Here is a 230,686-nt window from a genome sequence, read left to right as displayed (position 1 = left end):
GATTTTACCGCACGAAAGCAGGACTTGATCAAGCAATTGCGCGTGGTTTAGCGTATGCACCGTATGCGGACCTCGTTTGGTGTGAAACATCTGAACCGAATTTAGAAGATGCGAAGCGCTTTGCAGATGCAATTCATAAAAAATATCCAGGGAAATTACTCGCTTACAACTGTTCACCTTCATTTAACTGGAAACAAAAATTAGATGAAAAAACGATTGCGACGTTCCAAAAAGAAATCGCATCTTACGGTTATAAGTTCCAATTCGTAACGCTTGCTGGGTTCCACTCATTAAACTACGGTATGTTTGAATTAGCACGCGACTATAAAGAGCGCGGCATGGCAGCGTACTCTGAACTACAACAAGCTGAATTCGCAGCCGAAAAACATGGTTACTCTGCAACGCGTCATCAACGCGAAGTAGGAACAGGTTACTTTGATGAAGTAGCACAAGTTATTACAGGCGGTACTTCATCAACGACAGCTTTAAAAGGATCTACAGAAGAAGAACAGTTTACGAAGTAAAAGAAAGTGGCACCCAGTCAAACTGTTTGACTAGGTGCCCTTTTATTTGGTGAACGGTGCGATAGGAAATGAAATTATATTAGCGATAATATTAAATCCACTCTTTCCCATGCTCACGAATAAACTCCATATCTTTTTCGTAATGATCCAAATGGCCTTCATCTATCATTCTTTGGAAATTCATGTCGCCTTCTTTGGCTTTTCTCTTCATATATGTACATAACCCTTTTAAGCGCAGTAATACCATTTCTAAGTAATCCTCGTCCATGCCTTTACCGTAGGATTGAGCAAACAATCTCACTCTTTCTTTCATACGCCCAGCATGTCGCGACGAGTCATAATGAACTGCCTCACCTGATTCTGTATAATATACTCTACTTAAAGGCACACAAGTATAAAGCGTATAAGCGATATCCCACAGCCTTGGACCAGGAGCAGCAACATCAAAATCAATAATGCCTACTGGCTTTTCATCATTAAAAATAATGTTATATATAGCAAAATCATTGTGGCATAAAACCTCAATGTTATTTGGAGTGTGATCCATCGGCTTCCAATCATCTAATAACGGAAAGTCACTTACAGCATCATGGTACAGACGGAGCATCTTTGCAATTTCTTTTAACACATCATTAGACCACATATATTCTTTTAAAGGGTAATTGCCAGCTTCTCCTTCTATAAATGATAAAATCTCCCTACCTTTTTCATCTATGCCCAAAAACTTTGGTGCATGATGAAACCCTTTGTTTTCTAAGTGTTGTAATAGCTTATGAACCTTTGCGCTACCGGGCTTTAACTCTCGCCGAACAGTATTTTCAGAACGATATACGTTCGAGACGTTTCCACCTGTTAGCTTTTCCTCGTTAGCGTAGTTTGACATGTGAAAATTCCCCCTATAATTAAAAAATCCAATTCCAAATAGTGAATAGACCAACAATGGCAGAAAAGAGAAGGGAAGCAAGGAATAGTAGACAACCAAGAGTAACTAACTTATCTTGCCATGTTTCTTTATACTCATAAACCAATTCTTCTGTTACTTTTTTCTGTACTGGAGATAAAGCCTGATCTTTATCTAACCTCTTTATATTGCTGGAATCCCCTTTGAATTTTAAAGCACGTGCAATATGATAAGGATTATTTCCCATTGATTTTTCAAATAATAAACATGATTCATGCATAATATCTGTTTTATACTCCTCTAGATACCAATAACGACCAGCCATTTCTGGATATTGTAATTTATAATAAATGTCTCCGAGTTGTTTTCGAAGATGCAATTCATTTGGGTATGTAAAGATGAGACCATGCAATCTGTCTCTTGCCTTTCCAAGATTATGCTTTTCAATATCTTCTTCAATTCTCTTTAATGTTTTTTTAGGAATTTTGGTTGTCATGAATGCCTCCTTATTTGGAATAGAGATGATTTTATTTTATAAGAAATACTAAAAATTAGAAATTCTATTTTCGAAAAAGATTGTACATTTTATTTTAATGTGCTATGATGATGTCAGTTGAATAGTTAAATTAAGCAATCCATATGTTATCAAGTGCCGAAAACGAACGAGAAAAAGTATGTGAGAATTAGTTTATGTTTCGAATTTGATAATGTGTGGATTCTTTTTTTATACAGGAAGACTAAAATAATTTGTATTTTCTTAGGAGGAAATAATCATGGCAGTAACAGGACAAGTAAAATGGTTTAACAACGAAAAAGGCTTCGGTTTCATCGAAGTTCCAGGCGAAAACGATGTATTCGTACATTTCTCTGCAATCGAAACTGAAGGTTTCAAATCTTTAGAAGAAGGTCAAAAAGTTAGCTTCGAAATCGAAGAAGGCAACCGTGGACCTCAAGCTAAAAACGTAATCAAACTATAATTTATAGTTGATGATGGAAAAAAGGATGGCTGCTGCCATCCTTTTTTTATTGTTCTTTTTCCGCTTTTTTCTTCTCACGTTTCTTACATTCTGGACATTTCGAATTACGAAAAGGCTTGACGAATAGTAATAGAATGAAGAATAAACCGAATATAATACTAGCTGAGTTTTTTACTTTTACGAGCACAATGTTGCTGTTTTTCAGTTGAATGGTTGGTCGCATCTCTTTTTCTTCCATGAGGAACCTCCATATATTGGATTTTTATTTTAATTATAGCAGAGTTAATTGTTGTAATGGTGTGGAAAGAGAAAGTGATTGTTAATATTTGTAGATAGTATAGATGCTTTTTTTACAACTATAAATATTATTATCTGTATATTAGTATTTTTATATTTGGAAGTTGTTTGATAAATGATAAAAGATTGTAAAAAAGCGTAATCTGCAAACCATTTCCTTTTCATAGGTGCTAAAATTATATATGCAGCTGCTAATATAAATGAAAAATAAAAAGGAGATAATAGAGTATGGAGAGTAAAGTGGAACGCTATGTCGAAAATTATGTTGTAACTAAAAATACAATGGCCTTACTTCCTGTTATTCTAAGTGAAAAGAAAATTGTTACGCGAGTTGTTGAAATGGAAGATTCTTTTTTCGTATTTCAAAAACCTCTAGATATTATAGAGAGAAGTTGTCGTAAGCACGGTTCTAGTTTCTTTGGCAGAAAAGAAGGAACGAAAGAGTTAACGCATATTACACATAAAGCACCGATTGCGATTAGTCCGACAGATCAACTTTATTTTTTCCCTACCTATTCGTATTCTAGAAAAGAGTGCGTTTGGTTGTCTCATTTTCATATTGAAAGTAACAAAGAATTAAAAGATGGAAATCTTATTATTAGATTTATAAATGGCTTTGCTGTGAAATTAGAAATATCAAAAACTAGTTTCGAAAATCAGCAAAATCGTACAGCAAAATTGCGGACAGAATATGAAGATCGTAGGAAAAAACAAGGAAATCCTTGTTTTAAAGAGATAGATCAAAGGGATGAATCCACATTAAGACCAGCTTATGAGAAAGTGTATTTTGTTAGAGAAGAGGATGTATGAGGGGAAAAGGATGAGGAGACTCATCCTTTTTTTATTTCATTATATATACCGTTTACACTGTAAGATTTATAAATAAAACGAGAGAAATGTACAAACTTTTTGTTCTCGAAGGGCTCAAGATAATATAGAATTACAATATAATGGTAATTCTTCTATATACTTAATATAGTGTGAACATACATCATATTTTTTCCATACTGTATAAAAAGGAGATGGTATGTTGAAAAGGACCATGTTATTTTGGGCACAATATATTCTTGCTTTACCTATATTTTTTATTACATTTATGTTTACTAGTTTCACTGGTAGCCAGTTAATGATAGGTGCGGATAAACAACATTTTGTTTTTACACCTCAAAATGCGACAGATTATAGTCAAATTAACGAAATTGATAAATTGCTATTTGCTTTTTCAATTCAACCGTTTATCACCATAGTATTTTTTCTGTCGATCGTGTATGTGCTGACACTTATTGTTTTTCAAATTATTGAATGTAAGAAGCAAAGAACGATATTACATAGCCTGCAATATATGATTCTTATACCAATTTTTCTTTACTTGTGGTTAGGAACGATGGAATTTTCCGCAGTTAATTTAACGTGGATAGATAATTGGAGAGATTACCTTATCTTCACTCCTGCAACTATAACGAATGAAGAAGATATATATATGATTGATAAATTCCTATACAAATTTCGAATGTTACCTATTCAGAGTACAGTATTAATACTATCTTTCTTATATATGTTAATACTTATCGTGATTGACAGTGTACGCTTGCTAAAAAGTTTGCTTGTAAGAACTAGCAAATAGAAAAGGATAAGTGATCAGTCGCTACGTATTGCCATATAGGTAGAAATAACCTTACATGCAGTAAGGTTATTCTTATGAAAAAGACTAAGTATTACTTTTTATAATAACCATTGAGTGATAATCTGGGCACGTTGTCTAAAATAACTTCATATCCTGTCGAATATTGATAGATTATCATAGCTAAATAATGAAGGAATTCTAACGGAAGATATGGAAATTTAATAATTACGTCTCCATATGTCGTATCTACGATTTCCTCTTTCCTATAAGCAATGATAAAGTAGAGGTAGTAATTAGAGTAAAGGGGTAAAGTGTAGAATGGATTTTCAGTCAATCAAAGATTATTTTTCACCAGAAAATATGGATCATATTGTTGAAAGTTATAAGGCTTTTGGACCGCTTCTTGGCATTGGTTTACCGATGATAGAAGCGCTCATTCCAGCGTTGCCACTTATTGTGTTTGTGTTGGCGAATGCTGTTGCATTTGGCTTTTGGTATGGATTTATTTATTCGTGGCTTGGATCAGTAATAGGTGCGTTACTCGTATTTTTCATCATTCGCAGCTTTGGACGAAGTCGCTTCTTTTCTTTTGTAAATAAACATGAGAGAGTGCGAAAGGCAATGGGATGGATTGAAAGAAAGGGATTCGCACCAATTTTTGTCATATTTTGTTTTCCGTTCACACCATCAGCGCTTATAAACGTTGTAGCTGGTTTATCTCGTATTAGCGTAAAACAGTTTGGATTAGCATTAGCATTTGGCAAGCTGGTGATGATTTTTATTTTAACGTATATCGGTCATGATTTAATATCATTTATTCATAATCCGGTGAAATCGGTAATTGTAGGGATTGGTATTTTTGTTTTATGGTATGTCGGTAAGAAAATCGAAGTAAAGTTAGAACTACATTAAGAATAGTCTTCTTTGTAAAAGAAAGCTTCATTATTAAACGATAAGGGGAGAAGCGAATGAAGAAAACTTTGAAAAAAGAAGGCCTAGAGTGGATAAGAACAATTTTAATTGGTGTACTATTAGCTGTATTTTTTCGAACGTTTTTCTTTTCAACGTATGTTGTAGAGGGGAAGTCAATGATGCCTACATTACAAGATGGCAATATGCTCGTTGTAAATAAGGTGAGTTATCAAGTAGGGGACTTGAACAGATTTGATGTTGTTGTGTTTCATGCGAATGAAAAAGAGGACTATGTAAAGCGAATTATCGGTTTACCTGGAGACCATATTGAATATAAGCATGATAAGTTATATATAAACGGTCAATTTATTGATGAGCCTTATTTAGAGAAGTATAAGAAAGAGATAAATGGAAGGCAACTAACTGGCGATTTTAAACTAGAAGAGTTAACGAAAGAAAAGTCTGTACCACCTGGATATATCTTTGTAATAGGTGATAATCGACTTGGTAGCTGGGATAGTAGACACTTCGGCTTTGTGAAAGCTGATACAGTTGTCGGTAAAGTTGATTTACGATATTGGCCAATTCAAGAGGTACAAACGAATTTTTCAAAAGGTTGATATAATGAAGTAGAAGTATAGAAAAGACAAACAACGCCGTTTGTCTTTTTTCGTGTCCTATAATACAATTATAGTAGCAAACTAACGTTCGTTATGTAAGTGAAAGGTGGGGTTACATGTCACTTCGATTTGTGATTGGTAGAGCGGGAAGTGGAAAAAGTACACTTTGTTTACACGAAGTACAGGAAGAGTTAAAACAGCGCCCGAGAGGGGAAACAATATTATATCTTGTGCCAGAACAGATGACATTCCAGACGCAGCAGGCGTTAATTGGAAGTGAGGATGTAAGAGGTTCTATTCGGGCACAAGTTTTTAGTTTTTCACGATTAGCGTGGAAGGTGTTGCAAGAAGTTGGCGGAGCGAGTCGTCTTCATATTGATGAAGCGGGCGTACATATGTTACTTCGTAAAATTGTAGAGTCTCGTAAAGATGGTCTATCAGTGTTCCAAAAAGCAGCGGAGCAAAATGGTTTCTTTGAACATCTTGGCAGTATGATTGCGGAGTTTAAACGTTACAATGTGACGCCATCAAACGTATATGAAATGTGGCAACAATTAGACGCGCATAGTAGCAGTGCAGAGCAAAAGCTGCTAGCAAATAAAGTATATGATTTACAGCTATTATATGATGATTTTGAACGTACTTTAATCGGGAAATATTTAGATTCAGAAGACTACCTGCAATTACTAGTGGAAAAGCTTCCGCAGTCTGAATATGTAAATGGTGCTGAAATTTATATAGATGGGTTTCATTCATTTTCTCCGCAAGAGCTTGAAATTTTAAGAAAGTTAATGATTTGCGGAGCGAGAGTCACAATTGCGTTAACGATAGATGAAAAAACGTTAGCACAGCCAGTAAATGAACTGGATCTATTTTATGAAACGACGTTAACGTATGAAAAAATAAAACAAGTAGCGCGTGAAGAGAAAATAGAAATTGAAAAAACGATTCCACTTATGGAACAGCCTCGTTTTCATTCTCCGGCATTAGCTCATTTAGAAGCTCATTATGAAGCGCGTCCGAATGAGAAATTTAGCGGTGAAGCGAGTGTAACAATTAGTACAGCCGCGAATTTACGAGCTGAAGTAGAAGGTGTTGCGCGTGAAATCCGTAGACTGGTAGCGGATGAAAAGTATCGTTACCGCGATATTGCAGTCCTTCTTCGTAATGGAGAAAGTTATTACGATGTGATGCGAACGTTATTTACGGATTATAATATTCCGCACTTTATCGATGAAAAGCGCGCGATGTCACATCATCCGTTAGTAGAATGTATTCGTTCTGCCTTAGAAATTATTAGCGGGAACTGGCGTTATGACGCGGTGTTTCGCTGCGTGAAAACAGAGCTTTTATATCCATTAGACGTAAGAAAAGAAGCGATGCGCGAAGAGATGGATGAGTTTGAAAATTACTGTTTAGCGTACGGTGTACAAGGGAAGAGATGGACTTCTGAGGATCCATGGATGTATCGCCGCTATCGTTCACTTGACGATACGAACGGAATGATAACAGACAGTGAACGTGAAATGGAAGAGAAAATAAATCGACTACGTGACGTTGTAAGAACGCCTGTTATTCGTATGCAAAAAAGGTTAAAGCGTGCGGGAACTGTGATACAAATGTGCGAAGCCGTTTACTTATTTTTAGAAGAACTGGACGTTCCGAAGAAGTTAGAAGAATTACGTATACGTGCAGAAGAGAGCGGAGATTTCTTATTCGCGACAGACCATGAGCAAGTTTGGGAAGAAGTAATGAGCCTTCTTGATACGTTTGTAGAGATGCTTGGTGAAGAGAAAATGTCACTTTCTATGTTTACAGACGTTATGTCGACAGGTCTTGAGGCGCTTCAATTCGCTAACATTCCGCCGTCATTAGATCAAGTATTAGTTGCGAATATTGATCACTCCAGGTTATCAAACGTGAAAGCAACATTCATTATCGGCGTAAATGAAGGCGTCATTCCAGCAGCACCGATGGATGAAGGAATGCTTTCTGATGAGGAAAGAGAAGTTCTTGGCGCGGCAGGAATTGAATTAGCACCAACAACGAGACAAACGTTATTAGAAGAACAGTTCGTTATGTACCAAATGGTAACGAGAGCGACTGAGAAATTATATATTTCTTGCCCGCTTGCAGATGAAGAAGGAAAGACGTTATTAGCGTCTAGCTTTATTAAGAAAATAAAAAGAATGTTCCCTGATGTAAAAGACTCGTTCATTACGAATGACGTAAACGACTTATCACGTTCGGAACAAATTTCATACGTAGCAACGCCAGAAGTAACGTTATCTTACGTGATGCAGCAATTACAAACGTGGAAGCGATACGGATTTGAAGGGAATTTAGACTTTTGGTGGGACGTATATAACTTCTATGTAACTTCAGATGAGTGGAAACAAAAAAGTAGCCGCGTGCTATCGAGTCTGTTTTACCGAAATCGCGCGCAAAAGCTAAGTACAGATGTAAGTAGAGATTTATACGGAGATACAATTAAGGGAAGCGTCTCTCGTATGGAACTATTTAACCGCTGTGCGTACGCTCATTTTGCGCAGCACGGTTTATCTCTGAGAGAGCGTGATATTTTCAAACTTGATGCGCCAGATATCGGTGAGTTATTCCATGCGGCACTAAAGAAAATTGCGGACAAGTTATTACGTGAAAACCGCACTTGGGCGGATTTATCAATAAAAGAGTGTGAGCATCTTTCTGTTTTAGTAATAGAAGAAATTGCGCCGTTATTACAAAGGCAAATTTTATTAAGTTCAAACCGTCATTTCTATTTAAAACAAAAACTACAACAAATCATTTTCCGTACGTCAATCATTCTTCGTGAGCATGCGAAGTCGAGTGGCTTCGTACCAGTTGACCTAGAAGTGCCGTTCGGTATGGGCGGTACAGGATCACTTCCACCAATGGAATTTGCGTTACCAAATGGTGTGAAGATGGAAGTTGTCGGCCGTATTGACCGTGTGGATAAGGCGGAAGATGAGAATGGTACGTTCCTGCGTATTATTGATTATAAATCAAGTTCAAAAGCGCTAGACTTAACGGAAGTGTATTACGGCTTAGCACTTCAAATGTTAACGTATTTAGATGTTGTTACTTCAAATGCACAAACGTGGATGAAAAAAGGCGGGACAGCATCACCAGCTGGTGTATTGTACTTCCATATTCATAACCCAATTGTTGAGATGAAAGGCGACGCATCTGAAGCAGAAATTGAAAAAGAAATTTTAAAGAAATTTAAAATGAAAGGGCTCGTATTGGGAGATGCTGACGTTGTTCGTTTAATGGATAACAAACTTACAACAGGAAGCTCTGATATTATTTCTGCTGGCCTGAAAAAAGACGGTAGATTTAGTGCGCGTTCTAGCATTGCAAGTGAGCAAGAGTTTAACGTACTGCAAAAATATGTACACCATACGTTTGAAAATATCGGGAAAGACATTACAGAAGGTGTTATTGATATTGCTCCTTATAAAATGGGGAATAAAGCGGCATGTACGTTCTGTAACTTCAAATCAGTTTGTCAGTTTGATGAGTCACTTGAAGATAATCAGTTCCGATCGTTAAAAGATATGAAAGATAGCGAAGCGATGGAGAAAATTAGAGAGGAGGTTGGCGGAGAATGATAGAAAATTGGCCTAAAAAACCAGAAGGTAGTCAATGGACAGATGACCAGTGGAAAGCCGTTGTAGCGAACGGACGAGATATTTTAGTTGCGGCTGCAGCTGGATCAGGAAAAACAGCAGTATTAGTTGAACGTATTATTAAAAAGATTATTAACGAAGAAAATCCAGTCGATGTCGACCGCCTGCTCGTTGTAACATTTACGAATGCAGCGGCGCAAGAGATGAAAAACAGAATTGGAGAAGCGTTAGAAAAAGTATTAATTGATGGGCCAGGTTCACAGCATATAAGAAAGCAGCTTAGCTTATTAAATAAAGCTTCCATTTCTACAATTCACTCATTTTGTTTACAAGTTATTAGAGGATATTATTACATGCTGGATGTCGATCCTCGTTTCCGCATTGCGAACCAAACAGAAAATGAGTTATTAAAAGAAGAAGTGCTAGATGACATATTAGAAGAAGAGTATGGCATCGAAGATAATACGATATTCTTTGAACTCGTTGACCGCTATACGAGCGACCGTAGTGACGATGACTTACAGCGAATGATTTTAGCACTTCATACAGAATCAAGAGCGCATCCAAATCCGGAGAAATGGCTTGATAAATTAGTAGAAGCATACGACGTAGAAGGAAAGACGATTGAAGATTTAGTGTACGCTTCTTATTTATTAGAAGATGTGAAATTCCAGCTTGAAACGGCGGAAACGCATATTCGGAAAGCGACGGAACTCGCAATGCTTCCTGACGGTCCAGCGCCTCGCGTTGAAACCCTGCAAGCGGATGTAGCTTTACTTGGAACGTTATCAGCAGCAGCTCGTGAGTCGTGGACAAGCGTGTATGAAGCGATGCAAAATGTATCGTGGCAAACGTTAAAGCGCATTAAGAAAAGTGATTACAATGAAGATGTTGTAAAACAAGTAGACTCTCTTCGTAATAAAGCGAAAGATGAAGTGAAGAAATTACAAGAAGAGCTATTTAGCCGCAGACCAGAAAGTTTCTTACGAGATTTTCAAGATATGCATCCTGTATTAGAAAAACTCGTTCAGCTCGTAAAAGTATTTACAGAGCGCTTCCAAGCGATGAAGCGCGATAAAGGAATGGTCGATTTCACAGATTTAGAGCATTTTTGCTTACAAATTTTAAGCGAGCAAAGTGGAGACGGTGAAATGAAGCCGTCAGCAGTAGCACTTCAATATCGTAATAAATTTGCTGAAGTACTAGTCGATGAATATCAAGATACGAACTTCGTACAAGAATCAATTATTAAATTCGTAACGAAAGATTCTGAGAGCGAAGGAAACTTATTCATGGTTGGTGACGTGAAGCAGTCAATCTATCGTTTCCGACTAGCAGAACCAGGCTTGTTCCTAGGAAAGTATAAACGCTTCACGCAAGAAGGATCGGGCGGCGGAATGAAGATCGATTTAGCGAAAAACTTCCGTAGTCGTCATGAAGTGTTAGCAGGTACGAACTTTATCTTCAAACAAATTATGGGCGAAGAAGTTGGGGAAATCGACTATGATGCTGACGCTGAATTAAAGCTAGGTGCTAGCTATCCAGAAGGTGAAGATGTAGCGGCAGAACTACTATGCATTCAGCAAACGGAAGAAGAAGTGTTAGACGGTGAAGAAGGTACAGAAGTCGAAAAAGCACAGCTTGAAGCTCGTCTTATAGCGCAGCGGATTAAAGCGATGGTTGATTCGGGATATACAGTCTATGATCGTAAAACTGATGAAATGCGACAAGTGCAATATCGTGATTTCGTTATTTTACTTCGCTCTATGCCATGGGCGCCGCAAATTATGGAAGAGTTAAAACTACAAGGAATTCCGGTATACGCGGACCTTGCGACTGGTTATTTTGAAGCGACAGAAGTAAATATTATGATGAACGTGTTCCGCGTGATTGATAATCCGATGCAAGATATCCCGCTTGCAGCAGTACTTCGTTCACCGATTGTTGGATTAAATGATGAAGAACTTGCGACGCTTCGTGCTCACGGAAAGAAAGGCTCGTTTTATGAGGTGATGAGCTCATTCTTAAAAGGAGCACCGCTTGAAGAAGAGCAAGAACTACATGATAAATTAGAGTGGTTTTATAACTTACTGCAAGGATGGCGTGAATTTGCGCGTCAACAATCACTTTCTGATTTAATTTGGAAAGTGTACGGTGAGACAGGGTATTACGACTTCGTTGGCGGTTTACCGGCTGGAAAGCAAAGGCAGGCAAACCTGCGTGTACTATATGACCGCGCACGACAATATGAAGCAACATCATTTAGAGGACTATTCCGCTTCTTACGTTTTATTGAACGTATTTTAGAACGCGGTGATGATATGGGTACGGCAAGAGCTTTAGGTGAACAAGAAGACGTCGTTCGCATTATGACGATTCACAAAAGTAAAGGACTTGAGTTCCCAGTCGTATTTGTAGCTGGACTTGGTCGTCGTTTTAACACACAAGATTTAATGAAACGCTTCTTACTCCATAAAGATTTCGGTTTCGGTTCGCAATTTATCGATCCGCGTAAACGAATTAAATATACGACATTATCGCAACTAGCGATTAAGCGTAAAATGAAGATGGAATTAATCGCGGAAGAAATGCGCGTATTATACGTAGCGTTAACGCGTGCGAAAGAGAAGTTAATTTTAATCGGAACAGTTAAGGATGCAAATAAGGAAATGGAAAAATGGCTTGATGCGAGGGAGCATAGTGAATGGTTATTACCAGATCACATTCGTGCCGGGGCGTCTTGTTATTTAGACTGGATTGCCCCTTCATTATATAGACATCGTGATAGTGAAATGCTACTTGAATTAGGGCAAGGAAGTATTCCAGGTGAAATTTATGGGTATGACACTAGCTGGAAAGTAGAAGTTGTTGACGGCAACACGTTACTTGCGCCGGAACCAGTTCAAGAAGAGAAGCAAGAATTGTTAGAAGCACTTCGTGAGAAAAAGGCTGTTCCGTTAGAGAGTGAACGAAAAGAAGAAGTGTACGACAGATTAATGTGGAAGTACGGATATGAGGAAGCAACATCCCACCGTGCGAAGCAATCTGTTACAGAAATAAAGAGAAATTATCAATCAGAAGACGGTAGTGATAACGCCTTTATTAAAAAACTACGTGCCCCAATTAGAACACGTCCGCGTTTCATGGAGAAAAAAGGATTAACGTACGCAGAGCGCGGAACAGCAGTTCATGCCGTTATGCAGCATGTAGATTTGAAGAAACCGATTAAGGCCGAAACGCTACAAGAACAAATCGCAGGAATGGTAAATAAGGAATTATTAACATTCGAGCAGGCGGAAGAAATAGCGATTGAAAAAGTAATTTCATTCTTTGACAGTGACTTAGGTAAAAGAGTATTGGCAGCGAAAAGTGTAGAGCGCGAAGTACCATTTACGATGATGCTTTCAGCAGAAGAAGCATATCAAGATTGGCAAGGTAAGAGCGGGGAATCGATTCTTGTCCAAGGGGTTATCGACTGCATGATTGAAGAAGATGATGGTATTACGTTAATCGACTTCAAAACAGATACGATTGAAGGAAAGTTCCCAGGCGGATTCGAACAAGCGAAACCGATTTTAGAAGATCGATATAAAGTGCAGCTTTCGTTATATGCAAAGGCGCTAGAGAAAAGCTTGCAACATCCTGTGAAAGAGAAATGTTTATACTTCTTTGATGGGAATCACGTTGTAAATATTGAGGAGTAGACAACAGAAAGGGGCTATAAAAAAATGGCAACGTTAAGAACTTGTGAACAGGGACACGAGTACTATAAAAGTAGCGATTGTCCAACTTGCCCGACCTGTGAGAAAGAGAGAAAGCCAAAAGAAGGCTTTCTCTCTCTTCTTTCAGCGCCAGCAAGAAGGGCATTAGAACATCATGGCATTCATACTGTAGAAGAACTCTCAAAATATAGTGAAAAAGAAATTTTAAAACTGCATGGTATGGGGCCTGTGTCTATGCCGAAGCTTAGAAAGGCTTTGGAAGAGAGCGGATTATCGTTTAAATAATAATAGTATTCAAAGAAAAGACATGAGTGTAGAATCTATTCATGAAAAATTACATGTATTGCGCAATGAAAAAAGAGGTGTCACCTAGTATGACACCTCTTTTTTTACGCCGTTCCAATCTGATCTTGGTCTGCCACATCAGAATCAAACGTATTTGTTGCACTAACGCCGCTAAAGGTATTCACGACGAATCCAACATTGGAAGCGCCAGATCCGTTATAAGCTTTCGTATTTTCTTTCGGAGACACGTTATAAAAATCCCCTAAATTGAAAGAGCCGTTACTGTTTTGAACGACGAGATTTCCAACAACCGAAGGCATACCATCCACCTACTTTACTAAGTTTTTTAATTACTATATGAATTATTTAGAGGAAGGTTCATCAGTAATAAATTGGCGGATTTGTAGCGTACGAGAATTATTAAAAACATAGTCAACATTGCCGATTTGGAAGCATGCGGAATTTAAAAGTGTTCGCAAGTGAACATCATTTACTTCAATAAAAGGGCACTCATTTACAATATTCATTCTTACATCTGTTGTTCGTTTTGGAATTGTAATGTGTTCATCTGTAAAGATCTCAAACGCATCAAAACGACCTTCCCCTTTTATATAACAAGGGATTTCTCGATGAACGATAATCGCTCTATTTTTTAATTCTATTTGATTAGCATCCCCGGCCTGGAAGACGGCTGCAACCCCCATAGAAATGATAGAAACATTTTGTACAATTGAAGTATGACGGAGCATAATTTTTCCTCTCCTCAACCTGGAGTCGGAGGGACATCTGTTACTAATGGTACAAATGGCCCTTCAGTAACGGATTCAAATGGTGTATCAAGAATAGAAGAAAGGATGAGAAGGTTTGCATCTCCAATTAAAAATAATGCGGAAGAAGAAACCCCGTTCATTTTAATCTGCCCTACTTTTAACTCACGGTTTACAACATTTAAGTTCATACATACTTACTCCTTTCGGAAATTGCCCGGTATGTGTTGAATAAAGGAAAGGAACGCTTTATCGATATCTTGTTTCATTGCTTGAATAATGATATCTCGTAAATAATCGGGATCTGTGGAAATACCCTCATACGATTGAACTTGTGATAAATAATACGGAAGTCTATGTTCCATCTGTTTTTTTATGTCATCCACCATCATTTGACGATACATTTCATCAAGTGGTGTTCTCTCTTCTTGTTCAAAATGGAGAATTCGATTATAGGCTTCTTCATCTAAATAGCGATGCATTTCTTGAAGGATACCTTGATAAAAGTCTGGATTTATTTCTGTTTCAGGATTTACTTTTAATGTTTCTGTATCCACTTGGAAATCTTCAATTTGCTGCCCCTTTGTTGAAAATGGATTCAAGCCAATATTTAAAGTACCGTTTAAATTTTCTACTTTTAATTGATCGAATTTATATTCCACTTTTCCTATAGAAGAGGAGGGACGACTTTTTAACTCATTAAGCTCTTCTTGTAGTAGGCGAACTTGATCTTCAAGATTTAGAATAGTTTGTTGCTGTATTTGGAGAGCTTGCTGAAGTTGGTGTAGGTAAGTGTATATATCTTGATTCATTTTGTGAAACCTCCTTTTCAATAGGGAGGGTATATTCTTGCTATATATTTATGATAATGTTGGTCTAAGAAGAACTAGTTGAAGGCTTGATGGAAATAATTTGTCCTTTCGCCTGTAATGGACGAAGGGGCTCTGTAAATCCACCGGAATTCGAAAATTTGGATAGAGCTTTAATACTTCCGGCTGTGCCAATTTGGAAGACAGAAGAAGTTGTGATGCTATCAATCCTAATACTGTTGATGATGATACTTTGGTTTACATAAAAATTCAATGCAATCGCCTCCTTTAAGTTGAGCCAATTATCGCTTGATCAATGAAATCTGAATCATTGACAGTCGTTGAACTTTGATAATTGTAGACAGAAACATTATCTCCAACATTAAAAGAGCCGGCCCCAGCGAAAGCACGGGAGTAACTAATAGGTCTAATCGCAAATACATCTCCAATATGAAAAATACCACTTGATCCAATATTGACGATACGAATATGTCCGACCATAGCTGGCATACAAAACACCCTTCATTTTTAAAATTTTCTTTTCTACTATTGTATGGGCGTTTTCAATAAAATGTGTACTTTTTTGAAATAAAAGAATCGCACACATTATTGCGTGTGTGTGTTGAGCGTTTGAGCAGGTTGGAAATCCGTATGTATATGCCAAATCACATTTAAGAGCCTGTCCAATTCTTGGCTACAATGTACTGTTTTTTGCGAAGTCATTCCGTAGCGTTCAGCAAAATAGATCATTTTTTCGCGTTTTTTTTCGATAGCTTGCTCAAACATTGAAATCGGCTCCATCTCTACATGAAATTTTTAGTATATATTTAGTACATATTATACAAAAATTCCATAAAAAAGGAACACCTTCGCTAAAAAAAGTATAATTTCTACATTTTATGTCAAATGGTGAGTGAGTAACGAATAGAATAAGAGAAGAATATTGTAAAAATTAGCGTACATGAGAAGGTTTTTTTCTTACGGATGCGAATACAATTAAAGGGTATGAGTTTTAGGATGGAGAGTGGAAATATTGCGTTTTGTAACGGCGAAGAAAGAAGAAAAGGTATTTGTAGGTATTGTGGATGAAGAAGAAGAAAAGGTATTGCATTTAAGAGAAGCACAAAGGCAAAAAGGGGAAAAGGTTACACTCCCTATTACAATGTTAGAGTGTATTGAAAGAGGGACCGAATGTCTTGAGAAAATATGTGAAATTGTAAATTGGGCAAAGGAAAATGAATGTACAGCGTATTATCCGTTAACAGAGGTGAAAATATTAGCACCGATTCCAAGGCCAAGAAAGAATATTCTGTGCGTTGGAAAAAACTATCGTGAACATGCAGTGGAAATGGGCGGAGTAGAGTCTATTCCAGAAAATATAATGATCTTTACGAAAGCACCAACAACAGTTATTGGCACGAATGAGCAAATTAATGGTCACCCTCACGCAACGGATGAACTAGACTATGAAGGAGAACTAGCTATCATTATTGGCAAGAGAGGGAAGCAAATAAAAAAAGAAAAAGCTCTTGAACATGTTTTTGGATATACAATTATAAATGATGTAACCGCTCGCGATATTCAAAGGAAGCATAAACAGTTTTTCCTTGGAAAGAGCTTCGATACGTTTTGTCCGATGGGACCGTATTTGATTCATAAATCGGTGGTTAGAGCACCGAATGAGTTACACATTGAAACAGTAGTAAATGGAGAAGTAAGGCAAACTTCAAACACAAATAAAATGATTTTTTCAATAGAAGAAATCATTTCAACAATAAGTAAAGGGATGACATTAGAACCAGGTGATATTATAGCAACAGGAACGCCGGCTGGTGTCGGAAAAGGTTTTACACCACCGAAGTTTTTGCATGCTGGTGATGAAGTTGTTGTTACAGTAGAAGGAATTGGTACTTTGAGAAATGTAGTGAAATGAAGAAAAGAGCTATCTTGTATAAAGATAGCTCTTTTTTTAAGGCCATGGATTATTGAAAAAATCTAAAAAAGCGAAAATATATAATCCGATGAGTGCTAATGTACAAATTCCAATTAGCATAACAGCAAGAGAGCTTCTTTCACGGCCAAAACCGATAACTGTAAGGAAAACGGCAGTCCAAAACGAGGCTTTAAGTAGTGTAAATGTATAAGAAGTTGAATAATGACTAAGTAACGTTGTGGATAATAGGAAGCCGATGAATGTAATGGAAATAAAAATAGTAGCTAAATAGTTAATGTGTTTCCCATATTTTAACAGCATATAGTTATCCCCTCTCTATAAAGACTGAATATTCAGTTTCATTTTAACGTAAATGATTGGAAAAGGAAAGAGGTTGTCCCAACATGTAGGACAACCTCTCTATCATTAAGATAATACAGCTTTAATTTTTTGGAATGCCCACTCTAAATCTTCTTCAGAGATTACTAGAGGTGGTGCGATACGAATTACATTTTCGTGTGTTTCTTTACATAATAGACCAGCCGCTTTTAGTTGTTCACAGTAAGGACGAGCTGGCTCGTTTAATTCGATACCGATGAATAAACCTTTACCGCGAACTTCAGTGATCATTGGGTTATCAATTTCTTTTAATTGCCCAACTAATTTTTCTCCTAATTGAAGAGAGCGTTCTGTTAATTTTTCTTCTTCTAACACTTCAAGAGCTGCGATAGAAACAGCACATGCAAGTGGGTTACCACCGAATGTAGAACCGTGAGAACCTGGCTCAAATACGCCTAAAATGTCGCGGTTTGCTGCAACGCAAGAGATTGGGAATACGCCGCCGCCAAGTGCTTTACCAAGTATGTACATGTCAGGAGTTACATCGTCCCAATCACAAGCAAATACTTTACCAGTACGGCCTAAGCCTGTTTGGATTTCATCTGCTACGAATAAAACGTTTTCTTTTTTACATACTTCAAGAGCTTCTTTTAAGTAACCAGCTGGTGGGATGTTAATTCCTGCTTCACCTTGAATTGGCTCTAAAATGAATGCTGCTGTGTTTGGCGTAATTGCAGCTTTTAATGCTTCTAAATCACCGTAAGGAATTACAACGATGCCAGGAAGCATTGGACCGAATCCACGCTTGTACTCTTCGTTGGAAGACATAGAAACAGAACCCATTGTACGTCCGTGGAAGTTATCTTCACAAACGATGATTTCAGCACGGTTTGTTTCTACTTTCTTCACATCATAAGCCCAGCGACGAACTGTTTTAATTGCAGTTTCAACAGCTTCAGCACCTGTATTCATTGGAAGTACCATTTCTTTATTTGTTAGTTTCGCAACTTTTTCGTACCAAGGACCTAATTGATCACTATGGAAAGCACGAGAAGTTAACGTAACACGATTCGCTTGGTCAATTAAAGCGTTAATAATTTTTGGATGGCGATGACCTTGGTTTACTGCAGAATATGCACTTAGTAAGTCCATATAGCGGTTTCCTTCAGGATCTTCTACCCAAACACCTTCTGCTTTAGAAATAACGATTGGAAGTGGATGATAGTTATTTGCCCCGTATGTGTCTGTTAGTTCGATGATATCCTTAGTTTGAATCATGATTGTTCCCCCTTTTGTTATTACAAGAAGTTTGTAAATACTCTAAATATTATAGCATTTAAATGTAAAAAAGCGAAACATTTCCTGAAAATAAATGAACATGTTATCATATAAAGTGAAAAAGTGTGAAAAGAGGAGGTAAGGGATACGATGGTACATATGCATATTACAGCATGGGCGTTAGGTTTAATTTTATTCTTTGTGGCGTATTCACTTTATTCGGCAGGAAGAAAAGGTAAAGGTGTACATATGGGGCTTCGCCTAATGTATATCATCATTATTGTGACAGGATTCATGTTGTACATGAGTATTGTGAAAACAGCAACAGGTAGCATGCACATGTGGTACGGCATGAAAATGTTAGCAGGTATTTTAGTGATCGGCGGCATGGAAATGGTTCTTGTAAAAATGAGCAAAAACAAACCAACAGGGGCGGTTTGGGGCTTATTTATTGTTGCGCTAGTAGCAGTATTTTATCTTGGACTGAAATTACCGATTGGTTGGAAAGTATTTTAATTACAAATAAAACCACCTTATACTCTCAAATATTTGGGAGATAAGGTGGTTTTTATTTTATCCCGTAAACACCCGATTGGTGCGGGCTAATAATCAGTGGGATGCCCCCACTGATTAAAGTTTCACTTTATGTCGCATCGATATGCAACTCTTCTCCATTTACTTTCGTAAAACGGAACATATTTTTATTTGAAGTAGAGTGACGAACAAAATGGTGTTGCAGTGTACAAATCATCTCTTCATTATCGAATAAAAGAATATTTACACCTTCGCATGCTTCTTCTTTTGGTAAGAAGGATAAATAATTATGACAATACATGCAATCATATAAAGAGTAATGAAGGGATTGTAATGCCTCTGTTAATAATGCAAAGACAGAATCAGGTAACTCCTCAAGCCATTCATTATAACTAAGAAGTAATTTTTTACGAATTCGTACCATTTCCCCATTTTGCAGAGGGTGTTGTTCATTTGCGATTTGCAATATGTTTTGTTCATAAAAACGGGCCGGTAACCAGTTGTTGTTATATAAAACTTCAAAACCATCTTCAGCAATATCTTCTAATAAAAATGCTTCATCATTTTCATCATCAAAGAATACCCATTCATTGTTTATATATTCTACATTACCGACTGTATGAGCGCGGGGCTGGTTATATAAAATATGTTTACGTTGTACCATACATGATTTCTCCTTTATTGAAAGTAGTTATTCTTGTTATAGACAGTTCGCGCATTCTTTATAACTAGACACATCTAGACATAGGCGGGCATACAATAAAACACGTTTTACTGAGTGAAAATACTTTTTTTATGCGGATAGTAAGGTATCGGCAAGTTTGTCATTTTCTTGATCCGCATTCCTAGGGCGGAGAGTACTGCTCGTTTAGGAAAAGAAATAAGATGGAAGGATGATTTATATGTGCGGGATTACAGGATGGGTGGATTATAAACGCTCATTAGAAGGAGAAAGAGACGTCGTTACGAAGATGGCTGAGACGTTAGCGAAGCGTGGTCCGGATGATAATAAAGTTTGGATTAAAGGAAATGTCGCATTTGGGCATAAACGGTTAATCGTTGTGGACCCTGAGGGTGGTAAACAACCGATGACTTGTTTAAAGGATGAAACAAACTATGCCATTTGCTACAACGGCGAACTGTATAACACAGAAGACATTCGAAAGGAATTATTAAGAAGAGGATATACGTTCAAAGGTCATTCCGATACAGAAGTACTATTGGCCTCTTATATCGAATGGAAAGAAGAATGTGTTGATCATTTAAACGGTATATATGCGTTTGCAGTATGGGATGAGAAAAATGAACGAGTCTTTATTGCCAGAGATCGATTAGGTGTGAAGCCACTATTTTATAAATATGATAGCGGGCGATTATTATTTGGTTCAGAGTTAAAAGCGATACTGGCGCATCCAGATGTGAAGGCGGAAGTAACGCTAGAAGGACTATCAGAAATATTCGGCCTCGGACCATCTAGAACGCCTGGGCACGGTATTTATGCTGGTATAAAAGAATTACGTCCAGGTCATGCAATGACGTTCTCAAAAGACGGTTTATGCATATGGAGATATTGGAATGTGGAAAGTAAAAAACATGAAGATTCATTCGAAGAAACAGTAGAGAAAACTCGTTTTTTATTACAAGATGCGATTACGAGACAATTAGTTTCTGACGTACCACTATGCACGTTTTTATCAGGCGGTGTGGATTCAAGCGCTATAACAGCAATTGCTGCGAAAGAGTATGAAAGGTCAGGAAAAGGTCAATTACACACGTATTCTATTGATTACGAAGATAATGACAAATACTTTAAAGCAAATGCATTCCAGCCAAATTCGGATGCACCATTTATTAACTTAATGACTGAGACATTTGAAACAATCCATCACCGCTGCATTATTTCGAATGAACTGCTAGCAGAGTATTTAACAGAATCGGTGCTCGTTCGTGATTTGCCGGGTATGGCGGATATCGATTCTTCATTGTTATGGTTTTGCCGCGAAATTAAACAAGATTTTGTTGTTGGTTTATCTGGGGAATGTGCAGATGAAATATTTGGGGGGTATCCGTGGTTTTATAGAGAAGATGATTTACAATCAAGTGCATTCCCATGGATGCGCTCTACAGAGGCGCGTGAACAACTTCTAAAGAAAGAATGGAGAAGTAAATTAAATTTACAACAATATGTACAGCAACGCTATGAAGAATCCATTCAAGAAGTTCCTATTTTGGAAGGAGAAAGTCCGCTAGAAGCGAAAAGACGACAATTATTTTATTTAAACATGGTATGGTTTATGACAACATTATTAGACAGAAAAGACCGTATGAGTATGGGGGCAAGCTTAGAAGTGCGCGTTCCATTTGCAGATCATCGCCTTGTCGAATATGCGTGGAATATTCCTTGGGAAATGAAAATGTATGAAAACCGCGAAAAAGGTCTATTACGCAAAGCGTTAGAAGGGATACTTCCAAATGACATTTTATATAGAAAGAAGAGCCCGTATCCGAAAACGCATAATCCGCACTATACAAAGGCGGTAACAGTATGGCTTCAAGATTTATTAACGGATAAAGGATCAATTTTGCATGAACTGTTCGATAAAGAACAGTTGAGTGGATTGATTCAGTCAGGCGGCAGTGCATTTCAAACGCCGTGGTTCGGTCAATTAATGACTGGGCCGCAACTTTTGGCACATTTAGCACAAATTCATGTGTGGTTTAAAGAGTATGGAGTGAATATTAAAGAATAGGGGAAGAGCGGCTTGCATATATGTGAGTCGCTTTTTTCTTAAATAAATTACCATATAAAATTCAAAATCATATTATAAATAATATTTAATTAGAATTATTATTTTGACGTACTTATTATTAGTTGTTATAATTGGAAACGAATGTTCTTGAAAAAGATTCTCATTTATAAAAAATAGGCTTACTCGTAATGGTGTATGGAACACTGGAAAAAATTATCGTAGCGGCTGCAATGATTCAAAACTATACAATTGGTTGGCAAAGTGCGGGAAATATGCCTGATTCGTGGATTGGGCCAGATGTGCAAGACTTAACGAAAGATTTATATGAAGAGTACGGCTATGAATCTTTCATATATTGATCAGTTGGTTTTGTCGCAGAGTATGTAGAAGTTGTATATGCTGATGATCATGAATGTAAAGTTGTAATGGATGGATTAAATGCGGCATATTTTAGACCAAATATGCTGAATGCACAATCAGTGTTTATTGATTGTTTAGCTGGAATTATTTCTAAAAAATGATGGAGATAGTTGACAAAGATTTTGTTTTGAATAATAATTAGTTTATAATAATTTTAAATAAATAATAATTACTGTGAAGGAAAGAGGAGGATCCCCCATATGAATCCAAATAATCGCTTAACAACAAACCAAGGTGCTCCAGTTGGAGACAATCAAAATTCTCGTACAGCTGGTCGCCGTGGACCGGTATTGTTAGAAGACTATCATTTAGTAGAAAAACTTGCACACTTTGATCGTGAACGTATTCCAGAGCGCGTTGTGCATGCACGTGGTGCAGGTGCTCACGGTGTATTCGTAACGAAAAACAGCATGAAGCAATATACGAAAGCAGCATTTTTACAAAATGAAGGAACTGAAACGCCTGTATTTGTTCGTTTCTCAACGGTTATTCATGGTCAAGGTTCTCCGGAAACAGCGCGTGACCCACGTGGTTTCGCTGTTAAATTTTATACAGAAGAAGGAAACTATGATATCGTAGGTAATCATTTACCAGTTTTCTTCATTCGTGATGCAATTAAATTCCCAGACATGGTGCATTCTTTAAAACCGGCACCTGATACAAATGTTCAAACACCAGATCGTTACTGGGATTTCATGACGTTAACTCCAGAATCTACACATATGATGACATGGGTATTTTCTGATTACGGTACACCAGCAAATTATCGTGAAATGGAAGGTTTCGGTGTCCATTCATTCAAATGGATTAATGCAGAAGGTAAAATTGTTTACATTAAATACCACTGGAAACCACAGCAAGGTGTACGCAATTTAAGTGCGAAAGAAGTGCAAGAAGTACAAGGGAAAGACTTCAACCATGCAACTCGTGACTTGTTTGATGCGATTGAAAAAGGAAACTATCCGAAATGGGATTTACACGTACAAGTCATGCAGTTAGATGAAACGGATTCTTTAGACTTTGATCCATTAGATCCAACGAAAGTATGGCCAGAAGATCGTTTCCCATTAATTGAAGTGGGGACAATGACGTTAAATCGTAATCCGAAAAACTTCTTTGCAGAAGTAGAGCAAGCGGCGTTTACGCCAAGTGCAACTGTGAATGGTATTGAACCATCTGAAGATAAATTATTACAAGGTCGTTTATTCTCTTATCCAGATACACAGCGTTATCGCCTTGGTGCAAACTACTTACAAATTCCTGTAAACTGTCCGTATGCAGCTGTTCGTAACCAACAACGTGATGGTGCGATGCAAATGAATCAAAACCCATCTACAGTAAACTATGAACCGAGCCGTCATACAGAAAACCCAGTTGAGGATCCAACGTACCGCGATTCAACTATGAAAGTAGAAGGCTATGTATCTCGTGAAAAAATTGAGAAACCAAATGACTTCAAGCAAGCAGGTGAGCGTTACCGTTCATTCTCTAAAGAAGAGCAAGACAACTTAATTGCAAACTTAACAAACGACTTAAAAGACGTAAATGAACGTACGAAATTATTAGCTGTTTGTAACTTCTTCCGTGCAGATCAAGAGTACGGTATGCGTTTAGCGCAGGCATTAAATGTTGATATTTCGCAATATGTAGGAAATGCTCCGAAATAAATAGGAAAAGATGACCGGCTTTCGGTCGTCTTTTTTATTTTACTTGTAGCGTTAGGGGGATTCTTCGCTTTTGTCATGTCGAAACGTTGATATATTTGCAAATATACTATGTGGGGTATGCGGTCGAGTGCGAAAAAAAGAGATGCAATCTAATATGAATAGATTGCATCTCTTTTTTTAATTCACTCGTTCCGTATATTCATAAGCCTTCTCTCCATGCATCGAAATATCAAGCCCCATTTGTTCTTCATGCTCATCGACCCGAACAGGGAGGAAGAAGTTAATCGTTTTAATAATGGCGTATGTCATTATGATTGTGAATGCATACGTTGCTCCGATTGCGACAAGTTGTTTAAATAGTAAAGCTGCGTTTCCGTAAAACAAACCGTTAGCACCATCGCCGTTTACAGTGGTAGTCGCGAAAAGTCCAGTTGCAATACCGCCCCAAGTTCCTCCGATGCCGTGACATCCAAAGGCATCAAGAGTATCGTCGTATCCGAATTTCGTTTTTAAGAAGAAGACAGCACTGAAACATAATATACCGCCAATTGCTCCGATAAGAAGAGCGGAGAAAGGGGTAACGAATCCACAAGCTGGTGTAATTGCGACTAACCCGGAAACAACACCGCAAGCAGCTCCCATCGCAGTCGGTTTTGATTGGAAGAACCATTCAGATAGCATCCAAGTTAGAGCAGAGGCAGCAGCGGCTATATTTGTATTAATAAATGCAGTTAAAGCTACGTCGTTTAAGGATAATGCGCTCCCGACGTTAAAACCGAACCAGCCGAACCAAAGTAGACCAGCGCCTAACATCGTAAATGGTAAATGATGAGGAGAGGTACCGCTTATATTTTTTCGTTTTCCAAGGAAAATAGCTAATACAAGACCAGCAACACCAGAAGTGATATGAACGACGTTACCACCAGCGAAATCTAGCGCGCCGAGTTCTCTTAGCCATCCGCCAACGCCCCATACCCAATGAGCGACGGGATTGTAAACGATTGTTGTCCATAGAAGGATAAAAATAAGAAAGGCAGAAAATCGCATTCTTTCAGCGAATGCACCTGAAATTAGAGCGGGAGTTAAAATGGCAAACATGAGTTGAAACATCATGAATAAATTGTGAGGAATAGTAGATGAGTAGTCTGGATTTGGTGCGTAGGTAACTCCGTTTAAGCCGAACCAATCAAGTGTACCGATAAGTCCGTGCCAATCTGGTCCGAATGACAAAGAATAACCGATAACAATCCACTGAATTGAGACGATAGCCATTGCGCTATAGCTATGCATTGTTGTGCTCAGTACATTTTTACTGCGAACCATGCCTCCGTAAAAAAGTGCCAATCCTGGTGTCATCAGCATGACCATTACTGTCGTTACAAACATAAAAACCGTATCTCCCATATTCATTCTTTTCCCTCCTGTGATGTTAGAAAAAATAACATTGTTTTGTTATGTTTCATATCATATTCGAAATAAAATGAAAAATCAACTAAAAATTCAGAAAACTTTATACTTCATGTTAGATTTCCTGACATGAAGTATTTTCGGAGGAATGAAATCAACGTATGCGATTCGTTCTGATAATTGGTATAATATTCTTATAATTAAAAAATATGGGGGATGCATGTGGGGAAAATACGGACTAGGGACCTATTCATTTGTTTTTGTTTAGCTGTCATTTTATTTGTACCAATACATACTTTTGCGGAAGAAAAAAGGGAATGGCGAGACGAAGTTATTTATTCCATTATGATCGATCGCTTCAATAACGGAGAACCAGAAAATGACAAACAATTAGACGTTGGTAATTTAGAAGGATATCAAGGCGGAGATATACGAGGAATTATAAAAAGACTGGATTACATAAAAGAAATGGGCTTTACCACTGTTATGCTTTCTCCACTTTTCGAAAGTGAAAAGTATGATGGATTAGACGTTCGAAACTTTCAAAAAGTAAATGAACATTTTGGAACAGAAAATGATGTGAAAGAACTTGTAAAAGAAGCTCACAAAAAAGGAATGAAAGTTGTATTTCAATTCCCGTTCGGAGAAGACGAACAACAAGTAATCGACTCGATGAAATGGTGGATAAAAGAAGTCGATTTAGATGGAAGTTACGTTATACATAGTGAAAAAAAGCCACGTACTTTTTGGGATGACGTACAAAAAGATATGCAGGGGATAAAGAAAGATTTTCGTATTATGACAAAGGAAGATAATGAATACAACGAAAAAATAATAGAGTCGTTTTCAAAAGCGGATATATCGGTGAAATCGTTATATGATGTGAGTAAAAAAGAAGGGGAGTTCGCTACGTTTTTAGATAATCAAGATACAACAAGATTTGCACGTATCGCAAAAGAGAATATGTATTACCCGCCGTCTCGTTTAAAGCTAGCGCTCACTTACTTATTCACATCCCCGGGGATACCGAATTTTTATTACGGAACTGAAATCGCTTTAGATGGAGGAGATGTTCCAGATAATAGACGATTAATGGATTTTAAATCAGATGAAAAGTTTATGCAGCACATAACAAAACTCGGTGAACTTAGACAAACGAGACCATCTTTGCGACGTGGTACGTTTGAGCTTTTATATGATAAAAACGGAATGAGTATACTAAAACGAAAGTATAAAGATGAAGTAACGTTAGTAGCGATTAATAATACGAAAGAAACACAAAAAGTTTCCTTACCAGTAAGTGTAATTGGTGAAAAACAAGAGTTAAGAGGATTGTTAGAAGACGAAATTATAAGAGAAGAAAACGGAAAGTTTTATCTCGTTTTAAAACGTGAAGAATCGAATGTATATAAAGTTAGCGAAGAAACAGGTGTGAATTGGTTATTTATCTCCTTAATAGTCGGTGTGAACGTATTATTTATTGCGTTTTTAATTGCGGTTAAAAGGAAACGGAAATGAGTAACTCTTTCTTTTAGGAGTTTGTTTACAGTTCCAGATGAGGTGAAATATTTGCGGAAAAAGAAGTGGTTCGCTCTATGTTTATGTATTCTGATTGTATTCGTAAGTGTGCATTTTTGGGACAATGGTGATGATGGGAAATTTGTTCAGTGGGGCGATAGTGTTCATACTGTTGATACAGCGGTTCTCGAGAGAAATAATATTAAATACAAAATCGAAAACGATAAAGTATATATTCCGGAAAAATCATTTGATAAAGCAATATTTTGTTGCTCTTAATAAGTAGAAAAACTCCTCTAATGAGAGGAGTTTTCTTTTTATCGGTAGTTAATGAACTGTACGTCGATTGGTAAGTCAGCGCTACGAACGGCTGCAATAACTGCTTGTAAGTCATCACGGCTTTTCGCTGTTACACGTACTTGATCATCTTGTACTTGTGTTTTTACTTTTAATTTCATTTCTTTAATGATGTTGTTAATTTTTTTTGCGTTATCTTTATCGATACCTTGTTGAAGAGTTGCACGTTGGCGAACAGTGTTGCCAGTCGCAGCTTCCACTTTTCCGTAATCTAAGTTCTTAATTGGAACGTTACGTTTTACAAGTTTTGAAATAAGAACGTCTTTTACTTGGTCTAGTTTGAACTCGTCGTCAGAAGTTAAAACTAGTACTTCTTTTTCTAATTTAATATCACTTTTACTTCCTTTAAAGTCATATCGGTTTTGGATTTCCTTTAATGCGATGTTAATTGCGTTTGTTACTTCAGGTAATTCTACTTTCGAAACGATGTCAAAAGAACTATCTTTTGCCATAGTTAGCACCTCCAAATAAATTTCTAATCTTTTTATGTACTGTACATACTAAAGTATAGCTGAAAACGAGCTTAGACTTAAGTGTTTTCATACTTATATTCATGTAACCTCATTTTATTATAGTGAATTTTGGGCGGTTGGACAAATAAAGGAAAAATCGTGTTATAATTAACTTTTGTTTGGAATGATAAAAAAGATAATTTTATATATATAGAAGGGAATTAAAGAATATGTATTTGCAATTAGGATCGATTGAACAGGTAACTGTTTTACGCGAAACAGAAATCGGATATATGGTTGGAAACGAAGAGGAAGAAATTTTCCTACATAAAAATGAAGTAATTGGAGAAATTGAAGAAGGCGATACGATTGATACGTTCTTATACCTTGATCACCAAAATCGTATTTCAGCAACAATGAAAGATCCAATTATCACAACGCATGATTGGAATTGGGTAAAGGTTGTAGAAGTTATTCCTAGTTTAGGTGTGTTTGTTGATATTGGTGTATCAAAAGATATACTAATTCCAGCCGATGAGTTCCCGATTTATATGCCGGTATGGCCAGAAGTAGGCGACGAATTATATTGCACATTAAAATTAACGAATCGTGATCGTTTAATTGCTCTTCCGGCAAGAGACAGTGATATGCAAGAAATTATCGTAGATGCGACGCCATCTATGCGCAATAAAAACGTAAATGGACGTGTATATCGTTCACTTCAAGTTGGTTCATTCATACTAACTGATGAGCATTTCCGTGCTTTCTTACACCATACAGAAAGAAAAGAACAAGTCCGTATTGGTGAGCGTGTAACGGGTCGTATTATTGACGTAAAAGAAGACGGTACAATTAACATTTCACTTCTTCCTCGTAAAGAAGAAGGAATGGAAGATGACGCTGCAGTAATTTATGAATATATGGAAGAACGAGGCGGAGCAATGCCGTTTTGGGATAAGAGTTACCCAGAAGACATTAAAGAACGTTTCAATATGAGTAAAGCTTCATTTAAGCGTGCGCTTGGTAAGTTGATGAAAGAAGAAAAGGTTTACCAAGAAGAAGGTTGGACGTACTTTAAGAAGTAAATTGAATAAAAAGCACCGCCTTACTTTTTATAAAAATAAGGCGGTGCTTTTTTAGTTCGCTGGCTCAGATACAAGTGTAAATGTATCTTTTAAGTCATTATCATTTATTTTAATATTTGCCTTTTTTAATTCATCTTGTAATAGTTTTTGAGCGAATGCAGGGTCAGCGATACGCTCTTCTTCTAAGTTTTTGCGAATCGTGTCTTTCACTTCATCGTAAGGTTTTAAATCCTTTTTGTCAGTTAATTTAATGATGTGATAGCCGTTCGTTGATTTAACGGGATTACTAATTTGGCCAACTTTTAGTTTGTAGGCAGCTGTTTCAAATTCAGGTGCCATTGTACCTGAGTTGAAGTATCCGAGGTCTCCGCCTTTATCTTTTGATAGTAGATCTTGCGATTCTTGTTTTGCTAATTCTTCAAATGAAGCACCAGCGTCTAATTTGCTCTTTATTTCTTTCGCTTCATTTTCATCGCTTACTAAAATGTGACTCGCTTTAATTTCTGGCTTATAGTGGTCTTTCACGTCTTTTTCCGTAACGCTATTCTTAATTGCTTCATTCATAGCGAGTTTGAACTTAATTTGATTTTTGAAATCATCTTCATCTTTTAAGCGATTGTTGTCTAATACGGTTTTAAAGTGGTCTCCATATTGATTTTTTACTTTTTGGACCTCTTTATCTACATCATCGTCAGATACTTTATATTTTTTCGTGATAACGTCTTGTGCCATCATTTCGTATAGCATGTCTTTTCCGTAACGATCTTTCAACTGCTTTTCGAAGTCGCTCTTCGTAATGGTTGAGTCTGTTGCTGTAGCGACTGTAGCCGAGTCGTTTTTTTGTCCACAAGCAGATAGCATTAATATACTTATTAGTGCAGTAATAATGAAAATATGTTTCCCTCTCATGCTAACACCTCATCCGAATATGTTATCGCTATTGTAGAATATAGAAGTGAACATGAAGTGAATTTTTAATGTTTTTTCCCTGTAAAATGTAAAAAAAGTACATCAACAATTATGTTGATGTACGATGGAATCAAAGGTGATCGGTCTTTTTAGAATAGGCACGCTTACCTTGCTGAATATTTTTTTGTTCTTGTTCATTTTTTTGTGCGCGCTTTGCATTATTATCGCGTGCTTTTTTATCGTTATCACTCGTATGTGGCATATGTATCAACTCCATTTCTAAACGTTGTATGTTTATCATTTCCTTTTTCGTAAAGACTATGTATAGCGGTGCATTTATAAATCATAAAGGTGGACTTGAGATGGATTTGAAGTTAAATTATACCGAACTTATTAAGAAATTAATTGTTGTAATCATCGCAGGCTTATTGAATGCGATTGGAATGAATTTGTTTTTAACACCAGCGAAAGTATATGCGAGTGGCTTCGCCGGATTATCTCAATTATTATCACAAATATTAGGTGATTTTTTATCTATTCATATATCTACAGGAGTATTGTTTAGCTTATTTAATATTCCTGTCGTTATTTTAGCGTGGAAAAAGGTTGGGAAGGCTTTTACGTTTTTTAGTTTTCTATGCGTTATATTTATGACGTTGTTTTTAGAAATTATCCCAGTTCGAGCGGTTTCGGACGATATCATCTTGAATGCGATTTTTGGTGGGGTTATTTCAGCATTTGGAGTAGGAATTGCGTTAAAGTGGGGGGCTTCCACAGGTGGTTTAGATATCATCGCGATGATTTTATCTAGAATAAAAGACAAACCTGTCGGCACATATTTTTTCTTTTTTAATGCAATTATCATTATCGCTGCGGGTTATGTGTATGGATGGGAGAAAGCGTTATATACGTTAGTGACTTTATATGTGTCAACGAGAATTATTGATGCGATTCATACTCGCCATGTGAAAATTACAGCATTAATTGTTACGAAGAATGGGGCAGATGTACGAAAGGCAATTCACTCACGATTAGTGAGAGGGATTACAACGATACCAGCAACAGGTGCTTATACAAATGAAAATAAAGAAATGTTAATGATGGTTATTACTCGGTATGAGTTGTATGAATTAGAGAGGATTATTAAACAGGTAGATCCAGGTGCATTTACAAACGTGCTACAAACAGTTGGGGTGTTCGGATTGTTTCGAAAAGATTAAAGAGGACCAAAGTTGGTCCTCTTTTTTAATGTGAATTCGTAATGTTTTGCAACTGCTCCTGCATTTCGCGTAGCTGAACTTTTTCAGCAGTTGAAGAGTTTGCATAAGCGGATTGCAGAGCATTTTTTGCTGTATATACGAGATCTTGTTGTTCAACGCCGCTTGAACAAGATACGGCATTTGCAACAGCATCTCTAGCTTGTTGGAATAGTAAGTTCCCCATTTAAGCCCCTCCAAAAGAAGAGTTATTTCTCGCTTTTTCTGCCTCAGCTAATGTACCTCTGTACGGGAATCTTGCATCATGCTTCATAATAGAATCGGCTCCTTGTTGGATAAAACGTTTTGATTTGTTCTTTTTACCCATTCGAAAAACCCCCCTTTATTTAGCTGAACACAATCGACGCGGTAATCCGGCGTCTAATTATAGTATGAACATTTGACGAGAAACTATAAGCAGGGAATTTTTAGATTACAACCCAAGAATCTCTTCTAAATATAGAGCGATACCATCTTCTTCATTCGTTAATGTCGTATGATTTGCGAGTGCTTTTAACTCAGGAATGGCATTACCCATTGCGATTCCGTGACCAGCAAATTCAATCATTTCAAAATCGTTATCTTCATCGCCGAAAGCGATAATTCGCTCTTGTGGAATGTTGTAATGGCTTGAAATTTTTTGTAATCCGACAGCTTTATTTAATCCGCTTTTTACAATTTCAATAATTGGCCAAGGTGCGCCCCATTTTCTATGATCGATTACTTCAGCGTGCATATCAGTTAAATGTTGACGAATTGCAGTGGAATGCTCGTCGTGTGCATCAATTAATAAGCAAGTTGGATGATCGTTTAAAATGTTTAATAAGTCTCCTGTGAAAATTTTTGGAGAACCGAATTCAAAAATATGCTTTTTATCTTCATCAATTTCCCGAACGTACACATCATCCATCACTTCAGCGTATATATTTTTCACGCCGAAATCAAAGCAAGCTCGGACAATTTCTTGCGCTGTTGAAAGCTCAAGGGGAGAATGGTGTGTGCCCCAATTTGAATCAAGAGGGTGGTGCACGTAAGCTCCATTAAAGTTTACGATCGGTGTATTCAGATTAAGTTCTTTATAATAATCAAAACTAGCGCGGAATGGACGTCCCGTTGAAATGACGACGATATGCCCTTGTTCCTTTGCTTTTGCAATTGTCTGTTTCGTTCGAGTAGAAATTATTTTGTTGTCTGTTAATAAAGTACCGTCTAAGTCTAATGCGATTAAATGTTGTTTACTCATAATTTCACCTCTTATAATAATTTTTTTGTATCTATCTGTATTTCCGTTTTTAATATGCAGAAATAAGAGGTTAGACTGGGTGAGACCACCATAGATGGAAAGTTCACTATATATCCATCTTACGTCGCAAAGTACTGTGGTGTCTACTATTTCTCGTTGGAAATTAAGAAAAGTCAATGTTTTTTTAGAAAGTTCAAACAATGTTTCTTTCATTATGTACAAATTGTGAAAAGGGTTACATTGCTCGTATGAGGAGGCTTATAATGAACATGTAATCTTCTCGTATATGTTTGACTCTCCTTTGAAACTAGCCTAGAGTAGGTTGGTTTCTTTTTTTTCTACAAATAGGAAAGAAATCCCTGCTTACACTTGTGTCATTCATATATATGTACAAGAACGAGATGTAGTACTTGTTTCCTAAACATGACAGAAAAGCTTTCTTTTAAAATGGATATACTAATGAGGCAAGACGTCATGGAAGGAGAATGAAGATGGGACAAAATCGCAGGTTTCGTTCTGGACAAAAAGCGCCAAATGATGGCATTTACGTAGAAATTGGTGAAACGGGAAGTATGGTGAAAAATCCGCAAATGGTACAATTAACTGCTGGCGAAAAGTTTCCAGAGAACACAAATCATAACCGTCAGTGGACATATAAAAGAAAACCGTAACAGAAGCCGCAATCTTTATTGCGGCTTTTTTGTCGTTATACATAATAATTTCATTTGCCGAGCTATTTTGAGTAGCATAATGAATGCGCCCTTTTTCTTTTTCCAATAATAAGTTTGAAAATACATAAGCAAATTTATTGTATAAAAAAGTCAGTTGGCGTATAATCAAATCAAAGGTCAAAGAAAGTCAAACTTTTGGAGGGCTGTAAAGATGGACTTAAATCAAATGACAACGAAAACACAAGAGGCGATTATGAGTGCCCAATCTTTAGTGGTATCTCATCATCACCAAGAGGTGGATACTGTTCATCTATTGCTTGCATTATTAGAGGAGCAAGATGGCTTAGCAGTACGTATATTTCAAAAAATGAATGTTGATATAGAAGCATTAAAGCAAGGCACCGAAAGCTTAATTAAAAAGAAACCTTCTGTAACGGGAAGCGGAGCAGAAGCTGGGAAATTGTATATAACAAGCACGCTGCAACAATTGCTTGTAAGAGCAGGGAAAGAAGCAGAAAAACTGCAGGATGATTACATTTCAGTAGAACATGTATTGCTTGCTTTTTCTGAAGAAAAAGGCGATATCAATCAATTATTTACAAAATTTCATATTACGAAAGATAATTTATTACAGTCTTTAATGACAGTTCGGGGGAATCAGAGAGTGACTAGTCAAAATCCAGAAGCAACTTATGAAGCATTAGAAAAATATGGCCGCGATTTAGTAGCGGAAGTAAGAGCGGGGAAAATTGATCCTGTAATCGGCCGAGATAGTGAAATTCGCCGCGTGATCCGCATTCTTTCACGTAAAACGAAAAACAATCCAGTTTTAATTGGTGAGCCAGGTGTTGGTAAAACAGCAATCGTTGAAGGGTTAGCACAGCGTATCGTGAAAAAAGATGTACCAGAAGGATTAAAAGATAGAACAATCTTTGCATTAGATATGAGTGCACTTGTAGCCGGAGCAAAATTCCGCGGTGAATTTGAAGAGCGTCTGCAAGCTGTATTAAATGAAATCAAAAAAAGTGAAGGCCGCATTTTATTATTCATTGATGAACTTCATACAATTGTCGGCGCTGGTAAAACAGAAGGTGCGATGGACGCAGGGAATATGTTAAAACCGATGCTTGCTCGTGGTGAACTGCATTGTATCGGGGCGACAACGTTAGATGAATATCGTAAATATATTGAGAAAGACCCAGCGTTAGAAAGACGTTTCCAACAAGTATTAGCAGAAGAACCAACTGTTGAAGATACAATTTCCATTTTACGTGGATTAAAAGAGCGTTTTGAAATTTATCACGGTGTAAATATTCATGACCGCGCGATTGTAGCAGCATCTGTTTTATCAGATCGATATATTTCAGATCGTTTCTTACCGGATAAAGCGATTGACCTTGTTGATGAAGCGTGCGCAACAATTCGTACAGAAATTGATTCTATGCCAACGGAATTAGATGAAGTAACGCGACGCATTATGCAGTTAGAAATTGAAGAAGCCGCTCTTGGGAAAGAGAAGGACTTTGGTAGCCAAGAACGTCTCAAAACATTGCAACGTGAATTATCGGATTTAAAAGAAGTTGCAAGTAGCATGAGAGCAAAATGGGAGAAAGAAAAAGAAGATATTCACAAAGTTCGTGACTTACGTGAACATTTAGAGCGTCTGCGCCGTGAATTAGAAGAAGCAGAAGGAAATTACGATTTAAATAAAGCAGCTGAACTTCGTCACGGGAAAATTCCTGCGATTGAAAAAGAGTTAAAAGAAGCAGAAGAAATGGGCGCACATAATAAACAAGAGAATCGTTTATTACGTGAGGAAGTAAGTGAAGAAGAAATTGCAGATATTGTTTCACGCTGGACTGGTATTCCTGTCGCAAAACTCGTTGAAGGCGAACGTGAGAAATTATTACGCTTAGAGCAAATTTTATCAGAGCGTGTTATCGGTCAAGAAGAAGCAGTAAGCTTAGTATCAGACGCGGTACTTCGTGCTCGCGCTGGTATTAAAGATCCGAATCGTCCAATCGGTTCATTCATTTTCCTAGGTCCTACAGGTGTTGGTAAAACTGAGCTTGCAAAAACGTTAGCACAAACGTTATTTGATAGTGAAGAGCAAATGATTCGTATCGATATGTCTGAGTACATGGAGAAACACGCCGTGTCACGCTTAATTGGTGCACCTCCTGGATATGTAGGATATGAAGAGGGTGGCCAATTAACAGAAGCGGTAAGACGTAAACCGTATTCCGTTATTTTATTAGACGAAATTGAAAAGGCGCATCCAGAAGTATTCAACATTTTATTACAAATGTTAGATGATGGGCGCATTACAGATTCACAAGGCCGTACAGTAGACTTTAAAAACACGGTTATTATTATGACTTCAAATATTGGATCTGCTCACTTATTAGACGGATTAGAAGAAGATGGTTCCATTAAAGAAGAATCAAGAGAACTTGTCATGGGACAATTAAGAGGACATTTCCGACCAGAGTTTTTAAACCGTGTCGATGAAATTATTTTATTCAAACCTCTTACAACGAATGAAATTAAAGGTATTGTTGATAAAATTGTAAAAGAATTACAAGGCCGTTTAGCTGACCGTCACATTACAGTGGAATTAACGAATTCTGCAAAAGAATTCGTTGTAGAAGCTGGCTTTGATCCGATGTACGGAGCTCGTCCATTAAAACGATACGTACAACGTCAAGTTGAGACGAAACTAGCACGAGAATTAATTGCAGGCACGATTACTGATAATAGTCATGTAGTTGTTGATGTTGAGAATAATGAATTAGTTGTTCATGTGAAATGAAAATAAAAAAGAGTTCGGATAAAATCCGGACTCTTTTTAGTGTTGTTCTACTGGCTCGTTTGGAATTGCAGCTGCAATTGCTAATACTAATACCGCAAGAACAACTGAGAAAATAGACGCTTGGTTAAAATCGTATGTACCGCCAGTCATAGAGCCGATTACATAACTCATCATATGTACAAGCGCGAACGACCAAATTAATGCCCAAATGAAACGCATATTTTACACCTCTATTCGTTCAATCTGTCCTTATTGTAACACAATTGAAAAAAGAATATAGAAAAATATTTGTAGATTTTTCAACGCAAATTTGCATTCCGTTCATACATTATAAAAGAGTGGTTTTATACGTTTAGAAAATAAGGCGGGGGAAAAATGAGTATTACGGAACGTTTTTTTTACTTAGAAAAAGAACCATGTGTCATTTATTTACCGGAGAAGCCAAATGGTTTTTCTGTTATGCTTCTCGGTGATTACAACTACTTTATTGAGAATGGTACAAGTTTATGGACACAGCATACGGGAAGATCTTATTTTTTACATGGTCTTATTGAGGAAGGCTACACGGTCTTTTCCTCAAATTTATATGGAAGACATTGGGGGAATGATCAGTCTGTTCGTCTAGCCAAACGTTTATATGATGTTGTTTTGAGAAAAGAGACGTTAAATGCGAAAATGCACATTATGGCAGATGGTATGGGGGCGCTTGTGGCGCTTGAAATGATGAACAAATACCCTGAATGTATACGTTCTGTCATTATGTTAAATCCATGTTTAGATTTGCCAGAATATGTGGGGTTTGAGAAAGAGCATAAGTTTTTTTACAAAAGATTAGTGAAGGAATTAAGTTTGGCGTATGACTCCAAAGAAGAAGAATTAGAATCAAAAATAAATAAGAAATCATTTATGCTTCTTCCATCTTGTGTACCTGTTAAAATTTTCGTATCAACACAAGAAAAAAGAGGAAGAAAACAATTGTTACGTAAATATGAGAAAATGAGGCAATTAAATCAATGCGATACTTCTGTTTTATTTCATCTCCAAGATGTGAAATATAAAATGGTTAGACAAACGACGGATTTCTTTAAAAAATATGAAGAAGAATTGTGAAGCTCCCATATACATAAATGAGGAGCTATTTGTTTCAAGGGGAAAGGGTTGGTGGTATGGAACGCGTGCTGATTATAGGTGCACTTACGTTTGTAGGTTATCACCTTGTGAATAAAATGATTGCAGAAGAAGTAGAAGTGTTTGCTCTTGATTTTGATGAATTCGATAGTATGACAAAAATTAATGAAGAGAAGTTATTGTTAATTGGGCGAAACGCTTTATTTACGTACTATTCAATAAGAGATGAAGATGGATGGAGATCAGTAGAGGAAGAGAATTTTGATACAGTTTATTTTAGCTTGTATGAACCGAATCAGCAAAGTGGTTTTCGGAATGAAAGAGTCATATTACAATATTTAAAGCGGATTATAAAAATGTGTGAAGAACATAAAGTAAAGTTAAATCTAATTTCTTCTATTGAAGTAGGGAGCTCGGACGAATCTGAAAATAAACGTCTATTTTCAAAAGTGGAAGAGGGATTGAAAAAGGGGAAATTACAATATAGTGTATTTCGAGTTCCTACATTATATGGGCCGTGGCAACCATCTTTTATGATGTATCATCAGCTCATTTTATCAGAGTTGGATGAGAAAGAGAGGCATTGTACGAGTGAGGAGCAAGGAAGCGATTTACTTTACGTTGAGGATGTATGTGAATACTTATGGGAAAATGGAACGAATGGGGAGCAACTTGGTATATACAATTTACTTAGTGGTAAACAGTTGTTATGGGCAAAAGGTATGAACCTTTTGCGGGCAGATGATAAAGTGAAGAAAGAAAATAAGGAAGTAAGCGATGAAGCTATTGAGGTTGTTTTGATAAAAAAAAATACCCCGTTAGAATACGGTTTAAATAAGCAATTGGCACATATGAAAAAATATAAAGAGTTATACGAAGGATAGCGAGCGTGTTACACTATTGTATGGATAATTGATTGAAAGCTTTGTATGGAAAGGGAGATAAAACATGAACGAAAAAAGCATGCAATTTTTACAAATCGCAATGAAGCATTTACCCGAAGCAAAGGCAATTTTAGATTCAAATGGAATTGCGCTTGATATGGAGAAAGCACAACCAGTATTAGAGTTATTGATGAAAGTTATGAACGAAGCATATGAGCTTGGGAAAGCAGATAAAGAATAAACCCCTTCTTTTTTGATGGGAGAGAGGCTCGAACCGTGAATAGAAGCGGTCAGGGCCTTTTTTCGTCTCGAGCGGAGTTAAGACCAGAGGAATCAAGTTGTGAAAGGGAAGGTAATGAGGAGGCGCCTTAGTTTGGAAGGAAAGTGGATTAAGGGTAAAACCCTTCTTTTTTGATGGGAGAGAGGCTCGAGCCGTGGGAAGAAGCGGTCAGGACCTTTTTTCGTCTCGAGCGGAGTTAAGACCAGAGGAATCAAGTTGTGAAAGGGAAGGTGATGAGGGGGACGCCTTAGTTTGGAAGGAAAGTGGATTAAGGATAAACCCCTTCTTTTTTGATGGGAGAGAGGCTCGAACCGTGAATAGAAGCGGTTCGGGCCTTTTTATATTTCAAGCGAAGTAAGGGTAAGAATAGGGAAAGGTATGTTTTCATTGCTTTTACTGAAAAATAAAGAGAATAATACGCTAGCTTTATGTTTTAGCTGAAATATATTCTAGACAAAAATACATTTATGTTTTAAAATTAGTACCAAGTCATAATAATTGATATAAAACGGAGGGCTGCGATGTGAACGTGGGCATTTTAGGGATCGGAAGATATGTGCCAGAAAAAGTAGTCACAAATCACGATTTAGAGAAAATCGTAGATACATCTGATGAATGGATTCGTACGAGAACGGGAATTGCAGAAAGACGCATTGCCGATGATACAATAGATACTTCAAATATGGCCGTAGAGGCTTCTAAAAAAGCGCTTGAAGATGCAGGGATTAGCGGAGAGGATATCGATCTTATTTTAGTGGCAACAGTAACGCCAGATCGTGCTTTTCCAGCAGTAGCTTGTGTGATTCAAGAAGCAATTGGAGCGAAACACGCAGCTGCAATGGATTTAAGTGCAGCATGTGCTGGTTTTATGTACGGAATGATTACAGCACAGCAATTTATTCAAACGGGGACTTATAAAAATGTATTAGTAGTTGGTAGTGATAAACTATCTAAAATTGTAGACTGGAATGATCGAAATACAGCAGTACTATTTGGAGATGGAGCAGGCGCTGTCGTAATGGGAGCTGTTTCAGAAGGAAGAGGCGTTCTATCTTTCGAATTGGGAGCAGACGGAAGTGGTGGCAAGCATCTTTATCAAGACGAGTATGTTATGATGAATGGCAGAGAAGTCTTTAAATTTGCTGTTCGTCAACTTGGCGATTCTTGTCTTCGTGTGTTAGATAAAGCTGGTCTTACGAAAGAGGATGTGGATTTCTTAGTGCCACATCAAGCGAACATTCGTATTATGGAATCCGCAAGAGAGAGATTAAATTTACCACAAGAAAAAATGAGTATGACAATTGAAAAGTTTGGTAATACATCAGCTTCTTCAATTCCAATTGCAATGGTAGAGGAATTGCAAAATGGACGTATTCAAGACGGTGATTTAATTATACTTGTTGGTTTCGGCGGCGGATTAACATGGGGAGCAGTCGCTCTTCGTTGGGGTAAATAAGGACTGAGAGAAAAAAAGGAGTGTATTTTGTATGGAAAAAAAGAGGGTCGTAATTACAGGACTAGGAGCTGTTACACCGGTCGGAACAGATGTCGAAACAGCTTGGGAAAATATTAAAAAGGGTGTATCTGGAATCGGGCGACTTACAAGAATTGATCCGGAACTATTTCCAGCAAAAGTAGCAGCAGAAATTAACGACTTTGAAGTCGAGAAATATATTGATAAAAAAGAAGCGCGCCGTATGGACCGCTTTACGCATTATGCAGTAGCAGCAGCGAAAATGGCAGTTGCGGATGCGAAGCTTGAAATTACAGAAGAAAACGGACCTCGAATTGGTGTATGGATTGGTTCTGGTATTGGTGGTATGGAAACATACGAAGAACAATTTAAGATTTTTACGGAGAAAGGTCCGCGCCGCGTTAGTCCATTCTTCGTACCGATGATGATTCCAGATATGGCAGCAGGTCAAGTATCTATTGCGACTGGAGCAAAAGGAATTAACACTTGTTCTGTAACGGCTTGTGCATCTGGTGCAAACTCAATTGGTGATGCATTTAAAGCAATTCAGCGCGGTGATGCTGACGCAATGATTACAGGCGGAGCGGAAGCGCCGTTAACAAGTATGGCATTCGCAGGATTCAGTTCAGCGAAAGCATTAACATTTAATGAAGATCCGGCAACAGCTTGCCGTCCGTTCGATAAAAACCGTAGCGGTTTCGTAATGGGGGAAGGTTCAGGAATTCTAATTCTTGAAGAATTAGAGCACGCATTAGCTCGTGGTGCTCACATTTACGCGGAAATCGCTGGTTATGGTGCAACGGGTGATGCATTCCATATTACAATGCCTGCTCCTGGCGGTGAAGGCGGAGTACGTGCAATGCGTCAAGCTTTAGCAGATGCAGGTCTACAGCCAGAAGATATTGATTACATTAATGCGCATGGTACAAGTACAGATGCGAATGAAAAGTATGAAACGATGGCAATTAAAGAAACGTTCGGTGAGCATGCTTATAAAGTAGCAATTAGCTCAACGAAATCAATGACGGGTCACTTATTAGGAGCAGCTGGTGCTGTAGAAGCGATCTTCTCTATTAAATCAATTACAGACGGAGTAATTCCGCCAACAATAAACTATGAAACGCCAGATCCAGAATGTGATCTAGATTACGTGCCGAATAAAGCGAGACATCAAGAAGTGAAAGCGGTATTAAGTAACTCACTAGGATTCGGTGGTCATAACGCAGTATTAGTATTTAAATCGTATAAATAATAGATGAAATAAGGTGTTTTTTCGTAATAAACTACGAAAAAACACCTTATTTATTTTTACGCCTTTTTCTTCTTTTGCATATACATAAGAAAAAGGAGGGATAAAGATGGGGGTTGTTGAAACAGCCGAGTGGTTACATCTATATTACGGACGGCCAGAAAAACTGTGTGAAAAATTTACGAAGTATATTCCGTTGCCAAAAGAAAGGTTGTATCGCTTTTTAATTTCTAAAGGGATGTATCGCCCGGTCATGCGAGGAGAACAAGAAATTAAAGAGTTAGAGAGAAAGGAAATCTGGAAAGAGTTACGTATGGAGTATGATAAATTAAAGCATTGGTTGAAAGGTCCAGATGTCCCTATCTTTATTTTATTATCAGATTCCTATAATCGAACTGTACAAGAAGAATATAACGGGAAAGCAGGGCTTTCTATGCGCCACGTTATTTTCTTGTTCGTATGTGGGCGGAATTCAGTGGAAGAATTAAAAGCATTATTAGCACATGAATATCACCATATATGCCGGTTACATCAAATTGAGACGAAAGAAACGGAGTATACATTGCTTGATACAATGATCATGGAAGGATTAGCCGAGCAGGCAGTAACGGAAAGGTATACAGAAAAAAATAATGCCCCGTGGACGACGTATCTTTCAAAAGAAGAGGCAATTTATTATTGGAAAAATGTTGTGCACAAAAGAATAAGTATAAAAAGAGGAACGAGAGAGCACGACATTTTATTAAATGGACTTCATTCTTATCCCAAGATGCTTGGCTATGCGCTTGGATTTCATATTGTAAAAGATTGTGTAGCATTGGAGGAAGATACACTATCTTTATTATCTATAGATGCGAAAGAAATCTTGAGTAAAGCAAATACATTTCATGTTTCATGATAAAACAGGAGCTTTCTCCTGTTTTTTTAGATATTTATAGAAGAAAAAAATAATTAGAATATATTTCCTTAAGTGGAATAAAGTTAAGCGAAAATGAACATAATGATTGGTACAAACAGTAGTGAAGTGAGGGGTAGAGAATGTTATATCTACATGATGTATGGGTAAATTGGTTTGAAGGTGAAGAAAATGGGTATAACGTTTGTAATTTTTACGAATGGCGGAAAGATGATACGATTGAGCTATTAGATCAAGTGCCATTATTAAAAGTAGATGCCACATTATATCATTACATCGAGAACGAATTGTTAGAGCTTCCGCAAAAGTTGCTGGAAGACGTACATCATAAGGCATATATTCGTAAAAATCATGAACGTTTGCAGCAAGAGTATTGCTTTGTTGTTACAGATGGAAAAGGAATTATTGCGATTGATACAATTGGTTACAATGTACCAATTCGAAAAAGTAGACTTATACCTCGCCAAGAGCAAATGGTATATGAGATGGTAGAAAGCGTACAAGCAGAAAAGTATGAGTTCCAGGTAGAGGAAACAGAAAAGGAACATCATATTTTATCGCCATCGCCTTTCATTATGAATGGCTTAACTCGTAAAGAAAGACAGCTAAAACAATTATTATTCATGGCGTTAGATCAATTACATACAACGAAAAATACAGCGGAAATTCGCTATTGGTACACTGAATGGGATCCAGCAGCATATGGAATGGTCCAACATATGGAGTTTGAAGATATTTGGGCTAGACTATATGATGAAGCGAAGTCAGGCTGGTCTGAGAAGCATGAACAATTATGTGAGCGCCTTGTAAAAGGACAGCCATTTTTTGAAAAGTTATGGGAAATGGAAAATGAGCAGAAGGTAAATTAAAAAACCGCCAATTGGCGGTTTTTTAATTTGTAGAAATCCAGCTCCTAGCCCTTCGCGTCTAAGAACCTTCCCAACGAGAAGGTAAAAAGCACCTTCTGTGGGATAGAACCTTAGCCGTCAGGGCTAAACAGTCGCCTCTGCTTTATATAAAATCCAGCTCCAGCGGCAAGCTCTTCGTGTCTAAGAACCTTCCGCATAAGAAGACAAAAAGCGTCTTCCATGCGAAAGAACCTTAGCCAGTCAGAGTTGAACGAGCTGCCGCCGCTTTATATGTTACCTACGTTTTCTACTTAATCCCATTGCGTTTTCTACTTTGCGTAGTTGTTTGAATGCAACGCGGTTTGCTTTTTCGGCACCTTTGTCTAGAATCTCGTCTAGTTCTGGTGAGTTGATTAGTTCGTTATATTTGTCTTGGATTGGGCGAATTGCTTCTACAACCACTTGCGCTAGGTCACCTTTGAAGTCGCCGTATCCTTTTCCTTCGTACATTGCTTCGATTTCCTCTACTGTTTTTCCGGAGAATGAAGAGTAGATTGTTAATAAGTTAGAGATTCCAGGTTTGTTTTCTTTATCAAATTTCACGATACCTTCAGAGTCAGTTACAGCACTTTTAATTTTCTTTTCGATTGTTTTTGGCTCATCAAGCATACTGATCATTGATTTTGGATTTGGATCAGATTTACTCATTTTTTTCGTAGGTTCTGTTAATGACATAACGCGAGCTCCTACTTTTGGAATGCGGATTTCAGGAATCGTGAACACTTCACGAAAACGTTTGTTGAAACGCTCTGCTAAATCGCGTGTTAATTCCATATGTTGTTTTTGGTCATCACCAACAGGTACGATTTCTGTGTTGTAAAGTAAAATATCAGCAGCCATTAATGGTGGATACGTAAGTAATCCAGCTGGAACTGAATCTCTACCAGAAGCTTTATCTTTATATTGAGTCATACGTTCTAATTCTCCAACGTACGCAACTGATTGCATAATCCAGCCTAGTTGAGCGTGCGCTGGTACTTCTGATTGTACAAATAAAGTAGCTTTTTCAGGATCAATGCCGCATGCAACATATAGTGCAGCAAGACTACGGATATTTTTGCGAAGCAGCACAGGATCTTGAGGTACTGTAATCGCGTGTTGGTTTACAATACAGAAATAGCAGTCGTGTTCGTTTTGAAGCTCTGTAAATTGTTTCATAGCTCCTAAATAGTTTCCAAGTGTAATTGTTCCACTTGGCTGAATACCAGAAAAGATAACTGACATAAGTAATTCCTCCTAAATTTGAATGCGTGATAGGGAAGAGAAGGCATACAAAAAAGCCCATTCATCCCCAAAAACGATAGGGACGAATGGACCGCGGTACCACCCTAATTATTTCACTACTGTGAAATCTCTCAGATCCATAATAACGTTTGGATATAACGCCAAAGCCTACTACTTTCGGTTCGGTTTGGTGCTCAAAAGCCCATTCCATATTGTACAATTACTTGTTCACACCAGCCACAAGCTCTCTGAAATTGCTTCAATATGTACTCTTCTTTATCATCGCATACATATAAATTTATTTATTGTTAACTGAGCCCTTTTAATATGAAAGAACTAAAGTTTTATAACAAAATGTTTTGCTGATTATTATATCATATGGAATAACGTTTGCAAACTACATCAAAATAGTAAAGCTAATGAGAGTCGAGAACATCCCGAGTATGATACCTGTAATACAAATAGGATATGTCCATTTGAATGAGTATGTTTTATATATACGTTCTTTTTTATTAACAGGTTCCTCTGATTCTTCAATTAAAGAGTCAATTTTTTTATTCGTACCAAACACTTTTTGGAATGCGTAAATTGTTACGTTAAAAAATCCATTTTGAAATATGAATAAAAAACCACCTATAAGAATAAAAAACAATGCGATATAGAATGAGATGTTGACAAAATTCAACAAAAACTGTGATGAAACGAGGAATGCGCCCACACTAGAAGCGATTATCGCTACCAAAAATAGTATACAAGTATGAAAAAAAACTTTATTCAAAATATTCCCCTCCGTCAAAATATTACTAGAATTATTATACTATAAAAGCTATAATAAGTAATATAAATAATTTTTTGAAAATTGCATGCAATTAAAGTTCTAATCTCAAGATGATGGTAGCAATGCTAACGTGTTACTTTACAAAAAATTTAAAATATAAACATTTTATTAAAAATTTTAACAAAAAAACAAAAAACTATATTCACAATCGTCGTATTATATGTATAATGAAAATTGTAGAAACTTGGAGATTATTCTTTCAATTCTACTTTTTAACAAGTGGGGGTACAGAAAGTGCAATTAGGGGAGGCAACACAACATGAAGAAAAAGATACCGTTGTTACTTGCATCAACTTTAAATGCAAGTATGTTGCTTGGCGCGTGTAGCTACGAGAAAGATGACGCGAAAGCAAAAGGAAAAGAGAACGCTACTAGTAGTAGTAACGGAAAACAGATTCTTAATTTAACAGAGCTATCTGAAATTCCGTCAATGGATGCATCATTAGCATCAGATTCTTCATCTTCAACAGCATTAAATAATACGATGGAAGGTTTATATCGTACTGGCAAAGATCAAAAGAGAATGCCAGGAGTTGCTGAAGACGTCCAAAAGCTAGATGATGGGAAGAAATACATATTTAAATTAAGAAAAGATGCGAAATGGTCGAATGGGGAACCTGTAACAACAAAAGACTCTGTGTATTCATGGAAAAGAGCAGTAAATCCAATATGATGAGTTAATTCTAAAAGCTAAAACAGATGCAAAAGATTTACAAGCCCGCTGGGATAACCTTTTAGAAGTAGAGAAAATGTTAGTTAAAGAGGATGCGGTAACCGCTCCGGTCTACCAAAAAGGTTCAGCGTATGTAGTAAAAGATATTATCCCAATTAACTATGGTGGTAAATTAACTTACAAATGGGCATCTGTTGAACAAAAATAATCTTTTTTCCATCGTTTACAAGGGTATACGCCTATGATGGGCATATGCTCTTATTTTAAAAAAATAAAAGTAAGAATATTTCAAACTATCTTATTGCTTTTGAGAAAAACGGGGAGGTGCTTGACTATGGGACGTTATGTATTAAAACGTTTCGTGTACATGGCTTTGACATTATTTTTAATTACTACACTGACTTTCTTCTTGATGAAATTACTTCCGGGTTCTCCGCTGAAAAACCAGGAGAAATTATCACCGGCACAAAAAGAAATCATTCTTGAAAAATATGGTTTAAATGATCCAGTACCAGTTCAATATGCACGTTACTTAGGTAACTTAGCGCAAGGTGATTTAGGGGTATCATTCCAATATGATAACCGCCCAGTAACAGACATGATTGTGGATCGCATTGGACCATCAGCACAACTTGGTTTACAAGCGATTATATTAGGAACATTTATCGGTTTACTTTTAGGAATTGTTGCGGCACTTCGTAATAATACATGGGTCGATTATAGTGCAACAGTTATTTCGGTACTCGGGATGTCGGTACCATCGTTCGTATTCGCCGCATTACTACAATATTTCGTAGGGGTAAAACTTGGTTGGTTCCCAGTAGCGTTCTGGAAAGGACCAGAGTTTACAGTAATGCCTACAATTGCATTATCGATGGGAGTTATCGCAACAATCGCACGTTTCTCTCGTGCAGAATTAATTGAAGTTATGCAGTCTGATTATATTTTAACAGCGAAAGCAAAAGGAATTAGTCAAGGCGTTATCATTGTCAAACACGCACTTCGTAACGCGTTAATTCCAGTTGTAACAATTTTAGGACCAATGGTTGCGGCATTAATTACAGGAACGCTTGTTATCGAGCAAATTTATGCTGTACCAGGACTTGGGGAACAGTTCGTTAAATCTATTACAGTGAATGACTATACAGTTATTATGGGAACTACAATTTTCTATAGTGCGATCTTCATCTTAGTTATTTTCATTGTCGATATTTTATACGGAATTATTGATCCTCGAATTCGTTTAGCGGGAGGGAAAAAATGATGAAAGATGTACAAAAATTATCTCCAGATTTATTTCAACAAGCCAATCAAAATAATGTTGATAATGAAGTCATTGCCCGTCCAAGCTTAACGTTTTGGCAAGATGTACGAAGACGCTTGTTCCAACATAAAGGCGCGATGTTGGGTTTAGTATTATTGAGCATTATTGTACTACTAGCAATTTTTGGACCGATGGTAAGTAAACATTCTTATAAAGAGCAGGATTTAGGTCGTGCGAAAATGCCACCGAAAATTCCAGTGATTGAAAATATTCATTGGTTACCATTTGACGGTACAGATCAATATGGTGTTGACCAATATGCAAAACGTGATATTAAAGAGTACTTCTGGTTTGGTACAGATGATCTTGGCCGTGACTTATGGACAAGAACATGGGAAGGTACACGCGTATCATTATATATCGCTCTTTTAGCAGCAGCAATTGACCTAGTAATTGGGGTTGCATACGGAGGTATTTCAGCATTCTACGGCGGTAGAGTAGATAATATTATGCAACGTATTATGGAGATTATTAATGGTATTCCATACTTAATCATCGTTATTTTAATGGTAATCATTATGGGATCTGGTATTTGGTCAATCACACTCGCAATGGCGATTACAGGTTGGATAGGGATGTCGCGGATTGTTCGTGGACAAATCTTAAAGTTAAAAAACCAAGAGTATGTATTAGCGTCTCGTACATTAGGTGCAACAAATACACAATTAATTGTGAAACACTTAATTCCAAACGTTATGGGACCAATTATCGTAATGACAATGTTTACAATTCCATCAGCGGTGTTTGGTGAGGCATTCTTAAGCTTCATCGGTTTAGGAATTCAGCCACCATTCGCATCACTTGGTTCTCTTGTAAATGATGGATATAAATCAATTCAAACGTATCCACACATGATGTTCATCCCTGCGGTTGTCATCAGTATGTTAATTCTAGCATTCAACTTAATGGCAGATGGATTACGCGATGCGTTAGATCCAAAAATGCGTAAGTAAACGAGGAGGGAGAAGTAAAAATGAAAACATTGTTAGAGGTAAAAGATTTACAAGTCTCCTTTGATACACATGCAGGTGAAGTACAAGCAGTACGCGGAGTTACTTTTGATTTGAAAAAAGGGGAAACATTAGCGATTGTAGGAGAGTCTGGTTCTGGGAAATCAGTTACTTCTAAAGCGCTAATGGGATTAATCCCGAATCCTCCAGGCCGTATTAAAAATGGAGAGATTGTATTTGACGGTCGTGATTTAACGAAATTAACGGAAAAAGAAATGCAGCAAGTTCGTGGTAAAGATATCGCAATGATTTTCCAAGATCCAATGACATCACTAAATCCAACGATGACAATTGGGAATCAAGTTATGGAAGGCCTTATTAAACACCAAGGGATGAGTAAAGCAGATGCACGTAAAGTGGCTGTAGAATTAATCGACCTTGTAGGTATTCCAAATCCAGAAGCGCGTTTAAAACAATATCCACACCAATTCTCAGGTGGTATGAGACAGCGTGTAGTAATTGCGATGGCGTTAGCTTGTAACCCGAAATTATTAATTGCCGATGAGCCGACAACAGCGCTAGACGTTACAATTCAGGCGCAAATTTTAGAGCTTATGAAAGACATTCAGCAAAAGACAGAAGCAGCAATCATTTTCATTACGCATGACTTAGGTGTAGTAGCGAACGTTGCTGACCGCGTAGCAGTTATGTACGCTGGTAAAGTTGTTGAAATTGGAACTGTTGATGAAATTTTCTATAATCCACAACATCCATACACTTGGGGCTTAATCGCATCTATGCCAAGTTTAGATGGAGCAGAAGACGAGCTATATGCAATCCCTGGAACGCCTCCAGACTTATTAAAACCGCCTAAAGGTGATGCTTTTGCACCACGTAACCCACAGGCGCTGAAAATTGATTTTGAAATGGAACCACCTTTATTTAAAGTAAGTGATACACACTATGCGGCAACTTGGTTACTTCATGAGCAAGCTCCAGAAGTAAAACCGCCGGCAGTCGTTGAAAAACGCATTCTTCAAATGAAAGCAGGTGAACAACATGACTAAACAACAAGAGAAATTAATTGAAGTGAAAAATGTAAAGCAGCACTTTGACGTGAGTGGTGGTGTTGTCAAAGCGGTTAATGATATTTCATTTGATATTTACCGCGGAGAAACATTTGGTCTTGTAGGAGAATCGGGTTGTGGTAAATCGACAACTGGAAGAACGATTATTCGTTTATATGATGCAACTGCTGGTGAAGTGTTGTTCGATGGTGAAAATGTACATGGTAAAAAATCACGCGCAGAATTGAAGAAATTCAACCGTAAAATGCAAATGATTTTCCAAGATCCATATGCATCATTAAATCCTCGTATGACAGTAGGGGACATTATTGCAGAAGGTATTGATATTCACGGACTAGCAAAAGGCAAAAAAGAGCGTATGGACCGTGTTCATGAACTGTTAAACACAGTTGGTTTAAATAAAGAACACGCAAACCGTTTCCCGCATGAATTCTCAGGTGGACAACGTCAACGTATCGGTATTGCTCGAGCACTTGCTGTAGAACCTGAATTTATCATTGCCGATGAGCCAATCTCAGCACTTGACGTATCGATCCAGGCGCAAGTTGTAAACTTGCTAAAACAGTTACAAAGAGAAAAAGGCTTAACATATTTATTCATTGCCCATGATTTATCGATGGTAAAATACATTAGTGATCGCATTGGTGTAATGTACCGTGGTCAAATCGTTGAGCTAACAACAAGTGATGAGTTATATGAGAACCCAATTCATCCATATACAAAATCACTATTATCAGCAATTCCGCTTCCAGATCCAGATTATGAGCGCAATCGTAAACGTATTGTATACGACCCATCGCAACATGATTATGGCAACGAAGTGCCAACAATGCGCGAAATTCGCCCAGGACATTTCGTACTATGTTCTGAAGCAGAGTATAAGAAATATAAAGAAATCTATCAATAAGAAAAAGAGNNCTCTTTTTCTTATTGATAGAAGGAGGTAACGGGGGAGAGTTGCTTTAAAATTAGTTTATTTCAATAGTTGTTACTAAATTTAAACCTATAAAAAAGAATTTTCTATAAGTTTATTTCTATTTTGAGACTAGAAAATAAGTGTTTTTTAAGTAGGGAAATCTCATTTTATTATTTTGATTGGTGAAAGAGATGGTACTAATATGTAGGTATACATCATGATGTGTTTTTGAAATGGGACCATTTTCGTATAGCAAACGAAAAGATTTATAGAATTATGAAAGAGAACGAGTATCCATTAAAAATAATGGGGAGGAAGTAATTTGCTGAAAAAAATTATTTCGATGTTCGTCGCTGTTGGGATAGTATTCGTAGTAGGTAGTAGTTTTAATGTGTCGCATGCGTATGTAAAGACAGGGTACAAATTATCAACAAAAAACCAAAGCTTTAAGTGGGGTGACCGCTTATCAGGAAGCAGTGTAATAAAGAGTGGCTGGCAGGATGCTATTTCAACTTGGCAAAATAGTGCAGCTAATGCCAAGTTCTTTTATCGCGGATCTTCGGTGCACACATTAAGTTCTTGGTATGAATCCTCGTCCACATATTATGGAAGAATGATTGTTCAACTAAATAATAAAATTGTTACGAAGTTTTCTGGAGACATTAATGCAGGTAATACAAATATCACGAAATCAAATGTTGCTAAAAGTACGGCTGTTCATGAATTAGGACATGCATTAGGACTCGATCATAATACGGGGGCATCTATTATGAATAGTGATAGAGATCGTACCAAAATGCATGTTCCTCAAAAAGATGATGTGAATGGTGTAAATGCAATTTATAAATGAAATTAAGGAGGGATTTATAATGAATAAAAAATTGAAATTCATTTTGCTGGCAGTCCCTTTCGTAATTTTCTTAGGTATAGGGGGAGATAGTATTGATTTTGGAGAAAGCGAAGATAAAACAATTTTAATAGCTAAAGATTTTCCATCCACAAGTAGATTAGAAGATATGGTTAAGGAAGCCGATGTAGTTGCTATAGGTAATTATGATGGCTTTGATTCAACTTGGAATATGGCGCGTAATCCGCAAGACATTAGTCAAGAAGATCGAGAGAATTATGTAGAGGGGCACTTATACAATTTTAACGTGAAGGAAGTTTTAAAAGGAGACCCCTTACAAGATAGAATGAAAATTAATTATCGGTACGCAGAACAAATTGAAATCGATGATTCGAATAGTAAGGTTGTAAATGAAGACCCTCTTTATATAAAGCCAGAGATTGGAAAGAAATACATGTTATTTTTGAAAAAAGATGAAAATATGAATCATTACTTTGGTGCAATTGAACCGTTTTCCATAATGTTTGATGAAAATGATATAGCATATTTACAGTCAAACTTAGTACATGTAGACGAAGCGAGATTAAGTGTTAAAAAGAAACAAGATAACCAAACATATATTTTAAAAAATCAAGTGGATCATAAAATATCGGATACGATTTCTAATAAGAAGATTGACGAATTGAAGATAGAAATTGAAAAGTATAATTAAATAAAAGCTGTTCCAACAATTTGTTGGAACAGCTTTTTCTATTATTTAAAGAATCTCCAATGTGAATTTCATTTACAAATGAATGCATCTCGATCAAAGGAGTGTTACTGCGCCTGAATGGAAATACTCTCTTTTTGCTCTTCGGGTTTAACAAGCGCATAACGTTCCCACGCTCTACTTCTCCAGCGGAAGAACATAATAATTGCACGTGTCCATTCGTCAATCGCAATTGCTAGCCAAATACCAACTAGCCCCATATCTAAATGAAAGGCGAAAAAGTAACCGAGCGGTAAACTCATTAACACCATAGAGAATGCACCGATTAAAACAGGATATTTTGCATCGCCAGCTGCACGAAGTGAATTAATGATGACGATGTTCATCGTACGTCCCGTTTCAAGTAGTATACTTAGTAAAAGGAGGCTCGCCCCTAGAGAGATAATATGAGGATTATCCGTAAACAGCCCCATTAATTGTGTGCGGAATGTAATAACGAGAGCGACCATACATAAAGTGACGCCAATAGCCCATTTTACACTTTTCCATACTCGTTCATATGCTTCATCTTTTTCACCGCCGCCAACAAGGCGCCCGATAATAATTGCAGTTCCCATACCAATCGCAATTGCAAATAAATAAGTGAACATGGAAATGTTAGTAGCGTATTGTCTAGCAGCTAATGAATCCGTTCCTAAGTATGTTACGTAATATAGGAAGACAATTTGACAAGCTTGATACATGACTTGTTCAAATGCAGATGGAATGCCGATCTTTAAAATTTTCCCAACGTATTCTTTTGATAAGGTGAAGTAATATTGTAATTTCACACGATATTCCATAACGCGGTATAGTAACCAGAAGAACACAATAAGTGCGATCAATCGGCTGACAGCAGAAGAAATTGCTGCTCCTTGTACACCGAGTTCAGGGAAACCGAATTTCCCAAAAATAAGTACGTAGTTTCCGGCGATATGAATAATATTCATTCCAAGTGAAACAAACATCGCTTGCTTTGTAAAACCGTGTACGCGGATAATTGCGGCTAATGAGTTAATAATAGCTTGAAGGAAGATAGCTCCTCCAACGATGGATAAGTAGTTTTGCGCATACGTTAATACATCGCCTTGTAGGTTCATTGCCATCATCATATGTTTTGAAAAGAAAAGAAAACCAGCGCTTATAAAGAGCCCTACCACTAAATTTAAAGTGACGGCTAATGCTGATATTTTAGATGCTTCCATAAAACGTTTGGAACCGAGGTATTGAGATACAACAATAGCTGCGCCGTTCCCGATGACTTCTAGTACCAAAATAGCGATATGAAGATATTGATTCGCTGCACCAACCCCAGATACAGCATCGTCTGATAATGCACTTAACATGAAAGTATCAGCGATCCCCATCAACATAAAAAGAAAAACTTCTAGAAAAATAGGCCATGTTAATAAGAATAAACTTAATTTCTCTGTCGGCCCGTTTTTGGAGTGAATTGCTGTCATGTCCGTCCCCTCTTTACCGATATCTATTTTTAGCAAAGTGTATCGTAACACACATTCATATCCTTTGCACTCATTTTAGCCTACATATTTTCAATATGAATATATCTTCATTTTATGACAAAAAGGGGAGAATAATTATTCATAAGATATTATGGAATATAAAATTAATTTTTCTCTGATAATTTAGAAAAATATAAAAATAATAATTTGTGACACTTTAATCAGTCTAAAAGGTAATATGAAACGTTTACAAAGGTTTATTCTTTAACAGAAAATTTTAATAAAATAGAAATATAAATATACAAAAAATATATTTGTGTGTATAATATGAATTATTAGAACATATATATATTTCTTTCTGTTTGAAAATGAAAGGGCTAACATTTTGGGGAGGGTGGAAGTATGAAAAAAAAGATACCAGTTTTTGTAGCATCAACAGTAGCGATGAGCATGATTTTAGGGGCATGTAGTTATGATAAGGATGAGCCGCAAGCGAACGCAAAAGGGGATAGCGGGAACAGCGGTGCGAAGCAAGTTATTAACTTAATTGAAACACAAGAAATTCCAACGATGGACCCAGCTTTATCAGCTGATGCAGTTTCTTCGAAAGTAATGAACAACACGATGGAAGGACTATACCGTCTTGGAAAAGATGATAAGTTAGTTCCAGGTGTAGCGAAAGAATTCCAAAAGTCAGAGGACGGTAAAAAGTATACATTTAAATTACGTGAAGATGCAAAATGGTCAAATGGTGAACCTGTAACAGCGAAAGATTTCGTATATGGATGGCAAAGAGCGATTAATCCAGATACAGCTGCGAAATCAGCGTACATTATGTATGATATAAAAAATGCAGAAAAAATTAATAAAAGAGAGATGAGTCCAGATCAATTAGGCGTAAAGGCAATTGATGATCATACATTAGAAGTAGAATTGGATAATTCTATTCCATATCTTGTTGATTTAATGGTCTATCCAATCTTCTATCCTGTGAATGAAAAGTTTGTGAAAGAGCAAGGTACGAATTTTGGTTTGGAAGCAAATACAACACTATATAATGGACCATTTACATTAAGTGATTGGCAGCATGAACGTAGCTTCAAGATGACAAAGAGCTCATCATATTGGGACAATAAAGAAGTGAAGCTTGACGAAGTAAACTTTAATATTGTAAAAGATACGTCTACGCCAATTAATTTATATGAAACAAACGCAGTCGATCGAGCGACGTTATTAGCAGAGTTTATCGATAAATATAAAGGAAAACCAGATTTTAAAACGGTAGAAGATACTTCTGTATTCTTCCTTCGCTTAAATCAAAAAGACCCAGCTTTAGCAAATAAAAATATTCGTAAAGCAATTTCTCTTGGTTTTGACCGTAAACCATTCGTTGATACATTATTAAATAACGGTTCTAAACCAGCGACAGGATTAATTCCTGATAACTTCATTAAGGGGCCGGACAATAAAGATTTCCGTGCTGAAAATGGAGATATTGTAACACCAAATGTGAAAGAAGCGAAGAAATATTGGGAAGCTGGTAAAAAAGAGCTTGGTAAAAATGAAATTGAATTAGAGTTATTAAATGAAGACGTTGAATTATCGAAGAAAACTGGTGAATATTTAAAAGGTGAGTTAGAAAAGAATTTACCAGGTTTAACAGTGAAAATTAAACAACAGCCATTCGCGCAAAAATTAAAATTAGAAGATGCGGGTGACTATGTAATGTCATTCTCTGGATGGAGTGCAGACTTCCCAGATCCAGTTACATATCTTGATATGTTCGTAACTGACGGAGCGCAAAACAAAATGAATTATTCTAATCCGAAGTACGATGAGATTATTATGAAAGCGAAGAAAGATGGAAGCGACGTAAATGCTCGCTGGAAGAACTTATTAGAAGCGGAAAAAATGTTACTTGATGACGCTGCGATTGTTCCAGTATATCAACGTGGTAGAGCATACTTACAAAGAGAAACAATTAAAGATATGTACAATCATAAATATGGTGGCGAAGTAAGCTTTAAGTGGGCATCCGTAGAAAAATAAAGAAAGAGGTCGTTCCAAATTTGGGACGGCCTTCTCTTATTGCCACATTTTGTTGTTAAGTCGATATAGTTTCATTTACTATTGCAATCTTAAATAAGAAGATAACTATAGTTAAAAGTTTGACTTTTAATACGTACGTTTCTTATAAATACCCTTTCCGCCAACCTGTTTCCAGCCGGATTGTACATCTAAGCTTTTGTTAACAAATTTCATTTTTTCTTTTCCGCCAAAGAGTTTTTCTCCGATGCTATTTGTAATGACACCTATCAATGCTGTTATTCCAATGATGAGGGCAGCAACAGTGACAAAATCAATAAAATAAGCGATCATTTGCAAATTCCCCCTTTGCCTGTCTCTATGTTTATTGTATGAGATAAAAGGTAAAAAAGAAAGAAATATCAGAAATTTTCCATTTACTTTGGAAATCATGTAGACATGGGTGAGAATGTTTGTTAAAATAAGAACAAATGTTCCTTTTGTTTTTCCTTTGTATAGTCTTACATTTCTTCATTGATTTATCAGGAAAAGGTAAGAAAACGTTCTCTTTTTCATAGGGAAGATTATAAAAAAACAACTGTATATTAGATGAAAAACCTATGAAAAATAAGTGTTAAAAGGATTGAAGGTTGTTGTTAAAGGACAGTTAAAGTGAATGTAATCATGTTACATAGCAATGGAATACGAGGATGAGTTTTCTCAACTAACAGGAAATTTACTGTATATTTCTTGCAAAATCTATTGTATAATGATTATAGAAGTTACTTATTAAAAGTAATTGTTGTTTATTATAAGTTGTTGCTTACATGAAATGTGATTTTTCACTTTGCTATAAGACAAGTTATCGTGAAAAATTGCTGAAGTTAGAAATTTAAACTGTAATTAGTACAGAATTTGTACTCTTTAAGGAGAGTGAGCTTTGTATGGTAACATTATATAGTTCTCCAAGCTGTACGTCTTGTAGAAAGGCGAAATTATGGCTAGAGGAAAATCATATTCCTTATACAGAACGTAATATTTTCTCAGATCCATTAACGATTGAGGAAATTAAAGAGATTTTACGTATGACAGAAAGCGGAACGGATGAGATTATTTCTACTCGTTCAAAAGTTTTCCAAGAATTAAATGTAAACTTAGAGTCTTTACCACTTCAAGATTTATATAAGATGATTCGTGACTATCCAGGTATTTTACGTCGTCCAATTATGATCGATGAAAAGCGCCTTCAAGTAGGTTACAACGAGGATGAAATCCGTCGTTTCTTACCACGTACAGTAAGAACGTTTCAATTACGTGAAGCACAACGTCTTGTAAATTAATTATAATAATATGAAAACCTTCTACTTATTATATAGTAGAAGGTTTTTTTTACTGTTTCACATTTCGTAATCGTATTTGTTGAACGATAACGCCTACACATAAAACCGTGAAAATGAACAAGTAAGGGATACTTGTAGTAAAACTAGGATTATGATGAAAAAAGGTTGCGAGTCTGTCTTCATGTGTAATCATTTTTCCTGCTGTATAGGCGAGAACGGCCGCTCCACAATAAATGAGGAATGGAATGCGTTCCATAAGAATTAAAATAAGTTTGCTACCCCAAATAATAATCGGGATAGAAATGAGTAAACCAATTATTACGAGTAATAATCTTCCGTGTGCTGCTCCTGCAATGGCAATAACATTATCAAACCCCATAACGAGATCTGCGAATACAATTGTACGCACAGCTTGGAATAAAGTAGTTTTCCCTTGAATAGAAGAAAGATCGTTGCTATTATCGGTTAATAAATTTACTGCAATTAACGTAAGTAAAACACCGCCGATAAGTTGTAAGAATGGGATATCGAGTAAATAAACAGCTAGTATCGTAAGAAGAATCCGTAGCACAATCGCTAAAAGAGTACCGATTAAAATGGCTTTGTTCCGTTTTGATTCAGGTAAATTTCGGCTAGCTAGTGCGATGACAATTGCGTTGTCACCACCTAATACAACATCGATACCGACAATCATTAGTACAGATGTTAAAAACTCTAAGTCCATTCGACTGCCTCCATTTATGATGTTTTAATAAGCGAAATATATGTATGTGATGAAGATAGGTTGTCTAGCTTTTAACCTACACTTCGGGGACTAAATAATGTACTTCAATAGAAGTTTCACTTTATTACATTGTACGGGGGAATATAGAAATGTATGTCCAAATTTTTTGTGAGTAAGAAATCGCTATAATGATATATTTATGTAGACGACCGAATGAAGGTAGGCATATAACTATTTTTGTAAAATAAATCGATTTTATTTCCATTCTGGAGAATCTTATCATAAAATGAGAGTACAAGAATCTATTGATTTGTCATATGAGTGGGGAATCCCTTCATAACAATTCTAAGCAGGAAGGGAGAGTTGTATTTTGGAAATTGAAAGAATTAATGATCATACGATGAAATTTTTTATTACGTACGTTGATATAGAGGACAGAGGGTTTAATCGTGAAGAAATTTGGTATGACCGCGAACGAAGTGAAGAGCTCTTTTGGGAGATGATGGACGAAGCTCGTGATCATGACGATTTCTTTATTGATGGCCCGTTATGGATCCAAGTGCAAGCAGTCGATAAAGGGATTGAAGTACTTGTAACGAAAGCGGAGCTGTCAAAGGATGGACAAAAACTGGAGCTACCAATAGGTGTAGACAAAATTATAGACATTCCTCTAGATGAAGGAATCGAATCACTATTCCAGCAAGAATTAGTGGAAGAGGTAGAAGAACAAACAGGAACAAACTTTAATGAAGATGGTACGTTTGGCTTTTTAATTAAGTTTAATGATTTTGAAGATGTTATTTCATTGAGCCACCGTCTTATTTTTGAGGATATAAAAGATGAGCTGTATTCATTTGAGGACCGCTATTATGTATATGTGGAATTCGATGAAGTGCTACATGATGAAGAAGAAATTGATCGTATTTTAAGTATTATTCTAGAATATGGAGAAGAATCTACTTTAACAATTCATCGTGTAGCTGAGTATGGGAAACAAATTGTGAAAGAGCATGCGCTTGAAACAATTCGCAATAATTTTCCTGCTAAAACGTAGGCCGATTTCTATAGTAAGAAATCGGCTTTTTATATGAAGGGTGAGAAAACTTTCTTAGTGAGGAGGTAAAAGATGAAAAATACGTTAAAGCTGATTTTCTTTATCCTACTATTGTTCGCATTATTTGTTTCGTTACGTATGTTTATTGATGTAGCATTTTATTCGGATGTAATTGGGATAAAAGATGTTTCGATTTTAGGTATTATTAGTATTTTATTTACGGTATCTGCATTTTTAATTGGCTGCGTTATTTTTTTAGAAAACCGCCATCCATCTAAAACACTTACATGGCTAATTGTATTAGGCATTTTTCCGGTATTTGGATTCTTCGCTTATTTATTATTTGGACAGAACTTTCGGAGAAAAAGAATGTTCCAAAAGAAGGCATTACTCGATGAACAAGCGTTTTTACAATATAAGGGACATAAAGATTATGAAGAGCGAATTTTGCGTGATCATAAGCATCAGGAATTGTTATTTCGTTTAGCAGATCGATTAGGTGCTTTAAATATTTCATTCCAAACTGAAACGAGAACATTAACAAATGGAGATGAAACGTTTCAATCTATTTTGGACGGATTGAAACGAGCAAAACATCATATTCATATGGAATATTACATTGTACGTGATGATAAGCTAGGAACAGAAATTAAAGATATTTTAATACAAAAATCAAAAGAAGGCGTTGTCGTTCGTTTTTTATATGATGCGGTTGGAAGTTTTAAGTTATCGAAATCGTATATTGAAGAATTAAATGATGCAGGTGTAGAAATGGTTCCGTTCTTTCCTGTGCGCTTTCCGATTTTAAACGATAAAATTAATTATCGAAACCATAGAAAAATTGTGATTATTGATGGAAATGAAGGGTTTGTAGGTGGACTAAATATTGGTGATGAATATTTAGGGAAGGATAAATATTTTGGTTTTTGGCGGGATACGCATTTATATTTACGTGGTGAAGCTGTTCAAAGTTTGCAACTTATTTTCCTTCAAGATTGGTTTTATATGACTGGTGAGGCCGTATTAGCGCCTGAATATTTGCAAGCAACAGCGGTAGAAGGCGAAAATTGGGGTGGCGTGCAACTTGTTGCAGGTGGACCAGATAATAAATGGGAAACGATTAAACATTTGTATTTTGCAATGATCGCTTCTGCTCGGAAATCAATTTGGATTGCGACGCCATATTTCATTCCTGATGATGACATTTTATCTGCATTAAAGGTTGCTGCACTTGCGGGTATTGATGTTCGTTTACTCATGCCGAGTAAACCTGATAAGCGTACTGTCTTTTACGCATCAAGATCTTACTTCCCAGAGCTTTTAGATGCAGGAGTAAAGATATATGAATATGAAAAAGGTTTTCTTCATAGTAAAGTTGTTATTGTCGATTCGGATTTAGCTTCAATTGGGACCGCTAATATGGATATGAGAAGTTTTCATTTGAATTTTGAAGTAAATGCCTTTTTATATGATACAGATAGCATTCGAAAACTCGTTCAAGATTTTAAAGAGGATATAGAAGAATCGAGTGAAATTCATGTCGATCGTTTTCATAAAAGACGTCTTCATAGACGGATTGTGGAATCAACGTATCGATTATTATCACCTTTATTATAAAAAGAGATGTCCGAAATTGGGACATCTCTTTTTTAAAAGGAATTTGTAACATATTGTAGAATATAAGGAGCTGAAAGGGTGTGATTCTGATGTTTATCGCTAAAAGAGAAAACGGAGAAAAAATTCATCTACTCTATAATCGTGATGAAGAGCTTTTACGCCGTATGCGAAAAAAGGAAAGATTCTTTTGCACAGCTTGCGGAAAGGAAGTACAAATGAAATTAGGGAAACAAAAAAGTTGGCATTTTGCTCATAAGAAAGTGGATTCTTGCCTTGCTTTTTATGAAGTAGAATCTATATATCATATGCAAGGGAAAGAAGTGTTATATAGATGGTTGAAACGTCAAAAGTTTCATGTGAATATAGAACATTACCTTCCGGAAATTCAGCAAAGACCAGATATGTTCGTAGAGAGAGCGGGCAGAAAAATTGCGATTGAATATCAATGCGCGAATCTTTCCGTAGAGCAGCTTTCGAAACGAACATACTCATATTGGCAAGCCGGCATACAGGTCATCTGGATCATTGGTGGAAATCAATTAAAAAAGCAATCTGCATATTGGATGAAATTCTCTTCACTTATGGCTTTCTCCTTGCAATCTTATCCTCAGCCACTTCTTATTTTCTTCTGTCCGAAACAAAAATCATTTATGAAATGCGCATTTATCACTTCATTTTCTACAAACACCTCTTTTTCACATATTATATATTTACCAACCGATACGACTACTTTTGAAATGCTCTTTTCTCCCGTTCCTTTTCAAAAAGAAAAATTAGAGCAAGAATGGAAGCAAAGGAAGAACTATTTTCGGCAAAATGCCTTGCCGATTTGGAATTATAATTATAAGCCACTATTACGCCTCTTATATCAATTAAAATGTACCCCAGCGAGCTTCCCTTCTGAAATTGGTGTTCCGCTCCCGTCTTCATTTGCTTTTCAAACAAATCCATTTATATGGCAAGCTTTTCTATATATGAAGTGTATAGGAGAGCTTGCGATAGGAGAGTGTATTTCCTTTCAATATGTGTGTAGCTATGTGAAAAAGTATACGAAAATGCGCTTGCTTCCATACTTTTCACAGCATATATGGAAAGTAGCAGTTACTGAATATATGACTTTTTTATGCTATGCAGGCGTATTGCATAAGGTAGGGACTTATGCGTACCGAAAAATAAGGGATGTAGTTCTGTTAAAAACAGAGGAGGAAGTTATGAAATATGATGAAATTTGCTTAGCTTACGCGCTATCTCTGTTTGAGACAAAGTTCAACATGAGAGATGGAAAAGGGGATATAATAAAGAATGATCGTGAAGGAATTACATAAGAAAAAACGAATTGTACTTAAGTAGAGATATTTAAAGGAGGGCTTAAAGAATGTCTGAACAAAACAAAGCAAAAACATTACCAGATCGCAATGAGATTGAAGAAGCAAATACGTGGCGATTAGAAGATATTTTCCAAACAGATGCAGAATGGGAAAAAGAATTCCAAGCTATTAAAGAGTTATTACCGAAGTTAACTGAATTTAAAGGGAAACTGGCTGACTCCGCGAACAACTTACTTGAGGCACTGCAATATGAAGACGAAATTTCAATGCGATTAGGTAAGCTATATACATATGCCCATATGCGTTACGATCAAGATACAACAAACTCTGTATATCAAGCATTAAATGATCGCGCAACAAATTTATATTCACAAGTATCTAGTAGCACAGCATATATTGTGCCTGAAATCTTATCTATTTCAGAAGATACACTGCAAACATTCTTGAAAGAAGATAGAGATTTAAGTGTATATGAACATGCATTAGAAGAAATTACACGTCAACGTCCGCACGTATTATCAGAAGCGGAAGAAGCTTTACTAGCGGAAGCATCTGAAGTAATGAGTGCATCAAGTAATACATTTGGTATGCTGAATAATGCGGATTTGAAATTCCCGTCTATTAAAGGTGAGGACGGAGAAGAAATAGAAATTACGCATGGTCGTTACATTCAGTTTTTAGAAAGTGATGATCGTCGTGTGCGCGAAGATGCATTCAAAGCTGTATATGAAACGTACGGAAAATATAAGAATACATTTGCAAGTACGTTAAGCGGGGCAGTGAAACGTAATAATTTCAATGCACGCGTTCGTAAATATGATTCTGCTCGTCAAGCTGCATTAAGTAATAATAATATTCCTGAAGCAGTATATGATCAACTTGTCGAATCGGTAAATGATAATTTACACTTACTACATCGCTACATTGATATTCGTAAGCGTGCGTTAGGACTAGATGAGCTTCACATGTACGATTTATATACACCACTTGTACCAGAAGTGAAAATGAACGTGAAGTATGAAGAAGCGCAAGAAATGTTATTAAAGTCTTTAAATGTACTTGGTGATGAGTATGTTGAGATTTTGAAAGAAGCATATGAAAATCGCTGGGTAGATGTGTATGAGAATAAAGGAAAACGAAGCGGAGCATATTCATCTGGTGCATACGGAACAAATCCGTATATTTTAATGAACTGGCATGATAATGTAAATAATTTATTTACACTTGCGCACGAGTTTGGTCATTCGGTGCACAGTTACTATACAAGAAAGACACAACCGCACGTATATGGGGATTATTCAATCTTCGTTGCAGAGGTAGCATCAACTTGTAATGAAGCGCTTCTAAATGATTATTTATTAAAAACGACAGAAGATAAGAAAGAGCGTCTATATTTATTAAATCATTATTTAGAAGGATTCCGTGGTACTGTATTCCGTCAAACGATGTTCGCGGAGTTTGAGCATATTATTCATAAGAAAGTACAAGAAGGACATGCTGTTACGCCAGACATGTTAACGGAAATTTACTACGATTTAAATAAGAAATATTTCGGTGACGCTTTAGTAATCGACGAAGAAATTGGTTTAGAGTGGTCTCGTATTCCGCATTTCTACTACAACTATTACGTATATCAATACGCAACAGGATTTAGTGCGGCAACAGCGCTATCAAAACAAATTTTAGAAGAAGGTCAACCAGCAGTAGAACGTTACATTAACGAATTCTTAAAGGCTGGAAGCTCTGATTATCCAATTGAAGTGCTGAAAAAAGCGGGAGTAGATATGGCATCTCCAGAACCGGTAAAAGAAGCACTACAAGTATTCGAAGAAAAATTAAATGAATTAGAAGCGTTATTATTTGAAGAGAAGTAATGAGAAAAGACGAGGGATTTCATCCTCGTCTTTTTTAATTGAAATAATGTCGAAATTTGTCGATAAAATAAGGTGTTTTTCCTTTCTTTTTCTAAATTAGAAGACAGTTTTACAGTTGTTTTTTGAAGTTAAAACCCTTTAAATCGTTTTTTATGATTGAAATAGGAAAGAGCGATGACGATGATTCCAAATAAAAGAGGTAAGGCAATAATTTTAGGAAAAGCCTGTAGTAGAGAGAGAATGTACAAGAAAAAAGAAGCAAGGACACATAAACAAATGAGTAAAATATAGAATTTTTTTATGAAAAACACCTCCTAAAGAGCTTTTATATAGCCTATTCAAAAATGAAAGCGTTTAGAATGTGACAAAAGTGTGAAATTCGACAAAAGGGGTTGTCATCTGACGTCGAATCTTGTAATATAATAAGCGTGAACGAATTCACATACAAACATATACCCCTTTGTTTGAACGTGAAAATTTCTCCCATCCCCTTTAATATTTTTATAAGCCGTAAAGAAAAAGACCTGGTGTTTACACCAGGTCTTTTTCTTTTGCTATCCATTTCCAATAACGTTTGCACTTTACTTCAATCATTTGTACTTTCCGTTTCAGTTGTAATTTTTTTAGTTCACGCTCGATTTCTTGCTGCGGGCAGTCATATATAAATGCTACTTCTTTTGAAGAGATGAATTGCGTCGCTTCTAGTAACACTTCTAAAGATGGTAACGGTTCTGGCTCAATCTCACATTTTACAAGCTCTTTTAATAGTTGTACGTATACATCATAGGAATAAGTTCCAGCGATTTTAATACCTTCTTCATCTGAGTTTGCATGAAAAAAGACGAGGGAAGGTATTTCTGTAATATGCATTTCATTTGTGAATTTTAGGTCACATTGGAAAGCTTTTTTTGCGCTAGCGGAATGTAGATCTTTTTTAAATTCTTCTACATCAATGTTACTATCTTTCGCACATGAAAGTAATAATTCGCAGTCTGGGTTCAATACATTTTCAAGGAAAATGTATTCTTGGAGTTTTCGCAAAAACTTCGAACCTGCTTTTCGGCCTTGCAACTCCGCTGCCTTAATTGCCATCGAAACTAAATATGGTGTTGATGACGCCTCTTGCATATGTACCTTTCCATCACATGAAAACCCTTGTAAACTTGTTGTCTTTTCCCACACAAATCGAATATTAGCAGGTTTATTCCATTTGTGTGAGGAAGCGTTCGTTCCATCCACTTTTCCTGTTACGATATGACGAATAGAGAAGTATTTTCCGTATTCAAGCCATAATTTAATAATAACGGGCTCAATTTCCCAGCAATCTTTACAAAGCGGATCAATAAATAAATATGCTTCTACAGACTTATGCTCACATGCGGAAGGGGGTGGCATATTTATATGCTTTGCTTCTTGCTTATCCATTACACTTCACCTGTTTCGTTTGGAGTATTAACCATATGCTGAGCAGTTAATGCTAAACGTTCAAAAACAAACTCTCTTATATGACCGTGCACTCCTGTATCATCCATTGCTTGCTCCATACATGATAGCCAAGCCTCTGCTCGTTTTGGAGTAATCTCAAACGGAAGATGGCGTGCTCTTAACATAGGATGACCATGTTCTTCAGTGTACAAATTAGGACCACCTAAATATTGTGTTAAAAATTGTTTTTGCTTCCTAGCGGTTTCTGTTAAATCATCCGGGAAGATGGGAGATAAGTCAGGGTGTTTACTGACATAGGAATAAAATGTATCCACTAATATTGCAATGCATTGTTCACCGCCAATTGCTTCAAATGGTGTCATCGGTTGCTTGCTCATCCTTTATAAACTCCTTTTTCCATGAAATGTATATCTATTGTAGCAATGGAATGTTCGAGAGGGCAAATAAACAGCTTTCGTAACATTCGTTGCGTATTCTACATGTTGCAAATGAATCTTTTGCTTTTCAATAGTAAGATGTATCCACTAGTGAAACGTATTCACTAGTGGAATTTTCACTTTAGCGTGCTTTGTTTTGTTTGGCAAGGAAAAAGCGTTTTACTTTGTTATTTGTATGACGAACTGGGATATTATGTTGCGTTAATAAATTGATAAATGCTGCTTTTCCTGATTCTTCATCTTGCACTTCAAATTCAATTTCATAATCATCGTGATTGTAATAGAAACTATGATCAAAGACAAGTGTTCCGCCTTCAAATAATGTTTCAGACCTTTCTGTTGTTAAACTACCCATATAAGTTAAGGCGGAAACAGGAATTTGTAATTTGTGTAATTGATCTACTACAATCCCTTGAATGATTGTGTTTGTTTCCATCATCATTTTTGCTTCGTCTTCTGTTATGACTTGGTGTGTTTCTAACAAGCCGACTTCCGCAGGTTGTTTCAATGTTAATGTATAAGTTTCTCCTTTATGTCGAATACGAAGTGCAGAACCGGCTTCTTTTAACGAAAAATTGGGTGTTTCAAAGTAGTGGTTCACTTGTTTCGTAAATGCTTCGATAGAAAATGATTTGCATAATGTTTCGAATTCTTCTTCTGTAACCATATTTTTAAATTCAATTTCGATTTCTTGTGTCATTGTATGCACTCCCTTTGAAAAATAATTCTTTACACATTATCGCTTTTTCACAAATTTGGTTCAATGTTTTATTTGTTTGCGTCCATGTTATGATACAATAATACTGTTAAGTAAGACAGGAAGTTGAGATGGAGGAGTTAGGGCATGCAAAATAAAATTCAAGTTAAGAGCGTAGAAACGAGAGAGAATGCTCTTATTTTTTGTGCAGAAAATACTGAAATAAAGGTAAAGGAGTTAAGTACACGTAATCACGTACTTGTAGACTCAGACAATTTATCATTTTTATATATCTTAGAAAACGAATCATCTTTCATTTATGTAAGTATTCCGCACACATGCTGGGAAGCAATGCATGAAGCGATGAATAAGAATATGGCAATGTTCGTTCGCGTGAATGATGTTGAAATGGAATTAGAAAGTTTGAAAGAAGAAGTAGAATATCTAGTTGAAAATATTGAAGGTAATGCAAATTACGGAGAAGAACTAGTAACTGCTGTAGAAAAAGTATTTCTATAAGTAAATGGGTTAATTTTGGTGGTGGTTGAAATGAATCGAAATTGGGAAGAATTTTTAGCACCTTACCACCAAGCGGTGGCAGAGCTAAAAGTGAAACTAAAAGGAATGCGTACGCAGTTTACAATGTTGACGGAGCATTCTCCAATTGAGTTTGTAACTGGACGAGTGAAATCAGTTGCGAGTATTATCGATAAAGCGGAAAAGAGAAATGTACCGTTAGATCGATTGAGAGAAGATATGCAGGATATTGCTGGTCTTAGAATGATGTGTCAATTCGTGGATGAGATTAAACCTGTTGTAGAATATCTTCGAAAACGAAATGACTTTGAAATCGTGGAAGAACGTGATTATGTAACGCAAAAGAAAGATAGCGGCTATCGCTCTTATCACGTTGTCATTAGTTACCCTGTTCAAACGATACAGGGAGAGAAAAAAGTATTAGTTGAAATCCAGATACGAACGCTAGCGATGAACTTTTGGGCAACAATTGAGCATTCTTTAAATTATAAGTATAGTGGACGTTTTCCTGAGGATATTAAAATACGCTTGCAACGTGCAGCGGAAGCAGCGTTTTTATTAGATGAAGAAATGTCTTCTATTCGTCTTGAAATTCAAGAAGCGCAGAAGGCTTTCTCAAGAAAGCAAGAAGCGAAAGATTCCGAATCATAAACTAAAGGGTGTTGGGCGATGAAATTTACAATTATGTCAAAGGGAGATCAATCATCAGATACACTAGCAAGCACGATGAAAGAATACTTGCTAGATTTTGGATTTATTATGGATGAAAAGGAACCCGATATTGTAATTTCTGTTGGGGGAGATGGAACGCTTTTATATGCGTTTCATCGTTATTATAATCGATTGGATGAAACAGCATTTGTTGGTGTACATACAGGGCATTTAGGTTTCTATGCAGATTGGTTACCCACAGAAGTAGAAAAATTAGTAATTGCAATTGCAAAAACACCATTCCAAGTGGTGGAATATCCACTTTTAGAAGTAATTATCCGCTATGTGAATGGGAGTAAAGAGTCACAGTATTTAGCGATGAATGAGGCGACTGTGAAAAGTGCAGAAGGTACATTAGTAACAGAAGTGGAAATACGAGGAGAGTACTTTGAAACATTCCGCGGGGATGGTCTTTGTATCTCTACTCCTTCAGGAAGTACTGCCTATAATAAAGCACTTGGCGGAGCAATTATTCACCCTTCGATTGAAGCAATTCAAATTGCAGAAATGGCATCCATTAACAACCGTGTGTTTCGTACTGTAGGCTCGCCACTCGTATTGCCGAAGCATCATACATGTGTGTTGAAGCCGGCTCCAGGAATGAACTTGCAAATTACGGTGGACCATTTAACGATGGTTCATCAAGATGTGAAATCAATCCAGTATCGCGTTGCAAACGAGAAAGTACGATTTGTTCGTTTCCGCCCGTTCCCATTCTGGAAACGTGTCCGTGACTCGTTTGTTGCAGATAAATAGAAGGGGTTTATATATTTGAACAGATTTACATTGAAATGGGATATAGAGTCAGCTGCAGAAGGAACTTTAGTTAGAGAATTTTTGAAAACAAAAGGGATTTCTAAAGCTGCCTTAACGGATATAAAGTTTCATGGCGGAGCGATTGAAGTAAATGGTCAACATGCAAGCGTTCGTCACCAGTTACAAGCTGGTGAAGAGTTACGTGTCTTTTTTCCGGTGGAGGAAAGAAGTGAAGGGATGATTACCGAAGATATTCCTTTATGCATTGTATATGAAGATGATGCAGTACTTGTCATCAATAAAGAAGCGAATATGTCAACAATTCCGTCTAGAGAACATCCGGTAGGGAGTGTTGCCAATGCGCTTTTATCCCATTATGATAAGCAGAATCTTGCTAGTACGGTGCATATTGTAACAAGGTTAGATCGTGATACTTCAGGGCTCATGCTTATTGCGAAGAATCGTTTTGTGCATCATCTTTTATCGAAACAGCATCAACAAAAAGCTGTGAAACGAACGTATGAAGCAATCGTTCATGGAGAGATGATAGAGCGAGAAGGAACGATTGATGCGCCGATTGGTAGAAAATCTGATAGCATCATTGAACGAACAGTTTGTGAGGATGGACAAAAAGCCGTTACTCACTTTCGAGTGATTGAAAGCTCATCACATAAGACACATGTAGCGCTTGAACTTGAGACAGGAAGAACGCATCAAATTCGTGTGCATATGGCTCATATAGGACATCCGTTACTTGGCGATGACTTATATGGAGGTAGTAGGGATGAAATGAACCGACAAGCACTTCACAGTACATCTTTGACGTTTTATCACCCTATTCTAGAGAAGGAAATGTCTTTCACTACAACGATTCCAAGCGATATGCAAGAGTTATTAAGACATCCTTAAAAAGGGAACAAAATTCTTATTTTATAAAGAATTTTGTTCCCTTTTTTCTTAGCGGAATAATATTAAGATTTGATGATCACCCGTACGCTTAATAACGAAAAAGCCACTTTCTGCTTTTGTAGCAATGCCGTCATCATTTGGACGACAATATTCATGAGTTTGGCAAGTGCCGTCATCACGTACTAACATTTGTCCAATTAATCCGACAGGAAGCCATTCGGCACGGTCTTTTCTTGCTATATATTTGCAAGCTGGATCCCATTCTGTATTTAAAAGTGGTTGTATTTCTTGCGTTTCCGTACGTACATATTGACGTTTTCCAAAGTTATCTGTTTTATAGCGTTTTTGCCAACTTAAAGCACCGCTATTTCCTATAAGAGCAGGAGTTGCACTAGATATTCCTAAAATGAATGAATCGTTTGAAGTAGCAATTCGAATTTTTTCGTCACTACTAAATGTAACGAAATAACCGACATCAATAGGCTTAAGGTCTGCTGCTTCAAACATTTGTGCAAAATCCGTTCCGCTTGCATTATAAGAAGCGCCCTCAATATACATCTCTCCATTATGGGCAAGCCATTTTGCACCAATATTATGGTCGATGTCGTTTGTACCATTTGCAATAAACCAAGAATAAGCTTCTTCTGCAGTGCCGAAGCGTCCCATAATATGGCTACCTGCAAAATGAGCTGTTGATGTATGGTTACCTTCCGCATGAGAAGAGAATCCATTAGCGATAGTTGCAGTTCCTTCTGCATGTGCTGCTTCACCGAAGGCAATCGTCTTTTTGCCTTCTGCATGTGAATAAGAGCCGCTTGCTGTCGTTTCACTTCCTTCACTATGCGAACTATGTCCAGTTGCTTTTGATTTTGATCCTTCTGCATGAGAGAAAGAACCTGTTGCGTGTGTAAGGAGCCCTTCTGCATGTGAAGCCGAGCCCTCTGCATGAGAGTGAAGACCTTCTGCATGTGCATACCGGCTGCCCTTTTTCACTTTCGTATTTTCGAGTGTAGGGGTCTCAATTATAATTGGTTTTGCAGTTTGTATCTCAATTGATGAAGTTAAAGCTTCTTTTATTTTTTTTACTTGATTTATAATCGTGGCTGGAATTTCTGGTTCTATTTCTTTATTTATTGCTAAAGGGATGTTGTCTTCTGTATTTTCCTGTTTTTGCTCAGAATGCAGTACTTGTTCATCGTGATTAGAGAGCTGTTTGTTTTTTTGCTGCATCTTTATTTTTCTATTATTGATTATGCGGCTCATTACAGCATTTTCTAAAGAGACATATTTTGTTCTTACTTTACTTTTTTTTGATGATTCTAGTTCTTCTAATTCTTCTAAAGCTGCAGCTCGAATGCCGCACCAGTTGTTAATTCCGTATACGGGCAGATAGAAAGGGGGAAAATTTCTTTTTTGTTTAGAAGATTTTTTCTTCATTCTGTCACCTCCTGCGACATTATATGTTGGGTAATAAAAAAAAGATGCACTTTATTGCATCTTTTTTATTACTCTACCTAGTATTTATGTGAGATCCGGCTAAAACACACGGTAATCCCTCGTAATTTATGAATTTTACTAAGATAAAGGTAGTTATGAAATTGGGCGGAATTTCTCAGCGGCAAAAGGCAAGGAAGAAGGGACAGAAATGGTCTCCATTTCAGGATAACGTAGTCCGGTTAGCTTACCACCAAATACAGCGCCAGTATCGATATTGACTGTATGATTTACAAAGCGAGGTTCTTTTACTGGTGTATGTCCATATATAATCCAAGCGTTCCCCGTATATTCTTTTGCCCAGTCGCGACGGACAGGTGAGCCATCATCATGTTTTTCTCCTGTAATATCGCCGTATAATACAAATGTTTGTACTTTTTTATCTTTTCTTCCTATGTAATCTTGCCGAATACCAGCGTGACATACGATTAACCTGTTCTCATCGATTACGTGATATAACGGTGAGTGTTCATAAAGAGTGATGAACTTTTCTTTTATGATTTGCTGTTTATGAGAAGGAAGTGCTTCGTATTCGGCAACCGTTGTTTCAAGTCCGTGAGCGATTGTCACATTACGTCCGAGGAAAAATCGGTACAGTTTATTACAGTGATTTCCAGGAGCGTAATAAGCTTCTTTTTTATATATGACAAGTTCCCATACAATTTCGATCATACGTAATGAATGAGGACCGCGGTCTGTAATATCACCAACGAATGCGAGATTACGATTGTCTGGATGAACCGGCAGGCCGCTCGTCCAGTTATAACCTAGTTTCGTCGTTAAATTTTGAAACTCTTGGAAGCAGCCGTGAATATCTCCTATAATGTCATATTTCATATTTAAACCTCCAGCTTATTTTTCATTAGTATATCTAAAAAAGAATAGAGATAAAAATATCGTTTTTTGTACGGTTTATTTAAACATAAAGATTTGCGTCCGTGAGCGAACGTTTAAAATAAATCCAATTGCAATCATATATGTAAGCAACGAACTCCCTCCATAGCTCATAAGGGGTAATGTAATCCCTGTAATAGGAAGTAATCCGATTGTCATCCCGATATTCTGGAATACTTGAAAAGTAAACATCCCGATTGTGCCAGCACAAATGTAACTACCGAAAGGGTCATTACTTTCTAAAGCAATATGAATCATGCGGAAAATGAGTAAGAAAAAAAGTGAAATAATGACACTTGCACCTAAAAATCCGAATTGTTCAGCGACATTAGTGAAAATAAAATCTGTATGCGGTTCTGGAAAATATACTTGTCCATTTTCCCATCCTTTTCCTTGCATTTCTCCTGATCCAGTAGCTAAGAAGGCTTGTCTTAATTGATAGCCTTGCGCGTCATATTGGTAAGGTGCTAGCCAGCCATAGAATCGGTTTAATTGATATTCTTTTAATATATGCTCTTTAAAGAATTCCGTATGAGAAAAATAAATATATGTTAAGGTTGAACCTGCTGTAAAAGCGATGGAAATTAATCCGAAAATAAAGCGCCAACATATACCAGAAACTAAAACCATTGTTGCAAGCATCGCGGAAATTACCATTGCATTTCCTAAATCAGGCTCTTTTACAATGAGTAGTAGTGGTGGTAAACTCGTTGCGAATATTTTTCCGAGTAAGATAAAATCTTCACGAGGTGTTCTAACAAAGTATTTTTCATTATGATCCGCTATAATTCGTCCAATGACGATAATTAAAAATAATTTCATAATTTCTGAAGGCTGAAGATTTCCGATACCTGGAAGCCTGTACCAAGCGGTAGCCCCTTTAATTGTAACGGCACCTGGGACTTGAAGTTCTAGCCCAATAAGTAATATCATTGCAAAGCTATATAAATACCAAGCGATTTTTTGATATCGATCGAAATCGATAATCATAATAAAACCAATAGCGAGAAATCCAATGAAGTACCATTGTATTTGCTTTAGTGCAAAATTTACGTTTTGTAAAAATGGTGGTAAAGAGGCTTGTGCACTTGCAATAGCAAAGCAACTAACAGTCCCAATGGCAAATAAAATGAATAGTAATACGTAGTCTATTTGATATTGAGAATTCGTATCTTTCACTGTATGTAATCCTTTCTATCGCTAGTAAGTATATTGATGACATCAATATAAAAATAATATACAAGCAGACTGTTCATACATTTATTCCACTATTTGTGGGAAGTCATACATAATAGGGAGGAATAGCTCCTCCCTTATGATAAACTATTGTGTATTTAGCTCTTGTATAAGTATATTTAAACAACGGGAAAGGCGTATATGTGCATCTGAAATTCTGTCCAGATATAAGCATATGGTTCCCAAAATCTATCCTACTTAGTAGAGTATCTTCGCTATGCAACCTGTTTATAGCCGGGTGGTTTGCAATTATATCTCCATTATCGTTAATCCAATTCCGATAAAATGTAATAAGTGCGAAATTTTGATCTAAGTCTTGCTGGGAATAGAACATCATTTTTTCAATTTTACTATTATGAAATATATCATCATCCATTAAGAAATTTATGTACTCTCCATTGGCATGTTATACAGCATTATGACTACGTAGAAAGAAGGAATTCCGTGATTGAATTCATAATAGAAAAAGCAGTAAAACTCAAATCAGTTTTACTGCTAAGTAAAAAATTAAGCAATTTTTTCAATAATAATGGACGCACTAGTACCAAGAGCTAATGATAGCCCAATTCCTGTAACAATTACTTCAACTAATGATGGAGTCGTTGCGATTTGTGTAATCGCTTGGATAACGATAGGTGCTCCAAGTGAAATTAAACTTGTGCCAGCACCTGGTACATTGACGCCGTTAACTTGAATTGCGAGGCTACCTAATAAACTTTCTGCTGCAGTATATGCGATAACAGTAATCTTATAGAAGCCAGTTTCGCTAATTACGAAAGTATCATCATCTAATTGAGAAATTGCTGTGCCAAATTGCGGTCCAACAGTATTAAATGGTACAGGGTCATTAATACCGATAGCTATGCTAGTTGTAGCAGAGTTAAATGCATATAATCCTGCTGGAAGGCCTAATCCAGACGGTCCAGTTGGCCCAGTCGCGCCAGTGTCTCCGGTGGGTCCAGTCGCACCAGTATCTCCGGTGGGTCCGATCGCGCCAGTGTCTCCAGTTGATCCGATCGCCCCAGTATCTCCAGTTGGTCCAGTTGCACCAGTGTCTCCAGTTGTTCCAGTCGCACCAGTATCTCCGGTGGGTCCGATCGCGCCAGTGTCTCCAGTTGATCCGGTCACGCCAGTATCTCCGGTGGGTCCAGTTGCACCAGTGTCTCCAGTTGTTCCAGTCACGCCAGTATCTCCGGTGGGCCCGATCGCCCCAGTATCTCCAGTTGGTCCAGTTGCACCAGTGTCTCCAGTTGTTCCAGTCACGCCAGTATCTCCGGTGGGTCCAGTCGCACCAGTATCTCCGGTGGGTCCGATCGCTCCAATATCTCCAGTGGGTCTAGTCGTGCCAGTGTCTCCGGTCGACTGAGTCGGCTCATTCGGTCCAATTGGAAGAGTAAATGGTGGTAATGTCGGTTCTATAAGGTTAGGATCAAACGCACTAGCGGGTAATGGTTCTTCTGGATTTAAGCCATCTGAATAATTGTTATTTGACATAAATTCACCTCCATAAAGCTTTCATTATATAGTAGATGCAAAGTTTTAAGAGAATAACACGGACATTTGAATTATCGAAAAGAAATCTAAAATGACTTGAATAATATAAAAAAGTGGAAAGTTTAGTATTTGTATAACATATGATTGAGTTGGAAGAAGTTGATTTTATTGAATAAGTAAGGCATTACAACTAGTCTATGTATGATAGTCCGAGATGAGGAAAAGACAATGGCCCGATGTTTGGAAGCGGTTGATGAAATCGTAATAGTTGATACGGGTTCTGTGGATCGAATGAAAGGAATAGTAGAGAAATATACTTCTAATATATATGATTTTCATTGGCTAGAAATTTTGCTTTCTCAAAAGTGACGCAAGAATATATATGATGGCTGGATGCAGATGACGTATTATTAGAAGATGCTTAAGAAGAATGGCGATGCAGTATGATATTCCGTGGCGAGAAGATTTGTTTCAAGGATTCCACTTTTATGATCTGTCACAGTCTTTAGAGTTGCAAAGAGCTGGCTATTTAATTGGTATTCTTAATCAAGCGAATTTATGGTGTATTCATTACAACCGAGATGCGTTTGATGCGGATACATATGAGAAGTACAGGAAAGTGCTTATAGAACATTAGATATATTATCTCCATCATAAGGGAGAGATGCAGGGTGAAAGGGATTATTTTAGCAGGTGGTACTGGATCGAGACTCTATCCGATAACGAAAGTAACGAATAAACATTTGCTTCCGGTTGGACGGTATCCGATGATTTACCATGCAGTATATAAGCTGAAACGATGCGAGATTACAGATATTATGATTATTACAGGTAAGGAGCATATGGGTGATGTTGTTAGCTTTTTAGGAAGTGGTCACGAATTTGGTGTGTCTTTTACGTATCGTGTGCAAGATAAGGCTGGTGGAATTGCACAAGCGTTAGGACTTTGTGAGAATTTTGTTGGGAATGATCGTATGGTAGTTATATTAGGGGATAATATTTTTTCAGATGATATTCATCCGTATGTTGAAGAGTTTACAAAGCAAAAAGAAGGTGCGAAAGTGCTATTGCAATCTGTAGAAGATCCTGAAAGATTTGGCGTCGCACATATTCAAAACCGAAAAATAATTGAAATTGAAGAAAAGCCGAAAAAGCCGAAAAGCTCGTATGCTGTTACAGGAATTTATTTGTATGACTCGAAAGTCTTCTCCTATATAAAAGAATTAAAACCTTCCGCACGGGGAGAACTTGAAATTACAGATATAAACAATTGGTATTTAAAACGAGGGGTACTTACTTATAACGAAATGATTGGCTGGTGGACTGATGCGGGAACGCATGCTTCTCTTCAAAGGGCGAATACGTTAGCGCGGGATGTAAACTTTGGGAAACAGTTTAACGGAGAATAGGTGAGAATATGAAAGTTGTAGAAACAAACTTTACCGATGTGAAATTGTTAGAACCGAGGTTGTTTGGAGATGAACGAGGATTTTTTACAGAAAGTTATAATAAGAAGGTGCTAGAAACGTTAGGGATTACGTATTCGTTTGTACAAGACAACGTATCTTATTCAGCACAAGCGGGAACAATTCGGGGACTACACTTTCAAAAAAATCCGAAAGCGCAAACAAAGCTTATTCAAGTTATGCAAGGAGCAATTTATGATGTGATCGTGGACTTGCGAAAAGATTCACCAACGTTTAAACGATGGAAAGGATATATTTTAAGTGCGGATAACCACCGGCAATTATTGGTTCCAAAAGGATTTGCTCATGGGTTTTGTACGCTTGTCCCGCATACTACTGTTATGTATAAAGTAGATGAATATTATAGCGCAGGGCATGACTCAGGGGTGCTGTGGGAAGATAAAGAATTAGCGATTCCATGGCCGGTAACAAACCCTATCTTATCTGATAAGGACCGCATATTACCATTACTTCAGGAATATGAAGATAGTTTTTAAGTAGGAGAGTTGTTTATGAATATATTAGTAACGGGTGGAGCTGGATTTATCGGAAGTAATTTTGTTCATTACATGTTACAAAGCTATGAAACATATAAAATTATTAATTACGATGCGTTAACATATAGTGGGAATTTAAATAATGTAAAGTCTCTTCAAGATCATCCTAATTACTCTTTTGTAAAAGGGAAAATTCAAAATGGAGAGCTGCTGGAGCATGTTATAAAAGAGCGAGACGTGCAAGTGATTGTAAATTTCGCTGCCGAATCACATGTGGATCGAAGTATTGAAAATCCGATCCCTTTTTATGATACAAATGTAATCGGGACAGTCACCTTATTAGAGTTAGTGAAAAAATATCCACATATGAAACTTGTGCAAGTATCAACAGATGAAGTGTACGGTTCTTTAGGGAAAACAGGGAAATTTACAGAGGAAACGCTAGTATCTCCTAATAGTCCATATTCTTCAAGTAAAGCGAGTAGCGACATGATAGCTTTATCTTATTATAAAACGTATCAATTGCCAGTTATTGTGACGCGTTGTTCTAATAATTATGGGCCGTATCAATATCCTGAGAAGCTCATTCCACTTATGGTTACGAATGCAATAGAAGGAAAAAAATTACCGTTATATGGTGATGGATTAAATATAAGGGATTGGCTACATGTAACGGATCATTGTCGTGCAATTGACATTGTCTTGCATAAGGGACGTATCGGAGAAGTATATAATATAGGCGGGAATAATGAAAAAACAAATATAGAAGTTGTAGAACAAATTATGACTCTCCTAGGAAAAACGAAAAAAGATATTGAGTATGTAACAGACCGTTTAGGGCATGATCGTCGTTATGCGATTGATGCAGAGAAAATGAAGAATGAATTTGATTGGAAACCGAAGTATACGTTTGAACAAGGATTACAAGAAACGGTGCAATGGTATGAAAAGAATAAGGAATGGTGGAAACCACTAAAAGAAAAGTAAGGGGCATGAAAATGAAAGAGCGGGTTATCATAACAGGAGCAAATGGTCAATTAGGAAAGCAATTACAAGAAGAGTTAAATCCTGAAGAATATGACGTATATCCATTTGATAAAAAGCTACTAGATGTAACAAATATATCCCGAATTCAGCAAGTGGTACAAGAAATACATCCACATATTATTATTCATTGTGCAGCGTATACGAAAGTAGATCATGCTGAGAAAGAACAGGATCTCGCGTATGGAATAAATGCAATAGGAGCTCGAAATGTAGCGGTTGCTTCGCAATTAGTAGGGGCTAAGTTAGTGTATATTAGTACTGATTATGTATTTCAAGGTGATAGACCGGATGGATATGATGAATTTCATAATCCAGCGCCGATAAATATATACGGGGCTTCAAAGTTTGCTGGGGAGCAGTTCGTCAAAGCGTTACATAATAAATATTTTATTGTTCGTACATCGTGGCTATATGGTAAGTACGGCAATAATTTTGTGAAAACGATGATACGGTTAGGAAAAGAAAGAGAAGAAATAACGGTTGTAGCGGATCAAATTGGCTCTCCTACGTATGTGGCGGATTTAAATATGGTTATAAATAAGCTCATTCATACTTCTTTATACGGTACGTATCACGTATCAAATAGAGGCTCGTGTTCTTGGTTTGAATTTGCTCAAAAAATATTTTCGCATACAAAAAGTAAGGTGAAAGTATTACCTGTTTCAACCGAAGAATTTGGATCGGCGGCTGCAAGGCCGAAATATTCTATCTTTCAACATAACATGCTACGATTGAATGGTTTTTTACAAATGCCTTCTTGGGAAGAAGGATTAGAGCGGTTTTTTATAGAAACAAAAAGTCATTAACAAAATTTATGTTAATGACTTTTTTGTTTGCCTTTAAGCGGTTTTATGGTACTATAATTATAAGTATCAGGTACTAATAACAAGTATAAGTATTTCTGGGAGGATATATCATGGAACTATTACAAGGGAAAACATTTGTTGTTATGGGCGTTGCGAACCAAAGAAGTATTGCGTGGGGAATTGCTCGCTCTTTGCATAATGCAGGTGCAAAATTAATATTCACATATGCAGGAGAACGTTTAGAAAGAAATGTTCGTGAATTGGCGGACACATTAGAAGGACAAGAATCACTTGTATTACCTTGTGATGTAACGAATGATGAAGAACTTACAGCTTGCTTTGAAACAATTAAGCAAGAAGTTGGTACAATTCACGGTGTTGCACACTGTATTGCTTTTGCAAACCGTGACGATTTAAAAGGCGAATTTGTAGATACTTCTCGCGATGGATTTTTACTTGCACAAAACATTAGCGCATTCTCTTTAACAGCTGTAGCAAGAGAAGCGAAGAAAGTAATGACAGAAGGCGGAAATATTTTAACTTTAACATACCTTGGCGGCGAGCGCGTTGTGAAAAACTATAACGTTATGGGTGTTGCAAAGGCTTCATTAGAAGCGAGTGTGAAATATTTAGCGAATGATTTAGGTCAACACGGCATTCGTGTGAACGCTATTTCTGCAGGACCAATTCGTACGTTATCTGCAAAAGGTGTAGGCGATTTCAATTCAATCTTAAGAGAAATCGAGGAGCGTGCTCCACTTCGTCGTACTACAACTCCAGAAGAAGTTGGAGATACAGCAGTATTCCTATTCAGTGATTTAGCACGCGGCGTAACTGGAGAAAACATTCATGTTGATTCAGGATATCACATTTTAGGATAAATATAATATGGAATAAAGTTTGAAAAGGACAGTCTCTACATGTTGAGACTGTCCTTTTTTTATTGTTTTTAGAAAGAACGATTTTTACGAAAGTTCTTGCCGCGTGATGAATATAACTATAATAGTACACGATTTATTCAGCTATGTATGGAAGTGGGAGGGACGAGTGTGAAGAATAAAAATAAAAGTTCAACAGTTGGAAAACCGTTGTTATATATTGCGCAAGTAAATTTAGAACTTACTGCACCGAAAATAAAAAGAATTATTCTTACGAACTTTGAAAATGAGGATCGAAAAGAGCAAAGGAATAGAAATGAAAATATTGTAAGTAGTGCTGTGGAAGAAGTGATAGAACAAGAAATACAAGAAGAGCAGCTAATAGAAGAACAAGCAAAAGAAGAACAGACAGAAGAAGCGGAGCAAGAACAACAAGAGCAGGTGAGAACGGTCCCTTACAATAAGTCATTTAGGGATATGAATACTGAGGAGAAAATTCATTTTTTATTAAACCGCCCTCATTACATTCCGAAAGTAAGGTGCAGAATAAAAACGGCTACAGTTTCATATGTCGGATCGATAATATCGTACCGTAATGGAGTTGTGTTCATTATGCCGCCAAATAGTATGAGAGATATTAGATTATCTATAGAAGATATAAAATCAATTGATATGGCCGGTTTATAAATATGTAAAGGTGGTAGAAAGGTTCTACCACCCCAATAGTTTTTTAGTTTATGTCACTTATTAGATAGAAACGTCGCGTAAGCACTGAATAGCACAGAAGCAGTCTAAATCAACAGTAATACAAGTAGGCGTTGCTTTCAATTTTGAATTCGGTACATTTAAAAATGTGCAAATTGGATTATCACCAGGTGGTACAGGCGAACCATCATGGAATACAACAACTAATACACGTAGCACAGCACAACTATCATCATCTACACTCTCAACGCGGAAAATTGGAGAAGTACAGTTCTTAAGATCTCCTGGTATTGTTGGTGCAAATGCTTCAAAAGGTAATCCAGCTTTTGTGTATAAAATAAAAGGGCGTGTATTTGCTACTGCAGCGCTATTGTGTGCTCCTAAAAATGGGATTTCACAGCCAGATCCACACGTTGTTGTAGAACAATCTTGTAATTCATTGATGAATTTTACAACGTCAACTACACAATGAGAAGAGCCGTGGTTTTTATTTTCGTTACAACTCATTAATGTCACTCCTTATCTTCTTGTTTGTATTTACATTAATAAGATATTGGAGTCGGGGAGATTTGGTCACAATCTCAAGACCTTTTTTTTTAAATAGGCGAAAGAAGATAGGGGAAGGTGGAATCATGCTGTTTACAAGCTGGCTTTTATTTTTTATTTTCGCACTAGCAGCTTTTCGGTTAACTCGCCTCATTGTTTATGATAAAATTACAGCCTTTGTACGAAGACCGTTTATCGATGAATTAGAGATTACGGATCCGGATGGAAGTGTATCAACTTTCACAAAAGTAAAAGGTAACGGATTAAGAAAGTGGATTGGCGAATTATTAAGTTGCTATTGGTGTACAGGTGTATGGGTTAGTGCTTTTTTATTAGTTTTATATAATTGGATTCCTATCGTTGCAGAACCGTTACTTGCCTTATTAGCTATTGCGGGTGCAGCAGCGATTATTGAGACCATTACAGGATATTTTATGGGAGAATAATATATTTTCATAAGAAGAGAAAAAGCGGAGTTTAAAAGAATGAGGTAACGGAAAGAAGGAGCTATTCATATAGTAAATAGACAGAAATGATAGTAGAGGAGATGTTTGCTGTGAGCAATAATCCAAGGCGAAATTCATATGATCTGCAGCAATGGTATAACATACAGCAACAGCACCAAGCACAACAACAGGCATATCAAGAACAATTAGCGCAACAAGGATTTGTGAAGAAAAAGGGATGTAATTGCGGGAAAAAGAAGAATATAATAAAACAATATGAAGAATGAAACACTCATGTTACCGTGAGTGTTTTTTATTATAAATATAAAATGAATTTTCTTAAAAGGGTACGCTACTCCAAAATGTCAGAATAAAAAGGAGTGTCACATAGTCAGAAATTCGACTTATGGGACAACTCTTTTTTACTAGCAAATTTGTATAACTGTTAATGCTGCAGCACGGATGTCTACAGCTCCAAATAATTCAACTGGCACGATTTGAATTAAGTCGCCAGGATTTAAGTTAATAAGAATAACACCACTAGAAATTTCTGCATCACCAGTACCGATAATATTAGCCTGGACTGCCGTTCCTGATCCTGGAATAATGTTATCTGGTGTGCCCAATGTTAAGAAGAATCGAGCAGCATTTGGTGGCGCAGGAACATTTTCAAGACTTACTGTTAATATATAACTAATTTGATAAATACCAGTTTGTTGAATTTGAATACCGTCTCCGGCATTTACTGTATTATTTATTATTGGAACGCTAATATTTGGATTTGGGCTTACGCTAGGTAATAGTAGTGGTGTAAATAATGAAGCAAATTGAGGTGCAGATGCATTGAACGCAAAACCAAAGGCCGGTAGTGGACTAGCTGGTTTCGCCTCATAATCGATTTTAGTTACTTCGCAATTAGAAGAGAACATATTTTTCACTCCTTTATCTGTTGCTACTTTTAGTTAATGAAAAGGACAAGTTACCAATTTCAAGGAATTCACATAATAATACCTTTTAAGCATGGATTGGGTGGNNCCACCCAATCCATGCTTAAAGTAGTATTTAGTTTTATATAGAAACATCGCGCAAGCATTGAATAGCACAGAAGCAACTTAAATCAACAGTAAGACAAGTGGAGGTCGATACTAATCTTGCATTTGGTACAGCTAAAAACGTACAGATTGGATCGTCACCAGGTGGTACAGGAGAACCATCACCTAATAATACAGTTAACACACGCAATACAGCGCAATCATCATCATCTATACTCTCTACACGGAAAATAGGAGATCGGCAGCTAGAAAGGCTTGCATTTGGTGCAAATGCTTCAAAAGGATTTCCGGATTTTGTGTATAAAATAAAAGGGCGTGTATTCGCTACTGCTGCACTATTATGAGCTCCTAGAAATGGGACTTCGCAACCAGATCCACATGTTGTAGTTGCACACTCTTGTAGCTCATGTATAAAACGAACGACATTCGATACACAGTTGAAATCAAAATCATGTTGATTATCTTCATTACAATTGCAGCTCATTATGTTCACTCCTTATCGTGAGTTCTGACATACACTATTACAATATGAGTAGAATATGGTTGATATTACGCTAATTCTCATGATAAAAACAGTGAATTTCTATAGTAGGCATGTACATAGCGTAATATAAAAAGACATCCTTATTTAGTGGATGTCTTTTCGGGTAAGTCTTTTCTTGCAGTATATAAAAAACGAGATATATCTAATTTCTTTCCTCTGAAAAATTGTGGAGAGGAAATGTAAAGTTCTTCTTTCGCACGTGTAATTGCAACATAAAGTAGTCGGCGTTCTTCTTCTAAAGCTTCAGAAGTGTCCGTGACACGATCATTTGCATCTTTTAAAGAAGAAGTGTGCGGCAGTATGCCATCGCTTGCACCAAGTAAAAAGACGCATGGAAACTCAAGACCTTTTGCGTTATGAATGGACATGAGTGAAACGGCATTTTTTTGTGGCATTGTTTTTAATGCTTCCATTTCTTTTTGGCTTTGAATTGCTTCGTCAATAAATTGTAAGTAAGCTGGAATATCGGTGAAACGTGTGGCAGATTCCATTAATTCTTCTAACATTTCTTCTTGTATGTCTTTATGCATCGTAAAGGAAGAACGATCGTTACTTTGTAAGTACTCTAAATACTTTCCTTTACCATGAATAATTTCTTTTAATGCTTTTTTCGGTTCTAATTCTTTTATAAATTTAATAAAATCGATACGCTCATTTACCTTTTTCACTTGAAAAGGTTTTAAGCTTGGATTTAATAATAAGAAATGAAGAAGAGAAGGAAAACGGCCCTCACCATATTTCCACTGTTCACGTTCAATAAATGAAATACAATCATCACGCCCGATATACATCGTTGGCAATATGTTTGAAAGTGATTCTAATCGAAACGGCTCAATGACCAGTCTTAAATGATCTAATACAGGCTTAATTAAAGAATGTTCATAAAATGACTGACTCGCACCGTGCTTAATAAACGGGATTTTATGAATTGTAAGCTGATCAAGTAACGAACGGCTTACAGAATGTGTGCGATACAGTAAACAAAAATCTTTATAGCTTCGCTCGCCGCTATCTACTTTTTCTTGAATGAGTTGCAAAATTTGATTTGCTTCATCAAGAGTCGTAGCTGGTCTTGCATAAAATGGTTGTACACCTTCTTCACGAACAGAATATAGCTCTTTATCAAAACGTTCTTGATTCAGTTTGATAACTTCATTTCCAAGTCCGACGATGAATGGATTGGATCGATAATTCGTATTAAGCGCAATAATCGTTGTATTATCGAATTCTTTTGGAAAAGATAAAATAATTTGATGACTTGCTCCTCGCCAGCCGTATATCGCTTGATCATCATCACCTGCAATAAATAAATTATTTCTTGGCGTGGCTAACAATTTTACAATTTCATATTGTGCATACGATGTATCTTGGAACTCATCTACTTCAATATAGTGGAAACGTTGTTGTAATTGATTGAGCAAGGGAGCGTTATTTTCTAACATATAATACATTTCTAATAAGATATCATCGAAGTCGATATAATTATATCGCTGTTTTACCTCTTCAAAACGTTCGTATACTTCTTTAAATTCTTGTTCGACTGGTGTTGTTGCTTTTACATCTTTCGGACGATTTAATTTGTTTTTCTCAAGTGAAATCATAGCGAGCATCGTTTCAGCATCATAATCGTCTTTCAAGCGTAATTCTTTTAAAATTTTCTTTATCATAATTTGTTTATGTTTTTCATTTGCTAAAATTTGCTGGTTATATCCTTGGCTACGAAGTAATTTTAAAAAGACAGAGTGGAATGTACCAGCAACAACATAGTTGCTTGCTGCATGATTCATACCTGGTAAATTCGCTACACGACTTCGGAGTTCTTCAGCAGCTTTTTGTGTAAATGTAAGTAATAAAATATTTCGCGGATGAACTTGTTTTACATTTACTAAATAACCTACGCGAGTTGTTAAAACAGACGTTTTCCCGCTTCCGGCACCGGCTAGTGTAAGAACAGGACCTTCTGTCGTACGCACGGCTTCTAACTGTTTTTCGTTTAAAAAAATATTTTGCTGTTCGAGAGCACGGAAATACGCTGCATCTGCATCTTCTTCCATAATTAAATGGGTAGATGTTTTTGGAATGTGGTATGTTGCACGCGGAATATCAGCGTGCGTTAATGATTTTTGTGAAAATTTTTCTTGTGTCATATGTTCACCTTCAAAACTATAGCATCAACATTTAACTTTAGCGGAAGAAAAAGAAAATAGCAATGTAAAAAACAGGAGGGGTTACCTCCTGCTTTCAAATTACAATTCTTTTATCATTACGACGTGCGGGATATTCGCTTCCATAAATACATCAGAATGCGTCACATATCCAAGCTTCTTATAGAAATCTTCAGCATGTGTTTGAGCATGAAGTTTTATTTTAGGAAGAGATTCTTCCTTTGCATACGCTTCAAGCGCATCCATCACAATTTTTCCAATGCCTTTTTTACGATGGGAAGCTAGTACACAAATGCGCTCCATTTTTCCTATCCCATCAACGGTACGAAAGCGACCAGCACCGACCGGAATGTCATGATCATATATCACAACATGTGTGGAAGTTTCTTCAAACTCATCATACTCTTCTTCGGCAGAAACACGTTGTTCATTTACAAATACTTGTTTACGTACAGAGAATGCATCTCTTAGTTGTTCGTCTGTTTGTACGATCTGTGCGTGCAAATTAGATGTTCCCCTTTCCAAGGTGGAATGTTTCGTATACAGTCCATGTTCCGTTTTCTAATTGATATAGAAGGTGGAAGCGATCAATTGGTTGTTCATAATAGAAATCTTTCATACGTAATCGACCTAATACATCAGCATGCTCTGCATCTGATAAGCCTTGTCCGATTGTTAAATGTGGTACGAAAGCGTATTCGCGTTCTTGCATGAAGAATTCGCTATGCATTTCTTCATTTAAGAAAGTAAGTTCAGGTGTTTTTTCTACTTTAAAATATAGAACATTATTAACAGGTGCGAATGAACCAACTTTACCAACATGAAGGGTGAAAGGGTTCGTTTTACTTGCGATTGTATGTAATTCTTTTACAATCGGTTCTAATTGTTCATCTTGCGTCTCAAAGGGTGTTTTCAATGTAATATGTGGCGGAACTAATGCGTAGTGCGGATCATAACGCTTACGCAAACCGTTCGCTTTATCTTGAATCATTTTAGATGGAAAAATTACAATGCCTAATTTCATGTTCCAATTCCTCCCTTTGTAAGTCTAGTTAGATTTTGAGATAAATAAATCTCTTTATCTATTATATCAAATTATTCTGAATACTGCTCCCTATTATTTCATTGATAGAATATGAGAGAAAGCTTTCGGTAAATCAGATTGCCAATACTTCCAAGTATGATTCCCTTCAAACTCCTCGTAATGCGTGATGAAATTTCTATCTGTAAGAAGCGTGTTTAGTTCACGGTTTGGCTCTACGAAATCAGATACTTGTCCATCTGTACGTTTTACAGCTGTTTCTTCTGTCCCGATGACGTGATAAAGTTCTAACGCCCCCGGATCTTTGAAATCTTTTGCTAAATTCATCACTGTGTCATCAACGAATGGTGATTGCATTACGACTTTACCGAATGTATGCGGATACATAAGTGCAGTCATAAAGGAAACTGTCCCACCAAGAGAATCCCCAATTAAAACGCGGCCTTTCCCCATTTGATACGTTGGATAATTTTCATCGATATATGGCGCAAGTTCATGAGCAAGGAAACGAATATATGCAGCATTTTTCACTTCATTTGGGAAATATTTTTCTTTGCGATCATGTACGTTTTTATATGGAATACCGACAATAATTGTACGGTCAATTTCTTCAGTTTCACGAAGACGTTCAATTACACGGTGCGCTTTACCGAGCTGAAAATAATCTCTACCATCTTGTGCAATAACAACCGTATGTTTATGGAGAGGTGTGTAATTTACTGGTAAATAAACAAGAAGTGTAAGTTCTTCTTGAAGTGATGTACTAAAAAATGAAATTTCTTCAATTCTCCCTATTGTTTGATTCATGTATATCCCCCTAAATAAAAATTTACTGTAATGATTGTAAGAGCGACGCTTGTAGTGAAGGAAAGAAATAGTCACTAATAGGTGCCTTAATTTCTATTTTACCATAATGGTACGAAGAATCTAAAAAATTAGTATTTAAGTTATGAAAGAAAACGGATATAATGAAGTGGGATTTTTTATAGGTGAGAGGGGAGACAGGGTTTGAAACAAGAAAAATCAATAGCACTACCATTAGCAATTTCCATTATAGCAATTTCATTCGCAGCAGTTTTTGTAAAGATGTCCTCAGCACCATCTTCTATTTTAAGTATGTATCGATTATGGATTATCGTACTTATTATGCTGCCAATCGTTTGGAAAAAACGAGAAGAGTTTAGTAGGATTCAAATAAAGGATTGGGGATTTTTAATTGGATCTGGTTTCTTTTTAGCGCTTCATTTTCTTTTATGGTTTGAATCTTTAAAGCATACGACAGTTGCAAGTTCGACGATTATTTTAGCACTTCAACCGATCGTATCTTTAGTTGGAGGTTTTTTCTTATTTAAAGAAAGAACGACATACTCAGCCATTGCGACAATGGGAATTGCGATACTAGGCGTAATGTGTATTGGATGGGGAGATTTAGGGCTAAGTGAACAAGCAATTTATGGAGACATATTATCCTTTTTAAGTGTGATAGCAGTTGTCGGTTATTTATTTATCGGGCAAACAACAGTAAAGAAAGTATCACACTGGATTTATAGCTTTACAGTCTTTGCATTCGCAGGTATTTTTATGGGAATTTATAATGTCATATTGCAAGTGCCTTTTACAGGTTATTCGAAATGGGACTGGACTGTTTTCCTTTTACTTGCGGTTGTGCCGACAGTGTCACATGTAATTAATAACTGGCTATTAAATTACGTAAATGCAACGACAATTTCAATGAGTATTTTAGGAGAACCTGTTGGGGCATCTGTACTTGCGTTCTTCTTACTTGGAGAAAAATTAAATGCAATGCAAATTATCGGTAGCATTCTCGTATTGTGTGGTGTATCTGTTTTCTTACTGCAGCAACAAAAGCGAACAGCGAAAGATGTGGTAAACGAGCCGGTGTATACGCAGGAATTATGACGAGTTGATAGGAAATAAAATGATATAAGAGATGAAAAGAGAAGTAGTTAGTAGCTTCTCTTTTTTGTTCTATACAAAAATAAAAGAGGAAGGAGAGGAAGTATGAAAGAAATTTTAATGAAGTATATGACAAACCTTACAACATTAACTGAAGAGCAGCAGCAAATGATTCTTGGAGAACTACAAATTGAAGAATATAAAAAAGGAACAGTTCTCCTAAGACAAGGAGATGTTCCGTCTCAATGTTATTTCGTATTAAAAGGCTGCGTAAGACAATATAGTATAGATGAAATGGGGAAAGAGGTTACATCAAACTTTTATACAGAAGAACAAGCAATCGCAAATTTTAACCATCATAAACAAGATAAATCATCTCCACATACGTTAACATGCCTAGAAGATTGTCTCGTTGTAGTAGGCGACCAGTCTAGTGAAAAGAACATGTATAAGAAATATTCAGAGTTAGAAGAAATGACACGCCAAATGATTGAATATAATTTTGGTGAAGTACAAGAAGAACTTACATTATTTATTGCATCGACACCAGAAGAGCGCTACAAATCATTATTACAAAAACGTCCTCATTTAATCGATCGTGTTCCTCAATATCAACTAGCAAGTTATCTAGGGATTACACCAGAATCATTAAGCAGAATTAAGAAACGAATTAAGTAGTGGATTTACCACCTTTCAACAGTAGCCATATTGCAAATCCTAATTCACCTGCAATCATGGGTAATTGGAACACGATTTGTATGATTGAGATGATCGCATCATATTGTGAAAACATTGTATTCATAACGTGAATTACGATATAACCGATAGCGGCGATGAACAATAATATACTAATAAATTTCGGTATATGTTTAGAGAGAAAAGTTACAAATCCTAAAACGAAAAGATGCAAGCCAAAAATGATTAATCCTACAGACCAAATATATTCGAATACCCCGAGAAACAGCATCGTATATGTTTCTGGATTAGCAATTGTAATTTTTGAAAGTAGTAATACCAATATTAGATTGAATACGGCGATTCCAAGTATAGCTGTATACATAAGACGAAGCCAGGCAGCTAGTAATGAGATGCTAGCATGGATAGGTTTTAGAAAGAAATAAAGAGCCCATGCGGCGATAATATCCATAATAAAAATGATAATCCAGCCGAAGATTTCTGCTTTGAAAAGCGAATTTGAAGTTTGGATATTATGGAGTGTCGTACTTGCATCGTCTTGTACAACGAGATTTCCGTGAACAAAACCGTAAGAAAAAAATGCAGCGAACGCCATGATAAGAAGAGCAGTTCCAGCAGTTATGGCAAACTTTCGTTCATTCATCTGTCATCCTCCTATTTCAATATTATTTTCATTTTAATAAGAGAAGGAGAATGATTCATTGACTTAAATCAAGAGGGGGAGTGTAATGGAATTTTCATCAAAAAAAGATGCATGGTTATATCCAATTTTTTTTATTGTTGTAGGCGCCTGTTTTGCACCAATATTTGCAGGGGGAGAATATTTTCTTTTATTTTTCACAATACCGTTAGCGATACTGTTTAGTTGGAGTTGGTTTACAACGAAATATATTGTGGGGGAGGAAACAATTACTATTAGATCAGGTCTCGTTAAAAAACGCATATTTATACGAGATATAAAACGAATTTCGAACACGAAAAATCCAATAGCAGCCCATGCTCTATCATTCGATCGACTTGAAATTGTTTACGGGACATATGAAACAGAGATTATTTCTCCAAAAGATAAACTACAATTCATTTCCTGCGTGAAAAGTAAAAATCCTCAAATTGAAATAAAGTAAGAGAGTGGTCAAAAAACCACTCTCTTACTTTGGATTTGTCATATAAGGTTGTACATGAACGATACATAAATCACGGAATTTTCCTTCAGCGGTAGTCACAATTACTACGGCTCTTCCTGCACTTTTTCCTGTAATCGTTACCGACTCTCCCTTCGGATAGATGGTGATGACATCGGAATTCATATTTGTCCATATAAGCTCTTGATTCGTTGCCTGCATTGGCAAAACGGAAGCTGATAAATCGGCGCTTTGTCCGGTTTTTATTTTAAGCTTATTTTTTTGTATATGAATACCAATTACAGATATAACAGAAGGAGCAATTGAAATTTTGGGTGGATTAGGTTGTATGTTTAAACAAGAAGCAGAAGTATTTGTGATAGGTGAAAATTTTCGTGTTTGTTGTTGCTGCAAAGCTGCTAACATTGTGGAGTCCCCTTTCTGTATAGGTGTCGATACTAATAATATAAAGGAAGAATGTTATAGTAAATTTAACGAAACATAAAGAAATTGTTAAATTCGAATGGAAAATTGTCGAACTTTGATAAAAAGAAAGCTCTGCTGNNCAGCAGAGCTTTCTTTTTATAGATTATGACGATGTTGTTTTTCAAAATCCTCAAATTGTTCTTCAACTTCTTTTGAAGGCTGTGTTAGTAAACTAACAATTACGATTACTAGTAAACTAATAGCGAAACCAGGAATCATTTCATATAAGAACTCTTTTAAGAATTTGAATTGAGTCCAAATAATTACTGTAGCGGCACCTGAAATCATACCAGCAAGTGCGCCCCATTTCGTCATACGTTTCCAATATAAGCTTAATAAAATAGCAGGTCCGAATGAAGAACCGAATCCAGCCCAAGCATATCCAACAAGAGCTAAAATCGTATCATTTTGTTTAAACGCTAATGCGCACCCAACTAATGCGATAACAAGTACAGCCATACGACCGACAAATACAAGCTCTTTATCAGAAGCAGAACGTTTAAAGAATGTACGATATAAATCTTCTGTTATAGCACTAGAAGTAACGAGTAACTGAGATGAGATTGTACTCATAATCGCTGCTAAAATGGCTGCTAATAAAAATCCAGTAATAAGTGGGTGGAATAAAATTTTTCCAAGTTCAAGGAAAATTGTCTCTGGGTTAGATAATGTCAACTCTTGTTGTGAGTAGTAAGCAATACCGATAAGACCAGTAAACATAGCTCCGACAACAGAGAAAATCATCCAGCTCATACCAATACGTCGTGCACTTTTAATTTCTTTGACAGAAGAAATCGCCATAAAGCGTACGATAATATGAGGTTGTCCAACATAACCAAGGCCCCATGCGAATAATGAAATCATTCCTAAAGTAGAGGCACCTTTAAAAATATCTAAACGTGTCGGATCTACAGATCGAATTGTATCAAATGCAGGTCCAAGTCCGTTTGAATTCATAATTGTTACAATTGGAACAAGAATAAGAGCAATTACCATAATGATTCCTTGCACAAAGTCTGTCCAACTTACAGCTAAGAAACCACCAAATAATGTGTAGGCTACAACAACGCCTGCTACAATGAATAATCCAACATGATAGTTTATACCAAATGAATTTTCAAATAATACAGCGCCTGAAACTAATCCTGAAGCTACATAAAAAGTAAAGAAAATCATAATAACAAGTCCAGATACTAAGCGTAACATATGAGATTTGTCGTGGAAGCGATGTTCCAAAAATTCTGGGATAGTAATAGAGTTATTTGCAATTTCAGAGTAGGTACGTAAGCGAGGAGCGACATAGAGCCAGTTTGCGTATGCGCCTAGTGTTAGGCCGATCGCAATCCAACTACTACTTAATCCAACGCTAAACATTGCACCGGGTAGTCCCATTAAAAGCCAACCACTCATATCAGATGCTCCAGCACTTAATGCTGTTACTGCGGGGCCTAGTGTACGCCCGCCAAGCATATAATCTGTTAAGTTGGACGTTCGTTTATAGGCGAAATAGCCGATTACTAACATCCCGAGCATGTAAATAGAGATAGAAGTTAAAGTTAATATCTGCGTACTCATGTAGTTCCCCTTCCTTTTGTCATGTCTTTTGATGTGTTATGCATTTATAATCTATCATGATTATTCTGAAAAATCCATATAAAAATATGAATTTTCAGAAATATAAGCGTTTTTTGGTATCATTTTACTTTTTTAATATATAATATTCAGACAAAAAACCTTAATTTTAATAGAGTATTTATTATATTTACATAAAAACAGGTTGTTTTGTCAATATAATATTGAAAGAAGGAAAAAATAAATTTTTTTAAAAAGTATTGACTTGTGAAAAAAGTTAGGTCTATAATGAGTGCAACTTAAAAAAATGCAAGCGTTGATGAAGAAGAGTACACATGATGAACATGTCAGAGAGCTGATGGTTGGTGCGAATCAGTATGGAATTGATGTGGAATGGGCTTCGGAGCTTCCAAACCGAAACGAAAGAAGTAGGCTTTGGCGACATGATCTCATCGATACAAGAGACACGTATTGTTTTTGATACGGTAAAGTGCGTTACATTCGTAACGAATTAAGGTGGCACCACGGGAGTACCCGTCCTTTTTATAGGATGAGTACTCCCTTTTTGTGTATAAAAAATTAAATAGATTAAATCGTTTAAGTAAGAAGAGTACGTATATTGGAGACGTTTCAGAGAGCCGGGGACAGGTGGGAGCCCGGTGCGGTGCCATATACGGAATGGGCTTACGAGAGGTATGCTGAACAATTATTTCAGTAGGCAACCCGGGTTCCGCCGTTACAAGGATAAGGTATATATTTTGTACCTGAATAAAGCGGGATGCTTTTGCATCCAACATGAGGTGGTACCACGGTAAATTTATCGTCCTCTACATATTTCGATATGTAGGGGACTTTTTTATTTTTCAGAGCGAGGTGAAGGACATGATGACGAAAGAAGAATTTATGAAGCAAAAAGAACAAGGAAAAACATTTTTAGTAATCGCTGAAGAAGAAGGAGATAGCATTACGCCAATTTCTTTATATAGACGTATGAAAGGGAAGAAGAAATTTTTATTAGAAAGCTCACAGCTTCATCAAGATAAAGGGCGTTATTCTTACTTAGGTTGTAATCCGTATGGAGAAGTGAAAAGCGTTGGTATGGAAGTAGAACGAACGATATATGGGCAAACAGAAAAGTTGCAAGGTAACGTACTGCAAGTGTTAGAAGAGGTAATCGCACCAGCTCAAGTAGACAGTCCATTCCCATTTTGCGGAGGAGCAGTTGGCTATATTGGCTATGATGTCATTCGGCAATATGAAAACATTGGAGCAGATTTACACGATCCATTAAATATTCCAGAAGTACACCTTTTACTATATCGTGAGTGTATCGTTTACGATCATTTACGCCAAAAGTTGTCGTTTGTATATGTATGCAAGGAAGATGATTCAGCAGATTATGAAGAGGTATATGAAAGGTTGCAAGTATATAAAGAAGAAGTGTTAAAGAGAGAAGAAGCGGAAGTAGATGAAATACAATCAACATTATCATTCACTTCTTCCATAACGGAAAAAGAGTTTTGTGAGATGGTAGAAACAGCGAAAGAACACATTCGAGCCGGGGGCATATTCCAAGTCGTACTATCGCAGCGTTTGCAAAGCGAGTGTAAAGGTGATCCTTTCGCTTTATACCGGAAACTTCGAATTGCAAACCCATCACCATATATGTTTTATATCGATTTTCAAGATTATGTTGTCCTTGGTTCTTCGCCGGAAAGTTTGTTATCAGTAAGAGACGATAAAGTGATGACGAACCCAATTGCCGGTACGAGACCGAGGGGGAAAACGAAGAAGGAAGATGAGGAAATCGAAAAAGAACTGTTAGGAAATGAGAAAGAGCGAGCAGAGCATATGATGCTTGTGGATCTTGGGCGAAACGATATTGGCAGAGTAAGTGAAATTGGATCAGTTACGATAGACAAATATATGAAAGTAGAAAAATACTCTCACGTTATGCACATTGTATCTGAAGTTTACGGAACATTACGAAAACGAATGAGCGGTTTTGATGCATTAGCGTATTGTTTACCAGCAGGGACAGTTTCAGGCGCTCCGAAAATTAGAGCGATGGAAATTATAAATGAGCTAGAGAATGAAAAAAGAAATGTATACGCCGGTGCAGTTGGATACGTTAGTTTTTCAGGAAATCTTGATATGGCGCTCGCAATTCGAACGATGGTCGTGAAAGATGAGAAAGCGTACGTTCAGGCAGGAGCGGGTATTGTTTACGATTCAGACCCGGTAGCTGAATATGAAGAAACATTAAATAAAGCGAGAGCACTTTTGGAGGTAATGAAATGATTGTACTCATCGATAATTACGATTCATTCACATATAACTTGTATCAACTATTAGGTGAGTATGAAGAAGATATTGTAGTCGTAAGAAATGATCAAATAACAATAGAACAATTAGAAGCGATGAATCCAAAAGGAATTGTGCTTTCACCAGGACCAGGGAAACCAGAAGATGCTGGCATTTGTATCGACGTCATCCGTCATTTTTATAAGAACGTTCCCATATTAGGTATTTGCCTCGGGCATCAGGCAATCATATCCGCATTTGGAGGAGACATTGTAAGAGCAGAACGTATTAAACACGGAAAAACATCACGTGTGAAACATAACGGGACATCGATCTTTTCGTACGTAACGCAGCCATTAACAGCAATGCGCTATCATTCCCTTGTTGCAGCGCAAACGAGTTTGCCAGAGTGTTTTGACATACTAGCGACAGCGATGGACGACGGAGAAATTATGGCAGTTCGTCACAACTATTATCCGCTCTTCGGATTACAGTTTCATCCGGAATCAATCGCAACAGAAGAAGGCGGAAAGTTAATACGTGCCTTTTTAGCAGAAATGAAAGAGGAGGAAAGAGTATGAATAACTATCTTCGTAAATTAGTGGAGGGACAACATTTAACAGAAGAAGAAATGTATAAAGCTGGTCTTCTTTTATTAAGTGAAAACATATTGGAAAGTGAAGTCGCAGCTTTCTTAGTACTGCTGAAAGCAAAAGGCGAAACAGCAGAGGAAATATACGGCCTTGTTCGTGCTCTTCGCGAAAAGGCATTACCGTTTTCAAACCATATAAAAGGCGCGATGGACAATTGCGGAACGGGTGGTGACGGTGCGCAAACATTTAATATTAGTACAACATCGGCATTCGTACTGGCAGGAGCAGGTGTAAAGGTTGCGAAACATGGAAACCGTGCTGTTTCTAGTAAGACTGGAAGCGCTGATTTATTAGAAGAACTCGGTGTAAACATTAGCAGTACGCCAAGTGAAATTGATTATTTGCTAGAGCATGTAGGGATCGCATTTTTATTCGCACCAGCGATGCATCCAGCATTAAGGCGCATTATGAAAATAAGAAAAGAATTAAACGTGCCAACAATCTTTAACTTAATTGGACCGTTAACAAATCCAGTCCATTTAGAAACACAATTTGTCGGTATTTATAAACGAGATATGCTATTACCAGTTGCGCAAGTATTACAGAAGCTAGGGCGGGAACAAGCGCTTGTCGTAAATGGAAGTGGCTTTTTAGATGAAGCGTCATTACAGGGAGAAAATCATGTCGTCGTTTTAAAAAATAATGAAATAGTAGAAATGAGTATTGATCCGGAAAAGTATGGATTTTCAAGAGTCAAAAATGAAGAAATTAGAGGCGGGAATTCAAAAGAAAACGCAAAAATTACGCTCGGAGTATTGAGCGGAGAAAAAAGTGTATACCGCGATACCGTTTTGCTAAATGCAGGGCTTGCTCTTTTCGCAAACGGAAAAGCGGAAACGATTGAAGCTGGGATTAAACTCGCCGAACATAGCATTGACTCTGGAAAAGCATTAGCAAAACTAAACTTATTAATTGCAGCCAGCAATGAAAAATTAGAAAGGGTGAATTAAAGTGGGGACGATTTTAGACAAAATTGTAGAACAGAAGAAAAAAGAAGTTGCGGAGTTATATGAAACGTATACACCATTAAATGAAAGTAGAAAGACACATTCACTCGTAGAAGCGTTGCAGCAGTTCACTGTCATTGCAGAAGTAAAGCGAGCATCACCATCAAAAGGAGATATCAATTTACACGTTGATGTACGAAAACAGGTAAAAACATATGAAGAATGCGGCGCTGGAGCAGTTTCTGTTTTAACAGATGGTCAATTTTTTAAAGGGTCGTTTCACGATTTACAAACGGCAAGAGCAGAAAGTAATATTCCGCTTTTATGTAAAGATTTCATAATCGATAAGATTCAAATTGATAGAGCTTATGAAGCAGGAGCAGATATTATTTTACTAATCGTAGCGGCGTTAACGAAAGAGAAATTAAAAGAGCTGTATAGCTACGTACTAGAAAAAGGATTAGAAGCAATTGTTGAAGTTCATGATGAACAGGAATTAGAAATTGCAACCCGATTAAATCCGCACGTTATCGGTATTAACAATCGTAATTTAAAAACGTTCGAAGTGGATTTAAGCCAAACGGAAAAGCTCGGAAAACGATTAAATGAGGAGAAAATGCTTTGGATTAGTGAAAGTGGTATTCATTCAAAAGAAGATATCATTCGTGTCAAACGAGCTGGAGCAAAAGGTGTATTAGTTGGTGAAGCGCTTATGACATCATCTTCTATCAGTACCTTTTTTGAAGACTGTAAGGTGAGCATATGAAAGTGAAAATTTGCGGGATCACTGATGTTGAAACAGCGAAAAGGGCGTGCGAATACGGAGCAGATGCAATCGGATTTGTTTTTGCAGAAAGTAAACGGAAAATTACTCCAGAGCAAGCGAAAGAAATTATTGATGAGCTTCCAGCACACGTTTTAAAAGTCGGTGTTTTCGTAAATGAATCAGTAGAAGTGATCCAGAAAATTGCAGATGAATGCGGATTAACACATGTGCAACTGCATGGGGACGAAGACAATCATCAAATCGAAAGATTGAATATTCCGTCTATAAAATCACTAGGAGTAACTTCAGAGGAAGATATGAAAAATGCTCAAACATACGAAACAGATTATCTATTATTCGATAGCCCGAAAGAAAAGTTTCACGGAGGAAATGGAAAGACATTCTCATGGGAGTTACTCGCACATATGCCAAAAGAGTTGCGAAAGAAAACGATATTAGCTGGTGGATTAAACATCCTTAATATAGAAGAAGCAATTCGAACTGTTCAGCCTTATATGGTCGATGTGAGCAGCGGAGTAGAGACAGAAGGAAAGAAAGACATAAAGAAAATAAAACAATTTATTATAAAAGCGAAGGAGTGTTCCAAATGAATTACACATATCCAGATGAAAAAGGACATTACGGTATATACGGAGGGAGATACGTTCCAGAAACGTTAATGCAATCCGTATTAGAACTAGAAGAAGCATATAAAGAAGCGATGCAAGATGAAGCATTTCAAAAGGAATTAAATCATTATTTAAAAACGTACGTTGGAAGAGAAACACCACTTTATTTTGCTGAAAATATGACGAAGTATTGCGGCGGGGCAAAGATTTATTTAAAACGTGAAGATTTGAACCATACAGGAGCACATAAAATTAACAATACAATTGGTCAGGCACTTCTTGCGGTAAGAATGGGTAAGAAAAAAGTTGTCGCTGAAACAGGAGCAGGACAACACGGAGTTGCAACAGCAACAGTATGTGCTCTTCTCGGTTTAGAGTGCGTCATCTTCATGGGAGAAGAAGATGTGAGACGTCAAAAATTAAACGTGTTCCGAATGGAATTACTTGGAGCGAAAGTAGAAAGCGTAGCGGCAGGTAGCGGCACATTAAAAGATGCGGTGAACGAGGCGCTTCGTTACTGGGTTTCACACGTACATGATACGCACTACATTATGGGATCTGTTCTTGGACCACATCCATTCCCGCAAATTGTTCGTGATTTCCAAAGTGTAATTGGGAAAGAAACAAAAAAACAATACGAAGCGTTAGAAGGGAAATTACCAGAAGCTGTCGTTGCTTGTATTGGCGGTGGTAGTAACGCGATGGGAATGTTTTACCCGTTCGTACACGATGAAGAAGTAGCTCTTTACGGCGTAGAAGCAGCTGGGAAAGGTGTTCATACAGAAAAACATGCAGCGACTTTAACGAAAGGAAGCGTCGGTGTTTTACACGGATCGATGATGTATCTTCTGCAAAATGAAGAAGGACAAATTCAAGAAGCGCACTCTATTTCAGCAGGACTCGATTACCCTGGTGTTGGACCAGAACATAGTTTATTAAAAGATATTGGGCGCGTTTCGTATCATTCCATTACAGACGATGAAGCGTTAGAAGCATTTCAATTGTTAACGAAAAAAGAAGGGATTATCCCAGCGTTAGAAAGCTCACATGCTGTCGCATACGCTTTAAAACTAGCGCCAAAAATGAAGCAAGACGAAGGACTTGTCATTTGTTTATCCGGCCGTGGTGATAAAGATGTAGAGAGTATAAAACGTTATATGGAAGAGGTGTAAAAAATGGGAGTAGAAAGAATTAAAGCAGCGTTTGAAAATGGGAAAAAGGCATTTATTCCGTACGTAATGGGCGGAGATGGTGGACTTGAAAAGTTAAAAGAAAGAATTCGTTTTCTTGATGAAGCAGGAGCAAGCATCGTTGAAATTGGTATCCCATTTTCAGATCCAGTCGCAGACGGTCCAACGATTCAAAGAGCAGGGAAACGAGCATTAGATAGCGGCGTAACATTAAAAGGCATTTTTCAAGCGTTAGCAGAAGTAAGGAAAGAAGTACAAATTCCATTTGTGCTTATGACATATTTAAATCCAGTACTCGCATTCGGAAAAGAAAAATTTATTGAGAACTGTATCGAAGCAGGTGTAGACGGCATTATCGTTCCAGACTTACCGTATGAAGAACAAGACATGATTGCACCGTTACTTCGAGAGGCAAATATTGCGTTAATTCCACTCGTTACCGTAACGAGTCCTATTGAAAGAATTGAAAAAATTACGCGTGAATCAGAAGGGTTCGTTTACGCAGTTACAGTAGCAGGCGTAACCGGAGTACGTCAAAACTTTAAAGGTGAGATTCATAGTTATTTAGAAAAAGTAAAATCACATGTACACTTACCAGTAGTCGCAGGATTTGGTATTTCAACACGAGAGCAAATAGAAGAAATGATTACAATATGCGACGGTGTTGTTGTTGGAAGTAAAGTTATTGAGCTTTTAGAAAATGAAAAGCAAGAGGAAATATGTGAGTTAATTCATGCAGTAAAACAAAAAGAAGAGGCGTAAGTCTCTTCTTTTTGTTTTGTTTATAAAATGTTAAAATATACAGAAAATACATGCAGTTTAGAGGGTGAGAAGGCATGCTAAGACGTAAACTATTATATCTACTTTTAACTGTGCCACTATACGCTTGGCTCATTAGCATGACGAAAATAGAGTTAATGGCTCTATTTGTAGGATATGTATTCATCTTTTCCAATTTAAATCGGATTCAAGAGCAATCTATTTTAGAAGTATGTATATTTTCGATTAGTATAGAACTATTTAGTATCGTTTCGATTGTATTATTAAATGAAGTATTTCGATGGATTCATTCATTTGAATTGGTGAAAATTGGAAATATTGTATTGCAAGCAATATGTGCTTACATTGTGTTTGTTGTGTTAGGAAAAATAATCGGGCAGCAGACGGTTTTTCAAGATAAAAGAAAATGGGATTGAATCAAAAAAGAGCCGCTTTGGTTCTTTTTTGATTCTGTTGCAAAAACAATTGAAAATCGTTTTATCTGTTATATAATAGTTAAAAATTGTATTTTAAACGAAATGAGATGATAACATGGCCATATTGTTGGCACTTATCCCGATTATGATGATTTTTATTTGTTTATTTTTGTTTAAACAGACGTCATTAAGGGCCTCGTTAATTTCTTATGCCGTTTCTGTTGGAATTGTTTTACTCTCGCCAACATTTCGGCTAGGGATAAGTGAAACTGTGCACGCGACGATTAAAGGTTGGTTAATTTGTTTTATTGTTGGGTACGTTTTATTTTTCGGTATTTTTTTATTTCACCTCATGAACAAAATGGGTTACATCGATCAAGTAGCGCGCTTTCTAGAAGAGGTCACTCATGATCGCTTATTACAAATGCTTCTTATGTGTTTTGGTATTTGTCCACTAATTGAATCAGTAAGTGGATTCGGTATTGGCTTTATGGTCGCAGCACCGATTTTTCTTTCGTTAGGCTATAAACCATTTCAAGCTGTACTGCTCGCGTTTATCGGTTTACTGGCTAGTTCATGGGGCGCGATGGCAACAGGTACAATTATCGGCTCGCAACTTATAAATATGCCGCTCACGACACTTGGTACAAATACAGCGCTATTAAGCATCCCGATTTTTGCATATTTTATCTTTCTTTCTTTATATGTTGTCGGTGGCTTTCAGGCAGTTATAGAAAAGTGGAAGGAAGGAGTAGGGTTCTTTCTATTATTTTCTCTCGGAATCTATCTTTCTAACGCATACGTAAGTGTTGAATTAGCAGGGATATTAAGTTCTATCGTTACGATTACATTTGGCTTTCTTATCATTAAACTAAAAGGAAAAAATGAGCAAACCCTTATAACAGAACATGCTGCGGCAGCGGAGAGAGAAGTATCTATTATAAAAATTATTAGCCCTTATATATTCTTAACAGTTTGTATTTTACTTTCTCGCCTCGTTCCAGCATTACATGATTTACTCAGATCCTATGCAGTTCTCGATTTAAAATCATACTCTTACAAATTAGAGTTACTATATTCACCAGGATTTTGGCTGGCCATGACTTGTTTATTTACAATTATTTTCTTCCGTATTCCATCAAAAATTATTAAACAATCACTCTCACAAACGATAAAACAATGGATTCCTTTCGCTATTACAACGACAATGTTTATTGCCATTTCAGAACTAATGGGCGCATCTGGCATGCATTCATTACTCGCAAAAACAGCTGGTGAAACATTTGGTACGTTTTTTGTTTTCGTTGCTCCGTTCATCGGCGGAATCGGCGGTTTTTTAACAGGTAGTAACGCAGGATCAAATGCGATGTTTATAAAACTACAAATGCAAACAGCGCAAAACGTAGCACTTCCGTGGCAATACGTCACAACGCTTCAAAATACCGCATCATCAGTAGCGACGATTGCTTGCCCATCACGTATTACACTCGGTGCTTATTTATGTAATATCCCGCATCGTGAAAATGAACTATTAAAGAAAACGACATTAATGATTTTTGGTGCGGTGTTACTTGTTGTGGTGGAAGTTATTATTTGGTATGTGTTGATAAAGTGAAAAATCCTCCTAACATAGGAGGATTTTATTTATAGTTGGATAATGTTTTAAATATGAATAGCTTCTACTAAATGAATAGGAGATGAAAGGTATGCCCTTAAAAAACTATGGTGTGTTAAAAGGTACAGTTGTACAATCTAAAATTGGAAAAGGGAAAACACCTCATTATCAAGTTCATTTACAAGGCGAAGCAGGAGTAGACTATCGCATTGCAATTAACGTAAAGTCGCAAAGTTATCCGTCAGAAGTTTTATATTTTGCGAGTAATAATATTCAGTCAGAGGCGATTCATATTTTACCAACATTACCGCTTGGTTTTACAGAAGTGAAAAATAATGAGCCGAAAGTCGCTTTAGATTATGTAAGAGGAAATTTATTTGACTCAAATCAAATGATGCCTTTACCTGCTGAAAAAGCAGGCGTTGATAATGATTTAAATGAAAAAATAGAGCGGTATATAAAACGAGCGATAGAAGAAAAAGCGATTCTTTACGCGTTTGGTGAAAGGTGGGGACCAGAAGGAAATATACCCGATTCTTACTTTCATTTCAAACCAGGCAACGGTATACACGATATTCACATGAATCAAGGAAATGTAGAGAAATGGCAAGGTGATAATGGTATATGGCAAGGTGATAATGGTATATGGCAAGACGGGGGAATACTCATTCACTTTGAGAAGGAAGAAGAATGGATTGGTATCTTCCTTGCATTCCAGTCACAGTCATGGTGTACCGATGAAGAGGGACATGCTCGTATTCCGGTTGAGAATTGTGATTATAAGAGGAATAACTAATGAGAAAAGGGCGTTCACAACGAACGCCCTCTTCTCATCTTATAAAACCCAAAACTAACAAGTGTAGAAATACATGAGAACAGCAACGCCACACTAGAAAATGCAATGAGATACATATTATATTTCATAACCTGTCCAATTAGCAGATTACTGTCGTACTGAAAAAGCCCTGCTATGATGTTGAATAAAGATAATACGATAAACATTACGATGACACCGTCTATTGATCCTTTAATGTCTGGCTTACTTAAAGCAATATGTGCGGAAATGCAAATAGCGATAAATAAAAATAACCAAAATGAAGGATTCAATAAATTACTCATTGTAAACAAGCTTTTTAATAAAAAGAATGTTGATAAAAACATGTTTTGGATCATGTCTAAGTTAATAGAAGTCGATGCAACTGTTGTTTCGAGAGTTGTATTAAATAAAGAATAGGATTCTGGTACGAAATAGCGCATTAAAAGGATTAATGCAGTAATACCAGAAATAATAGGGCCAATTCCAATGAAGAAATTCCCGATTCGTTGATATATGCTTTTTTGATTGTATTGATGTTGTACGTAACCTAAAGCGCCCTGACTTGTATCCGTTGGGAAGAATTGCGTCGCTACAATTTTATGACGGAATAATAAACACATAAGCGCATGCCCAAGTTCATGAATAGGAACACCGATCCATGCAGTTAGAAGGAATCCTCTTCTTCCGAAAGCCCTCGACCAATACATTCTTGTTAGTGATTCTAAATAACCTAATAGTAATCCGATTACAATGATGACCCCAATTAAAGAGAGTAATTGGATCACACTTGTAAGGAGTATTTGAAAAATAGAGTTTACAAATTCCACTGTCTTCATCCAATCTATTAAAAATGTTATTTTCTCTGTTTCATAATAACATTATTTTTCTAGATTGCTAGTCTCTATATTTTCCTTCAAAAGGAGGATTTCATAATCTTTTTCTTGTAGTCATGTTTTATGTACAAAGTCATATATTGAATTTGTAACACCCTATCAGGTATATGCTTAAGGAGGGATGAGAGCATGAAATGTCCGGCTTGTAATATGGAGAATGCAGCAGAGGCAAAGTTTTGCGGGAATTGTGGACATTCGTTAACGGAAGAAGCGGTGGCAAGTGGTGCACAGGAAGAAGGACAGCAACAAGTGCGCGTAGCACAAGTAAAGGAAACGCGTCCGAATGAAACGGTAGAGCAAGCGAAACGATTTGCGAGTGGCTATTTTCAGTTTTTTACACATGCTTTAAAAGCACCGACAGCGATTATGAAAAGTGGCAATATTGAAGTGCGAAATGGAATTGTAAGTCTTGTTCTTATTTGTTTTTTAGGAGCATGTATTTTTTATAGAATGATGAGTACTGCAGCAGCTGTTACGAGAACATTTGCACCAGATATAACTACTCCTACTTTCTTTGGAGAATCTGTAAAAGTCTTTTTCTTTTTATTAATTTTAACGTTATTTGTCGGATTTATTATTTTTGTAAGTGGTAAGATGATGAAATCATCTTTTTCTTTTCTTGAAGCATTCGGCATATGGGGAACGATAGCGACTCCAGTTATTGCTATATTAGTTCTTTCTTTTCTATTTAGTTTCTTACTGATCTTTTTTCTACCAATATTATTAGGGGTGGCTACAACGTATATGTCAATTAGTATCATCGTAGCTATATTAAAACTAGATAGCGGTGGATTAGATCCTGTTTACACTCTTCTTATCGCAAATGTTTTAATCGGAATCGCAACATGGATTGTACTTTGGTCTTACATTAATACGATAATTCAAACTATTACTGGAGGATTTACGGGCTTCTAAGAAAAAGGTGGTTGAATGGATGAGTGTATGTACAAAGTGCGGTACTCAATTTGAAGACGATGTGCAATTTTGTCAAAACTGCGGTAAGAAGAGGGAAAGTCCTGTAATAAAGAAAAAAATGAGCAGTGGTACAACAATTGGTCTTACATTTTTTGCAATATTTATTATAGCGATAGTTGGACTGTATTTGTACGGATCATCGTATTACACGCAGGTGGCACAAGTAGACCGGATGATTACGATTTTACAAGAGCGGGACGGGGAGAAGTTAGCTGAGATCATCACGGCAGATGATCCATCGGTGATTGTAACGAGAGAGAGTTTAATGCCTCTATTTTCGTATATAAAAGAAAATCCATCTTACGTGAATGAATTGAAAGAATATTTGAGGCAAGGTGAAAAACAAGGGGATGGAATAGAAAGAGCAGATTTTTCTTTAACGAAAGATGGGAAGTATTTCTTTATATTTGATCGGTATAAATTGAAAGCGAAGACGTACTATACAACCTTACTTACAAATGAAAAAGGCACATCTTTAAAAATGAACGGAAAAGAAATTGATAAGACAGATGACAAAAAGTTTGAGAAGCAATATGGACCGTTTCTTCCGGGAACTCAAGTATTTCAATCAGAGTTTAAAAATGAATATGTAAAACTATCACGCGAGGAAAAGGTTGTACTTATGAAACAAAGCCAAAATAATGTAACGATAGATTTAACAATGCAAGGGCAATATATTACAGTCCAAACGAATGCACCTGGTGCGACATTGTACGTGAATCAAAAGCCAGTTACAGCGCTGGCTGGAGAAGAAATTACGTGGGGACCGATAGCGACTGATGGAAGTGCGGCGATTTATTTAGAACGAAATGGAGAAAGTGGACGGGAAACGACGAAAGTAGAAACGGTAACGGCACTTTCGACTTATAATCTTCCATTTCAAAAGAAAAGTGCAGAAAAAACAGTTGTTTACAATGTTGCTCCGCCGCCTGTGACTGGGTATGTATATAATGGTTTCATCTTTCCGGATAGTGATATTCGAAAATTAACGAGTTCAGATTTAAGATATTTATCGAAAGAGCAGTTGAAAATTGCTAGAAATGAAATATACGCAAGACATGGACATATGTTTCAAACGAAAGATATGCAAGCGTATTTTTCAAAACAGTCTTGGTACAGAGAAAATCCGTATTTTACAGGAGCATTAACGGATATTGAATCTTATAATGTTGAACTGATCAAATCAAGAGAATAGAATGCGTGAAAAAGGTACAGTGCATAACTGTACCCTTTTTTATGGTTTTTTATCCGAACCAGGATCGCTTGAGAAAAAGATGTGAAAGAGAAATGTGACTTTACTTGCTCCTCCTGATGTACTAGCTAGCACATCGGATAAAGAACTAGACGTTAAAGCAGCTTCAGAATGAGGGGGGACGATTTTTTTAAGAGGATTATCTGATTCTGATGATACAGTAACAGTTATTGTATCATCAGAAAAGTTCACAATTTTAACAGTACCGACTGGGAAGATGGACTTACCAGCGTGTGATACAGAAGCGAAGCGAGTGGCTTTCCAAATAGTTTGAGAGAAAGCGTCATCGTCAGATAACCAAGCGCGAGCACTGTATAAAATGGCATTAACGGTAAATTCCTGTTCAAGCGCGATGGCGGTTTTGGGTTCTTTCGGTTCCTCTGGAAACTGAGCGAGAAGGCCGGCGCACATGTATGTTTCACCTACTTTCAATAGTTGCTGTTATAGCATATTAAACATCTTGTTTATAAGACACGACGCTTACCTATTCATGCATAGTCTTGTGCATGAAATTTGTAGATGAAATTATCTTTCTTTACAATGGAGGTAGGTGTTATTTCTGTAAAATATGGAAATCGTAAAGAGTATGTAAAACAGAAGGAGTGGTAAAGTGAACTATGTCATTATTGGCGGAGATGCAGCTGGTATGAGTGCAGCAATGCAAATTGTTAGAAACGATGAAACTGCAAATGTTGTGACGTTAGAAAAAGGTGAAATCTATTCATACGCTCAGTGCGGTTTGCCTTATGTCATTAGCGGTGCGATTGCTTCAACTGAAAAACTAATCGCGAGGAATGTGAAGACATTTCGAGATAAATATGGAATTGATGCGAAAGTACGTCATGAAGTAACAAAAGTGGATACGGAAAAGAAAATTGTGTATGCAGTACATACGAAGACGAAAGATGTTTTTGAATTTTCGTATGACCGTTTATTAATTGCGACTGGTGTACGTCCTGTAATGCCAGATTGGGAAGGGAAAGATTTACAAGGTGTTCATCTTTTAAAAACAATTCCAGATGCAGAGCGCATATTAAAAACGTTAGAAACGAATAAAGTTGAAGATGTAACCATTATTGGCGGCGGTGCGATCGGACTGGAGATGGCAGAGACATTCGTCGAACTTGGTAAGAAAGTTCGAATGATTGAGAGAAATGATCATATCGGTACGATTTATGATGCGGATATGGCGAAGTATATACATAAAGAAGCAGATAAACATCATATTGAAATTGTAACAAATGAAAATGTAAAAGCGTTTATCGGAAAAGAGCGAGTAGAACAAATTGAAACGGATAAAGGTACATATAAAGCGGATCTTGTTTTAGTATCTGTCGGAGTAAAACCAAATACTGATTTTCTTGAAGGAACCAGTATACGTACAAATTATAAAGGGGCAATCGAAGTAAATGCATATATGCAAACGAATGTGCAAGATGTATATGCCGCGGGTGATTGCGCAACACATTATCATGTTATAAAGGAAATTCATGATCATATCCCGCTCGGAACGACCGCAAATAAACAAGGGCGACTTGCTGGACTCAATATGGTTGATAAACGAAGAGCATTTAAAGGTACGTTAGGTACAGGCATCATTAAATTTATGGACCTTACATTAGCGAGAACAGGATTAAATGAAAAAGAAGCGAGCGGATTAAATATTCCGTATAAAACAGTGAAAATAGATTCAACAAATATCGCAGGCTATTACCCAAGTGCTACACCACTTTACTTGAAATTACTATATCATTCCGATACGAAACAATTATTGGGCGGACAAGTAATGGGAGAAGAAGGCGTAGATAAACGTATTGATGTGATCGCAATGGCGCTTTTCAATAAAATGAGCATTCACGATTTAGAAGATGTCGACTTAAGTTACGCACCACCATATAACAGCGTGTGGGATCCAATTCAGCAAGCGGCAAGGCGAGCGGAATAGCACTTTTTTAAGTGCTATTTTTGTGTAAAGGGAAGTAATCTTTTTTACCGAATAATAAAGTGGGAGAAAGTATATAGCGAGCTAAAAATTGAATTTGACGAACAAAAACAGCTAATTGATGATGAAGAATGCCTCGTTCAAACGTTTAAAATATAATGAAATAGGTGTTCCTAATATATTACTTTGAAATTTAACTTTATTTTGAATATATCGTTCACACTTGAAAACATAGTACTTATCGCTTATATTTTCATATAGTATTTATTTTTTTAATAAAGCGATGAACGAACCAGGGGGCGCAGTATGGCAATTAATATGAAAACAATCGAGGAATGGATTGCTGAATCAAATGCAAGACATGAAGAAGACTTTGGACACGTTGTTGAAGAGATGAAAGAAGTATGTGTCGGACTTGATAATGCGACATTAATTTATACGAAAAATGTATTTTGTTTCGGTAAAAAAGTAGAAGTATTGTTCTTCTTCCAAGACCATGTCGTTATCGGACAAGAGAAAGAAGAATATATCGAAGTTGAAAAATTAAAGTATAGTGATATAACAAATAGTAACTTAAAAACAAATGATCGAAATACAACGTTAGAGTTAAAGTTTGCTAACGGTAAATCTATCAATTTAGATAGTTTAAATGATAACTACGGTACGAAAAATTGGTTGTTTGCAAGACAAATTAAGAGTATCTTTAAATTAATCTAGTAAAAAAGCAGACCTTGAAGGGTCTGCTTTTTTACTTATTTCCGATTACACAAAGGCAACCTCTTTCTTCGTAACATTTCACGCTTGTAAATCCTGTCTTATAAAAGAGGGTTACTAATTCTTCGTTCGTTTTAAATTTCTCCATATGATATTGAATTTTGAAAGTTTCAGCCACTAATAAAAAGGATCCATTCGGTTTTAAGACGCGAAATACTTCTTGTATATCATGTTTAACATCAGGCCAAAAGTAGTGTGTTTGAAAAGCGGTAATGAGATCAAAGAAGTCCGTATGATATGGAATAGAGGAGACACTTGCTTGCTGAATGATTACTTTCTCTGTTTTTATATCTTGCATATTCGCTTTCTTTGAGTTTTCAACAGCTTGATTGGAGTAATCAATCCCATATATTTTCCCAAGTGGGGTTTGTTTTGAAAGAGTATGTATTGCCTTGCCACCACCACAGCCGATATCTAATATGAATGCATCTGTCTTTATATGTACTTTTTGCAATGCCCAATTTATTAATCTCGTATGTGCAGCGTTCATAATACAAAGCATGGAGGAACCGATTGTCCCACGAGGATTTTTCGCTTGCTGAATTAATCGTTGTAAAATGCTCAAGTTAAACTCTCCTTTTATGTAAGAATATATACTCATTTCGCTTTTTATAAATTAAGTCCTTTAAAAAAGCACGCCGTCTACCGGCGTGCTTCTAATTATGCAAAGCCCCTTTTAACCAATTTCGCGCCCGATACGCCCCAACAGGAACTTGAATGAGCGACGTTTCATTTCCGGTATCTATCCCGTACAATTGATCACATGAATTTGTATCAAAACTTAGTAACGGATGCCCGCCCATCCCCATAGCTGTAGCAGCGAAAACAAGTTTATGAACGAGTATACCAGCTTCCATTTGGTGAATGCGGTATCCTCTATAGCCTAATGCACGTGTATAGTAATCTTTCTTGCCGACTACATGTAAGCAAAGCGGTACTTGAAAAAGGTTTACGTTATCCATCGTCATACTAGACTGAAGGGGATAACGAAGGTCTCCATGCCGAATTGGCTTTATGGAATGTGTTCTACTGTTATAAGCGTAAGCACCGTTTTCTATGTCTTTGACGTTATAAAAACATCCATATAATGAAACCCTTGCGTTTTCGTTTATATGATTTCCATCAAGGTCGTTGTAATAAGGGAAGGAGAGGCTCGTTTCTTGTAGTAAAGTAGCGAGCCCCGCTGCATCCCATCTTGTTAAAGTAAAGTCAGCTTCAGGTGAATATCGTTTTTTACAAAGATGGAAAAAATCATACGACAAACGTTCTACATTCGGTAGCTGTACAGCGTGAGTGGTATGTGGATAGTATTCTTCATGAGCGAATGTTTGGAAGTGTTCTGTCGATTCGATCATAGAAGCTGTGTTTATTTTTGCTATCATCGGATATTCACCCATATGCTTTGAGCGAACGAAATGTTCATGTGCTAACGGTGGAATTTGCTGCAGTAAGTCATGAGAAGTAACAGATTTATTTTCACGGTGATCGTCATGAAACCAATCTGTATGCGGTTCTATACTTAAAGGAATAACTGCATACACACTTTCTTCGCCTTCTGATAGTCCAAGTAAATGATTCATGGCACGGTCTAAAAACTGGAAATATACCCCATTTGTGTAACCGAATTGTTTTGCACACTCAAGTAATTGTCCGATGAGAACACCGCTATCTAATCCTTGAAGACGATATGAAAAATTATTGTATTTAAAGAAGTTTTTCCAAAACATAGTAGATACAAATGCAGCGCCAAAACAAGAATGTAAGTTACAGCGATTGCCGAGTGCTTCTGTAAGGTAAGAATCGAAATTTCCTTCGCGAAGTAAGATAAGCCGGTGATGCGCGGCATCGTAATGGTAAATACCGTCTGGATATTGATCAATCTTTAAATATATATACAATTCATTCGGATATAAAGCGCCGCCAGAAGGGATAGACCTTCGGAATAAAATTCTCTCGCTATTTAGCTGACATAATTGGGTTAAACCAAATGAGTACCAAAGGTAATGCCCAATTTCATCCAAAGTAGGTGTAGTAGAAGAGTTCGGCAAAGGTGATGGGATTTCTAAAGAGAGAGGGATGACAGGTAAATTTCGATATAATTTATAAGGGAGCGGCGCGTCTTCCCAGTTTACCTCATGATTCGGCATAATTTCATCAATAGAGAAATGGAGATGATGTAAAAAAGTATCTAGCTGCATGAAATCCCTCCTTTACTATGGAAACGGATGCGGATGTGGATTTAATCTTTCATTCGTTAAAGGTGCGTTCGTATATCCAAGTGTCATTGGTACGGTATATACTCTATCCAGTCCTGTAACCCGAGTGAGACGATGACCGAATGTCATCGGCAGCATACCTGGAATAATGACTTTTACACAATGTAATCCGTTCTTTTCTATAAGCGGAACGGTTTGATCTACAACGATTACTTCGAGTCCAGATTGATGTAATCTGTTTAAAAGTTGATGAAGATCGGATGTCAAATCCATATCAAATGATTGTAATGGATTCATGTCTTGGAACGTTTGCAGGGGAGCATCGTTATGCAAAAGAAAGTGAAGACGTTCTTCCGCCTCTTTCAATCCGTACAACATACTATGGTCTCCCATTTGCCTAACGAGATAAGGATCTTGTAAACAGTTTTCATAGTGCTCTCTTTTTTGATCGAGCTCATCGTCTGTTATTAGTAACATACCGGCTATTTCGTGAATGGCACTTTTTAGAGCGCGGATTGGGTCTAAATGAGCGCCTCCTGCACAAACAACGTTCATTCCGTTTTCACGCGTATTTTTTGCAATTACCCATAAGCTCGGGATACCGTGTTCCATCGTCGCATTAAAAGCGTGTAATTCATACCCGGTAATCGTGTGTAACCGCTGGATCATTAATTGCAATTCCGTATCATTTGCTGAACTCAGATCAAGGCGGGGAAGAGGTAATTCGGCATACCAAGTGAGCAAAAAGGCGTCACGCTCTACAATTTCTAAAATGCCGTGAAAAATTGCTTCTTCTAAACTACCACCAATCGCACATCCATTTGATGTTTCATATACGAAAGCATCTCGATGACCGAGACTATAATAAGCGATTGATTCTGGAACTAAAAGTGGCCGGTTTTGTGATAAAGAATAGCCCCATACCCAGTTTTGCTTATAATCAGGATCAAATGGTTTAAATGGAACACTATCATGATTATAGTGTTCATTTGTATGTACACCGAGTGTAAGAGGATTTAGTGCATGCTCCTCTAAATCATGGAAACTACCATGCACATTTGTCTTTTTTCCGCGAGGTGACATACCGCAATACCGTTCTAAACCTTCTAAAATAGCAGTTGCTTCACTTAGTGCAAATGAATGAGTTCGGCCCGCAACACCTTCATTTCCGAACATTAAGGGCATGTTTATAATGACGTCAGCAAATGGTAATAAAGAATGCTGCATTTTTCCGTTCAAAATACCGACCCGATAATCTAAATAGTCTCTCGTTAAAAATGTGTTTAGTTCATGAATGGAACGGCAGCGATACGTTTCATTACTTGTTTTTAAGCTCGGTTGTAAAGAAAGCTCTGCTGCATCGGCCGTATCATCAGGTAAATTACTACATACAGGACAGAGGGGATCTGGAAGAAAAGAGTGCCGAGTACATTGTAACGTTTGTAAGTTTAGTAAAATAAGTTCACTTGCTAGAGAAGAATGGTTATGAGTTAATATCTTCTCTGTTTCTGCACAAATAAGATGACACATTTGCAGAATGCCATTTTGGGTGGCGCGTACATCACGCCTCGTCACGTTATCTGCTTTTAACGCATATTTCCGCTGTAGTTCCCACATTTCTTGTTGATCAAAGCCAGCTATAAAACGGCGTCCGTCAGAGCAGTGGGAACAGCCAGTTGCAAGTGAATGAATGTAAGGGCCGATAATACCTTCACCAAATGAAGTAAACCCGCGAAACCACGGAATATGATTCGAACGAAAGATAAGCTCAGCATCATGATGAATAGTAGAAGGAGAGCCGTCATGTAATACGAGAGCGATTTGAATGTTTTCAGGGAGTTCTTCCGTAATAGTATGTTGGCGAATGATAGAATATTGTTCGCATAATTGACCATGTACATAGTCTGCAAGTAGGCCATCTCCTATAAGCAGTATATTTTGAGTCATAGACTGTCCTCCTTTGCAATTATTATCCCATACACACCATCTAAGTTTTCTTTCAAAAATGATTCAATAGCTAAGTCAAAAACGAATGGGTAAAAATTATGTTCTGCTAATTGTTGCAAGGCAAGCTGTAATGATTGCACACCTGGACTTGCTTCATCCGCTTGTATTTCTACTCTAAAAGAATCCGTGTCATACAAAATAATAGCTGACTCATTCAAAATATTAGCCCTGTAAGGAGTCTCTTCATTTTGAATGTGGAACAGTGATAGTTGTAGTGCGTTTCGTAACGCTAACGTCATATTGATATTAGATGCGCCATACCATCTATCATTTACACCGACCCAAACGACAGGAAAACTGAGAATCTCTTCACTCATTGCTATTTTAGGTGTTTCATGGATTGTAGAGAGGGCATCGTAATAAAACCTACAATGTTGATCATGAATTTCGGTTACGTCAATTGTTGTAATTTCTTCTAGCATATGTGACTGCCGCTCATACAGTTTATTGTTTAAATGTTGTTGTAGTGCCCGGTATACACCTTCTGTCATCGTTTCTCCGGCGCCGATACCGATATCGTTATGTTCAGGAATAAGGCGGTGAATGATTTCTGCTACATATGTTTCAATTCCTGTTAAACCAGCTTCACGGCGCGCTTCATTATGTGTCAATCCACCGCAAGTCATAAGGGGTAGGAGAGAAGAAGGGCCATCTGATAGTGGAGTAGCTACTTGAACATTGCATTGTGATAAAGGTAATTGATATAAATCTTGTTCATCCCACACATGGAATATACCAGCTTCTTTAGAAGTTAATGAGTCGAAAAAACGGAATAATTCAGTTGAAGTATGTTGGCTGGACCGATGCTCAAGTTGTTCGGAAAGGTTTTCTACTGTATCAATTGTAAAACTTTCATCAGTTGCAAGAGGATGCTTTATAAAAGGGTGCCATGTCCCCTCGAGTGTTTCACAGTTTAATAAAAAAAATTGTGGTTCCTTTTCTCGATAGGAATCATCAGCAACATGTTTAAATAATTCGAAAACGATTACATTTGCTAACATTGCGCCTGTAATTGGTGAGAAAGGTGCTGATGGATTTTCATTTTGTAAAGTAGTTTCATGTAGCCGATGCCAAGCTGATTCCCAGCATTCTTCACGATCAACTGTTACGACAGGGCCAGCTAAACCGAATGTTGATAAACAAATGGCAGGTATGAAGTTCTTTCCTGTTTCTCTACAAATCGTGTGAACTGTTCTTAAGCTTTCAATGTCTCCATTTTGAGAAACGTATAAAATCCAGTCGAAAGGTTCGAATACTTCATGCAGAGGGCGGTCAACTGTAGTATTGATTTCTTGAATCAGTACATTGTCATCAACTTCATATGCACGTTCTATTAACTCATGAATTCGGTTATAATTTGTTTCCATATGATCTGTAACGAGATAATGAAATGTAGGTAATCCGGATTCGAGTAAAGAAGAAACTAAGGAAGTAAGCATATCCCCAGAACCAATTATAAGGACATTTGCCGTGCGGTACGTTTCAAATTTTAAAGCGCCCGAATGAGAATCAGCCTCTAAAAACTCAATTTGTGAAGCGTACCTATCGAGTAAGGCACTGTTTAATTCATGAGGTGCATCTTGACTTACATCACGGACAAAACCATTCTCATATAAAATCTCTCCAATTTCAAACACACGATTTTGATAGGGGAGAGGGAGACCGTCGGTTATTTCTGCTAAAGAATGATTACCGTTAAACATCGGCATTAATTTTTCAATCCAGTTATAAATTCCATCACCGTCCATACGAAATGAACTGGCGTTATTTCGAAAATAGACACCCCCGTTTGAATCGGGAAGGAAGAAAGTATCCTTATTTGCTTTAAGTTTTGCATGAGCTGGAAGGTTATTCATTTTAATCCTCCTTACGTTTTAGGCATACGTTATTAGCTTATGTCACGACATTTGTCCCGTATGAACGCAATACAAAAAGGCTATAGAATAATTTATTCTACAGCCTTTAATAGATTTATAATCTATCAACCTTCTAATAATAATGATTTTGGATCTTCAAGCATGTCTTTAACAGCAACAAGGAAGCTAACTGCTTCTTTACCATCAACAATACGGTGATCGTAAGATAGTGCAAGGTACATCATCGGACGGTTTTCCATACGCTCGTTATCGATTGCAACTGGGCGTACTTGGATTTTATGCATTCCTAGAATACCTACTTGTGGGCTATTTAGGATTGGTGTTGACATTAGAGAACCGAATACACCACCGTTTGTAATTGTAAATGTACCACCTTGTAGTTCTTTTAATGAAAGTTTGTTATCGCGTGCTTTCATACCTAAATTACGAATTTCGCTTTCGATTTCAGCGAAGTTTAATTGGTTAGCATCGCGTACAACTGGAACAACTAATCCATCTGGAGCAGCTACTGCAATACCGATATCATAGAATTTTTTAATGATAAGCTCGTCACCTTGAATTTCAGCATTTAATAATGGGAATTGTTTTAATGCTGCAACAACTGCTTTTGTGAAGAATGACATGAAACCAAGACGTACATCATGTTTTTTCTCGAAAGCATCTTTACGCTCTTTACGTAATTCCATGATTGCACTCATATCAACTTCGTTAAATGTTGTTAACATTGCAGACGTTTGTTGAACTTCTACAAGACGTTTTGCAATTGTTTGACGGCGGCGGGACATTTTCACGCGCTCAACTGGTTTATCGAATTCAGTTTTTGCAACTGTAGCAGGAGCTGGACTCTTTGGAGCAGCTGGTGCTTCTTTTGGTGCTGTAGCATGAGCTTGTACATCATGTGGTCTCACGCGTCCAAGTGGATCTGTGCTACGTACGTCGTTTAAGTCGATTCCTAATTCACGAGCCATTTTTCTAGCAGCTGGTGATGCGATAGGACGGTTTGTATTTGGTAAACCTTGTAGAGTCGTAGTTTGTTCAGCACTTGGAGCTGCAGCTTTCGGTGCTTCAGCTGTTTCTTGTTTTGGTTGCTCAGCAGCTGGAGCAGGTGTACTTACTGCAACTGGTGCGCCATTCACATCTAAAATTGCGATAGTTGCGCCAACTTCAACTGTATCCCCAGGTTCGCCTAGTAATTTCGATACAATACCTGAATCTTCTGCAATGATTTCTACATTGACTTTATCAGTTTCAAGCTCAACAACGCTGCCACCTTTCTCGACTTTGTCGCCCACGTTGATAAGCCATTGTGAAATAGTTCCTTCGGTAATAGATTCTGCAAGCTCAGGTACTTTAATTTCGATCATTTTAAATGTCCTCCCCTTATTTGCCTAACGGTGTGTTTTGTCTTCTTTAATCTTCGGTAATCTCCATTTGTTAGCTCGACTTGGGCAGAATATCTGCCCAAGTCGAGCCGGAAAAATTCATTGTTATTTTCAGTTGCTGTAAACTTCGATTTCTTGTTTATCTTGACGGAAGTTATACTTCACATCTAAAGCATGTGCCACAATTAGTTCTTGCTCAGCTTTGTGAGCGAATGGATCGCCACCAGATGGGCTAGAACGATCTGGGCGTCCAATGTAACCTGTTTTCACTTTATCTCCAGCTAGTTCGAACAGAATTGGAGCCATGTAATGCCATGCGCCCATATTACGAGGCTCTTCTTGAACCCAAATGATTTCTTCTAAGTTTTTAAAGCGTTTAATAATAGATTGAACTTTCTCAGCAGGGAATGGGTACAATTGTTCAATACGAACGACATGAACTTCATCTAAGTTGTACTCATGTTTACCAGACTCAATTTCTGCTGCTAAGTCAATCGCCATTTTACCTGTACTTAAAACAAGACGTTTTACTTTGTTAGGTTTCATGCCAAGGTTTTCTTGTTCTAAAGCAGGTTGGAAACGTCCTTCGCTTAACTGACTAGCAGTTGAAAGCGTAAGTGGGTGACGTAATAAACTCTTCGGCGTCATAAGTACTAATGGTCGAACAGCTTCTGTTCCTAAGATAGATGCTTGACGACGTAAGAGATGGAAGTATTGTGCCGCGCTCGTTAAGTTTGCAACTGTCCAGTTGTTCTCAGCAGCTAACTGTAAGAAACGTTCAGGACGTGCACTAGAATGCTCTGGTCCTTGACCTTCATAACCGTGTGGTAATAGAAGAACTAGACCTGATTTTTGACCCCATTTTGCTCTTCCTGCTGAAACATATTGATCAAATAATGCTTGCGCAGTATTTGAGAAGTCACCATATTGCGCTTCCCACATAACAAGAGTTTCTGGAGCGAATACGTTATAACCATATTCATAACCAACAACTGCAGCTTCAGATAACGGACTGTTATGAACAGAGAATGAAGCGTTTATGTTTGGTAAGCGATGTAATGGTGAATATGTTTCGTTTGTATCCGTATCGTGTAATACGATATGGCGATGCGCGAATGTACCACGCTGTGAATCTTGACCAGTTAAACGAATTGGCGTACCTTCTTGTAAAATAGAAGCGAATGCTAACGACTCAGCAAGTGCCCATTCAATTTTACCGTTCTCTTCAAGAGCATCTTTACGGCGCTCAAGAATTTTCTTCACTTTCGGATATACGTTAAAGCCTTCTGGCCAAGATAATAGACCTTCATTAATTGCACGAAGTGAGTCAATCTCAACACCAGTATCAATTGGCTGTATGCCTCTTGCAACAACATCTGGAACTTTAACGTGAATTGTTGCAGCACTCGTATCAGCAGGTGGCACTTGTGCGTATTCAGCTTTTAGTTCCTCTTGTATAAACTGAGTAATTGTTTCAACCTCATCTGCATTTAAAACGCCAGCAGTTTGCAATTGATCTGCATAAATCGCTCTTACAGTTGGGTGATTTTTAATTTTTTTGTACACTTGTGGTTGCGTAACTGCTGGGTCATCCATTTCGTTATGACCGTAGCGACGGTAACCGATTAAATCGATTAAGAAGTCTTTTTTGAACAATGTACGATATTGGATCGCAAGGTTAGCAGCAGCAAGACAAGCTTCAGGATCATCAGCGTTCACGTGAACAATCGGAATATCAAATCCTTTTGCAAGGTCACTTGAATATTTCGTAGAACGAGAGTCATAGCTATCAGTCGTAAAACCAACTGCATTGTTTGCGATAACGTGAATTGTTCCGCCCGTTTGATATGCATTCAATCTGCTTAAGTTGAGTGTCTCAGATACAATACCTTGACCAGGGAATGCAGCATCACCATGAACTAAAATTACGAATGATTTTGAAGTATCTTGTTCTGGAAGACCAGATTTTTTACGGTTCTCTTGAGCCGCACGTGCGAAACCTTCCACAACAGGATTAACGAACTCAAGATGACTTGGGTTATTTGCTAATGTAACACGAGTACTAACTTCTTCATTCCCAACGACTTGTTCTCTACCTAAATGGTATTTCACGTCGCCAGTCCAGCCAGCATTTGCCTTGACGCCATCTATTTTTGCATGTTTGAATTCAGCAAACATGTGACTATATGGTTTTTCTAGTACGTGTGCAAGTACGCTTAGACGCCCGCGGTGAGCCATACCAATCATGACATCTTCTACGCCGCCCTTGGCACCTTCTAGAACAATTTCATCTAGAACAGGTACAAGCATATCAACGCCCTCGATAGAGAAACGTTTTTGCCCAACGAATGTTTTATGCAAGAATTGCTCGAAACCTTCAACAGCTGTTAAACGTTTTAAAAGAGCAGTTCGTTTTTTATTTGATAATGGTTGACGCAATGAATTTGATTCCACCATTTGATGCAACCACTCGCGTTCTTCACTATCTTGTATATGAGAAAATTCATAAGCTAAAGATTGTGTATAAACGTCTTTTAATCTATGAATTACATCAAGTGCAGTGTGAATACCTTCTGGTGCATCGTGCCATACTGTTTTCGCTGGAATCGCTTTCAAATCAGCATCGCTCAGTTCGTTCATTGCTTTCTCAAGAAGAGATTGTCCATTTGCAGCATCTTCCATCGGATTGATGTGAGCCAACGTATGCCCGAAAGAACGAATCTGCTCAACAAGTTGAACGACTTTAAGAATCTTTTCAATGTTCCCTGTGTTTTGAGGAGAAAAATGTGTTGCTGTGTTGTCCCCTGTTACGACATCATCTTGAAACGAAGGAGCTCCAAAAATTTCAAAAAGCTCTTGTAATTCCGGATCAACAGAACCTGCTCCAGTTACGTAAAGATCATACTGCTCAATAACATAACCAAGATTCGGACCGTGGAACTTGGCCCAAGGGTTTGTCGTTGTATTCTTCCTCGTCATTTGTTTAAACCTCCCAATGCATATAATCCTTTTCCATACAAAAAGGTGCATTTTGCTCTTTTCAATAATTGATGAATCAATAATAAATGTTAAATGTTTTCTTTACTCTTATGTTATTACAATAATTTACATAATACCAAACACTATTACTTATCTGTTTTGTAAAAAAACATTCACAATAACTTATCACCCAAGTTAATCTTTCATGTTATAAAGTAATTTTACAGAAAAATAGGGTGGATATATTTGGTATACCTACATTAATAACTATAATTGTTGCATTTTAATATAAGTATAATAGTTAGAATGTTTCGATAAAAATAAATTAGAATTATGTATATTGAAATAATAAGCGCTTTCATTGATATTATACAACAATATAACGGAATATAGTATAAAAAATAAAAAATTATGAATTTATCGTAAACTTTATTTAGATAGTGTTAAATATTGAAAGGAAAATGAAGGATTTCTACAAAAAAAGTGGCTAAACATAAAAAATGCTTCATAAACCGTTAGTTTCTATAAATATGCCGAAAAATACCGTAAAACCAATAACGCATTTCACAGGGTAAAGCGGAGAATAAAATGTTTTCAAAGGATAAAACAAATATGGAGATATTAAATTTTGATAAAAGTGGGGAAGGGATATAGTAACGGATATATACATTGTTCCATGTTCCATTACAAAATAGACGTACTGAAATGGAAAAGTTTCTTCTATATAAATAGCGCAAAAAATAACCAGGATGAATGTAAAGGAACCTTGACGTAAAGTTTCCTTTACATATATACTCGTTATAAGGAAGGAGGTGGAAATTTCCTTGGAAAACAAAATGGTCGAATACAGAAAGAAATTTGGACTATCTCAAGAAAAATTGGCTGAGAAACTTGGGGTTTCCAGGCAAACTATCATTTCAATTGAAAAAGGGAAATACGATCCATCACTTCCGTTAGCATTTGAAATAGCGAAAACATTTCAGACAACGATAGAAAATGTATTTATCCCGCGTTAACGGGCAGTAAGACTCCCACCTCAAAATGTGGGTGGAGCAAAGAAGCTAGGTGGGAGATCAACTGCCCGTAAACGCCCGATTGGTTCAACTAATAATCAGTGGGGGATGAACAAAACCCCCACTGATTAAAGTTTCACTTTATTTATGAAGGAAAGGAAGAGGGGGAATAGGGATGAATTACTCACAAAAGTACTTTTTAATTATGGGAATTATTTTCTTTATTATGAGCGGAACTATGGTATTAGCAGGTATAATGACGCATTCGGCACCACCGGCTCCAACGTATACATTGCTTGCGATGATGATCATGTGTTTTTGCCTAAGCTATTTACACCCGCAATTTAAGGAAAAAGACGAGCGCATGAAACTCATTCGTTATAAAGGGATATTCTTCAGCTTTTTTGCGTTAACAGCTTATTATCTTCTTTTTTCTATTGGCTTAAACTTAAACGTAATTACACTATCTGCGGTTGAACTATTGAACATACTTATGGCACTTACAATGAGTACAGTCTTCATCTCATTTGTTGTTTTGGCGAAAAGATATTAAGATGTAAGAGAGAAAGGAAGATTAACATATGCAAATGATGTATGCTTTTGGGATAGGGCTTGTTTTATTTTTAGCCGTATTCTTATTTATTCGTAAAGACGTCCAAGGCGGGACATTGACGAAAAGAGGGTTTTATAAACTAATTGGATGTTTAGCCGTTATGTTTATAGCGATTATCGTCATGATCGTTTTAATAAATCAATCACTATAGAATTGAAAATGGAACCTTACTTCGGTAAGGTTTTTCTTTTTGAAAATAAAACAAAAATTACCATAAAAATCATTTACTATATATACCCTATATTATATAATCCAATAAAATAATAGATAAGGAGAATAGTATATGAATAAAAAAACTATCTTCTTTATAGGAATAAGTCTACTACTTATCGCTAGTATCACTTATATAATATGCAACAAACGGGAACAAGTGCCACCTATGTTAGTATGGGAGGGTCAAGAATACTACGTTACGGATGAACCTGCAAAAGCAGAAGAAGTTGGGCAAAGACTTGGCGAAGTAGCAAAGAAAATTGAAACAAGTAAAAAGCCTACTAAAAATAGTGAATCCAATACATTACAAGAGAAAACAGAAGTGTTTGCAACGATTGAGGAAGAAAAAGATGATCGCTCACCACTAATCATAAAGGAACCTTATAGTGAAGAATATAGAATAGTAAGGCCAATGTTAAAGCAAGTATTATAGAATGAAGAAACAATTATAAATTACTTGGATTGTGTTAGATAGTAAGGAACATCCCATACGGTTAATCTGTGCTACGGATACGGATTAAAACACAAAGAGCTTTGTAGAAATGCTACAAGGCTCTTTGTGTTTCTGGAAAGCATAGAAAACAAATCGTATAAATGTTATACTAAAAAATGTTTGTAATGTAAGTTTTATACTATTATATAGGGATGGCTTACTAGAAAAGAAAAGGTAAGAGGAGAATGAACGTGAAAAAGGTAAAGAAATTATTGCTGCTAATGATGGTAGTAGGATTAACAGTCGGTGTTTTAGCAGGATGCGCCAATCCGAAAGATACTGCTAAAGAATTTTTAACAGCGTTACAAAAAGGTGATGTAGAAAAGGCTCGTACATTTGTTGAAAGTGACAAAGAGTTTAGTAAACTAAATGAAAAAACAGATGATGCTGAAGCAAAAGAAATGCTAAGCGCAATTACGAAAAACTTTAAATTTGAAAAGTTAGAAGAAGTATCGAAAAAGGATGACAAAGCAGAAGTTAAAGTAAAAGTTACATCTGCCGATCTATCCGTTGCCGTAACAAAAGCAATGGGAGAAGTTATGCCAATGGCCTTCGCTAGTGCCTTTAGTGAAGATAAAGAGCAATCTGAAAAAGCAATCGAAAAAACAATGACATCAGCTATCGTCAAACACTTATCAGATAAAGAAGCAACAATGGCAACTCGCGAAGTTACATTGAACTTAAAGAAAGACAAAGATGGCGACTATAAAATCGTTGCTGATGACAACCTACAAGAAGTGTTGTTTGCGAATGCGAAGTCTTTGGAGAAGATGTTTGGTGGGAAGTAAGAACGAAGAGACACTTTTTTGAGTGTCCCTTCGTTTTTTATATAAATTAGTAAGTCTATATTGTTTCGTATGAAATGCTAAATATAGTATCAATGAAGATAAGTAGCTTTATAAGCTGTTAGATTGTATTCAGTAGATGGTTTATGAACAGCGTTATAATATCACTAAATTCCTAGAATTTCTCCTGCCGTATTCATCATAAACTCGACGGTTGGCCGATTAAATACATGTTGGTTAACTGCTACTTCAAATAAATCAAACCATTCAGTTTCTGCCACATCTAAAGGTCGTTTGGCTACTAATCTCCAATTTCCTATCTGATTTCGTTGATACCATGCAAAGCGGATTTCTTCACGGTTTCTTTGTTTTGAATAAACCCGTTCTACCGCGTGTAATGAATTGCCATCCTCGATACAACCTTTAGCATAAATATCATAATTTCCATCTTTCTTAATCTCAACCTTGTACACAAACTCAGTCAATGAGGCTAAGTAATTTTTACAAACAGCGTATACATGTTCAATAAATTCTCCAGGAAATACAGTTGTTTGAAGTGCTTTTTTGAATAACTCACACCACTTATCTTCTACAATAGTTAACGGACTTGGTGTAATCCTCCAATTTCCTTTATGAGTAAGGTGGTAATAAGAAAAACGGACTTCAGTTCGATTATTTTTTTCTGTCACCTCGATGCGTTCAATCGCTTTTAAAGAATCACCATCCTTGATAGCAGCTTGATCAAGTAATGTTCGATAATTTGTTACTGCTTTCATTTTGCACCTCCTCATTTTCTTTTATAGTAACATATTTGTATGGGATATTATGGTTTGGATAGATGGTTAGGGTAGGAAGTAATATGGAAGAATGGCCACTACATGAACGAATGTGACCATTGGTGTTTTTAAATATAAAAGCAAACAAATAAAAACCGCATCAAATATTGATTTGACACGGTTTCTATCACTATGATCCCGGAGAAGATTGAACTCACGAGCGAAAAAAACTGGACAATAGAAGGACAGAAGTCGAAGCGATTTTAAAGCTTGTTGATAAGCTAGAAAAAGGTGTTGAGGATAAGAAAGTCGAGTTAATATGATTTACACTCCAATAAAAAATAATTAAACTATATAAATGAATTAATTAGTGATAGACACAAAAAGGAGAATTATCGTGAAAACAAAAAAATGGACAATTTGGGGAATTATCTTTTACATCCATTCAGCAGTATTACTTTTCTTAGGATTTGATAGACTCGGAGGATATCAAAATTCTGAAACATATACCGACTTGAATAAATACGCCTACGTAGGCGGAGATGCGTATAATTATATTATCAATACCAATGTACTTACAGGTTATTTTGTTCTTAGTGCGTCATTTTTTATAGCAGGTACAATGTTAATCGCAACTGGTTCAATTCTAAGAGCTATCAAGGAAAAGTAAGTGGAGAACAAATACTTGAACCGCCAATAACACTATATAATTAAAAATGGACTTCCTTTGAAGTGAACCCCGAAAGCGGGACACCTATTAAAACACCTAAACCACTTGTTTCCTAAATTCTTTAGGGGATAGGTGGTTTGATTTTTCTTAAATTCGCACACAATTGTAGTCCAGATACTTTCACCATTAGTTTTTATGCCATTAGGTTTACAGTTAAAAGAAGCTGAAAAGATTTCTGCTGTGAATTATGATGAAGTTGGCGAAGCTATGGACCGCAATATTTCACAACTATATAAACCATTAGTAAAAGAAAATAGGTAATAGCCGGCAGAGATGCCATCCTATTTTATTTTTATACTTTACATTATTAAATAAACATATTATCGTTTTAAAGTAATGTATAAATAGGAGGCTTTATATGCAGAAGTTTTTAATTTTTGTAGCAGTAGTGTTTGGATTAATTACCCTTAGAGACGCAGCTGCTGATTCAGACGATAAGGTAAACACAGCAAGCAGTATGGGGAAAGAGGAAACAATAGTAGAGGGCAGTACGAAAACTGAAGATACAACAAATTTAGGCATATCGACACAGAATGAAAGCCAATCTTCTAGTAGTAGTAGTGATACAAGTAACGCAGTGAGTACTGAAAGTAGTAGTACAGAAGAAACCCCTGAAGAACGAACGGCATTAGAAAAGTATTATGAGATTATGAATACATATATAGACGCTACAGGAGGGCAAGTCATTAACATAGAACGCCCTGAAAATGATTTTAATAATTTTTTAGTAACAGTAAATGAGTCTTTCTATGGTACTACAGAGGATGTTAAAATGCTGCTACTAAATACCACAAAAGACTTGTTAAGACAAATATTAAGAGACTCGGATATGGCTTCTAGGACAACTGGTTATAGCATTACTATACAAGATGAATATGGTAGAGAAGTGACAACTGGTTATGACAGACCTCAGTAATGGGCGGCAGAAATACTGTTCCTTTTTAGTTAAAAACATTTAATTATTTTTCAAAAAATTATAGTTCAGGTGCTGAATGTACGGAATGTCCGTTATTTAGTTTTTTGTTAAATACAGGTTTTTATGATTTTCAAAGCTGTTTTTACATGTTGAGTCATCTACGGCGAATAGATGACTTTTTTCTTTTGCTTAATATGTTTGTCATTGAAGACCTCGATTTTGATGTCTTCTTTTGTATATGCAAACTTTCGAGTAGGATTTTTTCCTTTCTTCAATAATTTCTTGATATTGAAGGTAATTAAAGAAAATCTTTAACGTATGGAGTTTGGTATTTCTTGTAGTAGGATTGTTCTTACGTTGCTTGTGACAATATAATAGGTAGTTTTTGACTACATTAGGTGTAATATCATTAACGTCAATAAGTTCAAGTTCAGAACAAAAACCTTGAAACTCGTTAAGAGTAAGTAGATAGGAACCAATTGTACGAGAGGATAAATTTTAAAATTTTATAGCGTCTTTGAAATCTTGAATAGCAAATTTAAGTAACAAAAAACCACTTCCTTTCCAGTTTGTAGACTAGAAGAAAGTGGTTCTTCGATTGCATAGCGTGTCTACCAGCAATCACTATATTTTATTACCGTCTGAATTCTTAACAAATCTAGTAATAGCAAGTGTTTATGACCCCGGAGAGGCTCGAACTCACGACCTCCACCCTGTCAAGGTGGCGCTCTCCCTGCTGAGCTACGGGATCTTCAATAATGCTTATGTAATAGCATCTTTAATCATTATGCTAAAGCAATTATATATAATTAACTGAAATTTTACAATATTTTTATAGTAAGTTTTTAAAGAGATAGTGTAATAGAAAGTAGGTTTAGTTATAGTGTTTATACTATTATATATGTTTTTATTTTTTTATAAGTAGAAGAAAATGAAGGACTATGATTTCCGATACCAATCCAAAGGGCCTTCATCACTCAAATTAACTAGAAAAGGGAATAAGAAGTGTAACGGTAAGCTTATCAGTTCTGGCATGGCGTTCAATGTTTTCTTTGATAGATACTGTCTTCCAAAACAATAGGGACAATCTTTTTCAAATGTCACGAGTATTGACCATACATCTTTTATTTTCCACTTCGTTTTACAATATGTACAACGTGCCATGGAATTCCCCCTCAAAGTTTATTGTTTTCTAATATATCTCATTTGGTTACGATAAAATCAAGTGTATTTGATGTGATAAAATGTAAGTTGGTTTGTTGTTTATGCGGATGTATGCAGTAGTTTATGACTAAATGTATGTTGTGTGGCATTTATATAAGAAGAGATTTTTATTTACAATATCCAAATTGGCCAATATATCCTTTTTACAATCTACTTAAAATCATGTATAACAGAAGTACAAGATTATTTTATACATATTCAGGAGTAGAGGGAGAATAATTGTAATGGTGAGAAAAACGTTCAAGATGCGTGTGTCTAGAAATAGAACGATTTCGATTAATGGTTCGATCCTTGATGTGGATGTTACACATGATGAGTTTTTACAAGAATTCGTTGAGTGGGTCGATTCTAAAGGTTGGTCGTTTATGGGGATGACGGATGAGATTACGGTCGAGGAAGCTAGTCAAAAGTTAATAGATTCGTTGATTGATGAGAAGGATAAGAAAGAGTAATTCCTTCTTATTTTTATTGTATATTTATGTTGTTCATCGTAAAAGTATGATATAGTAAAGGATAGCGAATTTTCTACCAATTTAATACAATTTACATATAGAATTGGTAGAGTCATTTTTTTACTGTGAAAGTATAGTTTTGGAAGAGGGAGAGTCATATGGTAAATTTTAAGAAGATTTTGGCTTTTATTACAGTTATTAGTTTGTTTTTTTTGACACCTATGACGTTATATGCTGAGACGAATGTTGGAGTGAATCCGGAGCAGGTAGCACCACCACCTAAGGAAGGGCCGAATGTTTTTAGTCAGTTTGCAGCTACGATTGATGCGAAAACAGGGGATGTGTTGTATGACAAAAATGCACATCATCGTGCGTTTCCGGCTAGTACGACGAAAGTGTTAACGGCAATTTTACTTATGGAGCATACGAAGCCAGAGGATCAATTTACATTTTCGCAATTAGCACTAGATCAGGAGAAGAGTAATTATCAAATTGAGTTTCAACCTGGTGAGACGGTGAATAGAGATACTGCGCTTATGATTTTAATGGTGTTAAGTGCGAATGATGTGTCATATGCGATTGCGGAGCATATTGGCGGAAGTGTTGAGAATTTTGCTAATATGATGAATGAAAAGGCGAGACAATTAGGTGCTACGGAGAGTCATTTTGTAACACCAAATGGATTGCATGATCCGAATCATTATACGACGCCGTATGATATGGCTATGATTACGAGAGGCGTGCAAAAGTATCCTGAAATTTTGCAAGCGATGAATACGAAAAGAACGACAGTTACGACATCTAGGCAGACGGTGTCTATTTTTAATAAATCTACTTATTTTGAAAATCCATATAGTATTGGCGGTAAGACAGGGTTTACGAATGAAGCGCGTAATACGCTCGTTTTATTAAATGAGAAAGATGGAAATCGCATTATAAATGTAGTAATGGCTTCTCAAAGACCTGAAATTTATGAAGATTTAAAGCAGATGGCGGAATATTCTTTTGGGCAATTTACGAAGCAGACTGTACTCGATAAAAACAGTTGGCATCAAAAGACAACGTATTTAAATAAAGATGTTGATTCTGAGCTGGAAAACAGTGCAGAGCTTATGCTTAAGAAAGATGAAGGAAAAAATGTAAAAACGGCTTTTAGGGTGAATCCAGTGAATACAGAATCATTGTACCAAAAAGGAATTCATCGCGGTGAAGTAGTGGGTGCGGTAGATATCATAAAAAATAATCAGACAATTGCGACTGTAAATGTTCTTTCAAAAGAAGACGTTACTTTTGCGATGCCTAAAAAAGATACAACTGTGCCTGAAATAAAGGAATCAAATGTGAAAGTGATAAGTATTGGGATAGGTGCGATTGTATTACTTGGAGTAATCTTATATGTCGTAGTGCGTCATAATAGACAAGGGATGAAATCAGAAGAAAAGTAAATTGCTAGTAGGAAGACTGTGAATAGATTTTGTCACAGTCTTTTTATATGCTTAAAAACAAGTTAACTAATAATTGTAAATTTTCTTATTGAATTTATGTAAAGTTCGTTATATCATTTAATTGTGTTCTTGTTAAAGAACTATAGTGAGCGTTACATACTTCAAATAATATAAAACAACGGAGAGGGAGAGAGACGATGAAATTAATTTGGAAGATAATTAGCAACGCTATCTCATTTGTTTTATTTGCATTGATGGTTTGCTTAGCTTTTGTGGTTATTTCTTCAAAAGCGAGCGGTGGGGATCCGACAGTGATGGGATATCAATTTAAGAGCGTTCTTTCAGGATCGATGGAACCAACGTTTTTAACAGGATCAATCATTGCGATAGAGCCAACGAAAGATGGTTCTAAATATCAAAAAGGTGATGTGATTACCTTTAAAGAGAAAGATGACAAAATTATCACTCACCGTATTATCGGTGTGAAAGATACAAATGGAAAAGTAATGTATGAAACAAAAGGGGATAACAACAACGGCCCAGATTTAGAACCAGTACTTGCGGAGAATGTAATTGGCAAGTACGCAGATATTACGGTTCCTTATGTTGGTTATTTACTGAATTATGCAAACTCTAAGGCGGGAGCAGCATTGCTTCTTATCATTCCAGGAGTCTTTTTACTTGGTTATTCCGCGATTTCTATTTTTGGCGCTATTCGTAGCATCGACGGAGAAAAGAAAGAGAAAAAAGCAGAACAATCCGTCTAGTTTGTTTGGTTATACTTTCCGTTTAGGAAGTTAACAAATATAGATATATTAAGGGGATATGGACATGACTTTAAAGAAAAAATTAGGAATGGGTATCGCATCAGCAGTACTAGGAGCAGCATTAGTTGGTGGAGGAACATTTGCATTTTTCAGTGACAAAGAAGTGTCAAACAATACATTTGCAGCTGGTACTCTTGATTTAGCAGTAAATCCATCAACAGTTGTTAATGTATCGAATTTAAAGCCTGGTGATACAATTGAAAAAGAATTTAAACTAGAAAATAAAGGATCTTTAGATATTAAAAAAGTTTTACTACAAACAGATTATACTGTAGAGGATGTAAAGAAAGATAATAAAGATGATTTCGGTAAACATATTCAAGTAACATTCTTAAAAAATGTAGATAAGCATGAGACGATTGTGAAGAAAACTACATTAGATAAATTGAAGAAGGATACACTTACAGCGGTTGATAACGATTTATCAGCTTGGTTCTGGGATGAAAAAGGTATTTCAGCAGGCAAGTCTGATACGTTCAAAGTGAAATTCGAGTTTGTTGATAATGGAGCAAATCAAAATGAATTCCAAGGTGATAAGTTACAATTAAATTGGACGTTTGATGCACAGCAAACAGCAGGTGAAGAAAGATAATAATAAAAAAGGGCTATCATATGGATAGCTCTTTTTCTATTTTTCTAGTATATGGCTATCAATTTTAATAGTTCTTTACTATAATATAGATAGTGTTCTGTATAAAGAACGAATTGTTCGATGGGAGAGATTAAGATGCTGAAAAGACCGCGTAATTTAACAAAGATGCTTATATTGCCGTGTATGTGCTCTATTACGTTTTATTTAGGATCTCAAGTCATGACGCATACAGAAGCGGCGTTCATTCATGAAACGAAAGTAGAAGCTGCTCTTTCTACAGCGATTATATTTCCAAAAACAGTTAATACGTTAAAAGAGCAAGCTGAGCAACATAAACAGTTTATCGAGCATGAGTATGGAACGATGAAGGGGAAATTGGCAGCGACTTCTATCGAAGAAATTGAACAGGCGATTGTTGTATGGCAACAAGGTCGTGAGAAAATCGCTTCTGAGAAGGAAGCCCTGCAACATGTATATACTGAAATAGAGGGTCCTTACAATCAAATACAGGCAGAATTAAAAGTGAATAAAAGTGAGTCGAGTCAAGAAGTAGCCTTATATGTGAATGAAGGCTTTCGTAGTATAAAAGAGAAGCGCGATTATATTGAGAAAGAAGTTAGTTTGCAAGCTATTGATGAGCAAATTCGTACTTTACAGCAACAATTAAAAAATACAATTGAAGCGGAAGAACAGAAGAAAGTAGAAGAGCANNAAAGTAGAAGAGCAGAAGAAAGTAGAAGAACAGAAAAAAGTAGAAGAGCAGAAGAAGATAGAAGAACAGAAACAGGCGGAAAAAGTGAAAAAGCCAGAACAAGTAGGGGATGAGAAGGCGACTTCAACTAATCAAGAGAAACAATTAAAGAATAATAGTGTAGAGCCAGAGAAAGGATCTGCACAAACTGGCGATGGTCATGAAAAAGAATAATGTATAGGAGTGTGAGGGGACATTTCCCCTCGCACTCGTTGTCTTGCTTACATGTTCTTTGAATATGAAAAGTGTTGTAATGAGTGTTTAAATTTCTGAAAAATCAAAACAATATTGAGAAATAAAAATAATTGAAAATACTGAAAAAATATTGTTGTATTTGGGTAGTTTTGTTCGTTATAATGAACTTAAGGTTTTTAAAAAAGAACAAATATTAGCTTAGCTAATATAGTTTTAGTTACATCTCTTATTTATATAAGAGTTAGCAATGTAAAAACATAAAAAACGGCTAGGGGGAATTGATTGTGAGTCTGAAAAAGAAATTAGGTATGGGAGTTGCATCAGCAGCATTGGGGTTAGCTTTAATTGGTGGAGGAACGTTTGCATTCTTTAGCGATAAAGAAGTATCAAAGAATACATTTGCAGCTGGGACATTAGATCTTACATTAAACCCTAAAACGCTTGTGAATATTAAAGATTTAAAACCAGGGGACACTGTTAAGAAAGAGTTCTTATTACAGAACAATGGAACGTTAGATATTAAAGAAGTTATACTAGGGACAAAGTATGATATAAACGATGCTAAAGGCGATAACGCGGGAGAAGATTTTGCTAAGCACATTAATGTGAAATTCATTTGGAATTGGGATAAAGGAAGTGGGCCTGTCTATGAAACAACATTAGCAGACTTACAAAAAGAAAATCCAGATGTAGTAGCGAAAGAAATCTTTGCTCCTGAGTGGGCAGAAAACGGTGGTTTAGCAGCTGGTAGTGAAGATTACTTATGGGTGGAGTTTGAGTTCGTAGATAATAAAGATGATCAAAATAAATTCCAAGGTGATTCATTAAACTTAGAATGGACATTTAATGCTAAGCAAACAGATGGCGAAGAAAGATAATAAATCAAAAAGCGGGTATCCCCCGCTTTTTTTATAACGAAAAAAGAAGTGCTGGTTGTAAGCACTTCTTTATATATATTATTTTTTATCTTGTTTCCACTTTGTAAATTCAAGAAATTCACGAAACTGTTCTTTTGAGACACCGGAGTTCATTGCGTCTTTAACGAGTTGTGTCCATTCGGAGTCTAGGTGGCTTTCCTTTGCTGTTTCATCATGAAGCAGGGTATCAACTGGAATTTGTAGAACTGCTGCGATTTTTTCAAGAAACTGAATGGAAGGGTTCTTTTGTAAATTTCGTTCTATAGAACTAATGTAAGACTTAGCAACACCAGCTTTTTCGGCAAGTTCTGTTAATGAAATACCTTTTTGTAAACGAAGGCGTTTTATACGTTCTCCAATCATATTTGCGCACCTTTCTATCAATATGTAATCGTCTTATGATGTCATTATTATAACATAAACTTCGTTAAAAAGAACAAGGCTATTGAGCCTGACTCGATGGCTTCATACGTTGGAAAAATTGTTCGATATCTGGTAGGGCGATACCAGCATCTAGAGCTTCAAGTATTAAATCAATCCATTCTTGGTCCAGTGTGTCCGTCTTATCTTTGTACAAGTGTAATTCCTCCCTAATTATCGGTCATAACTGCTGCTACAGAATAAATGATAATAAAACCGAATTTTTATTTTATGTATCGAATTATCAAATATTGTGTAGATCAAACAAAGATAAAATCCCTATTAAACTCCCTCAATGGAAACAATTATAAATTGTTCGATAAAAACTTTCAATATTTTCAGAAAACATTGTTGAATTGTGATATATTCGTATGCTAACTATGAAATTTTTACAAATATATTAAAAAAATTACATAATGTAACTAAATATTGAAAAAATACTGAATTTTTAATAAAATTTAATTTGTAATACATATTTTATATTAGGGGAGGAAATAAGGGATGAACAAGAAGCCATTCAAAGTCTTATCATCAATTGCTTTGACAGCTGTATTAGGTCTTTCATTCGGAGCTGGAAGCCAGTCTGCATATGCTGAAACGCCTGGGAATAAGACAGCTACGAGCCCAGTTGATGATCATTTAATTCCAGAAGAGCGTTTAGCAAATGCGCTAAAAGAACGTGGGGTAATTGATTCGTCAGCTTCAGAGACAGAAACAAAGAAAGCTGTCGAAAAATATGTAGAGAACAAAAAGGGTGAAAATCCTGGGAAAGAAGTAACAAATGGGGACCCACTTACGAAAGATGCATCTGACTTTTTAAAGAAAGTAAAAGATGCAAAAGCAGATACGAAAGAAAAATCAGAGCAACCTGCAACAGGTGCACCAGCAGCGACAGGGCCAGCTAAAGGTGGCCTAAATGGTAAAGTACCAACTTCACCAGCAAAACAAAAAGGATATAACGGTGAAGTTCGTAAAGATAAAGTACTCGTTTTACTTGTAGAGTATGCTGATTTCAAACATAACAATATTGATAAAGAACCTGGTTACATGTATTCCAACGATTTTAATCAAGAACATTATGAAAAAATGTTATTTGGTAACGAGCCGTTTACGTTAGATGACGGAAGTAAAATCGAAACATTTAAACAATACTATGAAGAGCAATCTGGTGGTAGTTACACTGTAGATGGAACAGTTACAAAATGGTTAACAGTTCCTGGTAAAGCAGCTGATTACGGTGCAGATGCTGCAACAGGTCATGATAATAAAGGACCAAAAGGACCACGTGATCTAGTAAAAGATGCATTAAAGGCAGCTGTAGATAGTGGCCTTGATTTATCACAGTTTGATCAATTTGATCAATATGATGTAAATGGTGATGGAAATCAAAATCAACCTGATGGTTTAATCGATCACTTAATGATTATTCATGCGGGTGTTGGACAAGAAGCTGGCGGCGGTAAATTAGGTGATGATGCAATTTGGTCACATCGCTGGACAGTTGGGCCAAAACCATTCGCAATTGAAGGTACACAAGCGAAAGTTCCATATTGGGGCGGAAAGATGGCAGCATTCGACTACACAATTGAGCCAGAAGATGGAGCAGTTGGCGTATTCGCACATGAATATGGACATGATTTAGGTCTTCCAGATGAGTATGATACACAATATAGCGGTCAAGGTGAGCCGGTTGAAGCTTGGTCTATTATGAGTGGCGGAAGCTGGGCTGGTAAAATTGCAGGAACAACACCGACGAGCTTATCACCACAAAATAAAGAGTTTTTCCAAAAGACAATCGGTGGTAACTGGGCAAATATCGTAGAAGTAGATTACGAGAAATTAAATAAAGGTATCGGTCTAGCGACATATTTAGACCAAAGCGTTACGAAATCTGATCGACCAGGTTTGATTCGTGTTAACTTACCGGATAAAGATGTAAAAACGATTGCTCCAGCATTTGGTAAACAGTATTACTACAGCACAAAAGGTGATGATCTACATACAAAGATGGAAACACCGCTGTTCGATTTAACAAATGCAACGAATGCAAAATTTGATTTCAAATCATTGTATGAAATCGAAGCAGAGTACGATTTCCTTGAAGTACATGCTGTAACAGAAGACGGTCAGCAAACGTTACTTGAAAGAATTGGCGAGAAAGCAAATAGTGGAAATGCAGCTACAACAAACGGAAAATGGATTGATAAATCATATGATTTAAGTCAGTTCAAAGGTAAGAAAGTGAAATTAACATTTGATTACATTACTGATGGTGGTTTAGCGTTAAACGGATTCGCTCTTGATAATGCGTCATTAACAGTAGATGGTAAAGTTGCATTCTCTGATGACGCAGAAGGTGCACCACAATTCAAATTAGATGGTTTCGCTGTTTCTAACGGAACAGAGAAGAAAAAACATAACTACTATGTAGAGTGGAGAAACTACGCTGGTTCAGATAACGCGTTGAAATTTGCTCGCGGTCCACAATATAACACTGGTATGGTTGTATGGTATGCGGATTCAGAGTACACAGATAACTGGGTTGGCGTACATCCAGGACATGGTTTCCTTGGCGTAGTTGATTCTCATCCAGAAGCAATTGTAGGAACTTTAAATGGTAAACCTACAGTTAAGAGTAGTACACGATTCCAAATCGCTGATGCGGCGTTCTCATTCGATAAAACGCCAGCTTGGAAAGTTGTATCTCCAACGCGTGGAACGTTTACGTATAATGGCTTAGCAGGTGTACCGAAGTTTGATGATTCTAAAAAGTATATCAATGAGCAAATTCCAGATGCAGGACGTATTTTACCGAAGCTTGGTCTGAAGTTTGAAGTAGTAGGACAAGCTGATGATAACTCTGCAGGTGCTGTTCGTTTATACCGTTAATACAGTAAAAACTACCGAGAGATTTTCTTTCGGTAGTTTTTTGTGAGCAATGAATTTTATATAAAAGAAAAAATTATATATAATGTAACTTTACGAATAGAAATTTGTTACATATGAAGTCCATATAAATAATGAAAGAATTGGATAAAGTGAAACTTTAATCGGTGGGGGAGTTATCTCCACTGATTATTAGCCCGACTCTCGTTTTAACTTCCTTGAATTCGCTGGATTTTGAGGCGAGAGTCTTACTGTTCGTTAATAGCGGAGGGAAAATAGTGAGAGAAGGTGAATGAATGAGTGTTTCTTCTATTGTAAGTAAGCAAAAGGAATATTTTTATAAAGGTCATACGAGAAGCATAGAAACAAGAAAAAATAATTTGAAGAAGCTTTATGATGGAATTCAACGTTTTGAAGAAGAAATATTTCAAGCATTGAAATTAGATTTAAATAAGTCAGTACACGAATCGTTTACAACGGAAATTGGGTATGTATTAAAAGAAATTTCTTTTCAATTGAAACATATTTCATCATGGAGTAAACCGAAGCGTGTTCGAACAGCGCTGACTCATTTTGGATCAAAGGGAAAAGTAGTACCTGAACCGTATGGTGTGACGCTTATTATTGCGCCTTGGAACTATCCGTTTCAGTTAGCAATTGCACCACTTGTCGGAGCGATGGCAGCTGGAAATACAGTTATTTTAAAGCCGTCAGAGTTAACGCCTAACGTTTCAAAAGTTCTTATGAGAATGTTAGATGAGTTATTCCAAGAAGAGCTCGTAGCGGTAGTAGAAGGCGGTATAGAAGAGAGTACGGCGTTGTTAAAGGAACCGTTTGACTATATTTTCTTTACAGGTAGTGTTGGTGTTGGAAAAGTTGTGATGGAAGCAGCGGCGAAAAAATTAACGCCTCTTACGTTAGAGCTTGGCGGGAAAAGCCCATGTATTGTACATAAAGATGCAAAGCTAGATGTAACTGCAAGACGTATTGTTTGGGGGAAGTTTTTGAATGCTGGGCAGACGTGTGTAGCGCCTGATTATATGTATGTTCATTCTTCAGTGAAAGAGCAGTTAATCGAGGCATTGCGACATGAAATCGCAGAGCAATATGGAAAAGATGCTTTGCAAAATGACAATTATGTGCGAATTGTGAGTGAGCGTCATTTTGAACGTTTATGTACATTTTTGAAAGATGGTAAAACCGCAATCGGCGGGAATTATAAAAAAGAAACGTTACATATTGAACCAACAGTGTTAACAAATGTTACATGGCAAAGTAATGTTATGGAAGATGAAATTTTCGGACCGATTTTACCAATTATAGAATATGAAAAAATAGAAGACGTAATTGGAACGATTCAGCAACATCCGAAGCCGTTAGCTTTATATATTTTTTCTGAAGATAAAGAAGTGCAAAAGAAAGTGACAAGTAATATTTCCTATGGCGGAGGTTGTATTAATGATGTTGTCTATCATCTTGCAACACCATATTTACCTTTTGGAGGCGTTGGAAGTAGTGGATTAGGGAGTTATCATGGGGAAGAAAGTTTTCGGACTTTTTCACATTATAAAAGCATTTTAGCCCAATCTACAGCATTCGACATGAAAATTCGTTACTCTTCTACAAAAAGTGCTTTAAAATTTATACGAAAGTTGTTAAAATGATGATGGTGTTTATCAGTAGGCGTAGCCGTATGATAATAGCCCCTTCGCAATGGAAGGGGTTTTTCTGTTCGATATCATGTATCGTGCGAAAATGAATCAAACATACTACATAGAGAATAGAAGTGAACGCTACTAATAACCATTTTTGTTTGGATCGAAACAAAAAATAGTCTATAGAACATAAATATTTATTCATGAATATAAAAATTAAAATTTGAGGTAGATAGGACGGGAAAATGAAAAAGATTATTAAAGTTGAAGCAGTAGAAAAACATTTTGGAAATCAAGTGATTATCCCACCTCTTTCTTTAGACATTAAAGAAGGAGAGTTTTTAACAATTTTAGGGCCGAGTGGTTGCGGAAAAACGACGTTACTTCGTATGATCGCAGGATTTGAAACGCCAACTAAAGGGAATCTTTTATTAGATGATGAAAAGATTAACGATTTGCCGCCATATAAACGTCATATGAACTTAGTGTTCCAACATTATGCACTATTCCCGCATATGAGTGTGGAGAAAAATATTTGTTTCGGTATGAAAATGCAAAAAGTACCAGCAGCAGAGCAGAAAGAACGTGCTGAAGAGGCAATGCGTTTAACGCAGTTACTTGAATTCCGTAATCGTAAACCTTCAAAGCTCTCTGGTGGACAGCAGCAGCGTGTAGCAATTGCAAGAGCAATTGTAAACAACCCGCGCGTATTACTATTAGATGAGCCACTTGGAGCGCTTGACTTTAAGTTACGAAAAGATTTGCAACGTGAATTGAAGAACTTACAACGTAATTTAGGAATTACGTTCATATACGTAACACACGATCAAGAAGAAGCGATGAGTATGAGTGATCGTATTGTCGTTATGAATAAAGGGCATATCGAACAAGTCGGCACGCCGAAAGAAATTTATAATCAGCCAAAAACATTGTTCGTTGCGACGTTCATCGGTGAAAATAATATCGTGAAAAATGGGGAAAACTACGTAGCAGTTCGCCCTGAAAACGTAAAGGTTCGTTCGGTTGAAGAGCCAATTTTAAAAGAATACCATCTTGGACATATTGAAGATGTTGAGTTTGTTGGAAATATGGAAAAGCTGTATGTACGTGATGAGAAAACATCAGAATTATTAATGGCATATCAAACTGCTGAAGAAGCAGCACAGTGGAACATTGGAGATAATGTATATGTAGGCTGGGAGCAAGAGGATGAGGTGACCTTAAATTGAAAAAAGGGAAATTACTCGCATTACCTACAGTCGTATGGCTGTTACTCTTCTTCCTAATTCCACTTCTGTTCGTACTCGCATTTGCCTTCATGCAGCGCGGAGCATACGGGACAGTGGAAATGAAATTTACATTAGATAACATAGCGCGCGTGTTTGATCCATTATATATGGGGACGTTATGGGAAACAGTGAAAATTGCGGTTATTACGACAGTACTCTGTTTAGTAATTGGTTATCCATTTGCCTATACAATTACAATTGTTGATCGTAAATATCGTTCTATCCTTTTATTATTGGCAACGATACCGTTTTGGATTAACTTCCTTGTTCGTTCATACGCATGGATTGTTATTTTACGTTCACAAGGTCTTGTAAACACATTGTTATTGAAACTAGGTATTATTAGTGAACCGTTAAATTTACTATATAATACACCTTCTGTAATACTCGGAATGGTATATTCTTTATTACCATTTATGATTTTACCAGTGTATGCGGCAATTGAGCAGCTGGATAAGCGTAAGCTAGAGGCAGCTTATGATTTAGGGGCAACACCAGCAAAGGCATTTTGGAATGTAACAGTACCAATGACGATGTCAGGGATTGTTACTGGTTCTATTTTAGTATTCGTCTCTTCTATCGGAATGTTTGTTGTATCAGACGTTATGGGTGGATCGAAAGTAGCGTTAATCGGAAACGTAATTCAAAATCAATTCTTAGGCTCGCGTGACTGGCCGTTTGGTTCCGCGTTATCTCTGATTGTTGTTCTATTCTCTGTTCTGTTAATTTACTTATATTATCGTGCAACGAAAGTATATAAATATGATGAGAACGGAGGGGAATAGGCAAAGATGAAGAAGTTTTTAGTTTCTTATTCTTGGTTAATTTTAGTATTCTTGTATTTTCCAATGATGGTTTTAATGGTATATTCCTTCAACGATTCACGCATTAATGCAGAATGGGAAGGCTTTACATTACATTGGTATACAGATTTATTTCAAAAACAAGATGTTATTGATGCGTTTATAAATAGTATAACGATTGCAGTTATAACGACGGTTGTAACGACAATTCTGGGTGTGTTTTTTGCGATTGCCTTACATCGCTATAAATATCGTTTTGAAGGGGCAATTAATGGTCTTGTATACTTACCAATTTTAATTCCCGATATTTTAATGGGATTATCTTTACTAATCTTATTTAGTCAATTAGGTATGGAACTTGGACAAACTACGATTATTATCGCGCATATTACATTTAGTATTTCATTTGTTGTTGTTATTTTAGCAGCCCGTCTTTCTAGCATGGGACGTGATTTAGAAGAGGCTGCAAATGATTTAGGAGCAACGCCTTGGCAAACGTTTCGTTATGTAACGTTTCCAGCAATTGCACCGGGAGTTGTTTCAGCAGCATTATTAACATTTACATTATCAATTGATGATTTTGTAATTAGTTTCTTCGTATCAGGACCAGGATCAACAACATTGCCATTATACATTTACAGTATGGTTAAGCGTGGAGTATCACCTGAAATTAATGCCCTGTCTACAATTTTAATTGTTGTTATCGTAGGATTAATGGTTCTATCAGAAGTCTTCCGTAACAAAGGTGCAGATGGTGAAGAAAACTCTGGAGGACACCTTCCTTTATAATACGAATGATATAAAAAGTACGAGGAGGTAATAAACCGATGAAATTAGTGAAAACATTAGCTGGTGCAGCTATTAGCTTCTGCTTTGTTGCAGTTGTACTTGCGGGCTGTGGTGAGAAGAAAGAAGAATTAAATATTTATAGTTGGGCTGACAACTTTGATGAGCAAGTTTTAAAAGATTTTGAAAAGAAATATAACGTGAAAATCAATTATGATAAATATGCAAGTAACGAAGAAATGCTTGCGAAATTACAAGCTGGTGGCGCGACGTATGATTTAATCCAGCCGTCTGATTACATGGTGAAAACAATGGCGAAGATGGACTTATTAGAGCCTTTAGACAAGAAGAACATCCCGAACATCGAGAACCTTGTTTCTAACTTCAAAACACCTGCGTTCGATCCAGAGAATAAGTATTCTCTAGTATATACTTGGGGTGTAACAGGCATTGCATACAATAAAAAGTATGTGAAAGAAACACCTACAAGCTGGGAAGATTTATGGAACGAGAAATATAAAGGACATGTGACTTTATTAAACGATTCTCGTGAAGTGTTAGGAATGGGTCTTAAAAAGAATGGATTCTCAAATAGCACGAAAGAGGATGCAGAGTTAAAGACAGCGGCAAATGATTTACAGAAGTTACTTCCAAACTTATTAGCATTCGATACAGATAACATTAAACAAAAGTTCATTACAGAAGATGCTTGGATTGGGACTGTATGGTCAGGAGACGCAGCATTTATCGCGAAAGACAATAAAGATGTAGGATACGTTGTACCAAAAGAAGGTGGCACAATTTGGGCTGACACATTAGCAATTCCAAAAGGTGCGAAACATAAAGAACTTGCAGAGAAGTTTATGAACTACTTATTAGATGAAAAAGTAAGTGTGAAAAACTACGAGTCAATTGGTTACAGTAATCCAAATGAAAAAGCTTATCCTCTTCATAGTAAAGAATATCGTGATAATCACATGATCTTCTTAACGAAAGAAGAATTAGATCGTACAGAATGGCTTGTTGATGTAGACGATAAGTTAAAAGACTATGATCGTTACTGGACAGAGTTAAAAACAAAAGGTAAATAAGTAAGGAAATGCGGTTTCTATAGTAGAAATCGCATTTTTTCATAGTAGGAGGAAATCGTTTGAAGAAAAAGTTACATCGATATGAGTTCATCTGCATGATTTTATTACTTGCTTTATTCGGGATTATCGTTTGGAGAGTACAAGCAAGCGGAGTTACAGCGGTGGATACATATGTCCGCGGAATGATAAAAGGATTGCAAACAGAAAGTTCACTTACATTCTTCTCATACTTTACAAAATTAGGATCTGCAATTGGAGTTATAACGACGCTAATTATAAGCTTGCTCGTTTTTTGGAAAAAACGTTATTATGCTGCTATGATTGTGTATCCAATGGCTATATTAACGACACATATTGTTAATAAAGGGATAAAAGAAGTTGTAAAAAGAAGCCGCCCGTCATTAAATGAGGCACTTGACGCACTTGGGTATAGCTTCCCTAGCGGACATGCAATGCTATCTATTATGACATTTGGTTTTCTTGCCTATATTATTGCTGCCAATTGGAAGAGTGTAGCTGGGAAATATGGTATTACGATTTTGATGGGAATATTAATTGTATTGATTGGATTAAGTAGAGTTATTTTAAATGTGCATTATCCAACTGATATTTTAGCAGGTTACTGCGCAGGTGGTATTTTGTTAATTATAGCGATTTATTGCCATCGTTTACTTTCTGAAAGATTAGGGCTTAATAAAGAGAGATAGAAAAATGCCTAAAAAACTGTCGTTATAGTTTTTTAGGCATTTTTTGTTTGTATTCGGATGTGATACATTATAAGTAGATGATTGAACTAAATAAAGTAGGTGAAAATGTGTGAAGACAAATGTACATAAAGTTGATCGGTGGGGGAAGTTAGGCTCTTTTTTATACCAGTTTCGGTATACGGTAATTGTAGCGCTACTATTGCTCGCAGTAGGGCTCGGGATTTTTGCTCCAAAGCTTCCAGGAGTATTAGGTGGTGATGGTTTCCAAACAGAAGGAGATTATCAAAAGACGAAAGAAATTTTAGATAAAGATTTTAAGCAGTCTCAAGATACACTTTTACTCGTTTTTGAGAAGAACAAGGATGCTTCACATGAAGAATTTCAAAAACAAATAGAAGGAATTATAAAAAATATTCAAGAGAAAGAAAAGTATGAGTCTTTCCATCATCCTATAGAAAATAAAGAGATGTTACAAGATGATATCGGTTATGCGACGATTTTATTTTCCGGGAAAACAAATAAAGATCGAATGGAAAAGACATTACAGTTTGCTGATAAAATTGAGAAGGAAAGTAATGCAGTACTAAAAGTAACACCTACAGGGTTTCCAAAAATTAATCAAGAAATTAATGAGAGAACGCAAAATGATTTAAAAGTAGCAGAGATGATTGGTTTACCAATTGCGTTTCTCGTACTATTATTTTCATTTGGTAGTCTAATTGCTTCTGTTTTACCGATTGTAAATGGTGCACTAAGTGTAATTAGCACGATGGGCATATTATATTTCATAGGTAGCGATAAAGAACTATCTATTTTCGTGTTAAATGTTGCACCGATGATTGGACTTGCATTGTCCATTGATTTTGCACTATTATTTGTGAACCGTTTTCGAGAGGAAGTTGCAAAGCGACCGGTAAAAGAAGCGATAGCAATTACATATCAAACAGCCGGACGTGCTATCGTATTTTCGGGATTGTGTGTATTTGTCGGATTGTCCGGTTTGTTTTTCTTTAAGATAGATTATATTCAGTCTGTCGCTATTAGCGGAATGATTGTTGTGATTATGAGTATTGTATTCTCACTCACACTTCTTCCGGCGTTATTATCGTTAATTGGTAAACGAATATTAAAAAAGAATCAAGTAGCACATACGCCGGCAAAGGCTTGGCGTAAATTTGCACAATTTGTAATGAAACATCCAATTGCAATGATTATTGTGGTTACAACATTTATTATGATTTGCTTATTGCCGTTACGTACTGCGAATTTGCAGTTCCCTGGCGTAGAAGCTTTACCTGAAAAGAGTGATACAAGGGTTGCATATGAGAAGTATGAAGAGGCATTTAATAAAACTGTCCAAACACATGCTGATGTTACGTTAGTGGTAGAGACGAAAAAAGATATGAAAGAAAAAGAAAGTTTACAAAAGGTAGAAGAAGTCGTTCAAAAGTTAAAAGACGATAAGAAAGTATATGAAGTAAGAAGTTTATACGACGGGTTAACTGGAATGAAAGCAGATCAAGTTGCTGGAATATTAGAGTCGCCAGAAGCAGCGAAAATAGCTCCTGTATTTGAAGTGTACACGAAAGGGAATAAGACGACGATAGAAGTCTTTTTGAAAACAAAACCACGTACAGAAACTGCGAAACAGTGGGTCCGTGATTTTAAAAAGAATTATAAAGAAACGGATGTTACGTATTATCTAGGCGGGATGACGACGTTCCAACAAGAGTTAGAAGATGAAATTAAAGATAAAGTTGCAATTGGTATGTCTGTTATATTTGGATCGACCTTTGTTATATTATTATTTGCATTTCGTTCTATACTCATTCCAATTAAGGCTATTATTATGAATATACTTAGTTTAAGCGCAACAATTGGAATTGTTGTTTGGTTATTTGAAGGTGGTCATTTTGGTTTAGAAGCGAGTCCTGTTTTATTTGTATTACCAATCTTCATTTTTGGCCTCGTATTCGGGCTTAGCATGGATTATGAAGTATTTCTTATTTCACGTATTCATGAGCTCTATGAAGAAACAGGAGATAATGATCACGCAACGTTAGAGGGGCTCATTTCGACAAGTAGAATCATAACGTCAGCTGCTTTAATTATGATCGTTGTAACTGGTGCGTTCGCATTTACTGATATTTTACCAGTAAGGCAAATGGGGCTTGGTGTAGCATTAGCGATATTTCTTGATGCAACAATTATTCGTCTTATGCTCGTACCAAGCTTAATGAAGTTGTTTGGGGACTGGAACTGGTGGCTGCCGTTTCGAAAAAAACGAGAAAAATCATCGTGAAAAACACTCATCATATTGATGAGTGTTTTTTTATGAATAGCAAAGCCTACATTTTGCAAATAGTATGTGATAAGAACATTACATAATAAGTAGGTGAAGGCAATGTTTCGTTATTTTAAGTTTAAGTTAAATGATACAGTACAGTTTGCTGAGAACGATGGGCATATGTATCGCATTGTCGGTTATCGGTTAGAAAAGGGATTTTATCCAAAAGATGAATGGACTCATATTATTTATGAACTGCTTAGAGACTTTGATGGGTATACGATGGATGCGGAAGAGGAGGAACTTGTAAAGGTCATTCAAGTAGAGGATGAGTATTACAAAATACAAGAAGTGTCAGGCTATCGGTATCCAGTAAAAATGAAGCAAAAACAACAAGTGATGAAATTTGAAAAGATAGACGATTTATTAGATGCGTACAATGACTATAAACGATTGGCGGATTTCTTTAAAGATTTATCGTATGAACAAAAAGCTGAAGAAGTGTTGCGGGAAATGAAAAGACTTAGAGCGTGAGGGGCAGTCTATTATAAGACTGCCCTCTATTTTTGACGGTGCATCAAAGGGTGTTTTCCGTTACAATGAGAGAATCAATAGAAATAAGGTGATAACAGTATGGAAACAAAGAAAAAGGGCGAATGGTGTGAAATCACAGTTCCAGCTAAATGGAATGGTATAAGTATTGAATCAGTATTAAAAGTAGAATGGGAACTGCCGAAAAAGTTATTACATCAGCTTCGCATGGATAAGGGTGTTACTGTTAACGGTGAACAGAGAAGATGGCATGAACTTTTAAAAGAAGGAGATAAGTTACAAGTTCATATGTTTATTGAGGAAGAGTACGGTGTAGAGCCAGAATATGGTGAATTACATGTAGTGTTTGAAGATGATCATGTACTCATCGTAAATAAACCAGAGCAAATGGATACGCATCCTTCTGAAAAAGGTGGAACGGGAACACTTGCAAATCTCGTTGCGTTTCATTTTCAAATGCAAGGTATAGAGACGAAGGTTCGTCATATACATCGCTTAGATAAAGATACGACAGGTGGTGTCGTGTTTGCTAAGCATAGAATTGCTGGTGCGATTATGGATCGTTTATTAATGGAACGAAAAATAAAAAGAACGTATGCAGCGCTTGTTGAAGGAAAAGTAAAAAAGAAGAAAGGTACAATTGATGTGGCTATTGGAAGGGACCGACATCATGCTACGAGACGTCGTGTTTCCCCTAAGGGTGATGAAGCTATCACGTACTATAAAGTAGAAAAGTATTTTAAAAAGCAAAATACAACCTTTGTAACGTTGCAATTAGAAACAGGTAGAACGCATCAAATTCGTGTTCATATGAGCTATAATGGTAATCCACTAGTTGGGGATGTATTATATGGTGGACAAACAAAATATATGTCTAGCCAAGCGTTACACGCAATGAAAATTAATTTCTTGCATCCAATTACGAAAGAAGAGATCGAAGTTGAGGTACCGTTTCCTACAAAATTAAACAATACAATGAAAGAATTTCAAAGAGAAAATGTGTAAAGAGTAAGTTTTAATTTGAGAAAAGTAGATTTTTGCAGGAATTTCTCTAAAAGAAGCGAAGCCGTTAAGAGAAAAGAGAGGTGAGAATCACTTGGTCAAATATAAATATATACTAGGAATATTTTTCGCTTGTCTTTTATTTACTCTATGCCTCTATCCGTATTTACCAGAACGTTTGGCGGTACATTGGAACGTAAATGGTGAGCCGAACGAATTTATGAGTAAACAAGTTGTTGTCGCATTTATTCCTTGCCTTATTATTTTTTTACGTGGATTCGTGTATATTATTTCACATAATATATATAAGTTTAATGAAGGAGAGCATTTCATTATAAGCGGATTTATAAAGACGATTACGTTATTTATGTTGTTTATTCATATGCTTATTCTCCTTATTAACTTTGAAAGTTTTATATCTTTTCAGACAGGACTAACAATCGGGATTAGTATGTTTCTTTTTGTGCTTAGTAAAGAGTTTAAAAGGATAAAGGGTAAAGAAAAAGATCCAATTAAATTACAAAAAATTCGTTTAGTGAGTAGGCGGATTTTTCAAGTGATGGCATGTGGTATACTGTTTTCATTGTTTTTGAACTTGAAGTGGGGATATTATGTATTACTTAGTGTCATAAGCTGTGGATCTATTTTGTTTATGTTCTACATTTTATATTCATACATAATAGAGAGTTACGAAACTTAAAGAGAGTCTTCTCATCATGAGAAGACTCTCTTATTCTATTTATTTTGTAATAAATTGTTGTGTCCAGTAGTTGCCGCTTTCTACATAGCCAACACCGATGTGAGTGAAGCTGTTATTTAAGATGTTTGCACGGTGTCCAGCGCTGTTCATCCAAGCTTGTACTACTTCTTCAGGTGTACGTTGACCTTGAGCGATGTTTTCACCTGCAGATGTATAAGAAATACCGAATTTCTTCATCATGTCAAACGGAGACCCGTATGTAGGGCTATTATGATCAAAGTAGTTATTTTTTTGCATATCTTCAGATTTAATACGTGCTACTTTGCTTAATTCAGTATCGATTTGTAGTGCTGGTAAGCCTTGTTTTGCACGCTCAGCGTTTGTTAATTCAACAACACGTTGCTCGAACTCGCTTAAAGATTTTGCTTCTTCAGCAGGCTTTTGCTCAGCAGGTTTTTGTGTTTCGTTTTGAGCAGTGTTGTTTTCAGCTGGTTTTTGAGCTTCTGGTTTTTGAACTTCTTCAGCAGGCTTTTGTTCAGCAGGTTTTTGTTCAGCAGGCTTTTGAGTTTCTGGCTTAGCTGTTGGTTGCTCAGTTACAACATTTTCAGTAGGTTGTTGATCAGGAATGAAGCAATTTGGTTGGAAGTTTCCTTGTTGCCATTGTGCTAATGACTCAACTCCCATAGATTGTAAGAATGCTTGTAATTCTTGTTGGCTCATTTGCTTCATCATCACTTTTGAATGCTGAATATTTTGAACCTTTATGTTAGATGGTTGTACTGTTGCAGCTTGTGCATCTAAAGAAGTTACTCCTAGAGTAAGAGCTGTTGCAGCAGCTACAGATAATAAAACACGCTTTTTCATGATGTGTGTCCCCCTATATAAAGTTTTAATTTGTTTTCACACGATTTGTTTTTGACAGCCTGTCTGACTGACAAATTCATCGTAGCATACAATTTGCGAGAAAAAGGATGGAAAAAAATTCATAGACTTTAAATTTACCTAATTTATCCTAAGTGGAGAAAAGGGAAGAAATAAGAGAAACGTAGAGTATAAAAGGAATTTTCAGCATTTTTATACTTAGTTTTAAGAGGTTTATTTTGGATAAAGTTACCTAAATAGAAAATGAAGAATCCTATTGTATCAATGGTTTGAGCGTTTTTCTGAGGAATATAATGGATTGATTTTTACAAAACTGTAATGTTTCTGTTGTTCTTTTTTATAATAAAGTAACATATTTTTAATGTTGTAGCGGACAAAAAAGCGGCTATCTCTTTACATAGACGAGGGAGATAGCCGTTTTCTTATTATTACGTATGTTACGAGTTATTACGAGTTGGTTTCAATTGCTTCTAATAATAAATCTACAATGTGAATTCCTCTCATTTTATGAGAAAGACCTTCCCGTTCAATACCTAATTTCATTTGCAATAGACAACCTGGATTTGCAGTAACAATCGTTGCTGCGTCTGTTTCATGTACACGATCCATCTTATAATCTAGAAATTCCATAGATAACTCTGAATGAACAATATTGTAAATACCAGCAGAACCACAACAACGGTCCGCATCTTTCATTTCACGGTATGTTGCCCCTTGAATGGCTTCTAGTAACATACGAGGTTCAGAAGATGTTCGCATAACGTTGCGTAAATGACAGGAGTCTTGATACGTAATAATTTGCGGCGTGAGTCGTAAGTCAGTTCGTTTATGGAAATCTAATTCTACTAGTATAGCAGTAATATCTTTAATTTTAGAAACGAACTGCTTTGCACGTTCAGCCCACTTAGGATCATCTTTTAAAAGATAATCATAGTCTACGAGGTAAGCTCCGCAACCACCTGCATTCGTAATAATATAGTCGATGTTTAAATCTTCGAATGCTTTTATATTTCGTTTTGCTAATTCTTTTGCACCACTCTTCTCACCAGCATGCCCATGTAGTGCCCCGCAGCAACTTTGTGTTTTTGGAATAACGATATCACAACCAGCAAGCTGAAGAAGTTTCATCGTTGCGTTATTTGTTTCTAAAAACATCGTATCCATTAAGCAGCCTGTGAAGAATGCAACTTGTTTCTTCTTTGTATTTTCAGCAGGTAAAAATGTAGGACGATCTTTCATTGCTTTCATTTTAGGGACTTTTGGTAAAACGAGATCCATCGTTGCAAGTGTGTCAGGAAATAGTTTCATAATTCCTGTTTTATGTGTTAGCGTTTGTAAACCAGAACGTTGATAAAATCCGATTAGCCCTGTTAAAGTTCTCATTCGATTTTGATGCGGGAATAGCCCTTCAAAAACGACTTTACGAACAGCTCTCACTGGCATTGAGAATTTTTTATTTTGATTAATAATATCACGAGCTTCCTCTAATAAATGTCCATAATTCACGCCAGATGGACAAACAGGTTCACAAGCACGGCAGCCAAGGCAAACGTTTAATGTATTTTCAACATCTTCATCTGGTTCGATTAATCCATCAACGACAGCTTTCATTAATGCGATACGTCCGCGTGGTGAGTGTGACTCTTTATGTCCAGATTGAATGTAAGTAGGACAAGTAGGTAAACAAAAACCGCATCGCATACAGTTTAGTAGTTCATCTTCACTTAATCGTTCTTTAAATTCCTTTTGAATGTTTTCTTTATTTAATGTGGTCATCGTTCAACCACCACTCTTTTACGTGAGTCGTTCGCAAACATTTTGCCTGGATTCATAATGTTGTTTGGATCGAAAGCTTGCTTTATACCTTGCATAGCTGCAATACCTTCTTTTCCTAATTTTAATTCTAAGTAAGGAGCTTTCATCGCACCAACACCATGTTCACCAGTAATCGTGCCGCCCAGTTCAATTGCTTTCGCAAATATTTCAGCAAAAGCTTGTTCAGCTCGGTGCATTTCTTCTTCATTGCGAGCATCTGTCATACAAGTTGGATGTAAGTTACCATCACCAGCATGTCCAAACGTACAAATAGGAATATTATATTTTTTTGCAATCGCATTAATTGCTTCAACCATCGGAGCGATTTGTGAACGTGGTACGGTCGCGTCTTCTAATATTGTAGTAGGTTTTAATCTTGCAAGTGCTGATAGTGCACTACGGCGAGCAGTACGAAGGGCATCTGCTTCCGCTTCATCTTTTGCAACACGAACATCAACTGCATTCATAGAGCGGCAAACGTTAGCCATGTTTTCAATATCTCGATTGACTACCTCAGGCGGGCCATCTTGTTCGATTAATAAAATCGCCTTTACGTCAGTTGGTAAACCAATTTGTGCAAACTCTTCTACAACTTCAATTGTCGGTTGGTCTAGAAACTCAAGTGTCGCTGGAATGATTTTATTTGCAATAATAGAAGAAACCGCACGGGCAGCTTCATTAATATCTTCATAGAGCGCAAGCATCGTTTTTTTCGTTTCAGGCATAGGAACAAGTTTTAATATTGCTTCCGTTACTACACCAAGTGTTCCTTCAGAACCGATAAATAGACGAGTTAAATCATAACCAGCTACATCTTTCGCTAATTTACCGCCCGTACGGATAATATCACCATTTGGTAAGACAAGTTCAAGTCCCATTACATAATCACGTGTTACGCCATATTTTAACCCGCGTAATCCACCTGAGTTCTCATTAATATTTCCACCGATTGTAGAAATCTTCATCGAGCTTGGATCTGGCGGATAAAATAACTCTTTTTCTTCTACCGCTTTAATAATATCAAGTGTAATGACGCCAGCTTGTACAGTAATTGTTAAATTTTCTTCATCAATTTCTAAAATGTTGTTCATATGGCGGAAAATAAGGACGATACCGCCTTCAAGTGGACATGTTCCTGCGCAAAGATTTGTTCCAGACCCGCGAACATACACAGGGATTTTGTGAGTGTTACATACTTTTAACACTTCAGCTACTTCATTTGTATTACGAGGAGCAATGACTGCATCAGGCATTGCTTGGAAGTTTGGAGTGGCATCATAACTATACGTTAAACGCCCCATATTGGATGTATCTACATTATCTTCGCCAACAATGGATACGAATGAATCAATAATTTGCTTTTCTAACATTGGAAATCCCCCTCAAACTGTTAACGTGTTTCGTCATATTAAAAAACGTTGTAACAGTGCTTTCGTTATAATGATAAAAAAATCGGGGGATTCTTTCTATGTGTAATCATCTAAAGATTAATCTGTTTTATCGTTCTTTTTTGTATGATTATCTAATAAAAGGAGTGCGAAGTATAAAACGTTTAAATCTTTGAATTGTTTTGGATCAAGTCCTGTATGTTCCTCAATCTTTTTTAGCCTGTAATGCAATGTATTAATATGTATATGTAATTGCTCAGCTGTTTGCTTATAAGATTGGTTACAATCAATAAATAAACGTAAAGTGTGCATAAGCTCAGAAGATGATACTAAGTTTTCAATGGTACGCTCTAGAAACTGTTCCCGCGTTTCAGTAGAAATATCTTGTAAGCACATTTCTAAACGTAAATCTTCATTAAATACAATTTTTTTCGTTTCAAGTGATACAGAAAGAGCGCGTAATGCTTGTTCGTATGATATGTTCATATTGCTTGGCGTAACGGTTTGTCCAATCCCGATATATAAGGGAATAGAAAATAAAGTTTCACAGTCATGTTTTAATCGTTTTAAAAATTGGTAAGTTTGCTCTTTGGAGCTCATCGCTGAAAATAAAATAAATCGATCATTTCCCCACCGAACAAATAGATGTTCCTTTGTTAATAGATTGCGAATATGTTGCCAAATCTTACGCTGGAGCATCGTATCATTTTGATCGATAGAGAATAAAATAAGTTGTTTCTTCTTATATAAATCAACGCCAAGCGTTTTTGCACGATCGAGAAAACTTGGAGACCAGTCTGTATTTTGAAGCCAATCAAAGACGAATGCTTCATAAGAACGTTGCTCAAGTTCTAGTTGTTCTAAAAAGTAGTTTTCATGAATTAGTAGTTCGGTCATCTTACGTAATATTTCTCCGTATTGTGAAATGTTTTCAGGTTCTCCTGTAATTCCAATAACACCAATTACTTCGTCATGAAAGAGTAAAGGAAGATTCATCCCGGCTTTTACACCTTCTAGTCGCCTTTCATCTTCTTTTGTAATTATGACGGTTTTCTTTTGTTTCGCACAGCGGAGTGCACCTTCATGAAATTGACCGATTCTTTTTGCATCTGTACTTGCGATAATAACGCCTTGTATATTAATGATAATAATATTTTCTGTAATTAGTCTGCGTACTTCCCGTACAATTTTATTCGCTAAATCAGGAAAAAGCATAATTGGCACACCTCAAATTCTATTTGTTGTACATTATATATGTAAGTTAAATAAGAAAGGAAGATTTCACACTTTCCACACATTTATTTGTTATTTTACAATTATAACGAAATCATCCGAATATGGAGGGAATCTTTTGAGAAAGTATGTTTTTCTTCTCTGTTTTTTATTTCTATTAGTAGGGTGTCAAGGAAGTACATATACACCGATTGCTAAAGATAAAAGTGTTATTATAACAACGAATATAAAAGAAGGTAGTATTAGTTTTATTGATAAAAAAACTAAAAAATTAATCACGACATGGGAATTAAATGAACCGATGGCAGGAATTGCACTACTTCCAAATGGGGAGGACATACTTGTATACGGCAAGCAGCTAGAATACATGTATGTATATTCACTAGTAGAAGGAAGGCAAGTGGAAAAATATAAGACTGGAAAAGGCATTGTAAATGTGGTCGTATCAGAAGATAAAAAGCAATTATTTGCTGCCGATCAAAATGCTCAAAAGGTAAGGTTCTTTACGATAGAAGGGAAAGAGACAGGGAGTGTTTCAACAGGAAAAGGACCGATAACGATGGTAGAGCAACATAATCAGTTATCTGTACTAAACTTTTATGATACGAAACTAACGACAATTGATACAAAGAAAAAAGAGGTTATCCAATCCTTTATGATTCCACCAGCATCAACAGGAGCAACGATTAGTCCGGATGGGAAAGAAATATGGATTGGCGGACATGGTGATGGAAATCAAGTGAATGAGAAAGTTTTAGTGTATTCTTTACAGAGCGGCGAAATGGTACGTTCTTTACACGCTCCGTTTATGCCTGTGAACATAACGAAGGATAATAAGTATGTCTATGCATTAAGTCACGGTTCGAATACGCTTAGAAAGTTTGATGTTAGTACGTATAAAGAGGTAGCTTCTGTAGAAGTAGGATCCAATCCATTTGCATTTTTGAAAAGCGGAGCAGAAGGATACGTAGCAAGTTATGATAGTGATGAAGTGTGCGTTATCGATATGGAGAATTTGAAAATAAAACAAACAATTAAAGTCGGAAAAGGACCGTTTCAACTCATAGAGAGAGAAGGGGAAGGGTAATGAGTAAATATAAAGTGCTAGTTGTAGATGATGAAAGTGATATGAGGCAACTTGTTGGAATGTACTTAGATAACTTTGGATATGAGTGGGGAGAAGCTGAAAATGGAAAAGAAGCACTTCGAAAATTAGAGACGGATCATTATGATTTCGTTGTACTAGATATTATGATGCCAGAGATGGATGGTCTTTCAGTATGTAAAGAGATTCGAAAAACGTCGGATGTACCGATTATATTTTTAACAGCAAAAGGTGAAGAGTGGAATAGGGTGAACGGCTTACGTATGGGAGCAGATGATTATATTGTAAAGCCGTTTAGTCCCGGGGAACTAATTGCTCGTATGGAAGCTGTACTAAGACGTTATACAAAGCAAGAACAGCAAGAGGAGATTCAATTTGGCCCGATTCTTATTAATGAAAAAAGTAGACGAATTGAGACGGATGGACAAGTAGTATCACTTACGGTTAAAGAGTTTGATTTACTATATTTCCTTTGTCAACATAATGGACAAGTCTTTAGCCGGGAGCAATTACTTGAAAAGGTATGGGGATATGATTATGCAGGAAGTACAAGAACAGTAGATACGCATGTGAAAACGATGCGTTTAAAGCTTGGGGAAAGTGGAAACTACATTCAAACCGTTTGGGGTGTAGGCTATAAATTTGAGGTGTAACATATGTTTACGATGGTACAAAAGCTTTGGCTTACAGTAGTATGTGCAGTCTGTGTAACAGTGTCCTTTCTTTATTTCGTATCTTTATACTCGTATGAAAAGTTATACGTTGATAATTTAAAAGATTCATTAGTAATGGAAGGGAAGCGTCTTGCCGCGCAATATGATAAATATGAAGGAGTATCTACTTTTGAAGAGAAAGTAAGGGCATACGATCAAATATCTAGTTCGGATGTTCTGTTCGTGTACAATCCGCGTGATTTAAGCGCATGTTTGCCTTTCGATGTTCACCATCATTCTCTTATAAGTGAAGGGGATAGACAGTCGCTATTAGATGGGAAAACTGTGACAAAGATAGGGTATGAAGAACATTTTGATCGTAATATTATGGGTGTTGTCATTCCTGTTTTAGATAATAAAAAATTAGTTGGTATTGTATACTCTTATATTCCTTTAAAAAGTATAAAAGATTTAATATTTGATATGGGTCTTATTTTAGCGCCGTTAGCACTTGCTATGATTTTAATTACAATATGGATTGGTAGAAAAATTATTATTGCTATTACAAGGCCGCTTTCGCAAATGGAACGAGTTGCAAATCATCTGGCTACAGGAGATTTCTCAGAGCGAATTACAATTTCTTCAGAAGATGAAATTGGACGATTGGGAAAAGCTTTTAATAAAATGGCGAATTCTTTAGAAACAGAAGATGTAAAGCGTAAGGAATTTTTAGCTAATGTTTCGCATGAACTTAGAACACCACTTAGTTATATTAAAGGGTATAGTGAAGCTATTTTAGACGGTGTAGCCAAGGGACCACAGCAGGAAAAAGTAACCCAGCTTATTCATAAAGAAGCAGACCGAATGCAACGTCTCGTTCATGATTTGTTAGATTTAGCGCAATTAGAAGGTGAACATTTTCCTCTAAAGAAGCAACCTATCGTTTTTTCCCAGCTTATTGAAGATGTATTAGATACGTATGAAATTAAGTTTATAGAAAAGAAAATTCGTATTTCAACGAATTTAAATCCTGAAGTTATTGTAATGATTGATGAAGATCGTATGCAACAAGTTCTTCATAACGTGTTAGATAATGCGATACGGTATACGAATGAACACGGGGATATCATAATAACGCTAGAACAGAACGGTGATTATTGTGAATTAAAAATAAAAGACACGGGAATCGGTATTGATACAGAACATTTAGAGAATCTTGGTGAGCGTTTTTACCGAGTTGATAAAGCGAGAAGTCGTCAGCATGGTGGAACAGGTTTAGGACTTGCGATTGTAAGGCAGATTGTTCATATACATGATGGCGAGTGGAAAATAGAAAGTGAAAAGGGTAAAGGGACAACGATTGGTATTAAATTAAAAGTACAAGATGAGGAGAGCATATTCTAATTTTGAGGATATGCTCTTTATATTAAAGATAAAGAGTTCTGCGTAAAGATATGAATTAATATGTAACAAATATCGGAAAATCCAACTATTTTATGAACAAAACATTTGTACTTCTTACTAATTCGTTCTAAAATGGTTATGGATGCTAAGTTCTTATAAAACGTTACAATTGTTGTTTGAAAGATACTGAGGTGATTTAACTGGAGTACAAATCTATTAAACCAAAAAAAATTTACGAAGAAGTATCTGAAGCTATTTTAACAATGATTAAAAATGGTACGTTAAAACCTGGTGACAAGCTACTTCCTGTTCATCAATTAGCAGAGCAGTTTCAAGTTGGTAGATCTGCGGTTCGTGAAGCACTAAGCGCGTTAAGAGCGATGGGCTTAATTGAAATGAAACAAGGAGAAGGTACATATGTAAAGAATTTCGACTCTTCTTCATTAACAAAATCATTAAATAATAGGTTATTAATGAAGAAAGAGGATATTTTGAATTTATTAGAAGTACGGAAGGTGCTTGAAGTGGGGGCAGTTCGAGCAGCGGCGGCAAAACGTACGGATGATAATTTGCAAAATATGAAGCATTGGTTAGATGAAATGGCAAAGAGCATTGGAGATGAAAAGGCTGGCGAAAAAGCAGACTTTCAGTTCCATATGGGAATTGCACAATCTTCGCATAATAACATCTTACTTGAGCTCATGAATCACGTTTCAGAGATGATTGCTGAAACAATTGGTGAATCAAGACGCATTATTTTATATGGTGAACAAACAACATCAGAACGACTTATAGAAGAGCATCAAGTTATATATGATGCGGTGTTAAAGCAAGATGTAGAATTAGCACAGCAAGCAATGCTAGATCATTTAACAAATGTAGAACATATTGTCACAGGTAAAAACGATATAAATTCGTAATTTAATCTTTTAAAATTTTAATTTTCTGATAAAATAGAGAGAGATTAAGTAAACGTTTTCTTTTGAAGAGGGAGAGGGTAGGTCATGGTTGAGCCTACTTCTTCTAGTCTTAGTCATCTGATGACCATATGATTGTTGGCGAAGTTGTAATAAGGGGGAATTATAGTTATGAAAGTTACTTTATTTGTTACTTGTTTAGTCGATATGTTTGAAACAAACGTCGGTAAAGCAACAGTTGAAGTATTGGAGCGTTTAGGTTGTGAAATTGAATTTCCAGAAGCACAAGTTTGTTGTGGTCAGCCTGCTTATAATAGCGGCCATGTAGAAGCAGCAAAAGAAGCGATGAAACATATGATTGAAACTTTCGAAGATGCGGAATATATCGTTACGCCATCTGGTTCTTGTGCGACAATGTTTCACGAGTATCCACATGTTTTTAAAGATGATCCAAAATGGGCTAAACGTGCACAAAAAGTGGCTGATAAAACATATGAATTTACACAATTTATTGTAGATGTTTTAAAAGTTACAGACGTTGGTGCAAGCTTACCTGGGATAGCTACTATTCATAAATCTTGTCATATGACACGTCTGCTTGGAGTAAAAGAAGCACCAGGGATTTTATTATCAAATGTAAAAGGATTAACTGTAAGAGAACTACCAAACGTGCAAAATTGTTGCGGATTTGGGGGAACGTTTTCAGTTAAGATGACACCTATTTCTGAGCAAATGGTAGATGAAAAAGTAGATAGTGTAATGGAAACAGGTGCTGATTATTTAATCGGTGCAGATTGTGGGTGTTTGTTAAACATTGGCGGACGTATTGAGCGTTTAGGAAAAGAAGTAAAAGTGATGCATATTGCTGAGGTACTGAATAGTCGCTCATGAAGGGGGAACATAAGCTATGTCTATGAAAATCAGTGAGAAAAAATTTAATGATCGCGTTGGCGATGGAATTCAAGATTCGTTTATGCGCGGAGCAGTATCTTCTGCACAAACGCGTTTATATACGAATCGCTTAAAAGCAGCGGACGAATTAGGAAACTGGGAAGAGTGGCGTGAACTAGGTGAACAAATTCGTCAACATACGTTAGAAAATCTTGATTATTACTTAATGCAGTTAAGTGAAAATGTATCAAAAAGAGGCGGACATGTTTACTTTGCGAAAACGAAAGAGGAAGCAGCAAAGTACATTCAAGACGTTGCGAAAAAGAAACAAGCAAAAAAAGTAGTGAAATCAAAGTCGATGGTAACAGAAGAAATTAGTATGAACCATGCACTTGAAGAAATTGGCTGTGAAGTGTTAGAAAGTGACTTAGGAGAGTATATCTTGCAAGTAGATAACGATCCACCTTCACATATTATTGCGCCTGCACTTCATAAAAATAGAACGCAAATTCGCGATGTGTTTAAAGAAAAGCTTGGATATGAAAATTCTGATGATCCATATGAAATGACAAAGTTTGTTCGTAAACAACTTCGTGAGAAATTTATGGATGCAGAAATTGGTGTAACAGGTTGTAACTTTGCTGTTGCAAATACGGGTTCTCTTTGTTTAGTAACGAATGAAGGTAATGCCGATCTTGTCATGTCAATTCCGAAAACACAAATTGCAGTAATGGGTATGGAACGTATGGTTCCGACAATGGAAGAATTAGATGTTTTAGTTGGTTTATTATGTCGTAGTGCGGTAGGTCAAAAGTTAACGAGCTATGTAACGGTAGCAGGACCTATTCAAGAAGAGGAAGTTGACGGACCAGAAGAGTTCCATTTAGTTGTTATTGATAATGGCCGCTCTCAAATTCTTGGATCGGAATTCCGTTCAGTATTGCAATGTATTCGTTGTGCTGCTTGTGTTAACGTATGCCCTGTATATCGTCACGTTGGTGGGCATTCATATGGTTCTATTTATTCAGGACCAATTGGTGCGGTATTAACACCACTTCTAGGTGGATATGACGATTACAAAGAGCTTCCTTATGCATCGAGTTTATGTGGAGCTTGTACAGAAGCTTGTCCAGTAAAGATTCCGTTACATGATTTATTATTAAAACATCGCCAAGTCATTGTTGAGCAAGAAGGACGTGCGCCGCTAGCAGAGAAACTAGCGATGAAAATGTTTAGTATGGGCGCATCTTCAGCAGCTTTATATAAAATGGGATCAAAAATGGCTCCAGCAGCAATGAGTCCATTTACATCTGGTAATCGTGTATCAAAAGGTGTTGGGCCACTTAAAAACTGGACGGACATTCGTGAATTCCCAGCTCCAAGTAAAGAACGATTCCGTGATTGGTATAAAGATCATAAGAAAGGCGGCGATAAATAATGGCAGGATTAATTCAAAACCGTGATGCCTTTCTAGACAATATCGCAAAAGAACTTGGGCGAGAGCGTAAGACAGAAGGTGTTGAGCGTCCAGAATGGAAAAGTAATGTGAATATAGAAACGTTAAAAGATTATTCACAAGAAGAATTATTAGAAGTATTTAAAAAGCAATGCACAAACATTCATACAACTGTAGTCGAAACGACAAATGACTGTTTACGTGAAGATATACAAAAAGTAATTATGGAAAACGGCGGCGGACCTATTTTATTATCAGCAGATGAGCGTTTTGATGCATACGGTTTAACATCTTTATTTAAAGAAGAACTTCCAAAGCATGATATTGAAGTAAACGTATGGGATCCAGAAAGAAAAGAAGAAAATATGCATTTAGCTGAAAAAGCGAATATCGGTATTGCATTTAGTGATTATACACTAGCTGAATCCGGTACAATTGTTGTACAAAGTCATAAAGGGCAAGGACGTTCTTTACATTTCTTACCGACTGTATACTTTGCTATTATTCCACGTGAAACACTTGTGCCTCGTATTACGCAAGCAGTTCAGGATATGAACTCACGTGTAGAAAATGGTGAAGCAGTGGCATCTTGTATTAACTTTATTACAGGACCAAGTAACTCGGCTGATATTGAAATGAATCTTGTTGTCGGAGTACACGGACCATTAAAAGCAGTATATTTCATCGTATAAAAAAGGGGAAGCAGGCCGGAAAACGGCCTGCTTTTTTAGTAGAATAAAGGATAATATGAAGTAGAAGTTCTCTCCTTTTTTTGTTATGTTCTTTTGGAAAGGAGAGGAAGGGATGTTCACTTATTTATATGCACTGTTAGTAGGTATGGTGTTTGGTTCATTTTTTATGGTAATCGCAATGAGAGTTCCTATAGGTGAATCTATTATTATACCGCGTTCGCATTGTCATTATTGTAAGTGTGTGCTAAAGCCAAAAGAACTGATTCCAGTCATTTCATTTTGTATACAAAGAGGGCGCTGTACGAATTGTAAGGAGAAAATACCGATTATGTACGTAGTATTTGAATTGATAACAGGGAGTATATTTCTTCTCACCGTATATATGATTGGAATGGAACGAGAGCTTACCATCATTTTATCGCTTTTTTCGCTACTTCTTATTATCTCAGTTACAGATTACATATATATGTTAATTCCGAATCGCATTTTAATTTGGTTTGCTTTGTTGCTTACTATAGAATGTATTTTTGTGCCGTTAGTTACTTGGATAGACAGTATAGTTGGTAGTGGAATTATATTCATTTTGTTATATTGCATGCAAAAGATATATCCAGAGGGTCTTGGCGGAGGAGATGTAAAATTACTTTCGTTACTAGGGTTTATAGTGGGAGTGAAAGGGATTTTTATGATTTTATTATTAGCTTCTTGTTTTAGTCTTTGCTTTTTCGGGGTGGGTATCGTATTAAAACGTATAGAGACAAGAAAGCCCATTCCGTTTGGACCTTTTATTAGTTTTGGAGCAATATGTTATGTATTAGTTGTGTATTCAAAATAGAGGAGAATTAGAAAATGAATGTGTATATGGATGATCAAAGAAGTTGTCCGTTCGGATATGTATTGGCGACTACAGTAGAATCTGCAATACAAATCGTTAGGGATTGTGAGGTGACTATTCTTTCCCTTGATTTTAATATGGGATGGCGGCAAAGCAACGGGCTTGATTTCGTAGATGCTTTTTGTGAAGAGGGATTATACGTTAAGGAAATTCACTTTCATACAAATGATGTCATTGGTATGCATAAGATGAGACAAAGGATAGAAAGAGGGAAAGAACAAGGGGAAATTGAAGCCCATATTATTGTGAAATATGTGGGGAGCTAAAAACTCCAAAGTAAAACTTTGGAGTTTTTAATGTTTCATATGTGCTTGTAAAGGGATAATCTCTTCTTTTTGAGCTGCTGCAATTTCAGTTTCTTCTTCTTTCGCATCAGGTGCTTTCTTTGTTAAGTAATGATAAACCATACCTACAAATACGGACCCGCCAATAATGTTACCAATTGTAACTGGAATTAAGTTATGAATAGCGCCCGCGAAAGTAATTGTATCAGGATGTGGTGATACTAAAGATAAGGCAAACAATGATAAGTTTGCGATGCTATGCTCGTAACCAGATAAGAAGAATGTGAAAACAAGCATCATTATCATCATTATTTTTGCTGTATCACCTTTTACTTGAGATGGTAAGAAGCAAGCAAGACAGACAAGCCAGTTACATAAAATCGCTTTAAAGAATAATTGCATTGTAGGTGTGTTCATTTTTCCTGCAACGACTGTATTCATTAAATGACTGTGATCGATTGCTCCGAAAATGCCAGTTGCGTAAAATAGTAAGGCAAAGAATAAAGCGCCAGCTAAGTTACCTGCATAACAAGCAACCCAGTTGCGAAGTGTATCAGAAATAGTTGTTTCTTTTCTTAAAGTTGCCACTGTAAAGTACATTGTATTGCCAGTAAACAATTCAGCCCCGCCATATATAATAAGTACGAGAGCAATTCCGAAAAACATGGACTCAGCTAAATAGGTTGCTGGTGAATCTGCAATGTGAAAAAAGTTACCTAATTTAAAACATAGTACAATAATAAAACCGATATAAATACCAGCAAGTGCAGCACGAATGAAATATTGCATTGGGTTTTTATCTAGCATTTGTTTTTTGCTCTTAGCCAGTTTTACAACATAATCTAATCCTTGTTCTAGCATGAGTAATACGCTCCTTTAGTACATCATCTATAAATACTCCTTATATGAATAAAGTACATGGAATTGTTCACAGTTTCAATAAGTTTGTTCAATGTTTCACAAAAAGGACATACATAGATAAAGAAAGCGGTTACAAAAGGTAGTATAATGGAATTTTTTCTGAAAATAGAGAGGGAATTGTAAAAAAAGAAAAAGCGCTGTAATTACAGCGCTTTTTCGTCTAAATTCTTTTCTACTTTTACTTCTACCTCTTTCGAGAAGAACCAACCGCAAACTGCGATTCCAACTAATACGCCCCAGAATGTAAGCTTCCATGGAGTAGATTCTGGGAATGAGTGTGGAAGGACACCTAAAGCAGGGTGTGCTAGCGTATAAACTGCTAATTTCACACCAACCCAACCTACAATTAAGAATGCTGCAGTTTCAAGTCCTGGTTTACGTTTTAATATTTGTACGAAAGCAGATGCTGCAAATCGCATAATAACTAATCCGATAAGTCCACCTGTAAAGATAACGATAAATTGACCTGTATCAAGACTACCAATCGTACCTAACCCTGTTTTCGGTAAAGTCATTGCTAATGCAACAGCAGCTAAAATTGAATCAACTGCGAAGGCGATATCAGCAACTTCGACTTTAAATACAGTCCACCAAAAGTTTTCTTGTTTTTTCTCTGTTTCTGTTTCTTCTGTTTCTTCAGGTGCATTCTTTTTAACATACGTTTTAAATAAATGATTCCCCGCGATAAACATAAGATAAATCGCACCAATTGCTTGCACTTGCCATACATCGACTAGGAACGAGATCATAAATAACGATCCGAATCGGAAAACAAATGCCCCCGCTAATCCATAAAATAGTGCTTTCTTTCGTTTTTCTTCTGGTAAATGTTTTACCATAATTGCAAGAACGAGCGCGTTATCAGCCGCTAAAATCCCCTCTAGTGCAATTAGGATGAGTAATACCCAACCATACTCCAATAATAATGATACATCCATGTACATTCTCCTCTCATTTCTCTAAGTACTAAACAAGTGAAGAAATTCCCCATTGTTTAGCTTCCCCATACTCCTGCGCATCAACGGTGGAAGGATTTGGTGAAAACAAAAAAGACCTCTGCCGTTGATAGGCAAAGGTCTTGCTAGACATATGTAATAAAAATGCCAACAAAGCCGGAAGAACTAAGTTCTACGTAATGACGACTTTGTTTCCAAGAAATATTCTTGGACGCTACTCCCCTTTGGAGATATGCTATTGTACTCTCATTATATGGATAATTTATACGGTTGTCAACCTGTTAAAATATCTTCGCTCGGATATTTTATTTTCCGCTTTTTCTTACGTGCAAATGAAAAAGCTAATGTTAGGGGACCCATTTTTCCAAAAAACATCATAAAGATAATAATTGTTTTACCGATAATTGATAAGTGTGGCGTTAAGTTCATGCTGAGTCCAACAGTTCCAAATGCTGAAAATACTTCGAAAGCACTCATTAATAACGGAACTCGCTCAGTAATACTTAAAATTAATATTGAAAGAAAAATAAACGAAATTGAAATAATGGTAATTGTTAATGATTTAACAATGAGCGCATCTTTAATGGATTTTTTGAACACGACAATATCGTCTTGTTCTTGTAAAAATTTAAATACGCCTAAAAACATAATTAAAAAAGTCGTTAACTTAATCCCACCACCAGTTGAAGCACTACCAGCACCGATAAACATAAGAAGCATCATTAATAAAAGAGAGGGTTTTGATAATGCAGAGATATCAACAGTATTAAATCCGGCAGTGCGCGTCGAGATCGCTTGAAAATAAGCAGCCATTCCTTCTTCGAATGGTGTAAAACCTCTCATAGAAAGTGAATTATGGAACTCGAAAATAAAAATAAAAGCCGTAGCAATAATATTGACGATTAGAGTAGAAGAGAGCATAAGTTTTGAGTGTAAAGTAAGTTTTTTGAAATTCTTTTTTCTTTTTATATCTACGATTACTGTAAAACCAATCCCACCTAAAATAATGAGAGAGGAAATAACGAGGTTGACAAGAATGCTATGAGAATGGGACATTAAATTATCGCTCCAAACAGAAAAACCAGCATTGTTAAAGGCAGAGATCGAATGGAAAAAGCTATAATATATCCCTTTAGCAATTCCGTATTTTGGCACCCATTCGAAAGAGAGAAGCAAAGTAGCGATACATTCGACTGTAAAAGAGAATAGAAATAAAGCTTTTGCAAGACGAATGATTCCGCCAACATTTGTTTGGTTTAATGCTTGTTGTAACAAAATTCGGTTTTGAAGACCGATTTTTCTGCCGAGCATAATCGCAATTAAAACAGCAAAGCTCATAATGCCAAGTCCGCCAACTTGTATCAGGGTTAAAATGACACACTGTCCAAATAAAGTAAATACTTTTCCAGTGTCTACAACACCAAGCCCAGTAACGGTACAAGCAGAAACTGTTGTAAATAAGGCATCGAGCCATGAAATAGGCCTTGTTGTAGCAATAGGTAGTTTTAATAAGCATGTGCCGACAATTGATAACACAATAAAAGATAAAGTAAGAACACGGGGAGGACTCATGCTAATGTTAATCCGTTTCATGTCACATATCGTTCCTTTCAGTTTGCTCTTACTAGTATGTGAAAAAGCACTGTTATGTATGTTAAAAATAGAAAGAGGCAGAGAATATCTGCCTCTAAGCCATATGTTATAGTATTATCCACGTAATTGTTGTTGAGCTAAAGCAACAAGACGTTTTGTTACTTCACCGCCAACTGAACCGTTAGAACGAGATGCTGTATTAGAGCCTAAGCTAACACCGAATTCTTGTGCAATTTCATATTTAAATTGTTCAAGCGCTTGTTCTGCACCTGGAACTAGTAATTTGTTTGTTTTTACCATGTTGATACACATCCTTATGAGTAGTCCAGTTTAGCTAAGTACTTATCTAAGCTGGTAACGTTATTTTATGTGGAAATGACGTACTCATACGCGGAAGTAATCGGTGTGATTAGAAGTTCTTGGATAGAAAAAAGAGTAGCAAATTTGCTACTCTTTTTTCAGTATCGTCGCTGTACCTTCCACGACAATATCATCAGATTGGTTATAGATGTTTGTTTGCAATGTAATGATTTTTTTATCATCCCGTTTTTTTATGACTTCTGCCACTACACGAAGTGTATCGCCGATTTTGACAGGAGCGCGGAATGAAACGTTTTGAGATAAATAAATCGTGTTTTTGCCAGGGAGTTTCGTTCCAAGAATGGTAGAAATAAAACTGGAAACGAGCATGCCATGAGCAATACGCTCTTTAAACATTGTCGTTTTTGCAAACGAATCTAAAATATGAATGGGATTTACATCTCCAGTCAATTTTGCAAAATTGATAATGTCCTCATCCGTAATTTGTTTTGTTAATGACGCTTGATCACCGACTTGAATCTCATCATAACGAAGCTCCGGAACAGTTTGTGCTTCTTGAAATAGATTCATTTTGTCCTCCTTCTTTTCCATATCGAAAAATGCCAGCCATCTTGATGTAGTAGGAGGAAGAAAGAGTTTTGTTTGTGCTGCAGTTAGGTGCCACATTTTTCTTACTTGATGGAAGTAAATAGATTTTTTGAGTTTTCCTCGAACTGCTTTGCGAGTTCTAGTTGTTTGGACTTGAACTCTCCCAAAAAAACTTCTAACTGTTTTTGAACCTCTTCACGTTGCGACTGTTGTTGTTCGATAAAGTGTTTTGTTGTTTCTTCAAATTGACCGCTAGTTTGAGTAAGAATAGACAAAGATGTTTTCGTAGGAGAAACAGTAAGTTGGTGCATTTGAGTAGAAAGCTCATTCCATTTTTCCTGCCACTCGTTAATTTGATCATTTAAGGAGTTTCCAGTTAATTGCTTTACGTAATCTGTATATTGGTTATTGAACTGAGAAGTGAACTGTTGCAGTTCTTTTTCTAGTTCATCTACTCCTGATGTTAATTTATGCAAAGCATCTTGTTGTTGTTTTAACGTTTCTAAAGTAAGTTGCTCTAATTGTTTCCCAGCTGAAGAGAAGAGGGAAAGAGATTGAGACCAGTTTTTCCAAAATGCATCGACTAATTCGTATGGCTTAGTTTCCATTGTTTGAACCTCCAAATGTTTTTTTGCATATTGTGAACGCAGATTACTCTGCTGTACCACCAGGTGAAGATGAAGAATCCTTTTCATCCTTTTCTGGAGAAGTAGAAAATGGAAAGAATGCATTGGTGTATAACGTGAAAAACGTCCGCAACATATTTTGATAATGTTCAAAAGAAGTCGCACATGTTGTTAAATATTGCTCTCCATATTCTGTTAAAGAATAAATTCGTTTTGCTGGCCCTCCGTCGCTTGTATCCCAAGTAGAAGAAATAAGGTTTTCTTTTTCTAATTTGCGCAGTGTTCTATACACATTACCTTGGTCAACAGAGGAAAAGCCAATGTCCATTAGCATTTGAATAAGTTTGTAACCATGAAGACTCCAGTCTTTTAGACAGAGAAGTAAGAAAGGAACTAAGAAGTTTTTTGGCATGGAGTTTGGTTGTTTCGCTTGGTTTTTTTCCAAACTTTCTGGGTGTTCTGGTTCATTATGTAGCATGATTGTGCATCACCTCATGAATCAGTTAGATGGAATTTTTTGCTTATAAGTGCAATTTACACCTATCTGTTTTTAATGTCAATACATTTGTTGGAAAATAAAGAAAAATAAAATATAGACTTGAAGTTTTATTCAGAATATTAGAAAATAGTGAATAGGTTGAATTGTTTCAAAAACGAAAAAGGGAGTGTAGGTAAAGTGATTGATCAAAAATTCGATCCACTACAAGCATGGAAAAATGCTTATGAACAAACCGAAACATTTTGGGGAAAAGCGCTCAATGAAACAATTAAAACAGAAGAATATTCTGCTTGGATGGGTAGCGTTCTAGATTTGAATTTGTTTTATCAAAAAGCATTAAATGATACAACAAAGAACTATTTAGAACAAGTAAATGTACCGACAAAAGAGGATATTGCAAGAGTGGCTACACTTGTTATTAACTTGGAAAATAAAGTAGATAACATCGAGGAAGTTCTAGAAGAGAAAATGGATTCACTAGGACAAGCTCCTACATTAAAGCGTGATGTTACGAAAGTAAAACAAGATATGCGCACGTTAGAAACGAAAGTTGATCAAATTTTAGAATTGCTAGAAAAGCAAAATGCGGTACTAGCTAAACTGCAAGTGCCTGTAAAAGAAGAAGTAAAGCCGGCGAATAAGCCAGAAAATAAAAAATGATAAAAGCGTTTGTTTATAACGTGTACAAGAGAGAGGGAGAATCTCTTTTTCATGTATAAACAACGAAACATAATTAATATATGGACTCTATTCGTATGAGTACCAAAATGATTCATAACAATCGTTCACAAATTCATTTAAGGGGGAAAAGAAATGGTTCAATTAAATGGCAAAGTAGCAATCGTAACAGGTGGGGCAAAAGGAATTGGAAAAGCAATTACAGTAGCATTAGCACAAGAGGGCGCAAAAGTAGTTATTAACTATAACAGCAGCAAAGAAGCAGCTGAAAACTTAGTAAATGAATTAGGAAAAGAAGGACATGACGTTTATGCAGTTCAAGCGGATGTTTCTAAAGTAGAAGATGCAAACCGACTTGTAGAAGAAGCTGTGAATCATTTTGGTAAAGTTGATATTCTTGTTAATAACGCTGGTATTACAAGAGATCGTACATTCAAAAAGTTAAATCGTGAAGATTGGGAGCGCGTAATTGACGTGAACTTAAGCAGTGTATTCAATACGACAAGTGCGGTCCTTCCATACATATCGGAAGCTGAAGAAGGAAGAATCATTAGCATTTCTTCTATTATTGGCCAAGCTGGTGGATTTGGGCAAACAAACTACTCAGCAGCAAAAGCAGGGATGCTAGGGTTTACAAAATCATTAGCATTAGAACTTGCAAAAACAAATGTAACTGTAAACGCAATTTGCCCAGGATTTATTGATACTGAAATGGTAGCAGAAGTACCAGAAGAAGTGCGTCAAAAAATCGTTGCGAAAATCCCGAAAAAACGTTTTGGTCAAGCTGATGAAATTGCAAAAGGTGTAGTATACCTATGCCGTGACGGTGCGTATATCACAGGTCAGCAATTAAACATTAACGGCGGATTATACATGTAATGAAGTAAGAAAAAAAGTGCATATCCATAGCAGGAATGCACTTCTTTTTTAGAAAGAAATCGACCGAAAAGGAGATAGGAAAATGACTACATTCGTAACAGAATGGGAAAAGCAATTAGAGCTGTACCCAGAAGAGTACCGAAAAGCATACCGTCGTGTGAAAAGAGCGAGTGAAATTTTATTACGTGAACCAGAACCGCAAGTTGGCTTAACACCGAAAGAGGTTATTTGGACGAAGAATAAAACGAAGCTGTATCGTTATATTCCAAAACAAGAGAAAACACAGAGAGTTCCAATCTTATTAATATATGCTCTTATTAATAAGCCATATATTATGGATTTAACTCCAGGAAATAGTTTAGTGGAATATTTAGTAGATCGTGGTTTTGATGTGTATATGCTTGATTGGGGCACGTTTGGTTTAGAAGATAGTCATTTGAAATTTGATGATTTCGTGTTCGATTATATTGCGAAAGCAGTGAAAAAGGTAATGCGAACTGCAAAATCGGACGAGATTTCTTTACTTGGTTATTGTATGGGTGGAACGTTAACATCTATTTATGCAGCACTTCATCCGCACATGCCAATTCGTAATTTAATCTTCATGACAAGTCCTTTTGATTTTTCTGAAACAGGATTATATGGTCCGTTACTAGATGAAAAATATTTCAATTTAGATAAAGCGGTTGATACATTCGGAAATATTCCGCCAGAAATGATTGATTTCGGAAACAAGATGCTAAAACCAATTACAAACTTTGTTGGTCCATACGTTGCTTTAGTTGATCGTTCAGAAAATGAGCGCTTCGTCGAAAGTTGGAAATTAGTTCAAAAGTGGGTTGGCGATGGTATTCCATTCCCAGGTGAATCATATAGACAGTGGATTCGTGATTTTTATCAAAATAATAAATTGGTTAAGGGTGAACTCGTTATTCGCGGACAAAAGGTAGACCTTGCAAATATTAAGGCGAATGTCTTAAATATTTCCGCCAAACGTGATCATATTGCTCTGCCATGTCAAGTAGAAGCGTTACTTGATCATATTTCTAGCACAGATAAACAATACGTATGTTTACCGACAGGACATATGTCTATCGTTTACGGTGGAACAGCTGTAAAGCAAACATATCCGACGATTGGAAATTGGCTTGAAGAGCGTTCTAATTAAAAATAAAAAAATCCAACTAGCGCACGTTAGTTGGATTTTTTTATGGGGAATTACAAAACATAGAAAGGAGAAATTTACATTGTAGGAGTATAATTATGAAGCTTATAACTGGTAAGTTGTTTTGGAATACAGGAGTTTCTGTACCTTGTTATCCAACGCTAGAAAATGATATGATATGTGATGTGCTCGTAGTTGGAAGTGGAGAAGCAGGCGCTCATATAGCGTATGCGTTAGCGAAAATTGGAATGCGTGTTACGCTCATTGAAAAAAGAGCAATTGCATGTGGTAGTACAGCTGCCAATACAGGTTTATTACAATTTCTTCATGATAAATCGTTGACCTCTCTTATCCATACATTTGGCGAAGAGAAGGGGGCACGAGCATATAGACTTTGTTATGAAGCGCTCAGAACAATGGAGAAAGTTGTGCCAACTCTCGATATTGATCCTCATTTTATTCCGCGAAATAGTTTGTATTATGCAAGTAGAGATGAGGATATTTCATTTTTACAAGAAGAATATAATATGTTACGCCATTATGGATTTCCAGTTGAATACTTTACAGAGTCTGATATTAAGAAACGTTATTCATTTGCAAAACAAGCAGCGTTATATACAAGCGGTGATGCAGAAGTGAACCCATATTTATTAGCGCATAGTCTATTGCATAAAGCGAAACAAATGGGTGCTACTATTTATGAACATACAGAGGCACTACATATTAAACGAATCCAAAATGATTTAATTTGCTATACGAAAACAGGAAATCAAATTGTAGCAAAGAGTATTATTATGGCGACAGGTTATGAAGAAATATTTGGAAAAAAAGAGAAAAATACAACAGTAGAAACGTCTTATGCAGTTGCGACAAATGAGATAGATCATTTTGAAGGCTGGCATGAGCAATCATTAATTTGGGAAACAGCAAGGCCTTATTTGTATTTGCGAACGTATGAAAAACGTATCGTTATAGGTGGATTAGACGAAGCGATGCAAATTCAAACAATCGGTGATACGAAATTATTGCACAAGCGTGATATCCTTATTAACATTGTAAAAGAAATGTTCCCGCAGTATAAAAATATACAGGCAGAGTACTATTGGGCAGCAGCATTTGGTGGCAGTCATGATGGTCTCCCTATTTTAAAAGAAGATAAAAAAATACATAATTTATATTACGCACTGCCATATGGGGGAAATGGAACTGTGTATGGAATGGTATTTGCCAAATTATTTGAGCAGTTGTTTACAAATAAAGAAAGCGAAGATTTTTCTTTATTTAATCGATAGAAAAAAGGTAGCGAAGTGATGGAATGAGAGATATAAAAAAGTTTTTACAAAAATTACGTCCCGTACAACTCATTGTTTTGTTTTATTTATTAGCAGTAGTCGTATCGGTGATATTGCTTAGTTTACCGTTTGTTACGAAGGACGGTGTGAAATGGACGTTTATCGACGCCTTATTTACATCTGTTAGTGCGGTAAGTGTTACGGGATTGTCTGTTGTTACGATTCCAGATACATTTACTACGGCAGGAATTATTGTTCTAGCCCTAATTTTACAATTAGGCGGCTTAGGAATTATGGCGCTTGGTACATTCGTTTGGATCATAACGGGGAAAAAGATTGGTTTGCAGCGAAGAAGATTAATTATGGCAGACCATAATCAAGGGAATTTATCGGGTCTTGTAGAATTGATGCGTTCTATTTTAATTGTAATTATTTCGATAGAGCTCATTGGAGCAATACTGTTGGGGACAAGATTTCTACTTTACTTCCCGACTTGGCAAGAAGCTTATTTTCACGGTTTCTTTGCTGCTGTTAGTGCAACTACGAACGGAGGATTTGATTTAACTGGACAATCACTGATTCCGTACAAAAAGGATTATATTGTTCAAATGATTCATATGTTACTTATTATTTTAGGAGCTATCGGCTTCCCCGTGTTAATGGAAGTGAAGCAATTCCTTAGTAAGAGAAGACAGCAACTATTTCGTTTCTCCTTATTTACGAAATTAACGACAACGACATTTTTTGCACTCGTTGTCGTTGGAACAATTATGATTTTTCTATTAGAACGAAATCATTTTTTAGCAGGAAAGTCATGGCATGAAACGATATTTTATACATTATTCCAATCTGTGACGACGCGAAGCGGTGGACTCGCTACGATGGATATACGTGAATTGTCACAACCGACGCTTTTATTTATGAGTATATTGATGTTTATAGGAGCATCTCCAAGTTCGGTTGGGGGCGGGATCCGTACAACAACATTTGCTGTTAATATATTATCTTTATATACATTTGCTAGGGGCGGGAGAACAGTCCGAGTCTTCAAACGTCAGATACATGAAGAAGATGTACTGAAAGCATCTGTTGTTATGACGATGGGGATTTTATTATGTGCCTCAGCGCTATTTATTTTATCTATTACAGAAAATGTACCACTTATGAGCTTAATAGTAGAAGTTTGTTCTGCTTTTGGGACGACGGGACTATCAACAGGTATTACGCCAGATTTAACAACTGTTGGTAAACTTGTACTCATTGTACTTATGTTTATTGGACGTGTTGGTATTTTAACATTTATATTAGCTAGCGGTGGAAGAGAACAACCACCTCGCTATAAGTATCCAAAAGAAAGAATTATTATTGGATAGTATGGAACCATTCTACCTGAGTTAGGTAGAATGGTTTTTAGTCGTTTATTCCAAATTGAGGATGCATAAAAGTTTCATTTTTGTTATCAGCTTCGTTTTGGAGCAATTCTTGATTCTCTTCTGCAATCCATCCAATATCATTTGTAGGATGAATCCATGCTTCTCCAGCCATAATTGCTGGATCTACTTCATCACTCCAATTGTTAAGCGGACTGTTCTCGGAATCATATTTACTGTCTCCAATTACAACTTCATATTGATTCATAAAAGGTTGTTGCATCTGTTTTCCTGTACCTTTAAAAGAGGGGAAGTTCATTTGATGCGGGAGCGTTTCGTCTAAAATTGGCGATTGGATTTTTTCTTTCTTCTTCAAAATAATCGCTCCTTTTTTAATAATTTGTTCCTATGTAGTATTTCCATCTAGAGTCGCTTATGTACTTGTTAACACTTGCCAGTAATAATTATTTCAGGTTGCTTCAAACTAGAGTAGAAAGTGATTTCTTGAGAGCAGGTGAATGTATTGGTAAAAAGAAAAGTGAAGCAAAATGCGGCAATCAACAATAATAAAACTCCGAAAGAAAGCTTACCAGATGCAGAATTTGCATTAGAGTATGAAGGAGAAAATAGCGCAAAATATGCAAATCGTAATTCGAAAAAAGGTAAACAAAAATGAGGCGTTTTTTACAAACGCCTCATTTTTTTGTGGGATTATAAAGGTTTTTTTAATTATTTGTAAATTTCGTGTTTTCTATTAGCAGAAAAATGTGAAAAAACATAGAAGTAGCAACGTATTACACAAAAACAAACAACAAACAAAAGATTAATGTTGGTTTAATACTGCTTTTACACTAGTTGTTTATATTTGAGTTGTACATAAGATTTGTAAAAGGAGAGAGAGACAGTGAAAAAAACAATCTTTAAAGCTGTAGCAACTGGAATGGTATTTTCGTTATTAATGGGGTGTGGTGCAAAGAAAGAAGAAAGTGCTGGAGCAAAAGTGAAAGATGATAAATTATCTGGATCATTAACTGTTTATACAGCGATTGAAGAAGAGCTTGTACCAATTTATCTTGATTCTTTTAAAAAGAAATATCCCGATGTGAAGTTGAACATTGTACGTGATTCAACAGGAGTTATTACAGCGAAATTACTAGCTGAAGGAAAAAATACACAAGCAGATGTTGTATGGGGAACTGCTGCATCAAGTCTATTAGCTTTAGAGAAAAAAGATATGTTAAAAGAATACTCTCCAAAAGGAGCAGATCGTGTCCTTCCGCAATTTAAAGATGATAAAAAACCTGAAAAATGGGTAGGTAATACAGCATTTATGACGGGAATTGCAGTGAATAAAGAAGAGTTAAAGAAGAAAAATTTACCGATGCCAGAATCATATGAAGATTTAACGAAACCAGAGTATAAAGGAACGCTTGTTATGCCACATCCCGCTTCTTCTGGAACAGGATTTTTAACAGTTTCCGCATGGCTACAAATCATGGGTGAAGAAAAAGGCTGGGATTACATGAAGAAACTTCATGAGAATATGGCATCTTATACGCATTCAGGTTCAAAACCAGCAAAATTAGCAGGAGCAGGTGAATATCCAGTTGGTGTGTCAATGGTTTATAGTGCGTTAAAAGAGAAACAAAAAGGTGCACCGGTTGAAGTTGTACTGCCGAAAGAAGGATTAGGCTGGGAAGTAGAAGCGAACGCACTGATTAAGAAAGATAATGCGAAAAATGATAAATTAGCACAAGCATTTTTAGACTGGGCCATTACAGATGATGTAATGAAGTTATACTTCGAGAAAAATGGATTTGCGACAATTAAAAATGATTATAAACTTCCAGATGGATTCCCGAAAGATGTGACAGAAAAATTATACAAAAAGAATGATTTTAAATGGGCAGCAGAAAATCGTGACAAAATTTTAGAGCGTTGGGAAAAAGAGTTTGGTCAAAAGGCAGAACCGAAAAAGTAAGTGAGTGGGAGAGAGAAAAATGAGCGAATATTTATCAATTCAACACATTCAAAAAAAGTTTGATGCGTTTACAGCGTTAAAAGATATTTCTTTTACAGTGAAAAAAAATGAATTTGTTTGTTTATTAGGCCCAAGTGGTTGTGGGAAAACGACGTTGCTTCGTATTTTAGCTGGGCTAGAAGAACCAATGACAGGCAGTATAGCTGTGAATGGAAAAGATATTACAGCATTGCCGCCTGGAAAAAGGAACTTTGGAATGGTCTTTCAATCGTATGCACTATTTCCAAATTTAACAGCACTTGAAAACATCGAATACGGCTTAAAGACAAAAAAATATGGAAAAGCAGAAGTAAAAGAGAAAGCACTTTCCGCATTAGAACTTGTAGATTTGCTGAATGTAAAAGATAAATATCCTGCTCAAATGTCTGGTGGACAACAGCAGCGAGTGGCACTTGCACGTGCGCTCGCTCTGTCTCCAGATATTTTGTTACTCGATGAGCCGTTATCTGCTTTAGATGCAAAAGTGCGCGGAAAATTGCGTAGGGAAATGCGTGATTTGCAAGAAAAAATAGGAGTAACGACGATTATGGTAACGCATGATCAAGAAGAGGCATTAACGATGGCTGATAAAATTGTTGTAATGAATCATGCGGAAATAATGCAGATTGGAACACCAGAGGAGATTTATCAAAGACCCGCCAATCCGTTTGTGGCAGATTTTATTGGTTCTATTAATTTCTTTTCGAAAAATAACGAAGAACATGCAATTCGTCCTGAACATGTATCAATTGTACAAAAGGATGGTATGAAAACAGTTGTGGAAAGTATGGAATTTCGCGGATCTGTATATCGGACGGAAGTGCGAGTCGTAGAGGAGAAAGCCTACCTTTATAATGAGAAAATTGTAGTGGATATATTGGCCTCGGAAGTAGAAGCAGCAGCTATTAGAAAAGGGAAACCAATTCGAATTTCTTTCTCAGAAAATCATATGTTGTCATATGGAAAGAAGGTCATTGTATAGATGGAGATGTTAGAAAACTATAAGGTAGAAAGTACGAAAAAAAAGATTAAGAGAAGTATAGGGAAAGAGGAATGGATCCAAAGGCTCGTAATTATTGGTATGATTCTTTCTTTTCTTATCATACTTGTATTGCCTCTATTACAACTGTTTACACAAGCCTTTTACGATAAAGATGGAGCTTTCATTGGTGTTGCGAATTTCAGTAAATATTTCACAACACCAACTTTAGTTCAATCATTACAAAATACGATATGGATTTCGGGCGCTACAACAATTATTTCAGTTACACTCGCGTTCGCTTACGCCTATGCGATTGCCCGTACGAATGTTTTTGGGAAACGTGTCTTTCAATACGTAGCGTTATTACCGTTATTCGCACCAACGATGATGCATGGTATAGCACTTACATATTTATTTGGTAATCAAGGATTAGTAACGAAAGGAATGTTTGGTTTATTTGAAGGTATACAACTGCCTTTATATGGACCAGTCGGAATTGTAATGGCTGAGGTTATGTATACATTTCCGCAAGCTTTTCTTATATTATTAATTGCTTTCCAAGGATCCGATTATCGTTTATATGAAGCTTCTAATATGTTAGGAGCAAGTAAAACAAAACAATTTTTTACTGTTACTTTACCTAGTGTAAAGTACGGATTAATTAGTGCAATGTTTGTTGTGTTTACACTTAGTTTCACTGATTTTGGGGCGCCAAAAATTGTTGGTGGACAATATAATGTGCTTGCTACCGACGTATATAAGCAAGTAATTGGACAGCAAAATATGCCGATGGGTGCAACTGTCGGAATGATTTTATTAATCCCAGCTATTTTTGCTTTTGCTGTTGATCGTATTACGCAAAGGAAACAGGCGAATCTCTTATCTTCAAAAGCAGTACCTTACAGAATCATAAATAATAAGAAAAGAGATGTTATTTCGTTTGTATATTGTAGCGTAATAACGCTTATGATCACTCTTTTATTCGTTGCAGTTGGTATTGCTGCAAGTGTAAAAGTATGGCCATATAATATGAGTTTTACATTTGAGCATTTTAATTTTTCGAGCTTAACAGGAGATGGACTTGAAGCATTTAAAAATAGCGTAATTGTCTCAGCAGTTTCAGCGGTGATTGGGGCGATTTTAACATTTGTGTTCGCATATGCAATTGAGAAAATAGACCAGCTACAATTTTTCCGAAAAACTGGTTACTTTTTCTCTATTGTACCTTTAGCGATACCAGGCTTAGTGCTTGGATTAGGATACGTCTTTTTCTTTAGTCAACCAACAATTCAAATTTTTGGACTTTCAGTAACGAATCCGTTTCATTCTTTATATGGAACAATCGCTGTGTTAGTACTAGTAAATATCATTCATTTCTATTCTGTAACATTCGTTACGGCAACGACAGCTTTAAAGAAACTTGATCGAGAGTTTGAACTTGTTTCGCAGTCGATGGGCATTCCGTTTTATAAAACATTCTTTCGAGTAACCGTACCAATGTGTTTACCAGCAATTTTAGAAATGGTTATGTACTATTTCGTAAATTCAATGGTAACTGTCTCAGCGGTTGTATTCTTATATTCAGCTGATTTTAAGCTAGCTGCTGTATCAATTGTAAATATGGATGATGCAGGAAACGTAGCACCAGCAGCTGCAATGAGTGTACTTATTGTTGTTACGAATATTGTAGTGAGAGTCTTATATGAATGGGGAACGAAAGCACTTCGTAACCGAACTTCACAATGGCAAAAAAGCTAAGTAAGAAGGGTGATGGATAGAATGAAAATTGAAGCAGTTATTTTTGATTGGGCAGGTACGACAGTTGATTACGGATGTTTTGCACCACTGGAAGTATTCATAAAAATTTTTCGTAAACGTGGTGTTAAAATTACAGATGAAGAAGCACGTAAACCGATGGGATTATTAAAAATCGATCATGTAAGGGCACTAACAGAAATGCCTCGTATTGCAAATGAGTGGGCGCGTGTTTTTGGACAATTACCGACAGAAGCAGACATTCATGAGATGTATGAAGAATTTGAAGAAATACTCTTTACTATTTTGCCAAGTTATGCTGATCCAATTGATGGGGTGAAAGAAGTGATTGCTTCATTACGTAAAAGAGGCATTAAAATTGGCTCGACAACGGGCTATACGAGAGAAATGATGGATATTGTTGCAAAAGAAGCAGCACTACAAGGGTATAAACCTGATTTTTTTGTGACGCCAGATGATGTTCCAGCAGGCCGTCCATATCCATGGATGTGTTATAAAAATGCGATGGAACTTGGTGTGTATCCGATGAATCGTATGATAAAAGTCGGGGACACAGTGTCAGATATGAAAGAGGGTAGAAATGCTGGGATGTGGACTGTTGGCGTAATTCTTGGTAGTAGTGAGCTTGGTTTAAGCGAGTGGGCAGCTGAAACTATGGATCCGGTAGAACTTCGTGAAAAAATGGAAGTAGTTCGAAAACGTTTCGTTGAAAACGGGGCTCATTTTACGATTGAAACGATGCAGGGACTCGAAAACGTAATTAAACAGATCGAGAAACAAGAATTTATTATTTCATAAAAGGGGCATAGGATCATGAATGAAAATCACTACTTATTATTAACACCAGGACCATTAACGACAACAAAAACGGTAAAAGAAGTTATGCTATACGATTGGTGTACATGGGATGTTGAATATAACACAATGGTGCAAGAGGTAAGAACTAAACTTGTATCGTTAGCAACGAAGGAAGAAGAGAAATATACAACGGTTTTAATGCAAGGAAGCGGTACGTTTTCAGTTGAAGCAGTGATGGGTTCTGTTATTCCTACAGACGGAAAGCTTCTCGTTTGTACAAATGGTGCTTACGGTAAGCGAATTGTGCGAATGGCAGAGATGTTACATATAGATGTGGTGGTCAGTGAAACAGCAGAGTGGGAACCTACTAATATTGTAGAAGTAGAAAGGTTATTGCAAGAAGATAAAGAGATTACTCATATTGCAGTTGTTCATTGTGAAACAACAACAGGTATTATAAATCCAATTGTAGATGTGTGTAAATTAGGAAAGCAGTACGAAAAGGTTACAATTGTTGATGCAATGAGTAGTTTCGGCGGGGTTGAAATAGATAGTGCTGATTTACAAATTGATTTTTTAATTAGTAGTGCGAATAAGTGTATTCAAGGTGTTCCAGGATTCGGATTTGTAATCGCAAAGCGTGATGAATTACTGAAGTGTAAAGGGCAAGCCCGTTCTTTATCTCTTGATTTATATGATCAATGGGAAACGATGGAGAAGCAAAATGGGAAATGGCGTTTTACTTCACCTACACATGTTGTACACGCTTTTTATCAAGCGCTACTTGAACTAGAAAAAGAAGGCGGAGTAAGGGCTCGTTATAATCGATATTATAGCAATCAAAAGTTATTAGTGAATAGAATGGAAGAAATCGGATTTCAGTCACTAGTAGATGAAGAATATCAATCTCCAATTATTACATCTTTCATTTATCCAGAAGAGAACTTTGAGTTTCAACAGTTATATAACGAGTTAAAACGTTATGGATTTGTTATTTACCCAGGGAAAATTTCGAAAGTAGATACGTTCCGCATTGGAAATATCGGTGATGTACATGAGGAAGATATAAATCGTTTAGTTGATAGTATCGCTAAAGGGGTTGTTATAGCGTGAAAGTATTTTGCTTAGGTGGAGCAGGTAAAATTTGTCGGGAAGCAATTTTGGATTTAGTTCAATTTTCATCTTTTGAGACGATTACAGTAGCCGATTTTAACGAAGAAGAGGGGCTTAAAGTAGTAGAATGGCTCAACGATCCTCGTGTTGATTTTGTAAAAGTAGATGTTACGAATCACGAGGATACAGTTGCAAAAATGAAAGGTTATGACATTGTAATGGACGGTACGACGATAAAGCTAAATGGATTGTCTACTCGATGTATTGCGGAAGCAGGTTGTCACGGTGTGAATTTGAATGGATTTGGGGAAGAAAATGATTCGCATTCTATATTTGTTCAAAATGGAAAAACATGTTTGCCGGGGTTTGGCATGACGCCAGGTGTAACGCAAATGATGGCAATGCATGCAGCAAATCAGCTAGATTGTGTAGAGTCTGTTCGGGTAAGTCACGGTTCGTATCGTCCAATTGCTTTTTCTGCATCAATTACAGAAACAACGACATATGAATATGATCCACATTTACCATCTCGTACAGTGTATGAAGATGGTGAGTTTAAGCAAGTACCTCCGTTTGCGCGACCAAGAGAGATTGAATTACCAGCGCCTTACGGTAAAACGACGCAGTATATTATCCCGCATTCGGAAACGATTACGTTAGCAAAGGCGCTAGAAGATAAAGGTGTCAAACTGATAGAGACGAGAGGAACTTGGCCACAGCAAAATATGCAGCTCGTACGTGCTTTATATGATTATGGCATACTACGTAATGATCATATTGAAATAAATGGTGAAGTAATTGGCATTATGGATTGTATTTCGAAGTATCTACTAAAATCGAAAGAAGGGCAAGAGACAGAAGTTTATGGTTATGCACTTCATGTAGAAGTAATAGGCATGAAAAATAATGAGAAGCAAAGACATGTATTATATCATACACACCCGTTATCTGATGGATCTATCGAAGGGTGGGAAAAATTAAGAGCTTATACGAGAAACGTCGGTATTCCATTTGGAATCGCTACAGAGTTAATTGCAAATGGAAATGTAAATAAAGTTGGTGTTGTTACACCTGAGGAAGCTTTCGAAAATCCACAGATTATTTTTGATGAACTAGAAAAGCGCGGTATTCATATTCATGAAGAGATTTTCACTGATCAAGAAAATTATAATTTTGTATAAGCAAGGAAGTTTATGAGATAGATATAAATGGGGTGAAGCTATGTCTGTAGTAGGAGAAGAAAGAAAGCGAACCATTCTTGAAAAGGTAGAGTTTAAAGGGAAAGTAAAAGTTTCAGAATTAGCGAGAGAATTCGCTGTATCAACAGAAACAATTCGTCGATATTTAGAAGAATTAGATCGTGAAAAAAAGCTGAAAAAAGTATATGGTGGAGCTGTTCAACTTCCAGGCGTTGGGATAGAGGCACCTATGTTAGAAAGAGAGATGCTACATATAGAAGAGAAGAAAAGAATTGGTTATAAAGCAGCGACATTTGTAGAAGATGGTGATGTCATTGCAATTGATGATGGAAGTACACCACTTCAAATGGTTCCATATCTTGTTCATCGTAAAAATTTAACGATTGTTACGAGTTCTTTTCCAGTCGCGACACAATTAATTTCTTCTATTAATAAAAAGATGTTTCATGGTGAAGTTTTATTTATTGGTGGGAAAGTATCTCCAAAGCATTCGCGTGTATCAGGATCTATTTCTCAGCAAGTAATTCATCAATTTCATTTTCATAAAGCGTTTGTTTCGATTGATGGGTTATTACCTAGTTTTGGAGTCTCCAGTTTTGAATTAGAAAAAGCAAAACTGTCAGAAGCGATGATGAAATTAGCGGAGAAAACATATATTTTATGTGATCATACAAAGGTAGGAGTAAAAGGAAATTATAGAATCGCAGCATTTTCGCGTATTCAACATGTAATTTGTGATAAAAAAATGCCATATAGTTTTGAAGAGGAAGTTAAGAAACATAATGTTCAGTGGACAGTTTGTTAAATCCGGTGAAAGTATCTAAACTCCCACCTAATTTTAGGTGGGAGTTTTACTGTCTGCAAGTAGTAAAATAAAAGATTTGCATTTATGCAAAAAGTGGACACATTTTCTTATCTTCTTCATATAATTTACCAATACAAAAAAAGTTGGTCGAAGGAAAGAAGGGGGACTATGTCTGAACGGATATATAATAAACTTGTATTGTATGCAAATATTTTGCAGAAAATTGGTGTTATTAATGAGAAAGAAAAAAGTGAAATCCTTCATACGATAGGTAAAAAAGCCCTTTGAACAAAGGTTTTTTATATAATGCAATAGTTAAATGATAAATGAGCAAAATGCGTTATTCTTTCATTAGGAAAATAACGCATTTTTATTGTGAGATTAAGTAGAAAATAGGATGGGCATAGGAATAGCCTATTTTTACAAGGAGCGGTGAAACCATATTGACAAAAAAGCATTCTCATGTGATAATTCAATTAAATTTTTAGAATAATCAAAAAATATTCCTTTTACATAGAAAGGATTTGAACAGTATATGAATATTACGGCGGGGGGGACGAAATGTTATTTTTTCTGAAGAAATGGAATGAATTAAAAGATGTGAAATCTGAATTGGCACTTCGTGATTGGTTTTATGGTACAAAAATTAGTTTATCGTTATGTACATCAAAAGAGCCATTAACATTTTTAGTGAATGTCGAGGGAAGAGATAAAGGGTTATTTTCAGAAGAAGATTTTATTGTCGTAAATTGCATGTGTGAGCCAGTATTTGAAAACGAAGAAAAACCAGCTGCAGAGTCATTCATGCATGCGGATATTTACAAAAAAAGCAGTGCAGAATGTATTTTACAAGTGCAGACTGTAGATAGTCATTTAATATCAGAGCTATATGGAGAAGAAGGAGAAGTAACGTTTGATAAACGTAGCGTGGAACGTGTTTTTGGAAAAGAAGGTATAACAGAAATGACAATTCCAATCGTAGAAGATGAAAAAAAATTCGCTGATTTATTAGAAAATAATGTTCCGAATTTTATTGAAGGTGGAGGAGTAGTACTTGTTCATAATTACGGCATGATCGTGTGGGGGAAAACTCCAGAAGAAGCGAAAAAATGGTTAGAAGGTATAGAGTATTTAATGAATTATCACGTAAAGCTTTTAATGATAAAAGGGACAAAAAGTTCGGTTATATAAAATATAGTCACAGTGGTTACTGTTCCACGAATAAATGAAAGCGTTTTAAAAAATTTCACTCATAAAATATAGATCTCCTTATTATATATAGATTACATGATGACATGTAAGGAGGAACATATTTTGCGAGTTAAATATCATTTTCTGCCAAAGCAGCAGGTGACTTATTGTAAGGTGAATGCTACTGGTGAAACGGCATTGCAAATTATGAATGAAACGGGGTTTCGAGCAATCCCTGTATTAGCAGAAGATGAGAAGAAATTCATGGGGATTATTTATAAAGTAGATTTATTAGAAAAGAAGTGTATTAGCGAATTAGAGCATGTAAGTGCGGGAGATATGCTGGAAAACTCCTCTGCATTTATATTTGAAAAAGACTCTTTTTTCAGAGCTTTTTATGTTATCCGTCGCCTTCCGTTTTTAGCTGTCCTAAATGATTATAATGAATTTGTCGGTATTTTAACACATTCTAATATATTTGATGTTATTGAAGATTCATTCGGTATGCGAACAGGTGGATATATATTAACAATTGCAACACAAGATTGTAAGGGGACGATTAAAGAAATTGGAACATTGCTAAAGGCCTATAATATAGGTGGACTATTTACATTAGATAACGGTGATCAATATATTCGCCGTGTTATTGTAAATATAACAGATGAGTTAAATGAAAAAAGATTAAAGCTATTAATCGAAAAAATAGAGAAAAAAGGTTTTAGGGTGAGTCATGTAGATTATATTTAAATTAAAAAGAAGGTACCTATCTGCTATATGTAGATTGGTACCTTTTTTTAATGTGAGTAATGAATCTTATTTTGAAACAGGAGGTGGAGATAATGCTAAATCAGATAAAAAAATAAAGTCTGCATGCTCGCGAATCTTAGGAATAGAAGTTTCGATTACACGTGATGTAATTTCTCCTGGTGGGCCAACGTGTCCGATAGCTACCATAATGGGTTTTTCTTGGATTTTTTTAATGAGTAATTGGGCTTGTTTTGAAATATGCCCTGCCGTATAAACATCATCAAAAAATAGTTGGTTTTCAATAATAGGCACCCCTAATTCTTTCCCTATTTTCGGGACGACACTATTAGGGTTAGTTTTGCTATCTAAATAAAACAAATTGTGTTTTTTACAAGCTGCAAGTACAAGTCGTACAATTCTTTCGTCAGCTGTTACCTTGGAACCCATATGATTGTTCATTCCAATTGCATGCGGTACTTCTTGGATCGCTTGCTCGAGTCGATTGTTTATTTCTTCATCGCTTAAATCAGTTGTAATTGCTTTTGGTCCAAGCCATTCTTTTTTACCTTTAATGGGCTCCATAGGCATATGTATAATAACTTCATGTCCTTTTTCATGGGCAGCTATTGCATCTTCTTTTGTGGAAGGGAGAAAAGGCATGACTGCAATAGTTAGTGGGATGGGAAGGGATAACATTTTATCAGTCCCTTTCATATTATTGCCGAAATCATCAATGACAATAGCTACTTTATTCGTATGGGCATTTGCTTGAATGGGAAATAAGAAGAAGGGTACGAACACAGTAAAGATGAGTAATACAATCATATATTTACGCATATAAGTATTTCCTTTCTATATTTATCTATTACCATTATGTTTTGCGTTTTTATATAAATTAAACAAAAAATGTCGAAGAAAAGTATATGAAAAATAGAGAGTCCGCATTTTACTTGGTATTTATAAAAAAAGAAGATGAAAAAAATGTCTATTATTGCGAATGTATTTACAAAGATAGAATAATTTGTAATAATTCTCAAAGTGAGGGTAAAGATTTGTAAATTACAGGGAGAAAATGTTAAAATTTCTGATTCTTCAAATTTACATATGATTAAGTAGGTAAAAAGTTAATGGGAAAATGAAGTTGAAAGCATGGAAGTATAATAAGGGGGATATGGATGTTTACTGTAAAAAGGAAGTACACATTAGAAAAGCTTTCACGTGATATTCATATGAAGCGTGAAGAAATGATTCAATTGGGATTAACATGTGGGTTAAATAGTAGGGAGACAATTCAAGTTAGTCAAGAATTGGACAAGCTTATTTTACAGTACCAGTGTTACAAAGAAAAACAAACACCGAAATGGTTTTCAATTATAAAAATACCTATTTTCCAAATCGGGTACCAAGGAAAATCGAATAATTTTTGGCGGATGCTTGTGGCTGGTTTTATGAAATAAGTATAACTATCCTCTTGGAATAAGGATAATTATACTATGTGTAACGGAATTTCGATATGAACTGTCGTTCCTTCGTTTTCTGTACTGTCAATAAAAATATGCCCATTGTACATCTCTACAATTCGTTTACATATGACAAGTCCAAGACCTGTTCCAGTATCTTTATTAGTAAAGAACGGATGAAAGAGGTGTTTTTGAATATGTTTTGGAATTCCTTTTCCAGTATCTGCAATTTGCAATTGTGCGTGTGTTTCATTGTTCGTTACGACAATAGTTAGTGTATCACTAGAAGTCATAGCTTCAATTGCATTTTTTGTAATGTTTAAAACCACTTGTTTCATATGGTCTTTTGAGCAACGGATATGAACAGGATGATCTGGCAAATGTAAATGGAATACAATGTTATGTAGATTCGCCTCAGATTGAATAATCAATGCTACCTCATTAAGAATTGTTCTTACATCATATGTTCGTTCAATGATGGCAGTCGGCTTTCCTAGAATAAGAAATTCGCTTACAATTTCATTAATCCGTTCTATTTCTTGTTCGATTATGGAAAAGTAGAACTGATCCTGTTCATCTTCATATTTCTCTTTTAATAGAGCGACGAGTCCTTTAATTCCAGTAAGAGGATTACGGATTTCGTGTGCTGTACTCGCTGCAAAAGTTCCAACCAATTCAATTTTTTGTAGTTCGTTTTGTTGTCTTTCCAGTTTTGTTTGACGTTTTAATAACATATATTGAGTAAGCAAAAATAAAATAGACATTAAAAATAAAGTAGCTATACACTCTATTGAAACTATTTGATATAAAGTTTGCTTATGAATAGGCAACGGAGAAACAGAGACCTTCCAATTTAGCCTTTGGAGTGGGGTGGTGATCATATTAGAATGCTTATCACTTGTTTCATTGTTATCATCGGTTAGAAAAATTACATCATGCTTATCAGTTACTTCGAAATGGTATTGTGGTTTAATAGCATTTAAAGAAGATGAAATATAGTCAAAGCGTAAACTTGCTAATAATAAGCCTGAGAGCTCTTTCTGTTTATTGAATATTGGAGAAGCGATCATAATAGCTTGATGTCCAAGGACGCGATCTGTAATGACTGATGATACAGTTGTTTTCTTAGTTTGTAGTGCATCTTGAATATATTTGCGGTCTGAAACGTCAATAGGGCTCGATTCGCCTTCGGAAGCGATTGTAATGACACCCTCTGGAGAAGCGTAATATAAACCAGAAAAGCGTGCATCGTTTCCATCTGTATCATGTACAATTTGTTTAATTCCATTTATGTTACCAGTTTCGGTGCCTACGACTTTTGCAAGCATTTCTAAAGCGGAAATCGCTTCACCAAGGTGATGATCTAAATAGTCTCTATATAAAAAGAGAACTGTATGAGCGGATTGTTTGTTTTCCTGTTTCATTTTATATGTATGGTACGAATAAAATGTAGCACCAATCCCTATTGTCGGTAGGATAACAAGCAATATATATAAAATTATGCTTTGGAATTTGACTTTCAAATGTGGTACTCCTTCTTTTTTATTATCATTATATATAAACTATGTTAAAATTGTCATGTTTTTATTCAATAATCATTTGTAATATGTTAGGGGAAAGGAAATGAGTGAGTGAATACTCATTCGGAAATTACATAAAGTAATAAGTTGTTGTTCTTTTTATTGCTGAGAATTTAAGTGAAGGGTTGAAAGTTGTATGACATCAAATAATGAAAGAGAAGATATTTCTCAATCTTTAAAAGTATTTATTGCATTGTCTCGTGTACACCGTTCTGTTATGGATACTACAAATAAATCCATACAAAGTAACGGATTAAATCCAACCGAATTTGCTGTATTAGAACTACTGTATCATAAAGGTGGTCAACCACTTCAGCAAATTGGTGAGCGTATTTTAATAGCTAGTGGCAGCATTACATATGTTGTAGATAAGCTAGAAAAAAAAGGGCTAGTAAAAAGAATCCCGTGCCCGAATGATAGACGTGTTATTTATGCGCAATTAACGGAGTCTGGAGAGAGCTTTATTGCTTCTATTTTTCCAGGGCATGAGCAAGTTATACATCAGTCTTTTGAAATGTTAACGAAGGATGAAAAGGATGAATTACTTGATCTGTTGAAAAAAATTGGAAAGTATGAAAAATAATAATATGTTCCAAAGGAGCTTTGGATAAATAAATCCAAAGCTTTTTTGTTTACATGTAATTATGATAGCAACTGCCGCTTTTTGCGAAAGAATAAAAGGAAATATGCAAGTGAGCATTGAATTATAGTAATGATGCATATAACGGAGAGGAGGCTCGTTCATGTCATTTAAAGACTATGAATATAAACGGCCGAATATTGAAGAATTAAAAGAGAAATTTACTGTTGCTTTAGAGAAGTTTGATAACGCAAAAACTGTAGAAGAACAAAAACAAGTTATCAATTCAATTAACGAAATTCGCAATGATTTTGGTACAATGGGGAACCTTTGTTACATTCGTCATTCTGTTGATACGACAGATGCTTTTTATAAGGAGGAGCAAGATTTCTTTGATGAATACTCTCCAGTTGTACAAGGGTATGGTACAAAATATTATAAGGCGTTAATTCATTCTCCATTCCGTGAAGAATTAGAAGCGTATTATGGGAAGCAATTATTCGCCCTAGCGGAATGTGATTTGAAAACATATTCAGATGATGTTGTGAAAGATTTACAATTAGAGAATAAATTGTCTTCGCAATATACACAGTTATTAGCATCCGCAAAAATTGATTTTGCAGGAGAAGAAAGAACATTATCGCAACTTATTCCATTTATGCAAGGAAAAGAAAGAAGCGAACGTAAAGCAGCAAGTGAAGCATACTACGGGTTTTTAGCTGGAAATGAGGAAGAACTAGATCGTATTTATGATGAGCTTGTTAAAGTGAGAACGCAAATTGCGAAATCTTTAGGTTTCAAAAACTTTGTTGAACTTGGATATGCAAGAATGTATCGTACAGATTATAATGCGGAGATGGTGGCGAATTATCGTCAGCAAGTACTTGATTATATCGTTCCAGTTACAACGGAATTAAGAAAGAGACAACAAGCACGTATCGGTGTAGAGAAGCTAGCATATTATGACGAAAACTTTGAGTTTGCTACAGGTAATCCAACTCCAAAAGGAGATGCGGATTGGATTGTTAATCATGGGAAAACGATGTATAAAGAGTTATCAGCTGAAACGGATGAATTTTTCAATTTCATGTTAGATAATGATTTGTTAGATGTAGTTGCAAAAAAAGGAAAAGCTGGTGGCGGATATTGTACATATATTGAGAATTATAAAGCGCCATTTATTTTCTCAAACTTCAACGGAACATCTGGTGACATTGACGTATTAACGCATGAAGCGGGTCATGCTTTCCAAGTATACGAAAGTCGTAAATTTGAAATTCCAGAATATAATTGGCCAACATATGAAGCGTGCGAAATCCACTCTATGAGTATGGAATTCTTTACATGGCCATGGATGAAGCTATTCTTTGAAGAAGATGCAGATAAATATTACTTCTCTCATTTGAGTTCAGCACTTCTGTTTTTACCATATGGTGTATCTGTTGATGAATATCAACATTATGTATATGAAAATCCTGAAGCATCACCGGAAGAGCGTAAGACAGCATGGCGTAACATAGAGAAGAAATATTTACCGCATCGTGATTATGAGGATAATGATTATTTAGAGCGCGGTGGTTTCTGGCAACGTCAAGGGCATATTTATAGTTCACCTTTCTATTATATTGATTACACGCTTGCTCAAATTTGTGCACTACAATTTTGGAAACGTGCAAGAGATAATAGACAAGAGGCATGGGAAGATTATGTGAACCTTTGTCAACAAGGGGGAAGTAAATCATTCTTGGAATTAGTAGAAGTGGCCAATTTAACATCGCCATTTGCTGAGGGCTGTGTGAAAAGTGTCATTACAGAAATTGAAACATGGTTACATGCGATTGACGACACAAAACTGTAAAAAAGATGCGATTTTTTTCACATGTTTAACATCGACATAATGGGAAAATAATGAGATAATAAAAGAAAATTCAGAATTATTAAGAGGTGTTTCGAATAAGGAGCACCTCTTTTCACCAACAAAAAGGGGGGAAAGAAGTATGCTTCAATCTAATATGGATGTGAGTTTAGAAAGTTTGGTGAACTCATTACAGTCTACCCGAAGCACGCTATTATCAGAAATTGAAATGTTAAATGATACAGAAGTGAATGTAAAACCACGCCGTGATAAATGGAGTATTATTCAGATTTTGCATCACTTGCATTTAGTTGAACAATCTGTCACATCTGCCCTTGTATATGCTTTACAAAAAAAAGAAAGAAAACTGGCTCCATTTAAAGACCTCCAACTTACGCTTGATCGCACACATAAACGAGAAGCTCCTCAACAAATGAAACCAACAGAAACTTTAATAAAAAAACAACAAGGAATTCAATTACTAGAACATTCACGACAAGAACTATTACATGCGCTTCATAGTGTTATAGATGAAAACGAATTATTTGAAAATGGATTAAAGCATCCGATTTTTAATGATTTGAATTTGTATCAGTGGGTTCAATTTCTTGATTTGCATGAACAAAGACATCTTACGCAGTTAAAAGAGGCGAAACATGCAGTTTTACAGCGATAAAGTGGAAGAAGTGGGAAACCGCTTCTTTTTTTGTGCATGCATAGTTTTCTTTCTTACTTTGGAATACTACATGGAGAAAGAAAAGAAGGAGTTGAAAAGTATGTCAAAGAAAAAGAGAGAAGAAGAGCGCGCTTGGAAAGCTCGTAAAGAGAATCAAAAACCACATGGAAAAGTGAAAGCTTTTGCTGAATTGGTTGAAGGAACAGAAAAAACGTGATGAACTTCATCACGTTTTTTGTATGATTGGGAAAGTTAATAAAAATGTTGTACCTGTTCCTTTTTCACTAATAATATCAACCTTTCCATTCATTACTTGAATGACACTGAAGACGACCATCATTCCGAGTCCGGTCCCTTTTTCTTTCGTCGAGTAGAAAGGTGACCCGAGACGTTTTACTTGTTCTTGATCCATACCAACGCCTGTATCTTTTATATATAATTGGATATGTTTATGGTCTGGAACTACTGTAAGAATAAGGTCACCGCCGTTAGGCATTGCCTCAATACAGTTTTTAAAAATATTTAATAAGCATTGGTTCAGCTTTTGCTTTTCACCAGCTATAAAGAAAGAGGTACTTTGTTTGATGTAATGTATACGAACATTTGTCAAATTGGCAAGAGGTGTAATTAAAGATAATGCATGCAGTAATTCTTCCTCTAGCTGTAATGTTTGTTCTTTCTCAATACTCGGCTTTGCAAAAGTTAAGTAGTCGGTAAGGACATGATTTGCTTGTTCGATACCATTGATGGCTATGTCGATATATAATTTTCGCTCTTCTTCAGAACATGTATCCGACTGTAGAAGTTGCAAAAACCCTTTCGTTGAAGTTAAAGGGTTACGAATTTCATGAGAGATGGAAGCGGCCATTTCTCCGATTAAATGAAATTTTTCAGCATTCATAAGTTCATTTTGGAGACGGACCTGTGTTTGTAATATGTGTAGTAAATATAAAATAAGGATCGTACCTATTATTGTGCATAGTTCATACACGATAATATGTGGTATATAATCTGCATCATTCGTAACGCTGTCAAGGAAAAATGGTATCCAACCCAATCCATAAGTGAGACTGTAAAAAATAGCAAGTACTATTTTTATGTGATTGGAGCTTCGATTAAAAACTTTGTATGTTAGTAGTAGAATAATGAATAGGAGAATAGAAGCGATAAAGGATGGGAAAACCCCTACTCCTCCTAATAAGAAGTGATATATGTTTAATACAGCTAAAATAGAACCGCCAGCAATAGGTCCTCCTGTTAATGTGCCGATAATTAATACGATATGTCGCATATCGAATTGAAAACCGTTATTTGTTTTTGCAGCAAAAGTGATACATAATATAGTGGCTAGACAACATAATGCAATAAATATAGCTGAATTTAATTTAGGAGATCGTTTTCCTTTTTGGTTCCAAAATAAGTGATATACAAGCATTGTAACGAGAATAGATAGTATATTTAAAAAGAGGTAAATAATAAAGAGTTTCAGTATGATGCCCCCTCCCCTAATATTAAATCAATCATACTATAAATCGAACGAAATGAAATGCGAAATAGCGGAAAAATCAGAAATTTTTTCTGGTAGTATACAATATGTTACAATAAGCTTTGTCAATGAAAGAAGGAATTCCGTGCACTGCACGGGAGAGGTTCGCGAACTCCCTCTATAAAAAACTATGGAAACAACAATATCTTTAGGTATTGTTTTGTTTTTTTATTGTGACAGTTCAAGAACGTTCTTTCTTCTTATTCGTAGTAGAGAAGGAGAATGAGTGAAATGAAAAAAGAAAAAGCAGTTGTTGTTTTTAGTGGAGGGCAAGATAGTACGACATGTTTATTTTGGGCAATAGAGCAGTTTGCAGAAGTAGAAGCTGTAACGTTTAATTACAATCAACGTCATAAGTTAGAAATTGATTGTGCAGCGGAAATTGCAAAAGAGTTAGGAATTAAACATACGGTACTAGATATGAGTCTATTAAATCAACTTGCTCCAAATGCGTTAACGAGAACGGATATGGAGATTACACATGAAGAAGGTGAATTACCATCGACGTTTGTAGATGGACGAAATTTACTATTCTTATCATTTGCGGCGGTATTAGCAAAACAAGTTGGAGCACGTCATATTGTAACAGGCGTATGTGAAACTGATTTTAGTGGTTATCCAGATTGCCGTGACGTGTTTGTGAAATCGTTAAACGTTACATTAAATTTATCTATGGATTATCCGTTTGTCATTCATACACCACTTATGTGGATTGATAAAGCAGAGACATGGAAATTATCTGATGAACTTGGCGCATTTGAGTTTGTTAGAGAAAAAACATTAACATGTTATAACGGAATTATTGGTGATGGTTGTGGTGAATGTCCAGCATGTCAACTTCGTAAAGCAGGATTAGATACGTACTTACAAGAACGCGAAGGAGCGAACAACTAATGGATAATTTTTTTGGATTTCGCATTGTAGAAAATTTGCAAAAAATGGACAAGGATATTCAGCGTAAACAACTTAAATATCATAATAAAAGAGTAATGGTCAGCAAGGAATTTACATTTGATGCAGCACACCATTTACACTGCTATGAAGGGAAATGTAAAAACTTACATGGTCACACATATAAAGTTGTATTTGGGATTAGTGGATATGTAAATGAAATAGGTCTTGCGATTGACTTTGGAGATATAAAAGAAATTTGGAAAAATGAAATAGAAATTTATTTAGACCATCGTTATTTAAATGAAACGTTACCAGCAATGAATACGACTGCTGAAAATATGGTTGTTTGGATTTATGAAAAGATGGCAGAAGCATTAACGAAAGATAATCGTGTGAACGAATATAAAGGAGCTCGTGTTGAATTTGTTCGTCTATTTGAGACGCCGACTAGTTATGCGGAAGTAAGACGGGAGTGGATGCTCGATGAGTAAAATCCCTGTCTTAGAAATATTTGGTCCGACTATTCAAGGAGAAGGAATGGTTGTAGGACAAAAGACAATGTTTATTCGTACAGCTGGCTGTGATTATAGCTGTGCTTGGTGTGATTCTGCTTTTACGTGGGATGGATCAGCTAAAGATCAAATTAGACAGATGACACCAGAGGACATTTGGAATGAACTTGTAGAGATTGGTGGAGAAAACTTTTCTCATGTTACGATTTCAGGCGGGAATCCGGTATTGCTGAAAAATATCGAGTTTCTTCTTTCCATATTAAAAGAAAATGGGATGCGAACGGCGATAGAGACACAGGGGAGTAAATGGCAAGATTGGTTACTTCAAATTGACGAGGTAACGATTTCGCCAAAACCACCAAGTTCGACTATGAAAACAGATTTTCAAAAGTTAGATGTTGTAATTCAGAAACTAGCAGGAAAAGATATTAGTTTAAAAGTAGTAGTATTCGATGACCATGACTTTGAATATGCAGTGAAAATGCACGAACGTTATCCAGATGTACCATTTTTCTTACAAGTAGGAAATGATGATACGAAGACAGTGGATGATGCAATGCTTATTAAAAAGTTATTAGATAAGTATGAGTGGCTGATTGATAAAGCTGTAAATTGTAAAGAGATGAATGATGCAAAAGTATTGCCTCAGCTTCATGCACTAGTATGGGGAAATAAACGCGGCGTATAATAAGAAAGGATGTTTAAAAATGACAGGAAGATTAGATGAAGATTTAAAAGACGTAACATTACTAGGAAATCAAAATACAAAATATTTATTTGAATATAGCCCAGAAATTTTAGAGGTATTTGATAATAATCATCCAAACCGTGATTATTTTGTGAAATTCAACTGTCCTGAATTTACAAGCTTATGCCCAAAAACAGGACAACCAGATTTTGCAACAATCTATATTAGCTACATTCCAGAGCAAAGAATGGTAGAGAGTAAATCTTTAAAGCTATATTTATTTAGTTTCCGAAATCATGGCGACTTCCACGAAGATTGTATGAACGTTATTATGAATGATTTAATTAAGTTAATGGATCCACGCTACATTGAGGTATGGGGGAAATTCACACCACGCGGTGGTATTTCAATCGATCCATACTGCAACTACGGCCGCCCAGGAACGAAGTATGAACAAATGGCAGACTACCGTATGATGAATCACGATCTATATCCAGAAACAATTGATAATCGTTAATATATAATAGAAAGAAAGGATNNATCCTTTCTTTCTATTATATTATGCATTTTGATTAATGACAGTATAGTTTTTATGACTTACAACTGTAAGAGGTTCCATATCTAGTTCTCTAAAATTCTCCATAATTGTTATATCAACAATAACAGAGTTTTGATTTACTTTTTGAACACGGCCTTGCATGCCACCTTTAAATTCGATGATATCTCCAGTTTCTGCGATCTGCATAAGCAACTCTCCTTGTTACAGTTTTTCCAAAAAGAATAATTTGGGATTTTTTTATTTTCCTTTATTTTGAACTATGTTTCCTGTTTTGTAAATGTTTTCAAAGTAAAAAGTCGAAAAATATTCATTTTTTGTAAGATGATATCCAGATTTAATATGATGGTGGAGAAAAAGTGTTTATATCTTTATATTGGAGTATAATGGAAATGGACGTTGGTCTGTTTAATATGGGGGAAATAGGAGCGGTAAAATTATGTTTGAAATTATGGGGAGTTTTATAGCTTTGTTCTTATTTTTATTTTCTTATATACAGTTGAAGAAAATTCGTCAACATGAAACGAATACATATTTTGATGGAATAGATGCTTCTGTTACACATGGTAGTGGCGGAGATATGTAACAATATATAACTTTTATTTTCAGCATGTTATGATGAATGTAAGAAATAGTACATAATATAGTTCGTAAGTGATGAATGGAGAGTGAAAAGAATGTGGATATCTTTTATTCGTCATGGTCGCTTGAATAGTGCTATAGAACCGATGACAATTACTTCATTTCATGAATGGCTGAAGAGATATGATGTAGATAGTGTGAGTAGGGAATGTAACATACCGATTGAAACAATTGAGGCAGTGGAATCAGCAAATTTAATTGTATCGAGTGATCAAAGACGTGCTGTACAGTCAGCAGCGGAATTAATGAATTCTTTGTCCTTCGTGCAAAATTCTCTTTTTAGGGAAGTAGAAGTACCGTCGAGTTTTTTTGCACCGAAATGGTTTAAATGTAAACCAGAGACGTGGTTTTTTATTGGACGTGCTTTATGGATGGTTGGGTATCATAAAGATGTTGAGTCGTATAAAGAAGCAAGAGAAAGGGCGAAAGAAGCTGCTAATATGTTACATCGTTATGCGATGGTGCACGGGAAAATCGCGATAGTAGGACATAGTTATTTTAATACGATGATTGGTGCGGAACTGAGGGCGATGGGATGGTCTGGACCTCCTATTTTTCATCGGAAGCCGTGGGGATATACAAAGTATACGTTCCATGAGGCGATGAATAGAAGTGTATTAAATACAAAATTAACTTAAAAGCACACGATTTTATATAAAATCGTGTGCTTTTTTTAAGGTATAGAAACCAATGTACGTAATGGTTTTATTAGATGAGCATACGGTTCGCCGACGAGCATCACGGTTTGATCTTCTTTGTAACCTAGTTTTTCATACAGCGAAAAAGCGCGTTTGTTTTCTAAATTAACAAGTAAGGCAATTTTTTCATGACCTTTTTCAGCTGCATGAAGTTCAGCTGCATCGATTAATTTAGAGCCAATGCCACGGCCACTGTACATATTCGAAACTGACAACGTGTCAATATAATACTCATCAAGTTCAGCTTCTTTTTCTAATGTAATGGATTCATCTTCATGTAGTTCTCTTAAGTAGCGTGTGATTGGTGCATCAAGTTGTTCAGCGTCACTACCGTGATAAACAACAATAACCCCAACCACCTTTCCATCTTGTTCCGCCACTAAACAGTTTTCATAGCTCAATCGATTGTTTTCTTTTACGAACCATTTTTCAAGTCCTAGTAATACTTTTGCTTCAACTGTGCTACCAGTGATTTTTTCAGCAATTTCGTGCAGAGCGTTATACAATAAAGGAGCTATTGCCTTTGCATCTGTCTTTGTTGCTTTCCGAATCATAGTATCCCTCCTAGTTCTATTCATACATTGTAACATACTGGTATAGAACTTTGTATGATTGAATGTCGAAATGTTTGATATAGAGAAGTAGCTATGTTAGTATATGATATTTAGTGGACGTATAATAAAGCGATATCGCTTGTGAAATAATGAAAATGAAATTGAGGCATAGCAACGGGATAAAGGGAAACTTTAATCAGTGGTGGCATCCGCTATTGATGATTAGCCTTCACCAATCAGGCATTTACGGGCAGCACGACTCCCATCTAACTTCTTTGCTCCAGCCGAATTTCGAGTGAGAGTCTTACCGCCCGCAAATAGCGGGATAAATTTACAGTTGTTGACTTATAAAAGATACGATAAAATAAAATATTGCATAGAGGTGAAATACATGGATGAACAATTAGCAAATACAATTTTGGATCAGCTGAAAAATGGTGAAATAAAGGAGTATGTTGCAACGAAAGATGTATTTTATACGTTTAGAAAAGTTGTAGTAAGTCGGGAAGATTTTAAACATATTATTGGAAACGCACAACGCGGCGGACAGGTAATTTATACATATTCAGAAACGCCACGTTCATAAATAGAAGATAAAGGAGAGGAGAATTATGGGAGATTTTAAACAAGGCATTTTACCGCATTGGGATTATATGTGGAAAGATAGATCCGGCAATAGATTTATGGGAATGGTTATGTATCCAGAGAAACGAAAATGTTCAACAAAAATGCTTCAGAAAATAAAAATGGCGTATGAGCAGGCAGCAGAAATTAAAGTAACTTTACAAGTTCAGCATACATATCAGTACGTAGAAGGAATGATTGTATACTTTGATGAAGAAGCTCCTGTATGTACAATGCTGGATAAAGATGAGAATCCATACCATATATTTGTAAAAGATATTTTGCGTATTGAGTACTCTGAATAATCTTTTCATAAATAAATTGAAGTTCCATAATAATAATCTTTTTCTATAATAGTTATCTTTTAGTATGTAACGAGAACCGAAAATATATGTATAATATTTAATAAAGTAAAATTGATAAATGTAATCGTTTTTTAGAGCAGATTATCGTTTCATGTCTGTTCTTTTTTGCGTGATGCTGGAGAAATATATTCCTCCAGCATTTGCCGTTTTATGACAAAAAATATTGGTGGCTTTTTTAAAAATAAGGTTAAATTCGTTGACAACTTTTTTAAAAAGCACTTTATTGACATGAGTTTTAGAATGTTGTTTCATAGTCATTGTATTGAAAAAAATCGACTGTCATGTCGAAAAGTAAAAGTTAAAAAAAGAAAGAATTTATACATACATCTTGTGTCTTATTTTGAAACGTAATACAATATATAGAGAAATCAAGAAACGACATACAGAGAATATAGATTGGAGAGGGAGGGTCGGAAATGTTAGTTGCATATGATTCTATGACAGGAAACGTGAAGCGTTTCATTCACAAATTAAATATGCCGGCCGTTCAAATTGATGAAGATCTAGTAATAGATGAAGACTTTATTTTAATTACGTATACAACAGGTTTTGGCAATGTACCAGAACGTGTTTTAGACTTTTTAGAACGCAATAATGACAAATTAAAAGGCGTATCTGCAAGTGGCAATCGTAACTGGGGAGACATGTTCGGTGCAAGTGCAGACAAAATTTCATCCAGATATGAAGTACCTATTGTATCAAAATTCGAGTTATCTGGAACAAATAAAGACGTAGAATATTTCAAGGAAAGGGTGCGGGAGATTGCGACACATTGAACTGAATAACGAAATCACGCAAATGCAGGACGGTTTTTATCAGCTTCATAAAGATAAAGAGGCATTAGAAGTCTTTATGGAAGAAGCTAGAGAGAATACCGTTCATTTTAATAGCGTGGCAGAGCGAATGGAGTATATGAAAGAACAGGATTACTATTACAACGTTCTGGACGAGTATAGCTTGGAGGAAGTAGAAGAGGTATATAACATCGCTTATGGTGAAAACTTCGAGTTCCAATCTTATATGGCAGCATCTAAGTTCTACAAAGATTATGCGCTAAAAACAAATGATCAAAAACAATACTTAGAAAGCTATGAAGATCGTGTAGCAATTGTTTCATTATACTTAGGACGCGGTGATGTTGCGAAGGCAAAACAATTCGCAAGCATGATTGTAAAACAAAACTACCAACCAGCGACACCAACCTTTTTAAATGCGGGAAGAAGCAGAAGAGGAGAAATGGTGTCTTGTTTCTTGTTAGAGATGGATGATAGCTTAAATTCAATCGGCTTTAACATTAATACAGCGATGCAATTATCGAAAATCGGCGGCGGAGTAGCTTTAAACTTATCTAAGCTACGCGCACGTGGTGAGCAAATTAAAGGTATTGATAACGCTGCAAGTGGTGTAGTACCTGTTATGAAATTACTTGAAGATTCGTTTTCATATGCGAATCAACTTGGCCAACGAAAAGGTGCCGGGGCTGTATACTTAAATATTTTCCATTGGGATATTATTGAATTCCTTGATACAAAAAAAATAAATGCCGATGAGAAGAGCCGTATTCAGTCTCTATCAATCGGAATTATCGTTCCAAGTAAGTTCTTTGAGCTTGCTGAGAAAAACGAACCTTTCCATGTTTTCGCGCCTTATACGGTGTTTAAAGAATACGGAAAACATTTAGATGATATTGATATCGATGAAATGTACGATGAATTAATGAGCAATCCGAAAGTGAAGAAGAAGCCGCTAGATATTAGTGCGCGTGATATGCTTATTAAAATTGCTATGATTCAGCTTGAGTCTGGTTATCCATACTTAATGTTTAAATCCAATGCAAATAACCAACATCCACTGAAGGATATTGGAACTGTGAAGATGTCGAACTTGTGTACAGAAATCTTCCAGCTACAAGAAACTTCTGAAATAAATGATTACGGTACAGATGACATTATCCGTCGTGATATTAACTGTAATTTAGGATCGTTAAATATCGTGAATGTAATGGAAAATAAAGAAATTCGTGAAGCCGTTCATGCGGGAATGGAAGCTTTAACAGCTGTTTCTGATATGACGATCATTCCGAATGCACCAACTGTGAAAAAAGCAAATGATGAGCTTCATTCAGTTGGACTTGGCGCAATGAACTTACACGGATATTTATCAAAAAACAAAATCGCATATGAAAGTGCAGAAGCGAAAGAGTTCGCTCGTACATTCTTTATGATGTTAAATTACTACTCTATTGAGAAAAGTATGGAAATAGCTAAAGAAAAAGGCGAAACATTTAAAGACTTCGATAAGTCTGATTATGCGAACGGCACATACTTTGAAAAGTATGAAACGACAGATTACAGCCCAGTAACTGAAAAAGTTCAACAATTATTTGAAGGAATTCATATTCCGACAAAAGAAGATTGGACAAGTTTAAAAGAGCAAGTGCAGAAGAATGGTTTATATAACTCATATCGTCTTGCTATCGCTCCAACACAATCTATCAGTTACGTTCAAAATGCAACTTCAAGCGTAATGCCGATCGTAAGTCAAATCGAATCAAGAACGTATGCGAATGCGACAACATATTATCCAATGCCGTATTTATCAAAAGATACGTTCTGGTACTATAAATCTTCTTACGATATGAATCAGTTTAAACTAATTGATTTAATCGCAGAAATTCAAGAACATATTGACCAAGGAATTAGTACAATTCTTTACGTTAATAGTGATATTTCAACACGTGAATTAGCACGTTACTACATCTATGCACATAAAAAAGGCTTAAAGAGTCTGTATTATACGAGAACACGTAAGTTAAGCGTGGAAGAGTGCGTGGCTTGTACCGTTTAATGGCATATTGCCATACTAAATGAATAACCCAATAGTATGAGCAGGGTTCATAACCCTGCTCATACTTGGTTTGTTCTACTAAACGGTTAGATTTTCATTACTAGATGGAAATTTAACCGTTCAGTAGAACAATAAATGATATAGGGGTGATTCAATGCGCGCTGTTAACTGGAACAAAAAAGAAGATGATTTCAGTTTAATGTTTTGGAAGCAAAACATCGCTCAGTTTTGGACAGAAGAAGAAATCGCGGTATCTTCTGACAAAAATACTTGGGTACAATTATCAAAAGAAGAGCAAATTGCTTATAAGCGTGTATTAGGTGGTTTAACACTTTTAGATACGAAGCAAGGTGGCGAAGGGATGCCTCTTGTACTTGTTCATCTTGAAAATTTACAAGCGAAAAGTGTATTAGCTTTCATGGGCGCTATGGAAGAAGTACATGCGAAGAGTTACAGTCATATTTTCACAACGTTAGCTACTGAAGAAGAAATTGATGATATTTTTGAATGGGTAGATACTCATCCATTACTTGAGAAAAAGGCTGGTATTGTTACTAGTTATTATCGTCGTTTATTAAAGCCTGAAGTAACGAAAAAAGAGTTATACATGGCAATGGTAGCAAGTGTATTCTTAGAAAGTTACTTATTCTATAGTGGCTTCTTCTATCCGCTTTACTTAGCAGGTCAAGGGAAATTGACGGCAAGTGGTGAGATTATTAACCTTATTATCCGTTAACTTATAGCGGCTTTTGGTAGAGATACCAATTGAAAAACCCTTTTAATTGCTGGGACCCCCTATTGTAAATTTATCTGTTTTATTATTGATGAATACATGCATTTAGGTTATTCTCTAACTATCAATAGATGGAAAGGAGAATAGCTGATAGGGCAATCAGCAGCGAAGCCTTTATCTAGCGATAACATGTACGGAATTTACTATTTGAAGATCAATGGGAAGTATTATATCGGTAAAGATGTGCACGTTTCAAATTTAAAACGAATTAGGGAACATATGTGGATGTTAAAGAGTGGTACACATTATAATAGGTATTTACAAGCAGCATACTGTAAATATGAATCCACTTTAGAATATGGAATTCTAGAGGAAATAGAATGTTCATTGGAAGAATTGAGTGAGATTGAGCAACAGTATATTTGGCTGTATAATTCTTATAATAATGGCTATAATTTAACTTTAGGCGGAGAAGGATTGGGTGGAATTAAATTCACTGAAGAACAATTAGAGAAGAAAAGGCTACGTGTTATAGGTGAAAAAAATCCACAATCCAAAATTACAGATGCACAATTTTTTGAGATTGCAGAGCTACTAAAGTGCGGAAAGACAAATCCAGAAATTGCTGAAATGTATAATCTTCATCCTAATTATGTGTCTTTAATTCGACATAAGAAACGTTATAAACATCTTTGGGAAAAAGTGCAAAATTATATGCCGGTTAAATCCGAACACCAACTGAAAACAAGGGGACGTGTTACTCTTGAAATGTTTTTGGATATTGTTCAGATGTTACAAGCCGGTGAATCAAATGCATCCATTGAAAGAAAATATGGGTTATCGAGCGGCACAGGAAGCCGTATCAGACATCGAAAACTGTATAAACAGTGGTGGGTGCGATACGTAGATAAAGGAACGTTCAACGACTATCCCAATGGCGGTGAAATTCCGCAATAGGAGTAGGGCCAAGCGGTGGGTGAGAATCCCTTAAATCGAAATGGAGGGCTGCCTGAGAAGGTAGATGATATAGTCTCTTCTTACAGGAAACTGTAAGCTGTATAAACGGCATAGGAGTAGCGAACTTATGTGAAGGTAAAGGATGAGTCCATTCACGGCGTATTCGTCGGTATTTTAGCACAACAAATCTTCGCAGAACTTTCTGCTGAAGATCAACAAGAGGTGCAAAAAGAAACGCAAGAGTTATTAATGGAACTATATGAAATTGAAATGGCATATACAGAAGAAATTTACACTTCTATCGGTCTTGTAGAAGATGTAAACCGTTTCGTTCGTTACAATGCGAATAAAGGACTTATGAACTTAGGACTTGAGCCGAAGTTTGAAGAAGAGGAAATTAACCCGATCGTTTTAAATGGTTTACGTACTGATACGAAAAACCATGATTTCTTCTCTGTAAAAGGAAATGGTTACGTAAAAGCAACAAATGTTGAAAAGTTAGCTGACGATGACTTCGTATTCAATTTTTAATATAGTGTTATAAAAAAGCTGTCTTTATAGAAAAGACAGCTTTTTTTGCTATAAATAGTTTACATAATGTTATTATTTCATGAAAATGTTTCTATCTTGTAAAAGCCTAATTTGTGAAAAAGTGAAGATAAAAAACACGGATTAAAGTTTTATTTTTAATATTTAACAGTATGAGAGATTGAATAACTTATGTCAAAATGAATAAAAAATTAGAAGAATTAAGGCTTACTTCCACCTATATGCTCTTTTTCGAATTGAATTTTATAATTACAGAAATCTTGGCTCGAAAATTGCATTGATATTTAAAACAAAAGGAGATTGTAATACTTTGTGTGGTATATACAGTAATTTGAAAGCGTTTCCTTTTCGTTGTCAATTTTTAATTGGAAATTAGATAGAGAAAGTAGGGGGAATGATAGGTGGGAAAAGCAGTTAGTTTAAAACGTTCGTTAGGGCTTTGGTCAATTGTTATGCTAGGGGTCGGGTATATGACACCGATGGTTGGGTTTGATACATTTGGAATCGTTTCTGAAAAAACGGATGGACATGTTCCGGGAGCTTATCTGATTGCATTAGCAGGGATGTTGTTTACCGCTGCAAGCTACGGCAAAATGGTAAAGGTTTTTCCTACCGCAGGATCAGCTTATACGTATACACAGAAGACAATTAGTGCAAGGCTTGGATTTCTTGTTGGATGGTCCGCGTTATTGGATTATTTATTTCTACCGATGGTGAACGCACTATTAACGAGAATTTATTTGTCCGCGTTTTTTCCAAGTGTTCCTAATTGGATATGGGTCATTGGTTTTATTCTACTGATTACACTTATAAATATTATTAGCGTAAATGTTACTGCTAACTTCAATACGTTCTTAGTAATATTTCAAGTGCTAGTAATGACTGTGTTTGTTTTTCTAGTTATAAAAGGTTTATTAGCGGGAGAGGGAACAGGAGAAGTTTTTTCCATTCAGCCGTTTTTTCAATCAGATATAGAAATATCACCGTTGGTTGCAGGGGCGACAATTCTTTGTTTTTCATTTTTAGGTTTTGATGCAGTAACTACATTTGCGGAAGAGACACCAAATGCGCAGAAGACAATTCCTCGAGCTATTTTTCTTACTGCTTTAATCGGTGGAGTTTTATTCATTACTACAACGTATTTTACACAATCTTTTTTTCCGGATACATCTGTATTTAAAGATCAAGAATCAGCATCTCCAGAAATTGCGCTATATGTTGGTGGAAAACTATTTCAAGCTTTCTTTTTAGTAGGAACGCTTATGGGGACACTTGCGTCTGGTTTAGCTTCTCATACAAGTGTATCCAGATTATTGTACGTAATGGGTCGAGATAATGTAATTCCGAAGAAAATATTCGGATACATTCATCCTCGTTGGCGAACTCCGGTATATAACATTATTATTGTAGGGGTTATTTCCCTCGCCGCTATATTCATTGATTTAGAAACGGCAGCATCTCTTATTAACTTTGGAGCGCTTATTGCATTTACATTTGTTAATTTATCTGTAATTTCCTACTATGTAATTAAGAAAAAAAGATATAAAACGATAAAAGACTGCTTAAATTTCTTAGTTATGCCTATTTTAGGTGCTGGTACTGTAGCGATACTATGGTTTAACCTCAATATTCATTCACTTATTCTGGGACTTTGCTGGGCTATTATTGGAATTGGGTACCTTCTATATGTTACCAATATGTTCCGTTCAGCTCCTCCGCAAATGCATTTTGAAGAAGCACAGGAAATATAAAAACAAAAGACATCGGATAAATTCCGATGTCTTTTGCTTTTATATTTGGTAATCATGCAGTATTGCATAAGTCATTCAAAGATTCATAAGTAAGGGGATGACACGAGATGATTAACTTAGTATTTTCACTTGGCACGATTATTGCTTTATACAATTAGTAAAAATATAAGCGGGGTGTTATCGTGCCAATTCAATCAGAAAAACATACTAATACAGTTGAGCTTGAGAATCCTTTAGAGGAATTTCAAGCTATATTAAAAGAGGCGCTTCATTTTTTACATTATCCAGACGAAGTGTTTGAATTTCTGAAAAAACCAATGCGTTTTTTAGAAGTAAGTATTCCTGTTCGCATGGATGATGGAACAACAAAGGTATTTCAAGGGTATCGCGCTCAGCATAACGACGCTGCTGGGCCAACAAAAGGTGGTATTAGATTCCATCCAGATGTTACGGCAGAAGAAGTAAAAGCACTTGCTGGCTGGATGAGTTTGAAATGTGGGGTGACAGGACTTCCATATGGAGGCGCAAAGGGCGGGATTATTTGTAATCCACAGGAGATGAGTTTTAGAGAACTTGAGTTACTGAGTCGTGGGTATGTAAGAGCAGTAAGTCAAATTGTAGGACCGACAAAAGATATTCCAGCCCCTGATATGTACACCAATGCGCAAATTATGGCTTGGATGCTAGATGAATATGATCATATTAGGGAGTTTGACTCTCCAGGCTTTATAACCGGGAAGCCATTAATGCTAGGGGGATCACAGGGCCGGGAAACAGCAACTTCTAAAGGTGTATTGTATACACTTCAGTTAGTAAGTGAGTTAAAACAAATTCCTTTGCAAAATATGCGAGTTATTATTCAAGGATTTGGGAATGTTGGAGGGTATTTGGCGAAATATTTATATGATATTGGTGTGAAAGTAGTTGGGGTATCAGATGCTATAGGAGCGATTTATAATCCAGATGGTCTAGATGTTCCTTATTTACTAGAAAACAGAGATTCTTTTGGTGTAGTATCGAATCTCTTTAGTAAAACAATTTCTAATCAGGAGTTGTTAGAAAAAGAATGTGATGTACTTATTCCAGCGGCAATTGGGGGAGTGATTACGAAACAGAATGCAGGAAATCTTGGATGTAAGATTATCATTGAGGCTGCAAATGGTCCAACAACAAAAGAGGCGATAACCATGTTAGAAGAAAAGGGAATTTTGGTTGTTCCAGATATTTTAGCAAACTCTGGTGGTGTTATTGTTTCTTATTTTGAATGGTGTCAAAACAACCAAGGATATTACTGGACAGAGCAATATGTTGATCAATGTTTAAAGGAGAAAATTACTACTAGTTTTTCTAACGTACTTGACACTTCTAAACGCTTTGGAGTAAATATGAAAATTGCTGCGTATATTGAAGGAGTTCACAAGATTGTAGAAGCATCACGCCTAAGAGGTTGGTTGCATTTTTAACCTAAAGGAGGGTTCAAATGAAACTAGATATTTTACTAGAAGAAGTGGAGAGACAACCAATCGGTTATTATTGCATTTTGTCGAATAGTCATCGTTATGATATAGCTGTTACGTATTCACAACAGTTTCTTGGAAAAGCAATGGTTACCTCTATTCAAAATGGGAGAATGATTTTATTAAGTCAAGAAGATATTGGAGAGGAACAATATTGGGCACCAAGGCTAGGAATCGAGGGAGAAGATATAGAAGAGTTTCAAAGTTTTTTCCATATGATTCTTCAGTCACAAAGGTTAGAAGAACAATATTAATAGAATAAAAGAAAGGGATGATTGATTATGTACTATGATATTATTACGAGTCCATGCTATGGAACAATTGAAAAAGTGTCTATTAATAAGGACTCTCGAGTTTATGAATGGGAGCCATTATTTTCTATTAAAGATATGAATGGTAAACTGGAAGTAATTAAGATGGGATGTAGCGGAGAAGTTCAATCTTTAGAAGTAGAGGCAGGAGATAAAGTAATTCCGGGTATGGTATTAGCGTATATTCAAGAAGACCTTTTCGTTAGTGGTAGTGATTAATGATTAATGATAGAACAATGAGGAAGATGGCGACGTTCATCTTCTTTTTTTTGTTAAACGAAGGAAGAAATGTTTTATTTTCAGATTAATTAAAAAAATCTGCATTTAATGATACAATACAAATTAAGTAATTCAAAGGAGGAATAGCAGAATGTTTTCCATTGCTCATAAAAAAATTAGACCTATTGTTTCTCTGTCTATTGATCAATCTGAGAAGGAATGGAATATAGATGTTGAAAATATGAAAGAATCTTTTCTATTTTTAAAAAGAGGAGAGAAATTATTTGCATACGTTCATGTTAAGGATTTGCTGTCAAACAGTAATGGATTAACTTCCAAGCTATTACTTTCAAATGCTGTTTCACTAGATACAATATGTCATCTTAGTAAAGATATTTCTTTAACAGCTCTTTTTCAAATTATTGGAGCGCCGATTGCTATAGTAAAAAATGAAATGGATGAACTAACAGGATATATAAGAAGAGAGGATGTTTTTGCAGAACTATTTAAACAAGAAAATCAGAGTGTTGATATACTGAAAATTATTTTAACGTCTATTCCAATGGGGATTTTTGTAGTGGACCGTGAAAAGAAAATTGTAAACTGTAATGAATCTGGTTTGAAGATGATTAAATCGACTCCTGAAAAAGTTATGAATGTACCAGCAGAAAAGATTTTTAATGAAGAACATATTAATAATGCATTTGCAACAGGAAAAACGATTTTGAATCAATTACAACTCACAAATGAGATGGGTGTATTAGTTGACTATAGTCCTATTCCAAACTTTGATCAAAGTATTGAAGGAATGGTTATTATTGTACAAGATTTGCCGATGGTCGAGGACATGGCGATGGAAATTGAATATATAAAGGATTTAAATAAAGATTTACATGCAATATTGTCTAGTATTTATGATGAAATATTAGTTGTTAATCATAAAGGGGAATTGATGCGTTATAGTGAAACCGTTATCAATGATTTTTGGGGAAGTAATTTGAAAGATCTTTTAGGAAAAAATCTTTTAGACTTAGAAAAGAAAGGATTATTTAGTCCATCTGTCACGCGATTAGTGCTGGAACAACAAAAAAAGGTATCCGTTGTACAAGAAACAAAAAACGGAAGGAAAATATTAGCGGTCGGAAATCCTGTATTTAGTGAAAATGGAGAGCTTCATCGTATTATTATTGCCTCAAGAGATATTACAGAAGCAACGAGATTGAAGACAGAATTACATGAAATAAAGAAAATATCAGAGCAATATAAGAAGGAATTAGATGATTTTAAAAATAAAGATCGCTTTCTTAAGAAGCTTATTTACTGTAGTCCAAAAATGGAGCAGATTATTAACCAAGCTAAAAAAATAGCAGATTTTTCTTCCAATGTTCTTATTTCTGGAGAATCGGGCGTTGGGAAGGAAGTAATTGCCCAAGCGATTCATCAACTTGGAAAACGATCGTCAAAGCCATTTTTAAAATTAAACTGCGGGGCAATTCCAGAAACTTTATTAGAAAGTGAACTATTTGGTTATACGAAAGGTGCCTTTACAGGGGCGGATAAGAACGGAAAAGAAGGATATTTTAAGCGAGCTGATCAAGGTATTTTATTTTTAGATGAAATTGGAGAAATGCCCTTACATTTGCAAGTGAAATTGCTTAGAGTTTTGCAAGAACAAGAAGTAATTCCTATTGGAAGTACAATACCTACGAAAATAAATGTACAAATTATTGCTGCTACAAATAAGAGTCTTGAAAAGATGGTAGAAGCAGGAACGTTCCGTGAAGATTTATTTTATCGCTTAAATGTAATTCCGTTGCAAGTTCCTCCTCTACGAGAACGAATGGAAGATGTTCCTGTACTTGCCTTTCATTTCTTGCAACAGTTAAATGAAAAATATAATAAAAATTATCATTTAACTCCGGATGCACTTAACTTACTAGAGTTTTATTCATGGCCAGGAAATGTACGTGAATTACAAAATATGATTGAACGTTTAGTAGTATCGGCAGACGATCCAGTAATTGAAGCTGAATTTGTTAGTAAGTTTTTAACACCAGGCTATGACTTTAAAAAATCAAAACCAGTTATTACAAGAGTATTACCGTTACAAGAAGCACTACATTCTGTAGAAGAACAACTGATTTTACTTGCAATGAAGCAGTATAAAACAACGACTAAGGCTGCAAAAGCTCTTGGAATCAGCCAATCTTCGGTGAGTCGAAAATATCAAAAAATTATTAGCGAAAAAGGGATAGAGACTGATATAATCTCTTATTCTTAAAAAGGGGAAGGTCGCATAGACTTCTCCTTTTTGCTAGTTTACTGAGTTTTCCGCTATTCGTGGGCATTACGTTCTATTATCTCAAAATTCAGCGAGTTGAAGGTGATAGTGGTACTGATTGATATTCTGTCCTATGCAAAACAGAATAATGTATGCAAAAAAGCATAACTTTTTTTGTGATATATAAGAATATAGTTAGTTTTTACATGATTCCTTTGCATTTTAAATGTTGGCATGAAAATTGCTTATAAATATATAAACGATCAATAAAGGAGGATTCAATATAGTGCTAGATTTAAAAATGTATGTAAACGGTGAATGGAAAGATTCTAGTAATCAAGAGAAAAGAACGATTATTAACCCTGCGAATGGCAAGGGTATAGCATATGCACCTGAGGGAACAATTGAGGATGCAAAATACGCGATAGAAGTGGCAAAAGCGACTTTTGATAGCGGAATTTGGTCAGAAACATCAACTGCTGAAAGAGCGTCTTATTTATTTAAAATAGCAGATGAGATTGATAAAAATATGGAAGAATTGGTGCGTCTGGAAACAATGGATAATGGAAAAACACACCGTGAAGCGGAAGGAGATATTGGAGATGCAGCGGCTTGTTTTCGCTATTACGCGGGATTGATTACAAAGCCGGATGGACAAACATACCATGTAGCCGATCCGATGCAAGCAATGGTTGTAAGAGAACCAGTTGGTGTTTGTGGATTAATTGTTCCATGGAATTATCCGTTACTGATGAGTGTATGGAAAATTGCACCTGCTTTAGCAGCTGGAAACACAATTGTGTTTAAACCTTCTGAAGTGACACCAATCACTGCAACAAAGTTATTCGAAATCTTTGAAAAAGTAGAGTTACCACAAGGTGTAGCCAATATGGTGATGGGAGCAGGTCCAACAGTAGGGAATGAAATTGCAGCAAGTAATAAAGTAGATATGATTTCCTTTACGGGTGGAACAAAAACAGGTAAGCACATTATGAGAACAGCAGCAGATAATATGAAAAAGATTTCGCTAGAACTTGGAGGGAAATCTCCAAATATTATTTTTGCAGATGCTGATTTTGAAACAGCTGTTGACTACGCCCTATTTGGTATTTATGCAGGTAGCGGACAAGTATGTTCAGCCGGATCGAGAATTCTTGTAGAAGAAAGCGTTTATGATAAATTTGTTAATAGTTTTGTAGAGCGAGCACAGCAAATTAACGTTGGGCCTGGTGATAATCCAGAATCAGAAATGGGTCCACTTGTAAGTCAAGAACATATGGAAAAAGTATTACGCTACATTGAAATTGGAAAAGATGAAGGCGCAGACATTGCTTGTGGAGGTAAGCGGATACTGACGGATGGAAAAGGCGACGGTTTCTTTATTGAACCAACGGTCTTTGTCAATGTAAAACCCGATATGCGCATTGTACAGGAAGAAATTTTCGGTCCTGTTGTAGTAATTCAAAAGTTTAAAAATGAACAAGAAGCAATTGAGTTAGCAAATGGAACAGATTATGGCTTAGCTGGAGGAGTCTTTACGGTTGATGGTGCAAAAGCAATGCGTGTGATTCGCAAGCTTCGCGCAGGAATTACGTGGATTAATAGCTATCATCCAACATACAATGAGGCGCCTTGGGGTGGATATAAACAAAGTGGTATAGGTCGTAGCCTAGGAACGTTTGGTTTAGAGGAATTTCAAGAAATTAAGCAGATTAATATAAATCTAGAAGTAGAACCTATTGGTTGGTTTGCAAATAAAAAGAATGTAGGAGTGAAATAGATGGAAACGAATGTGAAAAATAAATTGAATGAGAAAGATGTAAAAGATTCAAGTGTAAATGAGTATATTACGAAAGTACTACAGTTAATTGAAAAAGAAAAGGTTTCTGAAGAAGAGGCGAACTGGATTCAAAAAGAAACAGTAGATGGATTTAGAGAGCATGTGAATCCAGGTTTTCTTGCTTATAGAAAAACAGTAACAAAAGATGGACAATTTGCATCAGTAGAATGGTCAGATGAAGGATCTTGTTTCATGGATATTAATGGTAAAAAATATATTGACTGTTTAGGTGGATTCGGAATTTACAATGTTGGTCACCGTAATCCAAAAGTAGTAAAAGCTGTGACAGATCAATTAAAGCGTCAAGCGTTGCATAGTCAGGATTTACTAGATCCACTTCGAGCAATGCTTGCAAAGATTTTAGCGGATATTACACCTGGTGATTTGAAATACTCCTTCTTTACAAATAGTGGAACAGAAAGCGTAGAGGCAGCGTTAAAACTAGCAAAAATGTATAGTGAACGAACAACTTTCATTTCTACAACTCGTGCTTTCCATGGTAAGAGTCTTGGTGCTTTATCTGGAACGGCAAAAGGAATGTTCCGTAAACCATTTTTACCATTAATTCCGGGTTTCCGTCATGTTCCGTTTGGTGACATTGATATGATGAGAAAAACATTTGAGACATGTGCATTAGTGGGAGAAGATGTTGCAGCAGTTATTTTAGAGCCAATTCAAGGAGAAGGAGGAATAATTTTACCTCCAGAAAATTATTTGAAACAAGTTCGAGAGCTTTGTGATGAATTTGGATCGCTCCTTATTTTTGATGAAGTGCAAACTGGAATGGGACGTACTGGAAAAATGTTTGCAGCAGATTTATATGATGTTGTGCCGGATATTATTTGTCTTGCGAAAGCGTTTGGTGGAGGTGTAATGCCAGCGGGAGCTATCGTTGCGAAAGAGAAAGTATTCCAAAGTTGGTTTGAAAATCCATTTATGCATACAACAACGTTTGGAGGAAATCCTCTTGCATGTGCTGCTGCAATTGCAACAATTCATGTATTATTGGAAGATAAATTACCGGAACGATCTGCGGAAGTTGGGGAGTATTTCTTAAAAGGATTGAAACAAGCAGCAGAAGGACACGAAGATAAAATATTTGAAATTCGTGGTCAAGGTTTAATGATTGGTATTGAATTCCATAAAGACGAGATTGGTTATGAAGTGTCAAAGGCAATGTTTGATCAAGGCATTCTTGTTGCGGGAACATTGATTAACTCAAAAACAATTCGTATTGAACCATCTCTTACAATTAGTTATGAAGAGGTAGATACAGTCATTAATACGTTTAAATCTGTGCTAGCGCAAGTAAAAGTAAAATAATTTTTGTATAAGATTATATATGAATTCAAGCCAGTAAAGCCATCATGTTGCTTCGTTTAATCGGGTTACTGGTTTTGATTCCAAGAAGGTAGTGTAACGAGAGTTACACTACCTTTTTATTTGTAAGTATTTACATATATTCTGTCCTAGTGTACTATTTAACTAGTACACTAGGACAGAAGGAGGGAAGAAATGAAAATAGAGTTTTCTCCAAATACACCAATTTACATTCAAGTAATGGAATACATAAAGAAGGAAATTGTAACGGGGCATTTATTGCCTGGCAATAAAATTCCCTCCGTACGTGAATTAGCGAGTGAATTACAGGTAAATCCAAATACGATTCAGCGCACATTTCAAGAATTAGAACGTGATGGTGTTGTTGTAACACGTAGGGGAATGGGACGATATGTAACAAATGAAGGGGAGAAAATTATGGAGCTACGCAAAGATATGGCGAAAGAATTACTTCACTCTTTTATAGATGGAATGGATAATTTAGGTTTTTCAGAAGACGAAATTCTTACAATCCTTCGTTCTTCATTACATGAGAAAAAGGAGGAGAGTGAATGACGGAGCTGTTAAAAATAGAAAACTTATGGAAGAGATATGGACTAAAAGCAGTGATTCGTGAATTAAATATAGAGATTACAGAAGGGAAAATTGTTGGGCTTGTTGGAGATAACGGAAGCGGGAAAACGACGTTATTGAAAATGATTGCAGGCTTGCAGCATCCTTCTGAAGGTATCATTACAATAGCTGGTAAAAAAGTAGGGTTAGAAACGAAAGAAATCGTTTCATTTATGTCTGATAAGCCTATCTTTGATGATTGGATGACTGTAAAAGATGCTTTATTTTTCTATCGAGATTTTTATAAAGATTTCGATATTCAAAAAGCGGTAGATACCATCGCCGAATTTAAAATACCGTTAGAAGAAAGAATTACAGCATTGTCAAAAGGGATGATTGAGAAGCTGCAAATCATTTTAACGTTTTCTCGAACAGCGAAGTTATACGTATTAGATGAGCCACTGGGCGGGATTGATCTCGTTTCTAGAGAACATGTATTGGAACTTATTCTCAAATTTTACAGGGAAGATTGCACGATGCTTATCTCAACTCATTTAATAGCAGAAATCGAGAATATATTTGACGAAGTGATTTTTTTGAAAGATGGAGAAATGATTTTGTATGAAAATGTAGAAGAGCTGCGATTTCAAAGGGGGAAAGCGGTACATGAGCTATTTAAGGAGGCCTATGAGAAATGAGTCAGCTTTTTCGATACTTGTTTAATTGTAATAAGAAAAAAATAGCAATTATTTACTTTGGCTTTATTACTATTTCATTAATTCTTTTCTTTAATATGAAGGGAATTTCCGGAGTGAGAATTTCAGGTAAGCAGGATATTATCATAATAATATTCTTAATCGTACTTAGTGTATCTGGATTTTCACTTCTGTTAACGGGGATATCATCTTTTCGAAAGATGCTAAAGAGCTCGATGATTCGCTACACGGCTATTTCATCTCAAAAGTATATATGTGCAAATATTTTATTCTTTGCACTGTTATTTATCATTTTGTTAGGAATAGGAATTATTTTTTTATACTACTTTTCTTTACCTATTTACAAAGGAAAGACCGATTTAGGAGTTCAGCAAGCAATTCATAGTTTATATGATTATGGAATATTACATCATATACTATCTATCTTTTTATGGGGACTGGATTTTATGAATATGTTAGCTTCTGTTTATTTCCTTATCGTAATTATAAAACTATTTAATGTGAAATCATCAGTAAGTAAGGTTGCTTTCATGGTGTTATTTATTGTTATGAGTGCATTTTATGGGGGAATTACATATGTATTTCAGCAAATAGAACAGTATGTGTTTGCTATAAATAATATTGGATTTATAGATCAACATGGTTATTTAAATACATCATTTTATTCTGGTGAAGGTATTACAGTTCTTAATTTATGCTTTAATATTTTATTATTAGCTGTATTGATAGTAGTTACAGGTCGCATAATCGATAAAAAACTAGAAGTTTAAAGGAGGAATCACCATTGGGAAACGTAGTAGTAAAACTAGAAAATGTTCGAAAAAGAATTGGTGGAACAGAAATTATTCGTGGTTTATCATTTGAGGTTCATGAGGGAGAAGTATACGGGTTCCTTGGACCGAACGGTAGCGGTAAGACAACGACGATCCGTATGATGACAGGTCTTATTTCAATGACAGAAGGCGATATTACAATTTGTGGTCATAGTATTCGTACAGAGCGTGAAAAGGCGTTAGAGCAAATTGGAGCGATTGTAGAAAATCCTGAGATGTATGATTATATGACAGGAATGCAAAACTTAAAGCATTTTGCGAACATGGCTGTTACACCAATTAGTAAAGAGCGCATTAATGAGATTGTGAAATTGGTGGAATTAGAGCATGCGATTCATAAAAAGGTAAAAACATATTCTCTTGGTATGAAGCAGCGTTTAGGAATTGCACAGGCATTACTTCATCAGCCCAAAATTTTAATTTTAGATGAGCCGACAAATGGATTAGATCCAGCTGGTATTCGTCAAATTCGTGATTATTTACAGCACTTAGCGAAAGAGGAGAATATTGCAGTAATCGTATCGAGTCATTTATTAAGTGAAATTGAATTGATGTGTGACCGCGTTGTTATTATTAAACAAGGTGAGTTTGTACAAGAGTATAACTTACATGAACAAGCGAAACATGATGAGGCAGTAGTTGTAGCGTTTGAAGTAGATGAAGTTCAGAAAGCGAATGAAATCATTAAAGGTAAGACGCAAGGAAATGTAATTGTAGTATCTGTAATGAAAGAGGAAATTCCACAAATTGTAAAAAAACTTGTAAATGACGATGTGCTTGTATACGGAGTTGCTGTTCAAAATAAAACATTAGAGGATGAGTTCTTAGCGATTACAGGGGGAGTGAAAGCGTAATGTTTAAATTAATTCAAAATGAATTTTTAAAGTTACATGCGAAAAAAGGTATGTATATGTTAATTGGTGTAATTGCAGTATTGGAGATTTTGGGAGTTTTAGCGATGTTAAAATGGGGAGGAGGAAATGAGTTTAAAGGATCATATTTAGATTTTGCAAGTTCAGAGATGGGTTTAATTATTTTATTTGCAACAGTTTTTGGAATTACGATTGCTTCTCGTATGATTACTGATGAGTTCCAAAAAGGTACAATTAAGCAGTTATTAATTCGTCCAAGAAAACGAATTACAGTTTTGTTCTCTAAATATATTACAGTGTTACTTACTATATTATTTATCATATTTGCTAGCACGTTAATTGCAATGATTATTGGCGGAATTGTAATGGATGGTAGTAAAACAGAATTAACGTTAGGGATTGTAATGAAGTCCATTTTGTATCAATTACTTTCACCGTTCTTCTTTGCAACACTTGCCTTTTTCTTAGCAAACGTATTCAGAAAATCTGTATTACCATTAATTATTACGATGTTCCTATTCTTCTTACAAGGAGCAATTAATATGGTGCTAATGATGTTTGCAAAAGGTGTAGCGAAGTTTGTAGTATTCTTCCATTTGAATTTAAGTGTTTACGACGGTAATAAATTAGTAAGCGGTGAAATGGAACCACCATTTACAGAATTTACGTTTATCACTTCATTATTACTTGTAGTTGCATATTTTGCTGTACTACTTGTAGCATCAAGTGTATTATTCCAAAAACGTGACGTATTATAATAAAAGAAATCCCCGCTTGTAAAAACGGGGATTTTTATTACATAGTTTTTTACGTTTCTAGTATTCTGTATTTTTAATTAGAGATGCTGTTGGCCATAGAATATGGGAGCTTCTCCAGCTAATCTTGGGTCATATTATAGTCTTTAAGGGGAGCGAATGTAAATTGTAATGAAGTGGAAAAACGGTGATATGGTATATCCAGTAAAGTTATTATATATGTTAAGAGATATGTTGTTTGGAAGTATCTGAGAAAAAAGGAAGATTTTCAACTATATTCATATTATAATTTAGTTATTCTGCCATTTGTAGAGATGGGTTTCCTATAAAACACGGATTAATATTTTGCTTTTTACTATCTTTGGAGGTGTTCGATATGCAATATGCATTTTCACGTATAAGGCTACGTAGCTTTTTTGGATGGATGGTTATAGGATTGTTCCTTACGATGATCCCATTAAGTTTATCAAATGTTTCTGATAATACGTTAGAGGTTATTTCACAAATAACTGTGTTTTTTGTATTTCCACTATTTTGGTTATATGTAAAAACAAATAAAAATAATATTGTGTTTCAAAGTTTTTTTGATAAGCCAGGACGTTTACCGTGGGGACTCATTTTATTAGCAACGATAATGGGAATGATTTTTTCAGTCGGTATATCTCATATTCAATTTTACATATTAGCACATACGTTACCTAATTTCTTAGTTACTATGTTAGAAGGCGGAAATGTCATTAATACAAGTAACATATATATGACGATATTTACTTTCATTTCGGCATGTGTATTAGCGCCTATTATGGAAGAAGTTATTTTTAGAGGCTTCTTTTTACAGCGAATGGCTTATAAATGGGGGATTAAACGAGCTGTTATTGTATCTTCGCTTATTTTTGGGTTAGGACATTTTGATGTTATCGGTGCATTCATGTTTGGTGTTATTATGTGCCTTTTATACATAAAGACGAAAAATATATGGACGAATATTGCGGTGCATGCTTTAAATAATTTGATTGCAACAAGTATACAATTTGTAGGGGGAGAGGGAAGTGATGCAATTTCAATTACTGAATTGCAGGCACAAAGTAATTTATGGATCGGTATTGGTCTTGCGATTGTTGGATTACTTTGGTTAATTCCTTACACTTGGAAACAATGGCGTACGGTAAAAGAAGTAGGTGTGCCACCGATTCGCTTCATAAATGAAGAAGAAGTAGTGAATGGATCAGAAGAAAATGGAATATATAGTCAAGTGGTCGTAACGGATAGATTGATGGCTGTAGAACTACCAGATGAAGCTGTAAATAAGCTTCGGTTAGAAGAAAATGATTACGTAACAGTATCTGTAGAAGAAGATACAATTGTTATAAAGAAAGCGCATAATAGATAATTAAAAAGTAGCTTGTAAAGAGCTACTTTTTAATTTGTAATAATTTCCACACGAAAATTATTACCGTTCTTTATATATTTAATATCTGTAACAGTGCGGACTGTTTTTAAAAGCTCTACTTTTTCACCGATTCGAGGGATGGTCGGAACATTGTCCCAAATACCAAGCAGATCATCTAATTGTGCCGTTTTTTCATAAAACCAGATTTTCAATGTAGTGCCCCTTTCTCGAACTTTATGTATTTTAATACATGATATATCATTTTTATTCTTATTGTAAGGGGTTTTTAATCTTTTTATGAATAAAAATGAATTATTCTTCTGGGAAGATATGTTCTATGTCCGGAGTAAGAGCTACTTCTGATAATACGATATGAGAAACTGTCGTTGCATAGGAAGAAACATCATTGATAAATTCTTCAAGTTCAACGAGTGAAGGAACAGAAATTTTTACAATGTAGCATAAGCTTCCTGTTACTCGGTAACAAAAACTTGCAGATGGATAAGACTGAATAAACTGTTGCATACGTGTTGTATCACCATTTTTTAAAGTGATTTCTAAAATACAATCTAAAACAAGTCCTGCTTTTTTATAATCAATATCGATTGTGTATTTTTGAATCACTCCTTCACTTTCGAGTTTACGGACACGTTCAGCAGTAGATGGAGCGGATAAGTTTACTCGCTTTGCCAATTCACGCATGGAAAGGCGACTATCATTATATAATTCATTTAAAATTTTTCGATCGACACGGTCTAGTTGCATTTGTAAATATACCTCCAGTAAAATAATGATTTTTGTAAAGAGAAAATATAAATTAAGATTCATATGAAATGTAAAGTGAACTTTATTTATTTTACAATAAAATAGAAGGAAATAGGAGGAGAAATAATGGAGAGAATTTCATTATCAAATGTAGGAGATACAAAGTTTCAAAAGTTATTAGGTCATAATCCGGATATATTACATTCATGGAGTACGTTAGAGGATACATTGTATCGTACAGGAACTCTTTCGGCAGAGCTGAAGGAGCAAGTGAGAAGAACATTAGCGTACGGGAATGAATGTCCGTACTGCATGGCCAAGGGAAGACCTGATGATATGCAAAAAGTAGAAGAAATTAGTGTGGCAGTTACTTTTGCGCATACATTTGTTCACGACAAAAAGGCGATAGATGATAATATGTTTCATGTATTAAAACAATATTGGACGGAAAAAGAAATTGTAGAGCTTTGCGCTTATATTTCTTTTATTACTGCGTCGCAGCAACTTGGTTTTATATTTCAACTACAACCAAATTAAGGAGAAAATGATGACTAATCAAATAGCACTTATCATAATTGATGTACAAAAGGCGTTTCAATTCCCATACTGGGGCGAGAGAAATAATCTTTTTGCCGAAGAAAATATGAAAAGGTTGTTAGAAGAATGGAGAAAAAGGAACCTGCCAGTTTTTCATATTCAACATGTAAATAAAGAAAATGTTCAGTCGATGTTTTATCAACATGCGGAAACGGTAAATTTTAAAGAAGAGGTGAAACCACTACCAGATGAAATCATTATCCAGAAATCCGTTAATAGCGCGTTCATTGGGACAAATTTAGAAGAGCGGCTAAGGGAGAAAAAATGTAATACGGTAGTGATTGTCGGATTAACGACAAATCATTGTGTGGAGACGACAACAAGGATGGCGGGGAATTTAGGATTTACAACGTATTTAGTGAGCGATGCGACCGCTACTTTTAATCGTACAGGTTCGGACGGAACAGAGTATAGTGCAGAGGACATTCACAATATGACGCTTGTAAACTTACATGATGAATTCGCTACGATTGTGACGACAAAAGAAGTGTTAAAATTATTTTGAGAAAATAATTACGGAATTATGTAGAAAAAAATAAGAATATTTCGTATAATCTAAGTATAATCATTTTGAAAATAGGGGTGGCATCATATGAAGCAAATTCCAGTAAAGAAAATAGAAGAAGTACTCGTTTTAGCAGGGGATAATAAACAAAAGCAAAAAGAATTTTATGAATTGCTCTTATCAACGGAGTTTTATGTTGCCGGTTCACTAGAAGCAGAGGACGGGGCAATAGAAGGGACACTTCGTTTGCGTCATTTCCAAGGAGAGGGTAGATGGATCGTGCCGTTCTTTACACAATTGGAATTTGTAAAAGACGTGTTGCCAGAAGGCACACCCCTTGTTACGGTACGTGGAAAAGAATTATTTGGTAGCATTGAGAAAGATGCAACAGCTGTACTAAATGTTGGTACTGATGTAAGTAAAACATTTATTCCAGAAGAAATTTCAGATATCGCATCTGGACGAATTTTTAATTATTATAAGTAAAAGGAAAAGCTTAATTGCTTTTCCTTTTTAATTTAAACATGGAGTGGCTAAACCGGAAGAAATAGAGAGCGTTTTGTTATTTGTATTTATTGTTGCTGTAGCTCCAAGAGGAATACCAATGTTTGGACTTATATGTCCAATCGGTAAATCGAATAGTACAGGTATACCATATGGTGTGAAATATTCATATAATATTGTTTGCAATGATTGGGATGGTTTAGAAGGAGTGCAGTCATGACAACTTGTGAAAATAACACCACTACATTCATTAAACTTTCCAGATAAAAGTAGTTGATTTAACATACGATCAATGCGATACGGTTCTTCCCCGATATCTTCAAGTAATAAAAGTTTATTGGCTGTATTTATTTCATAGGGCGAACCGATTATACTCGTTAAAACAGCTAAATTTCCTCCAACTAATGTGCCTGTAACTGTACAGGGGGAGCTAGGTACGATACATTCTGATGCAGATAAGATAGATGAATATGGGTGGAAGAGCTGATTGAAAGAAGATAAAGAGAGAGAATCTATACCTTTTCCTAATTCTTCAATCATTGGGCCATGGAACGTAACAAGCTTTGCATAACGTGAAAAAGCAGTATGTAAAGCTGTAATATCGCTGTATCCCCAAAAGATTTTTGGATTTTGTCGAATGATTTCATATTGAATGTGAGGGAGGAGTCGAGCACTTCCGTAACCACCTCGTGCACAGAAAATTGCTTTTACTTCATAATTTGTAAATGCTTCATGTATATCATCAAGACGAACTTGGTCACTTCCAGCTAAATACCCATACTTCTCATAAACACTCTTCCCGATTATTACGGATAACCCCATCTCTTGTAATACATTCACACCTTTTAATACATTTTCAATTGTAGGTGGACCAGATGGTGCAATAATCATTACTGTATCCCCTTGTTTTAACGCATTTGGATAAATCATTAATCTCAGCCTCCTTCTCTTTCAATATATTCGCTTCATATGAACTTCAACCCTTGTAAAAGAAGGGGAAAGCTTGTCAAATAAAGAAGATATAAGAGGGATAGGAGGGAAAATGATGTTTACAAGTCGAGTAATAGACATATTGCAAATTAAGTATCCCATCATTCAAGCAGGTATGGCAGGTGCGATTACAACCCCAGAACTTGTTGCAACTGTAAGTAATAGCGGAGGATTAGGAACGCTTGGAGCAGGCTATATGAGCCCAGAACAAATTCGTGAAGCCATTTATAAAATAAGGGAACTAACAGATAAGCCTTTTGGGGTTAATTTACTTGTAACGAAAGAAATACAGATAGAAGAAGAGAAGGTAAACGAGGCGAAAGCCTTACTTAGTGGAGTGAATGGAGAGTTAGGTATAAAGGAAGAAGATATATTAAAGCTTCCCAAAAGCTATAAAAAACAATTACAAGTGTTATTAGAAGAAAAGGTACCGGTCGTTAGCTTTGCATTTCAACTGTTAGAAAAAGAAGAAATCGCTGATTTGAAAAGAAGCGGAATAAAAGTCATTGGAACAGCTACTCATGTAGCGGAAGCGAAAGTACTTGCCGAGTTAGGGGTAGATATTATCGTCGGGCAAGGTAGCGAGGCTGGAGGACATAGAGGAACGTTTATCGGGAAGGAACAGGATGCTATGATTGGAACGTTTGCGTTAATTCCGCAATTAGTAGCAGCAGTTCCAAGCATCCCGATTGTCGCAGCAGGTGGTGTAATGAACGGACAAGGGCTTGTTGCAGCAATTACGTTAGGGGCAGAAGCTGTTCAAATGGGATCAGCCTTTTTAACGACTGAAGAAAGTATTACACATGATATATATAAAGAGGCTGTATTAAAAAGTACAGATACGAGTACAACTATAACCCGTGCGTTTTCCGGGAAATATGCACGAGGTATTCGTAATGAATTTATAGAAAAGCATGAAGGAAAAGAAGAAGGACTTCCAATGTATCCAGTGCAAAACGTGTTAACTTCTAACATACGCCAAGAAGCAGCGAAGCAAAATAAGGAAGAGTATATGTCGCTTTGGGCGGGACAAGCATCATCATTAGCACGAACGGAATCAGCTCAGCACGTAGTGAAACGTGTCATGAATGAAGCAGAGAATGTAATCGAGCAATTACAAAATGTATATAGAAAAAGACCACTTGAATAATTTAAGTGGTCTTTTCGTTAGTTTGCTTTATAAAATTGTTGGATAGCTTCGTCGATGTAAACCCAGCCCTTCCAACCTAAATGCATATGATCTTTTAAGAAGTACTTATCATATTCATGATTTGAGAAGTCAGCAATTGGATAGCCAGCTTTCGTAATTTGCTCATGAACTTTATTGTAGTATAATTCGCGTTTTTCTTTTGGGAAGCCTGCGTAATCATACCAAGGACCTTTTACAGGAACAGAAATGAAGAGTGGTTTTGCACCAGATTGTTTTAATAAATCAAGTACAATTTGTAAATCTTCATACTCTGGTGATTCTTCATAAGAATCATTTTTTAAGTAGCCTTCACGTTGCTTTAATTTCTTCTTAATTTTGCTATTGAAGTAATCATCTTCGATACCGTATTCGTTAGACCCTGATTCTAATGCACCTGTTTGATCAGCATACTTACGAGCTTCTTCCCAGGTCATTTGTTTTAATGACGGATCAAGCTTTTCTTTATGCGGTTTAATATCAAACATTACTGTAAATAAATCTTTACGATCTAAAATGTTACGATAAATATAAGCGAAAGGTTTAGCAGCAAGTGCTTTTACTTTATGCTTCGTATCGTCATAAGCGATACCTTCAAGCGAAATTTTAAGTAAAGTTTCTTTCTTAACGATCTCAAAGTTTAATAAACGTTTTGCAATTTGTTTTTTCATTTCAGGTTTTAAATCATCGTTGAAAATGAAGTGATAACCTTGTTGTTTTGAAAAGTTAGGTGCAAAGTGCGTTTCATCGATACCTTGTGGTACAAACCATTGCGGAGAAAGAATGAATATCATTTTCTTATCTTTCAATTGATCCATTGTAGATGCAAAATTTAACACATGTACAAGGTCTTGTGTTCCTCCGCGTCCAAGAAGGAATGGTGTGAAACCTTCAGGCTTTACTTTGAAATAATTCGATGGATGGAAAGCATCCATACGTGCGAATTCCGATGAACCGTACATCGGAAGATATTTCGGATCTGCTAACATCTTTTGCTGTAAAATCATACTTTGAATCTTTTCTTCTTTTAAAGAAGTCGCAGCTTGTTCTACTTTTTCATCACTTAAAAGTGGAAGTAGGAAGCGCGTTGGAATAAGTAAGAATACAGCAAAAAGGGCCAATGCTAAAAGCATCGGACCAAATTTTGCTTTGTTCATCGGATCTCTTCCAACTTCTTAATAACCATGTTTGGTGTAGCCCACTCGTCACGGTCAAAATCAGAAATAGAAACTTCAATATCTAAACGCTCTTGGAATTCAACTAATAAAGATACTACAGCGAAAGAATCAAGAATACCTTCTTCAAATAATTGAACATCTAAGTTTTCTTTCACAATATCGTTTTCACATACTTCTTCTAAAATATCTAATACTTGCTCTTTGAATTCTGCCATTGTTAAAATCTCCTTTATATCCGAAATATATTATATGTGCAACTTCTTAATGGAGTAAGAAGGGTGCATTAAAAGTATCTGTTAAGGTGTCCAGAGAAAATTAGGAAACCGAAACATACAACGTGGAACGTAATTACAATCGCAAGGATGTGTGTAAATTTATTATTTGGCCAAAACTTATGCTTCTTGTTTTTTCGTTCGAAAATATCGAATAGGATGAACAATGCAGCGTGATAAAGACCATAAATAATATATTGATATACATGCTCACCAGTAATATGCCATATTCCCATGATGAAGAAGTTTAAAAATGCACCGATATACGAAATTGTGTATCGGTTTTTAATTAACTTTTTCTTCGTTGCAAAAAAGACGAAACGCATGTAAATAAAGTCACGGAACCAGAATGATAAACTCATGTGCCAGCGATTCCAGAAGTCTTTAATGTTACGACTAATGAATGGTTTATTAAAGTTTTCTGGCGTTTTAATCCCCATCATATAACTTACACCGATTACAAATGAGCTATAACCAGCAAAATCGAAGAACAAATATAAGCTATAGCTATACATGTAAATCATATTTGAAAGGATTGTATCGTGTTGAGCGAACGCTGGATCCATAAAATATTGCTTTATTAAGTAAGCAATAATAAATTTATACAAGAAACCTTGGAAAATACGGTTTAGCCCTGTATATAGTAAATTTTGATATTCTTCTGCACTAGGTGGCTTTTGCATATCTTTTTGGAATCTTCGATAACGATCGATAGGTCCCGTTGAGATAGCCGGGAAGAATAAAATGAATTCCCAAAAATTAAAGAAGGAAAGTTCTTTAATTAAGTTATCACGAACTTCAAATACCATTTGTACTGCTCTAAATGTTACATAGGACATTCCTAAAAATACAACAAACTTTAGCTCAGGTACAAACGGTGCGATTTTTGCCAAAATAAGCGGTAAAATCGATAAAATAACAGCTATACAAAACGTGAATGTACTATTATTTTGTTTTCTTAAAATTAAATAGCCTTTAATAAGGGCATATTGCCAAATAATAAATGCGGCTAACATAATCGCTTGCTTTGGCTTATCAGAGAAGATAATAGCAAGCATTACTAATGTTAGAACTGCATTATATTTACGCAACATTTTACCTTTTAATCCAGCTATGATAGTAGGTATTAATAAAATGCCCACTATAGCGAAAAAATAAAATGATCCATACGCGGTCATGCTGTAACCTCACTCAATAATTTTTTGCGATCTACCTTTCCATTTGGTGTCATTGGAATAGAAGATTGATACATGAATTTACGTGGAATCATGTAGTTTGGTAATCGCTCATTGAGTTCTTTTTTGATGGCAGATGTTAATTTGAATTCTTTTTCAAACGAATGCTCTCCAGGAACAACAACCGCTAATAAATAATCGTATTTCTCACCTTTTTTAATTGGAACAATAACTGCTCCTTCTACGTAAGAACACGCACGAAGATGATGCTCGATTTCTTCTAATTCCATTCGATAACCATGAAGCTTAATTTGGAAATCAAGACGACCATTATAGAATAGAAGACCATTTTCAACATAGCCAGCATCGCCTGTTTTATAGGCACGCTCACCGTCAATCATAGTAAATGCTTTTTCTGTTAATTCAGGGCTTCCTAAATACCCAACGCTTACGCTTGGACCGACAATTACGATTTCACCTTTTTCACCATCAGGTGCAATCGTTCCATCTTCTTTCATAATAAGAAGGCGACAGTCAGATTTACAGTAGCCAACTGGAAGTGATTTGTATTGATCCAGCACTTCTTCTGTAACGTGAATACCTGTTACAGCAACTGTAGCTTCTGTTGGACCGTACGTATTCATGATTGTTGCTTTCGGGAAACGCTCAATTAATTTTCTAGCTACTTCATTTGGCAACACTTCACCGCAGAATAAGAATGTTTTCATGTTTGGTAACATACTCTCAGAGAAAGAAGCTTCCATTAAACACATTTCTGCGAAAGATGGTGTTGAAGTCCATACTTGAATATCCGATTGCTCTAAAGAAGCAAACAAGTCTTTTGGACGTGCAATCATATCTTTATCGATTGCCCAAAGTGTACCACCTGTTACTAATGATGGGTAAATATCCATTACAGATAAATCGAATGAGAAAGGTGCTTGATTTAAGAATACTTGCCCTGTTTGTAAGTTGAAATCTTCTACAGCCCATTTTGTAAAACTAACAAGACAGTTATAAGTAATCTGAACCCCTTTCGGATTACCTGTACTTCCTGATGTGTAAATAATGTAGAAGTTCTCATCACCTTTTACCGCATGTTCAGGATTTGGAGTTTTCCCTTTATGAGTAAAGAAAATATCTTTTAAGTTGTCTTCACTTACAATGCGAACGGGTAAATCAGTTACAGTTACTTCGGTCCCTGATAAAAGTAATTTCGCACCAGAATTTTCAGCGATACGTTGTACACGATCAGCTGGGATAGATAAATCTACAGGAATGTAAGCATGTCCAGCTTTTACACAACCTAAAAAGTTAATAATCATTTCAGGTTGCATATGGCCATACACCATAATTGGTGAACGATCATTTGGATACTCAGAAGAAATCCAATGTGCTAACGCATCAGAATCTTCCTTTAATTGTTTGTACGTAATTTTCGCATCTCGCCAAACAAAAGCGGTTTGATCAGGCGTTTCTGCAGCCCACTTTTCAATTTGTTCTAATAACTTCATAACGTTCCCACCCTAGAATTCATTGTAAATAAATGTACTTGTGTTTGTATCATGGAATCCATACAACCAAAGTAATGCAAATAAAATTGCAAGGTAATAAACCGTTTTTGCAACCCATTGTGTGAGTGGTCGAGACCATATCTCTTTTAATCTTTCCATGTCTTTCCCTCTCTTAATGAAATAATAGCTCTTTGTAGGTATCATGTCCTACATTATTGTGAAAAAAACAAAATTCCACATTTTAGGTAAAAATAAGACAAAAGGCTCTTTTCTGATATTAGCACTAAATACTAAAAAAGAAAATCCCTAACTTAGCAATTATATTACATTCGGCATGAATTTGTAATGGATTTGACATGTAAATAGAAAGTGGATTGTATGAATATATAAAAGTGGGCTAGAAGCATACGTGAAAATATAATATTTGTTCTTTCATTCAATTGATAGAGATAAAGGAAGTTTTTAATTTCTTAATCTTTTTAAAAGGAGGAAATTATCATGAATAGAATGTGGAAGAGTCTTATTTCAGAAGAAAATATTATGAAATGGAGACGGCATTTTCATAAGCATCCAGAATTATCGTTTCACGAAAAAGAAACTTCGCAATTTATATATGATACGTTATGTTCATTTTCTTCTTTTGAAGTAACAAGGCCAACGAAATACAGTGTATTAGCGATTAAAAGGGGCGTGGAACAAGGTAAAGTAGTTGCAATTCGGGCGGATATTGATGCTTTACCCATTCAAGAGGAGACAAGTAAAACTTATACGTCTGTTCATAAAGGGATTATGCATGCATGTGGACATGATGCGCATGCGGCCATTTTGTTAAGTACAGCAGAGGTGCTGTCAAATATGAAGGAAGGGTTTGTAGGGGAAATTCGTCTATTCTTTCAGCATGCAGAAGAAGTATATCCTGGTGGGGGACAGGAAATGGTTGAGGCTGGTGTGATGGACGGTGTTGATTATGTAATAGGTTTACATGTTATGTCTGGATTGGAAAGCGGGAAGATAGGAATTGTATATGGGCCGATGATGGCAGCACCAGACGTATTTACAGTTGAAATTCATGGGAAAGGAGGGCATGCAGCGCGGCCGGAAGAAACGATAGACCCTATTGCTATTGGAGCGCAGATTATTACAAATTTACAACATATCGTATCAAGAAATACAAGTGCTTTTATGCAAAGGGTGGTTTCGGTTACGCAGTTCCATGGGGGAATGGCTGATAATATTATTCCAACTACCGCAATTTTAATGGGAACTGTTCGTTCTTTTAATCAAACATTAAGGAAAGAATCAGAAGAGAGAATTGAGCAAATCGTGAAAGGAATTACAGAAGCGCATGGAGGGGATTATACATATACGTATCGGTACGGATATGATCCAGTTATTAATGATGAATATATTACGGAAGTAGTAGAAGAAAGCGCGCTACATTTGTTCGGGAATGAGCGTGTTGTGAAGCTGGAACCTTCTATGGGAGGAGAAGATTTTTCAGCATATTTAAGAAAAGCACCGGGTTGCTTCATTAAATTGGGAACGGGGAATGAAAAAATAGATACTTGTTATCCGCATCATCATCCAAGATTTGATGTAGATGAATCAGCTCTAATCTATGGAGTGGAATTATTTTTAGAAACAACGATGAGGTTACTGAAATCATAGAAAAGAATAAAAAAAGGCAACTGCGCTCTATCGCAGTTGCTTTTATTTCTTTCCGTCAGAGAGGGCTGAGAAAGAACTATGCTCATTTATAGTATATGAATAGCTAACGGACAAGCTTGTACATTTTAATCATTTTTTAAAAAATAGTTGTTGACATTGATAATCAATGTCAATTAATCTAAGTGTAGTTTAAATTGATAATTATTATCAATAGAATGGATGCGACATGTTAATGAGAAAAAATTTTCACCTTCTGCGGAGGGGATTAAAAGATAAAAATAAAGATGTTGATCAGCATATGGAATGGCAACGAAATGTAATTCGTTCTGAATATGTAGATGAGAGGAATACAATTCAAACAAAAAAAGAGATACAAAGTAAAGGGAGAGATAAAGTTGAGTAAGTTAGTAATGATTTTTGCAAGTATGAGTGGAAATACAGAGGAAATGGCTGATCATATTGCAGGGGCAATTCGTGAAACAGAAAATGAAATTGAAGTTATTGATATTATGGATTCACCAGAAGCTTCTATATTAGAACAGCATGATGGAATTATTTTAGGTGCCTACACTTGGGGAGACGGAGACCTTCCTGATGATTTCTTAGATTTTTATGACGCAATGGATTCTATTGATTTAGCTGGAAAAAAAGCGGCAGTATTCGGGTCATGTGATTCAGCTTATCCGAAATACGGCGTGGCGGTTGACATTTTAATAGAAAAGTTACAAGAACGCGGAGCGGCAGTTGTGTTAGAAGGATTAAAAGTAGAATTAACGCCAGAAGATGAAGATGTAGAAAAATGTTTACAGTTTGGAGCTGAATTTGTAAAACACCTTTCTTAATGGCAGAAGGGAGATGAAGAGCAAGTGCATGAGAAAATCGCAATTAAAACGATGACAGATTACCATTTGTATGATTTTATGCGTTGTCCGCATAAATTTTATTTTCGTCATATAAAAAGAAGAGAACCTTCTTCGGTTGAATGGCAACAAATAGCACAAATGATTGTGAATCGAATTATTAACGAATATTACACATTACCTGCGGACCAACAAACGAAAATTGTACTTTTAATATTAATAGAAAAGTATTGGAAAAAAGTAAGGATTAATATGTTTGCTTCGAAGACGGAGTACTATATTGTGTTAGCGAAGCTAACAGATCACTTATTACAGTTTGTTGAAAGAGATGATAGCCAGACGCCGCCGTTATTTTTATATGAAAAATTTCAAACATATATGGAAGAGCTAGGTGTTCACATGTCATTGACATTAGAAGTTGGTGAGTGGAGTACTGAGTCGTTTATAATTAAAAAGTATGTTGTTGATGCGGATGAGGAAATGCTTGCTCTTTGTCAAAAGTTAACGACAGTATTCAGTTATAAAGCTTTTGGCATTCTTCCAGGGAAAATTGAAGTTATTAATTTAATAGAAGGAACTAAGTATGAGTACATTCCGAAACAGGAAGATATTATAACTGGAATGGCTGATTTATCTAGGATGAAAGAAATGTTGCAACAACCTGAGCACTATACAGAGCGGCATTTTCGTTCTGAGTGTATGAGTTGTGCTTTTCGTAGTGAATGCCAAGTGGAAGAAGGAAAGGAAGAAGCGTCGCAGAAGAAAAATATCGTACATTAAAGGATGCATTTTGCATCCTTTTTATTATTGACATGAAAAGCTTTTCATCATTTACGGTATATTTGTAGCAGATTTTAATAAAGGGAGGAATAATCAATGAAAGATGAAACGAAAGTATTTCAATGGTTAAAAGAACAAAATGCTCCTTTTGGAATTCAACTGCAAATTTTACAGGCGTTTCAACTGTATAAAGTCATTGTTGAAATGGATAAAAAGTTAATGATGTATGAGGAAAGGGAGCATGGGGAGAGAATGTAATCTCATCCCTGTAGTATTACTTTCAGTTGTTCTGTACCCACTATGAATTCAGGTTCATTCTTTGTTTCAAAGTTATAAATAATATTATGTAGTAAAGGACTGTATTGATAAAAGGTCGTAATGCGGTGAAGCAGTAATGGATCATCGTGAGAAACAAGAGTATGGTATTGCTCATATACAGATGTAGTAAATTCATGTCCGAAATCGTAGTATAGTCCCGCAAAATCAAAAGCAGGATCACCGATTTGAGCATCACCAAAGTCGATAACACCTGAAATGGTTTTATTCTGCTTATTAAATAAAATGTGATGATGTGTAAAGTCTGCGTGAATGATCGTATTTTGAAAAGTAGATGTTGCTATACATGCAAAGAAATTTTCGAATAAACGATTTAAGGCTGATTTCTGTAATGAAGTAAGACTGTTGGTAAGATATTGATTTAATTTTGTTTGTAGCTCTTTCCAGTAGGTAAGTGATTTTTCGATAGGGAACTTTAACGTTTTAGCGTGTTTTAAAGGAATACTATGTAGAGCTGCAAGGAAAGTAGCTAATTGTGTAATAATTGCTTTCAGTTCTTTATCCTCCAGCTTGATAACTGTTTCTGTTTTTAATGGTTCACCATGAATGAGAGTATAGTAACTACAAAACGGAATAGCATCAGTATCATTTTTATACACTAGGTGATACTTTGGAACCTCAATTTTTTGTAGCGAATGAGAGAGAAGTGTACACATTTCTTTTTCTAAAGGAATTCGTTTTGAATATTCCTGTTTTCGGGGAAAACGAAACAGGAGTTCGTCATTTATTATAACCGCTATATTATCCCATCCTTCTTCATTTTGTTTATATGAATGTATAGAAAGATTAGGCAAAGCTTGTTTTATATATTGTATGTAAGAATCCATATTTGTTCCTCGCTTCTAAGGTAAAGTTAGAGTATTCTACCTTATGATATCAGAATTTTCTTTCTATATGTTAAAATATAACTATCATTATGAATAGGAATGGGGTGTATTGTGAAGAAAAGAATAGTAATCATTTCTATATGTATCGCCTTTGGTTTGTTTTGGTCATATAAAGAGGCAGTTTTCGCTACCTTTAAACCGATAGATCAGTACGAGTTGAATAAGGAATTAAAGAATAAGAGTATAGAAAATTTAACTTATAAAGAAATGAAGAAGGTAGGAGAACACTTTGTGACAGCGCAATTATCAGTGTTTGAGTTTAATAATAGAGAAGATGTGAAGCAAAAAGGTGAAGAGATATTTGTAAGTAGAGGATATGAACAATTGATACAAAATTATTATCCAAATCGTTTTCGGGATTTAGAGTATAAATTTACAAGTGAGGAGATACGTGAAGAAACGGATGAGAGTTTTCTTTATCATACTGTAGTCTACGTTTCTGGTACGGAAAATGGTAAGAGAAGTGAAATGAAATTAAATTATGAGATGAAAATTGTAAAGGTTAATAATGTATTTAGGGTACTTGAGCAAAAGCAGTATGTACAATAAAAAAAGCCCCTCGAAGAGTAGAGGAACTTTAAAGATTTTCATTTTGTTGACCAAGTTCTTTTTGAGCAATATATAGATTTCCTTGCTCGACTTGTTTAAGTTTATTAACTGAATCTCCTGCATATCCTTTTTGTGTTTTCACAGTTCTTTTTGAACGATTGGAATCTTGTTTCTTCATATAATATGTCACCTTTCCTTAAAAATAGACGAAAATGATGAGTACGAGTAATACCGCAGCAAAAATGGTAATGCCCATTAAAAACGAAGTGTTTTTATATTTAGGTGATTTATGTACATCTTGCCTGTATCCAGGTGAAATTTCAGGAGCGAATTCTTCATCGAATGATTGTTTTTTTTCTGTTTCTTTTTCGTCCATATGTATCCACCTTTCTTTTTCATTATGTTATACGTTATAAGAAAAAATATGCATAAAGAAAACAGCCGCTTTATCGTTAGCGGCTGTTTTCTGTTGTATATTTTCGTTGTACTTGAAAAAGACGGATAAGTAGGAAGCCGGCACCAAATGCTAGACCGATAATAAGACCAATCCAATAACCTTTTGCGGCCCATTCCGTATACGTTGCTAATATGTAGCCAAGAGGTAGACCTATTACCCAGTAAGCAATTAACGTCATAATTAGAGCGACATTTACATCTTTATAACCACGCAGTGCTCCTTGTACGGGAGTTGCAATTGCATCTGAAATTTGAAATAAAATCGCGAATATAAGGAACTCTTTTGCTAAATGGTGGACATGTACATCTGTCGTATAAATAGAAGCAATTTCATCGTCAAAGAAATAAAGAAGAATCGAATATAATAGGGCGAATCCAAGGGCTAAGCCAATCCCGATAAATCCATATTGTTTTGCATTATCGTATCGTTTTGCTCCAACTTCAAATCCAACTGCGATAGTCATTGCCATTGCTAAACTTAACGGAGTCATATATAACAAGGAAGCAAAGTTCATAGCGGCTTGATGTGCTGCGATTGTTGTCGTACTAAAATTACTCATCATAAGTGTTACCGCAGCGAAAATACTCGTTTCAAAAAAGATAGCAAATCCGATAGGGACGCCAAGTTTTAAGAATGTTTTCCAACTCGAAAGAGAAGGTCGATATAACTGCTTAAAGATATTAAAAGATGCGAAAGGTTCTTTCGTACGAATAATAATGACTGTAATGATTAAAATGCACCAATATGTTGCAGTGGAAGCAATTGCTGCTCCGACACCACCGAGTTTTGGAAAACCGAAGTTACCAAAAATTAATAGGTAATTTAATATTACGTTAATAGGTAATGATAGTAACGTAATGATCATCGTTGTCCGAGTTTTTCCTAATGCATCAATAAATCCACGCAAAACAGTATAAGTGAATAAAGGGATAATTCCTATCGAGATAATACTTAAAAATTGTACTGCGATACGTTCTACAGGCTCTTCTAAACGCATGCCGTTTAAAATAGGTGAAACAACGAAGAATCCGATAAGGATGACAACGAAGCTAGCACAAATTGCTAAATAAACTGCTTGTATGACAACATGAGGAACGTCCTCTTTCTTCTTGGATCCAACGAGCTGTGCAACAATTGGAGTAGTAGCCATTAAAATTCCTGTTAATCCCGTACTCACTGGAATCCATATACTTGTTCCAATCGCAACGCCTGCTAAATCAATAGGACTTGCATGTCCTGACATTGTTGTATCGAAAAAACTCATTGCAAATAAGGACATTTGCGTTACAAAAATCGGGAAAAATAGTAATACAAATTGCTTTAACTTTTGTGAGAATGTACTGGTTTCTTTCATAAAATCCCCTTTCCGCATAAAAACAAACTCTTACTATCATACAATTTAATCAAAAAATAGAAAAGAAATACGCGCCTATAACATGTGGAAATAATAAAAAAAGGATGCACTTTGAAAAGGGATAAGGTATTATGATAAGGTGTGAAAAAATTACATATTCGTTATTAAGGAGGCACTACTTGTGGCTGATTGGTTAATTGGATTAATCATGGGTGCTGTTGAAGGTCTAACAGAGTTTCTACCAGTTTCATCAACAGGACATATGATTCTAACAGGTCATTTAATTGGATTCGAAGATGAGAGAGCGAAAGTTTTCGAAGTTGTTATTCAATTGGGATCGATTTTAGCAGTTGTTGTTATATTTTGGAAACGTCTATGGTCATTAGTTGGAATAGGGAAAGTAACTGATGGACCATCGTTAAATTTATTACATATTATTATCGGGATGATTCCTGCCGGCATACTTGGCGTATTGTTCCATAGTGCGATTAAAGAAGTGTTATTTGGTCCAGGACCAGTTGTTATTAGCTTAGTAGCTGGTGGTATTTTAATGATTGTTGCTGAGAAGTTTTCGAAACCAAGTACAGCAAGAACGCTAGATGAAATCACATATAAGCAAGCATTTACAATTGGTATGTTCCAATGTTTAGCACTTTGGCCAGGATTTTCTCGTTCTGGGTCGACAATAAGTGGTGGTTTATTAGCTCGCGTGTCGCATACAGCGGCAGCTGAATATACGTTCATTTTAGCAGTACCGATGATGGTAGCTGCAAGTGGTTTAGATTTAATTAAAAGCTGGGATATATTAAGCGCAGCTGATATACCATTATTTGCAACTGGATTTATTACAGCATTCGTTGTTGCGATGCTTGCAATTGTTTCATTCTTAAAATTATTATCTCGTGTAAAACTAACACCGTTCGCTTATTACCGTTTCATTTTAGCTGCGGTATTCTATTTCTTCATTATGTAAGAATAAATTATCGGAAATACCCTATAGATTAGACACTTGAAAAAAGTCTATTCTATAGGGTATTTCTTTTATAGCAGGAGAAAATAAAATTTTTGCTCTCATTTACTTGTATTTCACTATGTAAAATATGACATAATGATTTTGTTGCATTAATATAAAGAAAATTTATAGGGTATTTGAGAGGAGCAACTAAGTGAGTTTTTCAATAGAAATAGTAATTCCAGCACCAATTGATATTGTATTTGATTATGTAAATGATGACGAAAAAGTACTAGAATGGAGTACTTTTATGGTAGAGAATAGGTATCCTTCAAATGTAGATGTAGAAAATCCTCGTGAAGGTGATAAATACATATCCGTGCAAAAGATGGGGAAGAAAATATATGAGTTTGAGGCCGAAATTTTAGAGTACGATGCACCTTATATCGTATCAGTTGGATGTGACATGAAGCAAGGGTATACAGCCGCAACTTATATGTTAGAAGAAGATGAAGAAGGTACATCACTTACTTTAATCGTAGAATTTGAACCGAAGAATTTTTTATATAAGATTATGTATAAGTTGACTGGATGGATGACACGTGCAGTATACATAGGTGAAATGGAACGTTTAGCAGAGTGTGTAGATGCTGCGTATTCCCAGAAAAAAGGATTGTAATTTTGTTTAATAAAAAAACTGCCGAAATCGGCAGTTTTTTATTTTACTATTTTTTCAATCATGCTTTCCATTACATGTTCCCATAGAGAAGTATCATCAGCTAATGTAGCACGGAAATTAGCGTACATTTCTTTTTGTTTCTCTTCGAATGTTGGATCTTCTTTTTCAGGCAATGTAGCGCGCATTGAAGTTACTAACTCTTGTACTTTTGGAGCACGTGGTCCAAAGACGGCTTGTTCATTTCCATCTTTATCAATGAAAATAAAGATTGGAATCGCACGTGCTGTTCCATTTGTTAAATATTGATCCATTAATTCCAAGTTTTCATCGCGAATTAATAATGACATATCAATATTTGCAACTTCAGAAATTCGTTTCATAACAGGTACGCATAAAAGAGCGTCACCGCACCAATCAGCAGTTAATACGATAACACGCCAGCCATCATTTTGACGTTCTTCTAATACAGGAAGTAATTCATTTGGAATTAAAAAATTATTGTAAATGTGTAGTAGTTCGTATTGGTTTACTTGCATTTCATTCACATATGTATCAAAGGACATACCTTTATCAGCCCATTGTTGTAAGTTCATAAGTAACACCTCTTTAGTATGATTTGCTTTTATTGTATCATGAAATACATATTAAAAAACTACGAATTATGGAAAAATAAGGTGACAAAAAGTAAGATTTCATGTAAGATTATTAATAAGGTTTTTATTTAACTAAATGAAATAAAAGGAGCTGTCAAAGTTGTCTCAAAATCGAGAGCAATTAATGGAAGAACTATCGACAAATGTGTTTGCTATGTTTCGCACGTTGCGTAATGATATTGGAAAAATATTTGGTGGTTACATCCCATGGAATGAATTTATCGTCCTTAGAATATTAAATCGTGCGAATAAAGAAATGGTATCACGTGTAGCTAATGAGTTAAGTGTGTCGAATAGTCATATTACAGCTGTTACAGAAAAATTAATCAATAAAGGGTTTGTAACTCGTTCACGTTCTACATCAGATCGTCGAGTTGTATATTTAGAGATTACAGAACAAGGTAAAGAATTAGTTGCGAAAATGGAAGGTGCGAAAAAACAATATTTACAAGAAAGATTTTCTACACTTTCAGAAGATGAAATGAATATAATGATTTCTATTTCCAAAAAACTTATATAAGTAAGTAATTATAAACAAGAAAACGCTTACGTAATGACAAAGAAGACGTTCCTCATATGTGGAACGTCTTCTTTCTTGTGTGAAAGATTATAAAAAATAAAATATGTATCATACTACTAGTAAAGGAAGGAGGCAGAAATATGACAAATCGTAATGGTAGTAAAGGGAGCGGTAATCAAGGGTCACCAAAATCAGGACAGTTTAATCAAGAATTTAGTACTGAATTTGAAACTGGTAACGATAATAAAGGGAAAGAATATCGTTCGAAAAAAGGAAGTAAATCAAAAAAGGAGTGATACAATTCACTCCTTTTTTGATTTAAGATGCTGCAGATTGATTTGTATTATATTTTTCTTCTGATTTTGCGACAATCATTGCGCAAATTGCATCACCGGAAATATTTACAGCTGTTCTAGACATATCAAGAATGCGGTCAATACCGATAATTAAAGCAATACCTTCTACTGGTAGATTTACTTGATTTAAGACCATTGTTAACATTACAAGTCCAACACCTGGTACACCAGCAGTACCGATACTAGCTAGTACAGCAGTTAATACGACCATAGCTAATTGTGCTAAAGTAAGTTCAACTCCGTATACTTGAGCGATAAATACAGTTGCTACACCTTGCATAATAGCAGTACCATCCATATTAATCGTTGCACCTAGTGGTTGTACAAAAGAGCTGATCGCTTTTGGAACGCCAAGTTTTTCTTGTGCTGTTTTCATTGCAAATGGAAGGGAAGCGTTAGAGCTAGATGTACTAAACCCAATCGCCATTACTGGTCCGAACTGTTTAAAGAAACGGATAATACTTTCTTTTGCTAATATTTTTAATAAGCCGCCATATACGAAGACACCATGAATAATGAGTACCAACATAACGACAATCATATACTTGAACATCGCAGCGACGCCTGCAAGACCCATTTTACCAACGGATGAGGCGAGCAATCCGAATGTCCCAATTGGAGCTAATTTCATAACGAGATTAACAAGATACATCATTAATTCGTTGCCCTGTTCAAGTAATGAATGGATACCTTGAACTCGTTTTCCTAAAACAGCTAAACCGAGTCCGATCAATGCGGCAAAGGCAATAATTTGTAACATGTTACCATCAGCCATCGCTTTTGCTGGGTTATCTGGCACGATGTTAAGTAGTGTGTCGACGAAAGATGTTTCAGTTTTTGCACCTTCATACTTAAGCCCTTCTGTGTTAAAGTTACCGCCAGCCCCTGGCTTTATAATAAGTGCAAAGGTAACCGCGATAGAGATGGCAACAGCTGTTGTTACAAGGAAGAATGAAATTGATTTTAAACCGATTCTTCCAAGTTGTTTCGGATCTCCAAGCCCAGCGGCCCCAAGTACGATAGAAATGAATACAACAGGAACAACTAGCATTTTAATGAGGCGAATAAACAATTGACCAAGTGGATTGAACACATATTGATTTAATGGTTCGAAAATGGACGGTGCAGCTAAATTTAAAGTGAGTCCGACAACTAGACCGAGAAATAATGCAATTAAGATTGCTTTTGTTTGTTTCAATAAAATCCCCCCTTATTTTTGTGAAATTACTTTCTAAATTAATTGTACCGAAAAAACACCTATTTTGACAATATATTCCGAATATTTAGTATAGAAAATATCTATTTAAATATAGATTGATTTTGCTGAAATAAGCAGAGAAAGTTAAATTGTGTATTTAGAAAACAAAATAGACCATCATATGATGGTCTAGGGAAGGGG

At 36.1% G+C, this 230,686-nt stretch carries 247 protein-coding genes, 1 tRNA gene, 9 pseudogenes, 2 riboswitches and 3 other annotated features (1 of these 262 cut by a window edge); of the genes and pseudogenes, 168 read left to right on the top strand and 89 right to left on the bottom strand.

The window, feature by feature from the left end:
• Nucleotides 1-524: the 3' end of an isocitrate lyase gene (gene aceA / locus COI75_RS08255; RefSeq protein WP_000787338.1), read on the top strand. The gene continues 754 nt to the left of window position 1, outside the view; 524 of the gene's 1,278 nt are visible here — the last part of the coding sequence; its start codon lies off the left edge, out of view; the stop codon is at nt 522-524.
• Between the two features lie 91 nt (nt 525-615).
• Here the strand turns inward: aceA and COI75_RS08250 are convergent, their stop codons facing one another.
• On the bottom strand, nt 616-1,407 hold the full coding sequence (locus COI75_RS08250; protein ID WP_098448288.1) for a phosphotransferase: 792 nt from the start codon (nt 1,405-1,407) through the stop codon (nt 616-618).
• A 19-nt stretch (nt 1,408-1,426) separates the two neighbouring features.
• Entirely contained in the window at nt 1,427-1,921 is a 495-nt protein-coding gene (locus tag COI75_RS08245) for a DUF6584 family protein (protein WP_098448287.1), read from the bottom strand.
• Between the two features lie 277 nt (nt 1,922-2,198).
• Here COI75_RS08245 and cspA point away from each other — a divergent pair, with 277 nt between their 5' ends.
• Entirely contained in the window at nt 2,199-2,402 is a 204-nt protein-coding gene (gene cspA, locus COI75_RS08240; RefSeq protein ID WP_000301522.1) for an RNA chaperone/antiterminator CspA, read from the top strand.
• A gap of 46 nt (nt 2,403-2,448) precedes the next feature.
• Here cspA and COI75_RS08235 read toward each other — a convergent pair whose 3' ends face one another.
• Nucleotides 2,449-2,640, bottom strand: coding sequence for a hypothetical protein (locus tag COI75_RS08235; RefSeq protein ID WP_098448286.1), 192 nt, complete (start codon nt 2,638-2,640; stop codon nt 2,449-2,451).
• Nucleotides 2,641-2,927: 287 nt separating this feature from the next.
• Between COI75_RS08235 and COI75_RS08230 the strand changes: the two genes are divergently transcribed.
• The 7 genes from COI75_RS08230 (at nt 2,928) to COI75_RS08195 (ending at nt 13,512) form a co-directional block, all read left to right on the top strand.
• A complete protein-coding gene (locus COI75_RS08230; RefSeq protein ID WP_000444435.1) occupies nt 2,928-3,509 on the top strand; it encodes a competence protein ComK in 582 nt (193 codons plus the stop codon).
• 217 nt (nt 3,510-3,726) lie between these two features.
• The gene (locus COI75_RS08225) at nt 3,727-4,323 is read left to right on the top strand and encodes a DUF4306 domain-containing protein (protein WP_000920054.1); all 597 of its coding nucleotides are present in this window, start codon (nt 3,727-3,729) and stop codon (nt 4,321-4,323) included.
• A 318-nt stretch (nt 4,324-4,641) separates the two neighbouring features.
• Nucleotides 4,642-5,235 (top strand): TVP38/TMEM64 family protein, encoded by a 594-nt coding sequence (locus COI75_RS08215; protein ID WP_000347507.1) that lies wholly within the window; start codon nt 4,642-4,644, stop codon nt 5,233-5,235.
• Nucleotides 5,236-5,291: 56 nt separating this feature from the next.
• On the top strand, nt 5,292-5,855 hold the full coding sequence (gene lepB / locus COI75_RS08210; protein WP_000751913.1) for a signal peptidase I: 564 nt from the start codon (nt 5,292-5,294) through the stop codon (nt 5,853-5,855).
• Between the two features lie 116 nt (nt 5,856-5,971).
• A complete protein-coding gene (gene addB / locus COI75_RS08205; protein ID WP_098448285.1) occupies nt 5,972-9,487 on the top strand; it encodes a helicase-exonuclease AddAB subunit AddB in 3,516 nt (1,171 codons plus the stop codon).
• Entirely contained in the window at nt 9,484-13,209 is a 3,726-nt protein-coding gene (gene addA / locus COI75_RS08200; protein ID WP_000572308.1) for a helicase-exonuclease AddAB subunit AddA, read from the top strand. The genes addB and addA overlap by 4 nt, the downstream gene beginning before the upstream one ends.
• Nucleotides 13,210-13,233: 24 nt before the next feature.
• Nucleotides 13,234-13,512 carry an RNA polymerase alpha subunit C-terminal domain-containing protein gene (locus tag COI75_RS08195; RefSeq protein WP_000224036.1) on the top strand — a complete coding sequence of 93 codons (279 nt, stop codon included), beginning with the start codon at nt 13,234-13,236 and terminating at the stop codon, nt 13,510-13,512.
• A gap of 104 nt (nt 13,513-13,616) precedes the next feature.
• On the opposite strand, the gene gerPF is transcribed toward COI75_RS08195, so the two are convergent.
• From gerPF to COI75_RS08160, 7 genes are all read right to left on the bottom strand, one after another.
• Nucleotides 13,617-13,832: a spore germination protein GerPF gene (gene gerPF / locus COI75_RS08190; RefSeq protein ID WP_001141570.1), complete on the bottom strand. Its 216-nt coding sequence runs from the start codon at nt 13,830-13,832 to the stop codon at nt 13,617-13,619.
• Between the two features lie 42 nt (nt 13,833-13,874).
• On the bottom strand, nt 13,875-14,261 hold the full coding sequence (locus COI75_RS08185) for a spore germination protein GerPE (protein WP_000944042.1): 387 nt from the start codon (nt 14,259-14,261) through the stop codon (nt 13,875-13,877).
• A gap of 14 nt (nt 14,262-14,275) precedes the next feature.
• Entirely contained in the window at nt 14,276-14,470 is a 195-nt protein-coding gene (gerPD, locus tag COI75_RS08180) for a spore germination protein GerPD (protein ID WP_001052805.1), read from the bottom strand.
• A 6-nt stretch (nt 14,471-14,476) separates the two neighbouring features.
• Nucleotides 14,477-15,091, bottom strand: a complete 615-nt coding sequence (gene gerPC, locus COI75_RS08175; RefSeq protein WP_001070756.1) for a spore germination protein GerPC — start codon at nt 15,089-15,091, stop codon at nt 14,477-14,479.
• Nucleotides 15,092-15,155: 64 nt separating this feature from the next.
• Complete coding sequence (gene gerPB, locus COI75_RS08170; protein ID WP_001012513.1) at nt 15,156-15,362, bottom strand: spore germination protein GerPB; 207 nt, start codon at nt 15,360-15,362, stop codon at nt 15,156-15,158.
• 14 nt (nt 15,363-15,376) lie between these two features.
• On the bottom strand, nt 15,377-15,598 hold the full coding sequence (gene gerPA / locus COI75_RS08165) for a spore germination protein GerPA (protein WP_001111189.1): 222 nt from the start codon (nt 15,596-15,598) through the stop codon (nt 15,377-15,379).
• A 96-nt stretch (nt 15,599-15,694) separates the two neighbouring features.
• Nucleotides 15,695-15,874, bottom strand: a complete 180-nt coding sequence (locus tag COI75_RS08160; RefSeq protein WP_000462855.1) for an aspartyl-phosphate phosphatase Spo0E family protein — start codon at nt 15,872-15,874, stop codon at nt 15,695-15,697.
• A 247-nt stretch (nt 15,875-16,121) separates the two neighbouring features.
• Between COI75_RS08160 and COI75_RS08155 the strand changes: the two genes are divergently transcribed.
• Nucleotides 16,122-17,021, top strand: a complete 900-nt coding sequence (locus COI75_RS08155; protein ID WP_001213084.1) for a fumarylacetoacetate hydrolase family protein — start codon at nt 16,122-16,124, stop codon at nt 17,019-17,021.
• Between the two features lie 36 nt (nt 17,022-17,057).
• Here the strand turns inward: COI75_RS08155 and COI75_RS08150 are convergent, their stop codons facing one another.
• Together COI75_RS08150 and rocD are read right to left on the bottom strand one after the other, a co-directional pair.
• Nucleotides 17,058-17,342 carry a hypothetical protein gene (locus COI75_RS08150; RefSeq protein ID WP_000925333.1) on the bottom strand — a complete coding sequence of 95 codons (285 nt, stop codon included), beginning with the start codon at nt 17,340-17,342 and terminating at the stop codon, nt 17,058-17,060.
• Nucleotides 17,343-17,447: 105 nt separating this feature from the next.
• Nucleotides 17,448-18,638, bottom strand: a complete 1,191-nt coding sequence (gene rocD, locus COI75_RS08145; RefSeq protein ID WP_071731598.1) for an ornithine aminotransferase — start codon at nt 18,636-18,638, stop codon at nt 17,448-17,450.
• A 150-nt stretch (nt 18,639-18,788) separates the two neighbouring features.
• Here rocD and COI75_RS08140 point away from each other — a divergent pair, with 150 nt between their 5' ends.
• Nucleotides 18,789-19,154 (top strand): YisL family protein, encoded by a 366-nt coding sequence (locus COI75_RS08140; RefSeq protein ID WP_000233498.1) that lies wholly within the window; start codon nt 18,789-18,791, stop codon nt 19,152-19,154.
• Nucleotides 19,155-19,281: 127 nt separating this feature from the next.
• Here the strand turns inward: COI75_RS08140 and COI75_RS08135 are convergent, their stop codons facing one another.
• Nucleotides 19,282-19,836: a DUF2777 domain-containing protein gene (locus COI75_RS08135; RefSeq protein ID WP_000250679.1), complete on the bottom strand. Its 555-nt coding sequence runs from the start codon at nt 19,834-19,836 to the stop codon at nt 19,282-19,284.
• A 238-nt stretch (nt 19,837-20,074) separates the two neighbouring features.
• Here COI75_RS08135 and asnB point away from each other — a divergent pair, with 238 nt between their 5' ends.
• The 3 genes and pseudogenes from asnB to katB all read left to right on the top strand — a co-directional run bounded on the left by asnB (nt 20,075) and on the right by katB (nt 24,009).
• Nucleotides 20,075-21,922 carry an asparagine synthase (glutamine-hydrolyzing) gene (gene asnB / locus COI75_RS08130; protein ID WP_000333985.1) on the top strand — a complete coding sequence of 616 codons (1,848 nt, stop codon included), beginning with the start codon at nt 20,075-20,077 and terminating at the stop codon, nt 21,920-21,922.
• Nucleotides 21,923-22,134: 212 nt separating this feature from the next.
• Nucleotides 22,135-22,484, top strand: a pseudogene (locus COI75_RS26455) (ferrochelatase); the annotation flags it as partial.
• Nucleotides 22,485-22,542: 58 nt separating this feature from the next.
• Entirely contained in the window at nt 22,543-24,009 is a 1,467-nt protein-coding gene (gene katB / locus COI75_RS08120) for a catalase KatB (RefSeq protein WP_001069190.1), read from the top strand.
• Nucleotides 24,010-24,186: 177 nt separating this feature from the next.
• Here the strand turns inward: katB and COI75_RS08115 are convergent, their stop codons facing one another.
• Nucleotides 24,187-25,419, bottom strand: coding sequence for an ammonium transporter (locus tag COI75_RS08115; RefSeq protein WP_001055858.1), 1,233 nt, complete (start codon nt 25,417-25,419; stop codon nt 24,187-24,189).
• 213 nt (nt 25,420-25,632) lie between these two features.
• Between COI75_RS08115 and COI75_RS08105 the strand changes: the two genes are divergently transcribed.
• Complete coding sequence (locus tag COI75_RS08105; protein ID WP_050551892.1) at nt 25,633-26,934, top strand: alpha-amylase family glycosyl hydrolase; 1,302 nt, start codon at nt 25,633-25,635, stop codon at nt 26,932-26,934.
• A 51-nt stretch (nt 26,935-26,985) separates the two neighbouring features.
• The gene (locus COI75_RS08100) at nt 26,986-27,213 is read left to right on the top strand and encodes a hypothetical protein (protein WP_001227694.1); all 228 of its coding nucleotides are present in this window, start codon (nt 26,986-26,988) and stop codon (nt 27,211-27,213) included.
• A gap of 38 nt (nt 27,214-27,251) precedes the next feature.
• Here the strand turns inward: COI75_RS08100 and COI75_RS08095 are convergent, their stop codons facing one another.
• Nucleotides 27,252-27,743, bottom strand: a complete 492-nt coding sequence (locus COI75_RS08095; protein WP_001040146.1) for a YajQ family cyclic di-GMP-binding protein — start codon at nt 27,741-27,743, stop codon at nt 27,252-27,254.
• A 230-nt stretch (nt 27,744-27,973) separates the two neighbouring features.
• Here COI75_RS08095 and COI75_RS08090 point away from each other — a divergent pair, with 230 nt between their 5' ends.
• Nucleotides 27,974-28,828 carry a CvfB family protein gene (locus COI75_RS08090; RefSeq protein WP_000281283.1) on the top strand — a complete coding sequence of 285 codons (855 nt, stop codon included), beginning with the start codon at nt 27,974-27,976 and terminating at the stop codon, nt 28,826-28,828.
• A gap of 51 nt (nt 28,829-28,879) precedes the next feature.
• Here the strand turns inward: COI75_RS08090 and prsA are convergent, their stop codons facing one another.
• Together prsA and COI75_RS08080 are read right to left on the bottom strand one after the other, a co-directional pair.
• The gene (gene prsA / locus COI75_RS08085) at nt 28,880-29,737 is read right to left on the bottom strand and encodes a peptidylprolyl isomerase PrsA (protein WP_001214206.1); all 858 of its coding nucleotides are present in this window, start codon (nt 29,735-29,737) and stop codon (nt 28,880-28,882) included.
• A 130-nt stretch (nt 29,738-29,867) separates the two neighbouring features.
• Nucleotides 29,868-29,999: a DUF3941 domain-containing protein gene (locus COI75_RS08080; RefSeq protein WP_001120847.1), complete on the bottom strand. Its 132-nt coding sequence runs from the start codon at nt 29,997-29,999 to the stop codon at nt 29,868-29,870.
• A gap of 100 nt (nt 30,000-30,099) precedes the next feature.
• On the opposite strand from COI75_RS08080, the gene COI75_RS08075 reads away from it, so the two are divergent.
• A complete protein-coding gene (locus COI75_RS08075) occupies nt 30,100-30,957 on the top strand; it encodes a YitT family protein (RefSeq protein WP_000364430.1) in 858 nt (285 codons plus the stop codon).
• A gap of 25 nt (nt 30,958-30,982) precedes the next feature.
• Here the strand turns inward: COI75_RS08075 and COI75_RS08070 are convergent, their stop codons facing one another.
• From COI75_RS08070 to COI75_RS08060, 3 genes are all read right to left on the bottom strand, one after another.
• Nucleotides 30,983-31,180 carry a DUF3813 domain-containing protein gene (locus COI75_RS08070; RefSeq protein WP_000527403.1) on the bottom strand — a complete coding sequence of 66 codons (198 nt, stop codon included), beginning with the start codon at nt 31,178-31,180 and terminating at the stop codon, nt 30,983-30,985.
• Nucleotides 31,181-31,321, bottom strand: a complete 141-nt coding sequence (locus COI75_RS08065; RefSeq protein WP_000516817.1) for a hypothetical protein — start codon at nt 31,319-31,321, stop codon at nt 31,181-31,183.
• Nucleotides 31,322-31,426: 105 nt separating this feature from the next.
• Nucleotides 31,427-32,236: a Cof-type HAD-IIB family hydrolase gene (locus COI75_RS08060; protein ID WP_000043169.1), complete on the bottom strand. Its 810-nt coding sequence runs from the start codon at nt 32,234-32,236 to the stop codon at nt 31,427-31,429.
• Nucleotides 32,237-32,727: 491 nt separating this feature from the next.
• On the opposite strand from COI75_RS08060, the gene COI75_RS08050 reads away from it, so the two are divergent.
• Together COI75_RS08050 and clpB are read left to right on the top strand one after the other, a co-directional pair.
• Nucleotides 32,728-32,907 carry a YjzC family protein gene (locus COI75_RS08050; protein ID WP_002095847.1) on the top strand — a complete coding sequence of 60 codons (180 nt, stop codon included), beginning with the start codon at nt 32,728-32,730 and terminating at the stop codon, nt 32,905-32,907.
• Nucleotides 32,908-33,118: 211 nt separating this feature from the next.
• Nucleotides 33,119-35,719 (top strand): ATP-dependent chaperone ClpB, encoded by a 2,601-nt coding sequence (gene clpB / locus COI75_RS08045; protein WP_098448284.1) that lies wholly within the window; start codon nt 33,119-33,121, stop codon nt 35,717-35,719.
• Between the two features lie 36 nt (nt 35,720-35,755).
• Here the strand turns inward: clpB and COI75_RS08040 are convergent, their stop codons facing one another.
• Nucleotides 35,756-35,938: a YjzD family protein gene (locus COI75_RS08040; RefSeq protein ID WP_001211111.1), complete on the bottom strand. Its 183-nt coding sequence runs from the start codon at nt 35,936-35,938 to the stop codon at nt 35,756-35,758.
• A gap of 156 nt (nt 35,939-36,094) precedes the next feature.
• Here COI75_RS08040 and COI75_RS08035 point away from each other — a divergent pair, with 156 nt between their 5' ends.
• The 7 genes from COI75_RS08035 (at nt 36,095) to COI75_RS08000 (ending at nt 42,519) form a co-directional block, all read left to right on the top strand.
• On the top strand, nt 36,095-36,829 hold the full coding sequence (locus COI75_RS08035; RefSeq protein WP_000028716.1) for a hypothetical protein: 735 nt from the start codon (nt 36,095-36,097) through the stop codon (nt 36,827-36,829).
• Between the two features lie 29 nt (nt 36,830-36,858).
• Nucleotides 36,859-37,731, top strand: a complete 873-nt coding sequence (locus COI75_RS08030; protein WP_000486159.1) for an NAD-dependent epimerase/dehydratase family protein — start codon at nt 36,859-36,861, stop codon at nt 37,729-37,731.
• Between the two features lie 64 nt (nt 37,732-37,795).
• Nucleotides 37,796-37,972, top strand: coding sequence for a ComZ family protein (locus COI75_RS08025; RefSeq protein WP_001003337.1), 177 nt, complete (start codon nt 37,796-37,798; stop codon nt 37,970-37,972).
• Between the two features lie 562 nt (nt 37,973-38,534).
• A complete protein-coding gene (gene fabH / locus COI75_RS08015; protein ID WP_001100548.1) occupies nt 38,535-39,467 on the top strand; it encodes a beta-ketoacyl-ACP synthase III in 933 nt (310 codons plus the stop codon).
• A 31-nt stretch (nt 39,468-39,498) separates the two neighbouring features.
• Nucleotides 39,499-40,737: a beta-ketoacyl-ACP synthase II gene (fabF, locus tag COI75_RS08010; RefSeq protein ID WP_000412647.1), complete on the top strand. Its 1,239-nt coding sequence runs from the start codon at nt 39,499-39,501 to the stop codon at nt 40,735-40,737.
• Between the two features lie 106 nt (nt 40,738-40,843).
• Nucleotides 40,844-41,632 carry a DUF2268 domain-containing protein gene (locus tag COI75_RS08005; protein ID WP_000539316.1) on the top strand — a complete coding sequence of 263 codons (789 nt, stop codon included), beginning with the start codon at nt 40,844-40,846 and terminating at the stop codon, nt 41,630-41,632.
• Between the two features lie 140 nt (nt 41,633-41,772).
• Nucleotides 41,773-42,519, top strand: coding sequence for a YjbA family protein (locus COI75_RS08000; RefSeq protein WP_098381265.1), 747 nt, complete (start codon nt 41,773-41,775; stop codon nt 42,517-42,519).
• Between the two features lie 273 nt (nt 42,520-42,792).
• On the opposite strand, the gene trpS is transcribed toward COI75_RS08000, so the two are convergent.
• Together trpS and COI75_RS07980 are read right to left on the bottom strand one after the other, a co-directional pair.
• Nucleotides 42,793-43,782, bottom strand: coding sequence for a tryptophan--tRNA ligase (gene trpS, locus COI75_RS07990; RefSeq protein WP_000110988.1), 990 nt, complete (start codon nt 43,780-43,782; stop codon nt 42,793-42,795).
• Nucleotides 43,783-43,857: 75 nt separating this feature from the next.
• Nucleotides 43,858-44,074: a binding site (T-box leader), on the bottom strand.
• A gap of 105 nt (nt 44,075-44,179) precedes the next feature.
• Nucleotides 44,180-44,560 carry a DUF3899 domain-containing protein gene (locus tag COI75_RS07980; RefSeq protein ID WP_001044984.1) on the bottom strand — a complete coding sequence of 127 codons (381 nt, stop codon included), beginning with the start codon at nt 44,558-44,560 and terminating at the stop codon, nt 44,180-44,182.
• Between the two features lie 110 nt (nt 44,561-44,670).
• On the opposite strand from COI75_RS07980, the gene COI75_RS27615 reads away from it, so the two are divergent.
• The 9 genes and pseudogenes from COI75_RS27615 to COI75_RS07940 all read left to right on the top strand — a co-directional run bounded on the left by COI75_RS27615 (nt 44,671) and on the right by COI75_RS07940 (nt 51,130).
• Nucleotides 44,671-44,883, top strand: coding sequence for a hypothetical protein (locus COI75_RS27615; RefSeq protein ID WP_033657092.1), 213 nt, complete (start codon nt 44,671-44,673; stop codon nt 44,881-44,883).
• Nucleotides 44,880-45,287: pseudogene (locus COI75_RS07970) on the top strand (ABC transporter substrate-binding protein); the annotation flags it as partial. The gene COI75_RS27615 and the pseudogene COI75_RS07970, both read left to right, overlap by 4 nt.
• Before the next feature lie 82 nt (nt 45,288-45,369).
• Nucleotides 45,370-45,501, top strand: a complete 132-nt coding sequence (locus tag COI75_RS27610) for a hypothetical protein (RefSeq protein ID WP_346426403.1) — start codon at nt 45,370-45,372, stop codon at nt 45,499-45,501.
• Between the two features lie 126 nt (nt 45,502-45,627).
• Nucleotides 45,628-46,557 carry an oligopeptide ABC transporter permease gene (gene opp3b / locus COI75_RS07965; protein WP_000534171.1) on the top strand — a complete coding sequence of 310 codons (930 nt, stop codon included), beginning with the start codon at nt 45,628-45,630 and terminating at the stop codon, nt 46,555-46,557.
• Nucleotides 46,554-47,570, top strand: coding sequence for an oligopeptide ABC transporter permease (gene opp3C, locus COI75_RS07960; protein WP_000974104.1), 1,017 nt, complete (start codon nt 46,554-46,556; stop codon nt 47,568-47,570). Before opp3b ends, opp3C begins: the two co-directional genes overlap by 4 nt.
• A gap of 20 nt (nt 47,571-47,590) precedes the next feature.
• The gene (locus tag COI75_RS07955; RefSeq protein ID WP_000854344.1) at nt 47,591-48,634 is read left to right on the top strand and encodes an ABC transporter ATP-binding protein; all 1,044 of its coding nucleotides are present in this window, start codon (nt 47,591-47,593) and stop codon (nt 48,632-48,634) included.
• The gene (locus COI75_RS07950; protein WP_000166325.1) at nt 48,627-49,562 is read left to right on the top strand and encodes an ABC transporter ATP-binding protein; all 936 of its coding nucleotides are present in this window, start codon (nt 48,627-48,629) and stop codon (nt 49,560-49,562) included. Before COI75_RS07955 ends, COI75_RS07950 begins: the two co-directional genes overlap by 8 nt.
• Nucleotides 49,563-49,914: 352 nt before the next feature.
• Complete coding sequence (locus COI75_RS07945) at nt 49,915-50,421, top strand: matrixin family metalloprotease (protein ID WP_098381287.1); 507 nt, start codon at nt 49,915-49,917, stop codon at nt 50,419-50,421.
• 19 nt (nt 50,422-50,440) lie between these two features.
• The gene (locus tag COI75_RS07940) at nt 50,441-51,130 is read left to right on the top strand and encodes a cardiolipin synthase (protein WP_098381266.1); all 690 of its coding nucleotides are present in this window, start codon (nt 50,441-50,443) and stop codon (nt 51,128-51,130) included.
• Nucleotides 51,131-51,234: 104 nt separating this feature from the next.
• On the opposite strand, the gene COI75_RS07935 is transcribed toward COI75_RS07940, so the two are convergent.
• Nucleotides 51,235-52,680 carry an MATE family efflux transporter gene (locus tag COI75_RS07935; protein WP_141530824.1) on the bottom strand — a complete coding sequence of 482 codons (1,446 nt, stop codon included), beginning with the start codon at nt 52,678-52,680 and terminating at the stop codon, nt 51,235-51,237.
• 351 nt (nt 52,681-53,031) lie between these two features.
• Here COI75_RS07935 and COI75_RS07930 point away from each other — a divergent pair, with 351 nt between their 5' ends.
• Entirely contained in the window at nt 53,032-54,678 is a 1,647-nt protein-coding gene (locus tag COI75_RS07930; RefSeq protein ID WP_000727242.1) for a peptide ABC transporter substrate-binding protein, read from the top strand.
• A gap of 126 nt (nt 54,679-54,804) precedes the next feature.
• Here COI75_RS07930 and COI75_RS07925 read toward each other — a convergent pair whose 3' ends face one another.
• Nucleotides 54,805-55,008, bottom strand: a complete 204-nt coding sequence (locus COI75_RS07925) for a hypothetical protein (protein WP_000562557.1) — start codon at nt 55,006-55,008, stop codon at nt 54,805-54,807.
• A 590-nt stretch (nt 55,009-55,598) separates the two neighbouring features.
• Here COI75_RS07925 and spx point away from each other — a divergent pair.
• Nucleotides 55,599-55,994, top strand: a complete 396-nt coding sequence (gene spx, locus COI75_RS07915) for a transcriptional regulator Spx (protein ID WP_000258267.1) — start codon at nt 55,599-55,601, stop codon at nt 55,992-55,994.
• 49 nt (nt 55,995-56,043) lie between these two features.
• Here the strand turns inward: spx and COI75_RS07910 are convergent, their stop codons facing one another.
• Nucleotides 56,044-56,718, bottom strand: a complete 675-nt coding sequence (locus COI75_RS07910; protein ID WP_000362611.1) for a TerC family protein — start codon at nt 56,716-56,718, stop codon at nt 56,044-56,046.
• 370 nt (nt 56,719-57,088) lie between these two features.
• Between COI75_RS07910 and mecA the strand changes: the two genes are divergently transcribed.
• The 4 genes from mecA to pepF all read left to right on the top strand — a co-directional run bounded on the left by mecA (nt 57,089) and on the right by pepF (nt 62,591).
• Entirely contained in the window at nt 57,089-57,772 is a 684-nt protein-coding gene (gene mecA / locus COI75_RS07905) for an adaptor protein MecA (protein WP_000402128.1), read from the top strand.
• Nucleotides 57,773-57,844: 72 nt separating this feature from the next.
• Nucleotides 57,845-59,389: a cardiolipin synthase gene (locus COI75_RS07900; protein WP_098448283.1), complete on the top strand. Its 1,545-nt coding sequence runs from the start codon at nt 57,845-57,847 to the stop codon at nt 59,387-59,389.
• An 80-nt stretch (nt 59,390-59,469) separates the two neighbouring features.
• A complete protein-coding gene (locus COI75_RS07895; protein WP_098448282.1) occupies nt 59,470-60,714 on the top strand; it encodes a competence protein CoiA in 1,245 nt (414 codons plus the stop codon).
• Between the two features lie 50 nt (nt 60,715-60,764).
• A complete protein-coding gene (pepF, locus tag COI75_RS07890; protein ID WP_000003353.1) occupies nt 60,765-62,591 on the top strand; it encodes an oligoendopeptidase F in 1,827 nt (608 codons plus the stop codon).
• A 531-nt stretch (nt 62,592-63,122) separates the two neighbouring features.
• On the opposite strand, the gene COI75_RS07880 is transcribed toward pepF, so the two are convergent.
• From COI75_RS07880 to COI75_RS07870, 3 genes are all read right to left on the bottom strand, one after another.
• Nucleotides 63,123-64,016 (bottom strand): ClpXP adapter SpxH family protein, encoded by an 894-nt coding sequence (locus COI75_RS07880; RefSeq protein WP_000360635.1) that lies wholly within the window; start codon nt 64,014-64,016, stop codon nt 63,123-63,125.
• Entirely contained in the window at nt 64,016-64,414 is a 399-nt protein-coding gene (locus COI75_RS07875; RefSeq protein ID WP_000043382.1) for a globin domain-containing protein, read from the bottom strand. The genes COI75_RS07880 and COI75_RS07875 overlap by 1 nt, the downstream gene beginning before the upstream one ends.
• Before the next feature lie 181 nt (nt 64,415-64,595).
• Nucleotides 64,596-65,174, bottom strand: a complete 579-nt coding sequence (locus tag COI75_RS07870) for a CYTH domain-containing protein (protein WP_098448281.1) — start codon at nt 65,172-65,174, stop codon at nt 64,596-64,598.
• A 144-nt stretch (nt 65,175-65,318) separates the two neighbouring features.
• Here COI75_RS07870 and COI75_RS07865 point away from each other — a divergent pair, with 144 nt between their 5' ends.
• From COI75_RS07865 to COI75_RS07850, 4 genes are read left to right on the top strand one after another with little or no spacing between them, the layout of a single operon-like run.
• A complete protein-coding gene (locus COI75_RS07865; protein ID WP_098448280.1) occupies nt 65,319-65,690 on the top strand; it encodes a hypothetical protein in 372 nt (123 codons plus the stop codon).
• A gap of 30 nt (nt 65,691-65,720) precedes the next feature.
• A complete protein-coding gene (locus COI75_RS07860; protein WP_001081486.1) occupies nt 65,721-66,359 on the top strand; it encodes a GTP pyrophosphokinase in 639 nt (212 codons plus the stop codon).
• 18 nt (nt 66,360-66,377) lie between these two features.
• Entirely contained in the window at nt 66,378-67,175 is a 798-nt protein-coding gene (locus tag COI75_RS07855; RefSeq protein ID WP_000673191.1) for an NAD kinase, read from the top strand.
• A gap of 15 nt (nt 67,176-67,190) precedes the next feature.
• Nucleotides 67,191-68,084 carry an RluA family pseudouridine synthase gene (locus COI75_RS07850; protein WP_098448279.1) on the top strand — a complete coding sequence of 298 codons (894 nt, stop codon included), beginning with the start codon at nt 67,191-67,193 and terminating at the stop codon, nt 68,082-68,084.
• A gap of 48 nt (nt 68,085-68,132) precedes the next feature.
• On the opposite strand, the gene COI75_RS07845 is transcribed toward COI75_RS07850, so the two are convergent.
• From COI75_RS07845 to COI75_RS27775, 5 genes and pseudogenes are all read right to left on the bottom strand, one after another.
• Entirely contained in the window at nt 68,133-69,521 is a 1,389-nt protein-coding gene (locus tag COI75_RS07845) for a peptidase G2 autoproteolytic cleavage domain-containing protein (RefSeq protein ID WP_098448278.1), read from the bottom strand.
• A gap of 153 nt (nt 69,522-69,674) precedes the next feature.
• Nucleotides 69,675-70,415, bottom strand: a complete 741-nt coding sequence (gene prpE, locus COI75_RS07840; RefSeq protein ID WP_098448277.1) for a bis(5'-nucleosyl)-tetraphosphatase PrpE — start codon at nt 70,413-70,415, stop codon at nt 69,675-69,677.
• 75 nt (nt 70,416-70,490) lie between these two features.
• Nucleotides 70,491-71,651: an FtsW/RodA/SpoVE family cell cycle protein gene (locus COI75_RS07835; protein WP_098448276.1), complete on the bottom strand. Its 1,161-nt coding sequence runs from the start codon at nt 71,649-71,651 to the stop codon at nt 70,491-70,493.
• A gap of 211 nt (nt 71,652-71,862) precedes the next feature.
• Nucleotides 71,863-72,111, bottom strand: a pseudogene (locus COI75_RS07830) (glycosyltransferase family 2 protein); the annotation flags it as partial.
• Between the two features lie 104 nt (nt 72,112-72,215).
• The gene (locus COI75_RS27775) at nt 72,216-73,202 is read right to left on the bottom strand and encodes a BclA C-terminal domain-containing protein (protein ID WP_098448275.1); all 987 of its coding nucleotides are present in this window, start codon (nt 73,200-73,202) and stop codon (nt 72,216-72,218) included.
• A 201-nt stretch (nt 73,203-73,403) separates the two neighbouring features.
• Here COI75_RS27775 and COI75_RS07820 point away from each other — a divergent pair.
• The 8 genes and pseudogenes from COI75_RS07820 to COI75_RS07785 form a co-directional block, all read left to right on the top strand.
• A pseudogene (locus COI75_RS07820) lies at nt 73,404-73,585 on the top strand (beta 1,4 glucosyltransferase); the annotation flags it as partial.
• Between the two features lie 47 nt (nt 73,586-73,632).
• Nucleotides 73,633-73,839, top strand: a pseudogene (locus COI75_RS07815) (glycosyltransferase); the annotation flags it as partial.
• 34 nt (nt 73,840-73,873) lie between these two features.
• Complete coding sequence (locus COI75_RS07810) at nt 73,874-74,611, top strand: sugar phosphate nucleotidyltransferase (RefSeq protein ID WP_098448274.1); 738 nt, start codon at nt 73,874-73,876, stop codon at nt 74,609-74,611.
• An 8-nt stretch (nt 74,612-74,619) separates the two neighbouring features.
• Nucleotides 74,620-75,165, top strand: coding sequence for a dTDP-4-dehydrorhamnose 3,5-epimerase (gene rfbC, locus COI75_RS07805; RefSeq protein ID WP_000869432.1), 546 nt, complete (start codon nt 74,620-74,622; stop codon nt 75,163-75,165).
• Between the two features lie 15 nt (nt 75,166-75,180).
• Nucleotides 75,181-76,152, top strand: coding sequence for a dTDP-glucose 4,6-dehydratase (gene rfbB, locus COI75_RS07800; RefSeq protein ID WP_001024174.1), 972 nt, complete (start codon nt 75,181-75,183; stop codon nt 76,150-76,152).
• An 11-nt stretch (nt 76,153-76,163) separates the two neighbouring features.
• Nucleotides 76,164-77,018, top strand: a complete 855-nt coding sequence (gene rfbD, locus COI75_RS07795) for a dTDP-4-dehydrorhamnose reductase (protein WP_000664675.1) — start codon at nt 76,164-76,166, stop codon at nt 77,016-77,018.
• A gap of 110 nt (nt 77,019-77,128) precedes the next feature.
• Entirely contained in the window at nt 77,129-77,899 is a 771-nt protein-coding gene (gene fabI / locus COI75_RS07790) for an enoyl-ACP reductase FabI (RefSeq protein ID WP_000421885.1), read from the top strand.
• Between the two features lie 147 nt (nt 77,900-78,046).
• Nucleotides 78,047-78,583, top strand: a complete 537-nt coding sequence (locus COI75_RS07785; protein WP_080013372.1) for a CotO family spore coat protein — start codon at nt 78,047-78,049, stop codon at nt 78,581-78,583.
• Nucleotides 78,584-78,643: 60 nt separating this feature from the next.
• Here the strand turns inward: COI75_RS07785 and COI75_RS07780 are convergent, their stop codons facing one another.
• Complete coding sequence (locus COI75_RS07780; RefSeq protein WP_001277751.1) at nt 78,644-79,108, bottom strand: CotY/CotZ family spore coat protein; 465 nt, start codon at nt 79,106-79,108, stop codon at nt 78,644-78,646.
• A 125-nt stretch (nt 79,109-79,233) separates the two neighbouring features.
• Between COI75_RS07780 and COI75_RS07775 the strand changes: the two genes are divergently transcribed.
• Nucleotides 79,234-79,593: a DUF1360 domain-containing protein gene (locus COI75_RS07775; RefSeq protein ID WP_000899667.1), complete on the top strand. Its 360-nt coding sequence runs from the start codon at nt 79,234-79,236 to the stop codon at nt 79,591-79,593.
• Between the two features lie 86 nt (nt 79,594-79,679).
• Nucleotides 79,680-79,880: a hypothetical protein gene (locus COI75_RS07770; RefSeq protein ID WP_033657965.1), complete on the top strand. Its 201-nt coding sequence runs from the start codon at nt 79,680-79,682 to the stop codon at nt 79,878-79,880.
• Nucleotides 79,881-80,018: 138 nt separating this feature from the next.
• On the opposite strand, the gene exsF is transcribed toward COI75_RS07770, so the two are convergent.
• The 6 genes from exsF to COI75_RS07740 form a co-directional block, all read right to left on the bottom strand.
• The gene (gene exsF, locus COI75_RS07765; protein WP_000493037.1) at nt 80,019-80,522 is read right to left on the bottom strand and encodes an exosporium protein ExsF; all 504 of its coding nucleotides are present in this window, start codon (nt 80,520-80,522) and stop codon (nt 80,019-80,021) included.
• A gap of 139 nt (nt 80,523-80,661) precedes the next feature.
• Nucleotides 80,662-81,129: a spore coat protein CotY gene (gene cotY / locus COI75_RS07760; protein WP_001277722.1), complete on the bottom strand. Its 468-nt coding sequence runs from the start codon at nt 81,127-81,129 to the stop codon at nt 80,662-80,664.
• Between the two features lie 140 nt (nt 81,130-81,269).
• Entirely contained in the window at nt 81,270-83,336 is a 2,067-nt protein-coding gene (locus tag COI75_RS07755; RefSeq protein ID WP_098381274.1) for an ATP-dependent helicase, read from the bottom strand.
• A 99-nt stretch (nt 83,337-83,435) separates the two neighbouring features.
• The gene (locus COI75_RS07750; protein ID WP_000543291.1) at nt 83,436-83,858 is read right to left on the bottom strand and encodes a GNAT family N-acetyltransferase; all 423 of its coding nucleotides are present in this window, start codon (nt 83,856-83,858) and stop codon (nt 83,436-83,438) included.
• A 1-nt stretch (nt 83,859) separates the two neighbouring features.
• A complete protein-coding gene (locus COI75_RS07745; RefSeq protein WP_000765868.1) occupies nt 83,860-84,378 on the bottom strand; it encodes a YjcG family protein in 519 nt (172 codons plus the stop codon).
• 93 nt (nt 84,379-84,471) lie between these two features.
• A complete protein-coding gene (locus tag COI75_RS07740; protein WP_001076837.1) occupies nt 84,472-85,203 on the bottom strand; it encodes an alpha/beta hydrolase in 732 nt (243 codons plus the stop codon).
• A gap of 201 nt (nt 85,204-85,404) precedes the next feature.
• On the opposite strand from COI75_RS07740, the gene COI75_RS07735 reads away from it, so the two are divergent.
• Together COI75_RS07735 and COI75_RS07730 are read left to right on the top strand one after the other, a co-directional pair.
• Complete coding sequence (locus tag COI75_RS07735; RefSeq protein WP_000806948.1) at nt 85,405-86,316, top strand: DMT family transporter; 912 nt, start codon at nt 85,405-85,407, stop codon at nt 86,314-86,316.
• A gap of 102 nt (nt 86,317-86,418) precedes the next feature.
• Nucleotides 86,419-86,991, top strand: coding sequence for a Crp/Fnr family transcriptional regulator (locus COI75_RS07730; RefSeq protein ID WP_000658910.1), 573 nt, complete (start codon nt 86,419-86,421; stop codon nt 86,989-86,991).
• Here the strand turns inward: COI75_RS07730 and COI75_RS07725 are convergent.
• Nucleotides 86,984-87,652 carry a DUF4386 domain-containing protein gene (locus COI75_RS07725; protein WP_098381275.1) on the bottom strand — a complete coding sequence of 223 codons (669 nt, stop codon included), beginning with the start codon at nt 87,650-87,652 and terminating at the stop codon, nt 86,984-86,986. The two genes, COI75_RS07730 and COI75_RS07725, sit on opposite strands and share 8 nt — an antisense overlap.
• 85 nt (nt 87,653-87,737) lie before the next feature.
• On the opposite strand from COI75_RS07725, the gene COI75_RS07720 reads away from it, so the two are divergent.
• Nucleotides 87,738-88,133: a PH domain-containing protein gene (locus tag COI75_RS07720; RefSeq protein WP_000396094.1), complete on the top strand. Its 396-nt coding sequence runs from the start codon at nt 87,738-87,740 to the stop codon at nt 88,131-88,133.
• Nucleotides 88,134-88,157: 24 nt separating this feature from the next.
• Here the strand turns inward: COI75_RS07720 and COI75_RS07715 are convergent, their stop codons facing one another.
• Together COI75_RS07715 and putP are read right to left on the bottom strand one after the other, a co-directional pair.
• On the bottom strand, nt 88,158-88,556 hold the full coding sequence (locus COI75_RS07715) for an Ig-like domain-containing protein (RefSeq protein ID WP_000878759.1): 399 nt from the start codon (nt 88,554-88,556) through the stop codon (nt 88,158-88,160).
• A 156-nt stretch (nt 88,557-88,712) separates the two neighbouring features.
• Complete coding sequence (gene putP / locus COI75_RS07710) at nt 88,713-90,191, bottom strand: sodium/proline symporter PutP (RefSeq protein WP_098381276.1); 1,479 nt, start codon at nt 90,189-90,191, stop codon at nt 88,713-88,715.
• 304 nt (nt 90,192-90,495) lie between these two features.
• Nucleotides 90,496-90,733, top strand: a binding site (T-box leader).
• 42 nt (nt 90,734-90,775) lie between these two features.
• Nucleotides 90,776-91,019: a binding site (T-box leader), on the top strand.
• Between the two features lie 51 nt (nt 91,020-91,070).
• Here putP and trpE point away from each other — a divergent pair.
• The 10 genes from trpE to COI75_RS07655 all read left to right on the top strand — a co-directional run bounded on the left by trpE (nt 91,071) and on the right by COI75_RS07655 (nt 100,284).
• On the top strand, nt 91,071-92,489 hold the full coding sequence (trpE, locus tag COI75_RS07700; RefSeq protein ID WP_141530826.1) for an anthranilate synthase component I: 1,419 nt from the start codon (nt 91,071-91,073) through the stop codon (nt 92,487-92,489).
• Nucleotides 92,486-93,073: an aminodeoxychorismate/anthranilate synthase component II gene (locus COI75_RS07695; protein WP_000636328.1), complete on the top strand. Its 588-nt coding sequence runs from the start codon at nt 92,486-92,488 to the stop codon at nt 93,071-93,073. The genes trpE and COI75_RS07695 overlap by 4 nt, the downstream gene beginning before the upstream one ends.
• On the top strand, nt 93,070-94,095 hold the full coding sequence (gene trpD, locus COI75_RS07690) for an anthranilate phosphoribosyltransferase (protein ID WP_001067375.1): 1,026 nt from the start codon (nt 93,070-93,072) through the stop codon (nt 94,093-94,095). Before COI75_RS07695 ends, trpD begins: the two co-directional genes overlap by 4 nt.
• 1 nt (nt 94,096) lies before the next feature.
• The gene (trpC, locus tag COI75_RS07685) at nt 94,097-94,858 is read left to right on the top strand and encodes an indole-3-glycerol phosphate synthase TrpC (protein WP_000536709.1); all 762 of its coding nucleotides are present in this window, start codon (nt 94,097-94,099) and stop codon (nt 94,856-94,858) included.
• Complete coding sequence (locus COI75_RS07680) at nt 94,855-95,469, top strand: phosphoribosylanthranilate isomerase (protein ID WP_098448273.1); 615 nt, start codon at nt 94,855-94,857, stop codon at nt 95,467-95,469. Before trpC ends, COI75_RS07680 begins: the two co-directional genes overlap by 4 nt.
• Nucleotides 95,466-96,659 carry a tryptophan synthase subunit beta gene (gene trpB / locus COI75_RS07675; RefSeq protein WP_098448272.1) on the top strand — a complete coding sequence of 398 codons (1,194 nt, stop codon included), beginning with the start codon at nt 95,466-95,468 and terminating at the stop codon, nt 96,657-96,659. The genes COI75_RS07680 and trpB overlap by 4 nt, the downstream gene beginning before the upstream one ends.
• Before the next feature lie 3 nt (nt 96,660-96,662).
• Nucleotides 96,663-97,439 (top strand): tryptophan synthase subunit alpha, encoded by a 777-nt coding sequence (trpA, locus tag COI75_RS07670; RefSeq protein WP_098448271.1) that lies wholly within the window; start codon nt 96,663-96,665, stop codon nt 97,437-97,439.
• A gap of 74 nt (nt 97,440-97,513) precedes the next feature.
• Complete coding sequence (locus COI75_RS07665) at nt 97,514-97,873, top strand: DUF4029 domain-containing protein (RefSeq protein ID WP_098448270.1); 360 nt, start codon at nt 97,514-97,516, stop codon at nt 97,871-97,873.
• Nucleotides 97,874-97,988: 115 nt separating this feature from the next.
• Nucleotides 97,989-99,488 (top strand): L-lactate permease, encoded by a 1,500-nt coding sequence (locus tag COI75_RS07660; protein ID WP_098381279.1) that lies wholly within the window; start codon nt 97,989-97,991, stop codon nt 99,486-99,488.
• Nucleotides 99,489-99,579: 91 nt separating this feature from the next.
• Entirely contained in the window at nt 99,580-100,284 is a 705-nt protein-coding gene (locus tag COI75_RS07655; RefSeq protein WP_098448269.1) for a DUF2278 family protein, read from the top strand.
• 14 nt (nt 100,285-100,298) lie between these two features.
• On the opposite strand, the gene COI75_RS07650 is transcribed toward COI75_RS07655, so the two are convergent.
• Nucleotides 100,299-101,132 (bottom strand): hypothetical protein, encoded by an 834-nt coding sequence (locus COI75_RS07650; protein ID WP_000397505.1) that lies wholly within the window; start codon nt 101,130-101,132, stop codon nt 100,299-100,301.
• Between the two features lie 195 nt (nt 101,133-101,327).
• On the opposite strand from COI75_RS07650, the gene COI75_RS07645 reads away from it, so the two are divergent.
• Nucleotides 101,328-102,113 (top strand): zinc ribbon domain-containing protein, encoded by a 786-nt coding sequence (locus COI75_RS07645; RefSeq protein ID WP_000650076.1) that lies wholly within the window; start codon nt 101,328-101,330, stop codon nt 102,111-102,113.
• A gap of 19 nt (nt 102,114-102,132) precedes the next feature.
• Nucleotides 102,133-103,368: a TcaA 3rd/4th domain-containing protein gene (locus tag COI75_RS07640; protein WP_000109696.1), complete on the top strand. Its 1,236-nt coding sequence runs from the start codon at nt 102,133-102,135 to the stop codon at nt 103,366-103,368.
• A gap of 39 nt (nt 103,369-103,407) precedes the next feature.
• Here COI75_RS07640 and COI75_RS07635 read toward each other — a convergent pair whose 3' ends face one another.
• Nucleotides 103,408-103,836 (bottom strand): hypothetical protein, encoded by a 429-nt coding sequence (locus tag COI75_RS07635; protein ID WP_000332401.1) that lies wholly within the window; start codon nt 103,834-103,836, stop codon nt 103,408-103,410.
• A 199-nt stretch (nt 103,837-104,035) separates the two neighbouring features.
• Between COI75_RS07635 and COI75_RS07625 the strand changes: the two genes are divergently transcribed.
• The 3 genes and pseudogenes from COI75_RS07625 (at nt 104,036) to COI75_RS07615 (ending at nt 106,084) form a co-directional block, all read left to right on the top strand.
• On the top strand, nt 104,036-105,370 hold the full coding sequence (locus tag COI75_RS07625; RefSeq protein WP_001110253.1) for an FAD-dependent oxidoreductase: 1,335 nt from the start codon (nt 104,036-104,038) through the stop codon (nt 105,368-105,370).
• Between the two features lie 60 nt (nt 105,371-105,430).
• Nucleotides 105,431-105,526, top strand: a pseudogene (locus tag COI75_RS07620) (GNAT family N-acetyltransferase); the annotation flags it as partial.
• A gap of 147 nt (nt 105,527-105,673) precedes the next feature.
• A complete protein-coding gene (locus tag COI75_RS07615; RefSeq protein WP_000996784.1) occupies nt 105,674-106,084 on the top strand; it encodes a DUF3908 family protein in 411 nt (136 codons plus the stop codon).
• Between the two features lie 31 nt (nt 106,085-106,115).
• Here the strand turns inward: COI75_RS07615 and COI75_RS07610 are convergent, their stop codons facing one another.
• The 6 genes from COI75_RS07610 to odhA all read right to left on the bottom strand — a co-directional run bounded on the left by COI75_RS07610 (nt 106,116) and on the right by odhA (nt 116,602).
• Nucleotides 106,116-106,706 (bottom strand): class I SAM-dependent methyltransferase, encoded by a 591-nt coding sequence (locus tag COI75_RS07610; protein ID WP_000025736.1) that lies wholly within the window; start codon nt 106,704-106,706, stop codon nt 106,116-106,118.
• A 91-nt stretch (nt 106,707-106,797) separates the two neighbouring features.
• On the bottom strand, nt 106,798-108,339 hold the full coding sequence (locus COI75_RS07605) for a SagB family peptide dehydrogenase (protein WP_001175552.1): 1,542 nt from the start codon (nt 108,337-108,339) through the stop codon (nt 106,798-106,800).
• A 15-nt stretch (nt 108,340-108,354) separates the two neighbouring features.
• On the bottom strand, nt 108,355-110,304 hold the full coding sequence (locus tag COI75_RS07600; RefSeq protein WP_000192996.1) for a TOMM precursor leader peptide-binding protein: 1,950 nt from the start codon (nt 110,302-110,304) through the stop codon (nt 108,355-108,357).
• Entirely contained in the window at nt 110,301-112,220 is a 1,920-nt protein-coding gene (locus COI75_RS07595; protein ID WP_001061538.1) for a putative thiazole-containing bacteriocin maturation protein, read from the bottom strand. Before COI75_RS07595 ends, COI75_RS07600 begins: the two co-directional genes overlap by 4 nt.
• 125 nt (nt 112,221-112,345) lie before the next feature.
• Nucleotides 112,346-113,605, bottom strand: a complete 1,260-nt coding sequence (gene odhB / locus COI75_RS07590; protein ID WP_000569931.1) for a 2-oxoglutarate dehydrogenase complex dihydrolipoyllysine-residue succinyltransferase — start codon at nt 113,603-113,605, stop codon at nt 112,346-112,348.
• A 129-nt stretch (nt 113,606-113,734) separates the two neighbouring features.
• Entirely contained in the window at nt 113,735-116,602 is a 2,868-nt protein-coding gene (gene odhA, locus COI75_RS07585) for a 2-oxoglutarate dehydrogenase E1 component (protein WP_000197122.1), read from the bottom strand.
• Between the two features lie 824 nt (nt 116,603-117,426).
• Here odhA and COI75_RS07580 point away from each other — a divergent pair.
• The 5 genes from COI75_RS07580 to COI75_RS07560 all read left to right on the top strand — a co-directional run bounded on the left by COI75_RS07580 (nt 117,427) and on the right by COI75_RS07560 (nt 119,722).
• Complete coding sequence (locus COI75_RS07580; RefSeq protein WP_000428514.1) at nt 117,427-117,618, top strand: helix-turn-helix transcriptional regulator; 192 nt, start codon at nt 117,427-117,429, stop codon at nt 117,616-117,618.
• Between the two features lie 172 nt (nt 117,619-117,790).
• Entirely contained in the window at nt 117,791-118,168 is a 378-nt protein-coding gene (locus COI75_RS07575) for a hypothetical protein (RefSeq protein ID WP_001109890.1), read from the top strand.
• 28 nt (nt 118,169-118,196) lie between these two features.
• Nucleotides 118,197-118,379, top strand: a complete 183-nt coding sequence (locus COI75_RS07570) for a DUF3976 domain-containing protein (RefSeq protein ID WP_001178292.1) — start codon at nt 118,197-118,199, stop codon at nt 118,377-118,379.
• Between the two features lie 132 nt (nt 118,380-118,511).
• The gene (locus COI75_RS07565; RefSeq protein ID WP_001036549.1) at nt 118,512-118,874 is read left to right on the top strand and encodes a hypothetical protein; all 363 of its coding nucleotides are present in this window, start codon (nt 118,512-118,514) and stop codon (nt 118,872-118,874) included.
• A 251-nt stretch (nt 118,875-119,125) separates the two neighbouring features.
• Nucleotides 119,126-119,722 carry a DUF4878 domain-containing protein gene (locus COI75_RS07560; RefSeq protein ID WP_000756073.1) on the top strand — a complete coding sequence of 199 codons (597 nt, stop codon included), beginning with the start codon at nt 119,126-119,128 and terminating at the stop codon, nt 119,720-119,722.
• A gap of 164 nt (nt 119,723-119,886) precedes the next feature.
• On the opposite strand, the gene COI75_RS07555 is transcribed toward COI75_RS07560, so the two are convergent.
• Complete coding sequence (locus tag COI75_RS07555; RefSeq protein WP_000649044.1) at nt 119,887-120,495, bottom strand: hypothetical protein; 609 nt, start codon at nt 120,493-120,495, stop codon at nt 119,887-119,889.
• A 397-nt stretch (nt 120,496-120,892) separates the two neighbouring features.
• On the opposite strand from COI75_RS07555, the gene COI75_RS07550 reads away from it, so the two are divergent.
• From COI75_RS07550 to COI75_RS07545, 3 genes are all read left to right on the top strand, one after another.
• Nucleotides 120,893-121,165 (top strand): hypothetical protein, encoded by a 273-nt coding sequence (locus COI75_RS07550; RefSeq protein WP_000850454.1) that lies wholly within the window; start codon nt 120,893-120,895, stop codon nt 121,163-121,165.
• 195 nt (nt 121,166-121,360) lie between these two features.
• Nucleotides 121,361-121,486: a hypothetical protein gene (locus COI75_RS27235; RefSeq protein ID WP_255265669.1), complete on the top strand. Its 126-nt coding sequence runs from the start codon at nt 121,361-121,363 to the stop codon at nt 121,484-121,486.
• 97 nt (nt 121,487-121,583) lie between these two features.
• A complete protein-coding gene (locus COI75_RS07545) occupies nt 121,584-122,141 on the top strand; it encodes a hypothetical protein (RefSeq protein WP_001168932.1) in 558 nt (185 codons plus the stop codon).
• A 201-nt stretch (nt 122,142-122,342) separates the two neighbouring features.
• On the opposite strand, the gene COI75_RS07540 is transcribed toward COI75_RS07545, so the two are convergent.
• The 3 genes from COI75_RS07540 to COI75_RS07530 all read right to left on the bottom strand — a co-directional run bounded on the left by COI75_RS07540 (nt 122,343) and on the right by COI75_RS07530 (nt 123,305).
• A complete protein-coding gene (locus COI75_RS07540) occupies nt 122,343-122,621 on the bottom strand; it encodes a phage integrase SAM-like domain-containing protein (RefSeq protein ID WP_232288639.1) in 279 nt (92 codons plus the stop codon).
• A gap of 198 nt (nt 122,622-122,819) precedes the next feature.
• Nucleotides 122,820-122,892, bottom strand: a tRNA-Val gene (locus COI75_RS07535).
• A 188-nt stretch (nt 122,893-123,080) separates the two neighbouring features.
• Entirely contained in the window at nt 123,081-123,305 is a 225-nt protein-coding gene (locus COI75_RS07530) for a hypothetical protein (protein WP_000090206.1), read from the bottom strand.
• Nucleotides 123,306-123,589: 284 nt separating this feature from the next.
• Between COI75_RS07530 and COI75_RS07525 the strand changes: the two genes are divergently transcribed.
• From COI75_RS07525 to calY, 6 genes and pseudogenes are all read left to right on the top strand, one after another.
• Complete coding sequence (locus tag COI75_RS07525) at nt 123,590-123,817, top strand: hypothetical protein (RefSeq protein WP_000251866.1); 228 nt, start codon at nt 123,590-123,592, stop codon at nt 123,815-123,817.
• A gap of 158 nt (nt 123,818-123,975) precedes the next feature.
• Nucleotides 123,976-125,262 carry a D-alanyl-D-alanine carboxypeptidase family protein gene (locus COI75_RS07520; protein WP_000247012.1) on the top strand — a complete coding sequence of 429 codons (1,287 nt, stop codon included), beginning with the start codon at nt 123,976-123,978 and terminating at the stop codon, nt 125,260-125,262.
• 197 nt (nt 125,263-125,459) lie between these two features.
• Complete coding sequence (sipW, locus tag COI75_RS07515) at nt 125,460-126,029, top strand: signal peptidase I SipW (protein WP_000767787.1); 570 nt, start codon at nt 125,460-125,462, stop codon at nt 126,027-126,029.
• 64 nt (nt 126,030-126,093) lie between these two features.
• Nucleotides 126,094-126,681, top strand: a complete 588-nt coding sequence (locus COI75_RS07510; RefSeq protein WP_000172836.1) for a TasA family protein — start codon at nt 126,094-126,096, stop codon at nt 126,679-126,681.
• Between the two features lie 120 nt (nt 126,682-126,801).
• Nucleotides 126,802-127,606: pseudogene (locus COI75_RS07505) on the top strand (DUF4047 domain-containing protein).
• Between the two features lie 305 nt (nt 127,607-127,911).
• Complete coding sequence (gene calY, locus COI75_RS07500; RefSeq protein ID WP_000053707.1) at nt 127,912-128,505, top strand: biofilm matrix protein CalY; 594 nt, start codon at nt 127,912-127,914, stop codon at nt 128,503-128,505.
• Nucleotides 128,506-128,583: 78 nt separating this feature from the next.
• On the opposite strand, the gene COI75_RS07495 is transcribed toward calY, so the two are convergent.
• Together COI75_RS07495 and COI75_RS07490 are read right to left on the bottom strand one after the other, a co-directional pair.
• On the bottom strand, nt 128,584-128,907 hold the full coding sequence (locus COI75_RS07495; protein WP_000578868.1) for a helix-turn-helix domain-containing protein: 324 nt from the start codon (nt 128,905-128,907) through the stop codon (nt 128,584-128,586).
• A 79-nt stretch (nt 128,908-128,986) separates the two neighbouring features.
• A complete protein-coding gene (locus COI75_RS07490) occupies nt 128,987-129,121 on the bottom strand; it encodes an anti-repressor SinI family protein (protein ID WP_000276221.1) in 135 nt (44 codons plus the stop codon).
• Between the two features lie 344 nt (nt 129,122-129,465).
• Between COI75_RS07490 and inhA1 the strand changes: the two genes are divergently transcribed.
• From inhA1 to COI75_RS07435, 11 genes are all read left to right on the top strand, one after another.
• The gene (gene inhA1 / locus COI75_RS07485; protein ID WP_001035930.1) at nt 129,466-131,853 is read left to right on the top strand and encodes a M6 family metalloprotease immune inhibitor InhA1; all 2,388 of its coding nucleotides are present in this window, start codon (nt 129,466-129,468) and stop codon (nt 131,851-131,853) included.
• 293 nt (nt 131,854-132,146) lie between these two features.
• Nucleotides 132,147-133,514: an aldehyde dehydrogenase gene (locus COI75_RS07480; protein ID WP_000116812.1), complete on the top strand. Its 1,368-nt coding sequence runs from the start codon at nt 132,147-132,149 to the stop codon at nt 133,512-133,514.
• 236 nt (nt 133,515-133,750) lie between these two features.
• Nucleotides 133,751-134,734, top strand: a complete 984-nt coding sequence (potA, locus tag COI75_RS07475; RefSeq protein ID WP_000720331.1) for a spermidine/putrescine ABC transporter ATP-binding protein PotA — start codon at nt 133,751-133,753, stop codon at nt 134,732-134,734.
• Nucleotides 134,731-135,579: a spermidine/putrescine ABC transporter permease PotB gene (gene potB / locus COI75_RS07470; protein ID WP_000715509.1), complete on the top strand. Its 849-nt coding sequence runs from the start codon at nt 134,731-134,733 to the stop codon at nt 135,577-135,579. Before potA ends, potB begins: the two co-directional genes overlap by 4 nt.
• Before the next feature lie 6 nt (nt 135,580-135,585).
• Nucleotides 135,586-136,386, top strand: a complete 801-nt coding sequence (potC, locus tag COI75_RS07465; protein ID WP_000714208.1) for a spermidine/putrescine ABC transporter permease PotC — start codon at nt 135,586-135,588, stop codon at nt 136,384-136,386.
• Nucleotides 136,387-136,424: 38 nt separating this feature from the next.
• Entirely contained in the window at nt 136,425-137,474 is a 1,050-nt protein-coding gene (locus tag COI75_RS07460) for a polyamine ABC transporter substrate-binding protein (RefSeq protein WP_000780033.1), read from the top strand.
• 59 nt (nt 137,475-137,533) lie between these two features.
• The gene (locus COI75_RS07455) at nt 137,534-138,181 is read left to right on the top strand and encodes a phosphatase PAP2 family protein (RefSeq protein WP_000727814.1); all 648 of its coding nucleotides are present in this window, start codon (nt 137,534-137,536) and stop codon (nt 138,179-138,181) included.
• Nucleotides 138,182-138,290: 109 nt separating this feature from the next.
• Nucleotides 138,291-140,483: an MMPL family transporter gene (locus COI75_RS07450; protein WP_000856458.1), complete on the top strand. Its 2,193-nt coding sequence runs from the start codon at nt 138,291-138,293 to the stop codon at nt 140,481-140,483.
• A gap of 102 nt (nt 140,484-140,585) precedes the next feature.
• Nucleotides 140,586-141,002: a hypothetical protein gene (locus COI75_RS07445; protein WP_000490290.1), complete on the top strand. Its 417-nt coding sequence runs from the start codon at nt 140,586-140,588 to the stop codon at nt 141,000-141,002.
• A 99-nt stretch (nt 141,003-141,101) separates the two neighbouring features.
• A complete protein-coding gene (locus COI75_RS07440) occupies nt 141,102-142,025 on the top strand; it encodes an RluA family pseudouridine synthase (RefSeq protein ID WP_000448356.1) in 924 nt (307 codons plus the stop codon).
• A 91-nt stretch (nt 142,026-142,116) separates the two neighbouring features.
• On the top strand, nt 142,117-142,722 hold the full coding sequence (locus tag COI75_RS07435; protein ID WP_000241830.1) for a DUF1648 domain-containing protein: 606 nt from the start codon (nt 142,117-142,119) through the stop codon (nt 142,720-142,722).
• Between the two features lie 39 nt (nt 142,723-142,761).
• Here the strand turns inward: COI75_RS07435 and COI75_RS07430 are convergent, their stop codons facing one another.
• The 4 genes from COI75_RS07430 to COI75_RS07415 form a co-directional block, all read right to left on the bottom strand.
• The gene (locus COI75_RS07430; RefSeq protein ID WP_000747608.1) at nt 142,762-143,586 is read right to left on the bottom strand and encodes a CAP domain-containing protein; all 825 of its coding nucleotides are present in this window, start codon (nt 143,584-143,586) and stop codon (nt 142,762-142,764) included.
• A gap of 465 nt (nt 143,587-144,051) precedes the next feature.
• Nucleotides 144,052-145,380: a (Fe-S)-binding protein gene (locus COI75_RS07425; RefSeq protein ID WP_000209609.1), complete on the bottom strand. Its 1,329-nt coding sequence runs from the start codon at nt 145,378-145,380 to the stop codon at nt 144,052-144,054.
• Nucleotides 145,377-146,789, bottom strand: a complete 1,413-nt coding sequence (glcD, locus tag COI75_RS07420; protein WP_000890739.1) for a glycolate oxidase subunit GlcD — start codon at nt 146,787-146,789, stop codon at nt 145,377-145,379. The genes COI75_RS07425 and glcD overlap by 4 nt, the downstream gene beginning before the upstream one ends.
• Nucleotides 146,790-146,906: 117 nt before the next feature.
• Entirely contained in the window at nt 146,907-148,022 is a 1,116-nt protein-coding gene (locus tag COI75_RS07415) for a CdaR family transcriptional regulator (protein ID WP_000898651.1), read from the bottom strand.
• A 136-nt stretch (nt 148,023-148,158) separates the two neighbouring features.
• Between COI75_RS07415 and COI75_RS07410 the strand changes: the two genes are divergently transcribed.
• From COI75_RS07410 to COI75_RS07370, 9 genes are all read left to right on the top strand, one after another.
• Nucleotides 148,159-149,127 carry a YncE family protein gene (locus tag COI75_RS07410; RefSeq protein WP_001234172.1) on the top strand — a complete coding sequence of 323 codons (969 nt, stop codon included), beginning with the start codon at nt 148,159-148,161 and terminating at the stop codon, nt 149,125-149,127.
• On the top strand, nt 149,127-149,798 hold the full coding sequence (locus COI75_RS07405; protein WP_000049756.1) for a response regulator transcription factor: 672 nt from the start codon (nt 149,127-149,129) through the stop codon (nt 149,796-149,798). Before COI75_RS07410 ends, COI75_RS07405 begins: the two co-directional genes overlap by 1 nt.
• Before the next feature lie 3 nt (nt 149,799-149,801).
• Nucleotides 149,802-151,202 carry a sensor histidine kinase gene (locus COI75_RS07400; RefSeq protein ID WP_000494802.1) on the top strand — a complete coding sequence of 467 codons (1,401 nt, stop codon included), beginning with the start codon at nt 149,802-149,804 and terminating at the stop codon, nt 151,200-151,202.
• 230 nt (nt 151,203-151,432) lie between these two features.
• Nucleotides 151,433-152,122 (top strand): FadR/GntR family transcriptional regulator, encoded by a 690-nt coding sequence (locus tag COI75_RS07395; RefSeq protein ID WP_255265670.1) that lies wholly within the window; start codon nt 151,433-151,435, stop codon nt 152,120-152,122.
• A 168-nt stretch (nt 152,123-152,290) separates the two neighbouring features.
• A complete protein-coding gene (locus COI75_RS07390; protein ID WP_000869145.1) occupies nt 152,291-153,010 on the top strand; it encodes a (Fe-S)-binding protein in 720 nt (239 codons plus the stop codon).
• 16 nt (nt 153,011-153,026) lie between these two features.
• A complete protein-coding gene (locus COI75_RS07385) occupies nt 153,027-154,448 on the top strand; it encodes a LutB/LldF family L-lactate oxidation iron-sulfur protein (RefSeq protein WP_098448268.1) in 1,422 nt (473 codons plus the stop codon).
• Nucleotides 154,448-155,158 carry a LutC/YkgG family protein gene (locus tag COI75_RS07380; RefSeq protein ID WP_000907754.1) on the top strand — a complete coding sequence of 237 codons (711 nt, stop codon included), beginning with the start codon at nt 154,448-154,450 and terminating at the stop codon, nt 155,156-155,158. Before COI75_RS07385 ends, COI75_RS07380 begins: the two co-directional genes overlap by 1 nt.
• Nucleotides 155,159-155,243: 85 nt before the next feature.
• Nucleotides 155,244-155,993 (top strand): prepilin peptidase, encoded by a 750-nt coding sequence (locus COI75_RS07375; protein WP_141530789.1) that lies wholly within the window; start codon nt 155,244-155,246, stop codon nt 155,991-155,993.
• Between the two features lie 14 nt (nt 155,994-156,007).
• Nucleotides 156,008-156,319, top strand: a complete 312-nt coding sequence (locus COI75_RS07370; protein WP_001103757.1) for a cyclic-phosphate processing receiver domain-containing protein — start codon at nt 156,008-156,010, stop codon at nt 156,317-156,319.
• A gap of 27 nt (nt 156,320-156,346) precedes the next feature.
• On the opposite strand, the gene COI75_RS07365 is transcribed toward COI75_RS07370, so the two are convergent.
• The 7 genes from COI75_RS07365 to phaQ form a co-directional block, all read right to left on the bottom strand.
• Complete coding sequence (locus COI75_RS07365) at nt 156,347-157,198, bottom strand: formate/nitrite transporter family protein (RefSeq protein WP_000893040.1); 852 nt, start codon at nt 157,196-157,198, stop codon at nt 156,347-156,349.
• Nucleotides 157,199-157,401: 203 nt separating this feature from the next.
• Nucleotides 157,402-158,196, bottom strand: a complete 795-nt coding sequence (locus COI75_RS07360) for a TerC family protein (RefSeq protein ID WP_000383304.1) — start codon at nt 158,194-158,196, stop codon at nt 157,402-157,404.
• Between the two features lie 90 nt (nt 158,197-158,286).
• Nucleotides 158,287-158,449: riboswitch (yybP-ykoY riboswitch) on the bottom strand.
• A 38-nt stretch (nt 158,450-158,487) separates the two neighbouring features.
• Nucleotides 158,488-159,807 (bottom strand): TrkH family potassium uptake protein, encoded by a 1,320-nt coding sequence (locus COI75_RS07355; RefSeq protein WP_000822348.1) that lies wholly within the window; start codon nt 159,805-159,807, stop codon nt 158,488-158,490.
• A 114-nt stretch (nt 159,808-159,921) separates the two neighbouring features.
• Entirely contained in the window at nt 159,922-160,107 is a 186-nt protein-coding gene (locus COI75_RS07350; RefSeq protein ID WP_000241212.1) for an alpha/beta-type small acid-soluble spore protein, read from the bottom strand.
• 147 nt (nt 160,108-160,254) lie between these two features.
• On the bottom strand, nt 160,255-160,698 hold the full coding sequence (locus tag COI75_RS07345) for a MaoC family dehydratase (protein WP_001048215.1): 444 nt from the start codon (nt 160,696-160,698) through the stop codon (nt 160,255-160,257).
• A 101-nt stretch (nt 160,699-160,799) separates the two neighbouring features.
• Nucleotides 160,800-161,324: a polyhydroxyalkanoic acid inclusion protein PhaP gene (gene phaP / locus COI75_RS07340; protein ID WP_000448587.1), complete on the bottom strand. Its 525-nt coding sequence runs from the start codon at nt 161,322-161,324 to the stop codon at nt 160,800-160,802.
• 43 nt (nt 161,325-161,367) lie between these two features.
• Nucleotides 161,368-161,820: a poly-beta-hydroxybutyrate-responsive repressor gene (gene phaQ / locus COI75_RS07335; RefSeq protein ID WP_000903017.1), complete on the bottom strand. Its 453-nt coding sequence runs from the start codon at nt 161,818-161,820 to the stop codon at nt 161,368-161,370.
• A gap of 198 nt (nt 161,821-162,018) precedes the next feature.
• Between phaQ and phaR the strand changes: the two genes are divergently transcribed.
• The 5 genes from phaR (at nt 162,019) to COI75_RS07310 (ending at nt 167,228) form a co-directional block, all read left to right on the top strand.
• Nucleotides 162,019-162,501: a polyhydroxyalkanoic acid synthase subunit PhaR gene (gene phaR / locus COI75_RS07330; protein ID WP_000566951.1), complete on the top strand. Its 483-nt coding sequence runs from the start codon at nt 162,019-162,021 to the stop codon at nt 162,499-162,501.
• 153 nt (nt 162,502-162,654) lie between these two features.
• Nucleotides 162,655-163,398 carry an acetoacetyl-CoA reductase gene (locus tag COI75_RS07325; RefSeq protein WP_000250411.1) on the top strand — a complete coding sequence of 248 codons (744 nt, stop codon included), beginning with the start codon at nt 162,655-162,657 and terminating at the stop codon, nt 163,396-163,398.
• 82 nt (nt 163,399-163,480) lie between these two features.
• A complete protein-coding gene (phaC, locus tag COI75_RS07320; protein WP_000206837.1) occupies nt 163,481-164,566 on the top strand; it encodes a class III poly(R)-hydroxyalkanoic acid synthase subunit PhaC in 1,086 nt (361 codons plus the stop codon).
• Nucleotides 164,567-164,661: 95 nt separating this feature from the next.
• Nucleotides 164,662-165,855, top strand: a complete 1,194-nt coding sequence (locus COI75_RS07315) for an NAD(P)/FAD-dependent oxidoreductase (protein WP_000767688.1) — start codon at nt 164,662-164,664, stop codon at nt 165,853-165,855.
• A gap of 23 nt (nt 165,856-165,878) precedes the next feature.
• Nucleotides 165,879-167,228 (top strand): TrkH family potassium uptake protein, encoded by a 1,350-nt coding sequence (locus COI75_RS07310; RefSeq protein ID WP_001204700.1) that lies wholly within the window; start codon nt 165,879-165,881, stop codon nt 167,226-167,228.
• Between the two features lie 37 nt (nt 167,229-167,265).
• Here COI75_RS07310 and COI75_RS07305 read toward each other — a convergent pair whose 3' ends face one another.
• Nucleotides 167,266-167,601 carry a DUF3905 domain-containing protein gene (locus COI75_RS07305; protein ID WP_002095827.1) on the bottom strand — a complete coding sequence of 112 codons (336 nt, stop codon included), beginning with the start codon at nt 167,599-167,601 and terminating at the stop codon, nt 167,266-167,268.
• 147 nt (nt 167,602-167,748) lie between these two features.
• On the opposite strand from COI75_RS07305, the gene COI75_RS26825 reads away from it, so the two are divergent.
• The 10 genes from COI75_RS26825 to cbpA all read left to right on the top strand — a co-directional run bounded on the left by COI75_RS26825 (nt 167,749) and on the right by cbpA (nt 177,856).
• A complete protein-coding gene (locus COI75_RS26825) occupies nt 167,749-167,901 on the top strand; it encodes a hypothetical protein (RefSeq protein ID WP_000240799.1) in 153 nt (50 codons plus the stop codon).
• A gap of 228 nt (nt 167,902-168,129) precedes the next feature.
• Entirely contained in the window at nt 168,130-169,206 is a 1,077-nt protein-coding gene (locus tag COI75_RS07290; protein ID WP_000750905.1) for a putative 2-aminoethylphosphonate ABC transporter substrate-binding protein, read from the top strand.
• A 19-nt stretch (nt 169,207-169,225) separates the two neighbouring features.
• Complete coding sequence (locus COI75_RS07285) at nt 169,226-170,227, top strand: ATP-binding cassette domain-containing protein (protein ID WP_000006165.1); 1,002 nt, start codon at nt 169,226-169,228, stop codon at nt 170,225-170,227.
• Nucleotides 170,228-171,985 (top strand): putative 2-aminoethylphosphonate ABC transporter permease subunit, encoded by a 1,758-nt coding sequence (locus COI75_RS07280; protein ID WP_000425529.1) that lies wholly within the window; start codon nt 170,228-170,230, stop codon nt 171,983-171,985.
• A gap of 21 nt (nt 171,986-172,006) precedes the next feature.
• The gene (gene phnX / locus COI75_RS07275) at nt 172,007-172,801 is read left to right on the top strand and encodes a phosphonoacetaldehyde hydrolase (RefSeq protein WP_000687358.1); all 795 of its coding nucleotides are present in this window, start codon (nt 172,007-172,009) and stop codon (nt 172,799-172,801) included.
• Between the two features lie 15 nt (nt 172,802-172,816).
• Nucleotides 172,817-173,914, top strand: a complete 1,098-nt coding sequence (gene phnW / locus COI75_RS07270) for a 2-aminoethylphosphonate--pyruvate transaminase (RefSeq protein WP_001004788.1) — start codon at nt 172,817-172,819, stop codon at nt 173,912-173,914.
• The gene (locus tag COI75_RS07265) at nt 173,911-175,095 is read left to right on the top strand and encodes a saccharopine dehydrogenase family protein (RefSeq protein ID WP_000862146.1); all 1,185 of its coding nucleotides are present in this window, start codon (nt 173,911-173,913) and stop codon (nt 175,093-175,095) included. The genes phnW and COI75_RS07265 overlap by 4 nt, the downstream gene beginning before the upstream one ends.
• Nucleotides 175,096-175,135: 40 nt before the next feature.
• Complete coding sequence (locus tag COI75_RS07260; protein WP_000117671.1) at nt 175,136-175,918, top strand: DeoR/GlpR family DNA-binding transcription regulator; 783 nt, start codon at nt 175,136-175,138, stop codon at nt 175,916-175,918.
• A gap of 561 nt (nt 175,919-176,479) precedes the next feature.
• Nucleotides 176,480-177,109, top strand: a complete 630-nt coding sequence (locus tag COI75_RS07250; RefSeq protein ID WP_000895990.1) for a class II aldolase/adducin family protein — start codon at nt 176,480-176,482, stop codon at nt 177,107-177,109.
• 123 nt (nt 177,110-177,232) lie between these two features.
• A complete protein-coding gene (gene cbpA / locus COI75_RS07245; RefSeq protein ID WP_001264229.1) occupies nt 177,233-177,856 on the top strand; it encodes a cyclic di-AMP binding protein CbpA in 624 nt (207 codons plus the stop codon).
• Between the two features lie 66 nt (nt 177,857-177,922).
• Here cbpA and COI75_RS07240 read toward each other — a convergent pair whose 3' ends face one another.
• Nucleotides 177,923-178,693, bottom strand: coding sequence for a divergent polysaccharide deacetylase family protein (locus tag COI75_RS07240; protein ID WP_001233906.1), 771 nt, complete (start codon nt 178,691-178,693; stop codon nt 177,923-177,925).
• 338 nt (nt 178,694-179,031) lie between these two features.
• Between COI75_RS07240 and COI75_RS07235 the strand changes: the two genes are divergently transcribed.
• On the top strand, nt 179,032-179,313 hold the full coding sequence (locus COI75_RS07235; RefSeq protein WP_000495526.1) for an aspartyl-phosphate phosphatase Spo0E family protein: 282 nt from the start codon (nt 179,032-179,034) through the stop codon (nt 179,311-179,313).
• A gap of 29 nt (nt 179,314-179,342) precedes the next feature.
• On the opposite strand, the gene COI75_RS07230 is transcribed toward COI75_RS07235, so the two are convergent.
• Complete coding sequence (locus COI75_RS07230; RefSeq protein WP_000865064.1) at nt 179,343-180,839, bottom strand: DUF3149 domain-containing protein; 1,497 nt, start codon at nt 180,837-180,839, stop codon at nt 179,343-179,345.
• Between the two features lie 193 nt (nt 180,840-181,032).
• Between COI75_RS07230 and COI75_RS07225 the strand changes: the two genes are divergently transcribed.
• The 4 genes from COI75_RS07225 (at nt 181,033) to COI75_RS27230 (ending at nt 184,224) form a co-directional block, all read left to right on the top strand.
• On the top strand, nt 181,033-181,479 hold the full coding sequence (locus COI75_RS07225; RefSeq protein ID WP_000203343.1) for a MarR family winged helix-turn-helix transcriptional regulator: 447 nt from the start codon (nt 181,033-181,035) through the stop codon (nt 181,477-181,479).
• 160 nt (nt 181,480-181,639) lie between these two features.
• The gene (locus tag COI75_RS07220; protein WP_000008586.1) at nt 181,640-183,334 is read left to right on the top strand and encodes a M3 family oligoendopeptidase; all 1,695 of its coding nucleotides are present in this window, start codon (nt 181,640-181,642) and stop codon (nt 183,332-183,334) included.
• Nucleotides 183,335-183,473: 139 nt separating this feature from the next.
• Nucleotides 183,474-184,007, top strand: a complete 534-nt coding sequence (locus COI75_RS07215; protein WP_000941968.1) for a DinB family protein — start codon at nt 183,474-183,476, stop codon at nt 184,005-184,007.
• A gap of 100 nt (nt 184,008-184,107) precedes the next feature.
• The gene (locus COI75_RS27230; protein ID WP_000038354.1) at nt 184,108-184,224 is read left to right on the top strand and encodes a DUF6254 family protein; all 117 of its coding nucleotides are present in this window, start codon (nt 184,108-184,110) and stop codon (nt 184,222-184,224) included.
• Between the two features lie 9 nt (nt 184,225-184,233).
• Here the strand turns inward: COI75_RS27230 and COI75_RS07205 are convergent, their stop codons facing one another.
• The gene (locus COI75_RS07205) at nt 184,234-185,442 is read right to left on the bottom strand and encodes an ATP-binding protein (RefSeq protein WP_002095824.1); all 1,209 of its coding nucleotides are present in this window, start codon (nt 185,440-185,442) and stop codon (nt 184,234-184,236) included.
• Nucleotides 185,443-185,647: 205 nt separating this feature from the next.
• Nucleotides 185,648-185,691, top strand: a riboswitch (PreQ1 riboswitch).
• Nucleotides 185,692-185,784: 93 nt separating this feature from the next.
• Between COI75_RS07205 and queC the strand changes: the two genes are divergently transcribed.
• The 4 genes from queC to queF are packed head-to-tail and all read left to right on the top strand — an operon-like array spanning nt 185,785 to nt 188,164.
• Nucleotides 185,785-186,447 (top strand): 7-cyano-7-deazaguanine synthase QueC, encoded by a 663-nt coding sequence (gene queC, locus COI75_RS07200; protein WP_000711595.1) that lies wholly within the window; start codon nt 185,785-185,787, stop codon nt 186,445-186,447.
• Entirely contained in the window at nt 186,447-186,938 is a 492-nt protein-coding gene (gene queD / locus COI75_RS07195) for a 6-carboxytetrahydropterin synthase QueD (protein ID WP_000368413.1), read from the top strand. Before queC ends, queD begins: the two co-directional genes overlap by 1 nt.
• Entirely contained in the window at nt 186,931-187,647 is a 717-nt protein-coding gene (gene queE / locus COI75_RS07190) for a 7-carboxy-7-deazaguanine synthase QueE (protein WP_000036300.1), read from the top strand. The genes queD and queE overlap by 8 nt, the downstream gene beginning before the upstream one ends.
• Before the next feature lie 19 nt (nt 187,648-187,666).
• Complete coding sequence (queF, locus tag COI75_RS07185) at nt 187,667-188,164, top strand: preQ(1) synthase (protein ID WP_000147752.1); 498 nt, start codon at nt 187,667-187,669, stop codon at nt 188,162-188,164.
• A gap of 42 nt (nt 188,165-188,206) precedes the next feature.
• On the opposite strand, the gene COI75_RS07180 is transcribed toward queF, so the two are convergent.
• Complete coding sequence (locus COI75_RS07180; protein ID WP_001165081.1) at nt 188,207-188,392, bottom strand: YkvS family protein; 186 nt, start codon at nt 188,390-188,392, stop codon at nt 188,207-188,209.
• Between the two features lie 250 nt (nt 188,393-188,642).
• On the opposite strand from COI75_RS07180, the gene COI75_RS26820 reads away from it, so the two are divergent.
• Nucleotides 188,643-188,789: a hypothetical protein gene (locus COI75_RS26820; RefSeq protein ID WP_000461688.1), complete on the top strand. Its 147-nt coding sequence runs from the start codon at nt 188,643-188,645 to the stop codon at nt 188,787-188,789.
• Between the two features lie 91 nt (nt 188,790-188,880).
• Nucleotides 188,881-189,483: a histidine phosphatase family protein gene (locus tag COI75_RS07170; RefSeq protein WP_000264987.1), complete on the top strand. Its 603-nt coding sequence runs from the start codon at nt 188,881-188,883 to the stop codon at nt 189,481-189,483.
• 35 nt (nt 189,484-189,518) lie between these two features.
• On the opposite strand, the gene COI75_RS07165 is transcribed toward COI75_RS07170, so the two are convergent.
• Nucleotides 189,519-190,097 carry a GNAT family N-acetyltransferase gene (locus COI75_RS07165; RefSeq protein ID WP_000619575.1) on the bottom strand — a complete coding sequence of 193 codons (579 nt, stop codon included), beginning with the start codon at nt 190,095-190,097 and terminating at the stop codon, nt 189,519-189,521.
• Between the two features lie 391 nt (nt 190,098-190,488).
• On the opposite strand from COI75_RS07165, the gene COI75_RS07160 reads away from it, so the two are divergent.
• The 20 genes and pseudogenes from COI75_RS07160 (at nt 190,489) to COI75_RS07060 (ending at nt 210,550) form a co-directional block, all read left to right on the top strand.
• A complete protein-coding gene (locus tag COI75_RS07160; protein WP_000344284.1) occupies nt 190,489-190,683 on the top strand; it encodes a hypothetical protein in 195 nt (64 codons plus the stop codon).
• 25 nt (nt 190,684-190,708) lie between these two features.
• On the top strand, nt 190,709-191,026 hold the full coding sequence (locus COI75_RS07155) for a hypothetical protein (RefSeq protein WP_000502212.1): 318 nt from the start codon (nt 190,709-190,711) through the stop codon (nt 191,024-191,026).
• 476 nt (nt 191,027-191,502) lie between these two features.
• Nucleotides 191,503-191,862, top strand: a complete 360-nt coding sequence (gene nrdI / locus COI75_RS07145) for a class Ib ribonucleoside-diphosphate reductase assembly flavoprotein NrdI (protein WP_000959446.1) — start codon at nt 191,503-191,505, stop codon at nt 191,860-191,862.
• Complete coding sequence (gene nrdE, locus COI75_RS07140; RefSeq protein ID WP_001215830.1) at nt 191,849-193,933, top strand: class 1b ribonucleoside-diphosphate reductase subunit alpha; 2,085 nt, start codon at nt 191,849-191,851, stop codon at nt 193,931-193,933. The genes nrdI and nrdE overlap by 14 nt, the downstream gene beginning before the upstream one ends.
• Before the next feature lie 154 nt (nt 193,934-194,087).
• A pseudogene (locus tag COI75_RS07135) lies at nt 194,088-194,666 on the top strand (ribonucleotide-diphosphate reductase subunit beta); the annotation flags it as partial.
• 189 nt (nt 194,667-194,855) lie between these two features.
• Complete coding sequence (locus COI75_RS07130) at nt 194,856-195,623, top strand: GIY-YIG nuclease family protein (RefSeq protein WP_033657961.1); 768 nt, start codon at nt 194,856-194,858, stop codon at nt 195,621-195,623.
• A 135-nt stretch (nt 195,624-195,758) separates the two neighbouring features.
• Nucleotides 195,759-196,154: pseudogene (locus tag COI75_RS07125) on the top strand (ribonucleotide-diphosphate reductase subunit beta); the annotation flags it as partial.
• Nucleotides 196,155-196,573: 419 nt separating this feature from the next.
• Nucleotides 196,574-197,923: an APC family permease gene (locus COI75_RS07120; protein ID WP_000513811.1), complete on the top strand. Its 1,350-nt coding sequence runs from the start codon at nt 196,574-196,576 to the stop codon at nt 197,921-197,923.
• 182 nt (nt 197,924-198,105) lie between these two features.
• The gene (locus tag COI75_RS07115; protein ID WP_001122430.1) at nt 198,106-199,386 is read left to right on the top strand and encodes a Glu/Leu/Phe/Val family dehydrogenase; all 1,281 of its coding nucleotides are present in this window, start codon (nt 198,106-198,108) and stop codon (nt 199,384-199,386) included.
• 17 nt (nt 199,387-199,403) lie between these two features.
• On the top strand, nt 199,404-199,694 hold the full coding sequence (locus COI75_RS07110; protein WP_000762556.1) for an SAV0927 family protein: 291 nt from the start codon (nt 199,404-199,406) through the stop codon (nt 199,692-199,694).
• A gap of 27 nt (nt 199,695-199,721) precedes the next feature.
• Complete coding sequence (locus tag COI75_RS07105) at nt 199,722-199,970, top strand: hypothetical protein (protein WP_000291045.1); 249 nt, start codon at nt 199,722-199,724, stop codon at nt 199,968-199,970.
• Nucleotides 199,971-200,121: 151 nt separating this feature from the next.
• On the top strand, nt 200,122-202,251 hold the full coding sequence (locus COI75_RS07100; protein WP_000491351.1) for a sigma 54-interacting transcriptional regulator: 2,130 nt from the start codon (nt 200,122-200,124) through the stop codon (nt 202,249-202,251).
• A 286-nt stretch (nt 202,252-202,537) separates the two neighbouring features.
• Nucleotides 202,538-204,031 (top strand): aldehyde dehydrogenase family protein, encoded by a 1,494-nt coding sequence (locus tag COI75_RS07095; RefSeq protein WP_000886171.1) that lies wholly within the window; start codon nt 202,538-202,540, stop codon nt 204,029-204,031.
• Nucleotides 204,032-205,414: a putrescine aminotransferase gene (locus tag COI75_RS07090; protein ID WP_000449697.1), complete on the top strand. Its 1,383-nt coding sequence runs from the start codon at nt 204,032-204,034 to the stop codon at nt 205,412-205,414. It abuts the gene before it with no gap.
• 192 nt (nt 205,415-205,606) lie between these two features.
• On the top strand, nt 205,607-205,987 hold the full coding sequence (locus tag COI75_RS07085; RefSeq protein ID WP_000687517.1) for a GntR family transcriptional regulator: 381 nt from the start codon (nt 205,607-205,609) through the stop codon (nt 205,985-205,987).
• Nucleotides 205,984-206,682 carry an ABC transporter ATP-binding protein gene (locus COI75_RS07080; protein WP_000137733.1) on the top strand — a complete coding sequence of 233 codons (699 nt, stop codon included), beginning with the start codon at nt 205,984-205,986 and terminating at the stop codon, nt 206,680-206,682. The genes COI75_RS07085 and COI75_RS07080 overlap by 4 nt, the downstream gene beginning before the upstream one ends.
• Nucleotides 206,679-207,470 carry a hypothetical protein gene (locus COI75_RS07075; protein WP_000080436.1) on the top strand — a complete coding sequence of 264 codons (792 nt, stop codon included), beginning with the start codon at nt 206,679-206,681 and terminating at the stop codon, nt 207,468-207,470. The genes COI75_RS07080 and COI75_RS07075 overlap by 4 nt, the downstream gene beginning before the upstream one ends.
• A gap of 14 nt (nt 207,471-207,484) precedes the next feature.
• Nucleotides 207,485-208,387 (top strand): ABC transporter ATP-binding protein, encoded by a 903-nt coding sequence (locus COI75_RS07070; protein ID WP_000528816.1) that lies wholly within the window; start codon nt 207,485-207,487, stop codon nt 208,385-208,387.
• The gene (locus COI75_RS07065) at nt 208,387-209,163 is read left to right on the top strand and encodes an ABC transporter permease (protein WP_000475457.1); all 777 of its coding nucleotides are present in this window, start codon (nt 208,387-208,389) and stop codon (nt 209,161-209,163) included. Before COI75_RS07070 ends, COI75_RS07065 begins: the two co-directional genes overlap by 1 nt.
• Nucleotides 209,164-209,536: 373 nt before the next feature.
• Nucleotides 209,537-210,550, top strand: coding sequence for a CPBP family intramembrane glutamic endopeptidase (locus tag COI75_RS07060; RefSeq protein WP_001198837.1), 1,014 nt, complete (start codon nt 209,537-209,539; stop codon nt 210,548-210,550).
• 29 nt (nt 210,551-210,579) lie between these two features.
• Here COI75_RS07060 and COI75_RS07055 read toward each other — a convergent pair whose 3' ends face one another.
• Nucleotides 210,580-210,762 (bottom strand): DUF3913 family protein, encoded by a 183-nt coding sequence (locus COI75_RS07055; RefSeq protein ID WP_000707109.1) that lies wholly within the window; start codon nt 210,760-210,762, stop codon nt 210,580-210,582.
• A gap of 100 nt (nt 210,763-210,862) precedes the next feature.
• On the bottom strand, nt 210,863-211,315 hold the full coding sequence (locus COI75_RS07050; protein ID WP_001175497.1) for an Lrp/AsnC family transcriptional regulator: 453 nt from the start codon (nt 211,313-211,315) through the stop codon (nt 210,863-210,865).
• Between the two features lie 111 nt (nt 211,316-211,426).
• On the opposite strand from COI75_RS07050, the gene COI75_RS07045 reads away from it, so the two are divergent.
• From COI75_RS07045 to COI75_RS07035, 3 genes are all read left to right on the top strand, one after another.
• Nucleotides 211,427-211,852 (top strand): carboxymuconolactone decarboxylase family protein, encoded by a 426-nt coding sequence (locus COI75_RS07045; protein WP_232288637.1) that lies wholly within the window; start codon nt 211,427-211,429, stop codon nt 211,850-211,852.
• A gap of 10 nt (nt 211,853-211,862) precedes the next feature.
• Nucleotides 211,863-212,417 carry a cysteine hydrolase family protein gene (locus COI75_RS07040; RefSeq protein WP_000184425.1) on the top strand — a complete coding sequence of 185 codons (555 nt, stop codon included), beginning with the start codon at nt 211,863-211,865 and terminating at the stop codon, nt 212,415-212,417.
• A gap of 87 nt (nt 212,418-212,504) precedes the next feature.
• Nucleotides 212,505-212,903 carry an SseB family protein gene (locus COI75_RS07035; RefSeq protein ID WP_000809712.1) on the top strand — a complete coding sequence of 133 codons (399 nt, stop codon included), beginning with the start codon at nt 212,505-212,507 and terminating at the stop codon, nt 212,901-212,903.
• 27 nt (nt 212,904-212,930) lie between these two features.
• Here the strand turns inward: COI75_RS07035 and COI75_RS07030 are convergent, their stop codons facing one another.
• On the bottom strand, nt 212,931-213,851 hold the full coding sequence (locus COI75_RS07030; RefSeq protein ID WP_000640070.1) for a S66 peptidase family protein: 921 nt from the start codon (nt 213,849-213,851) through the stop codon (nt 212,931-212,933).
• A 115-nt stretch (nt 213,852-213,966) separates the two neighbouring features.
• Here COI75_RS07030 and COI75_RS07025 point away from each other — a divergent pair, with 115 nt between their 5' ends.
• Complete coding sequence (locus COI75_RS07025) at nt 213,967-215,061, top strand: NAD(P)H-dependent flavin oxidoreductase (RefSeq protein WP_000495242.1); 1,095 nt, start codon at nt 213,967-213,969, stop codon at nt 215,059-215,061.
• 17 nt (nt 215,062-215,078) lie between these two features.
• Here COI75_RS07025 and dltD read toward each other — a convergent pair whose 3' ends face one another.
• The 5 genes from dltD to COI75_RS07000 all read right to left on the bottom strand — a co-directional run bounded on the left by dltD (nt 215,079) and on the right by COI75_RS07000 (nt 219,395).
• Entirely contained in the window at nt 215,079-216,254 is a 1,176-nt protein-coding gene (gene dltD, locus COI75_RS07020; protein ID WP_001030254.1) for a D-alanyl-lipoteichoic acid biosynthesis protein DltD, read from the bottom strand.
• Nucleotides 216,251-216,490 carry a D-alanine--poly(phosphoribitol) ligase subunit DltC gene (gene dltC / locus COI75_RS07015; protein ID WP_000807310.1) on the bottom strand — a complete coding sequence of 80 codons (240 nt, stop codon included), beginning with the start codon at nt 216,488-216,490 and terminating at the stop codon, nt 216,251-216,253. Before dltC ends, dltD begins: the two co-directional genes overlap by 4 nt.
• 68 nt (nt 216,491-216,558) lie before the next feature.
• On the bottom strand, nt 216,559-217,725 hold the full coding sequence (gene dltB / locus COI75_RS07010) for a D-alanyl-lipoteichoic acid biosynthesis protein DltB (protein ID WP_000127940.1): 1,167 nt from the start codon (nt 217,723-217,725) through the stop codon (nt 216,559-216,561).
• On the bottom strand, nt 217,722-219,236 hold the full coding sequence (gene dltA / locus COI75_RS07005; RefSeq protein WP_098448267.1) for a D-alanine--poly(phosphoribitol) ligase subunit DltA: 1,515 nt from the start codon (nt 219,234-219,236) through the stop codon (nt 217,722-217,724). The genes dltB and dltA overlap by 4 nt, the downstream gene beginning before the upstream one ends.
• A 12-nt stretch (nt 219,237-219,248) precedes the next feature.
• Nucleotides 219,249-219,395 carry a teichoic acid D-Ala incorporation-associated protein DltX gene (locus COI75_RS07000; protein WP_000440293.1) on the bottom strand — a complete coding sequence of 49 codons (147 nt, stop codon included), beginning with the start codon at nt 219,393-219,395 and terminating at the stop codon, nt 219,249-219,251.
• A gap of 339 nt (nt 219,396-219,734) precedes the next feature.
• Here COI75_RS07000 and COI75_RS06995 point away from each other — a divergent pair, with 339 nt between their 5' ends.
• The 5 genes from COI75_RS06995 to COI75_RS26810 all read left to right on the top strand — a co-directional run bounded on the left by COI75_RS06995 (nt 219,735) and on the right by COI75_RS26810 (nt 222,802).
• On the top strand, nt 219,735-220,904 hold the full coding sequence (locus COI75_RS06995) for an amidohydrolase (protein ID WP_001081249.1): 1,170 nt from the start codon (nt 219,735-219,737) through the stop codon (nt 220,902-220,904).
• Nucleotides 220,905-221,136: 232 nt separating this feature from the next.
• Nucleotides 221,137-221,307: a hypothetical protein gene (locus COI75_RS26815; protein ID WP_001230623.1), complete on the top strand. Its 171-nt coding sequence runs from the start codon at nt 221,137-221,139 to the stop codon at nt 221,305-221,307.
• Nucleotides 221,300-221,746, top strand: coding sequence for a flavodoxin (locus COI75_RS06985; protein WP_000041142.1), 447 nt, complete (start codon nt 221,300-221,302; stop codon nt 221,744-221,746). Before COI75_RS26815 ends, COI75_RS06985 begins: the two co-directional genes overlap by 8 nt.
• 24 nt (nt 221,747-221,770) lie before the next feature.
• The gene (locus COI75_RS06980) at nt 221,771-222,544 is read left to right on the top strand and encodes a hypothetical protein (RefSeq protein ID WP_000544561.1); all 774 of its coding nucleotides are present in this window, start codon (nt 221,771-221,773) and stop codon (nt 222,542-222,544) included.
• A gap of 96 nt (nt 222,545-222,640) precedes the next feature.
• The gene (locus COI75_RS26810; protein WP_000651092.1) at nt 222,641-222,802 is read left to right on the top strand and encodes a hypothetical protein; all 162 of its coding nucleotides are present in this window, start codon (nt 222,641-222,643) and stop codon (nt 222,800-222,802) included.
• A gap of 2 nt (nt 222,803-222,804) precedes the next feature.
• Here COI75_RS26810 and COI75_RS06970 read toward each other — a convergent pair whose 3' ends face one another.
• On the bottom strand, nt 222,805-223,707 hold the full coding sequence (locus COI75_RS06970; protein WP_000378970.1) for an aminoglycoside phosphotransferase family protein: 903 nt from the start codon (nt 223,705-223,707) through the stop codon (nt 222,805-222,807).
• A gap of 99 nt (nt 223,708-223,806) precedes the next feature.
• Here COI75_RS06970 and COI75_RS06965 point away from each other — a divergent pair, with 99 nt between their 5' ends.
• On the top strand, nt 223,807-224,316 hold the full coding sequence (locus COI75_RS06965; protein WP_033657958.1) for a hypothetical protein: 510 nt from the start codon (nt 223,807-223,809) through the stop codon (nt 224,314-224,316).
• A 28-nt stretch (nt 224,317-224,344) separates the two neighbouring features.
• On the opposite strand, the gene COI75_RS26805 is transcribed toward COI75_RS06965, so the two are convergent.
• The 3 genes from COI75_RS26805 to COI75_RS06945 all read right to left on the bottom strand — a co-directional run bounded on the left by COI75_RS26805 (nt 224,345) and on the right by COI75_RS06945 (nt 226,127).
• The gene (locus COI75_RS26805) at nt 224,345-224,494 is read right to left on the bottom strand and encodes a hypothetical protein (protein WP_000743744.1); all 150 of its coding nucleotides are present in this window, start codon (nt 224,492-224,494) and stop codon (nt 224,345-224,347) included.
• An 18-nt stretch (nt 224,495-224,512) separates the two neighbouring features.
• Nucleotides 224,513-224,692: a hypothetical protein gene (locus tag COI75_RS06955; RefSeq protein WP_000343566.1), complete on the bottom strand. Its 180-nt coding sequence runs from the start codon at nt 224,690-224,692 to the stop codon at nt 224,513-224,515.
• A 76-nt stretch (nt 224,693-224,768) separates the two neighbouring features.
• Complete coding sequence (locus COI75_RS06945; RefSeq protein ID WP_033658023.1) at nt 224,769-226,127, bottom strand: MATE family efflux transporter; 1,359 nt, start codon at nt 226,125-226,127, stop codon at nt 224,769-224,771.
• Between the two features lie 181 nt (nt 226,128-226,308).
• Here COI75_RS06945 and uppP point away from each other — a divergent pair, with 181 nt between their 5' ends.
• Both uppP and COI75_RS06935 read left to right on the top strand, forming a co-directional pair.
• On the top strand, nt 226,309-227,100 hold the full coding sequence (gene uppP, locus COI75_RS06940) for a bacitracin resistance undecaprenyl-diphosphatase (protein WP_000796261.1): 792 nt from the start codon (nt 226,309-226,311) through the stop codon (nt 227,098-227,100).
• 193 nt (nt 227,101-227,293) lie between these two features.
• Entirely contained in the window at nt 227,294-227,758 is a 465-nt protein-coding gene (locus COI75_RS06935; RefSeq protein ID WP_000010424.1) for an SRPBCC family protein, read from the top strand.
• A gap of 38 nt (nt 227,759-227,796) precedes the next feature.
• Here the strand turns inward: COI75_RS06935 and COI75_RS06930 are convergent, their stop codons facing one another.
• The gene (locus tag COI75_RS06930) at nt 227,797-228,384 is read right to left on the bottom strand and encodes a thioredoxin family protein (RefSeq protein WP_141530785.1); all 588 of its coding nucleotides are present in this window, start codon (nt 228,382-228,384) and stop codon (nt 227,797-227,799) included.
• Between the two features lie 127 nt (nt 228,385-228,511).
• Between COI75_RS06930 and COI75_RS06925 the strand changes: the two genes are divergently transcribed.
• Complete coding sequence (locus COI75_RS06925) at nt 228,512-228,931, top strand: MarR family winged helix-turn-helix transcriptional regulator (RefSeq protein ID WP_141530784.1); 420 nt, start codon at nt 228,512-228,514, stop codon at nt 228,929-228,931.
• Between the two features lie 140 nt (nt 228,932-229,071).
• Nucleotides 229,072-229,227, top strand: a complete 156-nt coding sequence (locus COI75_RS06920) for a hypothetical protein (RefSeq protein WP_000184928.1) — start codon at nt 229,072-229,074, stop codon at nt 229,225-229,227.
• A gap of 22 nt (nt 229,228-229,249) precedes the next feature.
• On the opposite strand, the gene COI75_RS06915 is transcribed toward COI75_RS06920, so the two are convergent.
• A complete protein-coding gene (locus COI75_RS06915; protein ID WP_098380982.1) occupies nt 229,250-230,485 on the bottom strand; it encodes a dicarboxylate/amino acid:cation symporter in 1,236 nt (411 codons plus the stop codon).
• Between the last annotated feature and the right edge of the window lie 201 nt (nt 230,486-230,686).

Source organism: Bacillus cereus (genome assembly GCF_002564555.1).
Lineage (GTDB): Bacteria > Bacillota > Bacilli > Bacillales > Bacillaceae_G > Bacillus_A > Bacillus_A cereus_K.
This window is presented reverse-complemented; position numbering and strand designations above follow the sequence as displayed.

Coding starts and splice junctions, on each gene's coding strand:
- COI75_RS08250 (WP_098448288.1), bottom strand. CDS start 1,407: ATGTCAAACTACGCTAACGAGGAAAAGCTAACAGGTGGAAACGTCTCG.
- COI75_RS08245 (WP_098448287.1), bottom strand. CDS start 1,921: ATGACAACCAAAATTCCTAAAAAAACATTAAAGAGAATTGAAGAAGAT.
- cspA (WP_000301522.1), top strand. CDS start 2,199: ATGGCAGTAACAGGACAAGTAAAATGGTTTAACAACGAAAAAGGCTTC.
- COI75_RS08235 (WP_098448286.1), bottom strand. CDS start 2,640: ATGGAAGAAAAAGAGATGCGACCAACCATTCAACTGAAAAACAGCAAC.
- COI75_RS08230 (WP_000444435.1), top strand. CDS start 2,928: ATGGAGAGTAAAGTGGAACGCTATGTCGAAAATTATGTTGTAACTAAA.
- COI75_RS08225 (WP_000920054.1), top strand. CDS start 3,727: ATGTTGAAAAGGACCATGTTATTTTGGGCACAATATATTCTTGCTTTA.
- COI75_RS08215 (WP_000347507.1), top strand. CDS start 4,642: ATGGATTTTCAGTCAATCAAAGATTATTTTTCACCAGAAAATATGGAT.
- lepB (WP_000751913.1), top strand. CDS start 5,292: ATGAAGAAAACTTTGAAAAAAGAAGGCCTAGAGTGGATAAGAACAATT.
- addB (WP_098448285.1), top strand. CDS start 5,972: ATGTCACTTCGATTTGTGATTGGTAGAGCGGGAAGTGGAAAAAGTACA.
- addA (WP_000572308.1), top strand. CDS start 9,484: ATGATAGAAAATTGGCCTAAAAAACCAGAAGGTAGTCAATGGACAGAT.
- COI75_RS08195 (WP_000224036.1), top strand. CDS start 13,234: ATGGCAACGTTAAGAACTTGTGAACAGGGACACGAGTACTATAAAAGT.
- gerPF (WP_001141570.1), bottom strand. CDS start 13,832: ATGCCTTCGGTTGTTGGAAATCTCGTCGTTCAAAACAGTAACGGCTCT.
- COI75_RS08185 (WP_000944042.1), bottom strand. CDS start 14,261: ATGCTCCGTCATACTTCAATTGTACAAAATGTTTCTATCATTTCTATG.
- gerPD (WP_001052805.1), bottom strand. CDS start 14,470: ATGAACTTAAATGTTGTAAACCGTGAGTTAAAAGTAGGGCAGATTAAA.
- gerPC (WP_001070756.1), bottom strand. CDS start 15,091: ATGAATCAAGATATATACACTTACCTACACCAACTTCAGCAAGCTCTC.
- gerPA (WP_001111189.1), bottom strand. CDS start 15,598: ATGCCAGCTATGGTCGGACATATTCGTATCGTCAATATTGGATCAAGT.
- COI75_RS08160 (WP_000462855.1), bottom strand. CDS start 15,874: ATGTTTGAGCAAGCTATCGAAAAAAAACGCGAAAAAATGATCTATTTT.
- COI75_RS08150 (WP_000925333.1), bottom strand. CDS start 17,342: ATGCTGTTAAAATATGGGAAACACATTAACTATTTAGCTACTATTTTT.
- rocD (WP_071731598.1), bottom strand. CDS start 18,638: ATGATTCAAACTAAGGATATCATCGAACTAACAGACACATACGGGGCA.
- COI75_RS08140 (WP_000233498.1), top strand. CDS start 18,789: ATGGTACATATGCATATTACAGCATGGGCGTTAGGTTTAATTTTATTC.
- COI75_RS08135 (WP_000250679.1), bottom strand. CDS start 19,836: ATGGTACAACGTAAACATATTTTATATAACCAGCCCCGCGCTCATACA.
- asnB (WP_000333985.1), top strand. CDS start 20,075: ATGTGCGGGATTACAGGATGGGTGGATTATAAACGCTCATTAGAAGGA.
- katB (WP_001069190.1), top strand. CDS start 22,543: ATGAATCCAAATAATCGCTTAACAACAAACCAAGGTGCTCCAGTTGGA.
- COI75_RS08115 (WP_001055858.1), bottom strand. CDS start 25,419: ATGAATATGGGAGATACGGTTTTTATGTTTGTAACGACAGTAATGGTC.
- COI75_RS08105 (WP_050551892.1), top strand. CDS start 25,633: ATGCATGTGGGGAAAATACGGACTAGGGACCTATTCATTTGTTTTTGT.
- COI75_RS08095 (WP_001040146.1), bottom strand. CDS start 27,743: ATGGCAAAAGATAGTTCTTTTGACATCGTTTCGAAAGTAGAATTACCT.
- COI75_RS08090 (WP_000281283.1), top strand. CDS start 27,974: ATGTATTTGCAATTAGGATCGATTGAACAGGTAACTGTTTTACGCGAA.
- prsA (WP_001214206.1), bottom strand. CDS start 29,737: ATGAGAGGGAAACATATTTTCATTATTACTGCACTAATAAGTATATTA.
- COI75_RS08080 (WP_001120847.1), bottom strand. CDS start 29,999: ATGCCACATACGAGTGATAACGATAAAAAAGCACGCGATAATAATGCA.
- COI75_RS08075 (WP_000364430.1), top strand. CDS start 30,100: ATGGATTTGAAGTTAAATTATACCGAACTTATTAAGAAATTAATTGTT.
- COI75_RS08070 (WP_000527403.1), bottom strand. CDS start 31,180: ATGGGGAACTTACTATTCCAACAAGCTAGAGATGCTGTTGCAAATGCC.
- COI75_RS08065 (WP_000516817.1), bottom strand. CDS start 31,321: ATGGGTAAAAAGAACAAATCAAAACGTTTTATCCAACAAGGAGCCGAT.
- COI75_RS08060 (WP_000043169.1), bottom strand. CDS start 32,236: ATGAGTAAACAACATTTAATCGCATTAGACTTAGACGGTACTTTATTA.
- COI75_RS08050 (WP_002095847.1), top strand. CDS start 32,728: ATGGGACAAAATCGCAGGTTTCGTTCTGGACAAAAAGCGCCAAATGAT.
- clpB (WP_098448284.1), top strand. CDS start 33,119: ATGGACTTAAATCAAATGACAACGAAAACACAAGAGGCGATTATGAGT.
- COI75_RS08040 (WP_001211111.1), bottom strand. CDS start 35,938: ATGCGTTTCATTTGGGCATTAATTTGGTCGTTCGCGCTTGTACATATG.
- COI75_RS08035 (WP_000028716.1), top strand. CDS start 36,095: ATGAGTATTACGGAACGTTTTTTTTACTTAGAAAAAGAACCATGTGTC.
- COI75_RS08025 (WP_001003337.1), top strand. CDS start 37,796: ATGAACGAAAAAAGCATGCAATTTTTACAAATCGCAATGAAGCATTTA.
- fabF (WP_000412647.1), top strand. CDS start 39,499: ATGGAAAAAAAGAGGGTCGTAATTACAGGACTAGGAGCTGTTACACCG.
- COI75_RS08005 (WP_000539316.1), top strand. CDS start 40,844: ATGGGGGTTGTTGAAACAGCCGAGTGGTTACATCTATATTACGGACGG.
- COI75_RS08000 (WP_098381265.1), top strand. CDS start 41,773: ATGTTATATCTACATGATGTATGGGTAAATTGGTTTGAAGGTGAAGAA.
- trpS (WP_000110988.1), bottom strand. CDS start 43,782: ATGTCAGTTATCTTTTCTGGTATTCAGCCAAGTGGAACAATTACACTT.
- COI75_RS27615 (WP_033657092.1), top strand. CDS start 44,671: ATGATGGTAGCAATGCTAACGTGTTACTTTACAAAAAATTTAAAATAT.
- COI75_RS27610 (WP_346426403.1), top strand. CDS start 45,370: ATGTTAGTTAAAGAGGATGCGGTAACCGCTCCGGTCTACCAAAAAGGT.
- opp3b (WP_000534171.1), top strand. CDS start 45,628: ATGGGACGTTATGTATTAAAACGTTTCGTGTACATGGCTTTGACATTA.
- opp3C (WP_000974104.1), top strand. CDS start 46,554: ATGATGAAAGATGTACAAAAATTATCTCCAGATTTATTTCAACAAGCC.
- COI75_RS07955 (WP_000854344.1), top strand. CDS start 47,591: ATGAAAACATTGTTAGAGGTAAAAGATTTACAAGTCTCCTTTGATACA.
- COI75_RS07950 (WP_000166325.1), top strand. CDS start 48,627: ATGACTAAACAACAAGAGAAATTAATTGAAGTGAAAAATGTAAAGCAG.
- COI75_RS07945 (WP_098381287.1), top strand. CDS start 49,915: ATGTTCGTCGCTGTTGGGATAGTATTCGTAGTAGGTAGTAGTTTTAAT.
- COI75_RS07940 (WP_098381266.1), top strand. CDS start 50,441: ATGAATAAAAAATTGAAATTCATTTTGCTGGCAGTCCCTTTCGTAATT.
- COI75_RS07930 (WP_000727242.1), top strand. CDS start 53,032: ATGAAAAAAAAGATACCAGTTTTTGTAGCATCAACAGTAGCGATGAGC.
- COI75_RS07925 (WP_000562557.1), bottom strand. CDS start 55,008: ATGATCGCTTATTTTATTGATTTTGTCACTGTTGCTGCCCTCATCATT.
- spx (WP_000258267.1), top strand. CDS start 55,599: ATGGTAACATTATATAGTTCTCCAAGCTGTACGTCTTGTAGAAAGGCG.
- COI75_RS07910 (WP_000362611.1), bottom strand. CDS start 56,718: ATGGACTTAGAGTTTTTAACATCTGTACTAATGATTGTCGGTATCGAT.
- COI75_RS07900 (WP_098448283.1), top strand. CDS start 57,845: ATGAAAAATACGTTAAAGCTGATTTTCTTTATCCTACTATTGTTCGCA.
- pepF (WP_000003353.1), top strand. CDS start 60,765: ATGTCTGAACAAAACAAAGCAAAAACATTACCAGATCGCAATGAGATT.
- COI75_RS07880 (WP_000360635.1), bottom strand. CDS start 64,016: ATGGATAAGCAAGAAGCAAAGCATATAAATATGCCACCCCCTTCCGCA.
- COI75_RS07875 (WP_000043382.1), bottom strand. CDS start 64,414: ATGAGCAAGCAACCGATGACACCATTTGAAGCAATTGGCGGTGAACAA.
- COI75_RS07870 (WP_098448281.1), bottom strand. CDS start 65,174: ATGACACAAGAAATCGAAATTGAATTTAAAAATATGGTTACAGAAGAA.
- COI75_RS07865 (WP_098448280.1), top strand. CDS start 65,319: ATGCAAAATAAAATTCAAGTTAAGAGCGTAGAAACGAGAGAGAATGCT.
- COI75_RS07860 (WP_001081486.1), top strand. CDS start 65,721: ATGAATCGAAATTGGGAAGAATTTTTAGCACCTTACCACCAAGCGGTG.
- COI75_RS07855 (WP_000673191.1), top strand. CDS start 66,378: ATGAAATTTACAATTATGTCAAAGGGAGATCAATCATCAGATACACTA.
- COI75_RS07845 (WP_098448278.1), bottom strand. CDS start 69,521: ATGAAGAAAAAATCTTCTAAACAAAAAAGAAATTTTCCCCCTTTCTAT.
- prpE (WP_098448277.1), bottom strand. CDS start 70,415: ATGAAATATGACATTATAGGAGATATTCACGGCTGCTTCCAAGAGTTT.
- COI75_RS27775 (WP_098448275.1), bottom strand. CDS start 73,202: ATGTCAAATAACAATTATTCAGATGGCTTAAATCCAGAAGAACCATTA.
- rfbC (WP_000869432.1), top strand. CDS start 74,620: ATGAAAGTTGTAGAAACAAACTTTACCGATGTGAAATTGTTAGAACCG.
- rfbB (WP_001024174.1), top strand. CDS start 75,181: ATGAATATATTAGTAACGGGTGGAGCTGGATTTATCGGAAGTAATTTT.
- rfbD (WP_000664675.1), top strand. CDS start 76,164: ATGAAAGAGCGGGTTATCATAACAGGAGCAAATGGTCAATTAGGAAAG.
- fabI (WP_000421885.1), top strand. CDS start 77,129: ATGGAACTATTACAAGGGAAAACATTTGTTGTTATGGGCGTTGCGAAC.
- COI75_RS07785 (WP_080013372.1), top strand. CDS start 78,047: ATGGAAGTGGGAGGGACGAGTGTGAAGAATAAAAATAAAAGTTCAACA.
- COI75_RS07780 (WP_001277751.1), bottom strand. CDS start 79,108: ATGAGTTGTAACGAAAATAAAAACCACGGCTCTTCTCATTGTGTAGTT.
- COI75_RS07775 (WP_000899667.1), top strand. CDS start 79,234: ATGCTGTTTACAAGCTGGCTTTTATTTTTTATTTTCGCACTAGCAGCT.
- COI75_RS07770 (WP_033657965.1), top strand. CDS start 79,680: ATGATAGTAGAGGAGATGTTTGCTGTGAGCAATAATCCAAGGCGAAAT.
- exsF (WP_000493037.1), bottom strand. CDS start 80,522: ATGTTCTCTTCTAATTGCGAAGTAACTAAAATCGATTATGAGGCGAAA.
- cotY (WP_001277722.1), bottom strand. CDS start 81,129: ATGAGCTGCAATTGTAATGAAGATAATCAACATGATTTTGATTTCAAC.
- COI75_RS07755 (WP_098381274.1), bottom strand. CDS start 83,336: ATGACACAAGAAAAATTTTCACAAAAATCATTAACGCACGCTGATATT.
- COI75_RS07745 (WP_000765868.1), bottom strand. CDS start 84,378: ATGAAATTAGGCATTGTAATTTTTCCATCTAAAATGATTCAAGATAAA.
- COI75_RS07740 (WP_001076837.1), bottom strand. CDS start 85,203: ATGAATCAAACAATAGGGAGAATTGAAGAAATTTCATTTTTTAGTACA.
- COI75_RS07730 (WP_000658910.1), top strand. CDS start 86,419: ATGAAAGAAATTTTAATGAAGTATATGACAAACCTTACAACATTAACT.
- COI75_RS07725 (WP_098381275.1), bottom strand. CDS start 87,652: ATGAATGAACGAAAGTTTGCCATAACTGCTGGAACTGCTCTTCTTATC.
- COI75_RS07720 (WP_000396094.1), top strand. CDS start 87,738: ATGGAATTTTCATCAAAAAAAGATGCATGGTTATATCCAATTTTTTTT.
- COI75_RS07715 (WP_000878759.1), bottom strand. CDS start 88,556: ATGTTAGCAGCTTTGCAGCAACAACAAACACGAAAATTTTCACCTATC.
- putP (WP_098381276.1), bottom strand. CDS start 90,191: ATGAGTACGCAGATATTAACTTTAACTTCTATCTCTATTTACATGCTC.
- trpE (WP_141530826.1), top strand. CDS start 91,071: ATGATGACGAAAGAAGAATTTATGAAGCAAAAAGAACAAGGAAAAACA.
- COI75_RS07695 (WP_000636328.1), top strand. CDS start 92,486: ATGATTGTACTCATCGATAATTACGATTCATTCACATATAACTTGTAT.
- trpD (WP_001067375.1), top strand. CDS start 93,070: ATGAATAACTATCTTCGTAAATTAGTGGAGGGACAACATTTAACAGAA.
- COI75_RS07680 (WP_098448273.1), top strand. CDS start 94,855: ATGAAAGTGAAAATTTGCGGGATCACTGATGTTGAAACAGCGAAAAGG.
- trpB (WP_098448272.1), top strand. CDS start 95,466: ATGAATTACACATATCCAGATGAAAAAGGACATTACGGTATATACGGA.
- trpA (WP_098448271.1), top strand. CDS start 96,663: ATGGGAGTAGAAAGAATTAAAGCAGCGTTTGAAAATGGGAAAAAGGCA.
- COI75_RS07665 (WP_098448270.1), top strand. CDS start 97,514: ATGCTAAGACGTAAACTATTATATCTACTTTTAACTGTGCCACTATAC.
- COI75_RS07660 (WP_098381279.1), top strand. CDS start 97,989: ATGGCCATATTGTTGGCACTTATCCCGATTATGATGATTTTTATTTGT.
- COI75_RS07655 (WP_098448269.1), top strand. CDS start 99,580: ATGCCCTTAAAAAACTATGGTGTGTTAAAAGGTACAGTTGTACAATCT.
- COI75_RS07645 (WP_000650076.1), top strand. CDS start 101,328: ATGAAATGTCCGGCTTGTAATATGGAGAATGCAGCAGAGGCAAAGTTT.
- COI75_RS07640 (WP_000109696.1), top strand. CDS start 102,133: ATGAGTGTATGTACAAAGTGCGGTACTCAATTTGAAGACGATGTGCAA.
- COI75_RS07635 (WP_000332401.1), bottom strand. CDS start 103,836: ATGTGCGCCGGCCTTCTCGCTCAGTTTCCAGAGGAACCGAAAGAACCC.
- COI75_RS07615 (WP_000996784.1), top strand. CDS start 105,674: ATGGCAATTAATATGAAAACAATCGAGGAATGGATTGCTGAATCAAAT.
- COI75_RS07605 (WP_001175552.1), bottom strand. CDS start 108,339: ATGCAGCTAGATACTTTTTTACATCATCTCCATTTCTCTATTGATGAA.
- COI75_RS07600 (WP_000192996.1), bottom strand. CDS start 110,304: ATGACTCAAAATATACTGCTTATAGGAGATGGCCTACTTGCAGACTAT.
- COI75_RS07595 (WP_001061538.1), bottom strand. CDS start 112,220: ATGAATAACCTTCCAGCTCATGCAAAACTTAAAGCAAATAAGGATACT.
- odhB (WP_000569931.1), bottom strand. CDS start 113,605: ATGATCGAAATTAAAGTACCTGAGCTTGCAGAATCTATTACCGAAGGA.
- odhA (WP_000197122.1), bottom strand. CDS start 116,602: ATGACGAGGAAGAATACAACGACAAACCCTTGGGCCAAGTTCCACGGT.
- COI75_RS07575 (WP_001109890.1), top strand. CDS start 117,791: ATGAATTACTCACAAAAGTACTTTTTAATTATGGGAATTATTTTCTTT.
- COI75_RS07570 (WP_001178292.1), top strand. CDS start 118,197: ATGCAAATGATGTATGCTTTTGGGATAGGGCTTGTTTTATTTTTAGCC.
- COI75_RS07565 (WP_001036549.1), top strand. CDS start 118,512: ATGAATAAAAAAACTATCTTCTTTATAGGAATAAGTCTACTACTTATC.
- COI75_RS07555 (WP_000649044.1), bottom strand. CDS start 120,495: ATGAAAGCAGTAACAAATTATCGAACATTACTTGATCAAGCTGCTATC.
- COI75_RS27235 (WP_255265669.1), top strand. CDS start 121,361: ATGCCATTAGGTTTACAGTTAAAAGAAGCTGAAAAGATTTCTGCTGTG.
- COI75_RS07545 (WP_001168932.1), top strand. CDS start 121,584: ATGCAGAAGTTTTTAATTTTTGTAGCAGTAGTGTTTGGATTAATTACC.
- COI75_RS07530 (WP_000090206.1), bottom strand. CDS start 123,305: ATGGCACGTTGTACATATTGTAAAACGAAGTGGAAAATAAAAGATGTA.
- COI75_RS07525 (WP_000251866.1), top strand. CDS start 123,590: ATGGTGAGAAAAACGTTCAAGATGCGTGTGTCTAGAAATAGAACGATT.
- COI75_RS07520 (WP_000247012.1), top strand. CDS start 123,976: ATGGTAAATTTTAAGAAGATTTTGGCTTTTATTACAGTTATTAGTTTG.
- sipW (WP_000767787.1), top strand. CDS start 125,460: ATGAAATTAATTTGGAAGATAATTAGCAACGCTATCTCATTTGTTTTA.
- COI75_RS07510 (WP_000172836.1), top strand. CDS start 126,094: ATGACTTTAAAGAAAAAATTAGGAATGGGTATCGCATCAGCAGTACTA.
- COI75_RS07495 (WP_000578868.1), bottom strand. CDS start 128,907: ATGATTGGAGAACGTATAAAACGCCTTCGTTTACAAAAAGGTATTTCA.
- inhA1 (WP_001035930.1), top strand. CDS start 129,466: ATGAACAAGAAGCCATTCAAAGTCTTATCATCAATTGCTTTGACAGCT.
- COI75_RS07480 (WP_000116812.1), top strand. CDS start 132,147: ATGAGTGTTTCTTCTATTGTAAGTAAGCAAAAGGAATATTTTTATAAA.
- potA (WP_000720331.1), top strand. CDS start 133,751: ATGAAAAAGATTATTAAAGTTGAAGCAGTAGAAAAACATTTTGGAAAT.
- potC (WP_000714208.1), top strand. CDS start 135,586: ATGAAGAAGTTTTTAGTTTCTTATTCTTGGTTAATTTTAGTATTCTTG.
- COI75_RS07460 (WP_000780033.1), top strand. CDS start 136,425: ATGAAATTAGTGAAAACATTAGCTGGTGCAGCTATTAGCTTCTGCTTT.
- COI75_RS07445 (WP_000490290.1), top strand. CDS start 140,586: ATGTTTCGTTATTTTAAGTTTAAGTTAAATGATACAGTACAGTTTGCT.
- COI75_RS07440 (WP_000448356.1), top strand. CDS start 141,102: ATGGAAACAAAGAAAAAGGGCGAATGGTGTGAAATCACAGTTCCAGCT.
- COI75_RS07430 (WP_000747608.1), bottom strand. CDS start 143,586: ATGAAAAAGCGTGTTTTATTATCTGTAGCTGCTGCAACAGCTCTTACT.
- COI75_RS07425 (WP_000209609.1), bottom strand. CDS start 145,380: ATGACCACATTAAATAAAGAAAACATTCAAAAGGAATTTAAAGAACGA.
- glcD (WP_000890739.1), bottom strand. CDS start 146,789: ATGTTAGAAAAGCAAATTATTGATTCATTCGTATCCATTGTTGGCGAA.
- COI75_RS07415 (WP_000898651.1), bottom strand. CDS start 148,022: ATGCTTTTTCCTGATTTAGCGAATAAAATTGTACGGGAAGTACGCAGA.
- COI75_RS07405 (WP_000049756.1), top strand. CDS start 149,127: ATGAGTAAATATAAAGTGCTAGTTGTAGATGATGAAAGTGATATGAGG.
- COI75_RS07400 (WP_000494802.1), top strand. CDS start 149,802: ATGTTTACGATGGTACAAAAGCTTTGGCTTACAGTAGTATGTGCAGTC.
- COI75_RS07390 (WP_000869145.1), top strand. CDS start 152,291: ATGAAAGTTACTTTATTTGTTACTTGTTTAGTCGATATGTTTGAAACA.
- COI75_RS07385 (WP_098448268.1), top strand. CDS start 153,027: ATGTCTATGAAAATCAGTGAGAAAAAATTTAATGATCGCGTTGGCGAT.
- COI75_RS07380 (WP_000907754.1), top strand. CDS start 154,448: ATGGCAGGATTAATTCAAAACCGTGATGCCTTTCTAGACAATATCGCA.
- COI75_RS07375 (WP_141530789.1), top strand. CDS start 155,244: ATGTTCTTTTGGAAAGGAGAGGAAGGGATGTTCACTTATTTATATGCA.
- COI75_RS07370 (WP_001103757.1), top strand. CDS start 156,008: ATGAATGTGTATATGGATGATCAAAGAAGTTGTCCGTTCGGATATGTA.
- COI75_RS07365 (WP_000893040.1), bottom strand. CDS start 157,198: ATGCTAGAACAAGGATTAGATTATGTTGTAAAACTGGCTAAGAGCAAA.
- COI75_RS07360 (WP_000383304.1), bottom strand. CDS start 158,196: ATGGATGTATCATTATTATTGGAGTATGGTTGGGTATTACTCATCCTA.
- COI75_RS07355 (WP_000822348.1), bottom strand. CDS start 159,807: ATGAAACGGATTAACATTAGCATGAGTCCTCCCCGTGTTCTTACTTTA.
- COI75_RS07350 (WP_000241212.1), bottom strand. CDS start 160,107: ATGGTAAAAACAAACAAATTACTAGTTCCAGGTGCAGAACAAGCGCTT.
- COI75_RS07345 (WP_001048215.1), bottom strand. CDS start 160,698: ATGAATCTATTTCAAGAAGCACAAACTGTTCCGGAGCTTCGTTATGAT.
- phaP (WP_000448587.1), bottom strand. CDS start 161,324: ATGGAAACTAAGCCATACGAATTAGTCGATGCATTTTGGAAAAACTGG.
- phaQ (WP_000903017.1), bottom strand. CDS start 161,820: ATGCTACATAATGAACCAGAACACCCAGAAAGTTTGGAAAAAAACCAA.
- COI75_RS07325 (WP_000250411.1), top strand. CDS start 162,655: ATGGTTCAATTAAATGGCAAAGTAGCAATCGTAACAGGTGGGGCAAAA.
- phaC (WP_000206837.1), top strand. CDS start 163,481: ATGACTACATTCGTAACAGAATGGGAAAAGCAATTAGAGCTGTACCCA.
- COI75_RS07315 (WP_000767688.1), top strand. CDS start 164,662: ATGAAGCTTATAACTGGTAAGTTGTTTTGGAATACAGGAGTTTCTGTA.
- COI75_RS07310 (WP_001204700.1), top strand. CDS start 165,879: ATGAGAGATATAAAAAAGTTTTTACAAAAATTACGTCCCGTACAACTC.
- COI75_RS07285 (WP_000006165.1), top strand. CDS start 169,226: ATGAGCGAATATTTATCAATTCAACACATTCAAAAAAAGTTTGATGCG.
- COI75_RS07280 (WP_000425529.1), top strand. CDS start 170,228: ATGGAGATGTTAGAAAACTATAAGGTAGAAAGTACGAAAAAAAAGATT.
- phnX (WP_000687358.1), top strand. CDS start 172,007: ATGAAAATTGAAGCAGTTATTTTTGATTGGGCAGGTACGACAGTTGAT.
- phnW (WP_001004788.1), top strand. CDS start 172,817: ATGAATGAAAATCACTACTTATTATTAACACCAGGACCATTAACGACA.
- COI75_RS07260 (WP_000117671.1), top strand. CDS start 175,136: ATGTCTGTAGTAGGAGAAGAAAGAAAGCGAACCATTCTTGAAAAGGTA.
- COI75_RS07250 (WP_000895990.1), top strand. CDS start 176,480: ATGTTATTTTTTCTGAAGAAATGGAATGAATTAAAAGATGTGAAATCT.
- COI75_RS07240 (WP_001233906.1), bottom strand. CDS start 178,693: ATGCGTAAATATATGATTGTATTACTCATCTTTACTGTGTTCGTACCC.
- COI75_RS07235 (WP_000495526.1), top strand. CDS start 179,032: ATGTTTACTGTAAAAAGGAAGTACACATTAGAAAAGCTTTCACGTGAT.
- COI75_RS07225 (WP_000203343.1), top strand. CDS start 181,033: ATGACATCAAATAATGAAAGAGAAGATATTTCTCAATCTTTAAAAGTA.
- COI75_RS07220 (WP_000008586.1), top strand. CDS start 181,640: ATGTCATTTAAAGACTATGAATATAAACGGCCGAATATTGAAGAATTA.
- COI75_RS07215 (WP_000941968.1), top strand. CDS start 183,474: ATGCTTCAATCTAATATGGATGTGAGTTTAGAAAGTTTGGTGAACTCA.
- COI75_RS27230 (WP_000038354.1), top strand. CDS start 184,108: ATGTCAAAGAAAAAGAGAGAAGAAGAGCGCGCTTGGAAAGCTCGTAAA.
- COI75_RS07205 (WP_002095824.1), bottom strand. CDS start 185,442: ATGCTTGTATATCACTTATTTTGGAACCAAAAAGGAAAACGATCTCCT.
- queC (WP_000711595.1), top strand. CDS start 185,785: ATGAAAAAAGAAAAAGCAGTTGTTGTTTTTAGTGGAGGGCAAGATAGT.
- queD (WP_000368413.1), top strand. CDS start 186,447: ATGGATAATTTTTTTGGATTTCGCATTGTAGAAAATTTGCAAAAAATG.
- queE (WP_000036300.1), top strand. CDS start 186,931: ATGAGTAAAATCCCTGTCTTAGAAATATTTGGTCCGACTATTCAAGGA.
- queF (WP_000147752.1), top strand. CDS start 187,667: ATGACAGGAAGATTAGATGAAGATTTAAAAGACGTAACATTACTAGGA.
- COI75_RS07180 (WP_001165081.1), bottom strand. CDS start 188,392: ATGCAGATCGCAGAAACTGGAGATATCATCGAATTTAAAGGTGGCATG.
- COI75_RS26820 (WP_000461688.1), top strand. CDS start 188,643: ATGTTTGAAATTATGGGGAGTTTTATAGCTTTGTTCTTATTTTTATTT.
- COI75_RS07170 (WP_000264987.1), top strand. CDS start 188,881: ATGTGGATATCTTTTATTCGTCATGGTCGCTTGAATAGTGCTATAGAA.
- COI75_RS07165 (WP_000619575.1), bottom strand. CDS start 190,097: ATGATTCGGAAAGCAACAAAGACAGATGCAAAGGCAATAGCTCCTTTA.
- COI75_RS07160 (WP_000344284.1), top strand. CDS start 190,489: ATGGATGAACAATTAGCAAATACAATTTTGGATCAGCTGAAAAATGGT.
- COI75_RS07155 (WP_000502212.1), top strand. CDS start 190,709: ATGGGAGATTTTAAACAAGGCATTTTACCGCATTGGGATTATATGTGG.
- nrdI (WP_000959446.1), top strand. CDS start 191,503: ATGTTAGTTGCATATGATTCTATGACAGGAAACGTGAAGCGTTTCATT.
- COI75_RS07130 (WP_033657961.1), top strand. CDS start 194,856: ATGTACGGAATTTACTATTTGAAGATCAATGGGAAGTATTATATCGGT.
- COI75_RS07110 (WP_000762556.1), top strand. CDS start 199,404: ATGAAACTAGATATTTTACTAGAAGAAGTGGAGAGACAACCAATCGGT.
- COI75_RS07105 (WP_000291045.1), top strand. CDS start 199,722: ATGTACTATGATATTATTACGAGTCCATGCTATGGAACAATTGAAAAA.
- COI75_RS07100 (WP_000491351.1), top strand. CDS start 200,122: ATGTTTTCCATTGCTCATAAAAAAATTAGACCTATTGTTTCTCTGTCT.
- COI75_RS07090 (WP_000449697.1), top strand. CDS start 204,032: ATGGAAACGAATGTGAAAAATAAATTGAATGAGAAAGATGTAAAAGAT.
- COI75_RS07085 (WP_000687517.1), top strand. CDS start 205,607: ATGAAAATAGAGTTTTCTCCAAATACACCAATTTACATTCAAGTAATG.
- COI75_RS07080 (WP_000137733.1), top strand. CDS start 205,984: ATGACGGAGCTGTTAAAAATAGAAAACTTATGGAAGAGATATGGACTA.
- COI75_RS07075 (WP_000080436.1), top strand. CDS start 206,679: ATGAGTCAGCTTTTTCGATACTTGTTTAATTGTAATAAGAAAAAAATA.
- COI75_RS07065 (WP_000475457.1), top strand. CDS start 208,387: ATGTTTAAATTAATTCAAAATGAATTTTTAAAGTTACATGCGAAAAAA.
- COI75_RS07060 (WP_001198837.1), top strand. CDS start 209,537: ATGCAATATGCATTTTCACGTATAAGGCTACGTAGCTTTTTTGGATGG.
- COI75_RS07050 (WP_001175497.1), bottom strand. CDS start 211,315: ATGCAACTAGACCGTGTCGATCGAAAAATTTTAAATGAATTATATAAT.
- COI75_RS07040 (WP_000184425.1), top strand. CDS start 211,863: ATGACTAATCAAATAGCACTTATCATAATTGATGTACAAAAGGCGTTT.
- COI75_RS07035 (WP_000809712.1), top strand. CDS start 212,505: ATGAAGCAAATTCCAGTAAAGAAAATAGAAGAAGTACTCGTTTTAGCA.
- COI75_RS07030 (WP_000640070.1), bottom strand. CDS start 213,851: ATGATTTATCCAAATGCGTTAAAACAAGGGGATACAGTAATGATTATT.
- COI75_RS07025 (WP_000495242.1), top strand. CDS start 213,967: ATGTTTACAAGTCGAGTAATAGACATATTGCAAATTAAGTATCCCATC.
- dltD (WP_001030254.1), bottom strand. CDS start 216,254: ATGAACAAAGCAAAATTTGGTCCGATGCTTTTAGCATTGGCCCTTTTT.
- dltC (WP_000807310.1), bottom strand. CDS start 216,490: ATGGCAGAATTCAAAGAGCAAGTATTAGATATTTTAGAAGAAGTATGT.
- dltB (WP_000127940.1), bottom strand. CDS start 217,725: ATGACCGCGTATGGATCATTTTATTTTTTCGCTATAGTGGGCATTTTA.
- dltA (WP_098448267.1), bottom strand. CDS start 219,236: ATGAAGTTATTAGAACAAATTGAAAAGTGGGCTGCAGAAACGCCTGAT.
- COI75_RS07000 (WP_000440293.1), bottom strand. CDS start 219,395: ATGGAAAGATTAAAAGAGATATGGTCTCGACCACTCACACAATGGGTT.
- COI75_RS06995 (WP_001081249.1), top strand. CDS start 219,735: ATGAATAGAATGTGGAAGAGTCTTATTTCAGAAGAAAATATTATGAAA.
- COI75_RS26815 (WP_001230623.1), top strand. CDS start 221,137: ATGAGAAAAAATTTTCACCTTCTGCGGAGGGGATTAAAAGATAAAAAT.
- COI75_RS26810 (WP_000651092.1), top strand. CDS start 222,641: ATGAAAGATGAAACGAAAGTATTTCAATGGTTAAAAGAACAAAATGCT.
- COI75_RS06970 (WP_000378970.1), bottom strand. CDS start 223,707: ATGGATTCTTACATACAATATATAAAACAAGCTTTGCCTAATCTTTCT.
- COI75_RS06965 (WP_033657958.1), top strand. CDS start 223,807: ATGGGGTGTATTGTGAAGAAAAGAATAGTAATCATTTCTATATGTATC.
- COI75_RS26805 (WP_000743744.1), bottom strand. CDS start 224,494: ATGAAGAAACAAGATTCCAATCGTTCAAAAAGAACTGTGAAAACACAA.
- COI75_RS06955 (WP_000343566.1), bottom strand. CDS start 224,692: ATGGACGAAAAAGAAACAGAAAAAAAACAATCATTCGATGAAGAATTC.
- COI75_RS06945 (WP_033658023.1), bottom strand. CDS start 226,127: ATGAAAGAAACCAGTACATTCTCACAAAAGTTAAAGCAATTTGTATTA.
- COI75_RS06920 (WP_000184928.1), top strand. CDS start 229,072: ATGACAAATCGTAATGGTAGTAAAGGGAGCGGTAATCAAGGGTCACCA.